Annotated in this window: 200 protein-coding genes, 8 tRNA genes and 1 pseudogene (2 of these 209 cut by a window edge); 103 read left to right on the plus strand and 106 right to left on the minus strand. The window is 68.3% G+C overall.

The genetic code is table 11. From position 1 onward, the window contains the following. A protein-coding gene (locus BJ960_RS07075; protein ID WP_185986773.1) for an HNH endonuclease signature motif containing protein crosses the window boundary here: on the minus strand, positions 1 to 60 show its 5' end (the start). Its footprint begins 1,692 nt before the window's first position; 60 of the gene's 1,752 nt are visible here — the first part of the coding sequence; it begins with the start codon at positions 58 to 60; the stop codon falls past the left edge of the window. Between the two features lie 522 nt (positions 61 to 582). On the opposite strand from BJ960_RS07075, the gene BJ960_RS07080 reads away from it, so the two are divergent. From BJ960_RS07080 to BJ960_RS07110, 7 genes are all read left to right on the plus strand, one after another. Further along, positions 583 to 1,101, plus strand: coding sequence for a hypothetical protein (locus BJ960_RS07080; protein ID WP_185986774.1), 519 nt, complete (start codon positions 583 to 585; stop codon positions 1,099 to 1,101). Between the two features lie 16 nt (positions 1,102 to 1,117). After that, complete coding sequence (secA2, locus tag BJ960_RS07085; protein WP_185986775.1) at positions 1,118 to 3,358, plus strand: accessory Sec system translocase SecA2; 2,241 nt, start codon at positions 1,118 to 1,120, stop codon at positions 3,356 to 3,358. 81 nt (positions 3,359 to 3,439) lie between these two features. Beyond that, entirely contained in the window at positions 3,440 to 4,384 is a 945-nt protein-coding gene (locus BJ960_RS07090) for an NUDIX hydrolase (protein WP_185986776.1), read from the plus strand. A gap of 52 nt (positions 4,385 to 4,436) precedes the next feature. Beyond that, positions 4,437 to 5,774, plus strand: a complete 1,338-nt coding sequence (nadA, locus tag BJ960_RS07095) for a quinolinate synthase NadA (RefSeq protein WP_221936283.1) — start codon at positions 4,437 to 4,439, stop codon at positions 5,772 to 5,774. Continuing rightward, positions 5,771 to 7,516, plus strand: a complete 1,746-nt coding sequence (locus BJ960_RS07100; RefSeq protein WP_185986777.1) for an L-aspartate oxidase — start codon at positions 5,771 to 5,773, stop codon at positions 7,514 to 7,516. The genes nadA and BJ960_RS07100 overlap by 4 nt, the downstream gene beginning before the upstream one ends. A 65-nt stretch (positions 7,517 to 7,581) precedes the next feature. Beyond that, a complete protein-coding gene (gene nadC, locus BJ960_RS07105) occupies positions 7,582 to 8,430 on the plus strand; it encodes a carboxylating nicotinate-nucleotide diphosphorylase (protein ID WP_185986778.1) in 849 nt (282 codons plus the stop codon). Beyond that, positions 8,427 to 9,611, plus strand: coding sequence for a cysteine desulfurase family protein (locus BJ960_RS07110; protein ID WP_185986779.1), 1,185 nt, complete (start codon positions 8,427 to 8,429; stop codon positions 9,609 to 9,611). The genes nadC and BJ960_RS07110 overlap by 4 nt, the downstream gene beginning before the upstream one ends. Here the strand turns inward: BJ960_RS07110 and BJ960_RS07115 are convergent. Next, positions 9,523 to 10,551, minus strand: coding sequence for an EamA family transporter (locus BJ960_RS07115; RefSeq protein WP_202229230.1), 1,029 nt, complete (start codon positions 10,549 to 10,551; stop codon positions 9,523 to 9,525). The two genes, BJ960_RS07110 and BJ960_RS07115, sit on opposite strands and share 89 nt — an antisense overlap. Before the next feature lie 79 nt (positions 10,552 to 10,630). Here BJ960_RS07115 and BJ960_RS07120 point away from each other — a divergent pair, with 79 nt between their 5' ends. After that, complete coding sequence (locus BJ960_RS07120; protein ID WP_185986780.1) at positions 10,631 to 11,515, plus strand: LysR family transcriptional regulator; 885 nt, start codon at positions 10,631 to 10,633, stop codon at positions 11,513 to 11,515. A 31-nt stretch (positions 11,516 to 11,546) separates the two neighbouring features. Here the strand turns inward: BJ960_RS07120 and BJ960_RS07125 are convergent, their stop codons facing one another. Both BJ960_RS07125 and BJ960_RS07130 read right to left on the minus strand, forming a co-directional pair. Next, a complete protein-coding gene (locus tag BJ960_RS07125) occupies positions 11,547 to 13,178 on the minus strand; it encodes an ABC-F family ATP-binding cassette domain-containing protein (protein WP_185986781.1) in 1,632 nt (543 codons plus the stop codon). A 285-nt stretch (positions 13,179 to 13,463) separates the two neighbouring features. Further along, complete coding sequence (locus tag BJ960_RS07130) at positions 13,464 to 14,117, minus strand: TetR/AcrR family transcriptional regulator (protein ID WP_185986782.1); 654 nt, start codon at positions 14,115 to 14,117, stop codon at positions 13,464 to 13,466. 85 nt (positions 14,118 to 14,202) lie between these two features. On the opposite strand from BJ960_RS07130, the gene BJ960_RS07135 reads away from it, so the two are divergent. Then, on the plus strand, positions 14,203 to 14,988 hold the full coding sequence (locus BJ960_RS07135; RefSeq protein WP_185986783.1) for an SDR family NAD(P)-dependent oxidoreductase: 786 nt from the start codon (positions 14,203 to 14,205) through the stop codon (positions 14,986 to 14,988). A 56-nt stretch (positions 14,989 to 15,044) separates the two neighbouring features. Here the strand turns inward: BJ960_RS07135 and BJ960_RS07140 are convergent, their stop codons facing one another. Beyond that, on the minus strand, positions 15,045 to 16,793 hold the full coding sequence (locus BJ960_RS07140; protein WP_185986784.1) for an FAD-binding protein: 1,749 nt from the start codon (positions 16,791 to 16,793) through the stop codon (positions 15,045 to 15,047). A gap of 77 nt (positions 16,794 to 16,870) precedes the next feature. Between BJ960_RS07140 and BJ960_RS07145 the strand changes: the two genes are divergently transcribed. From BJ960_RS07145 to erm, 3 genes are all read left to right on the plus strand, one after another. Beyond that, positions 16,871 to 17,827, plus strand: a complete 957-nt coding sequence (locus BJ960_RS07145) for a LysR family transcriptional regulator (protein ID WP_121078551.1) — start codon at positions 16,871 to 16,873, stop codon at positions 17,825 to 17,827. A 9-nt stretch (positions 17,828 to 17,836) separates the two neighbouring features. Then, positions 17,837 to 18,529: an SOS response-associated peptidase family protein gene (locus BJ960_RS07150; RefSeq protein ID WP_185986785.1), complete on the plus strand. Its 693-nt coding sequence runs from the start codon at positions 17,837 to 17,839 to the stop codon at positions 18,527 to 18,529. A 223-nt stretch (positions 18,530 to 18,752) separates the two neighbouring features. Then, a complete protein-coding gene (gene erm / locus BJ960_RS07155; RefSeq protein ID WP_185986786.1) occupies positions 18,753 to 19,529 on the plus strand; it encodes a 23S ribosomal RNA methyltransferase Erm in 777 nt (258 codons plus the stop codon). Here erm and BJ960_RS07160 read toward each other — a convergent pair. After that, positions 19,504 to 20,739, minus strand: coding sequence for an aminotransferase class I/II-fold pyridoxal phosphate-dependent enzyme (locus BJ960_RS07160; protein ID WP_185986787.1), 1,236 nt, complete (start codon positions 20,737 to 20,739; stop codon positions 19,504 to 19,506). The two genes, erm and BJ960_RS07160, sit on opposite strands and share 26 nt — an antisense overlap. A gap of 82 nt (positions 20,740 to 20,821) precedes the next feature. On the opposite strand from BJ960_RS07160, the gene BJ960_RS07165 reads away from it, so the two are divergent. Together BJ960_RS07165 and BJ960_RS07170 are read left to right on the plus strand one after the other, a co-directional pair. Beyond that, a complete protein-coding gene (locus tag BJ960_RS07165; RefSeq protein ID WP_307814741.1) occupies positions 20,822 to 21,250 on the plus strand; it encodes a fluoride efflux transporter FluC in 429 nt (142 codons plus the stop codon). Continuing rightward, positions 21,247 to 21,687 carry a fluoride efflux transporter FluC gene (locus BJ960_RS07170; protein WP_185986788.1) on the plus strand — a complete coding sequence of 147 codons (441 nt, stop codon included), beginning with the start codon at positions 21,247 to 21,249 and terminating at the stop codon, positions 21,685 to 21,687. Before BJ960_RS07165 ends, BJ960_RS07170 begins: the two co-directional genes overlap by 4 nt. Here the strand turns inward: BJ960_RS07170 and BJ960_RS07175 are convergent. Beyond that, a complete protein-coding gene (locus tag BJ960_RS07175; RefSeq protein ID WP_185986789.1) occupies positions 21,680 to 22,543 on the minus strand; it encodes an NmrA family NAD(P)-binding protein in 864 nt (287 codons plus the stop codon). The two genes, BJ960_RS07170 and BJ960_RS07175, sit on opposite strands and share 8 nt — an antisense overlap. A gap of 64 nt (positions 22,544 to 22,607) precedes the next feature. Between BJ960_RS07175 and BJ960_RS07180 the strand changes: the two genes are divergently transcribed. The 6 genes from BJ960_RS07180 to BJ960_RS07205 all read left to right on the plus strand — a co-directional run bounded on the left by BJ960_RS07180 (position 22,608) and on the right by BJ960_RS07205 (position 31,787). Beyond that, the gene (locus tag BJ960_RS07180; RefSeq protein ID WP_185986790.1) at positions 22,608 to 22,934 is read left to right on the plus strand and encodes a winged helix-turn-helix transcriptional regulator; all 327 of its coding nucleotides are present in this window, start codon (positions 22,608 to 22,610) and stop codon (positions 22,932 to 22,934) included. A 32-nt stretch (positions 22,935 to 22,966) separates the two neighbouring features. Beyond that, a complete protein-coding gene (locus BJ960_RS07185) occupies positions 22,967 to 24,781 on the plus strand; it encodes a gamma-glutamyltransferase family protein (RefSeq protein WP_185986791.1) in 1,815 nt (604 codons plus the stop codon). A gap of 108 nt (positions 24,782 to 24,889) precedes the next feature. After that, positions 24,890 to 26,068, plus strand: a complete 1,179-nt coding sequence (locus BJ960_RS07190; RefSeq protein WP_185986792.1) for a DUF4303 domain-containing protein — start codon at positions 24,890 to 24,892, stop codon at positions 26,066 to 26,068. A gap of 58 nt (positions 26,069 to 26,126) precedes the next feature. After that, positions 26,127 to 27,680, plus strand: coding sequence for a DUF3375 domain-containing protein (locus BJ960_RS07195; protein WP_185986793.1), 1,554 nt, complete (start codon positions 26,127 to 26,129; stop codon positions 27,678 to 27,680). A gap of 1 nt (position 27,681) precedes the next feature. Further along, a complete protein-coding gene (locus BJ960_RS07200; RefSeq protein WP_202229235.1) occupies positions 27,682 to 28,434 on the plus strand; it encodes a DUF4194 domain-containing protein in 753 nt (250 codons plus the stop codon). Further along, entirely contained in the window at positions 28,431 to 31,787 is a 3,357-nt protein-coding gene (locus BJ960_RS07205) for an ATP-binding protein (protein WP_185986794.1), read from the plus strand. The genes BJ960_RS07200 and BJ960_RS07205 overlap by 4 nt, the downstream gene beginning before the upstream one ends. Positions 31,788 to 31,860: 73 nt before the next feature. On the opposite strand, the gene pdxY is transcribed toward BJ960_RS07205, so the two are convergent. Both pdxY and BJ960_RS17175 read right to left on the minus strand, forming a co-directional pair. Beyond that, positions 31,861 to 32,715: a pyridoxal kinase PdxY gene (gene pdxY, locus BJ960_RS07210; RefSeq protein ID WP_185986795.1), complete on the minus strand. Its 855-nt coding sequence runs from the start codon at positions 32,713 to 32,715 to the stop codon at positions 31,861 to 31,863. A gap of 78 nt (positions 32,716 to 32,793) precedes the next feature. Then, a complete protein-coding gene (locus BJ960_RS17175) occupies positions 32,794 to 34,182 on the minus strand; it encodes an FAD-linked oxidase C-terminal domain-containing protein (protein WP_307814740.1) in 1,389 nt (462 codons plus the stop codon). Positions 34,183 to 34,265: 83 nt separating this feature from the next. Between BJ960_RS17175 and gluQRS the strand changes: the two genes are divergently transcribed. After that, the gene (gene gluQRS / locus BJ960_RS07220; RefSeq protein ID WP_185986796.1) at positions 34,266 to 35,231 is read left to right on the plus strand and encodes a tRNA glutamyl-Q(34) synthetase GluQRS; all 966 of its coding nucleotides are present in this window, start codon (positions 34,266 to 34,268) and stop codon (positions 35,229 to 35,231) included. Here the strand turns inward: gluQRS and BJ960_RS07225 are convergent. Both BJ960_RS07225 and BJ960_RS07230 read right to left on the minus strand, forming a co-directional pair. Then, entirely contained in the window at positions 35,221 to 35,565 is a 345-nt protein-coding gene (locus tag BJ960_RS07225; protein WP_121078299.1) for a hypothetical protein, read from the minus strand. The two genes, gluQRS and BJ960_RS07225, sit on opposite strands and share 11 nt — an antisense overlap. Positions 35,566 to 35,619: 54 nt before the next feature. Further along, on the minus strand, positions 35,620 to 36,444 hold the full coding sequence (locus BJ960_RS07230; RefSeq protein ID WP_185988199.1) for an SGNH/GDSL hydrolase family protein: 825 nt from the start codon (positions 36,442 to 36,444) through the stop codon (positions 35,620 to 35,622). A 199-nt stretch (positions 36,445 to 36,643) separates the two neighbouring features. On the opposite strand from BJ960_RS07230, the gene BJ960_RS07235 reads away from it, so the two are divergent. From BJ960_RS07235 to BJ960_RS07260, 6 genes are all read left to right on the plus strand, one after another. After that, complete coding sequence (locus tag BJ960_RS07235) at positions 36,644 to 38,455, plus strand: DEAD/DEAH box helicase (protein ID WP_372430615.1); 1,812 nt, start codon at positions 36,644 to 36,646, stop codon at positions 38,453 to 38,455. A gap of 142 nt (positions 38,456 to 38,597) precedes the next feature. After that, complete coding sequence (gene ybaK, locus BJ960_RS07240) at positions 38,598 to 39,095, plus strand: Cys-tRNA(Pro) deacylase (protein ID WP_185986797.1); 498 nt, start codon at positions 38,598 to 38,600, stop codon at positions 39,093 to 39,095. A 149-nt stretch (positions 39,096 to 39,244) separates the two neighbouring features. Then, positions 39,245 to 39,330, plus strand: a tRNA-Leu gene (locus tag BJ960_RS07245). A gap of 613 nt (positions 39,331 to 39,943) precedes the next feature. After that, complete coding sequence (locus BJ960_RS07250; RefSeq protein ID WP_185986798.1) at positions 39,944 to 40,429, plus strand: hypothetical protein; 486 nt, start codon at positions 39,944 to 39,946, stop codon at positions 40,427 to 40,429. 139 nt (positions 40,430 to 40,568) lie between these two features. Then, positions 40,569 to 42,248: an ABC-F family ATP-binding cassette domain-containing protein gene (locus BJ960_RS07255; protein ID WP_185986799.1), complete on the plus strand. Its 1,680-nt coding sequence runs from the start codon at positions 40,569 to 40,571 to the stop codon at positions 42,246 to 42,248. Continuing rightward, on the plus strand, positions 42,245 to 43,156 hold the full coding sequence (locus BJ960_RS07260) for a M23 family metallopeptidase (RefSeq protein ID WP_185986800.1): 912 nt from the start codon (positions 42,245 to 42,247) through the stop codon (positions 43,154 to 43,156). The genes BJ960_RS07255 and BJ960_RS07260 overlap by 4 nt, the downstream gene beginning before the upstream one ends. A gap of 32 nt (positions 43,157 to 43,188) precedes the next feature. Here the strand turns inward: BJ960_RS07260 and BJ960_RS07265 are convergent, their stop codons facing one another. The 4 genes from BJ960_RS07265 to BJ960_RS07280 all read right to left on the minus strand — a co-directional run bounded on the left by BJ960_RS07265 (position 43,189) and on the right by BJ960_RS07280 (position 48,006). Continuing rightward, positions 43,189 to 43,956: an SDR family NAD(P)-dependent oxidoreductase gene (locus tag BJ960_RS07265; protein WP_185986801.1), complete on the minus strand. Its 768-nt coding sequence runs from the start codon at positions 43,954 to 43,956 to the stop codon at positions 43,189 to 43,191. Between the two features lie 7 nt (positions 43,957 to 43,963). After that, positions 43,964 to 44,977 (minus strand): M23 family metallopeptidase, encoded by a 1,014-nt coding sequence (locus BJ960_RS07270; RefSeq protein ID WP_185986802.1) that lies wholly within the window; start codon positions 44,975 to 44,977, stop codon positions 43,964 to 43,966. A gap of 214 nt (positions 44,978 to 45,191) precedes the next feature. Beyond that, entirely contained in the window at positions 45,192 to 47,039 is a 1,848-nt protein-coding gene (locus BJ960_RS07275) for an ABC-F family ATP-binding cassette domain-containing protein (protein WP_307814738.1), read from the minus strand. 10 nt (positions 47,040 to 47,049) lie between these two features. Continuing rightward, entirely contained in the window at positions 47,050 to 48,006 is a 957-nt protein-coding gene (locus tag BJ960_RS07280) for an EamA family transporter (protein ID WP_185986803.1), read from the minus strand. Between the two features lie 100 nt (positions 48,007 to 48,106). Between BJ960_RS07280 and BJ960_RS07285 the strand changes: the two genes are divergently transcribed. The 3 genes from BJ960_RS07285 to mshC all read left to right on the plus strand — a co-directional run bounded on the left by BJ960_RS07285 (position 48,107) and on the right by mshC (position 51,631). After that, the gene (locus tag BJ960_RS07285; RefSeq protein ID WP_185986804.1) at positions 48,107 to 49,417 is read left to right on the plus strand and encodes a M20/M25/M40 family metallo-hydrolase; all 1,311 of its coding nucleotides are present in this window, start codon (positions 48,107 to 48,109) and stop codon (positions 49,415 to 49,417) included. A gap of 73 nt (positions 49,418 to 49,490) precedes the next feature. Next, positions 49,491 to 50,360, plus strand: coding sequence for an undecaprenyl-diphosphate phosphatase (locus tag BJ960_RS07290; protein ID WP_121078280.1), 870 nt, complete (start codon positions 49,491 to 49,493; stop codon positions 50,358 to 50,360). Beyond that, a complete protein-coding gene (gene mshC, locus BJ960_RS07295; protein WP_185986805.1) occupies positions 50,357 to 51,631 on the plus strand; it encodes a cysteine--1-D-myo-inosityl 2-amino-2-deoxy-alpha-D-glucopyranoside ligase in 1,275 nt (424 codons plus the stop codon). The genes BJ960_RS07290 and mshC overlap by 4 nt, the downstream gene beginning before the upstream one ends. 54 nt (positions 51,632 to 51,685) lie before the next feature. Here mshC and BJ960_RS07300 read toward each other — a convergent pair whose 3' ends face one another. Beyond that, the gene (locus BJ960_RS07300; protein ID WP_185986806.1) at positions 51,686 to 52,717 is read right to left on the minus strand and encodes a proteasome assembly chaperone family protein; all 1,032 of its coding nucleotides are present in this window, start codon (positions 52,715 to 52,717) and stop codon (positions 51,686 to 51,688) included. 97 nt (positions 52,718 to 52,814) lie between these two features. Here BJ960_RS07300 and BJ960_RS16710 point away from each other — a divergent pair. From BJ960_RS16710 to lnt, 8 genes and pseudogenes are all read left to right on the plus strand, one after another. Continuing rightward, positions 52,815 to 53,372, plus strand: a pseudogene (locus tag BJ960_RS16710) (HAD family hydrolase); the annotation flags it as partial. A gap of 204 nt (positions 53,373 to 53,576) precedes the next feature. Then, complete coding sequence (locus BJ960_RS16715) at positions 53,577 to 54,662, plus strand: tRNA (adenine-N1)-methyltransferase (RefSeq protein ID WP_307814743.1); 1,086 nt, start codon at positions 53,577 to 53,579, stop codon at positions 54,660 to 54,662. 68 nt (positions 54,663 to 54,730) lie between these two features. Further along, positions 54,731 to 55,669 (plus strand): peptidylprolyl isomerase, encoded by a 939-nt coding sequence (locus BJ960_RS07310; protein WP_185986808.1) that lies wholly within the window; start codon positions 54,731 to 54,733, stop codon positions 55,667 to 55,669. A 13-nt stretch (positions 55,670 to 55,682) separates the two neighbouring features. Next, positions 55,683 to 56,732: a helix-turn-helix transcriptional regulator gene (locus tag BJ960_RS17180; RefSeq protein ID WP_185986809.1), complete on the plus strand. Its 1,050-nt coding sequence runs from the start codon at positions 55,683 to 55,685 to the stop codon at positions 56,730 to 56,732. After that, positions 56,732 to 57,718: a helix-turn-helix transcriptional regulator gene (locus tag BJ960_RS07320; protein ID WP_185986810.1), complete on the plus strand. Its 987-nt coding sequence runs from the start codon at positions 56,732 to 56,734 to the stop codon at positions 57,716 to 57,718. Before BJ960_RS17180 ends, BJ960_RS07320 begins: the two co-directional genes overlap by 1 nt. 38 nt (positions 57,719 to 57,756) lie before the next feature. Continuing rightward, on the plus strand, positions 57,757 to 58,638 hold the full coding sequence (gene tatC / locus BJ960_RS07325) for a twin-arginine translocase subunit TatC (protein WP_237463815.1): 882 nt from the start codon (positions 57,757 to 57,759) through the stop codon (positions 58,636 to 58,638). Beyond that, on the plus strand, positions 58,635 to 60,941 hold the full coding sequence (locus BJ960_RS07330; protein ID WP_185986811.1) for a DEAD/DEAH box helicase: 2,307 nt from the start codon (positions 58,635 to 58,637) through the stop codon (positions 60,939 to 60,941). The genes tatC and BJ960_RS07330 overlap by 4 nt, the downstream gene beginning before the upstream one ends. Then, positions 60,938 to 62,542, plus strand: a complete 1,605-nt coding sequence (gene lnt, locus BJ960_RS07335) for an apolipoprotein N-acyltransferase (RefSeq protein WP_185986812.1) — start codon at positions 60,938 to 60,940, stop codon at positions 62,540 to 62,542. Before BJ960_RS07330 ends, lnt begins: the two co-directional genes overlap by 4 nt. A 55-nt stretch (positions 62,543 to 62,597) precedes the next feature. Here lnt and BJ960_RS07340 read toward each other — a convergent pair whose 3' ends face one another. Next, positions 62,598 to 62,960 carry an RNA polymerase-binding protein RbpA gene (locus BJ960_RS07340; protein WP_185986813.1) on the minus strand — a complete coding sequence of 121 codons (363 nt, stop codon included), beginning with the start codon at positions 62,958 to 62,960 and terminating at the stop codon, positions 62,598 to 62,600. Positions 62,961 to 63,206: 246 nt separating this feature from the next. Here BJ960_RS07340 and BJ960_RS07345 point away from each other — a divergent pair, with 246 nt between their 5' ends. The 5 genes from BJ960_RS07345 to BJ960_RS07365 all read left to right on the plus strand — a co-directional run bounded on the left by BJ960_RS07345 (position 63,207) and on the right by BJ960_RS07365 (position 72,893). Next, positions 63,207 to 63,983, plus strand: a complete 777-nt coding sequence (locus tag BJ960_RS07345; protein ID WP_121078260.1) for an SDR family oxidoreductase — start codon at positions 63,207 to 63,209, stop codon at positions 63,981 to 63,983. 482 nt (positions 63,984 to 64,465) lie between these two features. Continuing rightward, on the plus strand, positions 64,466 to 69,085 hold the full coding sequence (gene gltB / locus BJ960_RS07350; protein WP_237463814.1) for a glutamate synthase large subunit: 4,620 nt from the start codon (positions 64,466 to 64,468) through the stop codon (positions 69,083 to 69,085). Further along, on the plus strand, positions 69,078 to 70,538 hold the full coding sequence (locus tag BJ960_RS07355; RefSeq protein ID WP_185986814.1) for a glutamate synthase subunit beta: 1,461 nt from the start codon (positions 69,078 to 69,080) through the stop codon (positions 70,536 to 70,538). The genes gltB and BJ960_RS07355 overlap by 8 nt, the downstream gene beginning before the upstream one ends. 86 nt (positions 70,539 to 70,624) lie before the next feature. Beyond that, entirely contained in the window at positions 70,625 to 71,269 is a 645-nt protein-coding gene (locus BJ960_RS07360; RefSeq protein WP_185986815.1) for an NAD(P)-dependent oxidoreductase, read from the plus strand. Positions 71,270 to 71,297: 28 nt separating this feature from the next. Continuing rightward, entirely contained in the window at positions 71,298 to 72,893 is a 1,596-nt protein-coding gene (locus tag BJ960_RS07365) for a DUF7059 domain-containing protein (RefSeq protein WP_185986816.1), read from the plus strand. Positions 72,894 to 72,905: 12 nt separating this feature from the next. Here BJ960_RS07365 and BJ960_RS07370 read toward each other — a convergent pair whose 3' ends face one another. Further along, entirely contained in the window at positions 72,906 to 73,658 is a 753-nt protein-coding gene (locus BJ960_RS07370; protein WP_185986817.1) for a sulfite exporter TauE/SafE family protein, read from the minus strand. A gap of 189 nt (positions 73,659 to 73,847) precedes the next feature. Here BJ960_RS07370 and hisD point away from each other — a divergent pair, with 189 nt between their 5' ends. The 3 genes from hisD to BJ960_RS07385 are packed head-to-tail and all read left to right on the plus strand — an operon-like array spanning position 73,848 to position 76,743. Then, positions 73,848 to 75,161 (plus strand): histidinol dehydrogenase, encoded by a 1,314-nt coding sequence (gene hisD / locus BJ960_RS07375; protein ID WP_185986818.1) that lies wholly within the window; start codon positions 73,848 to 73,850, stop codon positions 75,159 to 75,161. Then, positions 75,161 to 75,658: a transcriptional regulator NrdR gene (gene nrdR, locus BJ960_RS07380; protein ID WP_185986819.1), complete on the plus strand. Its 498-nt coding sequence runs from the start codon at positions 75,161 to 75,163 to the stop codon at positions 75,656 to 75,658. Before hisD ends, nrdR begins: the two co-directional genes overlap by 1 nt. Positions 75,659 to 75,666: 8 nt before the next feature. Next, entirely contained in the window at positions 75,667 to 76,743 is a 1,077-nt protein-coding gene (locus tag BJ960_RS07385) for a quinone-dependent dihydroorotate dehydrogenase (RefSeq protein WP_307814737.1), read from the plus strand. A gap of 111 nt (positions 76,744 to 76,854) precedes the next feature. Here the strand turns inward: BJ960_RS07385 and BJ960_RS07390 are convergent, their stop codons facing one another. Further along, positions 76,855 to 77,430 carry a DUF3043 domain-containing protein gene (locus BJ960_RS07390; RefSeq protein WP_185986820.1) on the minus strand — a complete coding sequence of 192 codons (576 nt, stop codon included), beginning with the start codon at positions 77,428 to 77,430 and terminating at the stop codon, positions 76,855 to 76,857. A 220-nt stretch (positions 77,431 to 77,650) separates the two neighbouring features. Between BJ960_RS07390 and erpA the strand changes: the two genes are divergently transcribed. The 6 genes from erpA (at position 77,651) to BJ960_RS07420 (ending at position 82,001) form a co-directional block, all read left to right on the plus strand. Further along, positions 77,651 to 78,001: an iron-sulfur cluster insertion protein ErpA gene (gene erpA, locus BJ960_RS07395; RefSeq protein WP_121078242.1), complete on the plus strand. Its 351-nt coding sequence runs from the start codon at positions 77,651 to 77,653 to the stop codon at positions 77,999 to 78,001. Between the two features lie 140 nt (positions 78,002 to 78,141). Continuing rightward, the gene (gene ctaC / locus BJ960_RS07400) at positions 78,142 to 79,014 is read left to right on the plus strand and encodes an aa3-type cytochrome oxidase subunit II (RefSeq protein ID WP_121078240.1); all 873 of its coding nucleotides are present in this window, start codon (positions 78,142 to 78,144) and stop codon (positions 79,012 to 79,014) included. Positions 79,015 to 79,028: 14 nt separating this feature from the next. After that, positions 79,029 to 80,675 (plus strand): aa3-type cytochrome oxidase subunit I, encoded by a 1,647-nt coding sequence (gene ctaD, locus BJ960_RS07405; RefSeq protein ID WP_119279569.1) that lies wholly within the window; start codon positions 79,029 to 79,031, stop codon positions 80,673 to 80,675. Between the two features lie 18 nt (positions 80,676 to 80,693). Beyond that, positions 80,694 to 81,116 carry an aa3-type cytochrome oxidase subunit IV gene (gene ctaF, locus BJ960_RS07410; protein ID WP_185986821.1) on the plus strand — a complete coding sequence of 141 codons (423 nt, stop codon included), beginning with the start codon at positions 80,694 to 80,696 and terminating at the stop codon, positions 81,114 to 81,116. A gap of 9 nt (positions 81,117 to 81,125) precedes the next feature. Beyond that, positions 81,126 to 81,569, plus strand: coding sequence for a GNAT family N-acetyltransferase (locus BJ960_RS07415; protein WP_121071892.1), 444 nt, complete (start codon positions 81,126 to 81,128; stop codon positions 81,567 to 81,569). 78 nt (positions 81,570 to 81,647) lie between these two features. Continuing rightward, positions 81,648 to 82,001: a TetR/AcrR family transcriptional regulator gene (locus BJ960_RS07420; protein ID WP_202229229.1), complete on the plus strand. Its 354-nt coding sequence runs from the start codon at positions 81,648 to 81,650 to the stop codon at positions 81,999 to 82,001. Positions 82,002 to 82,880: 879 nt separating this feature from the next. Here BJ960_RS07420 and qcrB read toward each other — a convergent pair. Genes qcrB through ctaE form a run of 4 tightly spaced genes read right to left on the minus strand, consistent with a single transcriptional unit; the run spans position 82,881 to position 87,063 of the window. Continuing rightward, positions 82,881 to 84,494, minus strand: coding sequence for a cytochrome bc1 complex cytochrome b subunit (qcrB, locus tag BJ960_RS07425; protein ID WP_185986823.1), 1,614 nt, complete (start codon positions 84,492 to 84,494; stop codon positions 82,881 to 82,883). Continuing rightward, positions 84,491 to 85,579 (minus strand): cytochrome bc1 complex Rieske iron-sulfur subunit, encoded by a 1,089-nt coding sequence (gene qcrA, locus BJ960_RS07430; RefSeq protein ID WP_121071902.1) that lies wholly within the window; start codon positions 85,577 to 85,579, stop codon positions 84,491 to 84,493. Before qcrA ends, qcrB begins: the two co-directional genes overlap by 4 nt. Positions 85,580 to 85,624: 45 nt before the next feature. Then, a complete protein-coding gene (qcrC, locus tag BJ960_RS07435) occupies positions 85,625 to 86,428 on the minus strand; it encodes a cytochrome bc1 complex diheme cytochrome c subunit (protein ID WP_121071904.1) in 804 nt (267 codons plus the stop codon). Between the two features lie 20 nt (positions 86,429 to 86,448). Then, positions 86,449 to 87,063 carry an aa3-type cytochrome oxidase subunit III gene (gene ctaE / locus BJ960_RS07440; RefSeq protein ID WP_121071906.1) on the minus strand — a complete coding sequence of 205 codons (615 nt, stop codon included), beginning with the start codon at positions 87,061 to 87,063 and terminating at the stop codon, positions 86,449 to 86,451. A 167-nt stretch (positions 87,064 to 87,230) separates the two neighbouring features. Here ctaE and trpD point away from each other — a divergent pair, with 167 nt between their 5' ends. Continuing rightward, the gene (trpD, locus tag BJ960_RS07445; protein ID WP_185986824.1) at positions 87,231 to 88,298 is read left to right on the plus strand and encodes an anthranilate phosphoribosyltransferase; all 1,068 of its coding nucleotides are present in this window, start codon (positions 87,231 to 87,233) and stop codon (positions 88,296 to 88,298) included. A gap of 24 nt (positions 88,299 to 88,322) precedes the next feature. On the opposite strand, the gene BJ960_RS07450 is transcribed toward trpD, so the two are convergent. Further along, positions 88,323 to 88,934: a phosphoribosylanthranilate isomerase gene (locus BJ960_RS07450; RefSeq protein ID WP_185986825.1), complete on the minus strand. Its 612-nt coding sequence runs from the start codon at positions 88,932 to 88,934 to the stop codon at positions 88,323 to 88,325. A 158-nt stretch (positions 88,935 to 89,092) separates the two neighbouring features. On the opposite strand from BJ960_RS07450, the gene BJ960_RS07455 reads away from it, so the two are divergent. The 6 genes from BJ960_RS07455 (at position 89,093) to BJ960_RS07480 (ending at position 94,173) form a co-directional block, all read left to right on the plus strand. Beyond that, positions 89,093 to 89,737, plus strand: coding sequence for an HAD family hydrolase (locus BJ960_RS07455; RefSeq protein WP_307814736.1), 645 nt, complete (start codon positions 89,093 to 89,095; stop codon positions 89,735 to 89,737). Positions 89,738 to 89,840: 103 nt separating this feature from the next. Next, positions 89,841 to 90,842 (plus strand): phosphate/phosphite/phosphonate ABC transporter substrate-binding protein, encoded by a 1,002-nt coding sequence (locus BJ960_RS07460; RefSeq protein WP_185986826.1) that lies wholly within the window; start codon positions 89,841 to 89,843, stop codon positions 90,840 to 90,842. A 35-nt stretch (positions 90,843 to 90,877) separates the two neighbouring features. Further along, entirely contained in the window at positions 90,878 to 91,699 is an 822-nt protein-coding gene (gene phnC / locus BJ960_RS07465) for a phosphonate ABC transporter ATP-binding protein (protein ID WP_185988205.1), read from the plus strand. Further along, a complete protein-coding gene (phnE, locus tag BJ960_RS07470; RefSeq protein ID WP_185986827.1) occupies positions 91,696 to 92,490 on the plus strand; it encodes a phosphonate ABC transporter, permease protein PhnE in 795 nt (264 codons plus the stop codon). The genes phnC and phnE (BJ960_RS07470) overlap by 4 nt, the downstream gene beginning before the upstream one ends. Beyond that, positions 92,487 to 93,293 carry a phosphonate ABC transporter, permease protein PhnE gene (gene phnE / locus BJ960_RS07475; protein WP_185986828.1) on the plus strand — a complete coding sequence of 269 codons (807 nt, stop codon included), beginning with the start codon at positions 92,487 to 92,489 and terminating at the stop codon, positions 93,291 to 93,293. Before phnE (BJ960_RS07470) ends, phnE (BJ960_RS07475) begins: the two co-directional genes overlap by 4 nt. Further along, the gene (locus BJ960_RS07480; RefSeq protein WP_307814735.1) at positions 93,280 to 94,173 is read left to right on the plus strand and encodes a MurR/RpiR family transcriptional regulator; all 894 of its coding nucleotides are present in this window, start codon (positions 93,280 to 93,282) and stop codon (positions 94,171 to 94,173) included. The genes phnE (BJ960_RS07475) and BJ960_RS07480 overlap by 14 nt, the downstream gene beginning before the upstream one ends. 89 nt (positions 94,174 to 94,262) lie before the next feature. On the opposite strand, the gene BJ960_RS07485 is transcribed toward BJ960_RS07480, so the two are convergent. Continuing rightward, on the minus strand, positions 94,263 to 96,293 hold the full coding sequence (locus tag BJ960_RS07485; RefSeq protein ID WP_185986829.1) for a BCCT family transporter: 2,031 nt from the start codon (positions 96,291 to 96,293) through the stop codon (positions 94,263 to 94,265). Positions 96,294 to 96,564: 271 nt separating this feature from the next. Between BJ960_RS07485 and BJ960_RS07495 the strand changes: the two genes are divergently transcribed. After that, positions 96,565 to 97,905, plus strand: coding sequence for a chromate transporter (locus BJ960_RS07495; protein WP_307814734.1), 1,341 nt, complete (start codon positions 96,565 to 96,567; stop codon positions 97,903 to 97,905). A gap of 259 nt (positions 97,906 to 98,164) precedes the next feature. Here the strand turns inward: BJ960_RS07495 and BJ960_RS07500 are convergent, their stop codons facing one another. From BJ960_RS07500 to BJ960_RS07515, 4 genes are read right to left on the minus strand one after another with little or no spacing between them, the layout of a single operon-like run. Then, a complete protein-coding gene (locus tag BJ960_RS07500; RefSeq protein WP_185986830.1) occupies positions 98,165 to 98,707 on the minus strand; it encodes a GNAT family N-acetyltransferase in 543 nt (180 codons plus the stop codon). Positions 98,708 to 98,713: 6 nt separating this feature from the next. Next, complete coding sequence (locus BJ960_RS07505; protein WP_259125060.1) at positions 98,714 to 99,532, minus strand: phosphatase PAP2 family protein; 819 nt, start codon at positions 99,530 to 99,532, stop codon at positions 98,714 to 98,716. After that, positions 99,529 to 100,413, minus strand: coding sequence for a TrmH family RNA methyltransferase (locus BJ960_RS07510; protein ID WP_185986831.1), 885 nt, complete (start codon positions 100,411 to 100,413; stop codon positions 99,529 to 99,531). Before BJ960_RS07510 ends, BJ960_RS07505 begins: the two co-directional genes overlap by 4 nt. Then, positions 100,410 to 101,297, minus strand: coding sequence for an alpha/beta fold hydrolase (locus tag BJ960_RS07515; RefSeq protein WP_307814733.1), 888 nt, complete (start codon positions 101,295 to 101,297; stop codon positions 100,410 to 100,412). The genes BJ960_RS07510 and BJ960_RS07515 overlap by 4 nt, the downstream gene beginning before the upstream one ends. 147 nt (positions 101,298 to 101,444) lie before the next feature. On the opposite strand from BJ960_RS07515, the gene BJ960_RS07520 reads away from it, so the two are divergent. Then, positions 101,445 to 102,143 (plus strand): exonuclease domain-containing protein, encoded by a 699-nt coding sequence (locus BJ960_RS07520; protein WP_185986832.1) that lies wholly within the window; start codon positions 101,445 to 101,447, stop codon positions 102,141 to 102,143. Between the two features lie 100 nt (positions 102,144 to 102,243). Here BJ960_RS07520 and BJ960_RS07525 read toward each other — a convergent pair whose 3' ends face one another. After that, entirely contained in the window at positions 102,244 to 102,492 is a 249-nt protein-coding gene (locus BJ960_RS07525; RefSeq protein WP_121071938.1) for a type B 50S ribosomal protein L31, read from the minus strand. A 158-nt stretch (positions 102,493 to 102,650) separates the two neighbouring features. After that, the gene (locus BJ960_RS07530) at positions 102,651 to 103,445 is read right to left on the minus strand and encodes an ABC transporter ATP-binding protein (RefSeq protein ID WP_185986833.1); all 795 of its coding nucleotides are present in this window, start codon (positions 103,443 to 103,445) and stop codon (positions 102,651 to 102,653) included. Between the two features lie 29 nt (positions 103,446 to 103,474). Here BJ960_RS07530 and serB point away from each other — a divergent pair, with 29 nt between their 5' ends. After that, positions 103,475 to 104,113: a phosphoserine phosphatase SerB gene (gene serB / locus BJ960_RS07535; protein ID WP_185986834.1), complete on the plus strand. Its 639-nt coding sequence runs from the start codon at positions 103,475 to 103,477 to the stop codon at positions 104,111 to 104,113. 17 nt (positions 104,114 to 104,130) lie between these two features. On the opposite strand, the gene fabG is transcribed toward serB, so the two are convergent. Further along, positions 104,131 to 104,850 (minus strand): 3-oxoacyl-ACP reductase FabG, encoded by a 720-nt coding sequence (fabG, locus tag BJ960_RS07540; protein WP_121071944.1) that lies wholly within the window; start codon positions 104,848 to 104,850, stop codon positions 104,131 to 104,133. Between the two features lie 112 nt (positions 104,851 to 104,962). Here fabG and BJ960_RS07545 point away from each other — a divergent pair, with 112 nt between their 5' ends. Genes BJ960_RS07545 through BJ960_RS07560 form a run of 4 tightly spaced genes read left to right on the plus strand, consistent with a single transcriptional unit; the run spans position 104,963 to position 107,429 of the window. Then, positions 104,963 to 105,376 (plus strand): DUF3099 domain-containing protein, encoded by a 414-nt coding sequence (locus BJ960_RS07545; RefSeq protein WP_221936286.1) that lies wholly within the window; start codon positions 104,963 to 104,965, stop codon positions 105,374 to 105,376. Continuing rightward, entirely contained in the window at positions 105,373 to 105,609 is a 237-nt protein-coding gene (locus BJ960_RS07550) for a hypothetical protein (protein WP_307814732.1), read from the plus strand. The genes BJ960_RS07545 and BJ960_RS07550 overlap by 4 nt, the downstream gene beginning before the upstream one ends. Beyond that, positions 105,602 to 106,459, plus strand: coding sequence for an SURF1 family cytochrome oxidase biogenesis protein (locus BJ960_RS07555; RefSeq protein WP_185986835.1), 858 nt, complete (start codon positions 105,602 to 105,604; stop codon positions 106,457 to 106,459). The genes BJ960_RS07550 and BJ960_RS07555 overlap by 8 nt, the downstream gene beginning before the upstream one ends. Next, positions 106,452 to 107,429 carry a cutinase family protein gene (locus BJ960_RS07560; protein WP_185986836.1) on the plus strand — a complete coding sequence of 326 codons (978 nt, stop codon included), beginning with the start codon at positions 106,452 to 106,454 and terminating at the stop codon, positions 107,427 to 107,429. The genes BJ960_RS07555 and BJ960_RS07560 overlap by 8 nt, the downstream gene beginning before the upstream one ends. Here the strand turns inward: BJ960_RS07560 and BJ960_RS07565 are convergent. The 6 genes from BJ960_RS07565 to sufB form a co-directional block, all read right to left on the minus strand. Beyond that, entirely contained in the window at positions 107,426 to 109,024 is a 1,599-nt protein-coding gene (locus tag BJ960_RS07565) for an ABC-F family ATP-binding cassette domain-containing protein (protein WP_121071952.1), read from the minus strand. The genes BJ960_RS07560 and BJ960_RS07565 overlap by 4 nt on opposite strands. Positions 109,025 to 109,201: 177 nt before the next feature. Further along, entirely contained in the window at positions 109,202 to 109,588 is a 387-nt protein-coding gene (locus BJ960_RS07570) for a metal-sulfur cluster assembly factor (RefSeq protein WP_220663207.1), read from the minus strand. 23 nt (positions 109,589 to 109,611) lie between these two features. After that, positions 109,612 to 110,370 carry a Fe-S cluster assembly ATPase SufC gene (gene sufC / locus BJ960_RS07575; protein ID WP_121071954.1) on the minus strand — a complete coding sequence of 253 codons (759 nt, stop codon included), beginning with the start codon at positions 110,368 to 110,370 and terminating at the stop codon, positions 109,612 to 109,614. Then, a complete protein-coding gene (locus BJ960_RS07580) occupies positions 110,367 to 110,699 on the minus strand; it encodes a non-heme iron oxygenase ferredoxin subunit (protein ID WP_121071956.1) in 333 nt (110 codons plus the stop codon). Before BJ960_RS07580 ends, sufC begins: the two co-directional genes overlap by 4 nt. Then, entirely contained in the window at positions 110,699 to 111,877 is a 1,179-nt protein-coding gene (gene sufD, locus BJ960_RS07585) for a Fe-S cluster assembly protein SufD (RefSeq protein ID WP_121071958.1), read from the minus strand. The genes BJ960_RS07580 and sufD overlap by 1 nt, the downstream gene beginning before the upstream one ends. Before the next feature lie 2 nt (positions 111,878 to 111,879). Further along, complete coding sequence (gene sufB, locus BJ960_RS07590) at positions 111,880 to 113,298, minus strand: Fe-S cluster assembly protein SufB (RefSeq protein ID WP_119283766.1); 1,419 nt, start codon at positions 113,296 to 113,298, stop codon at positions 111,880 to 111,882. A gap of 231 nt (positions 113,299 to 113,529) precedes the next feature. Between sufB and BJ960_RS07595 the strand changes: the two genes are divergently transcribed. Then, positions 113,530 to 114,441: a COX15/CtaA family protein gene (locus tag BJ960_RS07595; RefSeq protein ID WP_185986837.1), complete on the plus strand. Its 912-nt coding sequence runs from the start codon at positions 113,530 to 113,532 to the stop codon at positions 114,439 to 114,441. A gap of 124 nt (positions 114,442 to 114,565) precedes the next feature. Here the strand turns inward: BJ960_RS07595 and BJ960_RS07600 are convergent, their stop codons facing one another. Both BJ960_RS07600 and BJ960_RS07605 read right to left on the minus strand, forming a co-directional pair. Then, on the minus strand, positions 114,566 to 115,540 hold the full coding sequence (locus BJ960_RS07600) for an IS481 family transposase (RefSeq protein WP_185986838.1): 975 nt from the start codon (positions 115,538 to 115,540) through the stop codon (positions 114,566 to 114,568). A 94-nt stretch (positions 115,541 to 115,634) separates the two neighbouring features. Next, complete coding sequence (locus tag BJ960_RS07605; protein WP_237463478.1) at positions 115,635 to 116,567, minus strand: heme o synthase; 933 nt, start codon at positions 116,565 to 116,567, stop codon at positions 115,635 to 115,637. Positions 116,568 to 116,672: 105 nt separating this feature from the next. On the opposite strand from BJ960_RS07605, the gene tkt reads away from it, so the two are divergent. Genes tkt through BJ960_RS07620 form a run of 3 tightly spaced genes read left to right on the plus strand, consistent with a single transcriptional unit; the run spans position 116,673 to position 121,412 of the window. Next, complete coding sequence (tkt, locus tag BJ960_RS07610) at positions 116,673 to 118,760, plus strand: transketolase (protein ID WP_185986840.1); 2,088 nt, start codon at positions 116,673 to 116,675, stop codon at positions 118,758 to 118,760. 28 nt (positions 118,761 to 118,788) lie between these two features. After that, positions 118,789 to 119,898, plus strand: a complete 1,110-nt coding sequence (gene tal, locus BJ960_RS07615; protein WP_185986841.1) for a transaldolase — start codon at positions 118,789 to 118,791, stop codon at positions 119,896 to 119,898. Then, complete coding sequence (locus tag BJ960_RS07620; protein ID WP_185986842.1) at positions 119,895 to 121,412, plus strand: glucose-6-phosphate isomerase; 1,518 nt, start codon at positions 119,895 to 119,897, stop codon at positions 121,410 to 121,412. Before tal ends, BJ960_RS07620 begins: the two co-directional genes overlap by 4 nt. A 72-nt stretch (positions 121,413 to 121,484) precedes the next feature. Here BJ960_RS07620 and BJ960_RS07625 read toward each other — a convergent pair whose 3' ends face one another. From BJ960_RS07625 to uvrA, 10 genes are all read right to left on the minus strand, one after another. Next, on the minus strand, positions 121,485 to 123,440 hold the full coding sequence (locus tag BJ960_RS07625) for an acetoacetate--CoA ligase (RefSeq protein WP_185986843.1): 1,956 nt from the start codon (positions 123,438 to 123,440) through the stop codon (positions 121,485 to 121,487). A gap of 129 nt (positions 123,441 to 123,569) precedes the next feature. After that, a complete protein-coding gene (locus tag BJ960_RS07630; RefSeq protein ID WP_121071968.1) occupies positions 123,570 to 123,935 on the minus strand; it encodes an RNA polymerase-binding protein RbpA in 366 nt (121 codons plus the stop codon). Positions 123,936 to 123,958: 23 nt separating this feature from the next. Continuing rightward, positions 123,959 to 124,207, minus strand: a complete 249-nt coding sequence (gene secG / locus BJ960_RS07635; RefSeq protein WP_121071970.1) for a preprotein translocase subunit SecG — start codon at positions 124,205 to 124,207, stop codon at positions 123,959 to 123,961. A gap of 100 nt (positions 124,208 to 124,307) precedes the next feature. Continuing rightward, positions 124,308 to 125,138 carry a triose-phosphate isomerase gene (tpiA, locus tag BJ960_RS07640; RefSeq protein WP_185986844.1) on the minus strand — a complete coding sequence of 277 codons (831 nt, stop codon included), beginning with the start codon at positions 125,136 to 125,138 and terminating at the stop codon, positions 124,308 to 124,310. Further along, the gene (locus BJ960_RS07645) at positions 125,135 to 126,352 is read right to left on the minus strand and encodes a phosphoglycerate kinase (RefSeq protein WP_185986845.1); all 1,218 of its coding nucleotides are present in this window, start codon (positions 126,350 to 126,352) and stop codon (positions 125,135 to 125,137) included. Before BJ960_RS07645 ends, tpiA begins: the two co-directional genes overlap by 4 nt. A 22-nt stretch (positions 126,353 to 126,374) precedes the next feature. Next, entirely contained in the window at positions 126,375 to 126,992 is a 618-nt protein-coding gene (locus BJ960_RS07650) for a superoxide dismutase (protein WP_185986846.1), read from the minus strand. Between the two features lie 84 nt (positions 126,993 to 127,076). Next, positions 127,077 to 128,051, minus strand: coding sequence for a DNA-binding protein WhiA (whiA, locus tag BJ960_RS07655; protein WP_121071978.1), 975 nt, complete (start codon positions 128,049 to 128,051; stop codon positions 127,077 to 127,079). A gap of 59 nt (positions 128,052 to 128,110) precedes the next feature. Continuing rightward, positions 128,111 to 128,989, minus strand: coding sequence for an RNase adapter RapZ (gene rapZ / locus BJ960_RS07660; RefSeq protein WP_121071980.1), 879 nt, complete (start codon positions 128,987 to 128,989; stop codon positions 128,111 to 128,113). After that, on the minus strand, positions 128,982 to 130,955 hold the full coding sequence (uvrC, locus tag BJ960_RS07665; protein ID WP_185986847.1) for an excinuclease ABC subunit UvrC: 1,974 nt from the start codon (positions 130,953 to 130,955) through the stop codon (positions 128,982 to 128,984). Before uvrC ends, rapZ begins: the two co-directional genes overlap by 8 nt. A gap of 10 nt (positions 130,956 to 130,965) precedes the next feature. Further along, on the minus strand, positions 130,966 to 134,067 hold the full coding sequence (gene uvrA / locus BJ960_RS07670) for an excinuclease ABC subunit UvrA (RefSeq protein WP_185986848.1): 3,102 nt from the start codon (positions 134,065 to 134,067) through the stop codon (positions 130,966 to 130,968). Positions 134,068 to 134,217: 150 nt separating this feature from the next. Between uvrA and BJ960_RS07675 the strand changes: the two genes are divergently transcribed. After that, a complete protein-coding gene (locus BJ960_RS07675) occupies positions 134,218 to 135,054 on the plus strand; it encodes a siderophore-interacting protein (protein ID WP_185986849.1) in 837 nt (278 codons plus the stop codon). A gap of 53 nt (positions 135,055 to 135,107) precedes the next feature. Here BJ960_RS07675 and BJ960_RS07680 read toward each other — a convergent pair whose 3' ends face one another. Further along, positions 135,108 to 135,614, minus strand: a complete 507-nt coding sequence (locus BJ960_RS07680; protein WP_185986850.1) for a hypothetical protein — start codon at positions 135,612 to 135,614, stop codon at positions 135,108 to 135,110. 92 nt (positions 135,615 to 135,706) lie between these two features. Here BJ960_RS07680 and BJ960_RS07685 point away from each other — a divergent pair, with 92 nt between their 5' ends. Next, a complete protein-coding gene (locus tag BJ960_RS07685; protein WP_185986851.1) occupies positions 135,707 to 136,099 on the plus strand; it encodes a VOC family protein in 393 nt (130 codons plus the stop codon). A 57-nt stretch (positions 136,100 to 136,156) separates the two neighbouring features. Here BJ960_RS07685 and uvrB read toward each other — a convergent pair whose 3' ends face one another. Then, positions 136,157 to 138,244, minus strand: a complete 2,088-nt coding sequence (gene uvrB, locus BJ960_RS07690) for an excinuclease ABC subunit UvrB (protein ID WP_185986852.1) — start codon at positions 138,242 to 138,244, stop codon at positions 136,157 to 136,159. Between the two features lie 68 nt (positions 138,245 to 138,312). Then, positions 138,313 to 139,353 carry an alcohol dehydrogenase catalytic domain-containing protein gene (locus tag BJ960_RS07695; protein WP_185986853.1) on the minus strand — a complete coding sequence of 347 codons (1,041 nt, stop codon included), beginning with the start codon at positions 139,351 to 139,353 and terminating at the stop codon, positions 138,313 to 138,315. A 191-nt stretch (positions 139,354 to 139,544) separates the two neighbouring features. Between BJ960_RS07695 and BJ960_RS07700 the strand changes: the two genes are divergently transcribed. Then, entirely contained in the window at positions 139,545 to 140,069 is a 525-nt protein-coding gene (locus BJ960_RS07700; protein ID WP_121073369.1) for a DIP1984 family protein, read from the plus strand. A gap of 320 nt (positions 140,070 to 140,389) precedes the next feature. Here BJ960_RS07700 and BJ960_RS07705 read toward each other — a convergent pair whose 3' ends face one another. Together BJ960_RS07705 and BJ960_RS07710 are read right to left on the minus strand one after the other, a co-directional pair. Next, on the minus strand, positions 140,390 to 141,589 hold the full coding sequence (locus BJ960_RS07705) for a winged helix-turn-helix domain-containing protein (RefSeq protein WP_185986854.1): 1,200 nt from the start codon (positions 141,587 to 141,589) through the stop codon (positions 140,390 to 140,392). A gap of 9 nt (positions 141,590 to 141,598) precedes the next feature. After that, a complete protein-coding gene (locus tag BJ960_RS07710) occupies positions 141,599 to 142,450 on the minus strand; it encodes a helix-turn-helix transcriptional regulator (RefSeq protein WP_185986855.1) in 852 nt (283 codons plus the stop codon). A 73-nt stretch (positions 142,451 to 142,523) separates the two neighbouring features. Between BJ960_RS07710 and ilvD the strand changes: the two genes are divergently transcribed. Continuing rightward, positions 142,524 to 144,383: a dihydroxy-acid dehydratase gene (ilvD, locus tag BJ960_RS07715; RefSeq protein WP_121071999.1), complete on the plus strand. Its 1,860-nt coding sequence runs from the start codon at positions 142,524 to 142,526 to the stop codon at positions 144,381 to 144,383. A gap of 151 nt (positions 144,384 to 144,534) precedes the next feature. On the opposite strand, the gene ndk is transcribed toward ilvD, so the two are convergent. From ndk to ileS, 4 genes are all read right to left on the minus strand, one after another. Then, a complete protein-coding gene (gene ndk, locus BJ960_RS07720; protein WP_119283788.1) occupies positions 144,535 to 144,951 on the minus strand; it encodes a nucleoside-diphosphate kinase in 417 nt (138 codons plus the stop codon). Between the two features lie 73 nt (positions 144,952 to 145,024). Beyond that, positions 145,025 to 145,495, minus strand: coding sequence for a DUF4233 domain-containing protein (locus tag BJ960_RS07725; RefSeq protein WP_185986856.1), 471 nt, complete (start codon positions 145,493 to 145,495; stop codon positions 145,025 to 145,027). Further along, on the minus strand, positions 145,492 to 146,835 hold the full coding sequence (locus BJ960_RS07730) for a bifunctional folylpolyglutamate synthase/dihydrofolate synthase (protein WP_185986857.1): 1,344 nt from the start codon (positions 146,833 to 146,835) through the stop codon (positions 145,492 to 145,494). Before BJ960_RS07730 ends, BJ960_RS07725 begins: the two co-directional genes overlap by 4 nt. Further along, on the minus strand, positions 146,832 to 150,209 hold the full coding sequence (gene ileS / locus BJ960_RS07735) for an isoleucine--tRNA ligase (protein ID WP_185986858.1): 3,378 nt from the start codon (positions 150,207 to 150,209) through the stop codon (positions 146,832 to 146,834). The genes BJ960_RS07730 and ileS overlap by 4 nt, the downstream gene beginning before the upstream one ends. A 495-nt stretch (positions 150,210 to 150,704) precedes the next feature. Here ileS and BJ960_RS07740 point away from each other — a divergent pair, with 495 nt between their 5' ends. From BJ960_RS07740 to BJ960_RS07750, 3 genes are read left to right on the plus strand one after another with little or no spacing between them, the layout of a single operon-like run. Continuing rightward, positions 150,705 to 152,060: a quaternary amine ABC transporter ATP-binding protein gene (locus tag BJ960_RS07740; RefSeq protein ID WP_121072007.1), complete on the plus strand. Its 1,356-nt coding sequence runs from the start codon at positions 150,705 to 150,707 to the stop codon at positions 152,058 to 152,060. Beyond that, positions 152,057 to 152,998 carry an ABC transporter permease gene (locus BJ960_RS07745; protein WP_185986859.1) on the plus strand — a complete coding sequence of 314 codons (942 nt, stop codon included), beginning with the start codon at positions 152,057 to 152,059 and terminating at the stop codon, positions 152,996 to 152,998. Before BJ960_RS07740 ends, BJ960_RS07745 begins: the two co-directional genes overlap by 4 nt. 54 nt (positions 152,999 to 153,052) lie before the next feature. Next, entirely contained in the window at positions 153,053 to 153,964 is a 912-nt protein-coding gene (locus BJ960_RS07750; protein ID WP_185986860.1) for a glycine betaine ABC transporter substrate-binding protein, read from the plus strand. A 74-nt stretch (positions 153,965 to 154,038) separates the two neighbouring features. Here BJ960_RS07750 and BJ960_RS07755 read toward each other — a convergent pair whose 3' ends face one another. From BJ960_RS07755 to BJ960_RS07765, 3 genes are all read right to left on the minus strand, one after another. Next, positions 154,039 to 155,025 carry a diaminopimelate dehydrogenase gene (locus tag BJ960_RS07755; protein WP_185986861.1) on the minus strand — a complete coding sequence of 329 codons (987 nt, stop codon included), beginning with the start codon at positions 155,023 to 155,025 and terminating at the stop codon, positions 154,039 to 154,041. Between the two features lie 94 nt (positions 155,026 to 155,119). Beyond that, on the minus strand, positions 155,120 to 155,593 hold the full coding sequence (locus BJ960_RS07760) for a MarR family winged helix-turn-helix transcriptional regulator (RefSeq protein ID WP_185986862.1): 474 nt from the start codon (positions 155,591 to 155,593) through the stop codon (positions 155,120 to 155,122). A gap of 120 nt (positions 155,594 to 155,713) precedes the next feature. Continuing rightward, positions 155,714 to 156,337: a TetR/AcrR family transcriptional regulator gene (locus tag BJ960_RS07765; RefSeq protein ID WP_185986863.1), complete on the minus strand. Its 624-nt coding sequence runs from the start codon at positions 156,335 to 156,337 to the stop codon at positions 155,714 to 155,716. Positions 156,338 to 156,439: 102 nt separating this feature from the next. On the opposite strand from BJ960_RS07765, the gene BJ960_RS07770 reads away from it, so the two are divergent. From BJ960_RS07770 to valS, 3 genes are all read left to right on the plus strand, one after another. Continuing rightward, the gene (locus tag BJ960_RS07770; protein ID WP_185986864.1) at positions 156,440 to 157,690 is read left to right on the plus strand and encodes an ABC transporter permease; all 1,251 of its coding nucleotides are present in this window, start codon (positions 156,440 to 156,442) and stop codon (positions 157,688 to 157,690) included. Next, positions 157,690 to 159,501 (plus strand): ATP-binding cassette domain-containing protein, encoded by a 1,812-nt coding sequence (locus tag BJ960_RS07775; RefSeq protein WP_185986865.1) that lies wholly within the window; start codon positions 157,690 to 157,692, stop codon positions 159,499 to 159,501. Before BJ960_RS07770 ends, BJ960_RS07775 begins: the two co-directional genes overlap by 1 nt. 111 nt (positions 159,502 to 159,612) lie before the next feature. After that, positions 159,613 to 162,198 carry a valine--tRNA ligase gene (gene valS, locus BJ960_RS07780; RefSeq protein ID WP_185986866.1) on the plus strand — a complete coding sequence of 862 codons (2,586 nt, stop codon included), beginning with the start codon at positions 159,613 to 159,615 and terminating at the stop codon, positions 162,196 to 162,198. A gap of 43 nt (positions 162,199 to 162,241) precedes the next feature. On the opposite strand, the gene BJ960_RS07785 is transcribed toward valS, so the two are convergent. Further along, on the minus strand, positions 162,242 to 162,583 hold the full coding sequence (locus BJ960_RS07785) for a hypothetical protein (RefSeq protein WP_185986867.1): 342 nt from the start codon (positions 162,581 to 162,583) through the stop codon (positions 162,242 to 162,244). Between BJ960_RS07785 and BJ960_RS07790 the strand changes: the two genes are divergently transcribed. Continuing rightward, on the plus strand, positions 162,582 to 163,073 hold the full coding sequence (locus tag BJ960_RS07790; protein WP_185986868.1) for a hypothetical protein: 492 nt from the start codon (positions 162,582 to 162,584) through the stop codon (positions 163,071 to 163,073). The genes BJ960_RS07785 and BJ960_RS07790 overlap by 2 nt on opposite strands. On the opposite strand, the gene clpX is transcribed toward BJ960_RS07790, so the two are convergent. The 20 genes from clpX to BJ960_RS17000 form a co-directional block, all read right to left on the minus strand. Continuing rightward, positions 163,070 to 164,341, minus strand: coding sequence for an ATP-dependent Clp protease ATP-binding subunit ClpX (gene clpX / locus BJ960_RS07795; RefSeq protein WP_121072021.1), 1,272 nt, complete (start codon positions 164,339 to 164,341; stop codon positions 163,070 to 163,072). The genes BJ960_RS07790 and clpX overlap by 4 nt on opposite strands. A 130-nt stretch (positions 164,342 to 164,471) precedes the next feature. Beyond that, positions 164,472 to 165,143, minus strand: a complete 672-nt coding sequence (locus tag BJ960_RS07800; RefSeq protein WP_237463477.1) for an ATP-dependent Clp protease proteolytic subunit — start codon at positions 165,141 to 165,143, stop codon at positions 164,472 to 164,474. A gap of 21 nt (positions 165,144 to 165,164) precedes the next feature. Continuing rightward, complete coding sequence (locus tag BJ960_RS07805; RefSeq protein ID WP_121072025.1) at positions 165,165 to 165,749, minus strand: ATP-dependent Clp protease proteolytic subunit; 585 nt, start codon at positions 165,747 to 165,749, stop codon at positions 165,165 to 165,167. Positions 165,750 to 165,914: 165 nt separating this feature from the next. Further along, positions 165,915 to 167,462: a trigger factor gene (gene tig, locus BJ960_RS07810; protein ID WP_185986869.1), complete on the minus strand. Its 1,548-nt coding sequence runs from the start codon at positions 167,460 to 167,462 to the stop codon at positions 165,915 to 165,917. Between the two features lie 60 nt (positions 167,463 to 167,522). Continuing rightward, positions 167,523 to 167,597, minus strand: a tRNA-Pro gene (locus BJ960_RS07815). Positions 167,598 to 167,805: 208 nt separating this feature from the next. Next, positions 167,806 to 167,876 (minus strand) — tRNA-Gly (locus BJ960_RS07820). 110 nt (positions 167,877 to 167,986) lie between these two features. Continuing rightward, complete coding sequence (locus BJ960_RS07825) at positions 167,987 to 168,520, minus strand: gamma carbonic anhydrase family protein (RefSeq protein WP_185986870.1); 534 nt, start codon at positions 168,518 to 168,520, stop codon at positions 167,987 to 167,989. Positions 168,521 to 168,577: 57 nt separating this feature from the next. Then, a tRNA-Asn gene (locus tag BJ960_RS07830) sits at positions 168,578 to 168,650 on the minus strand. Positions 168,651 to 168,723: 73 nt separating this feature from the next. After that, on the minus strand, positions 168,724 to 169,569 hold the full coding sequence (locus tag BJ960_RS07835) for an ATP-binding cassette domain-containing protein (protein ID WP_185986871.1): 846 nt from the start codon (positions 169,567 to 169,569) through the stop codon (positions 168,724 to 168,726). Between the two features lie 12 nt (positions 169,570 to 169,581). Beyond that, positions 169,582 to 171,435 (minus strand): DNA primase, encoded by a 1,854-nt coding sequence (gene dnaG / locus BJ960_RS07840; RefSeq protein WP_185986872.1) that lies wholly within the window; start codon positions 171,433 to 171,435, stop codon positions 169,582 to 169,584. A gap of 186 nt (positions 171,436 to 171,621) precedes the next feature. Then, positions 171,622 to 172,884: a deoxyguanosinetriphosphate triphosphohydrolase gene (locus BJ960_RS07845; RefSeq protein ID WP_307814634.1), complete on the minus strand. Its 1,263-nt coding sequence runs from the start codon at positions 172,882 to 172,884 to the stop codon at positions 171,622 to 171,624. After that, complete coding sequence (dusB, locus tag BJ960_RS07850) at positions 172,877 to 174,064, minus strand: tRNA dihydrouridine synthase DusB (RefSeq protein ID WP_185986873.1); 1,188 nt, start codon at positions 174,062 to 174,064, stop codon at positions 172,877 to 172,879. Before dusB ends, BJ960_RS07845 begins: the two co-directional genes overlap by 8 nt. 38 nt (positions 174,065 to 174,102) lie before the next feature. Next, positions 174,103 to 174,888: an isoprenyl transferase gene (locus BJ960_RS07855; protein WP_119283808.1), complete on the minus strand. Its 786-nt coding sequence runs from the start codon at positions 174,886 to 174,888 to the stop codon at positions 174,103 to 174,105. Positions 174,889 to 174,897: 9 nt separating this feature from the next. Further along, on the minus strand, positions 174,898 to 175,620 hold the full coding sequence (gene recO, locus BJ960_RS07860) for a DNA repair protein RecO (protein WP_121072038.1): 723 nt from the start codon (positions 175,618 to 175,620) through the stop codon (positions 174,898 to 174,900). A 270-nt stretch (positions 175,621 to 175,890) separates the two neighbouring features. Beyond that, the gene (gene ruvC / locus BJ960_RS07865; protein ID WP_121072040.1) at positions 175,891 to 176,484 is read right to left on the minus strand and encodes a crossover junction endodeoxyribonuclease RuvC; all 594 of its coding nucleotides are present in this window, start codon (positions 176,482 to 176,484) and stop codon (positions 175,891 to 175,893) included. Positions 176,485 to 176,486: 2 nt separating this feature from the next. Then, positions 176,487 to 177,251: a YebC/PmpR family DNA-binding transcriptional regulator gene (locus BJ960_RS07870; protein WP_185986874.1), complete on the minus strand. Its 765-nt coding sequence runs from the start codon at positions 177,249 to 177,251 to the stop codon at positions 176,487 to 176,489. 39 nt (positions 177,252 to 177,290) lie between these two features. Next, the gene (locus tag BJ960_RS07875; RefSeq protein ID WP_185986875.1) at positions 177,291 to 177,884 is read right to left on the minus strand and encodes an HIT family protein; all 594 of its coding nucleotides are present in this window, start codon (positions 177,882 to 177,884) and stop codon (positions 177,291 to 177,293) included. A gap of 19 nt (positions 177,885 to 177,903) precedes the next feature. Further along, the gene (gene thrS, locus BJ960_RS07880; protein ID WP_121072046.1) at positions 177,904 to 179,871 is read right to left on the minus strand and encodes a threonine--tRNA ligase; all 1,968 of its coding nucleotides are present in this window, start codon (positions 179,869 to 179,871) and stop codon (positions 177,904 to 177,906) included. Positions 179,872 to 179,971: 100 nt separating this feature from the next. Beyond that, positions 179,972 to 180,694 carry a PspA/IM30 family protein gene (locus BJ960_RS07885; RefSeq protein WP_185986876.1) on the minus strand — a complete coding sequence of 241 codons (723 nt, stop codon included), beginning with the start codon at positions 180,692 to 180,694 and terminating at the stop codon, positions 179,972 to 179,974. Positions 180,695 to 180,791: 97 nt separating this feature from the next. Then, on the minus strand, positions 180,792 to 182,771 hold the full coding sequence (locus BJ960_RS17000; RefSeq protein WP_185986877.1) for a TPM domain-containing protein: 1,980 nt from the start codon (positions 182,769 to 182,771) through the stop codon (positions 180,792 to 180,794). 204 nt (positions 182,772 to 182,975) lie between these two features. Here BJ960_RS17000 and BJ960_RS07895 point away from each other — a divergent pair, with 204 nt between their 5' ends. After that, positions 182,976 to 184,214 (plus strand): MFS transporter, encoded by a 1,239-nt coding sequence (locus tag BJ960_RS07895; protein ID WP_185986878.1) that lies wholly within the window; start codon positions 182,976 to 182,978, stop codon positions 184,212 to 184,214. Positions 184,215 to 184,221: 7 nt separating this feature from the next. Here BJ960_RS07895 and BJ960_RS07900 read toward each other — a convergent pair whose 3' ends face one another. Both BJ960_RS07900 and BJ960_RS07905 read right to left on the minus strand, forming a co-directional pair. Then, positions 184,222 to 185,157: a LysR family transcriptional regulator gene (locus tag BJ960_RS07900; RefSeq protein WP_185986879.1), complete on the minus strand. Its 936-nt coding sequence runs from the start codon at positions 185,155 to 185,157 to the stop codon at positions 184,222 to 184,224. A 23-nt stretch (positions 185,158 to 185,180) separates the two neighbouring features. Next, the gene (locus BJ960_RS07905; protein ID WP_185986880.1) at positions 185,181 to 185,462 is read right to left on the minus strand and encodes a hypothetical protein; all 282 of its coding nucleotides are present in this window, start codon (positions 185,460 to 185,462) and stop codon (positions 185,181 to 185,183) included. A 113-nt stretch (positions 185,463 to 185,575) separates the two neighbouring features. Between BJ960_RS07905 and BJ960_RS07910 the strand changes: the two genes are divergently transcribed. Both BJ960_RS07910 and BJ960_RS07915 read left to right on the plus strand, forming a co-directional pair. Further along, positions 185,576 to 185,926, plus strand: coding sequence for a DMT family transporter (locus tag BJ960_RS07910; RefSeq protein WP_185986881.1), 351 nt, complete (start codon positions 185,576 to 185,578; stop codon positions 185,924 to 185,926). After that, positions 185,923 to 186,246, plus strand: coding sequence for a DMT family transporter (locus BJ960_RS07915; RefSeq protein ID WP_185986882.1), 324 nt, complete (start codon positions 185,923 to 185,925; stop codon positions 186,244 to 186,246). The genes BJ960_RS07910 and BJ960_RS07915 overlap by 4 nt, the downstream gene beginning before the upstream one ends. 112 nt (positions 186,247 to 186,358) lie before the next feature. Here BJ960_RS07915 and BJ960_RS07920 read toward each other — a convergent pair. The 3 genes from BJ960_RS07920 to BJ960_RS07930 all read right to left on the minus strand — a co-directional run bounded on the left by BJ960_RS07920 (position 186,359) and on the right by BJ960_RS07930 (position 186,649). Further along, positions 186,359 to 186,430 (minus strand) — tRNA-Val (locus BJ960_RS07920). Positions 186,431 to 186,455: 25 nt separating this feature from the next. Continuing rightward, positions 186,456 to 186,529, minus strand: a tRNA-Cys gene (locus tag BJ960_RS07925). 47 nt (positions 186,530 to 186,576) lie between these two features. Further along, positions 186,577 to 186,649: transfer RNA gene (locus tag BJ960_RS07930), tRNA-Gly, on the minus strand. A gap of 156 nt (positions 186,650 to 186,805) precedes the next feature. On the opposite strand from BJ960_RS07930, the gene BJ960_RS07935 reads away from it, so the two are divergent. The 3 genes from BJ960_RS07935 to BJ960_RS07945 all read left to right on the plus strand — a co-directional run bounded on the left by BJ960_RS07935 (position 186,806) and on the right by BJ960_RS07945 (position 189,057). After that, on the plus strand, positions 186,806 to 187,828 hold the full coding sequence (locus BJ960_RS07935; protein ID WP_185986883.1) for a hypothetical protein: 1,023 nt from the start codon (positions 186,806 to 186,808) through the stop codon (positions 187,826 to 187,828). Positions 187,829 to 187,939: 111 nt separating this feature from the next. Then, positions 187,940 to 188,012: transfer RNA gene (locus BJ960_RS07940), tRNA-Val, on the plus strand. A gap of 106 nt (positions 188,013 to 188,118) precedes the next feature. Beyond that, positions 188,119 to 189,057, plus strand: a complete 939-nt coding sequence (locus tag BJ960_RS07945) for a threonine/serine dehydratase (protein ID WP_185986884.1) — start codon at positions 188,119 to 188,121, stop codon at positions 189,055 to 189,057. Between the two features lie 96 nt (positions 189,058 to 189,153). Here the strand turns inward: BJ960_RS07945 and BJ960_RS07950 are convergent, their stop codons facing one another. Beyond that, positions 189,154 to 189,426 (minus strand): Rv0909 family putative TA system antitoxin, encoded by a 273-nt coding sequence (locus BJ960_RS07950; protein WP_121072064.1) that lies wholly within the window; start codon positions 189,424 to 189,426, stop codon positions 189,154 to 189,156. Between the two features lie 238 nt (positions 189,427 to 189,664). Here BJ960_RS07950 and mgtE point away from each other — a divergent pair, with 238 nt between their 5' ends. Next, a complete protein-coding gene (gene mgtE / locus BJ960_RS07955) occupies positions 189,665 to 191,017 on the plus strand; it encodes a magnesium transporter (RefSeq protein ID WP_307814633.1) in 1,353 nt (450 codons plus the stop codon). On the opposite strand, the gene BJ960_RS07960 is transcribed toward mgtE, so the two are convergent. Then, the gene (locus BJ960_RS07960; RefSeq protein ID WP_185986886.1) at positions 191,014 to 191,688 is read right to left on the minus strand and encodes a TetR/AcrR family transcriptional regulator; all 675 of its coding nucleotides are present in this window, start codon (positions 191,686 to 191,688) and stop codon (positions 191,014 to 191,016) included. The two genes, mgtE and BJ960_RS07960, sit on opposite strands and share 4 nt — an antisense overlap. A 198-nt stretch (positions 191,689 to 191,886) precedes the next feature. Here BJ960_RS07960 and BJ960_RS07965 point away from each other — a divergent pair, with 198 nt between their 5' ends. Then, a complete protein-coding gene (locus BJ960_RS07965) occupies positions 191,887 to 193,290 on the plus strand; it encodes a DHA2 family efflux MFS transporter permease subunit (protein WP_185986887.1) in 1,404 nt (467 codons plus the stop codon). On the opposite strand, the gene BJ960_RS07970 is transcribed toward BJ960_RS07965, so the two are convergent. The 3 genes from BJ960_RS07970 to BJ960_RS07980 are packed head-to-tail and all read right to left on the minus strand — an operon-like array spanning position 193,287 to position 196,187. Further along, positions 193,287 to 193,898 (minus strand): type II toxin-antitoxin system PemK/MazF family toxin, encoded by a 612-nt coding sequence (locus BJ960_RS07970; protein WP_185986888.1) that lies wholly within the window; start codon positions 193,896 to 193,898, stop codon positions 193,287 to 193,289. The two genes, BJ960_RS07965 and BJ960_RS07970, sit on opposite strands and share 4 nt — an antisense overlap. 2 nt (positions 193,899 to 193,900) lie before the next feature. Then, positions 193,901 to 194,965 carry a cell division protein ZapE gene (gene zapE, locus BJ960_RS07975; protein WP_185986889.1) on the minus strand — a complete coding sequence of 355 codons (1,065 nt, stop codon included), beginning with the start codon at positions 194,963 to 194,965 and terminating at the stop codon, positions 193,901 to 193,903. Between the two features lie 10 nt (positions 194,966 to 194,975). After that, the gene (locus BJ960_RS07980; RefSeq protein WP_185986890.1) at positions 194,976 to 196,187 is read right to left on the minus strand and encodes an alpha/beta hydrolase family protein; all 1,212 of its coding nucleotides are present in this window, start codon (positions 196,185 to 196,187) and stop codon (positions 194,976 to 194,978) included. Between the two features lie 87 nt (positions 196,188 to 196,274). Between BJ960_RS07980 and BJ960_RS07985 the strand changes: the two genes are divergently transcribed. The 4 genes from BJ960_RS07985 (at position 196,275) to BJ960_RS08000 (ending at position 201,518) form a co-directional block, all read left to right on the plus strand. Further along, positions 196,275 to 196,895 carry a DUF3000 domain-containing protein gene (locus tag BJ960_RS07985; RefSeq protein ID WP_121072076.1) on the plus strand — a complete coding sequence of 207 codons (621 nt, stop codon included), beginning with the start codon at positions 196,275 to 196,277 and terminating at the stop codon, positions 196,893 to 196,895. After that, the gene (locus BJ960_RS07990; protein WP_237463476.1) at positions 196,892 to 198,058 is read left to right on the plus strand and encodes an HRDC domain-containing protein; all 1,167 of its coding nucleotides are present in this window, start codon (positions 196,892 to 196,894) and stop codon (positions 198,056 to 198,058) included. Before BJ960_RS07985 ends, BJ960_RS07990 begins: the two co-directional genes overlap by 4 nt. A 126-nt stretch (positions 198,059 to 198,184) precedes the next feature. After that, entirely contained in the window at positions 198,185 to 199,378 is a 1,194-nt protein-coding gene (locus BJ960_RS07995; RefSeq protein ID WP_372430586.1) for a thiolase family protein, read from the plus strand. Positions 199,379 to 199,382: 4 nt separating this feature from the next. Continuing rightward, positions 199,383 to 201,518 (plus strand): 3-hydroxyacyl-CoA dehydrogenase NAD-binding domain-containing protein, encoded by a 2,136-nt coding sequence (locus BJ960_RS08000; RefSeq protein ID WP_121072082.1) that lies wholly within the window; start codon positions 199,383 to 199,385, stop codon positions 201,516 to 201,518. A 251-nt stretch (positions 201,519 to 201,769) separates the two neighbouring features. Here BJ960_RS08000 and dxs read toward each other — a convergent pair whose 3' ends face one another. Next, positions 201,770 to 203,701: a 1-deoxy-D-xylulose-5-phosphate synthase gene (dxs, locus tag BJ960_RS08005; protein ID WP_185986891.1), complete on the minus strand. Its 1,932-nt coding sequence runs from the start codon at positions 203,699 to 203,701 to the stop codon at positions 201,770 to 201,772. 477 nt (positions 203,702 to 204,178) lie between these two features. On the opposite strand from dxs, the gene BJ960_RS08010 reads away from it, so the two are divergent. The 4 genes from BJ960_RS08010 to BJ960_RS08025 all read left to right on the plus strand — a co-directional run bounded on the left by BJ960_RS08010 (position 204,179) and on the right by BJ960_RS08025 (position 207,367). Next, positions 204,179 to 204,619 carry a hypothetical protein gene (locus tag BJ960_RS08010; protein ID WP_185986892.1) on the plus strand — a complete coding sequence of 147 codons (441 nt, stop codon included), beginning with the start codon at positions 204,179 to 204,181 and terminating at the stop codon, positions 204,617 to 204,619. 156 nt (positions 204,620 to 204,775) lie between these two features. Beyond that, the gene (locus BJ960_RS08015; RefSeq protein WP_185986893.1) at positions 204,776 to 205,693 is read left to right on the plus strand and encodes a hypothetical protein; all 918 of its coding nucleotides are present in this window, start codon (positions 204,776 to 204,778) and stop codon (positions 205,691 to 205,693) included. A 19-nt stretch (positions 205,694 to 205,712) separates the two neighbouring features. After that, positions 205,713 to 206,303 carry an ATP-binding cassette domain-containing protein gene (locus BJ960_RS08020; protein WP_237463475.1) on the plus strand — a complete coding sequence of 197 codons (591 nt, stop codon included), beginning with the start codon at positions 205,713 to 205,715 and terminating at the stop codon, positions 206,301 to 206,303. Continuing rightward, the gene (locus BJ960_RS08025; RefSeq protein WP_185986895.1) at positions 206,300 to 207,367 is read left to right on the plus strand and encodes a hypothetical protein; all 1,068 of its coding nucleotides are present in this window, start codon (positions 206,300 to 206,302) and stop codon (positions 207,365 to 207,367) included. Before BJ960_RS08020 ends, BJ960_RS08025 begins: the two co-directional genes overlap by 4 nt. 147 nt (positions 207,368 to 207,514) lie before the next feature. Here the strand turns inward: BJ960_RS08025 and acnA are convergent, their stop codons facing one another. The 4 genes from acnA to dut all read right to left on the minus strand — a co-directional run bounded on the left by acnA (position 207,515) and on the right by dut (position 212,158). Further along, on the minus strand, positions 207,515 to 210,184 hold the full coding sequence (gene acnA, locus BJ960_RS08030) for an aconitate hydratase AcnA (protein ID WP_185986896.1): 2,670 nt from the start codon (positions 210,182 to 210,184) through the stop codon (positions 207,515 to 207,517). Between the two features lie 63 nt (positions 210,185 to 210,247). Beyond that, positions 210,248 to 211,030, minus strand: coding sequence for a DUF3159 domain-containing protein (locus tag BJ960_RS08035; RefSeq protein ID WP_121072088.1), 783 nt, complete (start codon positions 211,028 to 211,030; stop codon positions 210,248 to 210,250). Further along, positions 211,027 to 211,677 (minus strand): DUF3710 domain-containing protein, encoded by a 651-nt coding sequence (locus BJ960_RS08040; protein WP_185986897.1) that lies wholly within the window; start codon positions 211,675 to 211,677, stop codon positions 211,027 to 211,029. The genes BJ960_RS08035 and BJ960_RS08040 overlap by 4 nt, the downstream gene beginning before the upstream one ends. 19 nt (positions 211,678 to 211,696) lie before the next feature. After that, entirely contained in the window at positions 211,697 to 212,158 is a 462-nt protein-coding gene (dut, locus tag BJ960_RS08045) for a dUTP diphosphatase (RefSeq protein ID WP_185986898.1), read from the minus strand. A gap of 106 nt (positions 212,159 to 212,264) precedes the next feature. On the opposite strand from dut, the gene BJ960_RS08050 reads away from it, so the two are divergent. Continuing rightward, positions 212,265 to 212,729: a DUF3093 domain-containing protein gene (locus BJ960_RS08050; protein ID WP_185986899.1), complete on the plus strand. Its 465-nt coding sequence runs from the start codon at positions 212,265 to 212,267 to the stop codon at positions 212,727 to 212,729. Here BJ960_RS08050 and BJ960_RS08055 read toward each other — a convergent pair. Next, positions 212,726 to 213,019 carry a DUF4193 domain-containing protein gene (locus BJ960_RS08055; protein WP_121072096.1) on the minus strand — a complete coding sequence of 98 codons (294 nt, stop codon included), beginning with the start codon at positions 213,017 to 213,019 and terminating at the stop codon, positions 212,726 to 212,728. The genes BJ960_RS08050 and BJ960_RS08055 overlap by 4 nt on opposite strands. 187 nt (positions 213,020 to 213,206) lie before the next feature. Between BJ960_RS08055 and sepH the strand changes: the two genes are divergently transcribed. Then, positions 213,207 to 214,529, plus strand: a complete 1,323-nt coding sequence (gene sepH, locus BJ960_RS08060; RefSeq protein WP_185986900.1) for a septation protein SepH — start codon at positions 213,207 to 213,209, stop codon at positions 214,527 to 214,529. A gap of 76 nt (positions 214,530 to 214,605) precedes the next feature. Here sepH and BJ960_RS08065 read toward each other — a convergent pair whose 3' ends face one another. Further along, positions 214,606 to 215,847, minus strand: coding sequence for an alkaline phosphatase family protein (locus tag BJ960_RS08065; protein WP_185986901.1), 1,242 nt, complete (start codon positions 215,845 to 215,847; stop codon positions 214,606 to 214,608). Between the two features lie 9 nt (positions 215,848 to 215,856). On the opposite strand from BJ960_RS08065, the gene BJ960_RS08070 reads away from it, so the two are divergent. Continuing rightward, the gene (locus tag BJ960_RS08070) at positions 215,857 to 218,328 is read left to right on the plus strand and encodes a DNA gyrase/topoisomerase IV subunit A (RefSeq protein ID WP_237463474.1); all 2,472 of its coding nucleotides are present in this window, start codon (positions 215,857 to 215,859) and stop codon (positions 218,326 to 218,328) included. An 85-nt stretch (positions 218,329 to 218,413) separates the two neighbouring features. Here BJ960_RS08070 and BJ960_RS08075 read toward each other — a convergent pair whose 3' ends face one another. The 3 genes from BJ960_RS08075 to BJ960_RS08085 all read right to left on the minus strand — a co-directional run bounded on the left by BJ960_RS08075 (position 218,414) and on the right by BJ960_RS08085 (position 222,451). Continuing rightward, complete coding sequence (locus BJ960_RS08075) at positions 218,414 to 219,301, minus strand: ankyrin repeat domain-containing protein (RefSeq protein WP_185986902.1); 888 nt, start codon at positions 219,299 to 219,301, stop codon at positions 218,414 to 218,416. A 132-nt stretch (positions 219,302 to 219,433) separates the two neighbouring features. Beyond that, positions 219,434 to 220,345, minus strand: coding sequence for an SMR family transporter (locus BJ960_RS08080; protein ID WP_185986903.1), 912 nt, complete (start codon positions 220,343 to 220,345; stop codon positions 219,434 to 219,436). A gap of 12 nt (positions 220,346 to 220,357) precedes the next feature. After that, the gene (locus BJ960_RS08085; RefSeq protein WP_185986904.1) at positions 220,358 to 222,451 is read right to left on the minus strand and encodes a DNA gyrase/topoisomerase IV subunit B; all 2,094 of its coding nucleotides are present in this window, start codon (positions 222,449 to 222,451) and stop codon (positions 220,358 to 220,360) included. A gap of 200 nt (positions 222,452 to 222,651) precedes the next feature. On the opposite strand from BJ960_RS08085, the gene BJ960_RS08090 reads away from it, so the two are divergent. Then, the gene (locus BJ960_RS08090; protein WP_185986905.1) at positions 222,652 to 222,876 is read left to right on the plus strand and encodes a DUF7455 domain-containing protein; all 225 of its coding nucleotides are present in this window, start codon (positions 222,652 to 222,654) and stop codon (positions 222,874 to 222,876) included. A gap of 139 nt (positions 222,877 to 223,015) precedes the next feature. On the opposite strand, the gene BJ960_RS08095 is transcribed toward BJ960_RS08090, so the two are convergent. Beyond that, positions 223,016 to 224,272 (minus strand): RNA polymerase sigma factor, encoded by a 1,257-nt coding sequence (locus BJ960_RS08095; RefSeq protein ID WP_307814632.1) that lies wholly within the window; start codon positions 224,270 to 224,272, stop codon positions 223,016 to 223,018. A 112-nt stretch (positions 224,273 to 224,384) separates the two neighbouring features. Continuing rightward, complete coding sequence (locus tag BJ960_RS08100) at positions 224,385 to 225,320, minus strand: PAC2 family protein (RefSeq protein WP_185986906.1); 936 nt, start codon at positions 225,318 to 225,320, stop codon at positions 224,385 to 224,387. Between the two features lie 160 nt (positions 225,321 to 225,480). Here BJ960_RS08100 and lpdA point away from each other — a divergent pair, with 160 nt between their 5' ends. Together lpdA and sucB are read left to right on the plus strand one after the other, a co-directional pair. Next, on the plus strand, positions 225,481 to 226,854 hold the full coding sequence (gene lpdA, locus BJ960_RS08105; RefSeq protein ID WP_121072109.1) for a dihydrolipoyl dehydrogenase: 1,374 nt from the start codon (positions 225,481 to 225,483) through the stop codon (positions 226,852 to 226,854). 47 nt (positions 226,855 to 226,901) lie between these two features. Further along, complete coding sequence (sucB, locus tag BJ960_RS08110; RefSeq protein WP_185986907.1) at positions 226,902 to 228,656, plus strand: 2-oxoglutarate dehydrogenase, E2 component, dihydrolipoamide succinyltransferase; 1,755 nt, start codon at positions 226,902 to 226,904, stop codon at positions 228,654 to 228,656. A 51-nt stretch (positions 228,657 to 228,707) separates the two neighbouring features. Here the strand turns inward: sucB and BJ960_RS08115 are convergent, their stop codons facing one another. Further along, positions 228,708 to 229,108: the 3' portion of a hypothetical protein gene (locus tag BJ960_RS08115; protein WP_185986908.1), read on the minus strand. 169 nt of this gene lie beyond the right edge of the window; only the last 401 of its 570 coding nucleotides appear in the window; its start codon lies beyond the right edge, outside the window; the stop codon is at positions 228,708 to 228,710.

Consider the following 229,108-nt stretch of genomic DNA (forward strand, 5'->3'; position numbering starts at 1 on the left):
AGGGATGTCAGGGATGTCAGGATCGTCGGGTGGGGGTTCTCCCCGTGCTGAAGTAAACATAGTGCGAGTCAAACACCGATGACGATGCGGCAGAGGTTCTCCACAGGCTCTCCGGTGATTTGTCTCGCCAACGTCCGCTCGTCTCATCTGTGGACTACGCAGGCGGGGAGTCGCGTGAGCAAGCGGCTCTCAAAACGGGAGACCTTCTTGCCACTCACCGATACCGCACACGACGCCACCCAGCAGCAAAAGAATCATCACTTGTCACTCTTCGTGTGGAAGCCTACGCTGAAAGAGCAACCACGGAAGGGTGCAGGCCGCTGGCTCGCTCCCTGTGAGAAGGGAGTCGGCATGGCAGCGAACCCGCCGAATGGCCAATGGGGGCAACCCGGGACCGACAGTTGGACGCCCGGCGGGGCTCCTAACGATGGTGCGCCGCCACAGGCAGCGCAGCAGTCGTGGCCGGCCTGGCAACAACAACCGCAACAGCAGCCGCAACACTTCGGCTCGCCGCCACCCCACCAACCCCCACCTTCGGGCCAGCGGCCGCAGCCACGCTCCCACGTTGGAGCGATCATCGCAGTGACGTTGGGAGCGATCCTGCTCCTCGGAGGGCTGCCGTTCGGCCTTGCCGTCGGGGGCATCGCGAGCGTGCCGCAAGCGTTCCGCATGCTCGACTCCATCACGGAGGTGACGCCGAGCGGCACGGTTACTGCAGCACGATCCGGCGACGCGTTCTACCTGCTCGCACAGGATGACGCGTCTGATGATGCGTTTCCGGCCGAGTGCTCGGCGACGGGCCCGTCGGGTGAGCGCCTGCACATACAAGGTGTGAATTCCGGCGCATTCAGCTCGGAGTATCGCGGAAATGACTACGTCTCCATCGCGATCGTGAGGGCCGACGGGCCGGGAGACATCCAGATCCAGTGTGTGAACGAGGGCGGGTCCATCGTCGCCGCGCCCGCGTTCAACTTCGTGAGCTTCTTCACGCCGTTCTTCTGGTGGACAATCGGAGGGGTCGTCGCGACCGTGGCAGGCATCGTGCTCGTCGTGGTTGGGATCGTCCTGCTGGTTCGCCGCCCACGCGAGGTCGCGCGATAGCGAGGCGCGCAGCATCGTGCTCTGGTCCACGATGGTCCAAGAGGCCGTGCGTTCGTTCCTGCGCCGGGCGACCGGGGCGCCGGGCGCAGTCTCGTTCGCCCGACTCGACCCCTCGACCACCTCGGAGCTCGACCCCTCGATCACCCCAGAGCTCGCCGCGGTGGCCGCGGCGAGCCATGAGGCGCTCGGAATGGAGCCGACGCGGCGGCAACTGCAGGCTGCTGCCGCGCTCATGGCCGGCTACGGGGTTGAGATGGACACCGGAGAGGGGAAGACCCTCGCCGGTGCGCTAGCCGCCGCGAGTCTCGCACGCAGCGGGCGCCAAGTGCACGTGCTGTCGGCGAACGACTACCTCGCTGACAGGGACGCCGCATGGATGGCGCCCCTCTACCGTTCGCTCGGCCTGACCGTCGCGGCGATCGGGCAGCACAGCACGGCTGACGCCCGCCGGGAGGCGTACCGCGCAGACATCCTCTACGCCGCGGTCGCCGAGATCGGCTACGACGTGCTCCGCGACGGGATTGCGCTCGACGAGGGGGAGCGGGTGCGCCCGGTCCTTGACGCAGCGATCGTCGACGAGGCGGACGCGGTGATGATCGATGAGGCTGTCGCTCCGCTCGTCCTCGCCGGTGAGCGAGCGTCAGCGCCGCAGGACTTCACCCGAGAGGTCGCAGCCGTGCAGCGGCTCACTGAGGGCGCGCACTACGAGCTCGACACCGAGCGGTCGACCGCGTTCCTCACCGACGAGGGCGCGATCGAGCTTGAACGGGAGCTTGGAGTGGATCTCTACGCGGCGGGGAGCGGCGACTCGCTCTCGAAGGTGAACGTCGCGCTCATGGCGGTGGCGGTTGCGAGGAAGGACGTCGACTACGTGGTGCGCGACGGAGCGGTGCAGCTCGTCAACGAGGGGCGAGGGCGGATCGCCACCTTGCAGCGCTGGCCGGACGGCCTGCACGCCGCGGTCGAGGCCGCTGAAGGGATCGCGGCTACCCGTCCCGGGGTGATCCTCGACTCGCTGACAATACAGGAGCTTCTCACCCGCTATGCGTCGCTCGCCGGGATGAGCGGTACCCTCGTCGACGTCGCCGAGGAGCTGCTCGAGTTCTACGGGCTCGCCACGGGCCGGGTCGAGCGCACTCGCCCCAGCCGCCGGGTGGACGAGCCCATGGTTGCGACGCTCACGCGGGCCGAGAAGCTCGACGCGATGGGGCGCGACGTCGCTGCGTGCGTTGCGGTCGATCGGCCGGTGCTCATCGGGACGCAGTCCGTGCGCGAGTCGGAGGCGCTCGCCGCAGCGTTCGCGGATCGTGGTATCGCCGCGAGCGTGCTCAACGCCCGCAACGATGCTGCGGAGGCGGCGCTCGTCGCTGAGGCCGGATCACCCGGCGCGGTCACGATCTCCACACAGATGTCGGGGCGGGGCACCGATATTCGCCTCGGCGGCGCCGGTGAGTCGCTCCGTGATCGAGTGCTCGCCGCCGGTGGGCTACGGGTCATCGCCGACGGCCTGCACCCCACAGGCCGGCTCGATGCCCAACTGCGGGGGAGGGCGGGCAGGCAGGGCGATCCTGGATCGGCCGTCGCCTACGTCTCGCTCGACGACGAACTGCTCGCCGAGCACGCGCCGGAGTTTCTCCGGCGGCGCGCAGAGGCGCGCTCGGGCGCGGTCGCAGAACGCGCCGTCCGCGAGGCGGCGCTCGCGGCCCAACAGGTCGCCACCGCGCTGCGCCTGGACGCGCACCGGAACGCGTGGGCGTACTCGCTCGCGGTCTCACAGCAGCGGCGCACGGTGCTCGGCACGCGAGAGGCGTGGCTGGTCGGCGAAGGATCAGCGGCCGCGGGTGTCCGGCTGCGCGCGCCGGCGCTGTTCGCTGAGCTTGTGGCCCGCGCAGGCCTGCCAGCAGTTGAGCGTGCGTGCCGCGACGTCGGGCTCTGGCAGCTCGACGAGCTGTGGACCGAGCACCTCGACATCCTGGGCGAGCTGCGCGACGGCATCCACCTGCGCGCGCTCGCAGACGAATCGCCGACCGCAGCATTCCACCTTGAGGCGCTGCGGGAGTTCGACGGCTTCTTCGACACGCTGCACGACAACGTCGTCGAAGTGCTGCGAGGCCTCGACCCAGATCACCTGCTCGCGGGGGTCGCGGCAGCGGTGCGCCGGCCCTCAGCGACGTGGACCTACATGCTCGTCGATAACCCGCTCGGAACGCGGGCCGACCGTGCGGTCCGTGGGTTGCAGCGCATGTTTCGCCGCTAGCGTCGGTTTGACAGGCGCGGAAATGAGCGTAGGCTGCCTTATGGTCAGAGTGACTTTAAGTACCGAATGGACGGAGCGGGGATGCACTACCAGCGCGCCAGCGTCGCCGAACGTCGCTACCTGCCGCCCGCGGTGGCGGTCTCGGTCGTCGCGTTCGCTCTCCGCCCGCCGGTCGACGCCGAGCGCGGCGCCGCCTCGGACGCGGCACACGGCAGCAGCACAGCCATCGCCGCCCCGCCCACCATGTGGCTCCCGCTGGTGCGCCGGACCCGCGCGCCCTTCCTCGGCGAGTGGGCCCTTCCTGGCGGGCCGACCGAATGGGATGAGACGCTCGCCGACACCGCGTTGCGCACGCTCCGCGCCGCCGCCCGTCGGGACCCGCGCCACCTTGAGCAGCTGTATTCCTTCGGCGGCATCGAGCGTTCGGCGGACGCGCAGCGCCTCGTGACCATCGCGTACTGGGCGCAGTACGGCGAACGCGAGCTCGACGCCGAACCGGCGCGGGAGGGGGAGCGACCGCGGGGGCGGGAGGCCGCCCGGGATGAGGAACGAGATCAGGATCAGGATCAGGATCAGGATCAGGATCGCGAGCAGCCCCCGGCTCCCCGGCCCCGTCGCTGGGACGACCCGCTGCCGCCGCTCTCCTCGCGCGACAGCGGCGACGCCGGCGCGGCGGAGACCGCGGAAGCGCTCGAGCAGCCCGCGGGTGAGAACGTCGCCTGGTTCTCGATCGATGCGCTGCCGCAGCTCGCCTTCGACCACGCCGAGATTATCGACCACGCGGTTGCGCGGCTCCGCGCGAAGACCGAGTATGCGGCCGTTGCGCACCGGTTCCTCGGGGAATCGTTCACGCTGGGTCAGCTCCGCGCGGTCACCGAAGCGATTCTCGGCCAGGCCGTCGACCCGGCAAACTTTCGGCGACAATCCCTCGCCCGCGGCGGGCTCATCGACACCGGCGAGCTCGATTCGGGCGGCGCGCACCGGCCCGCGAGGCTGTACCGGTTCAGCGAGCCAGACCGGCCGTGAGCGCCCCGCACCCCAACCCAGACACCACCCAACGAAACGTGAGGACCAACTCATGAGCAGCGTGCACGAACTCATCCGCGGTGCGGCAGCCCGCGAAGCGGCTGGATCCGAGCGACCCGGCCGGCCGGCGTCTGCCCCGCACCGGAAGCCGATCGCGCTCCGGGCGACGGGCAAGGTGTCGTCGTGCGACACCGAACTCGCGAGTGACCCGTGGGCGATCGACACGAAGCCCGGGTACGGGCCGGGAGCCTCCGTCGAAGATGTGATCCCCGGGACCGCGCCGCGTCAGGGGCCGCTCCCTGAGCGCTACACGCGCGCGAGCGACGAGCAGCTCGACGAGTGGATCACGGCGGCAAAGACCGCACTCGGCGATCGCGTTCGGATCCTCGGGCACTTCTACCAGCGCGACGAGATCGTGAAGTACGCGGACTTCGTCGGCGACTCGTTCATGCTCGCGCAGGCCGCGAAGCAGCACCCGGAGGCGGAGTCGTTCGTGTTCTGCGGTGTGCACTTCATGGCCGAAACCGCGGACATTCTCTCCGGGCCCGAACAGTCGGTGATCCTGCCGAACCTCGCCGCGGGCTGCTCGATGGCCGACATGGCGACGATCGAGCAGGTCGAGGCGTGCTGGAACGAGCTGACCGCGGCGCTCGGGCCAGCTGCCGAGGGCGACCTGCAGCCTGTCATCCCGGTCACCTACATGAACTCGTCCGCAGCGATCAAGGCGTTCTGCGGGCGCAACGGCGGCATCGTCTGCACCTCCTCGAACGCGCGCACCGTGCTCGAGTGGGCGTTCGAGCGCGGTCAGCGCGTCGTGTTCTTCCCCGACCAGCACCTCGGCCGCAACACCGCGAAGGCGATGGGGATCCCCGAGGAGCTTATGCCGCTCTGGCGCCCGCACCTCGCGCTCGGCGGAAACACGGCGGAGCAGCTCAGGGACTCGAAGGTCATCCTGTGGAACGGCTTCTGCTCGGTGCACAAGCGCTTCACCGTCGCGCAGATCGAGCAGGCGCGCGCCGACTACCCCGGCGTGCGGGTCATCGTGCACCCCGAATGCCCGGCACCCGTCGTGGAGGCGGCGGACGGTGCGGGATCGACAGAGTACATCCGCAAGGAGGTCGAGGCCGCGGAGCCTGGCACGGTGCTCGCGATTGGCACCGAGATCAACCTCGTGAACCGGCTCCAGCAGCAGCGGCCCGATCTCACGATCTTCTGCCTCGATCCCGTGGTCTGCCCGTGCTCGACGATGTACCGGATCCACCCCGCCTACCTCGCGTGGACGCTCGAATCGCTGCTCGCGGGTCAGGTCCCCAACCAGATCAGCGTGTCCGAGAGCGTCGCCGGCGACTCGCGGATCGCGCTCGAGCGGATGCTCGCGGCCAAGCCATGATCCTCGTCGTCGGCGCAGGCGTCGCCGGGCTGTCGTGCGCGCTCGCGGCGGTGGCCCGGGGCGCCGACGTGGTGCTCGCGACGCCGGGTCGCCTGCGCGACGGCGGCAACACCGCCCTCGCGCAGGGCGGCATCGCCGCGGCGGTCGGGCCGGGGGACACCGCCGAGGCGCACCTCGCAGATACCCTCTCGGCGGGCGCGGGGATCGTGAATACGGCGGCCGCGCGCGTACTCACCACCGAGGGGGCGCGGATCGTGCGCGAGCTGCTCGACGCCGGGCTGCCGGTCGACCGAGCCAGCGACGGGTCCGTCAGCCTCGGGCTTGAGGGCGCGCATGGTCTGCCGCGTATCCTCCACTCGGGCGGTGACCGCACCGGGGCGGCCCTGCACGCGTTCCTTGCGGACTGCGCGCTCGCCGAGGAAGCAGCCGGCAGGCTCCAGCTCCGCGAGGAGGTCGCGGTCGCTTCGCTCATCGTCGAGGCCGGCCAGGTCGTCGGTGCACGACTGCGGCCAGCCACTGCACAGTCTGGGCTGCCGGCTCCGTCAGGCCCGCTAGCTCAGTCCGGCCCCTCGGCCCCGTTCACCGCTGCGGCGGCTACCGCACCCGCCGACGCCACCGAGCAGCGCGCGGACGCGGTCGTGCTCGCGACGGGCGGCTACGCTGCCATGTTCCCGCGCACGACGAACCACGCGGGAGCGAGGGGAGAGGGGATCCTGATCGCTGCGCGCGCGGGCGCGCTCGTCGCGGACCTCGAGTTCGTGCAGTTCCACCCGACGGCGCTCGAGACCGGCGAGCTCGTCTCGGAGGCCGTGCGCGGCGCCGGCGCGGTGCTGCGCGACGCGGCCGGGCGGCGATTCATGCAGGACCGCCACCCGCTCGCCGAGCTAGCCCCGCGCGATGTCGTCGCACGCGAGATCCACCGCGTCGCGCGCGCTGGCGGCGCGGCAGGACCGGGCCTGGGCGCGAACGCGCTGGGCGCCGTGTTTCTCGATGCGACCCCGATCGAGCGTGAGCGCGGTGCCGGATCCCTCGCGAGGATGTTCCCCGGCATCTCTGCCGCACTCGCGGCCCACGGGCACGACTGGACGCGCGAGCCCGTTCCGGTGACGCCCGCCGCCCACTACACGATGGGCGGCGTCGCGAGCGACACGCTCGGCCGCAGCACGCTCCCGGGCCTGTTCGTTGCTGGCGAGGCCGCGTCGACCGGCGTGCACGGCGCAAACCGACTCGCCTCAAACTCGCTGCTTGAGGGGCTCGTGTTCGGCGAGCGGGCGGGCGCCGCGGCCGCGGCCTTCGCGGCGTCTGGCCACCAGGACTGGGGCGTCACCGCGGCAGACCTCGGTGTCCGCCTCGCCGCCGAGCCCGTGCGACGCCCGGGTGACCCTGCCAGGGGTGGGGCTGGCGCCGCCGAGAGGATCGCTGATGGAACCGCCGAGGGCGCCGCCGAGGGGGCGGTCGGCGGGGCCACGGACGTGAGCGGCGTCACGGACGCGATCGCCGCCGCCCTCGGGATCGAACGCGACGCCGCAGGGCTCGCCGCCGCCGCGCGCGTCTTCCACCGGGAGGCGTCGCGCGGCTCCGATCTCGCAGAGTTCGCTGGCCTCGTGTGCGCGGCCGCGCGCGCCCGCACCGAATCTCGCGGCGCACATCAACGGGCCGACTACCCGGCGACCGACCCCGACTGGGGCGGGCGCCGCGCGCTCGTCCTGGAGGCCGCGCGAGAACCCGTCGCCGTCGGCTAGCGCGCCCCGCCCTCGCCGACGCCCCAGCCCATCCGACTTCCACCACCAGCCCGAGGAGCCGTCACGTGCTTACCCCGCAGATCATCTCAGACGTCGTCCAGCGCGCACTGGCGGAGGACGCCCCGTGGGGCGACCTCACTGTCGCGCTCGCAATCCCCGAGGACGCGACACTCGCCACGCGCGTCGTCGCGCGCGAGTCGGGCGTGTTCGCTGGCGGGCCGCTCATCGCCGAGACCTTCAGGCAGGTCGACGACCGCGTCACGGTCACGGGTCTCGCGCCGGAGGGCACTGCCTTCATCGCCGGCGACGTGCTCGCGCGCATCGCCGGCCCGGCCCGCGCGGTGCTCACGGGTGAGCGGGTCGCCCTGAACTTCAGCCAGCGCATGAGCGGCATCGCGACGCTCACGTCGACGTTCGTCGCCCTGGTCGCGCACACGGGCGCGCGGATCGCCGACACGCGCAAGACGACGCCGGGCCTCCGCGCGCTCGAGAAGCACGCCGTGGCCGCCGGTGGGGGATCGAACCACCGCTTCGGTCTCTCCGACGCGATCATGGTGAAAGACAACCACCTCGCGGCGCTCGGGGCGGTCGACGCGGCCACGACCACGGCCGCGCTCGCCACCCTCCGCGCCAAGGCCGGGCACACGACCTCCATCGTCGTCGAGGTGGATCGACTCGACCAGATTGAGGCCGTGCTCGCCGGGAACCCGACCGGGGTGCTGCTCGACAACTTCTCCCTCGCTGACCTGCGGGCCGGCGTCGAACTCATCGGCGACCGCGCGCTCGCGGAGGCGAGCGGCGGCGTGAACCTCGACACCGTCGCCGGGATCGCCGAGACCGGCGTCGACGTGATCTCTGTCGGATTGCTCACGCACGGTGCCCGGGCGCTCGACCTCGGGCTCGACGCGGAATGACCGAGCCCGACCGCGGATCCGGATCCGGCAGCTACCTCGACGCCGCCGCCACGGCGCCGCTGCGGCCCGAGGCACTCGACGCGATGCTGCGGGTCTTTACCGCCGGGCAGGCGAACGCGTCGAGCGTGCACTCGCCGGGGTTTCGCGCGCGCGAGGAAATCGAGGCGGCACGCGCGCGCGTCGCCGCGGCGCTCGGCGCCCGCCCGGGAGATGTGATCTTCACCTCGGGCGGGACGGAAGCGAACTCGCTCGCAATCGTCGGCCTCTCGCTCGCCAGCCCCCGCGGCCGGCACCTTGTCACGACGGCGATCGAGCACTCCTCGGTGCTCGAATCGTGCCGCTACCTCGAGCGGGTGTTCGGCTTCGAGCTCACCGTGCTGCCCGTCGACGGCGAGGGCCGGGTGGGCCCCGCCGATCTTCGCGCGGCGCTGCGGACCGACACGACGCTCGTCTCGGTCGGGCTCGCGAACGGCGAGGTCGGCACGGTGCAGGACGTGCCAGCGCTCGCTGCCCTCGCGCGTGAGATCGGGGCGATCGTGCACACTGACGCGGTGCAGGCGGCGGCCTCGCTCCCCGTCTCGGTGGGCGCGGCGGGCGCGTGGCCGGGTGGGGCAGTCGACGCGCTGACCGTCGCCTCGCACAAGTTTGGCGGTCCCCAGGGGGTGGGCGCCCTCGTCGCCCGAAGCGGGCTGCGGATCGAACCCATCATCCACGGCGGCGGGCAGGAGCGCGGGGCGCGCTCCGGGACCGAGAACGTCGCGGGGATCGCGGGGTTCGCCGCGGCGGTCAGCGCGGCGACGGCGCAGATCGGGTCGGCCGCGCTCGCGCTCATGGAGAGCCGGGACGCGCTCACCGACAGGATCCTCGCTGAGGTGCCCGGCGCCCGGCTCACCGGGCATCCGACGGAGCGGCTGCCCGGTCACGCGTCGTTCACCGTGCGCGGGGTGAGCGGTGAGTCGCTGCTTGTCGCGCTCGACGCTGCCGGGCTTGCGGTCTCGTCGGGCTCGGCGTGCGCGGCTGGCAAGTCCGAGCCGTCGCCGGTGCTGCTCGCACTGGGCGTCTCCGACGAGCTCGCGCAGACCGCCGTTCGGTTCAGCCTTGCAGGCCCGCTTCCGAGCGAGACGCTCGATCGGATCGTTCGCGTGCTGCGGGCCGAGGTGCTGCGGGGCGTCGCAGGCTGAGGCCGCTGCCGGGGCTGGGGGCCGTGCGCGGCTGGCCGAGCGCCGGCGGCGCGAGCTGCCCCGCGAGCATCGCGGCGAGGGCGACGCCGAAGCCGAGGATCTGCACGGGCGCGAGCGACTCGCCCGCGACGAGCACGCCCAGCGCGGCGGCGACGAGCGGCGACAGCAGCCCGAGCAGGGCGGTCGAGGTCACGGGCAGCTGCCTGATCCCGGAGAACCAGATGGTGTAGCTCGCCAGCGCCCCGAATACTGCAAGCCAGGCGTACCCCCACACCGCGCCCGCGTCGATCACGGGCGGGACACCGTCGATGAGCAGCGCGGGGCCTGCGAGGACGAGGCCGGCCGCGGTGAGCTGCCAGCCGGCGAGCGCCATCGCAGAGACGCCCTCGGGCCTGCCCCAGCGCTTCGTGAGGACGACGCCAACGCCCATCGACATGGTTCCGGCGAGCCCCGCGAGGATGCCGACGGGGGAGAACCCGGCGCCCGGGCCGAGTACGACGAGCCCGACGCCGACGACGCCGACGATGCCCCAGCCCAGACGCCAGCCGGAGAGCCGCTCACCGAGGATCGCGACCGCGAGGAACGCGACGATGATCGGCTGGCCCGCGCCGAGCGTCGCAGCGACGCCGCCCGGGAGGTGCTGCGCCGAGACGAAGAGCAGCGGGAAGAAGGCGGCCATGTTCAGCGTGCCGAGCACGAGGCTCTTCCGCCACCAGGAGCCGCGCGGGAGGGACCGGGTGATGAGGAGCGCGATCAGGCCAGCGGGGAGCGACCGCATGAGGGCGGCGAAGAGCGGGTGGCCGTCGGGGAGCAGGTGCGTCGTCACGAGGTAGGTCGTGCCCCAGATTGCTGGGGCGAGCGCGGTGAGCGCGATGAGCGAGGCGCGGGATCGCGGGGCGGCGGCTGTCAGCGGGGCTGTTGGTACTGATGGGGTGTTCACGGTTCCATCGTGCTCGCGCCCCGTCAATCAGTCCAACGCATAATTGTGATTGTATTCATGAACTGAGATCATTGATCTCATGGAGCTGCAGCAGATGCGATACGTCGTCGCGGTCGCCGAGGAGCGGAACTTCACCCGCGCGGCCGAACGCTGTCGCGTCGTCCAATCGGCCCTGAGTCATCAGGTGAAGGCGCTCGAGCGCGAGCTCGGGGTGCGGCTGTTCGCGCGCACGAGCCGCCGCGTGGAGCTCACCGCCGCCGGCGAGGCCTTTCTGCCACACGCCCGCGCGAGCCTCGAGTCTGCCGAGCGCGCGCACGCGGACGCCGCGTCGGCAGCCGGCGAGGTGCGGGGCACGCTGACGATCGGGCTGATCCCGACCGTGACGGCCGTTGACGCGCCGGCTGCGCTTGCCGCGTTTCACCGCGCGCATCCTGCCGTGCAGATCGCGCTACGTGGCGGCGGAAGCAACGAGTTCGTCGCGGCGATTGCCGCCGGGCGGATGGACGTCGCCGTACTCGGGCTTCCCGAGGGGGAACCGCCGAGCGGTGTCGCCCATCGCGAGCTCGTCCGCGAGCGGTTCGTCGCGGTCGTGGGGGAGCAGCATCCGCTCGCGGGCAAGCGGCGGGTGCGCCTCGCCGAGATCGCCGGCGAGACATTCGTCGACTTCCCCGTGAGCACGCCGGGGCGCGCGCAGTCCGATCTCGCGTTCGCCGCGGCTGGCGTGCACCGCGAGGTCTCGTTCGAGGTGATGGACATGGGGATCGTCATCGAACTCGTGCGGCACGGGCTCGTCGTCGCGCTGCTCGCGCCTGCCCTCGTCGCCGGAGTGCCCGGCGTTGCGACCGTCGAGCTGGCCGACGGGCCAGGCAGGGTCGAGTACCTCGCCTGGAGCGAGTTCAACCCGTCGCCCGCCGCGCTCACGTTCCTGCGAACGGTCGAGCGCGGCGGTCTCGCGCGCGGGTAAAGTCCGCGCCCAGCTACGCCGCGACCATCAGCTACTCCGGCAGCTCGGGGAGCTGCGACATGCGCCCCTCCTCGTCGAGCGCGAGCACCGTATCGATGCCGATGCGCTTCAGGAACCCGAAGTCGTGGCTCACCACGAGTAGCGCGCCGCGGTAGGCGTCAAGCGCCTCGGCGAGCTGCTGGACGCTTGCGATGTCGAGGTTGTTGGTCGGCTCGTCGAGCACGAGCAGCTGCGCGGGCGGGTCAGCGAGCAGTAGGGTCGCGAGCGAGACGCGGAAGCGTTCGCCGCCGGAGAGCGTCCGCACGGGCCTGTCGACCGCATCGCCGCGGAGCAGCAGCCGGGCGAGCTGGTTGCGGATCGCTCCCTGCTCGGTGCCTGGCGCGACGCGCTGCACGTTCTGGATCGCGCTCTCGTCGTCCACGAGGCCGTCGAGCCGCTGCGGCAGGTAGCCGACGGTGTCGGTCACGAGCCGCGCGGCCGGACGATCCGGGTCGCCCTCCCGCTGCCCGAGCAGCTGGGCGATGAGCGTCGATTTGCCGCTGCCGTTCGCCCCGACGATGGCGACACGCTCGGGCCCCTGCACGACGACGGTGCGTCCGCCGTCCTCGAACTCGGCGATCCGCCTGCCGCGCGGCACCCCGGGGTCGGGAAGTGTGAGGTGAATGTGCTCGTCTTCCCGCACGCGCGCGTCGGCGGCGTCGAGCGCCGACTGGGCGGCCCGTACCTTGTCGTCGAGCGTGTTTCGAAGCGATCCGGCCGCCTCCTGGGCGCTGCTTGCGCGCCTGCCCTGGATGATCTTCGGGATGCCGCCGTCCTTCTGGGTCTTCTTCGCGGTGCGCTCACGCCTGGCGAGCTTCGTCTCGGCCTCGACGCGCTGGCGCTTCTCCGATTTCAGCGTCTGCTGCGCGGAGCGAGCGGCCTGCAGCGCGGCGGCCTGCTCCTGCTCGAGGTGCGCCTGCCACTCGGAGTAGGGCCCGCCGAAGGTCGTCAGCGTCCCGGCGTGGAGCTCGGTCGTGTGTTCCATGCGCTCGAGCAGCTCGAGGTCATGGCTCACGACGACGAGGGTGCCCGGCCATTCGTCGATGAGTTCGGCGAGCCGGGCGCGCGTCGGCCGGTCGAGGTTGTTCGTCGGCTCGTCGAGGAGCGTGATCGCGGTGCGGCGGATCCGGAGCCCGGTGATCGCGATGAGCATCGCCTCACCGCCCGAGACTTCGGAGACGCGGCGATCCAGATCGCTCGCCGCAAACCCGATGCGGCCGAGCGCCTCGTCCGCGCGCGACTCGATATCCCAGTCGTCACCGATCGTATCGAAGTGCGCCTCGGCCACGTCGCCGGACTCGATGGCGCGGATCGCGTCGAGGATGCCGTGAATGCCGAGCAGGTCCGCGATCGTCGCGTCGCCTGCGAGCGTGAGCGTTTGCGCGAGGTAGCCGACGTCGCCGGCGGTGTCGATGTGGCCCGAGGTCGGTGCGAGCTCGCCCGCGATGAGGCGGAGCAGCGTCGACTTGCCGGCGCCGTTCTTGCCGACGAGCCCGGTCCGGCCGGGCAGGAACGAGCCGCTCACGCGATCGAGTGCGACGGAGCCGTCGGGCCACTCCAGGGTGACATCGCGGAGTGTGATTGCAGACTTCTGAGCCTGCGCGTGTGATGCGGAATGCAACATGGTGAGGGGTGCCCTCTTTCCTCGGCGGACCGTGGGGTCGCCGGAATCGTGTTCGAATTGCGTGCCCGTCGTGGGGCAAACGAACCGAAGCATCCTGGCGCGCCAGTGTGAGGCCCCGATGGGGCGCGGCGCGGAGCACGGATGGAGGTTCGCAGCGAATCGCTCCGGGGCGGTCAACGCACGGGGCAGGGCCCACTCGTGCTGACGGCGGCGGTAGCGCGGGGGCTAGATGCCATCCACCTCAATCATCTCCATGCGGGCCAGAATAGCACGCCGGGCGTGGCGCTATGCGGCGAGGCCGCGGGAGAGGCGCGCGAAGACCTGCTGCGCGATCGCCGCGGGGACGCCTTCCGCGCCATCAGGATCGGCGTCGCCGGCCGCCCAGTGCTCGAGCCCGAGCCTGATCGCGTCTGACGCGACCGTTGCGAGGATTCTCACGTCGAGCGGGTCGACGCCGGGGCCGCACAACTCGCTCAGGATCGGGCGGAGGCGCGCCTCGGAATCGGCATTCACCCGATGCCAGACGGCGCGCAGGAGCGGCGTCTCGGCGATACTGCGGAGCACGCCGCGGGTGACGCGAAGCTCCTCACGATCGGCCGCTGTCTGGGGGAGGAGGACCTCGTCGATGAGGCGCGGAAACAGCGTGAGCGGGTCGCGTTCGGGGGCGTCGGCGAGCAGCCGCACCCAGTTGTCTGCTCCCGACGTCAGGAGCGGGGTGATCGCGTCTTCCTTCGCCGAGAAGTGCCTGTAGAACGTGCGGAGCGAGATGCCCGCGGCCTGGGCGATCGCCTCCGCAGTGACGTGTTGCGGGCCGTGCTCGGCGAACAGGCCGGCCGCCGCCCGGGCGACCTCGAGCCTGGTCGCATCGCGGCGGCGTTCAGCGAGGGTCTGGGCGGGGGTCTCGCTGGCGGCGGGCGTGCGTGCGTCCGAGGGGTGCATGAGGCAAGTATACGGCACGATGTGCCATAGTGGCATGACGTGCCACCCGTTGTTCGGAGGTGGCTGACTGAATGAGAGGAACCCCATGAATCGCTACGAGAATCGCCGCGCGCTCGTGACCGGCGGCGGATCAGGGATCGGCCAGGCGACCGTGCTGCGCATGCTCGCGGAGGGCGGCCGAGTCGTCGCCGCAGACATGAGTGAGGCGGGTCTCGCTGACACGACCGCGAAGGCAGGCGCGAGCGCTGACAGGCTCTCGACGGTGGTGCTGAACGTCGCCGAGGAGGAGTCGGTGCGGGCCGGCGTTGCGGCCGCCGTCGAGCGGCTGGGCGGGCTCGATGTGCTCGTGAACGCCGCGGGCATCCTCCGCTCCTCGCACACGCACGAGACGAGCGTCGCGGAGTTCGAACAGGTACTGCGCGTGAACCTCGTCGGCGCGTTCACTGTGATCCGCGAGTCAATCCCTGCGCTCACGCAGGGAACCGACGCCGCGGTCGTGAACTTCAGCTCAACCTCGGCTGACTTCGCCCACCCGTACATGGCGGCGTACGCGGCGTCGAAGGGTGGCGTCCAGTCGATGACCCATGCGCTCGCGTCGGAGTACGCGAAAGACGGCATCCGGTTCACCTCGGTGCAGCCCGGCTCCATCTCCTCCGGCATGACCGACGGGTCCGGCGCGAGCGGCCAGAACCGCGGGCCGGGACTGCCCGAGGACGCAGACATGTCGCTGTTCATGAAGCTGAGCCCAGTCCTCGGAACCGGATACGCGGGCCCCGAGTCCGTCGCGAGTGTTGTTGCGATGCTCGCGAGCGCCGACGGGAAGTTCATCACGGGCACTGAGGTGCGGATCGACGGCGGCACCCACTTCTAGGAGCGCCGGCGTGCCGGAGCCGCTCGGATGGCTCCGAGCGGCTCCGGCAGACCCCGCTACTCGGCGAGCTTGCCTGCGGGAGAGTCGTCGATGCCCTGCTCCGCGAGCGCGCGGAACGAGTCCGGGGCCTCGGCTGCGGGCTCGAACGTGACGCCCGCGTCGGGGGTCCACACCATGTTGCCCCGCAGCGCCGCGCGCTGTTCGGGGAAGTCCGACCGGTTGTGGGCCCCGCGCGTCTCGCGGCGCTCGCGCGCGCTCTCGAGCGTCGCCCGGGCGGCGAGCATGGAGCCGTACAGGTCGAACGCGTGCGCGAGATCGTCGAAGCCTGCGATGTCGGGGTGCGCCGTGAGGTTCGCGACCCGCTCACCGAGTGCGTCGAGCTTCTCGAGACCTGCGGTGAGGCCCTCCTCGCTGCGCACGACGCCAGCGTGCTCGGTCATGAGGTTGCGCAGCTGGCGCTGGAGCAGGCGCGGGCTCTCCTCGCCGGCGCCGGTGAGCAGCTGCTGCATCTCCTGGCGGGCCTCGGCGACCGCGGCGGGGTCGCGGGTGATGCTCGTGAGCCCCGAAATGTAGCTCGCCGCGTCGCCGCCGGTGAGCCGGCCGTAGACGAGCAGCTCGATGAGCGAGTTGCCGCCGAGGCGGTTCGCCCCGTGCAGCCCGCTCGCGGCCTCGCCAATTGCGTACAGTCCGTCGACGCCCGTCGCGTGCTCCTCGGCGCTCACCCACACTCCGCCCATCGAGTAGTGCGCGGTCGGCGCAATCTCGATGGGGCTCTGCGTGATGTCGAGCATCTGCAGGTCGATGAGGTTGCGGTACACGCGGGGGAGCTTCTCGAGGATCTGCTCGCGTGGCAGGTGCGAGACGTCGAGGAAGACGCCGCCGTTCGTGGTGCCGCGCCCCTCGATGATCTCGGTGTAGCTCGCGAGCGCGACCCTGTCGCGGGTCGAGAGCTCCATCCGCTCCGGGTCGTACTTCTCCATGAATCGCTCCCCGAGCGCGTTGCGCAGGATCCCGCCCTCGCCGCGGGCGGCCTCGGACACGAGCAGGCCGGCGGCGTCCGCGGGCTCGAGGATGCCGGAGGGGTGGAACTGGACGAGCTCGGCGTCGCGGATCTTCGCGCCGGCGAGGGCGGCGAGCCTGAACGAGTCGCCAGTGTTCTCGTCGCGCCGCGAGGATGTGTTGCGCCAGATGCGCGTGTGGCCGCCGGCCGCGAGGATCACGGCGTCAGCGTGGATGACGACGGGCGTGCCGTCGACGATGTCGAAGCCGTATGCGCCGAACACGCGACCGTCGCCGACGAGCAGCCGAGTGATGTAGATCGAGTCGATGATTGGCACCTGGAGTTCCTGGGCGCGGCGGAGCAGGGTGCGCTGGATCTCGAGGCCGGTGTAGTCGCCCGCGTAGCAGGTGCGTCGGTAGAGGTGCGCCCCGAAGAAGCGCTGGCTGATCCGCCCGTCGGCCTCGCGCGCGAACGGCATGCCCCAGCGCTCGAGGTCCTCGATGCCCTGCGCGGCGTTCTTCGCAACGATCTCGACGATGTGCGGATCGGCGAGGAAGTACGACTCGCGCAGCGTGTCGGCGGCGTGCTGCTGCCAGCTGTCCTCGGGGTCCATCGTGCCGAGGGCGGCGTTGATCCCGCCCGCGGCGAGCGTGGTGTGGGCGTCGTGCTTGCGGCGTTTGCCGACCGCGAGCACCTGGACCCCGCGCTCCGCGAGTTCGATGGACGCGCGGAGGCCCGCGCCGCCCGTGCCGATGACGAGCGCGGACGTGGAGATGAGTCGTTCGTGTGTGCCTGGTGCAGTCATGAGAGCAACGTTAGGGACTGTCGTTCGATACATCCAATGAATAGTTATCATCGTGACGATGCGCGTAGGCTATGACCATGAATCTTGAGCAACTGCGAGGCTTTACCGAGGTCGCGCGCACGAGCCACTTCACCCGCGCCGCCGAGGGGCTGCACGTGACGCAGCCGTCGCTGTCCCGGCAGATCGCCACACTCGAGGCCGAGCTCGGCGTCGAACTGTTCCACCGTGCGCGCGGCAACGTCTCGCTCACCGCTGCGGGCGAGCGGCTGCTGCCGATCGCGAAGCGCATGCTTGCCGACGCTGAGACCGCGGCCGCCGCGATGGCCGAGCTCGCGGGGCTCCAGGGCGGCAGGATCAGGCTGGGCGCCACCCCGACGCTCTGCACGAGCCTCGTCGTTGAGGTTGTCGCCCAGTACAGCAGCCGCTACCCGGGGATCGACATCGAGATCCTTGAGCGCGGCTCGCGGAGCCTCATCGCGGCACTCGTCGAGGGGCAGCTCGATCTCGCGCTCATCGTGACGAGCGTGTCGTCTGAGTCAGGTAGGGCGGTGCTCGAGCGCGAGCCGATCCTGTCCGAGCAGCTCGTCGTCGCGGCCGGCGCCGACGCCCCCTGGCCTGCCGCACTCGCGACCCCCGTCGACCTCGCGGATCTCGCCGCCGTTCCGCAGATCATGTTCCCCGAGAACTACGACCTGCGCGCCGCCCTCGACGCCGAATTCCGCGCGCGCGGCCTCACCCCAGCCGTCGCGGTCGAGGGCGTCGAGATGGACGCCGCGCTGCGCTTCGCCGAACGCGGTCTCGGCGTGGTGGTCGTGCCCGCGATGGTGGCCGTCGAGCGGCCGACGTTGCGGGTCGCCCCGCTCGCTGGCCCCGGCATCTCCCGCACGGTGAGCATCGCCCGGCGGCACGACATGACGCCGACACACGCAGGGGCGGCAATGCACGCGCTCATCCGGGAGACCGCGGACAGGTTCGCGAGCGACGACGCCAGGCTCACGACCCTCGTCCGGCGCGTCGGCCCCGCCCAGGGGTAGCATTGCCCCATGTGCGCCGGATACGGACTTGAGCTGCGCGGACCGACCTCGACCACGGGGGAGCGAGTCGGCGTGCTCGCGTTCGTGCCGGGCCGCGACGACGATCAGCTCGAGCTCGTGCGCCGCTGGCTCGACGAGCAGCATGGCGAGGCGAAGATCACCGGCCGGAACGCGCGGAATCTCAACCCGATCATTCGGCGCGGGGAGACAGGCCCCGTGGCAGAGCTCGCGTGGTGGTGGCTGCACGTGGGCGGCCAGCCCGCGAAGTTCACCGCGTTCAACTCACGCTCGGACAGGCTGCTGCAGAGCTGGCGCGAGCCGTTCCAGCACCGGGCGCTCGCACCCGCGAGCTGGTACGTCGAGAAGGGTGTGCGGTTCGAACTGCCCGGGGGTGAGCCGTTCGGGATCGCTGCGATCACGGCCCCCACCGCCGAGAAGGCGCTCACGAGCTATTCGATCGTGACGCGGGAGGCAGTCGCCGATGCCGCTCGGGTGCACAACCGGATGCCCCTCGTGCTTCCTGAAACGCTGCACGACGAGTGGCTCGACCCGGCCAGGCAAGGCGACGCGTCGCTCGTGGAGCGGGCGGTCCGTGCCTCGGAGGAGCTGTCCGCGGCGCTCGTCGCGGCCGGGCCGGTGGCGGGGCCCGCAGTGGGCGCCTCGAAGGCGGCTCCACCAGACGCGCAGCCGATGCTGTTCTAGCCTGGCCCGCCCGGCCGCGGTAGGGTAGCCCGCATGGGTACATTGATTCGTGCGTGCGCAGTGGCGTACGCACGTAGCACGCGGCGGCGCCGCGCCTAACGGCGCGCCGCAGCTTCGCTCCGCGCGTCGTCCTCCGAGAGCCCTCAGCGCCTCGGGGTCGAATTGGCGTACAAGCCGCACCCGCCCCGGTGGCGCTCCACGACGTTTCTTCTGGAGTGCACCCATGCCTCGTTCACAACACGGTGGCCGACACGAGCTCGGCCAAAACTTCCTTATCCACCGCCCGACGATCGACCGCATTGCCGGGCTCACCGCCTCGACGTGCGGCCCGATACTCGAGCTCGGCGCTGGTGACGGTGCTCTCACCGTGCCGCTCGCGCGGCTCCGACGGCCGCTCACCGCGATTGACATTGACGAACACGGCGTCGCGCGACTTGCGCGCACCGTGCCGGGAGCGCGGGTGAGCGACGGGGACGCACTCAGCGTGCCGTTCGCGGATCCCGTCATCGTCGGGAACCTGCCGTTTCACCTCACGACACCGATCCTACGGCGCCTGCTCGCCGAGCCCGGGTGGTACGACGCGATCCTCCTCGTACAGTGGGAGGTCGCGCGCAAGCGCGCGGGCGTTGGCGGCGGTACGATGATGAGCGCGCAGGCCGCCCCTTGGTTCGAATTTGAGCTGCACGGTCGCGTGCCAGCGCGCGCGTTTTCGCCGATGCCGAGCATCGACGGCGGGATACTGGCAATCCGGCGGCGCCCCAGACCGCGGGTGCCCGAGTCCGAGCGCCGCGCATACGACGCGTTCGTGCGGCGCTCCTTCACCGCACGGGGTGGCTCACTCGGTGCCGCCGTGCGCGCGGCGTGCGGGGGAGACCAGGGGGCGGCCACCCGAGCGCTGCAGGAGGCTGGGGTCGCGTCACGCGCGCTGCCTCGCAGCGTTGGCGCTGACCAGTGGCCGATCCTCTGGCGCGGGGTTAGCCCCCGTCGACGGCGCTCGTAGGGCGGAGCGCCGCGAGGCGTTCGATCGCGGTCGCAAGCGTTGCGTCGTCCTTCACGAAGGTGAAGCGCACCCAGTTGCGGAGCCTGTCTGCCGTTGCCGACCCCGCGCGGCAGAACGCGGCGAGCGGCACGCACGCGACCCCGATCTCGGCGGGGAGCCACCTTGCGAACGCCGCGCCGTCGGGCACGTCAGCGTTGAGAAACGGGGTCGCGTCGGCGCAGACAAAGTACGTGCCCTGGGGGCGGACGGTGCCGAACCCGACCGCGGCGAGGCTGTCGAGCAGCACCTGCCTGCGGCGGTCAAGCGTCTCCCGGAGCGCCGCGATGTCGCCGTCGCCCTCGGCCAGCGCCCGGGCGATCGCCGACTGGAATGGGGCGCCGCCCGAGTACGTGAGGAACTGCTTGATCGCGGTGACCGCTTCGATGAGCTGCGCGGGCCCCGTCGCCCAGCCGATCTTCCACCCCGTGAGTGAGAAGGTCTTGCCCGACGATGAAACGGTGATCGTGCGCTCGCGCATGCCTGGCAGCGTGGCGAACGGCACGTGCTCGGCGCCGTCAAACGTCAGGTGTTCGTACACCTCATCGGTGACAACGACCGCGTCCGCCCGCGCCGCCGCCTCGGCGATTGCCGCGAGTTCCGCGCGCGTGAGCACCGCACCGGTGGGGTTGTGCGGGGTATTCACGAGGATCAGTCTGGTCGCCTGGCCCACCGCCGCATCGAGTGCGGCGCGGTCGAGCGCGAAACCGTCATCGGTTGGCGCGAGCGGAACGGTGACGTGCGTCGCGCCAGCCATCGCGATCGCGGCGGCGTGCGAGTCGTAGAACGGTTCGAGCGTGACGACCTCGTCGCCGGGGCCAGCGAGCGCAAGGATCGCCGCGGTGAGCGCCTCGGTCGCGCCGACAGTCACGAGCACTTCGGACTCTGGATCGAGCGCGATTCCGTAGTGGCGGAGTTGGTGGGCGGCGATCGCCTCACGCAGGGCCAGCGCTCCGCGTCCCGGCGGGTACTGGTTCTCGCCCGAGCGCAGCGCCGCGATGGCGGCCTCCCGGATCCACTCCGGCCCGTCCTCGTCGGGGAACCCCTGCCCGAGGTTCGCGGCGCCGGTCGCGGCGGCGAGGGCGCTCATCTCGGCGAAGATCGTCGGCTTTGTTGATCCGTCCTCGCCCGCGAGTCCCGCCGCTGCCGCCACATTTCTCCACCGTGAGTCCATACCCACCACACTATGGGGTGTGCACCGCGCGTGGGGCGCGGTGCGTAACAGACGGTAGCGCTCGGCGCGTAGGATCAGGTGGGTGAGCGATTCCCACCCCGTCCAGCAGGTGCCACCCGGCAGCGGGCCCGCGGTGATGCTGCGCGACGCCGGGCTCGTTGGCCTCGGGGGCGCGCTGGGGTCGGTCGCGCGCTACCTCGCCGGCCTGGCGCTGCCCCTGGACGCGAACGCCGCGACCTTTGCGATCAACGTCGCGGGTTCGTGTCTGCTCGGGCTCATCGTCGCGGGCCTCGCGGGTCGACGCCCGCGGCTTCAGCTCGCGGTCGGCACCGGATTCTGCGGCGGCTTCACCACGTACAGTGCGCTCGCGGTCGGGGTTGCCGAGCTCGCGGGCGCGGGAAGCATCGCCTCGGCGCTCATCCTCGCGCTCGGCACCGTCGCCTGCGCGGGGGCGGCCACGCTCGTGGGAGTCTGGATCGGGCGGCGGCTCTCGGCCGGAGGAGCCGCATGATCGGCGCGCTCGTGGTCGCTGCCGGTGGTGGGGTTGGGGCGATCCTGCGGTTCCTGCTCGACACCTGGGTGACCCGGTCGGCGGGCCGCCGGGCGAGCCGAAGCGGGACCGGTCAACCCGGCCAGCGTTTTCCGTGGGGGATCACCGCCGTCAACCTCTCCGGCTCCCTCGCGCTTGGCGTGCTCGTCGGGTGGCTCGGACGCGGCCTCGCGGACTCGGCCGCAGCGCACCCCGGGAGCCCGGCTACCCTGCTGTGGCTCACGCTCGGCGTCGGCCTCCTCGGCGGGTACACGACGATGAGCACCGCGAGCCTCGACACGGTCCGCCTCGCGCAATCCGGGCGGATCACGGCGGCCGCGGGCAACGCGCTTGGCACGCTTGGTGCCGCCGCGCTGCTCGCGGCCGCCGGGATCCTGATCGGGCAGGCGATCAGCTAGCGGTCACGACCTGTGCCCACGTCGCAAGCGGCATCGGCGCGACGCCGATGCGCGCCTCGGCCCCCGTCGCCGGATCGAATGCGAAGTCGGTCTCGGCCCCGAGCGCGGTGTACAGCCCGGCGACGCCCGCGGCTGCGCCCTCGCCGAGGAGCGGAGCGATGCTCGCGCCGAATGCTGCTGGCGTGACCGACTCGAACCGCACCTCGCTGCCGAGCGCCGCCCCGAACGCGGCGGCGAGTTCTGGGCCGGTCACCGCGGGGACGTGGCCGACGCGCACGACCCCGGTCACCGACGGGTCGCGCAGCAGCGCGGCGACGGCGGCTGCGACGTCCATGTGCGACGCCCACGACACCGCGAAGTCCGGGCGGACCGGGTAGCGGAGTACGCCGTCCTCGCGCACGCCGGCCTGCACATGGGGGAGCAGGAGGTTCTCGAGGAAGAGGCGGGGCTCGACGACCGCTGTGGGGATCCCGGTCGCCGTCGCGCCAGCGATGAGCACCGCTAGCGACGAGTCGTCGGGGGCCTGCAGCGGGGTGCCCGGCGCGCTCACGATGGTGCCGCTCGTCGAGATGACGACCCGCCCGGGCTGCGCCGATTCGAGCGCGGCGATTGTGGCGTGCGCGATCCTGAGCCGCTCGCCCTCGGGGGCCATCGGCAGGTGCACGAACACCGCCTCCGCGCCCGCGTAGGCCGCGGCGAGGTCTGTCGCCGAGGCGGCGTCGACCGCGAGCGCGCGTGCGCCGTCGACCTGCTGGCCGCCGCGGCTGAGCGCGATGGGCTGCTCGCCGAGAGCGGCGAGGGCGGCGACGATGGGGGAGCCTTGGGCGCCTGTTGCGCCATGAATCACTGTTGTCATGATTCAATAGTGCAGTCAATGCATCAGTTACATCAACTGCACTAATGGGAGTAGGGTGAAGCGCATGGAAACGGAACTCCCTGAGTGCGGCGTCGCGCGATTCCTTGTGCTGCTCGAGGGACCGTGGGCGACCCTCATCGTTCGCGAGCTGCTTCGCGGCCCGCTCCGCTTCGGCGAACTCCGCGAGTCGCTGCCTGGCATCAGCCCCCACACGCTGACGAGCCGGCTGCGGCAGTTCGAGACGCACGGGCTCGTCACGCGCACCGTGTACGCCGAGGTTCCGCCGCGCGTCGAGTACGAGCTCACGCCGCTGGGTCAGCAGCTGCGCACCGTGCTCGACGCGATGGCGGAGTGGGCGCTGAGCGTGCCGGCGGCGGGACGGACCCGATGACACCGCCCGTTGCGGTTGAGAAAGTGAGACCCATGCCATTCACCCCGCCACCCGCATTCACAACACGGCCGACGCTTCAAGGCACCTTCGGGATGAGTGCGTCCACGCACTGGCTCGCGACCGCGAGCGCCCAGGCAGTGCTCGAGCGTGGCGGAAATGCGTTCGATGCGGCCGTCGCCGGAGCCTTTGTGCTGCACGTCGTTGAGCCGCATCTCAACGGTCCCGGTGGCGATATGACCGGCATCTTCCATGCCGCCGGTTCAAGCGGTCCGCGAGTGCTCATGGGGCAGGGGAGCGCCCCGGCCGGGGCCACTGCCGAGCACTACCTCGAGGCCGGCCTTGATCTCGTTCCAGGATCCGGCGCGCTAGCCACCGCGGTGCCAGCCGCGGTCGACGCGTGGCTGCTGCTGCTCGCAGAACACGGCACGTGGGAGCTGGCGGACGTCCTCGAGTTTGCGATTGGATATGCCAGGGGCGGGCACCAGGCGCTGCCACGCGTGAGCGCAACTATTGAGAGCGTGCGGGAGCTGTTCCTTGAGCACTGGCCGACCTCCGCGGAGCTTTGGCTCGTGGACGGAAAGACACCTGCGCCCGGTGCGATCCTCACGAACGAGGCCTACGCGCGGACGCTCGACAGGCTCGTTGCTGCTGGCGCCGACTTGCCCGGCAGCGGTGACAGGGTTGCCCGAATTGAAGCAGCTCGCCACGCGTGGTCCGACGGATTCGTCGCCGAGGCCGCTGCCGACTTTGTCCGCGGTCCGCATCGCCACTCTTCGGGCACCGACCACGCCGGCGTGATTGCCCGCGAGGACTTCGCGGGCTTCCGGGCGAGCACTGAGGAGGCCGTTACGCTCGAGTTCCGCGGCGTCACGATCGCGAAGACCGGGGCCTGGGGACAGGGGCCAGCGCTGCTCCAGACGCTGCAGATCCTGTCGGGGTTTGCCGATCACGAGATCGACCCCTCGACCGCCGACGGGGCACACCGCATCATCGAAGCCCAGAAGCTCGCCTATGCCGACCGCGAGGCGTACTACGGCGACCACGAGGTTCCCCTCGACGTGCTGCTGTCGGAGGAATACGCCGCAGAGCGCCGCTCCCTGATCGGCGAACGCGCATCGACAGAGTTTCGGCCGGGCACGATACCGGGTCACACGCCATTCGTGCCGCCCCTCCGCACGGAGTACCGGCCCCCGGCGCTCGCTGCGGGCGATGTCGCTGTTGGCGTCGGCGAGCCCACCGTGACGAAAGCGGGAGTCACCAAAGGCGACACCTGCCACATCGACGTCGTCGACCGTTGGGGGAACATGGTGGCAGCGACGCCCTCTGGCGGATGGTTGCAGTCGTCTCCCGCTATCCCGGAGCTCGGCTTCTGCCTCGGGTCCCGCCTGCAAATGACGTGGCTGGAGCCGGGCGGGCCGTCGACGCTGACGCCGGGCAAACGCCCCCGAACGACGCTCACCCCGACGCTCGTGTTGCGCGACGGCGAGCCCGTGCTCGCGCTCGGCTCGCCCGGCGGAGACCAGCAGGATCAGTGGCAGCTGCTGTTCCTGTTGCGCGTGCTCGTCGGCGGCTACACCCAGCAAGAGGCAATCGACGCCCCGGCACTGCACACGACCGCTGTACCCGAATCGTTCTGGCCACGGACGTGGACCCCGGCAGGCGTGGTTGTTGAGGATCGACTGGGCGACGACGTTATCGAAGCGCTCGAGGCCCGGGGCCACCGAGTGACGCGGGCGGGGGACTGGGCTCTCGGTCGTCTCTCGAGCGTTGGTCGGGATCCGCAGACGGGCGCGCTCTCCGCCGCAGCGAACGCGCGCGGAGCGCAAGGATACGCGGCTGGTCGGTAGCTCGGAGTGAGCCGCCCGACGCGGCTGATGAGCCCGCTCCGGCCGGCGTTGGCGGGGTCGATAGGATGAACCACCTGACCCGCTTCGACCGCTCCGGAGGAGATCGACATGGCGTTTGACACGAAAGCGGTCGTCGCGGCGGCCACCGAGCAACTGGTCGAGGCGGTGCGCTCCGTCCACGAGCGGCACTTGAGCGAGACGATCTACGGCGCCATGTTTCACGAGTTCTACGGCGACGGAACGGTGATCTACTGGCCAATGGTGACGGTGGGTACCGAGGAGACGCTTGCCGCGATCGTTGCCGATTACACCGCTCGGTCTGGTCCCGAGGAGGGGCTTGCTGACTCGCTGCGCTGGTCAGGCCCCGACCTCACGCACGGGTTCGAGCCGTCCTCGGCCCTCCAGGAGCTCGCCGACACGGTGCAGGCGTCGGCTGGCGCCGGGAGCGCACAGTGGGAGCGCCAGTACGACCGCTGGCTGCGCTGCTTCCCCAAAGCCGCGAAGCTGGCGATGAAGCAGCTCGTCGCCGAGGGCATCGTGTCAAAGTCGTTTGTCGCGATTGCCGCGGATGAAGCCGGCGAACTCATCCCGCTGAGCCTGACGAAGGCGCAGCTCGTCGCACACTTTCCCCAGTACGACGAGGCCGAGCGGGAGCGGCGTCGGCTCGCGGCGCTCCCCGTTGAGGATCGTGTTGCCGAGCTCCTCCCGGAGGCCGTCGCCCCGCGCTATCAGGGGCCGCTGATCGGTGAACACGAGAGCCTGCTTGTCGGCTGTGGGGCCGCGGCAGTGCCCGCGCTCGTGAGCGTCGTGCGACACGAGACCCTCGCGCGCGGTGACGTCGTCGCCGCGCGGCTGCTCGCTGAGATCAACATTGATACTCCAGACGTCGTTGACGCGCTCGATGGACTCATGCGGGCGAAGAAGGCACAGCTGAACTCGCGCGCATGGGCGGCGGGTGCGCTCGCTCGGCTCGGCCGCTCGGACCTGATCCTCACCCGCATCGCCGAACTTCCCAGCGACGTCGTCGTGCGGGGTATCGCCGACCCCTTCAGCTCGTTCCGCGATCGCGGTGCCCACCGTGCGCTCGACTACGAGCCGCTCGAGCACGCCCTCGCCGCCAGGCCCGAACTCGAACCGGCGTTTGCCGAGGAGCTTCGGCCCGGCAGCGGCTACTGCGCGCTCGCCCCTGACGAAACCCCGGCGGCGCGCGCCGCCCTCGCATCGCGGTGGGAGGTCGTCCGCGTACACGCCCGGGCCGTGCTCGAGGACGCTGGCGTCCCCGCCTGATGCCACCGCGCGGCCGCGGCTGTCAATCGGGTCACGCGCCCAGCGGTATCCTTGGTAAGTGACAAGCTCTCGTTCAGAAATCGCCTTCCAGCGTGCGCTGGCGGCCTTCAAGAACCCGACGCTCGATCTGCTTCACGGAAGGTACGCGCCGTTCGTCGTGTCGGTGCTCTCGGGTATGTTCACAGCCGAGCGGCAGTCGGTCCCGATCTCGGACGCCCATGTCGAGGTCGGCAACTTCGCCGACGAACTCCGGGCAGCGGGCTACGACGACGAGGAGCGCCGGCTCCCGAGCGGCTCCGGTCGCGACATCTGCAGGTACTGGGCGCGCGTAGGGTGGCTCGTGCCGCAGATCCAGGACGGCGTCGAGCTGTATCGCCTGTCGGCCCAGGCCGTCGGTGCCCTCGAGATTGCGGGGCGCGCGGGTGGGGGCAGGGCGAAGGTATCCCGCTCGCGCGTGCGCACCCTGCTCGAGTCCGTTGAGCAGCTCACCCAGAGCGCCGAGACGGATCCGGTGAAGCGCATCGAACGGCTTCGCGCCGAGCGCGCCGAGATCGATGCTGAGCTCGCGAGGCTTGAGGACGACGACGACGCGTTCGACCCCGTCGACGACGAGCAGCTGCTTGAGGACACGGAGAACGTGCTGCACCTCTCGCGCGAGCTGCCGGCCGACTTTGTTCGCGTCGCAGAGTCGATCAACGCGATGCAGCGTGACGTCATCGCCGAGCTGCGGCGCGACGAGCGGCCGACCGGTGACGTGCTGCGGGAATACCTGCGGCGCGGCGAACACGTGATGGACGCGACCCCCGAGGGGCGCGCCTTTGCTGGCGCCCTGAAACTTATTGGTGACCCCGTGCACATTGAGGAACTCACCGAGCAACTGCAGTCGATCCTGGGCAGACCGTTCGCGCGGCTCATGAGCGCCGAACAGCGTGCCGACCTCCGCGCCATCGCGAAGCGCGTTGAACAGGGCGTCGAGGAGGTGCTCACCGCACAGCGGCGGGCATCCCACATCATTACGACGCAGGTGCGCACGCACGACCCGATCCGCGACCGCGAGGTCGACAGCCTGCTGCGCAGCGTCATGGCGGGCTTGCAGGCTTGGGTTCCCGAGTCGAACGCTAGAGACCGGGTCGAGCCGCTGCGCGCCCTACCCAGCGCGGCCATTCACCACCTCCGACAGACCGTCAGCGACCCGCGGCCACCGAACGTGCCGGCGCCGCTCAGCGAGGCCGCCGATGCTCGCAGCACCGCCGAGTTCGTCGACGCGGACACGCGCGCGTGGGGCGGACCGAACTACGTCGCGCTCGAGGCCTACGTCGCCGGCCTGCCAGGCGACGACTTCGACCTCGCCGAGGCGTTCGACAGCATCGACGACACCGCGACGCGTCGGCCGGCCGATCTGCTTGGAATGCTCGAGCTCGCGCACCGCGCCGGCATGACGGAGGGGGAGACCGTGTCGACCGTTGAGGCGATCCGCCCGGACGGCACGGCGCGCACGTTCGCCTTCGCCGCGGTCACGGCGCGCACCCCGCGCGACGCCGCCGTTCCCGCGGACGCACCAGTTTCGGCCGCGCGAGACGCGGCCACCCCGAGAGTAGAACCGAATGAGTGAGATGCCAGAGCCAGACGAGACGCCCAATCTTGACGTGACGCCGGACGCTGGCGCGCCGGTCGGCGAGACCGCCGACGCCGAAGCCGTCGCGGACGTCGGCGCCGGCGACGGCTTCGTCGCGCCAGCGCCGATGGAGCGGGATCGGGAGGAGTACTTCGCGGGGGATCGCGGCGTCCTCGACCCCGTCGTGCGCCGCGTGCTGGTGCGGCTGCTGCAGCGCCGCGTGCTGTTCGCCGACCGGCACAAGGACGACTGGGCGGTGCTGCTCGAAAACCATCAGGTGATCGAGTCGCGCCTGCACGACCTGTTTATTCGGCTCATCGTCGATCCCGAGCGCGGCGTCGCCTACAAGCAGCAGGTCCGCTCCGAGGAGCTCGAGGTGCCGGTGCTGCTGCGTGACGAGGCCTACAACCGCGCCGAGACGCTCGTGCTCGTCTACCTTCGCACGGTGTACCAGCGCGAGTCGACCGCGGGCGAACCCGCGGTGCGGATCGACGTCGAGGAGATCGAGCAGACGGTGCTCAGCTACTTCACCGACAGCGACGGGAACACCGCGGCGCGCCAGAAGACCGTCGAAAAGGCGCTGAACCGCCTGCGGAACGAGGGCATCATCGACGAGGAATCCGAGGGGCGCTTTCGCGTCACACCGCTCGTCGAGGTCGTGCTGAGCGCGGACCGGCTCCGCGAGCTGCAGCGGTGGCTCAAGGAGCAGGTTGCCGACACCGCCGAAAAGATTGAGGACACCGCATCATGACAATGCTCGACACGCTCTTTGGCCTCATTCCCGCCGAGTCGCGCGGGCAGCAGTGGGTTGCGGACGAGCTCCAGCTCGTGAACTGGGGCGGCTACGATGGCGCGCACCGGGTGCGCTTCTCGCCGCGGGCGACGCTGCTGTGCGGCGGATCAGGATCGGGAAAATCCACGCTCATGGACGCGTACATCGCGCTCATGATGCCGCACACCACGCCGTTCAACGGCGCCTCGAACGGCGGCGTCGCCGGGCGTTCCCGCGGCGAGGAGCAGCGCAACATTCTCTCGTACGGCCGCGGCAAGCTCGACGAGTCGCGCACGGACGAGGGGACGCAGGTGCGCGTGCTCCGTGGGGACGGCGAGGACACGTGGACCGCGATCGCCGCAACCTGGCTCGATCACGATGGATCGCGGTTCACCGCGCTGCGGGCCTGGTACATCCCGGCGACCGCGCGCATCATCGAGGACACCGTGCGGGTGCGTGCGACGGTCGACGGAACGTTCGACCTCGGCGACCTCGAGACCGCCGCCGCGCAGCGGCTGGGCGACGCCGCGGTGCGCGCGGCGGGTCTCGACACCTATTCGACCGACCGTGAGTTCGCGGCGAAGATCCACTCGGTGCTTGGCATCGGAGCGTCCGGCGCCGGGGCGAAGGCGATGAGCCTGCTCGCGCGCATCCAGGCGGGCCAGCAGATCACGACCGTCGACGAGTTGTACAAGCGGATGGTGCTCGAGGAGCCCGAGACGCTCGCGACGGCCGACGCCGTCGTCGAACACTTCGACGAGCTTGAGAGCACGCGCATGCGGATGGTCACCGCGCAGCGGCAGGTGCGCGCCCTGCGGCCGATCCGCGACATGCGGGGCCGGATCCTCGCGGCCGCCGACCAGCTGAGGCTCATCGACGACATCGGCCGCTTCGACGACCCAGACTCGCTCTCGGCGCTCTGGCGCACCGGGCGCAGGCTCGAGCTGCTGCGCGACGTCGAAGCCGAACTGCAGCAGGACAAGGCCGCGGCTGACACCGAGGTGCGCACGCAGCAGGCCCTCGCCGCGGCGGCCGAGGCCGAGCGCGAGGGGCTCGTCGAGGTCCTGCGGAACTCCGGCGGCGACCAGATCGAGCGCGCCGAGCGAGATCTCTCGATCATCGAGAAGCAGCTCGAGACCGTGACCGCATCGCGCCGCAGGTTCGACGAGGCCATCGCGCCGATCGGCGAGGACGCGAGCACCGAGAAGGCGTTCCGGCAGCTCATCGCCCGCGCCCAGGCCGCGCTTGCGGACCCGCAGGCAAAGGCCGCGGTCCGCGACGCCTATGCCGACGCCCGAGGCAAGACGAACGCCCTGCGCGAGCAGGTCTCCGACCTCGCGAAGGAGAGCGGGCGGGCGGAGTCGCTCCGCGGCAACATTCCCGGACATCTGCACGAGGCGCGTGAGCTGCTCGCGAGCGCGGCGGGGATCCCGATCGAGGAGCTGCCCTTTGTCGGCGAGCTCATTGAGGTCCGCACCGAGTTCGAGCCCTGGCGCCAGGCGTTCAACCTCGCGCTCGGCGGCTTCGCGACGACGCTGCTCATCGACACCGCGAACCTCGGCAAGTTCAGGCAGGCCATCAACGAGGTGCGGCTGCCGATGCGGCTGCGCTACGAGGGCGCACACACCGATCGCGGCTGGCACGCGCGGCTCGACTCGGCGAAGCTGCCGGGCCGCCTCGAGTTCCGTGACACGCCGTTCACCGGGTGGCTCATGGACAGGCTCGAGGAACAGTTCGGGTTCGTCTGCGTTGACACCGCGGCCGGCCTCTCCGAGCACCGGATGGCGTTGAGCATCAGCGGCCAGATGTCGCAGGGCTCCCGCGGGGCCCACGGCGGCCACGGGCGCGCAAACGTGCTCGGCTTCTCCAACCAGCGCAGGCTCGACGACCTCGCGGATCAGGCGGGGGACCTCTCGGCGCGACTGACCGCGGCGACGAAAACGGAGAAGGAGGCCGCGGCGGCCCTCGACGCGCTTGACGCGCGACATGCCGCCTACGCGAAGATCAGCGACCTCACCTGGGACCAGGTCGACGTGGCGACGCTCGAGGCGCAGCGCGACAAGTGGCTGGCGCTCGTGGCCGAGCTCGTCTCGGGCAACCCGAAGCTCGAGCCGCTGAAAGCCCAGATCGGGCAGCTCAAGCAGAAGCTCGCCGAGCTGCAGAAGGCGCTCGGCCGGGCCGAGGCACGCCAGGAGAGGGTCGCCGCGGATTGGGCGCACATCACCGACGAGGTCGACGAGGCGCAGCGCGCAGTCGACGACGCGGAGGACGCCGAGCGCCTCCTCGATCCTGATCAGCTCGCCTACCTTGATGAGCGCTTCGACAGCCCGGCGGGTACGCCCGCGCGCAGCAAGCTTGAGGCGCTCGCAAGGTTCGACGCCGCGCTCGACAGCGCCTCGCGCCTGTTGCGTGAGGATCAGGCCGCCGCGCAGCTCACCCTCGAGGAGCAGCGCCTGCACCTGAAGCGCGCGCTCGAGGGGTTCCTCGAGAGTTGGCCGAACCCGAACCTGCGCGCCGACCCGGATTCGTCGCTCGCGGACTTCGAGCGGATCCTCGCCGAACTTGAAACGAGCGGACTGCACGAGCTCGAGACCGAGTGGAAGCACAGCCTGCTCAAGCTGTCGGGCAACGACCTCACAAACCTGGATTCCATGCTCAGTCGAGCCCTCCGCGAGATCAGGGAGCGGATCGAGCCCATCAACCGCATCATGCAGGACCTGCCGTTCTACGACGACGAACACCGGCTACAGATCACGCCGCGAGAGAACCAGTCCGAGGCGAGGCGCAGGTTCCGCGCCGAGCTGCGCGAGGTGCGCGCGCTCATCGCGGCCGCGGCGACCGACGCGGAGCGGGAACAAGCGTACGAGCGGATGAAGAAGTTCATCGGCAGGATCAGGCGCACGGCCCCCGACTTCGCGGAGCTCGTCGACGTGCGCAACCATGTTCGTGTGAGCGCCGAGAAGGTGCATGCGGTGACGAAGCAGCACGCGGCGTTGTACGACCACATCGGCGAGAAGTCGGGCGGCGAGTCGCAGGAGCTCATCGCGTTCATCGTTGGGGCGGCGCTGCGGTACCAGCTCGGCGACGCCGACGCGGAGCGGCCGCGCTACGCGCCGGTGTTCCTCGACGAGGCGCTGATCAAGGCCGACGCCCACTTCACGAAGCGCGCGATCGGCGCCTGGCGCGGGCTGGGGTTCCAGCTCGTCATTGGCGCGCCGAACGATAAGTACAGCGCGATCGAGCCGCACGTCGACGTCGAGTACGACATCCTCAAGGACACGAGCGGCCGGTCGTGGGCGAAGCCGAAGGTGGGGCTGTCGGAGGTCCCGTAGCCCGGGGCCTGCTCGCCGGGGCTACGGTCCCGGCGAGCTGCGGTCCGCTATCCGGGGGGCCGATAGCGCGGGGCTAGCGAACCCGCGTCGCCTCGAACTGCATGCTCGGGTGGGCGTAGGCCTCCTGCGACTCGACGAGCTTGAGTTCGCGCTCACCGGAAGCGAGCGTGTTCTCGAGCAGCGTGAACACGCTCGACGCGGTGCGGGCGAGCGCGTCGCCCGCGTCACCCGTTGCCGTGAGGTGCGCCGTGAAGAGCGCAGCGGTGACGTCGCCGGAGCCGTTCGCCTTGAGCGGCAGCCGCGGCGTCTCGATGAGCCAGGCCTCGTCGCCGTGGACGGCGAGCATTTCGATCACCCCGTCCGACGCGCGCTCCGGGCGCTCGACGCTCGTCACGAGCACGGTCTTCGGGCCGATCTCGCGGGCGCGGTCGACCGATTCGAGCGTCAACTCGAGGGTAGTCGGAGTCGTGCCCGTGATGAAGCCCAGCTCGAACTGGTTCGGCGTGATGAGGTCTGCGCGGGGCACGACCCTGTCGCGGATGAGGTTCTGGACCTCGGGGGCGACATGGCAGCCCGAGACGGCGTTGCCGAGCACGGGGTCGCACGCGTAGATCGCGTTCGGGCTGTGCTGCTTCACGCGATCGACCGCGTCGAGGATCGCGTCGCCGATATCGTCACCACCCTGGTACCCGGAGAGCACAGCGTCGACGCCTGCAAGGCCGCCGCGCTCCTCGATCCCTGTGACGATCTCGCGCACGTCGGTGCCCGTGAGCATCGGGCCGCGCCACGCGCCGTAGCCGGTGTGGTTGGAGAACGCGACCGTGTAGACCGGCATGACCTCGACGCCGATCCGCTGTAGCGGGAACACCGCGGCCGAGTTGCCGACGTGACCGTATGAGACAGATGACTGGATCGACAGAATGCGCATCCTCCGATCCTTTCACTGGACCACCGGGTGATCCACTTCGCATCGTTGCGACTGGACCACTTGCCTGGAGTTGCCCCGCTAGATGGCGCGGCCCGGCGTCAGAATGCCCATCGGATCGAGTGTGTGCTTGATGGCGCGTTGCACGTCGAGGGCGACGTCGTCGAGCTGCCACGCGAGCTCGTGCTGCTTCACGAGCCCGATCCCGTGCTCGCCGGTGATCGTGCCGTCAAAGGAGAGCGCGAGACGCGTGATGTCGTCGATGAGGGCGTCTGCCGCGGCGATTCCCGAGGGCGTATCCGGCGCGGCGACCTTGCAGTGCAGATTGCCGTCGCCGGCGTGCGCGACGCTCGCGACCTCGATCCCGTGCCGCCGCGAGACTTCTGCGACGCCAGCGAACATGTCCGCGAGCCGGGAGACCGGCACACCCACATCGCAGGCAATCTTTAGCCCGCGCGCGCTCAGTGCCGGGTTCGACTTCCTGCGTGCCTCGACGAGGTTGTCGTTCGCCGCGACCGCAGCGGCGCTGGCGCCGTGCCGGCGGCAGATCGCAAGGATCGCCTCCGCGTGCGCCGCGGCATCCGGTCCAACGGCCTGGCCGACGAGCAACGCGCCGCGCGGAATGCGGATGCCCGACGGGAAGACCTCCTCGATGGTCCGCACGGTGAGCGCGTCCATGAGCTCGAGCACTTCCGGCCGAGACGCGGACCCGACGATCTCGGTGACCGCTGCGCCTGCCTCCGGGAGTCCGTCGAACTCTGCCCAGAACGTGACGGGAGGGCCGACGGGAAGCGACTCGAGTCGAACGACGGCCTCGACGATCACCCCGAGCGTGCCCTCGGAGCCGATGAACAGCCGCGTGAGGTCGTACCCGACGACGTTCTTGCGCGTCCGGGCGCCAGTGCGCATGATGCGGCCGTCGGCGAGCACGACAGTGAGGGCCGCGACCCAATCCGACGTGACCCCGTGCGCCACACAGCGCAGGCCCCCCGCGTTCGTCGCGATGTTGCCGCCGACGGTGCAGGTGCGCACGCTCGCGGGATCGGGCGGGAAGAACAGGCCGTGCTCGTGCGCGGCGTCGTCAAGGTCGGCGGTGATGACCCCGGGCTGCACGGTCGCAAGTCGATCCTGTGGGGCGAACTCGAGGATCCGATTCATGCGCTCGAGTGAGACGATGAGGCCCCTATCGTAGGCCGTCGCGCCGCCGACCAGCCCAGTGCCGGCGCCTCGGACGCTCACGGGGACCCCGTTGGCGTGCGCCCACGCGAGCGCCGCGGACACGTCCTCGGCAGCCTCAGCGAGGACGACTCCGAGCGCCGCCCCGGCAAAGACCGCGCGCGAGGAGTCGTTCTCGTAGGTCACAACCCGCGCCCGGTCGGTGACGAACTTCGGGCCGAGCGCGTGGCGTAGCTCGGCGAGATCCTGATCCTGATCCTGCACGGTCGGCTCCTCGCCCTCGCTCGCGTTCACCGGTTCCTCCTCGTTCCTCCTCGCCCCAGCGTAGCGCGCCGCTCGCGCGCGGCGTCAGGCCGGAGCCGTGGGAACATAGAGCGGTGAGCACCCAACGAGCCTCAGTACCGTCGGCGGCGACCCCGCAGGGGGCCGGCCGCTACGCGCCGAGCCCGTCCGGCGAGCTGCACCTCGGCAACCTCCGCACCGCGCTCGTGGCCTGGCTGTTCGCACGGTCGAGCGGCCGCCGGTTTCTCGTGCGGATCGAGGATCTGGATCGGGCGCGCGACGCCGGAACCGCCGACGCCCAGCTCGCCGACCTGCGGGCGCTCGGCATCGACTGGGATTCCGAGCCTGTGCTCCAGACTGGCCGCGGGGACGCGCACGAGGCGGCGATCGCACAGCTCTCGCAGGCGGGCCTCGTCTACGAGTGCACGTGCACCCGCAAGGACATCCTCGCGGCGCCGACCGCCCCGCACGCGCCCCCAGGGGCGTACCCCGGAACGTGCCGGGACCTGACCGAAGCGGAGCGCGACTCGGCCCGCGCGCGGATCGCCCCGCGGCTCCCGGCGCTCAGGCTGCGTGCGCCGGCGGGGGAGACCCGACTCGGGTTCGACGACCTGCTGCTCGGGCACGTCGAGGGCGACATCGACGACCTCGTGCTCCGGCGCGGCGACGGCACCGTCGCCTACAACCTCGCGGTCGTCGTGGACGACGCGGCGATGGGCATCGACCAGATCGTGCGCGGCGACGACCTCGCCTCGTCCACGCCGCGCCAGATCCTGCTGCAGCGGCTGCTCGGCCTCCCGACGCCGCCCGCGGTGAGCTACGCGCACGTGCCGCTCGTGCTCGGCCCCACGGGCGCTCGGCTCGCGAAACGTGACGGGGCGGTGACCCTCACCGATCTCGGGTCAGCGGGACTCTCCGCGTCAGCCGTGCTCGGGATGCTCGCCGAGTCGCTGGGGCTCGCGAGCCCGGGGGAGCGCGTCACCGCCGCCCAGCTCGTCGCCCGGTTTGACCCTGCGACGATGCCTCGCGAGCCGTGGGTCTGGCGGCCCGCTAGCGCTTGAGCGCGCGGATCACGCGAGCGAGCGCGCGGCCAGCGACCCACACGAACGGCACGCCCACCGTGAGCAGCGCGATGAGGTTCGGCTCGAACTTCGTGTGGCCGTCACGGGTCACGTAGGCGCCGATCGGGAGCGACATTCCGCCGCCTCCGCCGCCAGAGCCCTCGCCCGAGAGCGCCTCCTCGGTGCCAGCACCGCCCTCGCCGGCGCCAAAAATGTAGCTGCCGACGGCGACCGGCAGGATTGCGGTGCCGTCAACCTCGACGACCTCGCCGTAGGCGGTGGTCACGCCGGTCTGGGTGACGGTGTCTGCGATTTGCTTCGTAATGTTGGGCATGCCTCCACCATACTTTGCGGTGCTGGAGGCGCGAAGTGAAATCTGGGCGCGGACCTAGTCTGCGGTGCCGTGGCGGGGCCGCAGCGCCTGGGGCTCGGGGCGCTTGGCCACGATATCGTCGCCAGACGAGACGTGCTTAATGCGACGGACCACCCACGGCACCAGGTGCTCGCGGGCCCACACGACGTCGTCCTTGCGCGCCTGCCGCCAGGTACGGTCAGGCACCGCCGGCGGATCGAGCGGGCCGAGATCGTGCTGCACGTTCAGCGCGTCGAGCGCGGCCCGAGCGATCGTGTGGTGACCGAGCGCGTTCATGTGGAGTCGGTCGCCAGCCCAGTACCGGCTGTCCTGCAGCTCCTCGATCGCCCACTGATCGACGACGTAGCAGTCGTGCCGCTGGGCGACCTTGCGGACGTTCTCGTTGAAGATCGCAACCTTGCCCCGGATCGAGCGGAACACCGGCTGGAAAGCGACGTCGACGCCGGTGAAGATCAGGATCGTCGCGCCGGTCTCCTTCAAGCGCGACACGATGTAGTCAAGCTTCGCCGCGACCTCGTCCGGGTCGGTACCCGGGCGGATCACGTCGTTGCCGCCCGCGCAGACGCTCACGAGGTCGGGCCGCAGCTCCATCGCGGTGTCGAGCTGCTCGTCGATGATCTGCTGGATGAGCTTGCCCCGCACGGCGAGGTTCGCGTACGCGAACTCATCGTTCTGCCGCGCAAGCACCTCCGCGAACCGGTCGGCCCAGCCGCGCAGCCCGCCGGGGCTGTCAGGATCCGGATCGCCGAGCCCCTCGGTGAAGGAATCGCCGATGGCGATGAAACGCGACCACGGCAGCTCCGTGTTCTCGTCAGCAGCATCGTGCGGCCCGCCGCTCAGGCGTGAATCGTCAACCACAGTCTCGGCTCCTTGTTCGTCGTGCTGGTGCTATAACCCGTGTCGTATATGGTGTGCGCTACGCTGCACTGGCGCAGCTTTGCCCACTTCGAGCGGCAGCTCGGCCGCGCGACGGTGACGACGCGCTCGGGCTGTCGCGCTCCAAGGCACGAATAAGCGTTCATGGGTAGTCTAAGACGTTGTGATTGAATCGGCAGAAGATGGGACTCTCCTCCCCGGAACGTTTGCCGCCGAGCACCTCCCGCCCGCCTATCCTGAGCGGGCCGCGCGCGGAACCGCGGGGAATCTTAGAGCCTGGCAGCAAGAGGCGATCAACCTCTACCTGGAGCGAAACCCGCGCGACTTCCTCGCGTCCGCGACCCCCGGCGCTGGGAAAACGACGTTCGCGCTCCGCCTCGCCGCGACGCTGCGCGGCAACCAGACTGTGTCGCAGATCATCGTCGTCGCGCCGACCGAACACCTGAAGGTCCAGTGGGCCGACGCCGCCGCGAGGGCGGGCATCAGGTTGAACCCCAGGTACTCGAACAACGACGGCCTCGGCTACGGTCGCCACTACGACGGCGTCGTCGTCACCTACGCGCAAGTCGCGATGAAGCCCGTGCAGCACCGGCTGCTCACCGAGTTCACCGACACCCTCGTCATCATGGACGAGGTGCACCACGGCGGCGACGCGCTGAGCTGGGGCGACGCCATCCGCGAGGCATACGGCACGGCGAAGCGCAGGCTCTCGCTGACGGGAACGCCGTTCCGCTCAGACGAGGCGCCGATCCCGTTCGTGCAGTACGCGCCGCAGGGCGACGGATCCCGGGTCTCGCTCACCGACTACGACTACGGCTATGGCCGCGCGCTCGCTGACGGCATCGTCCGCCCGGTGATCTTCATGGTCTACGCGGGCAAGATGCGCTGGCAGACCTCCGCGGGCGAAGAGATGGAAGCCCGGCTCGGCGAGGGCAACACTAAGGACGTCACCAGCCAGGCGTGGCGCACCGCGCTCGACCCCGCTGGCGACTGGATGGGGAAGGTGCTCCGGGCCGCCGACCGGAGGCTCACCGAGGTGCGCGGGCACATCCCCGATGCCGGCGGCCTCGTCATCGCGACCGATCACGCGTCGGCGAAGGCATACGCGCAGATGCTGCAGGAGATCTCCGGCGAGGAGGTCGCGCTGATCCTGTCCGACGACGCAGGCGCCTCCGAGCGAATCGACAGCTACTCTGCGGGTACGTCGCGCTGGATGGTGGCGGTGCGCATGGTGTCCGAGGGCGTCGACGTGCCGCGGCTCGCGGTCGGCGTGTACGCGACCAGCTCGTCGACGCCGCTGTTCTTCGCCCAGGCGATCGGGCGCTTCGTGCGCTCGCGGCGCCGCGGCGAGGTGGCGTCGGTCTTCATCCCGAACGTGCCGCCGCTCATGGAGCTCGCCGCCCAGCTCGAGAAGGAGCGCAACCACGTCCTCGAGGGGCCGAAATCGGCCGAAGAGATGTGGGATGCCGAGGCCGCGCTCATGGCCGAGGCCGAGCGTGAGGACAAAGCCTCCGATGATCTCATCGAGGACGAGTTCAAATACCAGGCGCTTGAATCAGACGCACACTTCGACAGGGCAGTGTTCGACGGCGCCGAGTTCGGCGGCTACGCCGAGGTCGAAACCGAGGAAGAACTCGACTTCCTCGGGTTCCCCGGCATCCTCGAACCGCAAGAGGTGCGCGCCCTGCTGCAGCAGCGGCAGTCCAAACAGGCCAGGCGCAGCGCGCAGAACCAGGGCATCCTCGAACACGCGCCGGACAAAGCGGAGGCCCCCGGCGCCCTGCACCGCACGCTGAAGGAGCAGCGCAAGCTGCTGTCCAGCCTCGTGGGCATGTACTCGCGGGTGAGTGGGGAGCCCCACAAGGACATCCACAACGAGCTTCGGCGGTCCTGCGGCGGGCCCGCCGTCGCGCAGGCGTCCGTCACCCAGCTGCAGAAGCGCATCGACCTGCTCCGGCGACGACTGCGGCCGTAAGGCTCGCCTGCCGCCCGCTGCCCGTTGCTCTCGCCTGCCGCACGTAGCCCCCGCCTGCTGCACGTAGTCCTAGCCTGCTTCCCGTTGCTCTCGCGCGAGCCCGGCGCCCGTCGGCGGCCGTGGTCCACGTAGGGTGGAACACATGGGAAAGAAAGCGCCCGGGGCAACGCCTGCAATGGTGGCGCTGGCTAACGCGGGAATCGACTTCGTCGTGCGAAGCTACACGCACGACCCAGCGGAAACCGACTTCGGGGGAGAGGCCGCGCGCGAACTCGGGATGGACGCGACCCGGGTGTTCAAGACGCTGCTCGCCGACGTTGACGGTGTGCTCGCCGTCGCAGTCGTTCCCGTCGCGGGAATGCTCGACCTGAAAGCGCTTGCGGCCGCGCTGGGCGGTAAGCGCGCACACATGGCCGACCCGGCGATCGCCGAGCGCAAGACCGGCTACGTCGTCGGTGGGATCAGCCCGCTCGGCCAGAAGACGCGATTGGCTACAGTCATAGACATATCCGCGCCCGGGTTTCCGACCATTCTCGTCTCTGGAGGGCGCAGGGGGCTCGATATCGAGCTTTCTGCCGACGATCTCGCCCGGGCGACGGGCGGAAGCTTCGCGGCGATCGCAAAAGCGCAAAACGGGTGAAGATCGGCCCGGTCATTGGGCTCTCGGTCCGTGCGCGGCCTCTGCGCGGTCCGCGCCGCGCCCGGCTGCGCGGGGTGATTCGCATTGCGCCAACATTCCATGCTAAATTATTCTCTGTTCGGCCGGTGAGAAACCAGCCAGACAGATTCGCGCGGATGGCGGAATTGGTAGACGCGCTAGCTTGAGGTGCTAGTGCCCGTATTAGGGCGTGGGGGTTCAAGTCCCCCTTCGCGCACGTGAATCGAGTAAGGCCCCTGCTTCGGCAGGGGCCTTCTTGCATTAAGGCCCCTGCTTCGGCAGGGGTCTTCTTGCATTGTTGGCCTGCCTGCGGCCCAGCCCCACCCGGCCCGGCCCCACCCGGCCCGGCCCCACCCGGCCCGGCCCCACCCGGCCCAGCCCGGAACAGACCCAGTCCCACCGGGCCCGATGTACACGGTCCCTGCGAATGCACACGGTATCGACGCGACTATTTCGTGTGCGCTGGCGGAAACCGTGTACATCGGGCGGGTGGCTCCGAGGCGAGTCGGCGGGGGTGGGGTGACTGGGCGGCTTGGCTTGAAGGCTGTGGGCCGGGGGAATGGGCGGCTGTGGGCCGCGTGGCCGGGTGGCCGGGTGGCCGGGTGGCCGGGTGGCCGGGTGGGGTGACTGGGCGGCTTGGCTTGAAGGCGGTGGGCCGGGTGGCCGTGCGGTCCGGTGGCCGTGTCGTCGGGTGGCCGTGTGGCCCGGTGGCCGGGTGGCCGGGTGGCCGTGTGGCCGTGCGGACGTACGTTCAGGTGACGGGGCGGCCGGCGGCGGGGTGCGAGCGGCAAGGGGGCGGGGGAGCACCCGGGGTCGGGCATACTTGAGGAATGACGGAAGCCTCGGACGCGGCCACCCACGACGACAGCGCGGGAGATCGGCGTACCGCGGACATCGGACGCCTCCTCGGTCTGTATCTCGCCGGGGCCGCACTGCTCGCCGCTGCAACCCTGTGGTTGGGTGGCTGGATGCTGCCCACGACCGGGACCCGATGGCTCATCGTGCCGGTGTCGCTGCTGACGCTCCTCGCGGTCGCCGTCGGCACGCGCCGCAGCCCGGGGCGACTCCGCTCCATCATGCTCTCGGCGCTCGCGGCGACGCTACTGTATATGTTCGGTCTGGCTGCGGGCGTGATGCTCACCGCTCAGGCGCACGAGGCGACCGCGGCTGAACTGCTCGGAGGCTCGTTCTGGGTCGCGTTCGCCATGCTGCTCGTCACTGGTCTCCCGCTCGTCGCCTTCGTCATCGCCGTTGTCGTCGGGGCCGTGCAGCGCGTCCTCGTGCGACCCCCGCGGACAGACCAGCGCTACCGGTAGCCTCAACCGCAGCGTCAGCGGCGCGCGCGGGCGGGGAGCGCGCTGGGTCAGGCCGGGAGCGCGTGGCCTTGCAGCCGACCGCGTGCCGTCTTGGCAAATCCACAACCGTCGTTTGGCCCCAGGGTGCTACGTTCGTTGCATGGCTCATCTTGATATCGCGGCGGTGAGCTACACGCTCTCAGACGGACGCCCCCTCCTATCGGAGGTCTCATTGTCGGTCGGTGCCGGGGAACGCGTCGCACTCATCGGAGCGAACGGCGCGGGCAAGAGTACGCTCCTGAAGATCGTCATGGGCGAGCTGCCCGCGGAGTCGGGCTCGGTCGCAAAGACAGGGTCGGTCGGTGTGATGCGGCAGTTCATTGCCGGCGGCACCGTGCACGACCTGTTGCTGTCGGTGTCGCCACCGAAGCTGCGGGAGGCGGCGGAGCACCTCGCGCGAGCCGAGGCGAAGATGTACGAGAGTGGTTCGACGAAGTCGCAGATGACCTTTGCAAATGCGGTGACCGCGTGGGGCGACGTCGGCGGATACGATGCAGAAGTGCTCTGGGATACCTGCACGGTCGCGGCCCTCGGTATGTCGTACGACGACTGCCGGGACCGCGAGCTCGACACGCTCTCGGGCGGGGAGCAGAAGCGTCTGGCCCTCGAAGCACTCCTCCGAGGCCCCGATGGGCTGTTGATCCTCGACGAGCCAGACAACTCGCTCGACGTCCCCGGCAAGCGCTGGCTCGAGGAGCAGCTCAGGGCGACAGACAAGGGCGTGCTGTTCGTCAGCCACGACCGCGAGCTGCTCGCGCGCACCGCAAGCTCCATCGTGACGCTCGAACTCGGAGCAGCTGGCAGCACTTCCTGGACGCATCCAGGCAGCTTCGCGACGTACCACGATGCCCGCAAGCGCCGCTTCGAGCGCCTCGAGGAGCTGCGCAAACGATGGGACGAGGAACACGCGAAGCTTTGCGAGCTCATGCTCATGTACAAGCAGAAGGCTGCCTACAACTCGGACATGGCCTCCCGCTACCGTGCCGCGCAGACTCGGCTCGCCCGGTTCGAGGAGGCGGGCCCGCCCGAGGAGCAGCCGCACGATCAGCATCTCGAGATGCGGCTCGGTGGCGGCCGCACCGGCAAGCGCGTCATCTCGTGCGAACAGCTCGAACTCACCGGGCTCATGCTGCCGTTCGATTTCGAGGCCTGGTACGGCGACCGCATCGCGGTGCTCGGTTCGAACGGTTCCGGGAAGTCCCACTTCCTGCGGCTGCTCGCTGCGGGCGGAAGCGACCCGAACCCCGAGCATGAGCCCGTGAGCGACGTCGAGATCCCCGCCGTCGCCCACACCGGAGTCGCACGGCTCGGCGCGCGCGTGCGCCCGGGGTGGTTCGCACAGAACCGGGGCCGCCCAGATCTGCGCGGGCGCACGCTGCTCGAAATCCTGCATCGTGGCGACGAGCACCGGACAGGCATGCCGCGCGAGGAGGCGGCGCGGGCGCTTGCTCGCTACGAGCTCGCGCGCGCCTCCGAACAGCAGTTCGACTCGCTCTCTGGCGGTCAGCAAGCTCGGTTTCAGATTCTGCTGCTGGAACTCGGTGGCGCGACGCTGCTGCTCCTCGACGAGCCGACCGATAACCTCGACCTCGTCTCGGCGGAGGCGCTGCAGCACGCCCTCGGTCTCTTCGAGGGAACCGTGATGGTGGTGACCCACGATAGGTGGTTCGCGCGCGACTTTGGCCGCTTCCTCGTCTTCGGTAGTGACGGCGACGTTCGCGAGTCGGCGACACCCGTCTGGACCGAGACGCGCGTCGAACGAACGCGTGGTGCGCGATGAGCGGCGTGTTCGGTGCCGCCTATCGCCTACGAGGGGTGGTGCTCGGCTGGGCGACGGCGCTCCTCATCGGCGGGGTGCTGCTCCGGTTGGTGCTGCCTGCGGGCCCCATCGCGAACGTCGCTGGAGTCGTCGCGCTCGTCGCGCTCGTCGGGTACGTCGCCGCGGTCGCCGTCTCCTGGGCGGGCCGTTCGCGCGCCGCCGAGTACGAGGACACGCGCGCGGAAGTGTGGGTGCAGCCGCCCGTCCGGGGGCGCTGGCTCGCGCTCAATAGCCCCGCGACGCAGGTACCGAGTCACGGCGTTCGCGGCTACGGTCAGTCGCACGCCGTCGATCTCGTCTATGCCCCGGCAGGCGTCTCCCGCCCAGAGTTTGGCGCTGGGCCGAGCATGCTCCCGGCGACCGACTTTCCCGCCTTCGGGGAGCCGGTGCTCGCGATGTTCGACGGCGTCGTCGAACGCGCGAGCGACTGGCGGCGTGATCACCGCTCACGCTCGACGATGGCCGCGATGCTGTACATCGCGCTCGAGGGGGTGGTGCGGTCCATCGGCGGCCCGGGCTTCGTCGTCGGCAATCACGTCGTGATCCGCGGCAGCGACGGTGTTTACGGGGCCGTTGCGCACCTGCGGCGCGGCTCGCTCCGGGTGCGGCCGGGGGACAGGGTGGTGGCCGGACAGGTGATTGCCGAGTGCGGCAACTCGGGGAATTCGACGGAGCCGCACGTGCACGCTCAGCTCATGGATCGGCGCTCGTTCCGCGTGGCCCAGGGCGTGCCAATGGCGTTTACGGGAATCACGATCGAACCGGCCCCGCTGGTCGCCGCGTCAGATGCCGAGCGCGACGGTGACGCGGCGGCTGAGCCTGCGCCTCAGGCAGGCATGCCGAGGTCGGGAGACTTCCTCGAGGCGTAGCTGGCGCGCCCGCGCTGGTTCTGCGCGATGCGTCAGCGACCGGCCCCGGTGCTTCCCAGCCGCTCGAGGAGCCGGTCGGGCAATACCGAGATGAGCGGCCGCGCAAGCCTGTACCGCCAGTCGGCGACGCGCATCGGCTTTCCGGCGTACACGGCGCGCAGGCCGTCGCTGACGACGCGTCCGGCGTCTGCCCATGCGATGCGCGGCAGGTCGGGCAGGTGGTCCTCGCCCATGCGCTCATGAAACTCGGTGGCGACGAGGCCCGGGCAGAGAGCGGTCACGCGGACGCCGCGCGCGCGATACCGCGCGTTGAGCGAGCGCGAGAGGGAGACGATCGCGCTCTTCGCCGCGCCGTAAGTGCCGCTTGGCATGAGCGCGGCGGCGCTCGCGACGTTCAGGATCCAGCCCTCACCGCGAGCGAGCATGCCTGGCACGGCCGCGTGCGCGAGCCGGAGGGGCGCCCAGGAGAGCAGCTCGTGGAGTCGCCGCTCGTCGGCAAGGCTGCTCGCCTCAAAGCCTTCGTAGACGCCGAAACCGGCGTTGTTGATGAGAATGTCGATGTGCCGTTCGGGATCCGCGAGGCGGGCGGCGACCGCGTCGAGCGCCGCCTTCTCCGTCAGGTCGGCTGGCAGCACCTCGACGTCGACACCGTAGCGGCTGCGGAGCACGTGAGCGAGGCGCTCGAGCCGTGCGGCGTCACGCGCGACGAGCACGAGGTCGATCCCGCGCGCTGCGAGCTGCCGCGCGAACTCGGTGCCGAGTCCCGCTGATGCGCCGGTGATGAGCGCCCGATACCCCATGGGTGACCTAGTCGCGCTTGGCGGCTGCGCGCTTCGCAGCCTTGTCGACCTGCTCCTGAATGTAGGGAAGCGGATCGATGGGTACGCCGCTGCGCCGGAGCGCGAGGTGCAGGTGATCGCCGAACGACATGCCGGTGTTACCGACCTTGCCAATGAAGTCGCCGATCTCGATCTTGTCGCCGACCTGGTGGTCGTGGGAGTCGACCTGCATGTGGCAGTAGCGGCTCGTGAGGGTCTCGCCGCTGACGTTGTGCTGCAGCTTGATGGAGAAGCCGCAGCCGTCCGTGGCATACCCTGCCTCGATGACCTCTCCCGAACCGATGGCCAACACCGGTGTGCCGCCCGGTGCCGCGATGTCCTGCGCGTCGTGGAACTGTTCGACGGGCGCGGTGCGGTAGGCGAAGCCGTCGGTGAGCGGGAACTCGCGGTCGAAGGCGAACCTGATATCGGTCGACTCGAGCGACGCCGGATCGACGAGGCCAGCCTCCGCGGTGATCTGCTTGTAGGAGCCCGGGTCGACGCCGAGCTCAACTGAGCCGATCGCGTCGAGCGCGTCCTGGGTGACGGTGACCTCGGAGCTCTGGAGCTGCTGGTCCGCGCGGGCCGCGGCGGTTGCGGGACTACCGAACGCGTGTGAGAAGGCGGGAAGCGTGGTGGTCACGGCAAGCGATCCGACGCAGGCGAGCGAGAAGGTCGCTGCGACGAGCCGCTTTGCTCGCGGGCGACGTGCTGGTTCGGGATCGGGGGTCGTGCGCTGCTCCTGCTTCGCGGAGCCTCCGAGTTCGAACTCGGGAAGCGGGGTGAGAAAGAGGCCCTCGAGCGGGGACGGTGCCAGCGGAACGGGCTGAGCGAGCTGGGCCGGTTCGGTAGCAGCCGCTGGCTGCGAGATGACGGGCTGAGCGTGTGGGGCTGTGGGGGCGGGCGATGCGGTGTCGGATGACACCTGCTCGTCGCGCTCACGCGCCTCCCGTAGGGAGCGTCGACTGGGGTACGCTGTCGGCTCTTGCGGGGGATAAGACATGTAGTAGTGCTCAGCGGTAACTTGTTGTCACGAGGGGGCCCGACCGCTTCACCCGGTCCCTCGCAGCTGGAATTGTGTAACCATAGCAGAGCCTACCGCGCCCGGGTAGGGCTCCGCATCAGCCGCGCGAGCCTCGCCGCGCTCCGCGGTTTTCGCTCCCTGCGCAACGATTGCGCAACGATTCGTCCGACTTTTCCCAAGATTCAGGCGCTGTTCAGCCGCGATTCATGCGAGAAACAGGGGTTTTGGCGTCGACCGCCGGATCGAGCGTGAGCTCGGCGGCGCCCCATCGCTCGCGCAGCCACCGGTCGTGAGACGCGACGACCACGGTTCCTGAGAACTTCGTGACAGCACGCTCCAGCGCATCGGCGAGCGCGAGCGAGAGGTGATTGGTTGGCTCGTCGAGCAGCAGCAAGTCGGGAGGCGCGGCGATGAGGATCGCGAGCGCAAGCCTGCGCCGCTGGCCGACGCTGAGGGTACTGAGTGGGACGCCTTCGTCGCGCGGATGCAGGAGGCCCAACGTGCTGAGCGGCGCCGCCTCTGCGAGGTCCGCGCCGACCCCGTCTTCGTAGACCTCGGCGACGCTCCGGCTGTCGCCGAGCCCGTTCGGGTCCGCGAACGTTGACTCTTGCCGCAGCATGCCGATCCTGGTGTCCGGCGCGATCTGGAGGCTTCCGGTCTCCGGCTCGCGGAGCCCGGCGAGGATCGCGAGGAGCGTGGACTTGCCCGCGCCGTTCGGCCCGGTGACCAGCAGCCGCTCCCCGCTGTGGAGCGTGAGCGCGGTCGGGGCGAGCCTGCCGGCGACGGCGAGGTCCGTCGCCGCGAGCACGGGAACAGGATCGGCGCACTGGGCACCACCGCCCGCGGTCGGGCCCCCGGTGACACGGCTCGCGCCGCCGACGGACGCTGCGTCGCTGGCGCCGCTCGGAGCGGGCCGCTCCGCGGAGGGGTCGCCGATTCCGGCGAACGCGAGTTCAGGTGGCGGCGCCGCGATCTGCGACGCTGTGAGCGATTCCAACCGGGATCGAGCGTCGTTGACCCTGCGGGCGACGACGCGCGCGTTTCGGTCGGCATAGAACTTCTGCGCCGCGCGCGTCTCGCTCCGCGGTTTCCACTCCTCGTGCCCGACGATCTGGTTCGTGCCAACGGCGGCCCGCAGCCTGCGAAGCTCGGCCTGCTCGGCCGCGTACTGCTGCTCCCACCTCAAGCGGGCGCTCGCGCGGGCTGCGAGGTACTGCGTATAGCTGCCCGTGAACCGAGTCACGCCGATCCCGCTGCCCGTGCCGTCCTGCACAAGCCGCTCCGTGAGGGCGTGCTGTTGCGGGGCAGGGTCGAGGTCGACGAGCGACGTCGCCACCTCCTCGAGGAACGCGCGGTCGTGGCTCGCGAAGAGCACCGGACCGGGCCAGCGGCCGAGCGTGTGCACGACGTACGCCGTCGCCTGGTCGTCGAGGTGGTTTGTGGGCTCGTCAAGGAGGAGCACGTCGGGGGAGTTCAGGATCGTCCACGCGAGCGAGAGCCGTGCGCGCTGCCCGCCGGACAGTTCCGAGCTCCGCCGGTCGCGCGGGATCGCGGCGATGCCGAGGCCGGTGAGCGTCTGCTCGACCCTGGTCTCGAGCTCCCAGGCCCCGAGGCGTTCGGCCTCATCGAGGGCGTCGGCGTAGGCCGCCTCGCGGCCCCGAACCTCGGCCGGGTCTCCCGGCGCAGCGAGGGCCGCGCCAGCGGCGTCGAGCCGCGCGGCCGCGTCGCGGACGGGCTGGGTCGCGGTGGCGAGCGCGGCCGCGATCGTGTCGCTGTCTGCGAACGGCGGTTCCTGGTGGAGCAGCCCGATCCGTGGCTGGCCGCCTCCCTGCGTCGTTGCCGACACTGACCCCGCGGAGGGGGCGAGCGTGCCCGCGGCAATGCGGAGCAGGGTTGACTTCCCTGATCCGTTCTCGCCGATGAGGCCGACGCGCGCGCCAGCCGGCACTGCGACGCTGATGTCTGTGAGCACGCGTCGCGCGCCGTATGCGTGTGAGACGCCGTCGATTCGAAGATGCGTGGAGACGTGGGAGATGGGCACCGTGGCTCCTCTACGGGCGCGCGGCGCGCGCGGTCCGCCGGGCACGTGACTGGCGCAACTCGCCAACCTTGACTGTCACGACCCCCGCGACGATGAGCGTGGCGCCCAGCCACTGCAGCGGGGTCGGGATCACCGCGAGCAGCACAATGGTCCAGACGATGCCGAAGAGTGGTTCCGCGTACCCCGTGAAGCTCGCCATGGTCGCGCCGAGGCGACGAGATGCTGCGACGCCGAGCAGGTAGGACAGCACCGTTGAGATGAGCACCATCCCGGCGACGACGAGCCATGGGGACACTGTCGATCCTGCGATCTCCGCGGGCGAGTTCGAGAGATGGAACGGCAGCACGCCGAGGGCGCCGGCGATGATGAGCGGCACCGCGGCCACGAGCAGGCCGAGCCCGACGAAGGGGATTGTGGGGATGCCGTGGCCGCCCGCGGCACCGGTCGCGTAGTACGCGGCGTTGCCAGCGGCGGCGACGAGCGCGAACGCGATGCCGAGCGGGTGCAGCGAGACCCCGGCGAGCACGCCCGAGATCGCGACGACGCCGAGCACCGCAATGCCGGCGCCCGCAAGCGTTACCCCCGACGGCGCGACGCGGCTGCGCGCCCACATCCAAAACACGAGCATCACGGGCCCGGTGAACTCGATGAGGAGCGCCAGGCTCGGTGGAATGAATTGGACCGCGAGGAAGAAGGCGAGCTGGCAGCCCGCGACGGCGAGCACGCCGAAGACGAGGAGCTGCGCCCACGCCCGCCTGACGAGATCCCACTTTCCGCGCATGAGGACGAGTGTCGGCCCGAGCAGCACGAGCGCGGACAGCGTGATCCGGGCCGTCGTTGCGGCTCCCGCCGACCACCCCGCGGCCATCAACGAACTCGCGAACACCCCCGAGAGTGCGAACGAGGCCGCCGAACCGATGGCGAGCAGGAAACCAGTCACCGCGGTGCTGGGGGCGGACGTGTGCATCAGGGCCTCTCGGACGTTCTCCGCGCACCGGAGCGACGGTGGCGGCGTAGTGAGAGCGTATCGCGTTCCTCGCGCGCCCCGGTCGGGCTATGGTGGAGGTATGGCAACAGAGCTCAACGTGGAACTGTCGGAAACCGCGCGGATCGCCCGCGACCTCATTCGGATCGATACGTCGAACCGTGGAGAGGGCGATGCGAACCCCGAACGGCCGGCGGCGGACTACGTCAGTGCGTACCTGCGCGAGCTGGGCCTCGATCCCGTCACCATTGAGTCCGCGCCGGGCCGGGCGAGCGTCGTCGCGCGCGTCGCGGGCCGCGAGCCGGAACTGCCCGCGCTCGTGCTGCACGGCCACCTCGACGTCGTTCCCGCGGATCCGGAGAACTGGACCGTCGACCCGTTCGCTGGCGTCGTGAAGGACGGCCTGCTCTGGGGGCGTGGCGCCGTCGACATGAAGGACATGGACGCGATGATCCTCACCGCGATCGCCGAGCTGCTGCGCTCGGGGGAGCGGCCCCGCCGCGACGTGATTCTCGCGTTCTTCGCCGATGAGGAGAACGGCGGCGTGTACGGTTCGCACTACCTCGTCGAGCACCACCCTGACCTGTTCGCTGGTGCGGGCTCTGCGATCAGCGAGGTTGGTGGATACTCGATCGAGATCGCCGGCCAGCGCGCCTACCTCGTGCAGACCGGCGAAAAGGCCCTCGACTGGATCCGGCTGCGCGCCCGCGGCGCCGCCGCGCACGGGTCACGCGTCTGGCACGACAACGCGGTCACGAAGCTCGCGACCGCCGTCGCCGCGCTTGGCAACCACGAGTGGCCGATCGCGCTCTGCGACACGACGCGCGAGCTCATTGACGAGATCGCCGCGCTCGTGGGCGAGGACCCCACCCAGATCAACCCTGAGGAGATGGTGCTGAGCCTGGGCAAGGGCGCCGGCCTGATCCAGGCGAGCCTGCGCAACACCTCGAACCCGACGGTGCTCACCGCCGGCTACAAGCACAACGTCATCCCGGACACCGCGGAGGCGCTCGTCGACGTCCGTACGCTGCCGGCCGAGCGCGACGACGTCCTCGCGAAGATTCGCGAGCTCGTCGGCCCCGACATCGAGATCGAGACCGTGCACTCGGACATCGGGCTCGAGGTGCCGTTCGCGGGCGAGCTCGTCGAGGCGATGAAGACGGCGATCGAGGCGCACGATCCGGGCGCCCGGGTGCTGCCGTACCTGCTCTCGGGCGGTACCGACAATAAGGCGCTTGCGCGGCTCGGAATCACGGGATACGGCTTCGCACCGCTCAGGCTGCCGGCCGACCTCGACTTCCCCGGGATGTTCCACGGCGTCGACGAGCGTGTTCCCCTTGACGCGCTTGACTTCGGGCACGGTGTGCTCGCGGACCTGCTCCGCTCCTACTGATCGTTCAGCCCAGCTTGGGCTAGTCTGGACGACGGCCCGCAGCGCGTGCCACGAGACGGAAGGCCACTACCGCATGGGTATTTTCGAGGCGATCATCCTCGGCATCGTGCAGGGGCTCACAGAGTTTCTGCCGGTTTCATCGAGCGCACACCTTCGGGTGACAAGCGAACTGCTCGGGATCGGCGATGCGGGTGCAGCGTTCACCGCGATCACCCAGATCGGCACCGAGGCGGCGGTGATCGTGTTCTTCTGGCGCGACATCGTGCGCATCATTGGCAGGTGGTTCAAGTCCCTCTCGGGCAAGACCGTGCCGCGCAACGACCCCGACGCGAAGATGGGCTGGTGGATCATCCTCGGCACCGTCCCGATCGTGGTGCTCGGGCTGCTGTTCCAGGACGCGATCGAGACGACGCTGCGGTCGCTCTGGTTCACCGCGATCTCGCTCATCGTCTTCGGGCTGCTGCTCGGCGTCGCCGACAGGGTCGGCCAGAAGGTGCGCCCCATCGAGAAGCTCACCTGGAAGCACGGCCTGATCTACGGCTTTGCGCAGGCCGCATCGCTCATCCCCGGCGTGTCCCGCTCGGGCGGCACGATCACCGCCGGCCTCTTCATGGGGTACAAGCGTGAGGCCGCGGCGCGCTACTCGTTCCTGCTCGCGATCCCCGCGGTGCTCGGCTCCGGCTTCTACCAGGTCTTCAAGGTGATCAAGGCGCCCGAGGCGCAGACACCGTGGAGCATGACCATCATCGCGACGGTGGTCGCGTTCGCGATCGCCCTCGTCGTGATCGGCTTCTTCATGCGCTACATCTCCAAGCGCAGCTTCATGCCGTTCGTGATCTATCGCGTGCTCATCGGCGTCGTCATCATTGTGCTGCTCGTCACCGGCGTGCTCACCCCGGGCGGCGAGGTCCCCGCGGTCGCGTTCCAGGACGGTGTGCAGTGAGAACATGGACCCCTCCGGTGATCCCGGAGCTTCCCGGTGCCGGCGAAGCGCCCAAGCTGTTTAATACGGCGAAGGGCAGGCTCGAGCACCCCGCGATCCAGGACGATCGCGCCACACTCTACGTCTGTGGGCTCACCCCGTACGACGCGACGCACATCGGGCACGCCTTCACCTACCTGACGTTTGACATCATGCAGCGTGCTTGGCGCGACGCCGGCATCGAGACCGTCTACGCCCAGAACATCACCGACATCGACGACCCGCTCCTCGAACGCGCGAACGCGACGAACGTCGACTGGCGGGCCCTCGCCGACGAGCAGATCGGGCTCTACCGCTCGGATATGCACCGGATCGGGATGATCCCGCCGACGCACTTCGTCGCCGTGACCGAGGCGATCGATGAGATCGCGGACGGTGTCGACAGGCTCATGGAACTCGGTTACGCCTACCGCGTGCCGACCCCGGAGTCCGAGGCCGGCGACGACATCTACTTTGACGTCCGCGGCGCCCAGCAGCAGTCGCAGTGGCGGCTCGGCGACGTCGCACCCTACGAGCGCGCGCTGCTCGAGACGCTGAGCGCCGAGCGCGGGGGCGATCCGGAGCGCGAGGGCAAGCGAGACGTCCTCGATCCGCTGCTGTGGCGCGCGGCGCGCGAGGGGGAGCCGAGCTGGGGTTCCGTCGTCGGCGAGGGCAGGCCCGGCTGGCACATCGAATGCACGATCATTGCCCAGCGCGCGCTCGGTGACCTGTTTACCGTGCAGGGCGGCGGCCACGACCTCGTCTTCCCGCACCACGAGTTCACTGCGGCGCACGCGACGGCGCTCTCGGGCAAGCCGCTCGCGCACGCCTACTGTCACGCGGCGCTCGTGTCGTACGACGGGCACAAGATGTCGAAGTCGCGCGGCAACCTCGTTTTCGTGTCGAAGCTGCTCGACGGCACGCACGCCGGCCACGCTGTCGACCCGTCGGCGATCAGGCTCGCGCTGCTCGCGAATCACTACCGCACCGAGTGGGAGTGGTTCGACAGCGACCTCGAGCGCGCCGAGCGCAGGCTCACCGCCTGGCGTGAAGGGCTCGAGCGCGTGAGCGCGGAACCGGCGTCGTCGGCCGCCGTGCTGCAGCAGCTGCGCGCAGCCCTCGCCAACGACCTCGACACCCCGGTCATGCTCGCCACCCTCGACGCGGCGCTCGGCGCCGGAGTTGACGACCCGTGCCTGGTCGCGAACGCCGTTCAGGCGCTGCTCGGCGTCAGGTTGCAGCCAGAGGAGTAGCGGGCCGGCGCCGCCGGTCCGCGTGGATTTCCGCCGTCCGGAGGCGGCCCAGCGTTAGCGCTGGGGCGCCTCGGGATCCTGGCCCTGCTGCTGATCAGGATCGGGATCCTGGCCCTGATCCTGGCCCTGATCCTGGCCGAGGGCCTGATCCTGAACTGCCGATTCGCCCGGCGCGCTGGCCTCGCCGCGCGCATCCTGTTCGAGGAACTTCTCGAACTCGGCGGCGAGCGCGTCGCCCGTCGTCTCTGCCGCGAGCGCGTCGTCCCGGGCCTCCTCGAGGCTGCGAATGTAGCGCGTCATGTCGTCGTCGTTTTCCGCGATCCGATTGATGTTCGACTCCCAGTCGGTCGCCTGCGCGAACAGTTCGCCGCGCGGGATCACGATGTCGAGCAGTTCCTCGAGCTTGTCGAGGATCGCGAGCGTTGCCTTGGGCGACGGCGCCGAATGCACGTAGTGGGGCACCTGCACCCAGAGGGCGAGGCTCCCAATCGTCGCGGCCTCGAGCGCCATCTCGATCGCCGTCACGATGCCGACCGGGCCCTCGTAGTCGCTCCGCTCTGCGCCGTAGCGCTCGCGCACCTCCGGGTCCTCGGCCGTCACGCTGGTGATGATCGGGCGTGAGTGCGGCGCGTCCGAGTACATGGATCCGAGTAGTACGACGAGGTCGACGCCCCACACCTCGGCGAGCTCGACCACCTCGTCGGCGAAGTTCTCCCAGTCACGGCCGGGCTCGTACCCCGGCAGGAAGAACAGGTCGAGTACGGGGGAGCCGTCGATCCGAGTGATCGCGTCGGCGTCGGCCGCTGGCGCGGCCGCACCCTCCTGACCCGGCCGGTGCACCGTCCCGTACAGCCGCGTGTCCGGCCAGTCGATCGTGCGTCGACCGCTCTCGTCGCGGTACATGCGCGGACGCTGGAGCTGCAGATCGACGAAGCTCTCGCCCCCGATGACGTGCAGCAGCTCGGCCTTCTGCAGCTTGATGAGGTGCTGCACCGCCTCAGACGTCGCGTCGCCCGCGTCGCTCCATCCCTGGAACGCAGCGATGAGCACGCGCGGTGCGAGGTCTGGGGCTGTCGAATCATTCACCTCACCAGACTATCCCCAGGTCGCGCGGCGGCTGCGCGTGGCGGCGGGCCGCGGCGTGCCAGGCGAGCCGGGCTGCGCTGGCGATAGGATTGTGAGAATGACGACTGCGACGACATCCGGCCGGCCGGCTGCCGCCCTCTGGGACATGGACGGCACCATCATCGACTCCGAGCCGCTGTGGATCGCCGCCGAGATGGCGATGCTTGAGCGCTACGGGCTCGCGTTCCCCCCGGGAACGGAGACGCAGCTCGTTGGGCTCGGGCTCACCGCCGCCGCAGAGCGCTTCCAGCAGATTGGCGTGCCTCTGAGCGTCGACGAGATCATCGCCGAGTGGTCGCGTGCGCTCGTCGCCGGCCTCGCGACTGACGCGCCCCGCTGGATGCCGGGGGCGCTCGAGCTGCTCGCGGAGTTCCGGGAGCTCGGGGTGCCGAACGTGCTCGTCACGATGTCGGTGCGGCCGATCGCGGATGCGGTCGTCGCGCTCCTGCCCGAGGGCACGTTCGCCGCCGTCGTCGCTGGCGACGAGGTGGCGCACGAGAAACCGCACCCTGACCCCTACCGGCGCGGCGCGGCCGCCGTCGGCGCCGCGGCCCCAGACTGCATCGCGTTCGAAGACTCCCGGCCAGGCGTCACGTCGGCAATCGCGGCTGGCGCAGTCGTCGTCGCGACGCCAGGCATCGTGCCGCTCGAAGCGGGTCTCGCGCACGACACCCGCACCACGCTTCAGGGGCTCGACGCAGCCGGAGCGAGCGCCCTGTGGGCGCGCCACCGCACCCACTCAACCGAGGAGAACACTGTGACCACTCACGAGCACCCCGCCGCCGAGGCGCCGGACACCGCGGCTCCGGCCGCCGCTGCCGTGGCAACCCCCGCACTTCGCGGGCCATTCCAGCTCGGCGACCGCGTGCAGCTCACGGGCCCGAAGGGGCGGATGAACACGATCACGCTCGAGGCCGGCGGAGAGTTCCACAGCCACAAGGGCATGATCCGGCACGACGACATCGTCGGCGTCCCCGACGCGTCGGTCATCGCGAACAGCAACGGCGAGGAGTACCTCGCCCTGCGACCGCTGCTCTCCGACTTCGTGATGTCGATGCCGCGCGGCGCGGCGATCGTCTACCCGAAGGACGCGGCGCAGATCATCTCGCTCGCCGACATCTTCCCTGGCGCGCGGGTCGTTGAGGCAGGCGTCGGCTCCGGCGCGCTCTCGCTCCACCTGCTGCGCGCGGTCGGGCCCGAGGGTGAGGTGCACTCGTTCGAGCGGCGCGAAGAGTTCGCCGACATCGCGCGCGCGAACGCCCGCGCCTACGCCGGTGAGGATCCCGCGAACTGGACGGTGCGCGTCGGCGACCTCCAGGAGGCCCTGCCGAGCGCGCTCGAGTCGGGTTCCGTCGACCGCGTGGTGCTCGACATGCTCGCGCCGTGGGAGTGCGTCGGCGTGACCGCCGAGGCGCTCGCGCCCGGCGGCGTCGTGATCTGCTACGTCGCGACCGTCACGCAGCTCTCGCGCACCGTCGAGGAGTTCCGGCGCTCGGGGCTGTTCACGCACCCGCAGGCGTCGGAGACGATGGTCCGCGGTTGGCACGTCGAGGGCCTCGCGGTGCGTCCCGATCACCGGATGGTCGGACACACCGGCTTCCTCGTCACCGCGCGCAAGCTCGCTCCCGGGACGAACCTGCCGAGCCTGAAGCGCCGCGCGTCGAAGAGTGACTTCACCGACGCCGACATGGCGAGCTGGCTGCCCGACATGGGCGCCGACGGCGACCCCGGCGCGTGGAGCGAGGAGAACGTCGGCCAGCTCGTGAAGAGCGACAAGATCCTCCGCAAGAAGGCGCGCGAGGCCAAGCGGATCGCGGATCACCGCGTCGGCACCAGCGAGGGCGTGACGGACACGGCGGACGCGGCGGAAGCCGCCGAGACCGCGCCCGACGAGCGCAGCCAGTAAGACCAGACCCCCAGCGCGCACCCGGTAGGATGGCCAGGTTCGCATTCGACGCACTCGAGAGGTGTTCCATGCTTCGTCGCATTGCCCCAGCGGTCCTCACCGTTGCTGTTTCCGCTGCAGTCCTCACCGGCTGCAGCTCGGCTGACACAGTCGTTGTCGATCGCGCCGACTGCACCCCGACGCTTGGCGCTGGCGCGCTGAGCGACAGCGTCGTCGTGCTCGGCGGGTTTGGCACCGTGCCTGAGGTCTCGATCCCCGCAGATACCGACGCGTCGGTGTCGCAGCGGTCGATCGTCGACAGCGCCGCCGTGAAGGCTGGCGCACAGCCGGCAGGCAACAACACGATCGCCTCGGTGAACTTCGCGTTCTACGATCAGGGCACCGGCGAGAAGCTGTTCGAAAGCGCCGGGTTCGGCGGGCAGAACTCGACGAACGAGTTCTTCATGGTTTCGGACGAGTCGATGAACCCGCTCACCGCGGCCGTCGAGTGCGCGGTCCCCGGTGAGCGCGTCGTGCTCGCGCTGAGCCCGGAGGATGCGCTGCCGCTGCGTCAGCAGATCGGTGGCACCCCGGAGGCGGCGCTCATCGCCGTGATGGATGTCGAGGGTGTGTCCGACCTCCAGGCTTCGGGCCGCTCGAAGGGGCTGCCGAACGGCTTCCCCGCGGTCGTCACCGACGAGAACGGTGTGCCCGGCGTCGTGCTTCCCCCGCGGGATGCGCCTGTCGGGATCGAGTCCGGCGTGCGCATCGCAGGCAAGGGTGAAACTGTTCCGGCGGAGGGGCGGCTGCTCGTGCAGATGCTCGCCGTGAGCTGGGACGGCTCGGTGCTCTCGAACACCTGGACCGCCGGCGGGCCGCAGCTGCTCCCAGGCGAGACCGAATCCGAGGCGCAGGGTCTCGCCTTCCGCGAGGAGCTCACGGGTAAGAAGGTCGGCTCGCAGGTCGTCGTCACCGAGGGCGGGGACAACGCCCGCGTGATGGTGCTCGACATTCTCGCGGTGGGATAACGCGGGGTCACCAGTGGCCCGGTCGAAGGTTCCGAGCGAAGAACGCGTCTTCAGTCTCGTGCTCGCACTCGTTGCGAGCACGAGCGGTCTGACGAAGCACGAGCTGCTCTCGTCGGTGTACGGCTACTCCGACAGGTATCGCGAGGACGCGCAGCGGGCATCGCTCGAGCGCCAGTTCGAGCGCGACAAGGAGCAGCTGCGCGAGCTCGGCATCCCCGTCGAGGCTGTCGACTCCCCGGGTGAGCCGGGCAACAACCAGCACACGCGCTACCGGATCTCGAAGGCGGCGCTCCAGGTCCCCGCGGGTCTGACATTCACCGACAGGGAGCTCATGATGCTCCGCATGGCGGTGCTCGCCTGGCGCGAGGGGAGCCTCACGGACGACGCCAGACGCGCCGCGATGAAGCTCGAGTCGCTTGGCGGCGGCCGCGACGCGCTGAGCATCGGCGTGAACGCGGGCTTCGGCACGGCTGAGCCCTCGGCGCCCGCGCTGCTCGCCGCCGTGGAGGCGGGGCAGCTCGTCGAGTTCGACTATCAGCTTCCAGACCGCGACACGCCCCTCACGCGGCGCGTCTACCCGCTGCAGCTCCACCGGTTCGAGGGGCGGTGGCACCTCATCGCGTTCGACGCGCACCGGGCCGCGACGCGCGTCTTCTTGCTTGCCCGGATCTCGGGGCCCGTCAGTGTGTGCCTGCCCGCGGACGACGACCCCGATCGGCCGAGCGCGCCCGCGGCGCTCATCGAGCGCGCGGTGAGCGACATGCACGAGCTCCAGCTCGCCACCCGCGTGACGGTCCGCGTGCGGACGCACTCGCGCGCAGACGCTCGCTTGGCACGCGGCGCTCAGGTGCGCTCGGAGGACGCCGGATCGCGCGTGCTCGAGTTCGGCACGGTCGACCTGCACGAGCTCGCCGCGATCATCGCGAGCTACGGCTCGGACGCCGTCGCCCTCGAACCGCCGGAGCTGCGCGCCCGCGCGATCGACCTGCTGCGCGCGGTCGACGCGACGCACGGCGGGGGAGCGAGCTCGCCCGTCACCGAGCCTGACGGGGGGAGCCGCTGATGGCGAGACCACTGCTCGCAAGCGACAAGGTGCTGCTGCTGCTGTCGCTTGTGCCCTACCTCCGGGAGCACGGCCCGACGCCCATTCCCGAGCTTGCGCGCACCTTCGAGGTCGAACCGCGGATGCTTCGGAGCCTCATCGGGTTCCTCGGCACCGCTGGCATTCCCGGAGAGACGCTGTCCTACCAGCACAACGACCTATTCGACATTGATTGGGACGAGTTCGAGGAGCGCGACACCGTCTCGCTCACGCAGACCGTCGCGATCGACGACACACCCCGATTTACGGGCGTCGAGACCGCAGCGCTGCTCGCCGGGCTCGCCGCCCTCAAGCCGCTCCTTGCCCCGGCTGATGCCCAGGTGGCGGCGGACCTCGGTGCGCGCCTCGGCGCCGCCATGGGGTCGACCCCGGTGCCCTCGGTCGCGGTGTCTCAGGGCGACGCCGACAGCAACCTTTCGCTCATCGTCGGTGCCATCGAGCGCGGCGACCGCCTGCGGTTCTCCTACCGCGACGCCGCCGGCGCCGAGAGCGCGCGAACGGTCGATCCCGCGTCGCTCACCGACCGCGAGGGCACCTGGTACCTGCACGGCTACAACGTCGAACGCGACGCCGACCGCACGTTCAGCGTCGCCCAGATCAGCGACCTGAGCGTCGCCCAGATCAGCGACCTGAGCGTCGCCGGTGGCGAGGCCGCGTCCCCGGCTCCCTCCGGCGCACTCGCCGAGCGCTCGGGAACCGAGATCCTCGCCGTCGTTCCGACGCGTCTGCTTGGCGCGATCCGCGGCTTCGCCCCCGAGGTCGTCGCGAAGCACGAGCGTGCGCTGCCCGAGGGGACCTGCCTGGTGCGCGTCGACGCCTGGCATCCCGGCGCAGCGGTCCGGCTCGCGCAGCACGGGCCTGGGGAGATCGAGATTGTCGCCCCGCTCGCGGCCCGCGCCGCCGTGAGCGAGTGGGCCGAGTCCGCCCTCCGCGCGTACGGCGAGTAGCGCGGCGGCCGCCAGCCAGAAAACGATACACTGACGCCATGGCGAAAGAGGGACGCGAGCCGCGCAACCGGGAAGGGCGAATGAGCCTTGGCGAGCACCTCGTCGAACTCCGAAAGCGCCTGATCTACGTCGCGATTGGGCTCGCTATCGGCCTCGTCGGCGGCTTCCTCGCCGTCGACTGGGTGTGGGACATGCTGCGGGAGCCGATCAACGCGCTCCAACTGCAGGGGCGCAACGCGACCCTCACGTACGGTGCGATCACCGAGGCGTTCGACCTGCGGATCCAGATCGCGCTGTTTATCGCGGTCGTGATCTCCGCTCCGATCTGGCTGTACCAGGTGTGGGCGTTCCTCGCGCCAGGACTCAACCGCAAGGAAAAGCTGTACGGCGTCGGGTTCCTCGCGGCCGCCGTTCCGCTGTTCCTCGCCGGGGTCTACGCGGCCTGGTCGGTGCTGCCGAACATCGTCCGGCTGATGTCGACGTTCCAGCCGTCAGAGGACGCGTTCTTCTTGAGCGCCAGGCTCTACATCGACTTCTCGGTGAAACTCATGCTGGCAGTCGGTGTCGGCTTCGTGATGCCCGTCGTCCTCGTGATGCTGAACTTCGTCGGGATCATTCGCGGCAAGACGATTCTCAAGGGCTGGCGCGTCGCGATCCTCATCATCGTGCTCTTCGCCGCCCTCACCACGCCGGCGGCAGACCTCTGGAGCATGTTCCTCCTCGCCGTGCCCATGGTGCTGCTCTACTTCATCGCGGTCGGCATCGCGATGCTGCACGACCGCCGCGTCGACAAGCGGCGCGCTGCGGAGTTCGCCGAGTACGGCGTCGACCTCAGCGCCCCCGATCTCAGGGAACTCGATGACGACGACACCCCGACTGCCCGGCCCACTCAGCCCCGAGAGGCAAACACAGACACGTGAATGACACGCCAGCTCAGCCAGTAGCGCCGGTTGACCCGGCCGCGCACGCCCCAACTGACTCCGCGCTCGCGCACTTCGAGTCGCGCCTTGAGTACCCGCTCGACCCGTTCCAGCGCAACGCCTGCGAGCGGCTCGAGGCCGGGCGCAGCGTGCTCGTGGCGGCCCCGACCGGCTCGGGCAAGACCACCGTCGCCGAGTTCGCCGTCTACCTCGCCCGGCGCGAACGCGACGCCAAGATCTTCTACACGGCGCCGATCAAGGCGCTGTCGAACCAGAAGTTCCACGAGCTGTGCGAGGAGTACGGCGAGGACGAGGTCGGGCTCCTCACCGGCGACGTGAACATCCGCGGCGATGCGCCGATCGTGGTGATGACGACCGAGGTGCTCCGCAACATGATCTACGCGGACTCAGACACGCTCGCCGACCTCGCCTTCGTCGTGCTCGACGAGGTGCACTACCTCGGCGACCGCTTCCGCGGGGCGGTGTGGGAGGAGATCATCCTGCACCTGCCCAAGCGCGTTCGGCTCGTGTCGCTGTCGGCGACGGTCTCGAACGCCGAGGAATTCGGTGACTGGATGCACGCGGTGCGCGGCGAGACCGACGTGGTGCTCTCCGAGGTGCGCCCGGTGCCGCTCTATCAGCACGTGCTCACGAGCAAGGAGCTCCTGCCGCTGTTTGTCGACAAGCAGGGCGAGCTCGCGCGTGGTGGGAAAGTCAACCCCGAACTGCGGATGCTCGGCAATCGCGGCCGGGGTGGCCGCGGCGGCGACAGGCGCCGGTCGCGGGGCGGCCCGCCGCAGCGCCGAACCCGTCGCATCTCGCGCGCCGACATCGCCCGCGCGCTGGACGAGACGAAGCTCCTTCCTGCGATCGTCTTCATCTTCAGCCGCAACGGTTGCGACCAGGCCGTGCGGCAGTGCCTGTACGACGGCATCGCCCTCACGAACCGCGAGGAGCGCGCCGAGATTCGGCGGGTCGCCCAGCAGCTCATCGACACGCTCAGCGATGAGGATCGCCGCGTGCTGGAGACGCGCGAGTGGCTTGCCGGGCTCGAACGTGGCGTCGCCGCGCACCACGCCGGGCTGCTGCCAGCCTTCAAGGCCGTCGTCGAGCAGCTCTTTCAGCGTCGCCTCGTGAAGCTGGTGTTCGCGACCGAGACGCTCGCGCTCGGCATCAACATGCCGGCCCGGGCCGTCGTGATCGAGCGGCTCGACAAGTTCAACGGTGAGCAGCGCGTGCCGCTCACCTCGGGGGAGTTCACGCAGCTGACCGGACGCGCCGGCAGGCGCGGCATCGACGTCGAGGGGCACTCGGTGGTCGTCTGGAGCGACGCGGTCGACGTCGAGGAGCTGAGCCAGCTCGCGGGAACGCGCTCGTTCCCCGTGAAGTCGACGTTCCGCCCGACCGCCAACATGGCCGTGAATCTGCTGCAGCGCCTGAGCTACGTTCAGGCCCGAGACACGCTCGAACTGTCGTTTGCGCAGTTCCAGGCAGACCGAGCGGTCGTCGACCAGGCGCGGGAGCTCCAGGCCGCCCAGTCCTCGCTCAAGGGCTATGAGGCGGCCGCAGCGCGCGCCCACGGGTCCGACAAGAAGCGCTGGGAGGATCGCGCCCGCAAGCTCCGCAGGCAGCTCGAGCGCGGCAGGCGCCAGGTCGCGAACCGCACTGGCACGATTGCCCGAACATTTGAGCGCGTCGTCGAGGAGCTGCTCGAACTCGGCTATCTCGATGGCGAGACGCGGACGGGTGAGCTCACCGTCGCCCCGTACGGCGAACTGCTTCGGCGGATCTACGGCGACCGCGACCTGCTCGTCGCCGAGTGCATCCGCGACGATCTCTGGCGTGGGCTCGACGCGAGCGGACTCGCCGCGATGTGCTGTGCGCTGAGTTACGAGCCGCGACGCGACGACGAGGGCGGCGAACGCGGCCCCGGCGGCAAGTTCGCGCAGGCGTTCGACAGGGTGATCAACCGCTGGGTCGAGCTCGACGACCTCGCCGACCGCTACCGGTTGCCGCGGGCGGACATGCCCCATGCAGGTCTCGCCGCCGCCATGTACGACTGGTCGAAGGGCGCGACGCTCGAGCGGGTGCTTGAGTCCAGTGGCGTGGGGGCTGGCGACTTCGTGCGCTGGACCAAGCAGACCATCGACATGCTCGATCAGGTCGCCCAGGCGTGCGAGGTCGCGTTGTCGCTCGATGCGCTCGAGCACGAGTCGACCCGGTTTGGGCTGCTCGCGGCGCTCGCCCGCGACGCCAAGCGTTCGATCCGGCGCGGGATCGTGGAGACCTCGAGCTCGTCATGATCGATGGCTCCACGCGTCCGCAGCCCGCCCGGTTGCCCTGGTGGCTTGCGCTGCCAGCGTCCGCAGCGGGCGGCCTGCTGTTCGACCTCGCGAACCCGGGCGCCGCGCTCTGGCCGCTCGTCTTTCCTGCCGTCGCGCTGATCCTCGCATCCTGGTGGCAACAACGAGCGGGCGTCGCCGCGCTCGCCGGGCTCGTCGCCGGTGCGACCTTTTGGCTCACCCACCTGCAGTGGTTGACGCTGTACCTCGGGCCCGTGCCGTGGCTCGGGCTCGGAGTCGTGATGACCGCCTGGTTCGTGCTCCAGGGGTTAGCGACGGGCGCCGCGACGCGGGCGATATCGAGGCTCTGGCTGCGGCGACGCACGGCATCGGGAGCGCAGCGCACCGTGCGGCTCGGCCTGGTCGTCGTGCAGGCGGTCGCTGCGGCGGGCATCTGGGTGCTCCGGGAGGGTATCCAGGGGAGCTGGCCCTACGGCGGGTTCCCGTGGGGGCGCGTCGCACACGTCTTCGCCGACAGTCCGTTCGGGGCGCTCGTGTCGTGGGTGGGGTTCGCCGGACTCAGCGGCGTGATGGCGTTCGCCGTCGCGCTCTGTGTTGGCGCGTGTTTCGGGGCCCGTCGCGGCGCGCTGCTCGTCGGCGGTGTCGTCGTCGCGCTCGGGGTGCTCGCGCTCGTGCCGCCCGCTGCGCTCGAGCAGACAGGCAGCCTCCGCGTCGCTGCCGTGCAGGGCAACTCGAAGTCGGGCATCTTCGACGACCGAGAATCCGGGGACGTGTACGCCGATCACGTGCGCGGCACCGAGGAGTTGCTCGATGAGCTCGAGGCAACCGGCGACCGCGTCGACGTGATTCTGTGGCCGGAGAACTCCGCCGAGTTCGGCCTCACCGACAACCCGCTCCGGGGGAGAGAGGTCGCGCTGCTCTCGAGGCGGGCCGACGCGCCGATCATCGTCGGCTCCGTGCTCGCGAACGAGGACGGCACCTACACGAACAGTTCGGTCGTGTGGGGGCCGGAGGGCCAGGCCGAGTCTGACGCGGGGACCCGCTATGACAAGCGATTCCCCGTGCCATTCGCCGAGTACATGCCGAACCGGAGCTTCTTCCGCGCGCTCGCGCCGGACCTCGTTGACCTCGTGCAGCTCGAGTACGAGGCCGGGGAGTTCGCGCCGGTGCACGGGTTCGACGCCCTGGGCCGGGAGGTCGTCGCTGGCGTGGCGATCTGCTTCGACATCATCTTTGACGATCAGGCGGAGCAGATGGTCGGCAACGGCGCAGAGGTGATCTTCGCGCCGACAAACAACGCCGACTTCGGGCGCACTGACGAGAGCGTCCAGCAGCTGCAGATTGCGCGCTTGCGCGCGATCGAGACCGGCAGAGCGCTGGTGAACATCTCGACGGTCGGAACGAGTCGCATCATCGGCCCCGACGGTCAGGACATCGACGGGCTTGAGCCGTTCACCCGGGGCGCGATGACCGCGACCGTGCCGCTCGTGGCGGGGGAGACCCCCGCGCTCGCATACGGGGCGCTCGTCTCGGCGATGTGGATGGCCGCGGGCCTCGCAGGGATCGGGATCGCGGTGTACGTGCGGGTCCGCCGCATGTAGCCTCGGCCGGGCGCCGCTCGCACGCTTCGCGCACGGGCGGCTCCGGTTCGGGGCGCTACTGCTCGGTCGTGCCGCGGCGCGCTCGGAGGAGTTTCAGCCGCTCGGCGAGCAGCTCCTCGAGCTCCTCACGAGTGCGCCGTTCGATGAGCATGTCCCATGGCGTGCGCTGCGAGTTCTCCTTGGCCTCGAGTTCGGCGCGGGCGGTGCGCCCGGCTTCGTCGTCGAGAAAGCCGATCTCGCCGCTGCGCTGGTCGATCCATTCCGGCGGCGGCTCGGCGTCTGCATCAAACACAACGGAGAACACCACGCCCTTGTCGGTGACGTACTCGACCTTGCGGCGCGGCGAGAGTTCAACTCCAGTCTCGCCCTGCAAGCTGGTCGAACCGATTCGTGAGCCTTTGAGTGTTCGATCGGCCATGAAGCCTCCCTCGCCATCGGCGGCGATGGGGTGAGCCGCGGGGGTAGGGCTCTGCCGCCGAGTTCTTGGCAGCGTATCGCGATTTGAGCGCCGAGTACACCCCCTTTTCGCCGCCAGCGTCATCCGGATCGGGCCGCGGCGGGCCTGGCCCGGTCGCGCGCGGGGCATACTCGCCGGGGCAGGGTTGTGGACTACGCTTGGACACGATCAATCGTCAACCTATTTGCACGCTGAGGAATTCATACTGTGACTGAGACCGTAGCCACCCCGCCGCTTGAAGCCAAGAGCCTGGAAGGCCGCCGGGCTCTCGTCACCGGGTCCTCGCGTGGCGTGGGTGCAGACACCGTTCGCTACTTCGCTGAGGCCGGGGCCGACGTCGTCGTGAACTTCCGGAACAAGGCGCCGCGCGCGGAGAAGCTCGGCACGCAGCTTCGCGAACTCGGTGTGCGTGCGCTGGTGCAGGGCGCGGACCTCACCGATGAGCAGTCGGTCGCCGACATGATGGAGGCGATCCGGAGCGAGTTCGGTGGGCTCGACATCCTCGTGCTGAACGCCTCGGGCGGAATGGAAGGCGGCATGGCTGAGGACTACGCCCTGCAGCTCAACCGCGACGCGCAGCTGCGCGTGCTCGATGCGGCGCTGCCGCTCATGGGTGAGGGATCGCGCGTTGTCTTTGTGACGAGCCACCAGGCGCACTTCATCCGCACGACCCCGACGATGCCCGAGTACGAGGCTGTCGCGCTGTCGAAGCGTGCCGGCGAGGACGCGCTCCGCGAGCGGATCCCGGAGCTCGCCGAGCGCGGTATCGGCTTTGTCGTCGTGTCAGGCGACATGATCGAGGGCACCGTGACCGCGACACTGCTCAACCGCATGAACCCGGGAGCCATCGAGGAGCGCCGCGAGCAGGCAGGCAAGCTCTACAACGTTGCCGAGTTCGCTGCGGAGGTCGCGCGCGCGGCAGTCGACGAGGTTCCCGAGGACAACACTCGCCTGGTTGGTGACGTGTCGAGCTTCGGCGGCTAGTTCTGCCGGCGGCCGCGGGTCCAGGCCCGACAGGCCGCAACGCTGCGGGCTGCGACAGTCAGGCTGTGAGCCCGAATCTCTGCGGGCTGTGCCAGCCGGGCTGTGAGCCCGAATCCCTGCGATCTGCCGTAGGTATCCCCAAAACTTGAGTCTGGGGCATATCTGCGGCAGATCGCATTGCTATTGGTGGTGCCCTGGGGAGGCCGGGCCGCAGGGAGGCCGGGCTGCGGGGCAGGCGGGGTGGCCAGCTCCACGGCGTGATGTGCGGCAATGAGCCCCAACAGGCGCAGAATCTGCGGGAAATGCGTGCTCGAATCTGTGATGTCTGTAGAAAGCGCATCGTTCGATTCGTTTCGCCGAATAAACGAGTGCTAGATTCGTACCCCCGCAGTTCCTGAGACGCGGGCTCGCAGCGTCGGGCCGGCAGACCGGCGAACTGCTCCGACCGGGTCGCCGACGTCCCGCCGAGAGAGAGGACGTCGATGCGCACATCGATGGACCCCGCACGCATCACTAGCCATCAGCTTCCGCCCGCGATCGGACTCTACGATCCGGCGGAAGAGCATGACGCCTGCGGCCTCGCATCGGTTATCTCGCTGACGGGCGGCCCGTCCCACGAGATCGTCACGCTGGCGCTCTCGGCGCTCGAGAATCTCGAGCACCGTGGCGCGGTCGGCTCTGATGCTGGTACCGGTGACGGCGCCGGCATCCTCAGCGAGCTCCCGCACCGGCTCATCCGCGAGCGTTGCGTCGCCGCCGGCGTGCCCGAACCCGAACCGGGGGCCTACGCGGCGGGGCTCGTGTTCCTGCCACAGTCCTCGACCGAACCCCGCGCCGCGAAGTACCGGATCGCGAGCATCGCCGCTGACGAGGGGCTCGGCGTCGTCGCCTGGCTCCCCGTTCCGGTCACCGCGGACGTGCTCGGCCAGAGCGCGCTCGACGCGGCGCCCGAGATCGAGCAGCTCGTGCTCGAATCGGCCGCAGGCCCGATGGACACGCAGCTGCTCGAGCGGCGAGCATTCAGGGCCAGGAAGCGCATCCAGCACGAGACAGGCTGCTACCTGCCGTCGCTGTCGGCGCGCACCATCGTCTACAAGGGCATGGTGACGACGCTCCAGCTGCCCGGGTTCTACGACGATCTCAGTGACCCGCGCTTCGAGACCCGGTACGCGATCGTGCACTCGCGCTACTCGACGAACACGTTCCCGTCCTGGCATCTTGCGCAGCCGCTGCGGCTCGTGGCGCACAACGGCGAGATCAACACGGTGCGTGGAAACCGGAACTGGATGCGCGCACGCGAGGCCCAGCTCGAAGCCGACGTGCTCGGCGACGTCGAACCCCTGCTGCCGATCTGCTCGCCTGGCGGAAGCGACTCGGCAAGCTTCGACGAGGTCCTCGAACTGCTCGTGATGGGCGGACGATCATTGCCGCACGCCCTCGCGATGATGGTGCCGGAGGCCTGGGAATCGAACACCGCGCTCGACCCGCAGCTCGAGAATTTCCTCGAGTATCACTCGCTCGTCATGGAGCCGTGGGACGGGCCCGCCGCGATGATCGCCACCGACGGCACCGAGATCGTCGCGCTGCTCGACCGGAACGGGCTCCGCCCGGGCAGGTACCTCGTCACGACCGACGGCCTGCTCGTCATCGCCAGCGAGGCGGGCGTGCTCGACTTCGATCCCGAGCGCGTCGCCAGGCGGGGCAGGCTTCGGCCGGGCCGGATGCTTGCCGTGAACGTGGAGACCGGCGACGTGCGCGGCGACGCCGAGGTGAAGCGCGAGCTCGCCGAACTGGCACCCTGGGGCGAGTGGCTCGACGCCGGCCGCATCCGGCTCGCGGACGAGCCCGAGCGCGAGCCGCTCGTGCACCCGCCAGCCTCGGTTGCGAGGCGCCAGCGCACGTTCGGCTACACCGAGGAGGAGCTGCGGCTGATCCTCACCCCGATGGCGCTCACCGGCGGCGAGCCGCTCTCCGCGATGGGCTCGGACACGCCGATCGCCGTGCTCGCGGAGCGCCCGCGCCACGTACACGACTACTTTGTGCAGCAATTCGCGCAGGTGACGAACCCGCCGCTCGATGCGCTTCGCGAGGAGCTCGTCACGAGCCTGCGCACCGGTATCGGCCCGCAGCAGAACCTGCTCGCGGAGTCCGCGGAGCACGCGCGCCAGGTGATCCTCGACTTCCCGGTCATCAACAACGACGCGCTCGCGCGGATCCAGCACTTCGGCACGGACCCCGAGCGTGAGCGGTCCGTCACGATCCGCGGGCTGTATCCCGTCGACTACGGGGCGCGCGGGCTCGCGGACAGGCTCGACGCGATGTGCCGCGAGGCGAGCGCCGCGATCGCCGCGGGCGCCGAGTTCCTCATCCTCTCGGACCGCGACTCGAACAAGGATCTCGCCCCGGTTCCCACACTGCTCGCAGTGTCTGCCGTGCACCACCACCTCATCCGCGAGGGGGAGCGCATGCGGGTCGCCCTCATCGCTGAGGCTGGCGACGTCCGCGAGGTGCACCACGTCGCGACACTCGTCGGCTACGGAGCGGCCGCGGTGAACCCCTACCTCGCGATGGAGAGCGTGAGCCTGCTCGTTCGCGACGGGACGATCTCGGGTGTGACCGAGGAAGAAGCCACCTCGAAGCTCATCCTCGCGCTCGGCAAGGGGCTCCTGAAAGTCATGAGCAAGATGGGCATCTCGACGGTGTCGTCGTACTGCGGCGCGCAGACGTTCGAGGCGATTGGGCTCGCTCCCGACGTTGTCGAGCGCTACTTCACCGGGACGACGTCGAAGCTCGGCGGGGTCGGGCTCGACGTGCTGGCCGCGGAGGTCGCCGCACGCCATCGCGCGGCGTACCCCGACGACGCCGCCCCGCTCGCGCACGAACGCCTCAACACGGGCGGCGAGTACCGGTGGCGCCGCGGCGAGGAGCCCCACCTCTTCGACCCGGAGACGATCTTCAAGCTGCAGCACGCGACGCGCACCGGCAAGCGCGAGATCTTCGCGGAGTACACGTCGCGCGTGAACGAACAGCAGGAACGGCTGATGACGCTCCGCGGGCTCTTCACGTTCTCGCCGCAGCGTGCGGCGGTTCCCCTCGAGAGCGTTGAGCCAGTGTCCGAGATCGTGAAGCGGTTTGCGACGGGCGCGATGAGCTACGGCTCGATCTCGCCCGAGGCGCACGAGACCCTCGCGATCGCGATGAACCGGCTCGGCGGCCGCTCGAACACGGGCGAGGGCGGCGAGGCTGAGGAGCGGCTGCTCGACCCCGAGCGGCGCTCGGCGATCAAACAGGTCGCCTCTGGGCGGTTCGGCGTGACGAGCATGTACCTGACGCACGCGGACGAGATCCAGATCAAGCTCGCGCAGGGCGCGAAGCCGGGCGAGGGCGGGCAGCTCCCGCCCGGGAAAATGTACCCGTGGATCGCGCGCACCAGGCACGCGACGCCGGGCGTCGGCCTCATCTCGCCGCCGCCCCACCACGACATCTACTCGATCGAGGACTTGAAGCAGCTCATCTTCGACCTCAAGCGCGCGAACCCGGCCGCGCGGATCTCGACGAAGCTCGTCGCGCAGAGCGGGATCGGGCCCGTCGCCGCGGGCGTCGCGAAGGCGCTCTCGGACGTGATCCTCGTCTCGGGGCACGACGGCGGCACCGGCGCGAGCCCCATGAACTCGCTCAAGCATGCCGGTTCCCCGTGGGAGCTCGGCCTCGCCGAGGTCCAGCAGACGCTCATGCTCAACGGACTCCGCGAGCGGGTCGTCGTGCAGGCGGATGGGCAGCTGAAGACCGGGCGCGACGTCGTCATCGCCGCACTCCTCGGCGCCGAGGAGTTCGGCTTCGCGACCGCGCCGCTCGTCGTCTCCGGCTGCATCATGATGCGGGTGTGCCACCTCGACACCTGCCCGGTCGGCGTCGCAACACAGAACCCCGAGCTGCGCGAGCGGTTCACCGGGCAGGCCGAGCACATCGTGAACTTCTTCACGTTCATCGCGGAGGAGGTCCGGGAGATCCTCGCGAGCCTCGGGTACCGCACGCTCGACGAGGCGGTGGGCGACACCGCGGCGCTCGACGTCGACGAGGCGGTGCGACACTGGAAGGCGGAGGGCCTCGACCTGTCCGGCGTGCTCCGCGGGCCCGCGTTTTCTGCATCCGAGCCGCGCCGAAATGGCACCGCGCAGGATCACGAGCTTGACGCGCATTTCGACACCCAGCTCATTGGGCTCTCCGGCGACGCGCTGGAGCGCAGCGAGCCCGTGGTCATCGACCTCCCCATCGGCAACGGCGACCGCGCGGTCGGCACGATGCTCGGTCACGAGGTGACCCGCCGGTTCGGTTCGCAGGGACTCGCTCCCGAGACGATCGACGTGACGCTCACGGGGTCCGCCGGGCAATCGCTCGGAGCGTTCCTCCCGGCTGGCATCACGCTCCGCCTCGTCGGCGAGGCGAACGACTATGTTGCGAAGGGGCTGTCCGGTGGAGAGGTCACGATCCGTCCGCATCGCGCCGGCGGCCAGGAGACCGCGCCGGGGGAGAGCGTCCTCGCCGGCAACGTGATTGGGTACGGCGCGACGAGCGGGTCGATCTGGATCGCCGGTTCCGTCGGCGAACGGTTCCTCGTGCGCGGCTCCGGGGCAACGGCCGTGGTCGAGGGCGTTGGCGATCACGCGCTCGAGTACTTCACGGGCGGCTTCGCCCTCATCCTGGGCGAGACGGGTCGAAACCTTGGGGCCGGAATGTCCGGGGGAGAAGCGGTGATTCTCGACCTCGATCCGAGCACCGTGAACTCCGCCGAGCTCGCCGCGGGCGCCCTGCAGCTGCAGCGCTTCGGCGAGGCCGAGCTAGCGGGCGAGGCCGGAGACGCAGTCGCCGACCGAATCCGCGCGCTCCTCGCGCGTCACTTCGAGCAAACCGGCTCGCCGGTCGCGGCCGACCTGATCGCCGGGTTCGAGGCCGACCCCGAGGGCACGCTCGCCCGCTTCACCCGACTCATCCCGCGCGGGTACTCGCGCGTCTTGGACATCCGATCGCGCGCCGCCGCGGCGGGCGTTGACCCCGACGGCGGCGCCGTCTGGACCGAAATTCTGGAGGCGACTCATGGCTGATTCACGCGGATTTCTGCAGGTGCGCGAGCGCGAGCTCGCCCCGAAACGCCCGGTCGCGCTCAGGCTGCTCGACTGGAACGAGGTCGTTGAGCTGGGGGACAAGGCCGTCGTTGGCAGGCAGGCCTCGCGCTGTATGGATTGCGGCGTTGCCTTCTGCCATCAGGGCTGCCCGCTCGGCAACCTCATTCCCGAGTGGAACGACCTCGTGCACCGCGACCGCGGGCGCGAGGCGATCGAACGGCTGCACGCGACGAACAACTTCCCCGAGTTCACGGGCCGTGCGTGCCCGGCGCCGTGCGAGTCGGCCTGCGTGCTCGGCATCAACCAGCCTGCCGTCACGATCAAGCAGATCGAAAACCACATCATCGACGAGGCGTTCGCGGCAGGGTGGGTGACGCCGCAGCCGCCATCGCGCCTCACCGGCAAGACCGTCGCCGTTGTCGGCTCGGGCCCGGCAGGGCTCGCGGCCGCACAGCAGCTCACCCGGGCCGGGCACACCGTCGCGGTCTACGAACGCGACGAGGAGCCGGGCGGCCTGTTGCGGTTCGGCATTCCCGACTTCAAGCTCGAGAAGGCGCTTGTCGCTCGCCGAGTCGAGCAGCTCAAGGCGGAGGGCACGCGGTTCCGCTGCGGCATTGAGATCGGGCGAGACATGTCCTGGACCGAGCTCCGCCGCCGCTTCGACGCAGTCGTGGTCGCGACCGGGGCGACCGTGCCGCGCGAACTCGTGCTGCCGGGCAGGCAGCATGCCGGAATCCTGCCGGCGATGGACTACCTCGCGGCGGCGAACCGGGCGCTGGGGGCTGACGCTGCGGAGGCGCTCGCGAGCGGCGCCGAGACCGCGGCGGGCAAGCACGTGGTCGTGATCGGCGGCGGCGACACCGGGGCCGACTGCGTCGGCACCGCCCACCGGCAGGGGGCACTGTCGGTGACGAGCCTCGCGATCGGGAAGCGGCCCGGTGCGCTTCGGCCGACCGGCCAGCCGTGGCCGATGCACCCCACGGTGTTCGAGGTCTCGAGCTCGCACGAGGAGGGCGGCGAACGCGCGTATCTTGCGTCGACCGTCGAGTTCCTCGGTGACGGCGAGCGCGTGACCGGGCTCCGGGTCGCTGAGACCGGCTTCTCCGATTCCGGCCGCGGGCCGATCCCGGGAACGGAGCGAGACATTCCCGCGGACCTCGTCCTCATCGCCATGGGGTTCACGGGGCCAGAGGAGATCGCGGATCCCGGCCTCGTACTCGAGACGGACCCGAACGGCGCGTTCGCGAGGGCGAGCGACTTTTCCACTCCGCAGCCAGGGGTGTTCGTCGCGGGAGACGCGGGGCGGGGGCAGTCGCTCATCGTGTGGGCGATCGCCGAGGGTCGCGCCGCAGCCGCGGCCGTCGACAGCTATCTCATGGGGGCGACCGTGCTGCCGAGCCCGGTGACCGCCGCCAGCCGAGCGTTTGCTTAGAGCGGAAGCCCGGGGCGGCCGGCCGCATTCCCGGTGGCGATATCCTCGAAAGAAGTAACGCTGTTTCGTGAGGAAGGGATCCACAGATGACTTCGACCGTAGTGTTTGGTGGCTCCGGCTATGCGGGTTCGCACATTGTTGAGGCCGCCGCCGTGCGGGGCCTGCCGGTGACGAGCTTCACGAGGAGAGAATCCGCGACGCAGATCGCGGGCGTGACCTATAAGGTCGGCTCGCTGCTCGAACCGGCAGACCGCGCGGCGGCGCTTGCGGGCGCCGACGTGGTCGTGGTCGCCGTCGCGCCGCGCGGCGACATGGCCGGCAAGCTGCGCCCGGCGATCGCCGAGCTGGCGATCGAGGCGGAGGCCGCCGGCGTGCGTCTCGGGGTGATCGGCGGCGCCGGATCGATGCAGCGGGAAGCGGGCGGCCCACGACTCGCCGAGCTCCCCGAATTTGGGGACGAGTTCCGGCCGGAGGCGCTGGAGATGGGCGGCGTGCTCGACGACCTGCTCGCACGCGATGGTGAGCTCGATTGGTTCTTCGTGAGTCCGGCCGGGGATTTCGGCCCCTGGGCCGCGGGGGAGTACCGCGGCGAGTACCGGGTTGGCGGCGACGTCGTCTTGACCGACGAGAGCGGCGTGTCCGCGATCGGAGGCGCCGACTTTGGGGTCGCGATCGTCGACGAGATCGAGGAGCCAGCGCACCACCGTCAGCGGTTCACCGTGGCCTACTGAGCTCCTGGCAGGCCGGTACGCTGGGCAGGTGAATGTTGCACTCCTGTCCCAGCTTCGAGACGACCTGGCGCGTGCCCAGTACTCCCTGAACGGCCTCGCCGCGCTGTGGGGAGCCACCGCCGAGGGCGCGCGCAGGCGAGGCGTGTTCGCGCCCGCGCGCAGGGTCCTTGCGGGGCGGGATCAGAGCCCGCTTGTCACGCTCGGTCGACTCTTCCTGCTCGGCGAAGCGGTGAGCACCGAGGCGCTCGACGCAGCCCTGCCAGCGCTCGGGTCCGCGGGTGCGAGCGAGCTCGGGCTCGTCGCGTCGGACGGCGACGCGCGGCTGCGCGCTGCGCTGTCGCTCAACCCGGTGGCGCTCGTTGGCGAGGCGGCAGAGCGGGCGGCGGAGCGGGCGGCCGAGCGCGGCGGTTCGGCCGAGTGGTGGATCCTCTCCGACCTCGACGATGAGTTGCGCGGCGGCCCGGCGCGCCCCGACCACGTCATGGGCGTCGGGGGCGCGACGCGGACCCTGATCGCGCAGCTTCCGCCCGTTGCCGGCGGGTCAGCGCTCGATCTCGGCACCGGGTGTGGCATCGTCGCGATGCATCTCGCCGAGCTCGGGGCCGAGCGCGTCGTCGCGACGGATATCTCGGAGCGCGCGCTGATGCTCGCGGCGGCCAACGCTGAACTCAATGGGTTTGCTGGATCGATCGAGTTTCGCCTGGGGAACCTCTTCGAGCCGGTCGCCGGTGAAGCGTTCTCGCTCGTGGTCTCTAACCCGCCGTTCGTCATCACGCCTCGCTCGGAGGACGAGGGGGCACGCTACGACTACCGCGACGGCGGCATGACCGGCGACGAGCTCGCCGCGACTGTCGTTCGTACCGCGCCGGGCCATCTCGCGCCGGCCGGCGCACTCGTCTGCCTCGCGAACTGGGAGACCGAGTGGGGCGGTCGCGGCCTGGAGCGCGTGCGCGGCTGGATCCTCGACGCGGCCGATCGGAGCGGATACGCGCTCGACGCGTGGGTCATCGAGCGCGACAGGGTCGACACCGTGCAGTACGCCGAGACCTGGGCGCGCGACGGCGGCGCCAGGCCGGGGCAGCCCGAGTTCGACGGCATGCTTGCGGCGTGGCTTGACGACTTCGGCTCGCGCCACGTGGTGAGCGTCGGGCTCGGCGCGATCCACGTCCGGCGCGCAACCTTCGCGGCGGGCCCGGACGCCCAACTCGCGTCGGTGATCCACGCCGACCAGGCCACCGGCGCGCTCGCTGCTCAGGGGCTCGGCCCGGCGCTTAGCGCCACCTTCGCGGCGGGCATCGCGGCGGAGCGGGCGTCCGACGCCGAGGTGCTCGCCACCCGCTGGGTGCGTGCGGACGACGTTCGCGAGGAACGGATCCACACCCCCGGCGAAGAGTCGCCGAGCGCCATCACGCTCGTTGTCGACAGCCCGATCGGGCGCCGTGTCGCGGCAGACACCCTGCTCGCGGCCGCGATTGGGGCCTGTGACGGCGACCTCACGCTCCAGCAGATCGCCGACGCGCTCGCGACGCTGCTCGAGGTCGACCAGGCCGCTGCGCGCGAAGCCCTCGTCGCGGGCGCCCGCGAGCTCGCGTGGCTCGGCATGCTCGCGGCCCCCGCGCGATAGCAGCGTCGCGAGCTAGGAGAGCAGGCCGACGAGTCCGCGCACGAGCGTCGCCGCCGCGCCGGCGCATGCGAGCACGATCACCACGCGCCGCACCTGGGCTGGTGTCACGAGCCGGAGCAGACGCTCGCCAGCACCGATGCCGATCAGGATCGCACCAAGGACGATCAGCCAGAACCACCACTCGGTGGCGGGCAGCCCGGCCGGATCGAGCGCGAGCTTCGCGCCAGCGGACGCGAGGCCAGTGACGACGAAGTATGGCTGAAGCGTCGCGGCGAACGAGGCCTGCGGCCAGCGCGTGAGCACCGCATAGGCGCTGACCGCGGGGCCGCCGACCCCGGCGAGCGCGTTCGTCAGGCCGGAGAGGAAGCCAGCGAGGGCGCGGGGCGACCGCGGTTCCGTCGAGAAGCGCTCGCTCGTGAACAGCATGGAGAGCGTGAGCGCGAGCAGCACGATCGCGCCGACCGCGACGCCCATGACGTCGGGGGAGAGCCTCCCGGCGAGCACGGCGCCGAGACCCGCGCCGATGATCGCGAATGCCGCGAGCCACCGGAACATCGACCAGTCGACCTTGCGCCACACGCGGGGGAGGATCAGCGCGCTCGACACGACGCCGAGGATATTCACGAGCAGCACACCGGCGTGCCCGCCGAGCAGGAGGGTCATGATGGGAGAGACGAGCAGCGCGAACCCGAGGCCCGCCATGCGTTGCGCGGCGGACCCGACGATTGTCACGAGCACAACGAGGAGCCCGAGCGTGAGCGTCATCGAACGCGCCCGGCGGTCGTCGCGGCGGGAGTCGTGGTCCCGGTCGTCTCGAGGAATCGAATCGGCGCGAACATGTTCATCATTCTCACAGAGTCCGCGCGCGGCGTCGGGGTCCCGCGCCGCCTTGGGCCCGCGCGGTTGGCCCGGGGGCGCGGCTGCGTCCGGCTGGCTCGGTAAGATGGTGGGGTGATGCGTACCACCGATCTCCGCGGCCGCGAGCTCTCCCGTGGCGAACTGCTTGCTCTCGTTCCCCGCGCCGCACTCGGCGCCGACGACGCGGTTGAGCGCGTCAGGCCCCTCGTCGAGGCTGTCGCCCGCAACGGCGAGGCCGCCCTTCGCGAGCAGGCGCTCGAGTTCGACCGCGTCGAGGGCCACGCGCTCAGGGTTCCCGCCGAGGCTGTCGCGGCATCGCTCGACGGGTGCCCCGCCGACGTGCGCGAGGCTCTCTCTGAGCTCATCTCGCGCCTCCGGCTCGGGTCGGCCGCCCAGGTGCCGCCCACGGTCGTCACCGAGATCGGCGCAGGCGCCCAGATTACGCAGCGCTGGCAGCCGGTCTCCCGGGTCGGCCTCTACGCCCCGGGCGGTAAGGCGGCCTATCCGTCCTCGGTAATCATGAACGCCGTCGCCGCGCAGACGGCCGGGGTGCCCAGCCTCGCCCTCGCGTCACCCGCGCAGGCCGATAACTCGGGTCTCCCACACCAGGCGGTGTTGTGGGCGGCGGCGCTGTGCGGCATCGACGAGGTGTACGCGATCGGCGGGGCCGGCGCGATCGCCGCGTTCGCGCACGGGGTTCCCGCCATCGGGCTCGAGCCGGTCGACGTCGTCACCGGGCCGGGCAACGTGTTCGTCGCTGCGGCGAAGCGCGTCGTGAGCGGCAAGGTTGGGATCGACTCCGAGGCCGGCACGACTGAGATCCTCGTCATCGCCGACGATAGCGCTGACCCCCGATTTGTCGCGGCCGACCTCATCAGCCAGGCCGAGCACGACGAGGCCGCCGCATCGGTGCTCGTCACGGACTCTGAGGCGTTCGCCGCGAAGGTGAGCGCGGAGATCGCGCTCCGGGCCCCCCGCACGCAGCACGCGACGCGCGTGCGAACCGCGCTCGAGGGCCCGCAGTCTGCGGCGATCCTCGTCGACGACCTCGCGATGGCGGTGCGCGTCTCGAACGCGTACGGACCGGAGCACCTGGAGATCCAGACGCGCGACGACGCCGCGGTGCTCGCCGGCATCACCGACGCCGGCGCGATCTTTGTCGGCAGCTACACGCCGGTGAGCCTCGGCGACTACCTCGCCGGCTCCAACCACGTGCTGCCGACTGGCGGCACCGCCAGGTTCGCTGCGGGCCTCGGCGCGCATACGTTCCTCCGTCCGCAGCAGATCATTCAGTACGGCCGCGATGCCCTCGCAGCGACGGAGGGGCCGCTGCTCGCCCTTGCCGGCGCCGAGGGCCTGCCCGCCCACGGCGAAGCCGTCAGCACACGTTTCGAACAGGAAGGCAACTGATGCACTGCCCCTTCTGCCGCCACTCTGACAGCCGGGTCATCGACTCGCGCACCGCCGACGACGGCATGTCGATTCGTCGGCGACGCCAGTGCCCCGAGTGCGGCAAGCGCTTCACGACGACCGAAACTGCCAGCCTGACGGTGATCAAACGATCGGGCGTCGTCGAGCCGTTCAGCCGCGAGAAGGTGATGGTCGGCGTGCGCAAGGCCTGCCAGGGTCGCCCGGTGACCGAGGCCGACCTCGCGCTGCTCGCGCAGCGAGTCGAGGAGTCGCTCCGGCTGACGGGCGTCGCCCAGTTTGAAACTAACGACATCGGCGTGGCGATCCTGCCGCATCTCCGTGAGCTCGACGAGGTCGCATACCTTCGCTTCGCGAGCGTGTACCAGTCGTTTGACTCGCTCGACGACTTTGAGGCTGCCGTGCGCGATCTGCGGGCGAAGCGGGGCGGCCCGACGGCATCACAGGACGCGGCCGCTCCGAGCGCCGCGGGGGAGTGAGAACGAACGTGACAGCGACCCCGGATCGGCGCGCAGTGACGCCGTACAAGCTCCTCTTTCGCACGGTGCTCAAGCGGATGGATCCCGAGCAGGCACACCACCTCGCCTTTGCCGTCATCCGCGGGTTGCCGCTGCTCGGCGGCCTCGCGCGTCGGTTCTGCAAGCCACACGACTCGCTGCGAGTGCGGGCGCTCGGCCTTGAGTTCCCGAGCCCCTTCGGGCTCGCCGCGGGCTTTGACAAGAACGCGGCAGGCATCGCGGGGCTCGGCGAGCTGGGGTATGGGCACGTCGAGGTCGGCACGGTCACGCGCCACGCCCAGGACGGTAACCCGAAGCCGCGAATGTTCAGGCTCGTCGAAGACGGCGGGCTCATCAACCGCATGGGCTTCAACAACGAAGGTTCGGCTGCCGCGGTGCCGCGCATCGAGCGGGCGCGGCTCCGTCGGAATCGACCGATCATCGGGGCGAACATCGGCAAGAGCCGCGTGACCGAGGTCGAGGACGCGACCGCCGACTACGTGTGGAGCGCGGAGCGCCTCGCCCCGATTTCGGACTACCTCGCGGTCAACGTGAGCTCGCCGAACACGCCCGGTCTCCGCGGGCTGCAAGAGCTCGAGCTGCTCGAACCGCTGCTCGCCGCAGTAAAGGTCGCCGCGGGCACAACGCCGCTGCTCGTGAAGATTGCCCCTGACATGGGGGAGGAGCAGATCGACGGCATCGTCGCACTCGCCGTGCGGCTCGGCCTCGACGGCATCATCGCGACGAACACGACGATCTCGCGCGCGGGCCTCAGCGAATCCCCGGAACGCGTCGAGGCGATGGGTGCCGGCGGGCTGTCGGGCGCTCCGCTGCGGGAACGCTCGCTCGAGGTACTCGCACGCATCAGGCAGACTGCCCCAGTCGACTTCTGCGTGATCTCCGTCGGGGGAGTGACGACCGCCGCCGACGTGCTCGAACGGCTCGCGGCCGGCGCGACGCTCGTGCAAGGGTTCACCGCCTTCATCTACGAGGGGCCGCTCTGGGCCCGCGACATCAACCGCGGACTGCGCAAGGCGGGCTGGCGTCAGGCCGCGACCGCGCGATAGCCGCACTGGCCGGCGGGCCATGTGTCCCGAATACAGCAGTGGGGCCCGGACATCTGTCCGGGCCCCACTGCTGTTCGCCGTGACGCTTCGCGCCTCGCGGGCTGCTGAGTGCTACTTCGGGAACTCGCGGCGCTTGACCTGGGGCTTCGGCATCCGCAGCATGCGGAACTGCATCGCGCGCATCGCGCCGTACCACTTGAAGCCGGGCTGCACGTTGCCCTCGCCAAACTTCTCAGTGAGCTTCTTCTTCAAGATAAAGGTGAGCGCAAACGCGTCGACGATAGCGAAGAGGAGGAAGGCCCAGACGAAGAAGACGCCGTACACCTGCACCCAGCCCGGGAACATCGCGACAACCAGGAAGATCACCATGACCGGGATGAGTAGCTCGCCCGCGCTCCAACGCGCGTCAACGTAGTCGCGAACGAACCGGCGCTGCGGTCCGCGATCGCGCTGTGTGAGGTAGCGCTCCTCGCCGGCCATCATTCCGGCACGGGCACGCTCGCGCGCCTCGTTCTGCTGCTGGCGCTGTTGCTTGCGCAGCTCCTTATCCTGCGAGCCCACGATGGGGCGCGCGTTCGCAGCCTGGGCAACCTTGCGCGAGGGGGTGGGGCGGCCCTTGCCCTGCAGCTCCTCAGCCGCGTCCTCGTGGCTCGAACCTGCGGTGTCGTCTCGCTTGGCAGCGCTCATGATCGCTTGTGCATTCCTCTCGTCTGACCGCCCAATGGGGCAGTCTGTCTCTCACCCAAGCGTAGCGCCTCAAACGGGCGTAGACTGATGACGTCCGGTCTCGTTACCGCTATTTGTTTTGCCCAACGCGCGCTCAGCCCGCGGGACGCGAACAACACGCGGGGCGGATCGGTGGCCCAAGGAGCATCCGAAGAGTGGCCGAGAAAGCGGAGGAGAACGCATGAGTAACGACACTGCAGTACGCGAGCACGGAGTCGCGCTGAGCTCAGCAGCACAGGACAAGGTTCGCAGCCTGCTTAATCAGGAGGGCCGCGACGACCTGCGGCTCCGCATCGCCGTGCAGCCTGGCGGTTGCTCCGGCCTGATCTACCAGCTGTACTTCGACGAACGCTCGCTCGAGAACGACGCGGTCGTTGACTTCGAGGGCGTCGAGGTGGTCGTTGACCAGATGAGCATCCCGTACCTGTCGGGCGCCACCATCGACTTCGAGGACACGATCCAGAAGCAGGGCTTCACGATCGACAACCCCAACGCGCAGGGCTCATGCGCCTGCGGCGACAGCTTCGCATAAGTCAAGAATGTTCTGCCCACTTGGTCGCGACACCCCCGTTTGCGTTCGGGGAACGCTCAGGTTCGCGCTAAGCTAACAGGTAGTCATCAGTTTCGCCTGCCTGCGTGGGCAATGACCGGTAAGAATTCGAAAGGTATGCGGTGCGTTCCAATCGTGTAAACAAATGGGTTGCGGCCCCAGTCGCCATCGGCGCGGCTCTCCTGCTCGCTGGCTGCACTCCTGAGCAGCAGCGCGGCTTCCTCCCCGAGGGATCCACTCACGCCACGAACCACACGGAGGGCATCACCGCTCTCTGGGTGAACTCGTGGATCGTGCTGCTGGGTGTTGGTGTCATCACCTGGGGCCTCATTATCTGGGCAACCATCGCGTACCGTCGCCGTAAGGGCCAGACCGGCCTTCCCGTGCAGCTGCGCTACAACATGCCCATTGAGACGTTCTTCACGGTTGTCCCCGTGATCCTCGTGCTTGGTTTCTTCGCGTTCACCGCGCAGGAGCAGGCAAAGATCGAGGCTCGCTACGACAACCCCGAGAACGTCGTTGAGGTGTTCGGCAAGCGCTGGGCATGGGACTTCAACTACATCAGCGACGACGTCCACTTCCAGGGCGTCCAGGTGAAGACCGATGAGAAGGGTTCGGCTCTCCCCGAGACGATGCCCGTGCTCATGCTCCCCGTCGACAAGACGACGGAGATCCGCCTGGAGACTCGCGATGTCATCCACTCCTTCTGGGTCGTTGAGTACCTGTACAAGAAGGACATGATCCCCGGCCAGACCAACTACATGAGCTTCACGCCGACTGAAACCGGCACGTTCATGGGTAAGTGCGCCGAGCTCTGTGGCCAGGACCACTCGATGATGCTCTTCGAGCTTCAGGTTGTCGAGCAGGACGAGTACGACGCATACGTCGAGTCGCTCCGCGCTGAGGGCAACACGGGCCGCGTCGGCGAAGAGGCGAACGCGAACATCGAGTCGTTCCACGGCGACGAGGCTCAGGCCCAGAACGAGAAGAAGTAACGAGGGATAGAGAGATGAAGAAGGGTAACATCATCGTTTCGTGGATGACATCCACGGATCACAAGGTGATCGGGTACATGTACCTGATTAGCTCCTTCGTGTGGTTCCTTGTCGGCGGCCTCATGGCCCTGCTGATCCGCGCGCAGCTGTTCGCACCGGGCCTCGAGGTCATCGCCACCAAGGAACAGTACAACCAGCTGTTCACCATGCACGGCACCATCATGCTGCTCATGTTTGCAACGCCGCTCTTTGCCGGCTTCGCGAACGTCATGATGCCGCTGCAGATCGGTGCCCCGGACGTCGCGTTCCCGCGACTCAACGCCTTCGCGTTCTGGCTCTACACCTTCGGCTCGCTCATCGCGGTCGGTGGCTTCCTCACCCCGCAGGGCGCGGCATCGTTCGGCTGGTTCGCGTACGCGCCGCTGTCTGACGTGACCTACTCGCCTGGCGTCGGTGGAAACCTCTGGGTGCTCGGCCTCGGTATTGCCGGCTTCGGCACCATCATGGGTGGCGTGAACTTCATCACCACCATCATCACGATGCGTGCGCCTGGCATGACCATGTGGCGCATGTCCGTGTTCACCTGGAACACGCTCGTCACCTCGCTCCTCGTGATCCTGGTCTTCCCCGTGCTCGCGGCCGCGTTCTTCGGACTCGCTGCCGACCGTATCTTCGGCGCTCAGATCTACAGCGGCGAAGGCGGAGCAATCCTCTGGCAGCACCTCTTCTGGTTCTTCGGCCACCCCGAGGTGTACATCATCGCGCTGCCGTTCTTCGGCATCGTCTCCGAGATCTTCCCGGTGTTCAGCCGCAAGCCGATCTTCGGATACAAGACGCTGATCTACGCGACGATCGCGATCGCCGCGCTGTCGATGACCGTGTGGGCGCACCACATGTACGTCACCGGTTCCGTCCTGCTGCCGTTCTTCGCCCTGATGACGATGCTCATCGCGGTCCCGACCGGCGTCAAGATCTTCAACTGGCTGGGTACGATGTGGCGTGGCTCGATCACGTTCGAGACCCCGATGCTCTGGTCGCTCGGCTTCCTCGTGACCTTCGTGTTCGGCGGCCTCACCGGCGTCATCCTCGCCTCGCCCGCGCTCGACTTCCACCTCTCGGACACCTACTTCGTCGTGGCACACTTCCACTACGTCGTGTTCGGCACGGTCGTCTTCGCGATGTTCGCCGGCTTCTACTTCTGGTGGCCCAAGTGGACCGGCAAGATGCTCAACGAGCGCCTCGGCAAGATTCACTTCTGGGTCCTGTTCATCGGCTTCCACACGACGTTCCTCGTGCAGCACTGGCTCGGCGTCATGGCAATGCCCCGCCGCTACTACACCTACCTGCCTGAGGACGGCATCACCTGGGGCAACCAGCTGTCGACGATCGGCGCGGTTATCCTTGGCGCCTCGATGATCCCCTTCCTGCTCAACGTGTACATCACGTCGCGTCGCGCACCGAAGGTGACCGTCAACGACCCGTGGGGCTACGGCCGCTCGCTCGAGTGGGCAACCTCTTGCCCGCCGCCGCGCCACAACTTCACCTCGATTCCGCGTATTCGCACCGAGTCGCCGGCGTTCGATCTCAATCACCCCGAGGTGAGTGGCATCGAGCAGCCCAAGCCCGCCTCGGTTCCCGAGTTCGTCGAGCCGACGAAGTAACCAGAGGAGCTATTCGCTATGAAATCGAACATCGTCATCCTCTGGGTGCTCACCGCGTACTTCGCAGTACTCGGTGCGGTCTACACGATCTGGAACCTGATCGAGCACGGCTACGTTGAGTGGTCGGGGAGCGCGACAATCATTGGCGCCGCGTTCCTTGGCGGATTCATCGCCGTCTACCTCATGCTGACCCAGCGCAAGCAGGGCGGCGTGCTGATCGAGGACCGCGACGATTCGGACATCGACGATGGGGATCCTGAGCTCGGCGAGTTCAGCCCCTGGAGCTGGTGGCCGCTCGTGCTGGCACTCGCGATTTCGCTGGTCGTGCTCGGCATGTGCCTCGGGTTCAACTTCTGGATCTCATTCCTGTCGCTGCCGCTCGTGATCGTCAGCATCGTGGGCTGGGTCTACGAGTACTACCGCGGACACTTCGCGAGGTAACTAGACATCGTGGCAATCACCATTCGCCGGGGCCAGGCCGAGGACGCGGAAGCGCTCCTCGGCCTGGCCCGTCAGTTCACCACTGGCCGCGAGCCCATTGGCCGTGACGACTTCCAGGTCGCCTACGACAACGTGCTCCGCCGCCGTGACCAAGAGACCAATGTGCTCTTCGTAGCCGAGTCCGATGGCGTCATCGCCGGCTACTCCCTCATGACCGTCTCCCGGCTGCTCCACGCTCCGGGACTCACCGCTCACCTCCAGGAGATCGTCGTCGACGAAGCCTCTCGAGGCCTCGGCATCGGCGATCGCCTGATGTCCGCGAACGAGCACTACTGCATGGGACGAGGCGTGCGTCAGCTGTCGGCTTCGACGGCGCGTATCGGCTCGTTCTACAACCACCGCGGCTTCGAGGCTGTCGGTGAGCACTACCGCAAGATTCTCGAGCTGGAATAGGCCTTGAGTGGCGCCTCGCTTCGCGCTGCCACCGGTGCACGTCGACCCCGTCGACGCCCGGGGGAGAACCGAGCGGGCTTGATTATCGCCGGAACCATTGAGTTCGGGCTGCACGGGTACGCCGGCGCGCAGACTTCCGCAATCGCGGTGCGCGCCGGCGTTTCTCAACCCAACGTCTACGCAAACTTCGCGTCAAAGCGCGAGCTGTTCCTTGCCTGTATCGGCGAGCTCCCACTGGTGGTCGAGGAACTAGCCCCGGGCGGGCAGCTGGAGGAGCAGCACGCGCTGCTCTTGTTTCAGGCGGTCGCCGCGGTGCGCGAACCTGCGCTGTCGCCCGAGCTTGGCGAGCTCCTGCGCGAACTTCGCTCCAGCCTTGGCGCCGCCCGCTTCTCTGATGCGCTCTCAGGGGCGGCCGCGATCCTGCTCCGCTGACGGCAGTGCCGGGCCCCACTGGCGTGGGGCGCCCCACTGCGCCCCGCCCCGCGCTCTGGCCGCGTTCTGCAACGACGCGGCGCAGCGAGGCGCTCGGCAGCGCTCTGCCGTGACGCGGCGCGCTGCCCTCACCTGATCCTCTCACGTCCAAATTTTCCATTCCACTTGAAACGGCGCGGCTATTTGGGGATGAAGCGAAAATTTGAGGGGGTTTGGACGCGCTTGAGGCGCAGACGACTACACCGCCGGCGGCGCTCGAGTGATGAATGATGCGCGTTGGGCCGTGTGCGGCTCCGAGGTCAGAGTTACGCTGACAACGGCGACCGCGGCCCCTCTGCGCGTCCGAGCGTGAGCTGTGGGGCGTTGGCGAGGCCTCGAGAGGATGCGATCCGCCCCGGGGACCCACCCTCAGAGAGACACGGCAACACGCTACGGGCTCCAGGTACCTGAGAGGGCACGAATGGCCGCGTAAGGACCTTGGGGACGTCAGCCCAGCCTCGGATCCAATATGGGTGTACTCGAACACCGGGGTGCGCCTTCTGGGCCCGGCTACGGTGCTGGGCCCATTCATCTGGCCGCACTGACGACAGGCAGCGTCTACGCCTCACTGGTAGTGGCGTAGCCCTGCACCACCCGACAGATTGCGCCTGAGGGGCGCTGGGCTACAAGGCACCCTTCCGGTAGGGGAGCGAGATGCGCAGGCGGAATAGGTGAGAGAGAGCGGCGCGGCGTCGCGCACATGGCCCGCCCCGGTGTTGAGTGTGGACCACGCTCGATGCAGGAACGCCTGAAGGCCGGCGCAGCATGAGCCCGGCAAACGAGAAGACCCCCACCGAGCATAAGCTCGGTGGGGGTCTCTCTCAGCGAGGAGAACTCGACCTAGTGGCCGTGGTCCTTGCTCGACTCGATCTCGCCCTGCGTCGGCGGCACGATGCGGTCCTCGAAGAACCAGCGCGTGAAGCCTGCACGCAGACGCTTCCCGAAGGGGATGCGGCCGTCGTCGTTCGGACGGAGCATGACGGGTGCGTAGTCGTGGTAGCTCACAAGCTCCCAGCGCTCGTAGTCGCTGACGGGCTTGTGGACCTCGACGAACTCGCCGCCGGGGAGGCGGACGATGCGACCCGACTCGTAGCCGTGAAGCGCGATCGAGCGATCCTTCTTCTGGAGCGCGAGGCAGATGCGCTTCGTGACGATGTACGCAACGATCGGTCCGACGATGAGCAGCGCCTGCAGCGCGTGGATAACGCCCTCAATGGAGAGCTGGAAGTGCGTCGCCATCAGGTCGGAGCTCGCAGCTGCCCACATGACCGCGTAGAACGTGACGCCAGCTGCACCGATAGCGGTACGGGTCGGCGCGTTGCGCGGGCGGTCGAGGATGTGGTGCTCGCGCTTGTCGCCGGTGACCCACGCCTCAATGAAGGGGTAGATCGCGACGAGCACGATGAAGCCGCCCATGATGATCACGGGGATCAGCATGTTCCACGACCAGGTGTAGCCGAACCACTCGGTCTCGAGCCCCGGCGGGATCAGACGCAGCATGCCGTCGGCGAAGCCGATGTACCAGTCAGGCTGGGTACCCGCGGAGACGGGGGAGGGATCGTACGGTCCGTACATCCACACCGCGTTAATTCCGAAGAACGTCGCGATCAGCACGATCACACCGAACACGATGAAGAAGAAGCCGCCGGCCTTCGCCGCGTATGCGGGGAGCACGGGGTAGCCAACAACGTTGCCCTGGGTCTTGCCCGGGCCGGGGTACTGCGTGTGCTTGTGGATGACCACGAACATGAGGTGCAGTGCGACGAAGAGGATCACCAGTGCCGGAAGCACCATGATGTGGAGCATGTACAGGCGGCCGACAATGTCGACGCCGGGGAACTCGCCACCGAAGAAGAGGAAGGAGAGCCAGGTACCCACAACAGGGAACGACTTCAGGAGGCCGTCGATGATGCGGAGGCCGTTACCCGAGAGAACGTCGTCGGGGAGCGAGTAGCCGGTGAAGCCCTCGCCCATCGCCAGGATGAAGAGGACGAAGCCGATGACCCAGTTGAGCTCGCGCGGCTTGCGGAATGCGCCGGTGAAGAAGATGCGGAGCATGTGCAGGCCGATCGATGCCACGAACAGCAGGGCCGCCCAGTGGTGGACCTGACGCATCAGGAGGCCGCCGCGAACCGAGAACGACAGGTCGACAGTCGACGCCATCGCGGCCGACATCTCGAGACCCTTCATCGGGACGAACGGGCCGTCGTAGACGACCTCAGCCATCGTCGCCTGGAAGAACAGCGTGAGGAACGTGCCCGAAAGCAGGATCACGACGAAGCTGTACAGGGCGACCTCGCCGAGGAGGAACGACCAGTGATCGGGGAAGACCTTACGACCGAACTCCTTGACTGCAACGCCAACCTTCGTGCGCTCGTCGATGTAGTTCGCCGCCTTGGCGGTGAAGGTGCTTGAACCGCTCTGCTGAGTCGGCTTTTCAGTTACGGTGCTCACTTGAGGCGCTCCCAGTAGCTCGGACCAACAGGTTCAGTGAAGTCGCTGCGCGCGATGAGGTAGCCATCAGCGTCGACCGTGATCGGCAGCTGGGGCAGCGGGCGCTTCGCCGGGCCGAAGATGACCTTCGCCTCGTCCGCGACGTCGAACTGCGACTGGTGGCAGGGGCACAGCAGGTGGTGGGTGTGCTGCTCGTTCAGGGCAACGGGGCAACCGACGTGCGTGCAGACCTTCGAGTACGCGACGATGCCGTTGTACGACCAGTCCTTGCGCTCGGGGCGCTCCTTGAGATCCTTCTCGTCGAGACGGATAAGGAGAACGATGGCCTTCGCCTTCTCGTTGAGGACGTCCTTCGCAGTGCCGAGGTTCTCGGGCACGACGTGGAACACGGAGCCGACGGTGACGTCAGCGGCGCGGATAGCCTCGCCGACCTTGTGGCCGCCGTTGTCGCGTGCCAGGCGGATGCCCTTGTCCCACATGGTGTGGCGAAGCACCTCAACGGGGTCGATGTCCTGCGGGGCGAGGCTGCGCAGCAGCGTGATGCCGGGAAGCGGGAACGCGATCAGCGCGCCGAGGAGGCTGTTGCGCACGAGGGTACGGCGCGAGAAGCCCGATTCCTCGTCAGCGACGGCGAATACCTCTGCAGCGGTCTCGCGGGTCTCCTCGTCGCTCGGCGTCGGGTGACGCAGATCGATCGCCTCGACGTCCGACATGAGCGACTTGCCCCAGTGGACAGCGCCGATGCCGAGCGCAAGCAGTGCGAGTGCCATGCCCGAGCCGACGAAGATGGTGTGCAGGCGGATAGCCGCCGGGTCACCGGTCTCGATCGGGAAGAACATGTAGGCAAGCACCGAACCGAGGCTGCCAACGATTGAGAGGTAGAAGAGGGAGTAAACAGCGCGCTCTGCGCTCTTCTCCTTCTTAGGATCCAGCTCCGTCACACGCTTGCGGTGCGGGGGAAGGCCCGGGTTCTGCACGGCGTCACTCGAAATGACCGCGGCACCAGCCGAAGACACCTCCGCGCCGTGGCTCTGGGCGGCAACAACGGCGCTATCGCCGCCGCTGCTCTTCGCTTCCTCTGCCATTTTGCTCCTTGATTCCTGAAAAATTGAGATGCTGTGCGATGTCGACTAGTTCGACTTCGCGGTGACCCAAACGGTGAGTGCGACGATCGAGCCGAGCCCGATGATCCAGATGAACAGACCCTCAGCAACCGGGCCGATCGAGCCGAGCGAGAAACCGCCGATCGAAGGCTTGTCCTCAATGTACTTGAGGTAGGTGATGATGTCGGCCTTCTGCTCAGGCGTGATGTTCGCGTCGCTGAAGACGGGCATGTTCTGCGGGCCGGTCACCATAGCGTTGTAGATGTGCGTCGGCTCGACACCGGTCAGCGGGGGAGCCCACTTGCCCTGGGTCAGCGCGCCACCTGCGCCGGCGACGTTGTGGCACATCGCGCAGTTGATGCGGAACAGTTCGCCACCGCGGGCCGCATCGCCGTCAGCCGCGAGCAGCTTCGGGTCGGGAAGCTCGGGTCCCGGGGCGAGCGAAGCCACATACGCAGCCATCTGGAGCGTCTGCTCCTCGGTGAACTGCTTCGGCTTGACCATGCCCTGCGGGCCCTGGAACGCGAGGGGCATGCGGCCGGTGCCAACCTGGAAGTGCACGGAAGCCGCGCCCACGCCGATCAGCGAGGGGCCGTCTTCGCCGGAGCCCTGAGCGCCCATGCCGTGGCAGGTCGCGCAGTTTGCGGCGAAGAGCTTTTCGCCTTCCTTAATGACGGCGGGGGAGGAGAGATCTACCTCAGCGGTCGCAGACGTGGTGCTGATACCTGCGTATGCGGCACCGGTGACAACCAGGCCGACTGCGAGCAGTGCGGCGGTCGCGAGTGGGTGACGACGACCCGACTTTGCTGGGTTCTTCTTGGCGCGAGCCATGATGTCAATTGCTCCTGACTCTACTTAATGACGTAGATGATGTAGAAGAGGATGATCCAGACGATGTCGACGAAGTGCCAGTAGTAGGACACGACGACGGCGGTCGTCTCCTCCTTGTGCGTGAAGTTCTTGACCGCGTAGATGCGGCCGATCACGAGGAGGAAGGCAAAGAGACCCAGGGCGACGTGAATGCCGTGGAAGCCGGTGGCGAGGTAGAACGCGGAGCCGTAGGGATCGCTCGAGAGCGTCACTCCCTCGGACACGAAGACCGCGTACTCGTAGGACTGGCCAGCAACGAAGGTGGCGCCCATGAAGAACGTGAGGTAGAACCATTCGACGGTTCCCCACTTCGCCGGGCTCCAGCCGGTGCGTCGCGGCTGCATCCGCTCGGCGGCGAACACGCCTGCCTGAGCGGTGAAGGACGAAAGCACCAGGATGGACGTGTTGATAAGCGCAAAGGTGAAGTTGTGCTTCGAGGTCTGTTCGGCCCACAACTCGGGATTCATTGCCCGGAGTGTGAAGTAAATCGCGAACAGGCCAGCGAAGAACATGACCTCGCTGCCGAGCCACACGATCGTGCCTACGGCGACGCCGTTCGGTCGCTTCACCGCGGGCACGGCTGACTTGGTATTCATAGTGGTCGTTGTCACCCTTCCATTATGGCTGAAAGTTTGGTGTGGATTTTCACTGATCCTCGGCGCGCCGAATAATCTGTGGCAAATACCGTTACAGCCTACCCCGCTTGCTCACGTTGATGGACCACTTCGCCCGGGGCGCGGCGTGTCGTCACTAGGATTGTCTCATGACTGATGATCGGACCTGGCCTGCAATCCTGTCGACGCTTCTTGCGGGAGAGGACCTCAGTGTCTCCCAAGCAGAGTGGGCGATGGCCCGGTTTATGCGGGGAGAGGCGACCGATGCCCAGGTTGGCGGTTTTCTCGTCGCGCTGCAGTCCAAGGGCGCCACGGTCGAGGAAGTGATCGGCTTCCGCGACGCCATTCTTGAGGAAGCTTTGCCCATAAAGTTGCCCATTATGTCCCTTGACATTGTGGGAACCGGGGGAGATCGCTTCGGAACCGTCAATATTTCGTCGATGGCCTCGATCGTCGCGGCCGCAGCGGGCACTCCCGTGGTGAAGCACGGCAACAAGGCCGCGAGTAGCCTGTCGGGCTCGTCCGACGTCTTCACGTCCCTCGGCGTGAATCTCCAGCTCACGCCGGATCAGCTCACCCGCGCCTTCGACGACTCAGGCATCGCGTTCGTCCACGCCGCCCAGTTCCTGCAGGGGTTCAAGCACGTTGCCGCACCGCGCGCCGAACTCGGCATCCCGACGGTGTTCAACTTCCTCGGTCCCCTCTGTAACCCGGTGCGGCCCGAAGCCTCGGCGCTTGGCGTCGCTGATCTCGACCGCGTGCCCACGTTTGTTGGTGTGTTCCGGCTGCGCGGGGCCTCGGCGCTCGTCTTCCGCGGCGACGATGGCCTTGATGAACTGACCACGACCGGCCACTCCCGCATCTGGGAGGTCAGCCGCGGTGGTCTGACCGAGCATGACCTCGAGCCGCGCGACCTCGGCATTCCACGAGCTGACATTTCTTCGCTGATCGGCGGGACTCCCGAAGAAAATGCGGATGTTGTTCGGCGTGTCCTGGGTGGCGAGAGGGGCCCGGTGCGCGACATCGTGCTGCTCAACGCGGCGGCGGGGCTCGTCGCGTTCGATATTGCGTCCCAGCCCGAATCTGTGGAGGTGCCGCTACTCAAGCGCCTCCGCGACAAGCTCGACCTCGCAGAGTCAGTCATCGATTCCGGCGCGGCAGAGGCGAAGCTGCAGGCGTGGGTCACCGCGACGCAGAACGCGGCAGCGACGGCATAACCAGCCGGCTCGACCGCCGTCGAGCTACGCGGCTCGTGCGGCGGCGATAAACCGCTCAATGCGCTCCGGGCTTTTCACGCCCGGAGCGCTTTCAATTCCGCTCGACACGTCGACCCCTCCAGGCAGCGCGGCCCGGATGGCGTCGGCCACGTTGTCGGGGTCCAGGCCGCCGGCGAGCAGCCACGCTGAGCCGAGCTCGGCGCCGGCGATGAGGCGAAGGTCCCAGGGCTCGCCGGAACCCGCGACGGCGCTGTCCACGAGCAACCGCTCCTCGCCGTAGTCGCCGAAGCGGAGCGCGGGGGTCGTCGCCAGGCTCGCCGCGCGCCACACGCGGGGGTGGATCGCCGCAGCGTCCGCGAACTCGGCCGCCGAATAGCCCCCGTGGAGTTGCAGCACGTCGAAGCCGAGGCGGCGCGCCGTTGTGGCCGCCTCGACCGCTGGCATCTCCCTGACCACGAGCACGGTGTCGATCGCCGGGTTCGCGGCGCGTGCCGCTGCGATGACCGCGGTCGCCTGCTCGGGGGTCGCGTGGCGGGGGCTGGGCTCGCTCATGACGACGCCCACGGCGTCCGCGCCGCGCTCGGCGGCGAGAGTCGCGTGCTCGGGAATGCGCAGGCCGCAGATCTTCACGTACATTCCGGCAATTGTAGCTGGCACCCGCCGGTGAGGTGCGGGGGAGTCGCAAGGAACCGTTCATGGCCCGTTCATGGGCCAGGGTCATTCCGTCCATGTGGGTGCAGAACCATGGACACTGCGCCCACGGAGTGTGGGCCGCGAACCCCCGAAAGGCACCAGTGAGCGCACCACCCGCGATGATTTTTGACTTCGACGGCACCGTGTCCCTTGGAGACGGACCCGTGCTCGCGTACGCCCAGGCCGTCGCCGACGGCAGCGGCAGCGATGAGTTCCTGCCCGCGGTGCGCGAGCACATGGCGCTGGCGGACGGCGCCTACATTGACGGCTACGACCTCGTTCGCGGGGTCGCCCTCGAATGGGGCATCGCCGCGTCAGCGCTCGCTCAGGCGTATCTCGCTAGCCGGGAGCTGCTTGCGACGCCGGCGGCGCCGGTCGCGGCGCCCGCGGGGCTCGCCGAGTTTCTGGAGCGCGCGCCTGCCGAGCGGATCCTGCTCACGAACGCGCCGGAGATCCGGATCGAGGCGGCGCTCGACGCGCTCGGCCTCCGCGGCGCGTTCGACGCCGTCATCACGAGCGCGGGAAAGCCTGCAGGGATCTCCGACCTGCTCGACAGGCTCGGGCCCGAGCGCCGCGTGCTCAGCGTCGGGGACGTCTGGCAGAACGACCTCGCCCCGGTGCATGCCCGTGGGCATGCGACGGCGCTTGTCGGAAGCCACGCGCAGCCCGATGCGCGCCCCGACTACGCGGGACCCACCGTGACCGAGCTGCTGCCCGCCCTCCGCGCCTGGCTTGACGGGCGCTAGCCGCGCCGGCCAAACCGCGCCGCGCTCGCTCCGCGCCCACTCCGTGTCTCACCATCGCCCATCCTCCGTGTCACCCACAGATCACTCATTGAAAGGGACTTCCATGTCTAGGTCACGTTTCCACACCACAGCGCTGCGCGCCGCCTCGATCGGCGCACTCCTCACCGTCGGCCTCGCGGGCTGCTCCGCGGCGGGCGAGGCAGACGCCGACGCGTCCGCCGAGGCCGCAGCACCCGCCGCCGATCCGACGTCGCTGGTGCTCGCGCTCGTGCCGTCCCAGGACCAAGACGGGCTCGTCGATACCGCCGCGCCGCTCACCGATTTCCTCAGCGAGGAGCTCGGCATCGAGGTGACCGGTGTGGTCTCGAAGGACTACCAGGCCGCCGTCGAGGCCATGGGTGCGGGGCAGGCGCAGATCGGGTTCTTGCCGTCACTTCAGCTCTGGCAGGCGAACGACATGTACGGCGCCGAGGTCGTGCTTCAGACGGAGCGCAACGGGAACATCACCTACCCGGCGCAGTTCATGACGAACACCCCCGATAAGTACTGCGCAGACACCCCCGTCGAGCGTGACGGCAAGCTGTTCTGCAACGGCGCGGACGCGCTGACGGGGCCAGCGGGACTCGACGCGATCGAGAAGATGAAGGGGGCGAAGGTCGCGGTGCTCGGCCCGGGCTCGCCTGCCGGCTACATCTACCCGATGCTGGCCCTGCAGGAGGCAGGGTTCAACATCGACGCCGACATTCAGCAGGTGCCTGTCACCGCGAACGACGCCTCCGTGCTTGCGGTCTACAACGGTGATGCCGAGGTGGGCTTTAGCTTCTGGGACGCGCGTGACATCGTCGCGAAGGACACGACTGACGTCGGCCAGAAGGTTGTCGTCTTCGCAATGACCGAGGAGATCCCGAACGACGGGGTCGCGCTGTCGAAGGATCTCTCACCCGAGCTGCAGCAGCGGATCACGGACGCGCTCGAGGCCTTCTCGAACACGCCGGAGGGCTCGCAGATTCTCGAGAGCATCTACTCGATCACGAAGCTCGCCCCCGCCAACCCCGAATCCCTCGACGTCGTCGCCCGCGCAGCAGAGGCGCTCGGCCTCCAGTGAGCACGCAGGTGAGGCGGCCGGGAGCTGCCGCCGGGGTGGGGGCGGAAGACGCCTCCACCCCGTGGGGGATCGCGCTCGAGGGTGTCACGGTGCGCTATCCGAACGGCACCGTCGGGCTGAACAACGTCTCGCTCGACATTCCGCCGGGCTCGATGGTGGCGATCGTCGGCCTGTCGGGGTCGGGGAAGTCCACCCTGATTCGAACGATCAACGGGCTGGTCCCTGTCAGCTCGGGCGTGCTGCGCGTTGGCGGTGCGACGGTGAGCGCGGCGCGGCCCGGGGCGCTTCGCGCGCTGCGCGGGGAAATTGGGATGGTGTTCCAGGGGTTCAACCTTGCCGGACGGGCCTCGGTGCTCCAGAACGTGCTCGTGGGGAGACTCGCGCACACCCCGCTGTGGCGGACCCTCCTCGGTGCGTACCGTCCCGCTGACCGGGAGATCGCCTACGAAGCCCTCGACAGCGTCGGGATCCTGCACAAGCTGTATGCGCGCGCGTCCGACCTCTCGGGCGGGCAGCAGCAGCGGGTCGCCATTGCGCGTGCGCTCGCGCAGCAGCCCAAGATTGTGCTCGCCGACGAGCCCGTCGCGAGCCTCGACCCGCCGACCGCGCACGGCGTGATGCGGGATCTTCGCCGCATCAACACGGAGCGCGACCTCACGGTCCTCGTCAACCTGCATCTGCTCGATCTCGCCCGCGAATATGGGGTGCGCATGATCGGAATGCGGGCGGGCGAGGTCGTCTACGACGGCCCGGCTGCGACCGCGACCGACCGCGACTTTGAGCGCATCTACGGTCGCGCGATCGGCGCGGCAGACAGCCTCGGCGGGGACGCGTCCCGCGAGCGGGGCGTGCAGTGACCGCACTCGCGCTCCCAGAGAAGCCCCGCGGTGCGTGGCGCGGGCCGGCAATCGCCGCCGCGATCCTCCTCGCGACCGTCGTGATGTGCCTGCCAGGGATCGGGATCGGGGCCGACCTCGGCGCGATCGCACGAAACTGGCAGAACGGCGCGGACAAGATCTTCAAGCTGCTCCAGCCCGACTGGAGCTTCTTCCCGCGGACGATCGCGCCCTTCGCCGAGACCCTCCAGATGGCCGTGATCGCGACCGCCGTGGGCGCCGGCATCTCGCTGCCGCTGAGCTTCCTTGCCGCGCGCAACACGGCGCCGAACGCGCCGACCCGCATCGCGGTGCGCGCGATCCTGAACGTCGTGCGCGCGGTGCCCGACCTGCTGTATGCCGCGATCCTCGTCGCGATGGTCGGCGTTGGCGCCCTCCCGGGCATCCTCGCCCTCGTGCTCTTTAACGTCGGCATTCTCGTGAAGCTGGTGTCCGAAGCGATCGACACCAACGACGTCGGCCCGCTGGAGGCTGGCCGGGCGGTCGGCGCGACGCCGACCCAGATCAATCGAACCCTCGCGCTGCCGGACGCCTGGCCGGCGTTCGCGAACCAGACGCTCTACGTGTTCGAGCTCAACGTGCGTGCTTCGACGGTGCTCGGTCTCGTCGGCGCTGGCGGCCTCGGCCTCCTCATCGACGCCGTGCGCACGTTCTATCGCTACGACCAGCTCTCGCTCATCATCCTGGAGATCCTCATCATCGTGATTGCGCTTGACGCCCTGAGCTCGGCCATCCGCAGGAGGCTCGTATGACGGGCCCGATCCCGCGCCGGCCGCGGCGCCCGGCCCGTGCGCTCGCGTGGGGGTGCGTGACGGCAGCGGTCGTCCTCGCGTTCTGGTCGATCGAAGTGAACTGGCAGCGACTCGCGGACCTGCCGGCCGAGGTCCTGCGGTACCTCTGGCTGATGTTCTCCTCGCCGAACTGGGAGAAGCTGCCTGAGGCGCTCTGGCAAACGTGGCGGAGCATCGAGATGGCCTGGGTTGGCACGGTGCTGTCGATCCTCATCGCAACGCCTCTGAGCCTCGTGGCCGCGCGCGGCTTCGGTCCGGCGTGGCTCCGGTGGCTCCTGCGCGGCATGTTCTCGCTCATCCGCGCGGTCCCCGAGATCATCATCGCGATCGTTATCCTGTCGGTGACGGGCCTCACGCCGTTCACGGGCGCGCTCGCGCTCGCGGTCAATGGCGTCGGCACGCTCGGCAAATGGGGGTACGAGGCCGTCGAGGCGGTGCCGGCAGGCCCCATTGAGGCTGCCCGTGCGGCTGGCGGCGCCACATCCGAGGTGCTTCGCTGGGGCGTGTGGCCGCAGGCGGCTCCCGCGTTCTGGTCCTTCTGGCTGTACCGGTTCGAGATCAACGTCCGCTCGTCGGCCGTGCTGGGGCTCATCGGGGTCGGCGGCATCGGCGACATGCTGACGTCGTACACGCAATACCGCGAATGGTCGACCGTGGGAGTGCTGCTGCTTGTCGTCGTCGCCGCGACGGCGCTCGTCGACGCCGCGTCTGGCGCGATCCGTCGCCGGATCACCGAGGGAGGAACCATCAGTGTCGCTGCATGACGAGGCCGGGGGATTCGCTCCCGGCGCACAACCAACGGCGCGGGCAGCCGCGATGACCCACGCGCTGCACCCCAGCGAACGCCAGGTGGTCGAGCTGCTGCTCGCGCACGCCGAGGCGGCGATCGAGTGGACCGCCCAGGAGGTCGCCGAGCGCGCCGGGGTCGGGCGCACGACCGTGCTGCGCGCCTGCCAGTCGCTCGGGTACCGCGGGTATCCGCAACTCCGGGTCGCCCTCGCCGCCGAGCTCGCCGGCGCCCGGGCTCAGGCCGGTCGGCTGGGGGCGGGAACGCCGCACGGAGGCGTGCTCGCGGAGATTGCCGCGGATGTCGCCGAGTCGGCCAGGGCGCTGAGCTCGAGCACCGGCATGCTCGACGAGCGCAGCGTCACCGCCGCCGTCGCCGCGATCTCGACGGCCGGGCGCGTGCTCGTCGTCGCGAACGGCCTGTCGTCGGTCGTCGCGTCGGCGCTCTCAATGCGCCTCACCTCCCACGGCAGGCACGCCGAGTTCATCGCCGACTCGCTCGCGCAGCAGATCGCCGCGCGCAATCTCGCGAACGGCGACGTGTGTATCGTCGTGTCGGGATCCGGGGCAAACGATGCCAGCCTGGCTGGAGCGTCGGCGGCTGCCGCGGCCGGGGCGAACGTGATCGCGATCACCTCGTTTGCCGCCTCGGCGCTCACGGAGCTCGCGTCGCTCGCCCTCGTGATCGCCCCGGCCGGAGTGACGTTCCGCCACGAGCTCGAGCACGCGTCGCGCGTCTCGCTCATGCTGTTTGCCGAGGTGCTCGTGCGCGCGGTCAGCCGGGCGACGGGGGATCCGGCGCGGAGCGCGCGTGCCCACTCCCTCGAGGTGATCTCGGAGCATCTCGAAGACAAGTAGGGCGCGGTCGGGGACGCGCGTCGGCGCGCCGCGTGGTGCGCTCCGCGCGGTTCCCGCCGTGCTCGGCCCGCCGCGGTCTGCCCGCCGCGCTAGCGATCCCCGTCCGGGGCGGCAGTACCGGTGTCGTCGTCTGGGGTCTGCGGATGCTCGTCGCCTGTGGCCGCGCCGTGGCGGCCCGACGACGCTGGGGGAGCCGGCTCCGAGGGCTTCTCGCCGACGACGAGCGAGGCATCGCCCGACGCCGTGTTGCCCGGCCGCTCGGGCCCCTTGGGCTGGATGCGGCCTGGCTCGAGCGTGCGCTGCACGTCGTCGGGGGTGACCCGTTCGATCGGGCCGGTCGTCGCGTCGACGTACCAGTCGGTGAGCGCCGGGTCGCTGCTGTCGAAGCCCGCCCCGGCGCCCTCGTCCGCGGGGACCTCGCTCGTGCCGAACACGAAGTCGTCGCCGTACTCGTCGATTCCGCGGCGCACGCCCTGCGCAATCGCGGCGCGCGCGTACTTGCGGCGAATGATGTAGGGGTCCGTCTGAAGGTCGCGCGCCCACGCGACCATGATCCCCATCACGATGAACGCGAACGGCAACGCCGACACGACCATGAGCGATTGCAAGCCGGAGAGGGCGTTGCGCCCGCCCGCCAGCAGCAGCGAGATCGCGATGAGGCTGAGGAGCAGTCCCCAGAGGATCGTCACCCATTTCGACGGCTCGGGTCGCCCTCCCTGCGACATCGACGCCATCACGATCGAGGCGGAGTCGGCGGCCGTCACGAAGAACACCACGACGGCGACCATCGCGATGATCGACGTGACCATCGCGAACGGCAGCCGCTCGAGGACCCGGAACAGGACCTCCTCGCCCGAGCCACCGGTCTGCAGGTCCTCGCCGCCGAGGGTCATCGAGATCGCCGTACCCCCGTAGACAACGAACCAGGCGATGACGATCGCCGACGGCACGAGCACGACCGTCGTCACGAACTCTCGGAGCGTGCGGCCGCGCGAGATCTTCGCGATGAACATGCCGACAAAGGGCGTCCACGACACCCACCACGCCCAGTAGTAGGTGGTCCAGCTCGCGAGGAACTCGGCCGTCTCCGGGCCCTGGTTCGGGTTGCGCGAGAGCATTGTCGGCAGCTGGCCAAGGAATTCGACGAGCGACGCGGGCAGGAAGTTGAGAATGAAGATCGTCGGGCCCGCGATGAGCACGAAGAGCCCGAGGGCGCCAGTGAGGATCATGTTCAGGTTCGAGAGCCGCCGGATGCCCTTCTTCACGCCGGACACTGCGGACGCGATGAAGAGCGAGGTGAGGATCGCGATCGCTCCGACGAGGAACGTGTTGCCCATCGGGCCGAGGCCCGTGACCATCTGGAAGCCGCTCTCGATCTGCAGCGCCCCGATCCCGAGCGAGACCGCGGTGCCGAACAGCGTCACGATGATCGCGAAGATGTCGATGATGCGGCCCAGCACGCGATGGCTGCTGCCTGGGAACACCGGCTCAAACAGCGCGGAGATGAGCGGCGCCCGGCCGCGACGATACGCGCTGTATGCGATCGCCCCGCCGACGAGCGCGTAGAACGCCCAGGCGATCGGCCCCCAGTGGAGCACGGTTTGGGCGAGCGCGGGAAGCGCGGCATCGGCGGAGCCCGGCGCCGCCGTCACGCCGGGCGCGGGCGACAGGAAATAGGTGAGCGGCTCGAGCGGCCCGTAGAACAGTAGGCCAATGCCGAGGCCCGCGGCGAAGAGCATCGACACCCAGGAGGCGGTGGAGAACTCCGGCTGCTCGTCGTCCGCGCCCAGGCGGATGCCGCCGGTGCGACCGTACCCCACGACAAGCATGAAGAGCGCGACGGCGATTGCGAGGGCGCCAAACATCCAGCTGAAGTGCTCGGTCACCCACGCGAGCGATGCCGCGCCAACGTCTGCGAGCGTGTCGGGCGCGGCGAACGCCCATGCGATGACGGCGACGGTGAGGGTGAAGGCCGTTCCGAGCACGACCTTGTTCGTCGGGAAGCTCAGGCCGGTCTGCTCGACTCCGATACCGGGGAGCAGGCCGGGGTGTGGCAGGGGAGGAGGTGTCGGCTCGACGATCTTGCGCGAGCGGGAGCCTGGAAGCTCTGAGTGTGGCATAGCGCTGAGTGTCTCCTTTGCTCCGCCTGGGCAGCGGCCGAGGGGTTCCTCTCCTAAAACTACTGTTCGCGCGCCTCGCTGGGTAGAGCCAATCGGCAGCGGGGCTTCGGCTACATCTGTGTGGCAATGCGTGGTGCGGGTGAACATGCGGTGTCGCCGGGGCGTCGAACGGGGCGCTCTCGCGGGCCGGTGCGACACTGTGTGCAGGAGCAAACGAGGGGAGTGGCGCGTGGTGGAGCTGACCGGGCAAAGCCCTCGACCGCCTATCGCCGTGGCCGGAGAAGTATTCAGCACGTTTCTCCGGCTTGGGCTCGTCTCGTTTGGTGGGCCGACTGCGCACATCGGCTACTTTCACACCGAGTTCGTCGAGCGGCGGGCGTGGCTCTCGGCAGAGGCATTCGGAGAGCTCGTTGCGTTGTGCCAGACGCTGCCCGGGCCGGCCTCGAGCCAGCTCGGCTTCGCGATCGGTCTGCGCCGAGCGGGCGCGCTCGGGGCGATGGCCGCCTTCGTCGGGTTCACGCTGCCCTCGGCCGCGCTCATGGTCGCCTTCGCTTACGGGGCACAGGTCCTCGAAAGTCCAATCCTCAACGGCGTCGTGGCCGGCCTCATGGCGGTCGCCGTCGCGGTCGTCGCGCACGCGGTCGTTGGTATGGCACGCGCCCTCCTCGCCGGATGGATCGCCTGGCTGCTCGCTGCCGGTGTGGCGATCGTTCTCCTCGGGGGGAGCGCGTTGGGGTGGGGCGGCACACTGATTCAGCCGGCGTTCATCGCGCTCGGTGCCGTCGTTGGCTGGGTGGGCTTCGGTCGCGGCGTGTCTGGGGGTGGGGCTGGTTCCGACGGGACCGACACGTCAGGCACGTCCGACGCGGCAGCGCGCTCGGAGCAGTCGGAGCAATCGGAGCGCCCGGAGCAATCGGGGCGCCCGGAGCAGTCGGAGCACCCGGCGCCGCGGGCGGTGCAGCCGGTCGGGGGTCGCGCGCGCGGCGCCGTGCCCGTTGGGGCTGGTGTCGCCTGCCTCGTGACGCTGCTCGTGGTGCTCGTTGCAGCGCCGGCGTTCCGCGCAGCGGAGGGGAGCGGCGTGGGGGCCCTGGTCGACGTGTTCTCACGGGCAGGCGCGCTCGTCTTTGGTGGCGGCCACGCGGTGCTGCCGTTGCTCGAGGCGGGCACCGTGCAATCCGGGTGGTTGTCGCCAGGAGAGTTCCTCGCCGGATACAGCCTGGCGCAGGCGGTGCCCGGTCCGATGTTCAGCCTCGCGGCGTACCTGGGGGCGCTCGCGGATGCCGGCCCGGGGGGAATGGCAGGCGCGATCATTGCGGTGCTCGCGATCTTCGCGCCAGGGTTTCTGCTGCTTGTCGGGGTATTGCCGTTCTGGGATGCGCTGCGGCAGCGGTCGAGCTTCGCCGCCGCCGTCAAGGGTGCGGGCGTGGCGGTTGTGGGGATCCTCGCCGCGGCGCTCGTGCACCCAATTGCCACGGGCGGGCTCACGAGTGTCTGGGCGGCGCTGCTCGCGGCGCTCGGGTTCGGGATGCTGTGGGTGAAGGCGCCGCCGTGGCTCGTCGTCCTCCTGGGTGCCGCGGTCGGTACGGTTGCCGCCGTGGCCGGTTGGGAGTGAGTCCCGCTGGACGAGAGCGCCTCCTGGGCCGGGCCACGTCAACTGCCTTGACGGGTGAGGTCAGGGGCGTTGGGGAGACCCTTCCCTACGCGAGCTGACATAATATAGATTATCACGAACTGTGGCGGTGTGGCCGAGAGGGGCGCGATCGGCGCTACGTATGTCATCGGCGCTACGTATGTCATCGGCGCAACGTATGTCCCGCAGGCGCCGGGTGTGCATTGTTTCTGCTGATCCCAGACGCATCGACGGGAACTCTCTAGGCTGGGACGGCTCCTGCGGTTGGCCTGTCGAGCCGGGCGGTCCACGACAGGACGGGCCCGCCGTCGCGGCCCAGAATCGTGCCGATCGCCTCGCCGGTGTCGGTGAAGCCGCTCCGCTCAATCGTCCGCCGCGACCCGATGTTGCCAACGCGCGCCTCCCACAGCACCGCCTCCACGTTCGTTCTGGCGAAGGCTGCCTCGGTCACGAGATCGACGCAAGCTGACATAATCTTCTGCCCGCGGTGGGGCTCCCCGAGCCAGTATCCGAGCATGCCGCTCGGCAACCGGATGCTGATGACCCCAAGCACGGGGCCATCGGCTTCGCGTCGGATCGCCCACGTCCACTCCGAGCCGTTCGCCCAGGCCTGCGGCGCGTACTCCGAGATGAACGACTCGGCGTCAGCGAGTGTGTAGGGCCACGGGGTCGCCATGAACTCTTCAAAGATCGGGTCCGCACAGTACCGCGCGACGTCAGGCGCATCGGCGGGCCGAAGCTGATTGAGAGTGAGCCCACTCCCCTGCAGTTCGAACGGTTCCACGGCTGGCTATCCTCCCTTGGGTGAGTGCGCAAGCACTGCGAGCCGCAGCAACGAGTGCGCGGCAAGCAGCGAGAGGCCGATGCAGCCGGCCTGCCCGGCGTTCAGCATCATGTCGGTGCTCCCAGACTGCCAGGCGATCAGCGTGAGCACAATGGCGATGCCAGCGGCGAGCCAGCCGGCGAGCGCGAGACCAATCGATGCCGTGCGCAGCAGCCACACCCCGGACGGGCGCTGCAGCGGGGTCAGGAGCGTGACAGCCGCAAAGCCCGCGCCGGCGAGCGCAAGCGCCCCGAGAACGTCGCTTGGGCGGTGCCAGCCGTACGCGAGAAGCTGCCAGCTCACCACGCTCAGTAGCACCGCTCCCCCGACCGCTGCAAACGCTTGGATGCGCCGCGGGAACGCGAAGATCGCGGCCCCGACGACTGTCGCAAACACTGTCATGTGCCCGCTGGGGAATGTGTTCTCCGCAGCGAGGGTGAGGAAGTCGGGTCGCCCGAGCACCTCAGACTTCAGGAGCTGGGAGGCGACGATCGCGATGGCCGGGACCAGTGTCACCGTCAACGCGCGCCCAATTCCATGCACCCACAGGGCGACAAGCCCGAGCGCGACCAGCGCGACGCCGATAGCGAAGGGCGAGACCAAGCTGAGGGGCGCCGGCGGATGGGTGTTGAACTCGGAGCCCGCGAGCACGTGATCCTCCACGGCCTGGCCAGTGGAACTCAGGACGCCGAAAATGTACGCGCCCGCGCCGATGATGAGCCAGAACAGCAGAATCCAGAGGACCCGCAGCCGCCGGTGAGCGGTCGACGCGACGGGAATGCTCACGCCGGAGCCTCACCGACGAGATGCGACTGAGCGCGAGCGGAGTCGCCCGCCGGACGCTTGGCGCCCGCTCGCTGGTCCCCCGTGCGCACCGCCCACATCGCGAGCGCCGCCGCGGTCGCGACGTTCAGCGAATCGACGCCGTGCTCCATCGGGATGAGCACGGTGCGGGCCGCAGACGCGAGCGCACGCCGAGACAGCCCAGGCCCCTCCGTGCCGAACATGAGAGCGAGACGCTCCGGCAGATCCTCGACGAAGTCCGCGAGGTCCTCGGCGTCGTCCCGCAGCGCGAAGGCGGTGAGGTCGTACCCGAGCTCGCGAAACAGCGGGCCCGCCTCGCGCCAGTCTGGGAGGCGCGCCCACGGCACCTGCAGCACAGCGCCCATGCTCACGCGAACCGCGCGGCGGTAGAGCGGATCGGCGCAGCCTGGGGTGAGTAGTACGGCGTCGGCGCCGAGCGCCGCGGCCGACCGGAACACAGCGCCGACGTTCGTGTGGTCGGCGAGGTCTTCGAGCACGACGACGCGAGACGAGGCCCGCAGCAGGTCTGCCGGGTCGAGCGGCTCGGGGCGGTGCATTGAGGCGATCGCCCCGCGGTGCATGTTGAAACCGGTGAGCTGCTCCAGTTGCTCGGGCGCTCCGATGTAGACCGGCACGTCTGGGTACGCCTCGAGGAGCGGCCCGACGCGTTCGAGCCACTCGGCGACCATGAGCAGCGCCCGCGGCCGGTGCCCGACCCGCAACGCGCGTTCGATCACCTTCGGCGACTCGGCGAGGTAGAGCCCCTCCGCCGGTTCCCGCACGCGCCGCAGCGCGACGTCGGTGAGCTGCGTGAAGTCGGCGAGCTCGGGGGAAGCAATGTCATCGATGTGGATGATTCTCACGCGCTTGTCTCCGAGGCTGTGGCAGGGACAGCCTGCAGAAATTGTGCGATGCGCTCGACGGTGTCTCGGACCGCCTCATAATGCACGAGGTGCCCAGTGCCGGGAAGAATGAGAAGCTCCGCGTTTGGGATCATCCGCTGCAGATCGAGTTGCTTCGCGAGCGGGGTGATATCGTCCCGCTCCCCCGCGATGATGAGCGTCGGCATGTCGTAGGCGGCCGCGTGCTCGGCGACGGTGTGCGAGACGGAGGCGCGGAAGGCCTCGAGGAGCGAACGTGAGTCCGAGAACGACGAGAAGTACCGGTCGTGCTGGTCATGGATCCAGGCGCGCAGCTCTCGGTCACGGGTCTTCGCCATCACCTCGCTCATGCCGCGCACGATGAGCGTGTTGCCGAGCAGTCCCTTCGCGGCGCGCTCCGGCAGCGCGTTGGCGATGCGGTAATACGCGATCGCGAGCTGGGTGAGGACGGCCTGCGGCCCCTCGAGCGCGGGCGCGGAAATCGGGTTGATGAGGATCGTGCGCGTGGAGTCGGCCCCCTGGGCGAGCGCCGAGCTGACCACGAGAGAGCCGAAGGAGTGCCCGAGGATGATGGCGCCCTGCGGCGCGACCTCGCGACTGAACGCCACCAGCCACTCGCCAAACGCGGCGAGATCGTGGGTGCGCCCCGGGAGCGCCGGGGTCTGACCAAATCCAGGGAGGTCGGGCACGTGGAACGCGAAGCCCGGTGCTGTCGCGGCAAGCCCCGCGGCGATGCCCTGGAGGCCGTGGTGGTCGCCCCGGAATCCGTGGACGAGGATCACGGGGGCTCCTGCGGGGTCGCCAAAGATCCAGTCTCGGGTATCTACGCCGAGCGTGGGGATGAGGTGGGGCGGGTGTTCTGGCACAGAGTAGATGCTACCTGGCGCAGGCTGGCACTCCTCTGCACACGCGCCGGGGGCACGCTGGAAGCCGCGGACGCCCCTCCCGGGGCCTGCGCGGCTGTCGCGCAGCGGCCCGGCCTCGCTACTATCGATACAGGCGAAAGGATCACAGTGAACGACTCACTCCCCCTCTGGGCAGCCCAGCTTGCGGTGTTCGACACCGAGACGACAGGCGTCGAGACAGACACCTCGCGCATCGTGAGTGCGACGCTCGCGATTCTCGGCGAGAACGGCGAGATCACCGAACGCTACGACTGGCTGCTGAACCCCGGCGTCGAGATTCCCGATTCTGCGGTGCGGGTGCACGGGATTACGACGGAGGTTGCGCGCTCAAGCGGCATCGATGCCGCCGTCGGCATCGCTCAGATCACCGAACGCATCGCGCAACTCATCGAGCGCGGCCTCCCACTGGTCGTCTACAACGCGCCGTACGACCTGTCGCTGCTTGCGGCCGAGCAGCGGCGCTACGGCGTTGCGGGCGCGGCGATCGCGCCGGTGCTTGACCCGCTCATCATCGACAAGCAGCTCGACCGCTTCCGCAAGGGCAAGCGCACGCTCGTTGCGGTGTCGGAGCACTACGGGGTCGAACTCGGCAACGCCCACGACGCGGGCGAGGATGCGATCGCCTCGGGCAAGGTCATGCAACAGCTCGCGCGGAAGTACGCGTCGACGCTGCCCGACGATCTCGAGGCGCTGCACGCCGCGCAGGCGGAATGGGCACGCGCCCAGGCCGAGAACTTCCAGGACTACATGCGGCGTGTGCGCGATCCGAATTTCGTTGCCGACGGGGCGTGGCCGATCCGGAGCTAGCGTGACGGGCGGCGGCGCGACACTCGCGTCGCCGCCGCAGAATAGCGAACGGGCGGGCGATCCAGTGAGGATCGCCCGCCCGTTCGCGGATTCAGGCTGCTTACGCGCCGAATGCCTTGAAGCGCTGGTTGAACTTCTCGACGCGGCCGGCCGAGTCCATGATGCGCTGCTTGCCCGTGTAGAACGGGTGCGAAGCGCTCGAGATTTCAACGTCGAGTACCGGGTAGGTAGCGCCGTCGAGCTCGATGGTCTTGTCGCTCGTGAGAGTCGAACGCGTGAGGAAGGTCTCCCCCGACGCAAGGTCGCGGAACACGATGGCGTTGTACTCGGGGTGAATCTCGGTCTTCATGACTGTCCTTCGATAATGTTGCGTCTCGCTGTTTCGGCGGAATGGCCGAACGCAGAAGTCTTGCGGCGTCACCGCACCAAGGATCAATATTAGCAGATCGAATCGGCTCGTGCCGACCTTGGGGCGTGTTGGGAACCGCGTGTCGGATGAAAAAGTGGCTAGTGAGCGGCTGCGCGAGCCGTCGCAGCGTACCGGCCGCCCGACTCGGTGAGCTCGAACGGCATGCCGAACGTCGCTTCGAGGTTCTCCGCGGTCAGGGTCTCGGCGATCGGTCCCGCCGCCTGGACGGTGCCACCGTTGACGAGCATCACGTGCGTGAACCCTGGCGGGATCTCCTCGACGTGATGGGTGACCATCACCATTGCCGGCGAGTACGGCGACTGCGCGAATCCTGACAGCATCTGCAGCAGGCGCTCGCGGGCGCCGAGGTCGAGGCTCGCGCTCGGCTCATCGAGCAGCAGCAGTTCAGGATCGGTCATCACGGCGCGCGCGATGAGGGTGCGCTTCCGCTCGCCATCAGAGAGCGTCCCGAACGGCTGATCGGCGAGCTCAAGCAGATCCCACTCCGCGAGTACGCGATCCGCCTGGCGCACGTCGATCGCGTCGTACTCCTCGTTCCAGCGCCCCTCGACAGAGTAGGCCGCGGTGAGGACGACGTCGCGCACAAGCTCGTTCGGCGGGATGCGCCGCGCGGTCGCGCTCGACACGAAGCCCAGGCGCGCGCGCAACTCGAAGATGTCGACCTTGCCGAGGCGATGCCCGAGCACGTCGACGGTGCCCGTCGTCGGGAAATCGTTCGCCGTGACGAGCTTCAGGATCGTCGTCTTGCCCGCACCGTTCGGGCCAAGAATAACCCACCGTTCGCTGTCGTCGACCTGCCAGTTCACGCTGTCAAGAATCGGTCGGCGATTGCGAATGTAGCTCGCGTCGGTGAGGCTCAGCACGGTCGTCATGACCCTAAGCCTATCTCTAGACTGGTGCCATGAGCGTTACCCCACTCGTCGTTCTCGACTGCGATTCCACGACCATCCAAGACGAGGTCATTGAGCTCCTCGCCGACGCGGCAGGCACGCGCGAACTCGTCGCCGAGGTGACCGAGCGGGCGATGCGCGGCGAGCTCGACTTCGCCGAGAGTCTTGCCGAGCGGGTGGCCACCCTGACCGGGACGCCGGAGGCCGTGTTCGGGCAGGCGTACGCGCGGGTGCGCCTCTCCCCCGGTATCCGTGAACTCATTGCGGCGGTGCACGAGCGTGGCGGCAAGGTCGGGGTCGTGTCTGGCGGATTCCACGAGGTGCTCGACCCGATTGCTGAGGATCTCGGTCTCGACTTCTGGCGAGCGAATCGGCTCGAAGTCGCCGATGGCGCGCTCACCGGCCGCACCGTTGGTCCGGTGATCGACGCGGAGGCGAAGGCTGTGGCGCTCGCCGAGTGGGCCGAGGCGAGCGGAATCCCGCTCTCGGCGACCGTCGCGATCGGCGACGGCGCGAACGACCTCAAGATGATGGCTGTCGCAGCGATCGGTGTCGGCTACAACGCGAAGCCGATCGTCCGGGAACAGGCCGACGTGTCGATCGAGGGCGACCTCGGTCAGGCGATCCCGCTGCTGGATCGCCTGACCTAGGCCCGGGCGTCGCGGGGCTAGTGCCCCATGCCGAGGCCGCCATCGACGGGGATCACGGCGCCAGAGATGTAGGCCGCGTCGTCGCCGGCGAGGAACGATGCCGCGCCGGCAATCTCTGCGACCTGGCCGAACCGGGCCGCGGGGATCGACGCGAGGTACTGCTGCTGCTGTGCCTCGGGAAGCACCGCCGTCATGTCGGTGTCGATGAATCCCGGCGCGATGACGTTCGCGGTGATGCCGCGACCGCCGAGCTCGCGGGTGAGCGACCTGGCGAAACCAACGAGCGCCGCCTTCGACGAGGAATAGTTGATCTGTCCCGCCGAGCCGTAGAGGCCCACAACCGAGGAGATGAGGATCACGCGGCCGAAGCGCTGCTTGAGCAACCCCTTGGACGCGCGCTTCACGACACGGAAGGTCCCCGTGAGGTTCGTGTCGATAACCTCGGTGAAGTCCTCCTCCGACATGCGCAGGAGCAGGGTGTCGCGCGTGATGCCGGCGTTCGCGACGAGGACCTCGACGGAGCCGAGCTTCTCCTCGACCTCGGTGAAGGCGCGGTCGATCGACGCGGAATCGGTCATCTCGGCGCGCACGGTGAGCGCGCCCTCCGGCCCCTCGCCGGAGCGGGAGGTGACTGCCACGCGGTGGCCGTCCGCGATCATGCGCTCCGCGATGGCGTAGCCGATGCCGCGGTTGCCGCCGGTGATGAGGACGGTGCGTGGGGTGATGCTTGCGTTCATGTCGATCAGCCTAGCGAATGGCGCATGTCGCCTGAACGCGAGACTGCGGCGATCCTCAGGCAGCACCCGCCCCAACGACGTAAACTGATGGCTGTTGTAAATGAGGGAGCCGATGCCAAGAAAGAGCGGCGAGACGCCGAGCTACAGGGTGACCTCGGCCGGGGTGAACCCGACCGAGGATCGAGCTCACCGCATGAAGATGTACTTCATCGCGATGACGCTCCGGCTCGCCTGCGTGCTGTCGCTCTTCTGGGTGACGGGCTGGTGGCTCGTCTTTCCTATTGTGGGGGCGATCGTGCTCCCCTGGTTCGCCGTGATGGTGGGCAACGCCGTCGCCTACGGCGGCGAAGAGACAGTGGCGGCGCCAGACCCGCTCGAGCTGTCCCCCGGCGACACGGCCGAGCCGGAGACGCCGCACGAGCCGGAGGCGGCGAGCGAGTTGCTCATTGTCGACGTCGACCCCGTGCGACGGTCGTCGACGCCTCCGCCGAGCGCCCATCAAGCCTCCGAGGAGGAGACCGCGTGACATTTTCAGGCTTGAGCCTCGGCGCGCCGCTCGAACACCAACACACGTGTTCTCGGGCCGGCTGCCGCGACGAGGCCGCGTGGGCGCTCGTCTGGCGCAACCCAAAGATTCACACCCAGGATCGCCGGAAGACCTGGCTCGCGTGCGACGAACACCGCGAGGTTCTCGCCGCATTTCTCACCGACCGGAGCTTCCCGCTGCAGGTCTTGACCGTAGGAGAGCTCGATGACTGAGGCGCGCGTTGGCTGGTCGTTCCTGTATTCGAAGCGTTGGATTGGGTACTTTGCGCTGCTCGTTGTGTTCGCGATCGCGTGCGTGTATCTCGGCAACTGGCAGTTTGATCGTCGGGCGCAGGCCCGCGACGAGATCTCGCGGATCGACCGCAACTACGGCGCCGATCCCGTCCCGATCGCCGAAGCGCTGCCACACCCGACGGATTTCGATATCGACGAGCACAAGTGGCTGACAGTCACGCTCGAAGGCAGCTACGAGGACTCGGCCGTGCTGTCGCGCAACCGCCCGGGGCCCGACGGCGTCGGCGCTGACATCATCGTGCCGTTCCGCACGACCGACGGCAAGGTCTTCTTCGTCGACCGCGGCTGGGTTGCCGCGAGCGGCACCGACATCGAGGACGCGTTCGCGACGCTGCCGCAGCCTCCCGCCGGCACGGTCGAGGTCGTGACCCGGCTCCGCGCGAGCGAACCCGAGGTTGACGGCCGCAGCTCGGCCGGCCGGACCGTCGCAAGCATCAACGTCCCGGAGATCGCCGAGGTCACCGGCGTGCAGGGTGAGGTGTACTCGGGGGCGTACGGCATGCTCGTGTCCGAGACGCCTGCCGCCGAGCACGGCGTGCTCCCGCCGAAGCCCGAGCGCGACGAGGGCCCGCATCTGTCGTACGCGCTGCAGTGGTATGTGTTCATCCTCATCGCCGCCATCGGTGTCGCCTATGCCGCGCGGCAGGAGTACAAGAACCTCAACGCGGGCAGCGACGAGGTTCGCGAGATGGAGGAGAAGTCGCACGCGCGCAAGCGGCGGCGCGGCCCGAGCGACGCGGACGTGGAGGATGCGCTGCTCGATGCCTAGCGAGCACACGTCCCCGCGCGGCGGCGTCGCGCGCTCGCAACGTCGCCGCGTTCCCGCCGGGGTCGCCGTCGGCGCGGCGCTCGCGGCCCTCAGCGTGCTTGTCGGCTGCGCGCCCGAGCCCGATCCCGCGGCAACACGCAACGCCCTCACCGAGGTCACGTCCGAGCCAGTCGCCCCCGACGTCGTCGACGAGTACAGTGCGAGCGAACACCCCGACCCGATTGTCGAGCCGCTCGACTGCACCCCCTACCTCATCGTCACGGCCCGCGGCACGGGCGAGCCGAGCCGCAAGCAGCTCCTCGGCCCCGTGGCGCGGGCCATTGAGGAGGCACGCCCCGACGAGACGCTGCGGCTCGACCTCGACTACCCCGCGGATACCGAGATCAACGCTGGGGCGACGCTCGGCGCCCGGACGCTGATCGACACCCTCAACGTGCAGGCGGAGGCGTGCCCGGAGCAGCGCACGATCCTGCTCGGCTATTCGCAGGGAGCGCTCGTGATCGGGGACGCACTCGCCGCCCCCGACGCGCGCCTCGTCGGCGCGGCCGTGGGTGAGGTCACCGAGGCCGCTGCCGAGCGGGTGCTCGCCGTCGTGCTGTACGGCAACCCGCGGTTTGTGGGCGCCGACCCAACGGGCTACGGCAGCTTCTCCCCCGACGTGAACGGGCTGCTCCCGCGCCCGCCAGGCAGTTTTACGCCGTACGAGGGGCGCATGCGGGACTACTGTGTCGCGGACGACTTCATCTGCCAGTCGACGCTGTCGGTCGAGGAGGCGGGCCACGTCGCCTACTACGACAACGGCATGCAGGCGGACGGCGCCGCGTACGTCATCACCAGGCTCGGCCCGATACCGAAGACCGACGCCGCCGAGAAGCGGGGCGACGCCGAGCGACGAGCCGACGAATCCGAGACGCGAGACGATGCACCCGCCGACGTGCGCGAGCGCGCGGCCGCCGAGGGCGAGTCCTAGGCGAGCTCGATGAGCTCGAGGTACTCCTTCGACCAGTGATCCTCGGTGCCCTCGGGCATGATGAGCACGCGCTCGGGATTCAACGCTTCGACGGCTCCGGGGTCGTGCGATACGAGCACGACCGCGCCGGTGAAGTGGGCGAGGGCGTCGAGAATCTCGAGGCGGCTTGCAGGGTCGAGGTTATTCGTCGGCTCGTCAAGCAGCAGCACGTTCGCGCTCGACACGACGAGCTTCGCGAGCGCCAGTCGGGTCTTCTCGCCGCCCGAGAGCACCCCCGCCGGCTTCAGCACGTCGTCGCCGGTGAACAGGAAGGAACCGAGCACCTTGCGCGCCTCCGTCTCGGTGAGGTGCTGCGACACGGAGACCATGTTCTGCAGCACGCTCGCCTTCACGTCGAGCGTCTCGTGCTCCTGCGCGTAGTAGCCGACCTTCAGGCCGTGGCCCGCGACGATCGTTCCCGTGTCTGGCTCGTCAACCTGCGCGAGGATGCGCAGCAGCGTCGTCTTGCCCGCGCCGTTGAGCCCGAGGATGACGACCTTCGAGCCGCGGTCGATCGCGAGGTCGACGCCCGCGAAGATCTCAAGCGATCCGAACGACTTCGAGAGTCCCTCAGCCATGATCGGCGTCTTGCCGCACGGCGCGGGGTCCGGGAAGCGGAGCTTCGCGACCCGATCCACCTGGCGCTCTTCCTCGAGGCCCGCGAGCATCTTGTCGGCGCGCGCGACCATCTGGTGCGCAGCCGCAGCCTTGGAGGCCTTCGCGCCGAAGCGCGCGGCCTGATCCTTCAGGGCGGACGCCTTCTTCTCGACGTTCGCGCGCTCCTTGCGGCGGCGTTCCTCGTCGGCGGCGCGCTGTCGCTGGTACAGCTTCCAGCCCATGTTGTAGACGTCGATGACCTGCCGGTTCGCGTCGAGGTAGAAGACGCGGTTCACCGTCTCCCCCACGAGGTCGATGTCGTGCGAGATGATGATGACGCCGCCCTTGTAGTTCTTCAGGAACTCGCGGAGCCACACGATCGAGTCGGCGTCGAGGTGGTTCGTCGGCTCATCGAGGATCATGGTGTCGGCGTCCGAGAACAGGATCCGCGCGAGCTCGATGCGGCGGCGCTGGCCGCCGGAGAGCGTCTTCAGGGGCTGGTCGAGGATCCGGTCGGGCAGGCCGAGGTTGTGCGAGATTGACGCGGCCTCTGCCTCGGCCGCGTACCCGCCGAGCGCCTGGAACCTGTCCGTGAGGTTCCCGAACCGCTTCATCGCCTTCTCGGCGATCTTCGGGTCGTCCGACCCCATCTCCTCGGAGGCCTTCGCGATGTTCTTGTTCAGGGTCCCGAGACCGCGCGCGTCGAGGATCCGGTGCCGCGCGAGCTGCTCGGGATCGCCGGTGCGCGGATCCTGTGGCAGGAATCCGAGCTCGCCGGTGACCTTGATCGACCCCTCGGCGGGCTGCAGCTCCCCCGACAGGGTGCGCGTGAGCGTGGTCTTGCCGGCACCGTTTCGACCGACGAGCCCGATCTTGTCCCCCGGGTGCACACGGAATGAGACCTCGCCCATGAGGCGGCGCGCGCCAACGTCGATGGCGAGATCTTCTACAACAATCACGGGTACGCTCCTGAACTGGGTCGGCCCGGCGTTCGCAGGGCAACCTATCCAGTCTACCCGAGTCGGCGTCACCGCATCTCTGAGGGCGAACTGCGCTGCACCGCGCCCCCGAGACGCGAAAAACGGGTGCCGCCAGAACCGTGAAGTTCTGGCGGCACCCGTCCTCGAACGCGACGATCAGATGTTGAAGCCCAGGGCCCGCATCATCTCGCGACCATCGTCCGTGATCCGCGCTGGCGTCCACGGCGGCATCCACACCCAGTTGATGCGGAACGCGGCGACGAGGCCGTCAAGCGACTCGGCGATGTCGTTCTCGATCACGTCGGTGAGGGGGCAGCCCGCGCTCGTGAGCGTCATCGAAATGACGAGCGCGTCGTTCTCCTCGTCATACGCGAGATCGTAGATGAGGCCGAGGTCGACGATGTTCACACCGAGCTCGGGGTCGGAGACGTTCTTCAACGCCTCGACTGCCTGCTCCCGGAAATCAGGATCGATCGACACGGGGGCCGAGGCGACGGCGGTCGCCGCCTCCGCTCCCGTCTCAGTGGTGGTCTCTTCACTCATACGAGTAGCCTACGCCCTTTGACTTAGGCGTCAACGAGGAAGCGGTCGTAACCCTCAGCCTCGAGACGATCTGCGAGCTCCGGGCCGCCCTGCTCTGCGACGCGGCCGTTGACGAACACGTGCACGTAGTCGGGCTTGATGTAGCGGAGGATACGCGTGTAGTGCGTGATGAGCATGACACCGAGGCCGGTGGCATCCTTGGCGCGGTTCACGCCCTCCGAGACGATCTTCAGCGCGTCAACGTCGAGGCCCGAGTCGGTCTCGTCGAGGACTGCGAACTTCGGCTTCAGGAGCTCGAGCTGCAGGATCTCGTTGCGCTTCTTCTCGCCACCCGAGAAGCCCTCGTTGACGTTACGCGCCGCGAAGGACTCGTCCATGCGCAGGTTCTTCATCGCGTCGCGGACCTCGCCCATCCAGCTGCGGATGGCCGGCGCCTCGCCGTCGATCGCAGTCTTCGCGGTGCGGAGGAAGTTCGCGTTGGTCACGCCGGGGATCTCGACGGGGTACTGCATCGCGAGGAACAGACCTGCCTGCGCGCGCTCGTCGACCTCCATCTCGGTGACCTCGACGCCGTCGAGCAGGATCGAGCCGCTGGTGACCTCGTAGCGCGGGTGGCCGGCGATCGCGTAGGCGAGCGTCGACTTGCCCGAGCCGTTGGGGCCCATGATTGCGTGGGTCTCGCCCTGCTTGAGGGTGAGGTTCACGCCCTTGAGGATTTCCTTGGCGCCCTGGTCAGTCTCAACGCTGACGTGCAGGTCCTTGATCTCGAGAACGGAGCTCATAGTTCAATCTCTTTCGTAACAGTGGGGTCAATAAAGATGTCGCCGTCTTCGATCTCGACGACGTAAACGGGAACCGGCTCGTAAGCCGGAAGGTTCAGTGGCTTGCCGGTGCACAGCGAAAACGCCGATCCGTGCGCCCAGCACTCAAGCGTGTCGCCGTCAACGAAGCCCTCGGAGAGGCTGATCTCTCCGTGGGTGCAGGTGTCGCCAATGGCGTGCACGTTGCCTTCGCCGTCGAGCACGACCGCCATCGGAACCCCGTCAAGGACGACCCTGGTGGCCTGATCCTGGACGAGGTCCGAGAGCGCAATCGCCTTCTGTCGTGCCATTACGCAAGCACGCTCTGCTCGAGCTCGGACTCGATCGCCGCCTGGAGGCGCTCCTCGATCTGCTCGTTGCCGATGCGCTGAATGACGTCGATGAGGAACCCGCGAACGACGAGCTTACGAGCCTCGTCCTCGGAGATGCCGCGGCTCTGGAGGTAGAAGATGTGCTCTTCGTCGAACCGGCCGGTGGTCGACGCGTGGCCGGCACCCTCGATGTCGCCAGTCTCGATCTCGAGGTTCGGGATCGAGTCCGCGCGCGTGCCTTCGGTGAGGGTGAGGTTGCGGTTCTCCTCGTAGCTATCGGTGCCGGTCGCGACGCGGCGGATCAGCACGTCGCCGATCCAGACGGCGCGAGCGCCCTCGCCCTGCAGCGCGCCCTTGTAGGCGACGCGGCTGCGGGTGTGCGGGGCGTTGTGATCGATGTACACCTGGTGCTCGAGGTGCTGGCCCGCGTCAGCGAAGTACGCGCCGTAGGCCTCGCCGTTCGCGCCCTGGCCGTCGAGGTGGATTGACGGGTTCACTCGCACGATCTTCCCGCCGAGCGAGACCACGATGTGCTGGAGGTTGCCGTCGCGGCCGACGGTCGCGTTGTGCGTCGCGACGTGGATCGCATCGTCATTCCACTCGTGGATCGAGACGACCTTGAGGGTCGCGCCGTCACCGACGACGATCTCGACGGTCTCCGTGAGGTTCGCGTCGCCCGAGTTCTCGAGGATCACCACGGTGTCGGACTGCGGGGCAGCCTCGATGATGGTGTGCGCGGCGGCAGGCTCGCTCGTGAGCGCGCTGCGCTTCACGGTGACGGTCTGGCGTTCCTGGCTGGTGAGCAGGATCCGCTGCGCGGTGCCGACCTGGCCCCACGCGTTCGCCGCGGCCTGGTCCTCCGGGAGGCCGGCGCGGCCAACGAGCTCGGAGTCCATCGCGATGCTCGAGACCTCGACGCCCTCCGCCTCGGAGACCTCAAGCGCCGAGTTCGAGTTCGCGAGCTCGCCACCGGTGAGCGCCGCGATCTCGGCGACCGGGGTGAACTTCCAGTTGACCTCGCGGCCGGTGATCGCCGGGAAGTCTGCGAGGTTCGCGGACTTCAGCCGGTCCGAACGGGTCTGCACCGGCGCGCGGTTGTCCCAGTCACCATCGCTGTGTGCCTTCGCACCGTGCTGTTCAGTTTGCAGCGTAGTCATCGTTAACCGACGGATCCTTCCATGCTCATCTCGATGAGTTTGTTCAGTTCGAGCGCGTACTCCATCGGGAGCTCGCGAGCGATGGGCTCAATGAAGCCGCGGACGATCATCGCCATCGACTCCTCCTCCGACAGGCCACGGCTCATGAGGTAGAACAGCTGCTCCTCGCTCACGCGGGTGACTGTCGCCTCGTGGGCAAGGGTTGCGTCGTCGGTGCGGATGTCGATCGCCGGGTAGGTGTCGGACCGCGAGATCGTGTCGACGAGCAGCGCGTCACACACCACCGAGTTCGCGGCGTGGTGCGCGTTCGCCTCGATGCGGACCTCGCCGCGGTAGCCCGAGCGGCCGCCGCCGCGGGCGATCGACTTCGCGAGGATCGACGACTTGGTGTGCGGTGCGAGGTGAATCATCTTCGCGCCCGTGTCCTGGTGCTGGCCGGGGCCGGCGAACGCGACGGACAGCGTCTCGCCCTTGGCGTGCTCGCCGGTGAGGAAGATCGACGGGTACTTCATCGTGTACTTCGACCCGATGTTGCCGTCAACCCACTCCATCGTCGCGCCGGCTTCGGCGATCGCGCGCTTCGTGACGAGGTTGTACACGTTGCTTGACCAGTTCTGGATGGTCGTGTAGCGAACGCGGGCGTTCTTCTTCACGATGATTTCGACAACTGCCGAGTGCAGCGAGTCCGACTTGTAGATCGGGGCGGTGCAGCCCTCGATGTAGTGGACGTAGCTGTCCTCGTCGGCGATGATGAGCGTGCGCTCAAACTGGCCCATGTTCTCCGTGTTGATGCGGAAGTAGGCCTGGAGCGGGATCTCGACGTGCACGCCCTTCGGGACGTAAACGAACGACCCGCCCGACCAGACGGCCGTGTTCAGTGCGGCGAACTTGTTGTCGCCCGACGGAATGACAGTGCCGAAGTACTCCTTGAAGATCTCCGGGTGCTCCTTGAGCGCGGTGTCAGTGTCGAGGAAGAGCACGCCCTGTTCCTCGAGATCCTCGCGGATCTGGTGGTAGACGACCTCCGACTCGTACTGCGCTGCGACGCCCGCGACGAGGCGCTGGCGCTCAGCCTCGGGGATGCCGAGACGCTCGTAGGTCTCCTTGATCTCGTCGGGCAGCTCTTCCCAGGTCGTCGCCTGCTTCTCGGTCGAGCGGACGAAGTACTTGATGTTGTCGAAGTCGATCTCAGTGAGGTCTGCACCCCAGGTGGGCATCGGCTTGCGATCAAAGATTTGCAGCGCTTTCAGACGGCGTTCGAGCATCCACTCGGGCTCGTTCTTCAGCGCCGAGATGTTGCGAACCACCTCTTCACTCAGTCCACGCTTCGCCGTTTCGCCGGCCTCGTCGCTGTCGTGCCAGCCGAACTCGTATTGGCCGAGGCCTTCGAGCTCGGGGCGGTCGATCAGTACCTCAGGCATGATCTCTCCCTCTCTCATTTCGCGCTACCGAGAACCATGTCCCCAAGTGCTCTCGGATGGTTCCCTGCGATGGTGCAGTAGTCTGGGCGTCGGACAAACGAGACGAGCTGACGAATCGTCAGACGTTTCGAATAGCCGCACTAAACCACAGCTTCTAAGTCTACAGGCTTTCGCATAAAAACGGGCGAGACTGGCGTGTTTCACTGGGAGCTTAAAAGTTAAGGAGACCCCGTGTCAGGCGCAACCAGCGTGACCGCTACCCGTCCCGCTCGAACCCAGCTGCCACGCTTCCTACCCTTCGCCGCTTGGGCTTCGTTTGTGCTCAACGTGCTCATCATCGCGACCGGCGGCGCCGTGCGCCTCACCGGCTCCGGCTTGGGGTGCACTGAGTGGCCCCTGTGCACCCCGGGTTCGCTCGTGCCGACCGAGGAGCTGTCGTACCACGCGCTCATCGAGTTTGGGAACCGGACGATCAGCGGCCCGCTGCTGCTCGCGGCGCTTGCGGTCGTGATCCTCACCTGGCGCATTCGCGCGGAGCGCAAGGATCTGTCCGTGCTGTCGTGGCTCGTGCTCGGCCTGGTGCTCCTGCAGGCCGTCGTTGGCGGCTTCATCGTCTGGGAGGAACTCGCGGCAGTGCTCGTCGGCTTCCACTACACGGTGTCGCTCATCATCGTCTGCATCGCGGCGGCCTACCTTGCTCGGATGTACGAGCGCGGGGGCGCCAGGGAGCGGGCGGTGCCGAAGGGCTTCGCGATCCTCACGCACGTCACTACCCTCGCGATGGCGATCGTCATCATCATGGGTGTCATCACGACGGCCAACGGCCCGCACTCGGGCGACGAGAACGTGGTGCGCGACGGCTTCGACGCGACCTTCCTGAGCCACCTGCATGCGTGGCCCGGGTATGTGACGTTCGCCCTCGTCGTGACGCTTGTCGCCTGGGCCTACTCGCGGAAGCTGCGCCCACTCCCCTGGACCATGACGCTCCTCGCGGTGCTTGTCGTCCAGATCTTGGTTGGCGTATACCAGGCCCGTAATGGGCTGCCGCCCGTGCTCGTCGGGGTGCACATGGTGCTCGCGGCGCTCACCGCTGCGACGACAACGGTGACCGTGCTGCGCCTCAAGCGCCCGGTCGCTGAGTAGGCGCGAGGCAGACCCGGCTCACAACACATCAACCTCTCGAGCGCACATCTTTACATGACCAAAGAAGATGTGTGCGCGAGAGGTTGATGTGTTTGGCCCGCAGGCTGGGCCCGCAGGGGCGGCGCTAGATGTACTGACCTCGACCGTTGTTGACTCGGTCGATGGGAGTTTGACCGTCGATGCCGAGGTGAGCTCTGTCTAGGTTGTAGTAGTCAAGCCAGGCCGTCAATCCTGCTCGACGTTCGTCGTTAGAAGTCCAGGGTCTCGCGTACGCCCACTCTGTCGCGAGAGTGCGGTTGAGGCGTTCGACTTTCCCATTGGTCCAGGGACAGTGCGGGCGAATGAACCGGTGCTGAATACTGTGCTGGGTGACGACGTCTCTGAACGCGGCGGAGTGCCGGTACGCGAACGCGTTATCGCTGATGACACGCTCAACACGTACCCCAAGCGACGCGTAGAACCCGATCGCGCGTTCAAGGACACCGGCCGCGGTCACGCCTTTCTCGTCGTCGTGGATCTCGGCATACGCGACACGAGAGTGGTCATCGATCACGGTGTGGACGTAGTCGTACCCTTGTCCTCGTTTCCGGTTCGGACGTTCGCTGCGCCCATGGAGCCGCCACCCACCGCCGTCAGGGATACGGCCGAGCTTCTTCACATCGATATGGATCAACGAGCCCGGATACTCGTGTTCGTATCGGTTCGCGGACCGTCGTTCCGCACGGATCCTGATCCCAGTCACGGGATCAAGTTCACGTAACAACGGGGTGTGATGGCGACGCAGCACCCGCCCGACTGTCGAGGCGTGCATGCCGAGCTTGCCCGCGATGAATACCGGGCCACGTCTGGTGAGCGCGCGCACGATCCGCACCCGGGTCTCCATGCATCCGGGAGTGCGCCGCGGATGCGACCTGGCCGCGCTCGACCGATCCCGTAATCCCGTAACCCCGGCTTCCTGGAACCTGCGCCACCACCGCCACGCAGTCGTGCGCGAGATTCCCATCTCCGAGGCAACATGAGCGACAGGGCGACCCGATTGAATGCGTTGGACCAGGATCATTCTACCGGCAGGAGCGAGCCGGGCATTAGCGTGAGACATGAGAGACCTTCGTTTGAGCGAGTAGGGGAACTAGACAGCTCCAACTCGACAACGAAGGTCTCTCCTATGTCAACAACCCTCCGGGTCAGTACAGCTAGAACGGCAGCAGCGGATCCACGGCGATCAGGATCGACAGCACCGACAGATACGCGATGGAACCGTGGAACACGCGCATGGGCTTTCCCTCGCGGCCGCGGATCGCGCTCGAATACAGGCTGTGTGCTTCGACGATGAAGTAGCCACCGACGACAAGTGCGCCGACCGTGTAGGTCCACCCCATATCGGCTGCGGGAATGAGCAGCAGGCTCGACACGACGGTCGCCCACGCGTACAAAATGACCTGCAACCCGACGGTGGTGCGGCCGCGGACGACCCCAAGCATCGGGACACCCGCCTCGGCGTAGTCGTCGCGGTAGCGCATCGACAGCGGCCAGTAGTGGGCAGGCGTCCACAGGAAGATGATGAGGAAGAAGACCCACGCGGGCCAGTCGAGCGACCCCGTGACGGCGGCCCAGCCGATGAGCACTGGGAAACACCCGGCGATGCCGCCCCAGATGATGTTCTGCTCGCTGTGCCGCTTGAGCACGAGCGTGTAGATCACCACGTAGAAGAAGATCGCCGCGACCGAGAGCGCGGCCGCCAGCCAGTTCGTCGTGAGGTACAGCCAGCCCACCGACAACACGCCGAGCACCCACGCGAACACGAGCGCCCCACGGTCTGAGATCTCGCCGGTCACGAGGGGGCGTCCCTGGGTGCGCTTCATCTTGCGATCCATGTCGCGGTCGATGTAGCAGTTGAACGCGCCAGCGGAGCCAGCGCTCATCGCACCGCCAAGCAGCGTCGCGATGACGAGCCACAGACTGGGAAGGCCACGCTCGGCGAGGATCATCGCCGGAACCGTCACGACGAGGAGGAGTTCCATCACCCGCGGCTTGGTCAACGACACGTATGCCTTGACGGTGCGGGAGAACGAGCGCCTCTGGATCGCGTCCGAAGCCTGGGCGGGCGGAGAAATCTTCGTAGACATCGGGGCCATAGTACCTGGGCTATCGGTAGGATTGATGGGAGTGCGCGCTGGGCGCATGTGCGGCGCCACCGGGCGCACAGGATTGGTTGCGGGAAAGGCAGGCCATTGGCTAACGGACTTGAGTGGACAGAGCTCGACGATCGCGCGGTAGACACTGCGCGGGTGCTCGCGGCAGACGCCGTTGAGAAGGTTGGGAACGGCCACCCGGGGACGGCGATCAGCCTCGCCCCCGTCGCGTACCTGCTGCACCAGAAGGTCATGCGGCACGACCCGAGCGATGCTAAGTGGATCGGGCGCGACAGGTTCATCCTCTCGGTCGGCCACTCGTCGCTCACCCAGTATGTCCAGCTCTATCTCGGGGGCTACGGCCTCGAGCTCGACGACCTCAAGGCGCTCCGCACGTGGGGCTCGAAGACGCCCGGCCACCCGGAGTACGGTCACACCGACGGCGTCGAGATCACGACCGGTCCGCTCGGCCAGGGCCTCGCCTCGGCTGTCGGCTTCGCCTACGCCGCCCGCTACGAGCGCGGCCTGTTCGACCCCGAGGCCGCGCCCGGGACGAGCCCCTTCGACCACAACATCTACGTCATCGCCGGCGACGGCGACCTCCAGGAGGGCGTCACCGCCGAAGCCTCCTCGCTCGCGGGCCACCAGGAGCTCGGTAACCTCATCGCGATCTACGACTCGAACCAGATCTCGATCGAGGACGACACGGACATCTCGTTCTCCGAGGACGTTGCGATGCGCTACGAGTCCTACGGCTGGCAGGTCATCGAGGTCGACTGGAAGAAGACCGGTACCTACGTCGAGGACGTCGCCGAGCTGAATGACGCCATCGAGGCGGCGAAGGCCGAGACGACGAAGCCGTCGCTCATCATCCTCAAGACCATCATCGGCTGGCCCTCCCCCGGCAAGCAGAACACTGGCGGCATCCACGGCGCCAAGCTTGGCGCCGAGGAGCTCGCGGGCCTGAAGACGGCCCTCGGCTTCAACCCCGAGGAGCACTTCAGCGTCGCGCCGGAGGTCATCGAGCACTCGCGCAAGGCAGTCGACCGCGGCGCCGCTGGCCGGAAGGCCTGGCAGGAGTCGTTCGACGCGTGGGCCGCGCAGAACCCCGAGCGCAAGGCGCTGTTCGACCGCATCGAGGCCCAGGAGCTGCCCGCGGGCGCACTCGAGGCGCTCCCGACGTTCGAACCCGGTGACAGCGTCGCGACCCGCTCGGCGAGTGGCAAGGTGCTCGCGGCGCTCGGCCCGATCATGCCCGAGCTCTGGGGCGGTTCCGCCGACCTCGCCGGCTCGAACAACACCACGATCCCCGGCGTCCCCTCGTTCGTTCCCGCGAGCCACTCGACGAGCACCTGGTCCGGAGACCAGTACGGCCGCGTGCTGCACTTCGGTATCCGCGAGCACGCGATGGGCTCGATTCTCAACGGCATCCAGCTGCACGGCAAGACCCGCAGCTACGGCGGCACCTTCCTCATCTTCAGCGACTACATGCGCCCGGCGGTCCGTCTCGCGGCGCTCATGAACGTGCCGAGCATCTTCGTGTGGACGCACGATTCGATCGCCCTCGGCGAGGACGGCCCGACGCACCAGCCGATCGAGCAGCTCGCGACGCTGCGCGCGATCCCGAACCTCACGATGGTCCGCCCCGCGGACGCGAACGAGGTGTCGATCGCGTGGCACGAGATCCTCACCCGCCACGCGGGCCCGACGGGCATCGCGCTCACCCGCCAGAACGTGCCGGTACTCCCCCGCGGCGGCGAGTTCGCCTCGCACGAGGCGGCGGCAGAGGGCGTGCGCCGAGGCGCGTACGTGCTCGCCGACAGCGCAACTGGGTCGCTCGACGTGATCCTCATTGCGACAGGCTCCGAGGTGCAGCTCGCGGTCGAGGCGCGTGAGCGACTCGCCGCCGACGGCATCGGCGCGCGCGTCGTGTCCGCGCCGTCGCTCGAGTGGTTCGCCGAGCAGACCGACGAGTACCGCGAGAGCGTGCTGCCCGCGGCAGTCACCGCGCGCGTCAGCGTCGAGGCCGGCCTCTCGCTCGGCTGGGAGCGCTACGTCGGCGATCGCGGCCGGTCCGTGTCGATCGAGCACTTCGGCGCCTCGGCCGACTACGTCACGCTGTTCGAGAAGTTCGGGATCACGACGGATGCCGTCGTGGCCGCCGCGCGCGAGTCGCTCGCGAACTAGCCACACAGACTGCATCGAAGGAGCACCCATGAGCAACGAGCGCACTCAGGCACTCAGTAACGTCGGCGTCAGCATTTGGCTGGACGACCTCTCCCGCACCAGGATCGAGAGCGGCCAGCTGGCCGAGCTCGCCGAGACTGTGAACGTCGTCGGCGTGACGACGAACCCGACGATCTTCCAGAACGCGATCGGCTCGGCCGTCGGCTACGCGGATCGCATCGCCGACTGCGCGAAGCGCGGGCTCGACGCCGCCGCGACGATCACGGAGCTAACGACCGCGGACGTCGCGGACGCCTGCGACATCTTCGCGGGCGTCTTCGCCGCGACCGATGGCCGGGACGGCCGCGTGTCCATCGAGGTCGAGCCCGGTCTCGCCCGCGACGCCGCCGGCACGGTCGCGCAGGCCAAGGAGCTGTGGGCGAAGGTCGATCGCGAGAACGCGATGATCAAGATCCCCGCGACAATCGAGGGGCTTGCAGCGATCTCCGAGGTCATCGCGGCAGGCATCAGCGTGAACGTCACGCTCATCTTTAGCCTCGAGCGCTACCGCCAGGTCATCAACGCGTACCTGGTCGGGCTCGAGCGGGCGCGCGCCGCCGGGGTCGACATCTCGAAGATCCACTCGGTCGCCTCGTTCTTCGTGTCGCGTGTCGACTCGGAGATCGACGCGCGCCTCGAGGCCGTTGGCACTGAGGAGGCGCGCGCGCTCAAGGGCCAGGCTGGCGTCGCGAATGCGCGCCTCGCGTACGAGGTGTTCGAGCAGTCGTTCGCCAGCGACCGCGCAAAAATGCTCCTCGAGCTCGGCGCACACGCGCAGCGCCCGCTGTGGGCGTCGACGGGTGTGAAGGATCCGAATCTCCCCGACACGCTCTACGTCACCGAGCTCGCAGCGCCGAACACCGTGAACACGATGCCGGAGGCGACGCTGAACGCCCTCGCCGATCACGGCGAGGTGCAGGGCGACCGCGTGAGCGGCAGCTACGGCGAGGCCAACCAGGTGCTCAACCTCATCGACGCCCAGGGGGTTGACTACGTGGAGGTCACCGAGAAGCTTGAGGTCGAGGGCCTCTCGAAGTTTGACGCCTCCTGGGACGACCTCGTCGAGACAGTGACGGGCGCTCTGAGGGCGTCGGCGTGACAATCAACCTCACCGGAGTGAGCCGGGACGCCGCGTTCGCGCGAAGCCTCGACTCACTCCTCGAGGCGCGCTTCGCCTCCCGGCTGTTCGCGCAAGACGCGACGCTCTGGGGCGAAGCCGCCGCCGCCGAGGCGGCGAGCAGGCTCGGCTGGACCGACTTCGCGGACAACGCCGCCGAGGTCGTCGAGCAGACCCGCCGTATCGCCCAAGCGTTCGCCGCCGACGGCGTCGACAACTTCGTGCTGTGCGGCATGGGCGGTTCGAGCCTTGCGCCGCTCATGATCGCCCCCGAACTCACCGTCCTCGACTCGACCCACCCCGACGCGGTGCGCCGCGCGCTTGAGAGCGACCTCTCGCGCACAGCCGTGATCGTGAGCTCCAAGTCGGGCGGCACCGTCGAGACCGTCAGCCAGATGCACGCCTTTGAGGCGGCCTTCGCCGGCGCGGGGATCGATCCGCACAGCAGGATCGTGATCGTCACCGACCCGGGCTCCGCGCTTGCCGCGGATGCGGCGGAGACGGGCAAGCGCGTTGTCTTCGCCGATCCGAACGTCGGCGGTCGATTCTCGGTGTTCACCGCGTTCGGGATCGTGCCATCGATGCTGGCCGGGGCCGACATGTCGCGGCTCGTCGGAGACGGCGCGCGGGTGCGCGACGCGCTTAGCGTCGACAACGCCGACAATCCAGCGCTCGTGCTCGCGGCCGCGCTCGCCTCCGGCCTCCCGCAGCGCTTCGTTGCGGAACTCCAGTCGGATGCGTCGCTCCCCGACGAGTTCGGGCTGTGGACCGAGCAGCTCGTCGCTGAGTCGACCGGTAAGCAGAGCACGGGTGTGTTCCCCATCGCGCTGCCGACCGGCGCAACGCCGAGCGGCGCCGCGACCGCGACCCTCGTTCGGCTCTCCGCCGGCGAACAGTCAGACGGGCCGGGAATCGGGATCGCCGCCCCGCTCGGACAGCAGCTGCTGCTGTGGCAGGTCGCCACGGCGGCGATGGGATTCCTGCTCGCCGTCGACCCGTTCAACCAGCCGGACGTCGAATCCGCAAAGATCGCGACCCGTGAGTCGCTCGGCGAGCCCCCGGAGCCGACAACCGAGGTTCCCTCCCCCGCCGAGACACGGGCACGGCTGCGCGCACTCGTGCGCCGCGACGGGTACGTCGGCATTCAGGCGTATGTCGACCCGAGCGACGCGCACGTCGCCGAACTGCTCGGACGCCTCAGGCAGTCACTCGTGAACGAGCTCGGAGTCCCCGTTGCGCTGGGCTACGGGCCACGCTATCTGCATTCCACCGGGCAGTTCCACAAGGGCGGCCCGAGCTGCGGCACGTTCCTGCAGATCATCGAGACGGGTGCGCGCGAGGTCGCGATTCCTGGTGAGGAGACGGGCTTTGGCGCGCTCTTTGGTGCGCAGGCGCGCGGTGACGCATCGGTGCTTCGCGCGCGCGGCCGCGCCGTGCTCTCGGTCGAGACCAGCGACCCTGCCACGTTGCTTCGCGAACTCATCGCCGCGAACTAGCCGGCATCGGTCCTCGCGGCGCCGGCCGAGATCGCTCCGGGCGGTCCCGGCCGACGTCGCGGGCGGCGGAGGCTAGTTCACCGGGTGGTCGGCCGCGAAGCTCTGGAACCAGCGCAGCGCCTCCGGCTGGTCGGTCGAGTCGATCGAGCCGATCGCCGCGGGATCGGCGCCGAGCAGGATCCGCTTGATCGGCACCTCCATCTTCTTTCCCGTGCGCGTGCGGGGCACGGCCGGCGTGAGAATGACCTCGTCGGGGACGTGCTGCTTTGAGGCGCGCGTCGCGACGGCCTCTCTGATCCGCCGCTCTGACTCGCCGTCCTCCCACGACTCTGACGGCACGACGAAGATCGGCATCCAGTACCCGCCGTCCGTCCGGTCGATGCCGATCACGAGCGAATCGAGCACGTCCGGAAGCTCCTCGACGGCGGCGTAGATCTCCGCGCTGCCGAGCCTGATCCCGCGCCGGTTGAGCGTCGCATCCGATCTGCCGTGCATGATGACGGTCCCGCGCGAGGTAAGGGTCGCCCAGTCGCCCTGTCGCCACACCCCGTCGAAGGTCGAGAAGTAGGCGTCGTGGTATCGGCTGCCGTCGGGGTCGTTCCAGAACCGCAGCGGCATCGAGGGCAGCGGCTGCGTGATGACCATCTCGCCCTCCTCGTCGATCAGCGGGCGTCCCGAATCGTCCCAGACCTCGAGGGCGACGCCGAGGGTGCGTGCGGAAATCTCGCCGTCCCACACCGGAGTGATCGGCGAGCCGCCGACGAACCCACCAACGATGTCCGTGCCGCCGCTCACTGAGTTCACGGGTACGCGGTCACCGAACACGCTACGGACCCACTGGTTTGCAGCCGCCGGGAGCGGGGAACCGGTGCTCGAGATGAGGCGAAGCTCCGCGCACTCGGGGACGTCAATGCCCGCGGCCGCGGAGGCGAGGATCTGACCGGGGCTCGTGCCGAACACGTTCACGCCGTGACGGTCAACCAGCTGCCAGAGCTTCTCCGGCCCCGGGTAGATGGGATCGCCGACGTACAGCACCGCGGTCGCCCCGAAGAGCAGGCTGCTCACCTGGATGTTCCACATCATCCAGTTCGGCGTCGTGTACCAGAAGAAGGTCTCGCCCGCCGTGAGCTCGGACTGCAGCGCAAGCGACTTCAGCTGCTCAAGGAGCACTCCCCCGTGCCCGTGCACGATGCCCTTCGGCTTGCCCGTCGTACCCGACGTGAACAGCACCCACAGCGGGTGCGCGAACGGGACGGGTTCCGGCTGGAAGTCAGGCTGGCCGCCCGCGGCGATGGCCTCCGCCCAGCTCACCGCGCCGTCGACCCCGGCCGCGCCCGGGAGCGTTGGCACGGAGACCGTGTGCTCCACGGTGGGCATCAGGGCGAGCAGCTCGGTCGCCTCTGCCGAGCGATCGAACTCGGCGCCACGAAACACGTAGCCGGTGCCGCTGACGAGCACCTTCGCGTCGAGCTGCCCGAGCCGATCCGCTGCCGCCGGCGCGTTGTAGTCGATGCCTGTCTGCGACCAGATCGCACCCATGCTCGCGGTCGCGTAGAAGGCGACGACGCCCTCGTAACTGTTCGGGAGGTAGCCGACGACGCGGTCCTCCCTGCCGACGCCGACGCTTCGAAGGTAGCCGGCAAACGCGGCGACGTCGCCTCGGAGGGCCTCGTAGGTGTGCGATTCAACGCGGCCGTCCTCGTACTCGACGATGACTGCCGGCTGTGAGGGGGCGCCGAGGCGCAGTCGATCGGCGAAGTTCACTGTCGCCCCCGGAAACCACTCCGCGTCGCGGATCCCGGTGCCTGTCAGGGCAGCGGTGGGCTGGTCAACGAAGCCCGCGTCGAGAAACTCTGCGACCCCAGCCCAGAACGCTCCGGGCTGCGCGACCGACCACTCCTGGAGCCGGCCGTAGTCGCCGACCGCCGCCGGATCCAGTCCGCTGTGCGCGACGAACCATCTCGTGAGCTCAGTGATCTTCGCGGTGTCGATTGCTTCGGGTGTCGGGCTCCACTGGGGCTGCGTCATTGCTACCTATTCCTTTGCGAACGTCTCTGTCTCTTCATCCTAAGACACGTTCTCGGAGTGTCTGCCGAACAAAAAACGCGTGGCCCCCACCCAAGAGGCGGGGGCCACGCGTTCAGCTGGCGACCGGAACTACGCGGTGAGCTTCGCGGTTCCGCGGCGCTGGCGGAGCTTCAAGAGGGCGGCCTCGAGCAGCTCCTCAGCCTCCTCCGGCGTGCGCCGCTCCTTCACGTACGCGAGGTGCGTCTTGTAGGGCTCGTTCTTTGCGAGCTCCGGCGGGTTGTTCTGATCCTGACCGGCGGGAAGCCCGGTCGACGGCGAATCGATCTGCTCCGGGATGTCCTCGTCGGAGACGTCTGCCGCGAAGTAGCGGACCGTCTCGTTACCGAGCGCGTCCCAGTACGAGACCTTCTTGCGTTCTGCGCGCACGCCGTGATCCATTTCGCCCATTGGGCCGGATCCAACGCGTGCACCGCGAATGGCGTTACTGCCTGCCACGGGTGACCTGCTTTCGAGAAATGCTAGATAAGCGTGAAACGATCGACGAGGCCGATGCCCACGATCGAGAAAAACCACACCAGTGAGACGATCACTGTGAGGCGATTGAGGTTGCGCTCTGCGACACCTGACGACCCGAGGCTCGACGTGACGCCGCCACCGAACATGTCGGAGAGCCCGCCACCGCGCCCCTTATGGAGCAGCACGAACAGGATGAGCAGCAGGCTCGTGAGGACGAGCAGCGAGATCAGGGCGATCTTCAGTACGAGCAAGATAGGTGCCTTTCGCAGCGAGGCGCAATAAGTCAGCCTCCAGTATACCCCGCGTCCGAGAAATGGGCGGGAGCGGGACAGAAGTGTCTGGTGAGCGGGCTCAGACGGTGACGTGCTTGGTGAACTGAGCGATCCGGCTGAACTCGTCAACCTTCAGGCTCGCCCCACCCACAAGTGCACCATCGAGATTGGGCTGCTTGAGGTATGACGCAACGTTCTGGCTTGCGACCGAACCGCCGTACAGGATGCGGGTGGCGTCGGCCACAGCGTCGCCACGCTCCGCGCGCAGGACGTCGCGAAGCGCCTTGCCAACTTCTTCTGCCTGGGCAGGCGTTGCGGGGTCGCCGCTGCCGATCGCCCACACGGGCTCGTAGGCGACCACGAACTCAGCCTCGGCGGGCAGCTGCGAAAGCGCTGCCTGGAGCTGCTGGACGGGGATCGCCGCTGCGCCGTGCGCCTCGAGGTCTTCGGCCGTCTCGCCAACGCAGATCACGGGAACCATGCCCGCGGTGACGGCTGCGCGCGCCTTCAGGCCAACAGTCTCGTCGGACTCGCCGTGACCGCCGCGGCGCTCCGAGTGGCCGACGATGATGTAGCGCACGTCGAGCTTCGAGAGCATGGCCGCCGAGATGTCTCCGGTGTAGGCGCCGGCTGCGTGCGGCGACACATCCTGTGCGCCGAGTGCAACCGCAAGCTTGTCCGCAGCGAGCAGCGTCTGGACGGACCGGAGATCGGTGAACGGTGGGAACACCGCAACCTCGACCTCGCCGTAGTTGTGCTGCGCGTCCTTGAGGCTCCACGCGAGCTTCTGCACGAAGGCGATCGCCTGCAGGTGGTCGAAGTTCATCTTCCAGTTGCCTGCGATGAGCGGGGTGCGCTTCACAGCGGGAGCCGACTGCGTCGCGGGGTCTGCTACGGGTGCGTCATTCATGCGAGGACCTCCAGTCCGGGCAGTGCCTTGCCCTCAAGGAATTCGAGGCTCGCGCCGCCTCCGGTCGAAATGTGACCGAACGCCTCGTCGGCAAAGCCGAGCGCGCGAACCGCGGCGGCGGAATCGCCACCGCCAACAACTGTAAAGCCTGAGGTCTCCGTGAGCGCACGCGCGACAGTCCGAGTGCCCTCGGCGAACGCCGGCATCTCGAACACGCCCATCGGCCCGTTCCAGAACACGGTGGCCGATTCTTCGATGATCGCAGCGAAAGTCGCGGCCGACGTCGGCCCGATGTCCAGGCCGAGACCGGATGCGCCGAAGGAGCTGGACTCGATCGCGTCCGCGGGAACGATTTCGTGAGCCGCGTCTGCGGCGAACCGCTCGGCGACAACGATGTCCGTTGGCAGGACGATCCGCACGCCGCGCGCGGCCGCCTGGTCGAGGTACCCGCGCACGGTGTCGAGCTGATCCTCCTCCAGCAGGCTCGCGCCAACCGGGTGGCCCTGCGCCGCGAGGAACGTGAAGACCATTCCGCCCCCGACGAGGAGCGTGTCGACGCGTTCGATGAGGTGCGCGATGACGCCGAGCTTGTCGGACACCTTCGAACCGCCGAGCACGACGGCGTAGGGTCGCTCTGCCTTGCCTGTGAGGCGCTCAAGCACCTCGAGTTCGGCCGCGACGAGGCGACCGGCGGCGCTCGGCAGCAGCTTCGCGAGGTCATAGACGCTCGCCTGCTTGCGGTGCACGACACCGAAGCCGTCGGACACGAAGGCGTCGCCGAGTTCCGCGAGCTGGGCCGCGAATGCTCCGCGGGCCTCGTCGTCCTTGCTCGTCTCCCCCGGGTTGAAGCGGAGGTTTTCGAGGAGTACGACGTCGCCGTCGGAGAGCGCGGCGATGGCGGCAGCGGCGGCCTCGCCGACGGTCTCGTCGACGAAGCCGACCGCTGTGCCGAGCAGTTCTGCCATGCGCTCAGCCACGGGCCGCAACGAGTAGCGCTCGTCGGGAGCGCCCTCGGGGCGGCCCAGGTGGCTGATCAGTACGATTCGCGCCCCGGCCTCGCGCAGCTCACGAATGGTCGTGAGCGAAGCACGGATCCGTCCGTCGTCGGTGATGCTCTTCGCACCGTGCTCGTCAGTGGCGAGCGGCACGTTGAGATCACAGCGGACAATTACGGTTTTCGAGCCCAACGGGCCGAGCGAATCGAGGGTGCGCATGGTTCCTTACGGGTGAACGGAATTAGATGAGGCCGGGCGTCTGGCTACGCGCGGTGTCGAACCGCTTCGCGACGTCCTGCCAGTTCGCGATGTTCCAGAACGCCTTCACGTAGTCCGCGCGGACGTTGAGGTAGTCGAGGTAGTACGCGTGCTCCCAGCAGTCGAGCATGAGCAGCGGCACGGTGCCCGCCGGCAGGTTGCCCTGCTGGTCGAACATCTGCACGATGTTTGCGCGCTGGCCGAGGGTATCCCAGGCGAGCACGGCCCAACCCGATCCCTGCACACCCATCGCGGTTGCGGTGAAGTGCGCCTGGAACTTCTCGAAGTCGCCGAAGAACTCGTCGATGGCCGACGCGAGCTCACCCTCCGGGCGGCCGCCGCCCTCGGGCGACATGTTGTTCCAGAAGATCGTGTGGTTCACGTGGCCGCCCACGTTGAACGCGAGATCCTTCTCGAGCTTGTTGACGGGCCCGAGGTTGCCCGACTCGCGGGCCTCGGCGAGCTGCTCGAGCGCGGTGTTCGCGCCAGTGACGTACGCCTGGTGGTGCTTGTCGTGGTGCAACTGCATGATCTTGCCGCTGATGTGCGGCTCGAGGGCAGCGTAATCGTAGGGAAGTTCAGGGAGTGAGTATGCGGTCATGGCAGCTCCTTTTCTGTTGCGTGCTTCTGATAGGCAGTCTATTGCGGGAACACACGCGGAGACGAGTGTTCGCTGCGAGCTAGATCAGACGAGTTCCTCAGGAACGCTCGCCTCGGTGCCCGGGATGCCCTGATCCTCAGCGGCCTTGTCAGCCATCGCGAGCAGCCGACGGATCCGCCCGGCGATCGCGTCCTTCGTGAGCGGCGGATCGGCGCGAGCCCCGAGCTCGTCAAGGCTCGCCTCGCGGTGCGTGAGCCGAAGCTGGCCGGCGTAGCCGAGGTGGTCGGGCACGTCGCTTCCGAGGATCTCGAGGGCGCGCTCCACGCGGGCGCAGGCGGCAACCGAGGCCTCGGCCGAGCGGCGGAGGTTCGCGTCGTCGAAGTTCACAAGCCGGTTCGCGGTCGCGCGGGTCTCGCGCGCCTTGCGAAGGTTGTCCCACGCCTCACGGCACTGCTCAGCGCCCATCACGCCAAGCAGCGTGCCAATCGCCTCGCCGTCGCGCACAAGCAGCTTCGAGACGCCCCGAATGTCGCGGCTCTTCGCGTCCACGCCGATCCGGCTCGCTGCGCCAACGAGCGCCATTGCGGTCTCACTGCTCGGGCACACAACCTCGAGGCTGACCGTGCGGCCGGGAGGGGTGATCTTTCCGCGAGCGAGGAACGCACCGCGCAGCGCGGCCGCGAGTTCCTTCGCATCGCCGGTCGTCACGCGATTCGGCAGGCCGCGGATCGGCCGCCGGCGCTGATCGAGCAGCCCCAACTGGCGGGCGAGGGTCTCGCCATCGATGACGCGGACGAGGAACTGCGGTGCGCCTGGACGCACGCTGGTGGGGGGCAACTGTCGGGCTTCGGCGCGAACGCCGTAGAGCTCCGCAAGGTCTTTTCGCACGCGCTGAACTGTCTGCGGAGTGTGCAGTTCAGCTTCAAGGGCAATACGCCCGTTGATCGTGTGTAGGCCGCCAGACAAGCGCAGGATCGTGGCGAGTTCCGCCATTCTCTCCCCAGTCCGTTGCACGGGGAGCTTCACCAGCTCGCTCATGACATCGGCGGTACTCGGCACAGATATTCCTTTCGAAACAGGTGAATAGCAAACTAAATGACGGCGAAGCGCGCCGGCATTTACTCGCGACCGAGGTCGCGGTGGCGGAGCTGAACGCTCACGCCGGGCAGACCGGCAAGCCGGTCTGCGAGCTCGCGGGCGACAGCCACGGAGCGGTGTTTCCCGCCGGTGCACCCAATGGCGAGCGATGCGTGACGCTTGTTCTCGCGCTGGAAACCGGCGAAGACCGGTGTGAGCGCCGCAACGTATGCATCAATGAACTCGGTGGCGCCCTCGCGGCTGAGGACGTAGTCCTTCACAGCCGGATCGACGCCGGTGAGTGAGCGAAGCTCGGTCTCCCAGAACGGATTCGGAATGAACCGCATATCCGCCATGAGGTCGACGTCAGTCGGCGCCCCATACTTGAATCCGAAGCTCATTACGGTGAGCTGCAGCCCCGCGACATCCTCCGACGAGAACATCTCGCGGGTGGCAGTGGTGAGCTGGTGCACGTTGTACCCGGACGTGTCGACGACAACATCGCTCGTCGCGCGAAGCTCCTGGGAGCGCTCGCGCTCGAGGCGGATGCCCTCGAGCAATCCGCCGGCCTCAACCTGGAGCGGGTGCGGCCGCCTGACGCTCTCGTAACGCCGCACGAGAATGTCGTCGGCTGCGTCGAGGAAGACCACGCGAACCGTCGCCGTGTGGCGAAGCTCGTTGACGGTCTCCTGGATGTCCGCGAAGAGATCCCGACCGCGAACATCGACGACGGCGGCGATGCGCGGAAGCGCCCCGCCCGACTTGTCGGCCATGTCAGCGAGGGTCTTCACCATCGAGAGGGGCAGGTTGTCGACGACGTACCAGCCGAGGTCCTCGAGAGTGTTCGCGACGGTGCTTCGGCCGGCACCGGACATGCCGGTGACGATCAGGATCTCCTGATCGGTTGAGACCTCATTCATCCGTTACCTCCTCAAGTTCCGTGTCTGTCTGCGCATCGTCAATCTTAGCGTCAGGCGAGCTCTTACGGAGTCGGGTAAGGTGGCTGAGAATCTGTTCCGCCGTGCGCTCGCCGATGCCCGGCACCGCCGCAAGTTCTGCCACGGACGCGGCACGCAGGCGCGTCGCGGAACCAAAGTGCCGCAGCAGTTGCTGCACCCGCTTCGGGCCGAGCCCGGGAACGTCGGCGAGCTGGGAAGCAATAGCCTCGCTCCGGCGCTGACGCTGGAACGTAATCGCGAACCGGTGGGCCTCGTCACGGGCGCGCTGCACGAGGAAGAGCGCTTCGCTGGTGCGCGGAAGCACCACGGGAAATGGGTCCTCGGGAAGCCACAGCTCCTCGAGTCGCTTCGCGATGCCGCACAGCGCGACATCGGTGATGCCCGCCTCGCGGAGCGCCCGGTGGGCGGCCTTCACCTGGGGCTCGCCGCCGTCGACAATGATGAGCTGGGGCCGGGCGCGGTAGGCGCCGGAGGGAAGTTCGCCGGACTCGCGGGCGAGGTTCAGCTGCGCCGCCCGGCGCGAGACGACCTGATAGATCGAATCCGTGTCGTCAGTCGTCTCTTCGATCCGGTACTTCCGGTACTCGCTCTTCGCGGGGAGTCCGTCCTCGAAGACCACGAGCGACGCGACGACGCCCGTGCCCTGGAGGTGCGAGACGTCGATGCACTCGATCCTGAGCGGGGCCTCGGTGAGACCGAGCGCCTGCTGCAACTCGGCGAGCGCGTCGGTTCGCGAGGTGATGTCGGCTGCCCGCTTGAGCTTGTACCGCACGAGATTCTCGCCTGCGTTGAGCGTCGCGCGATCCATGAGCTGGACTTTGTCGCCGCGCTCGGGCGTGCGAATGTGCACCTTCCCCTTGCGCGGGCGGAGCGCCGAGAGGGTCTCCTCGAGCGAGCCGATCCCGTCCGGCAGTTGCGGGACGAGGATCTCGGGCGGCGGCTCGTGCCCACCCTCGTACGCGGTCTGCAGCACCTGCTCGAGCAGCCGCCCGGGCGAGTCGTCGAGTTCGACGTCGACGATCCAGCTGCGTTCGCCGCGCACGCGGCCGCCGCGGATGATGAACTGGTGCAGCGCGGCAGAAAGCTCGTCCGTGCGCAGGCCGAACGCGTCGACGTCGACCTCGTGGCCGAGCACGATGGCGTTCTTCTCCATGACGTGTTCGACGGCCGCGACCTGGTCACGCAGTCTGGCCGCATCCTCGTAGCGTTGCTCGGCGGCCGCGTCCTTCATGCCGCGCTGCAGCTTTCGGAACTGCGACTGGTAGTTCCCGCCGAGGAAGGACACGAGGGCGCCTACGCGTTCCCTGTGCTCCTCAACGGTCACCGTGTACGAGCAGGGCCCGGCGCAGCGGCCGATCTGGCCGGCGAGGCATGGCTTGCCGCTCGACATCGCTCGCTTGTAGTCGGCGTCGTTGCAGGTGCGGATGGGAAAGGCCTGCTGGAGCAGCGCCGCCGTCTCGCGGATCGCCCACACCTTCGGGTAGGGCCCGAAGTACCGCGCGCCCTTGATGCGCTCGTTCCGGGTGATGATGAGCCGCGGGGCCTCCTCCCCCAGCGTCACCGCCAGGTACGGGTAGGTTTTGTCGTCCTTGAACTGGACGTTGAACGGCGGCTTGTACTCGGTGATCCACGTGTGCTCGAGCACGAGCGACTCGGTGTCGCTTGCGACGACCGTCCAGTCGACGTTCGCGGCGAGCGAGAGCATGCGCCGGGTACGGGGCATGAGCGAATGCATCGGCTGAAAGTAGTTCGCGAGCCGGGCCCGGAGGTTCTTCGCCTTCCCGATGTAGAGCACGCGGCCCTGGCGGTCCGAGAACCGGTAGACGCCGGGGCTCGTCGGGATCTCCCCCGAGGCTGGCTTGAAGGCGTCGCGGGGGTCGGCCGGCTCACCGCCTGTGCCAACCCCGTGACGCGGGTCTTCGGTCACGCCTTGGACCTCACGACGTCACCGCGGCGGCGGCGGTCTTCTTGGCGGTCGCCTGCTTGGCCGAAGTCTTCTTCGCCGAGGTTTTCTTGGCCGAGGCCTTCTTGGCGGAGGTCTTCTGTGCTGAAGCCTTCTTCGCCGAGGCAGGCTTACCGGTCGCTGGCTTGGCCGCGGCAGGCGAGGCGGGAGCCGCCGCGAGCGCCTTCCGGGCGGTCTTCGCGACGGGCGCCTTCGCGAGCGCCTCCGCGAGGAACTGACCGGTATGGCTCTCAGCGTGCTCGGCGACCTGTTCCGGCGTGCCGGTGGTGAGGATCGTACCGCCGCCGGAGCCGCCTTCGGGGCCGAGGTCGATCACCCAGTCCGCGCTGCGGATCACGTCGAGATTGTGCTCGATCGTGATGACAGTGTTGCCCTTGTCGACGAGGCCGTTCAGCACGAGCAGCAGCTTCCGCACGTCCTCGAAGTGGAGCCCCGTCGTCGGCTCGTCGAGCACGTAGATGCTTCGCCCGTTCGAGCGCTTCTGCAGCTCGGTTGCCAGCTTCACGCGCTGCGCCTCGCCGCCGGACAGCGTGGTCGCGCTCTGGCCGAGTCGCACGTACCCGAGGCCGACGTCGACGAGCGTCTTCATGAACCTGTGGATCGACGAGATCGGCTCGAAGAACTCCTCAGCCTCGGCGATGGGCATCTCGAGGACCTCGGCGATGTTCTTGCCCTTGTACCGCACCTGCAGCGTCTCGCGGTTGTACCGGCTCCCGCCACAGACCTCGCAGGCGACGTAGACGTCCGGCAGGAAGTTCATCTCGATCTTCAGGGTACCGTCGCCCGAGCACGCCTCGCAGCGTCCGCCCTTGACGTTGAAGCTGAAGCGCCCGGGCAGGTAACCGCGGGTCTTCGCCTCGGGAGTGTCGGCGAACAGGTTGCGGATCTTGTCGAACACGCCGGTGTAGGTTGCCGGGTTCGAGCGCGGGGTGCGACCGATTGGCGCCTGATCCACGTGCACGACCTTATCGAGGTGCTCAAGGCCGGTGACGCGAGTGTGCTTGCCCGGCACCATGCGCGCGCCGTTGAGCTGATTCGCGAGCACCCGGTAGAGCACGTCGTTCACCAGCGTTGACTTGCCGCTGCCGGAGACGCCGGTGACGGCCGTCATCACGCCGAGCGGGAACGTCGCGTCGACGTTCTGGAGATTGTTCGAGCGTGCCCCGACGACAGTGAGCTCCCGGCTCGTGTCGAGCGGCCTGCGGGTCTTCGGCGTCTCGATCGCGCGGCGGCCAGCGAGGTAGTCGCCGGTGACAGAGTTCGTGTTCGCGCGCAGTTCGGGCAGCAGGCCCGAGTGCACCACGGTGCCGCCTTCGACGCCGGCGCCCGGCCCGATGTCCACGAGCCAGTCCGCTGCCTCGATTGTCTCCTCGTCGTGCTCGACGACGATGAGCGTGTTGCCGAGGTCGCGGAGCTTGACGAGCGTCTCGATGAGGCGCCTGTTGTCGCGCTGATGTAGCCCGATGGAGGGCTCGTCGAGCACATAGAGGACGCCCGTGAGCCCCGAGCCGATCTGCGTCGCGAGGCGGATGCGCTGTGCCTCCCCGCCGGAGAGAGTGCCCGCGGCGCGAGCGAGCGTCAGGTAGCCCAGGCCGACCTCGATGAGGAAGTCGAACCGGAGCCGAATCTCGCGCAACACCTGCGCGGCGATCTTCGCGTCGCGCTCGCTGAGCTCGACCCTGTCGAAGAAGTGCTTCGCGTCGAGCAGGCTGAACTCGCCGACGCTCGCGATTGACTCGTTATCGACGGTCACCGCGAGCACCTCGGGCTTCAGGCGCTGGCCGTTGCAGACGTGGCAGGGAACCTCGCGGAGAAACTCAGACCAGCGCTCGCGCCGGTTGTCGCTCTCCGCCTCGGCGTACTGCCGCTCGATAAACGGGATCACCCCCTCGAAGCCGCTCGTGTACTTCACCTCGCGGCCGAAGCGGTTCTTCCAGCGCACGTTCACCTTGAAGTCGTTGCCGCGGAGCACCGCCTCGCGAACGTCCTCGTCGAGCTCGCCCCACGGCGTCTTCAGCGAGAAGTCGAGATCCTTCGACAGGCCAACGAGCAGCTTCTCGTAGTACTGGTAGAGGCTCTTGCCCTGGCTCGTCCACGGGATGATGACACCCTCGCTGATCGAGAGTTCAGGGTCGCCGAGCACGAGGTCGTCGTCAACGGACATGCTCGTGCCCAGGCCGGAACACGTCGGGCACGCGCCGAATGGTGCGTTGAAGGAGAACGTCCGCGGCTCAATCTCGGTGAGCTGCACGGGGTGCTGGTTCGGGCACGACAGGTGTTCCGAGAAGAGCTGCACCCGGTCGTCGGCGTCCTGGTCGCGGTCGACGTAGTCAATCTGCACCGTGCCATCGGCGAGGCGCAGTGCGGTCTCCAACGAGTCGGTGAGCCTGCCGAGCCCCTCTGGCGACGCGACGAGCCTGTCGATCACGACCGAGATGTCGTGCTTGATCTGCTTCTTCAGCTTCGGCGGTTCGCTGAGCTGGATGAGCTCACCGTCGACGATCGCGCGGGAGTAGCCGCTCGCGGCGAGCTCCTGGAACAGGTCGACGAACTCGCCCTTCTTCTTCGACACGACGGGCGCGAGCACCTGGAAGCGGGTGCGCTCCTCGAGCTGCATGAGGCGGTCAGCGATCTGCTGCACGGTCTGGGACTCAATCCGCTCCCCGCACACCGCACAGTGCGGAATGCCGACGCGCGCCCACAGCAGACGCATGTAGTCGTAGATCTCGGTGATCGTGCCCACGGTGGAACGCGGGTTGCGGTTCGTCGACTTCTGGTCGATGGAGACCGCCGGGCTCAGGCCCTCGATGAAATCGACGTCTGGCCTGTCGACCTGGCCGAGGAACTGGCGCGCGTACGCGCTCAGGGACTCGACGTACCGACGCTGACCCTCGGCGAAAATCGTGTCGAACGCGAGGCTCGACTTGCCGCTGCCAGACAGCCCGGTGAAGACGACGAGCGAGTCGCGCGGAATCGACAGGTCGACGTTCTTGAGGTTGTGCACCCGAGCGCCCTGGACACTGATGTGCGCGTGCGCTGCCGAGGAACGAATAGGTGTTTTGCTCTGAGAAGTCACTCCCCCAGCTTAGCGTCTCCCGCACCTCAGTTCGAACATGTGTTCTAAACATTCTGAGTGTTCGCTCGTGGCGCTTCGCTAGAGAACCGCGCCAGAGTATGCCAGGGTTGACGGTTGAGACCAGATCATCTGATGAATGAGGTAGCGACCATGACCACTCCCGCGTCCGACAGGACCCAGCGCCCGGCACGACCCCAGATTGTGCTCGAGGTCAAGGAACGCGTGCAGCTGAGTCCCCACCTCGTGCGGGTCGTCGCACACGGGCCCGGCATGGCGCAGGTCGATGCGGGGGCGTTTACCGACGCCTACAGCAAGATGCTCTTCAGGCAGCCCGGCAGCGATATCGATCCGCCCTACGACCTCGACGCGCTGCGGGAGGAGCTCGCGCCGGAAGACATGCCCGCCACCCGCACCTACACGGTGCGGCGCGTCGATCACGAGGCGGGCGAGCTCTGGATCGATTTCGTCGTCCACGGCACCGAGGGCATCGCCGGCCCCTGGGCCGACGCCGCCCGACCCGGCGATCCCGTGGTGCTGCGGGGCATCGGCGGTGGCTACGCGCCCGATCCGAGTGCTGACTGGCACCTGCTGGCCGGCGATGAATCGGCGATCCCAGCGATCGCCTCGGCTCTTGAAGCGATGCCAGCCGACGCCGTCGGCGTCTGCTTCATCGAGGTCGCAGGCGAGGCCGACGTGCTCGAGCTCCGTGCGCCGGCCGGCATCACGGTGAGCTGGCTGTTCCGCGGCGCCGCCGAGGCGGGCACGTCGAATGTGCTCGTTGACGCAGTGCGCGCCGCCGAGTGGCTGCCCGGCCGCGTGCAGGTCTTCGTGCACGGTGAGCGCGGTGCGATGAAGGCGCTTCGGCCGTACTTCACGGATGAGCGCGGAATCGACAGGACCCAGCTCTCGCTCTCGCCCTACTGGGCATACGGGCGACGGGAGGATCGCTTCCAGGCCGAGAAGCGGGAGGCGATCGGCCAGATCTAGGGCCGGCCTCCGACCGGGCGCTCGTGCGGTCTCGGGCGCGGCACAGCCTGCCCCTAGGTGGGTGGCGCTTTGGAGCCCGGATCGAGCGGCCGGTAGGCGTGGCGCATGTGGTCGCTGGTGAGGAAGTCCGCGATACCAATCATCACGAGGCTGAAGAGGATCTGCTCGGTGACCATCCACCCCGGGTACAGCCCGGGAATCGCCGCCATGACGAGGGTCACCACGGGGAAGATCTGCGAGAACAGCCGCAGCCGCTGGTAGGCCCAGCGCCATCCGCCTGACGCCCGCCAGGCGAAGTAGCCGAGGGTGAGCGTCATCCCGAGCACGACAATCGTTCGAACCCACACCGCGATCGGTACAGCCGCACCCGAGCTGGCGAGGACGAGCGCGACGGCGACCGCGCCGACACCGAGCAGCACTTCGACGCCGAGCAGCGACCAGATCCAGGTGAAGGCGCGCCACGTCTTTCGGTGGGTGCGGTCGGCCTCGGCAATGCGCATTCCGGCCTGTCGTCCACCGGCAAGCCTGTCGATCTTCAGCAGGAGAGATTCCCAGGTCATGCCCACAGCGTACGACCGGCGCCGCAGTGGGGCTGCAAAAAACCCAAACTATCAACACAATGGATGACGGTGGTGCGGGCTACGATTCCACCATGAGCCTCACACTTGACTTCATCGGAATCGTGACGACTGACCTTGCTGCATCACTGGCCTTTTACCGCCAGCTGGGCCTAGATATCCCAGCCAACGCCGATGACGAGGCGCACGTGGAGGCAGTGCTCCCTGGTGGCATGCGTGTCGGCTGGGACACCCTCGAGACCATTCAGAGCTTCGACCCGAGCTACGAGCGGTCCACCGGAAGTCATCGCGTGGCCTTCGCCTTCCAAGCGGGCTCGCCGGCCGAGGTTGACGAGACGTTCGCCCGCCTCGTCGCCGCGGGTGCGCAGGTCCGGGTGGAGCCGTGGGACGCGTTCTGGGGTCAGCGCTACGCGACCGTCATGGACCCGGACGGGAACGCAGTCGATCTGTACGCGCCGCTCTCGTAGCGGGTACAGCACGCTGGCGGCGCCTGTGCAGGGCCGCCAGCGTTCCCTGTGGCGGGCCTAGATGTGGCCCGCCGCGTCCATGCTGCGCAACTCGCGCTTCAACTCCGAGACTTCGTCGCGCAGGCGCGCCGCAAGCTCAAACTTGAGCTCCTCGGCAGCGAGCAGCATCTGCGAGGTGAGGTCGGCGATGATCTCCTCGAGCTTGTCGGCGCCCTCCGCACCGATCGCGCCCGCGCGAGATGCAGCCTTGCCCTTCGTGCGCTGCGGTGATCCCTTCTGCGCGTGCCTGGACGTTCGGTTCGCGAGCACCTCGTCGGTGTCCGCGGCCTCCCGGTTCAGCACCTCCGTGATGTCGCCGATCTTCTTCCGCAGCGGCTTCGGGTCGATCCCGTGTGCGGTGTTGTACTCGAGCTGAATGTCGCGGCGCCGGTTCGTCTCCTCGATCGCAAGCTGCATCGACGGCGTGATCCGGTCGGCGTACATGTGCACCTCGCCCGACACATTTCGCGCCGCTCGACCGATCGTCTGGATGAGCGAGGTCGATGACCGGAGGAACCCCTCCTTGTCGGCGTCGAGAATGGCGACGAGCGACACCTCGGGGAGGTCGAGACCTTCACGCAGCAGGTTGATGCCGACGAGCACGTCGAACACGCCGGCGCGCAACTCGGTGAGCAACTCCACCCGGCGGAGGGTGTCGACGTCGGAGTGCAGGTAGCGCACCTGGACGCCGGCCTCTTCCATGAAGGTCGTGAGCTGCTCGGCCATCTTCTTCGTGAGCGTCGTGACGAGCACCCGCTCGTCGCGCTCGACCCTGCGGCGCACTTCCTCGAGCAGATCATCGATCTGGCCCTCGGAGGGCTTCACGACGATCTCGGGGTCGACGAGCCCCGTCGGGCGAATGATCTGCTCAACGACACCGTCGGCGAGTTCCATCTCGTACTTGCCGGGCGTTGCCGACAGGTAGACGGTCTGGCCGACGCGTTCCTTGAACTCGCCAAACTTCAGTGGGCGGTTATCGAGCGCGCTCGGAAGCCGGAATCCGTGATCGACGAGCGTGCGCTTGCGCGAGGAGTCGCCCTCATACATTGCGCCGATCTGTGGCACCGTCACGTGCGACTCGTCGATGACGACGAGGAAGTCGTCAGGGAAGTAGTCGAGCAGGCAGTGTGGGGCTTCGCCCGGAACGCGGCCGTCCATGTGCATCGAATAGTTCTCAATGCCCGAGCAGAACCCGATCTGTTCCATCATCTCGAGGTCGAACGTCGTGCGCATCCGCAGGCGCTGTTCCTCGACGAGCTTGTTCTGCGACTTCAGCTCCGCCGACCGCGACTCGAGCTCGGTCGAGATATCGCGCATGGCACGGTTCATCACCTCACGGCTCGCGACGTAGTGCGAACCGGGGAATACTGACACGCTGTCGACCTGCTTGACGACGTCACCGGTGAGCGGATGCAGGTAGTACAGCGCCTCAATCTCGTCGCCGAAGAACTCGATCCTGATCGCGAGCTCCTCGTACATCGGAATGATCTCGACGGTGTCGCCCCGCACGCGGAAGTTTCCGCGCACGAACTCGATGTCGTTGCGCTGATACTGCATCTGCACGAACCGCCGAAGCAGGACGTCGCGGTCGAGCCGGTCCCCCACCTGCAGCGGCACCATCGCCTCGTAGTACTCCTCGGGCTTGCCGAGGCCGTAGATGCACGAGACCGTGGAGATCACCACGACGTCGCGGCGGCTGAGGAGCGAGTTCGTCGTCGAGTGCCGGAGCCGCTCGACCTCCGCGTTCACCGACGAGTCCTTCTCGATAAACGTGTCCGTCTGCGGCACATACGCCTCGGGCTGGTAGTAGTCGTAGTAGGAGACGAAGTACTCCACCGCGTTGTTCGGCATGAGCTCGCGGAACTCGTTCGCGAGCTGCGCGGCGAGCGTCTTGTTGTGCGCGAGAATCAGCGTGGGTCGCTGCACCTGTTCGATGAGCCAGGCGGTCGTCGCTGACTTGCCGGTGCCCGTCGCGCCGAGCAGCACGATGTCGGTCTCGCCCGCGTTGATGCGGTTTGCGAGCTGCTCGATGGCCTGCGGCTGGTCACCACTCGGTTCGTACTCACTGACGACCTCGAACGGGCGAACGCTACGGGTTGTTTCCATGTCTTCCAGCATAAACCTCAGATCGCCCTATTCGAAACTTTGTTCGCATAGGGCGATCTGAGCGGCGCTCACGGGACGAGGACTGCGCGGCCCTGGATCTTGCCGTGGTGCAGGTCGTCGAACGCCCGCGGGGCGTCGTCGAGCGGGTACTGCACGACCTCCACGGCAATCTTGCCGGCTGCCGCGAGCGCGATGACCTCCCGCATGTCGCTTCTGGTACCGCCGTAGGCGCGCTCGATGTTGACGCCCCACGGGAGGCCGGCGCCGGCGCCAGCACGGTACTCGAACGCGCCGCCGCCGAGGCCGACGAAGCGGATGGCGCCGCCGCCGCGCACGACTGTGACGGCGAGATCCACTGTCGGCTGGACTCCGACGAAGTCGAACACGACGTCGGCGCCGACTCCCCCGGTCTCCGTCAGGATGCGCTCCGCTGCAGCCCCGTCGCTCGGGATCGCGAGGTCCGCGCCGTGGTCGCGGGCGAACGCAAGCTTGTCGGGATCGGTGTCGAGCGCGATCACCCTGGCGCCGGTGGTCGCCGCGAGAATCTGCAGCGCCATGTGGCCGAGACCGCCCAGCCCGATGAGCACGACGGTCGCGTCCCCAGTCATCCGGTCGCGAACCGTGTTGATCGCGTGCATCGGGGTGAGCGCCGCGTCGGCGAGCGGCGCTGCCGCGACAGGGTCGAGCGCGCCGATGGGATCGAGGTGGCGGGCCTTGACCGCGATGAAGTCGGCCATGCCGCCCGGGCTGCCGATGCCCGGCGAGAGCGGGGCGAGGCTGGCGCGGGGTGCGACGACCTCGCACTGGTTGTCGCGCCCCGCGAGGCACTCGCGGCACCGCCCGCAGGACAGGATGAGTGACACGATCGCACGGTCTCCCGCTTCCCAGCCCGACACGTCGGCCCCGAACGCTTCGACAGTCCCGGCGACCTCGTGCCCGAGCGTGCTCCCGACGAGCGGACTGTCGTCGCCCCCGGCGATGATGCTGATGTCGGAGTGGCAGACGCCGGCGCCGCCAACGCGGAGCAACACTTCGTCTGGGGCGATCGTGGGGATTGGCTTATCCTGCACCTCGACGGTGTTTCCGCGAACGTAGGTGACTGCGCGCATGAATCGGTTCCTCTCGTCAGCTGAAGGCCGCATGTATCGCCTGGCGCTGGGCGTCAGGGCGCGGCAACCTTAGGCTACGCCTGACGTTCCGTACGCGCCTCCTCTTCGTGCACAACCTGCAGGTTCGTGGGCGCTTCAGCGTGATAATCTGGCCCTCCTGTCCGGGGGATCGAAAGAGAGTGGGATCACTGGTGAAACTCGCAGAGGCGCTTGCGCTGCGCGGCGATACGCAGAAGAGAATTGCTCAGCTACGCTCGCGCATCGTTGCGAATGCCCACTATCAGGAGGGCGACACGCCAGTCGAAGACGCCGCAGCCCTGCTCACCGAGGTTGAGCGTGCCGTTGGCGAGCTCGAGGTGCTCGTCCGCAGTATCAACGCGACGAACTCCGCAATCCAGATCGAGATCGCTCCGAAGTCGCCGAGCGGCGGCCGCCGACGCCAGCCGAGTGGCGCAGCGACCACCGCGAAGGTCACCATGACCGACGCGCTGGCGCGTCGGGACAGCCTGCGCCTGCGCCACTCGATCCTGATCGAGGCGGCCGACGCCGCCCAGGATCAGGGCGGCTTCCGCCAGATGCGCTCGGAACTGCGGCAGGTCTCGGCGCTGCCCGTGCCTGAACTCCGCGGCCAGGCCGACACGCTCGCGCGCGAGCTGCGCGAACTCGACGCGCAGATCCAGCAGGCGAACTGGCTCAACGACCTCATCGAGGGCTAACGCCGCGACTCAACACTCGCTCGAACCAGTCTCGGTCGAGCGCACAACTGCATACAGGCGAGTCGGTACCGATTCGATCAGCGGGCACACCCCGAGCCAGACGGGCAATTCTGGCTTCTAGCAGGGTGGCGGGCAACCCACACTTTGACAGTGCAGCCCAGCACTTGGCACATGTGACTGCGCACCCAGCACACTGCACTACCGCGTGCCGGGATCGAATCGGGAGGGTGGGTTCGGGGACTCTTCGCGCGCGGGATCAAGGCACGGCTACCGTGCGCCGCAGTGCAGTGCAGTGCAGTGCAGCGCGGTGCGCGAGCAGGCTAGTGGGCGAACCCGAGATCGAGGTTGCCGACCCCTGCGGCGCGGATGTCGCTCAGGCCCTGCCAGCTCGCAGCGTCGCGCAACAGCTGCGCCGCGACCTCGCTCGTGTGGCGCGGCGCACCGGGTTCCTGCCATGCGGCCTGCACGAGCAGCTCGCCGGCTTGGCGGTCAGCCTTCAGATCGATCCTTCCGGCGAGCTTGCCGCCGACCATAAGCGGAAGGCAGTAGTAGCCGAACTGCCGCTTCTCCTTTGGGGTGTAGATCTCGATGCGGTAATGGAAGTCGTGGATCCGCTCGGCGCGCGGGCGGAACCACACGACCGGGTCAAACGGGGTGAGCAACGCGTTCGGGGCGAGTCGCGAGGGCACCGCGGCGTCTCGATGGAGCCACGCTGCCTCCGGGGTGCCGCCCTTCCCGAGCCACCCCTCCACCTCGACGGGCACAAGCTCACCGCTCTCGACGAGGTCTGCGACTGCGGCCTTCGCCGCCGGCGTCTTGAGCCTGTGGTAGTCGGCGATGTCCGCAAGCGTTCCGACACCCAACGAGCGCGCCGCCCGTGCGACGAGTTCCCGTTGCGCGGTCGCGCGGTCGACGGCAACGAGGTGCTGGTCAGGGATTGCCTGTTCGGCGAGCGCGTACCGGCGCTGGAACGACTCGCGCCCCGCAGAGACGACCTCGCCTGCCGCGAACAGCACCTCGACGGCGTGCTTCGTGTCGCTCCAGTCCCACCACGGGCCGCGCTTTTCGCGTGGACCGTCCTCAAGCTCGCGCACGAGCTGTGGGCCGTCGGAACGCAGTCGTTCGCGGACGGCATCGATGGTCGGGGCGAGCCTTTCCCAGCGCCCGTCGCGGGTGTGGCGCGCGCGGAAATCGTCCATGCGCCACCCGAAGAGCGGCCGGTCGGCGACCGGGATGAAAGCGGCCTCGTGCGCCCAGTACTCGGTGAACTCGCCACTGCCCCAGAGATGGTCGTCGAGGCGCTCGTGCGCGTAGCCGCCGTGGCGCGAGAACACCGGCATATAGTGACTGCGCGAGAACACGTTCACCGAATCGATCTGCAGCACATGGAGCCGGGACAGTGCCGCGTCGAACGGACGGCGCTTGCCGATCTTCGGCGCATTGGCGAACCCTTGGGCGGCGAGCGAGACGCGGCGCGCCTCGGCGGCGCTGAGCGAGGCGGTGGGTGCTGCGGATGTCATGAGGACACGCTACCGCGTGGCACCGTCACTCGTGCCGATCGTGCCGGCCGTGCGCTGCGTCGCGTCCGCGCCATGCGGAGCCGGGGCATAGATCACGACGTGCATGTCGGCCGCATCCGAGGGGACGAGCCGGTGATGCTCGAAGACGAGTTCCCCGTCGGTCGGATGGGTGAACGTGCGCAGCCGGGACGTGAACCTACTCACTGTTTGCTCGGCCCACTGCGTCCGAAACTCCGGGCTGAGTTCGGTGAGCGACTCGATGAGTGCGCGGTGGCGCTCGGAGCTCAGCCGGACGCCAGACTCCGCGCGGAACTCGGCGAGGAAGCTCCTGCTGTCGCGCTCCCAATTGGGCAGGAGTTCGCGATTGCGCGGGTCGGTGTAGATGATGCGAAGCAGGTTTCGTTCCTCGACGGGCGCCGCGACGATGGGGCCGTACAGCCACTCGTAGCCGGCGTTCCACCCGACGATCGTCCAGTCGCTCGTCAGGATGAACGCGGGGAAGCTGAACGACCGGATGAGGTTCAGGAGGTGCGGAGGGGCGTCGTCGGGCGGCGGGGGCTGCTGCGCGGGCCCGGGGGCGGCGAGGGCCCGGACATAGTCGGTCTCCGGCTCGGTCAGCTGCAGCACGCGCGCGACCGCGTGCAAGACCTGGTCGGAGGCGTTGATATCGCGCCCCTGTTCGAGCCAGGTGTACCAGCTCACGCTCATGCCCGCGAGTGTCGCGACCTCCTCCCGGCTGAGACCGGTCTCGCTGCGACGGTTCCCCGGCGGCAGGCCGAGCGCGGCGCGGGGCTGCGCGCGCCGTTTCGATGCGAGGAACTCGCCGAGCTGCTGGCCCCGGGCGGTGCGTGGACGAATCATCAGATCATAGTACTACCAGTACTAGTACTATCGCTCACTTCCCGACCGCGCGCGGGCGTGGGTTACTGGAACAATGCCCACGTATCGCTCATTCACAGTCACCCACGGCCGCAACATGGCCGGCGCCCGCGCGCTCCTGCGTGCCGCCGGCGTGAACGGCGCCGATCTCGGCCGGAAGCCGATCATCGCGGTCGCAAACTCGTTCACCGAGTTCGTGCCGGGTCACACCCACCTTGCGCCCGTCGGCCGCATTGTCTCCGACGCGATCATCGAGGCGGGCGGCATCCCCCGCGAGTTCAACACCATCGCCGTCGACGACGGCATCGCGATGGGCCACGGCGGCATGCTGTACTCGCTGCCGTCCCGAGACCTCATCGCGGACTCCGTCGAATACATGGTCGAGGCGCACTGCGCGGATGCGCTCATCTGCATCTCGAACTGCGACAAGATCACGCCGGGCATGCTGCTCGCCGCCCTGCGCCTGAACATCCCGACTGTCTTCGTGTCTGGCGGCCCCATGGAGTCGGGGCGCGCGGTGCTCGCGAACGGCATGGTCCGCACGCTCGACCTCGTCGACGCGATCTCCGACGCCGTCAACGACAACATCTCTGACGAGGACATGCTGAAGATCGAGGAGTCCGCGTGCCCGACCTGCGGGTCGTGCTCGGGCATGTTCACCGCGAATTCGATGAACTGCCTCACCGAGGCGATCGGCCTGTCGCTGCCTGGCAACGGTTCGACGCTCGCGACCCACACGGCGCGCAAGGCGCTGTACGAGAACGCAGGCCGGACGATCGTGGACATCACGCGCCGCCACTACGACGACGATGACTACAGCGTGCTCCCCCGCAACATTGCGACGCCCGAGGCGTTCGGCAACGCGATGGCGCTCGACATCGCGATGGGCGGGTCGACGAACACGATCCTGCATCTGCTCGCCGCCGCCCACGAGGCCGGCGTCGACTTCGGACTCGATGAGATCGATGCGGTCTCGCGGCGCGTGCCCTGCCTCGCGAAGGTGGCGCCCAACGTCGCGAACGGGAAGACCTACTACATGGAGGACGTGCACCGGGCCGGCGGCATCCCCGCGCTGCTCGGGGAGCTGCGGCGCGGCGGTCTGCTCGACGAGAACGTGCACACCGTACACTCGCAGACCCTCGGCGAGTGGCTCGACGAGTGGGACGTACGCGGTGGCAAGGCCTCCGACGAGGCGTTCGAGCTCTGGCACGCTGCCCCTGGCGGGGTGCGGTCGTCGACGGCGTTCTCACAGTCCGAGCGCTGGCGAGACCTCGATCTCGACCAGGAGAACGGCTGCATCCACTCGGTCGAGCACGCCTACTCGAAGGACGGCGGCCTCGCTGTGCTGCGCGGCAACATTGCCGTCGACGGCGCCGTGGTGAAGACCGCTGGCGTCGACGAGTCGATCTGGACGTTCTCCGGTCCGGCCGTCGTGTGCGAGTCGCAGGATGAGGCCGTCGAGAAGATCCTCAACAAGCAGGTGAACGAGGGCGACGTGGTCGTGATCCGCTACGAGGGGCCGAAGGGCGGCCCCGGCATGCAGGAGATGCTCTACCCGACCTCGTTCCTGAAGGGGCGCGGGCTCGGCAAGAAGTGCGCACTCATCACCGACGGCCGCTTCTCGGGCGGCACCTCCGGCCTCTCGATCGGCCACATCTCCCCCGAGGCGGCGAGCGGCGGCATCATCGCGCTGGTCGAGGACGGCGACACCATCTCGATTGACATCCCGACGCGGGCGCTCACACTCGACGTTCCCGAGGCCGAGCTGGAGCGGCGCCGGGCAGCGCTCGAGGCCGCCGGCGGATACCGTCCCAAGAACAGAGTCCGCCACGTCTCGGACGCGCTGCGGGCCTACGCCGCGTTCGCGCAGTCGGCCGACAAGGGAGCCGTGCGGGTCATCCCCGAGACGTTCTAGGCCACGAGCGCCCACAACGCATCATCCCTCCGAGACGACCCCCAAACTACGCTTGGGAACGGGTTGTTTCGGAGGGATGATGCTCGTTCGCGGCGGGACGACCGCCCCGGGTGACAGTCAGGTGGCCGCCGGGCTGCGCGCAGGTGCGCGGTTAGGCGAACCAGAGGCCGAGCTCGCGCTCAGCCGAGAGGGTCGAGTCCGACCCGTGTACGAGGTTCTGCTGCACGGCGAGGCCCCAGTCTCGGCCGAGGTCACCACGGATCGTGCCGGGCGCGGCGACGGTGGGGTCGGTCGCGCCGGCGATCGAGCGGAAGCCCTCGATGACGCGCTCGCCCTCCGCGCGCACAGCGACGACAGGCCCGGAACTCATGAACTCGATGAGCGGCTCGTAGAACGGCTTGCCCTCGTGTTCTTCGTAGTGTGCGGCGAGCAGCTCACGGCTCGGGGTCAGCATGCGCAGGCCACTGATCGTGTAGCCCTTCGCCTCGATGCGGCGCAGGATCTCGCCGGTCAGCCCGCGGGCGACTCCGTCAGGCTTGACGAGGATGAGTGTTTGCTCGGTGGACATGAAGCTCCTGTTCGAGTGGTGTGTTCTGCGGTATTCAGTCTAGTGAGGGGCGAGCCGGCGGCGCGCCGGCAGGCTATTCCTGCTGGGCGCGCAGCGCGGCATTCTGCTCGTCGATCTTCCCGCCGCGCACGATGCAGTACACCCAGAGCGCCGTGAAGATGCCGCCGACGAAAAGCGCCGCGGGCAGAATGAATGCGGTCGCGAGCATGAGCGCGTGGGTCACCCAGCCGAGCCGGATCCCGACCTCGCCGAAGCGGATCGTCGCGAGCGATACGACGCACAGCAGCGCGAGTACGCCGCCGATGACGAGCCCGAGCCACCGGGGGTCGGTGATGCCGAGGCCGAAGATCGTCAGGCCGATGAGCACGACGATGATGAGCTCGAAGCCGAGCACGATCGAGGCGAGCGCCTTACGCGTGGAGCGTTCGCCGGTAGCCGCGCCGGAGATACGCATCGCCGAGTTGTGTGCGGCGGCCTCCGACGGCGAGAGAACGAGCTCGTCGTCGTCTGATGCACCGTGCGGCTGGTCGGGTGTGGCGGTCATGCGGTCCCCCAGTTCTCTGAGCGTGAGTGGCTGATTGCTTCGCCCGCAAGTAGCACGGAGCCGACGACGAGCACGGCACGCGCGTTCGACTCCCCCGCCCAACTGCGCGCTCGCTCGAGGGCGAGCGGAAGCGAGGCGAGTTCCTCGACGGGGGTGTCAGGGATCGCCGACTTGGCGATGACTGCAAGCTCCTCGACAGGGAGCGACCTGGGCGAGTCGACCGCAGTCACGAACACCTGGTGGGCGATCGGGGCGAGCGTGTGGAGCAGGCCATGCGCGTCCTTCTCCTCAAGCACCCCGGTGACGATCGCGAGCTCTTCGAAGGCGAACGACTCGGTGACGGCGCGCACGAGCGCCTCGGCGCCGTGCGGGTTGTGCGCGGCGTCGACGTAGACGATCGGGTCGGTGCCGATGAGCTGCAGTCGGCCTGGCGAGGTGAGCTGCCCGAGGCCCTCGTCGAGGACTTCCTCGGGGATCGGCCGCTCGCCGCCGAAGAACGCCTCGACCGCGGCGATCGCGAGTGTGGCGTTCTCGGCCTGGTGCTGCCCGTACAGCGGCACGAAGGCCGGATCGTACGCGTGCCCGGTGAGCCCGACAACATCGACCTGTCGGCCGCCGACGGCGAGACGGTCCTCGGCGAGGCTGAAGTCCCGGCCCTGGACGTAGAGCCGCACGCCGAGGCGAGCGGCGGTATCGGCAAGCTCGCCGAGGGCGTCGACGTCCTGCTCGGCAGTCACCGCGGTACTTCCGGGCTTCATGATGAGCGATTTCGTGTGCGCGATGGTCTGCGTGTCGGGTCCCAGGTGCTCGGTGTGGTCGAGCCCGATCGGGGTGAAGACGGCCACCTGGGCGTCGACGATGTTCGTCGCGTCCCACTCGCCGCCCATGCCGACCTCGATCACGGCCACCTCGACGGGGGCGTCGGCGAACGCGACAAACGCGAGAACCGCGAGCGCCTCGAAGAAGGTGATCCGGCCGTGCCCGGCGGCCTCGAGCTCGGAGTCAACGAGCTGCAGCGGCAGCCGCAGCTCCTCCCATGCCTCGGCAAGTGCGGCCTCGGCGATCGGCTGGCCGTCGACCTGGAAGCGTTCGGTGAAGTCAACGAGGTGCGGGCTGGTGAAGAGCCCGGTGCGCAGCCCGTGGGCGCGCAGCAGTGACTCGATCGCGCGGCTCGTCGACGTCTTGCCGTTCGTGCCGGCGACCTGCACCACCGGGTATGAGAGCTGCGGCGACCCCGCGAGCTCGGCGAGGCGGCGCACCGGCTCGATGCGTGGGCGAGGGTTCGCCTCGCCCACGCGAGTGAGCAGCTCCGCGTAGACCTGCGCTGCGGTGCCGCTCATCGCGCCTCCTCCGTGTCGGGTGCGTCGAGTCCGGTGACGTCGATGGTGATGACGACCGGCGCCTTCTCAACGCCGAGCGCCTTCGCGCCGGTGATGAACACGCCGCCGCCGGGAGACTGGAGGTCGTCGACGATCGCGTCGATCCCGATCGCCTCCTGGACGGCGATGCCCTCGGCGAGCGTCTCGGCCGCGATGAGCGCCGCATGCGTCTGCAGTGCGGCCGCGTGCGCCGGTTCGGCGTTCAGCGCGAGCACGATGCGGTCGCTCACGTCGAGTCCGGCGGCCTTGCGCGCCTCCTGGATCGCGCGGATCGCGTCGCGCGCGATGCCCTCGGCCTCGAGCTCCGGCGTGGTCGCCGTCTCGAGGATCGCGAACCCGCCGCCCTGGATGAGCGTGATGGCGGGGCCGCCGTCCTCGGCGCCCGAGCCCGCCTGCAGCGTGAGCTCGTACTCGTGCGGTTCGAGGGCGATGCCGCCGGCGACGACGACACCGTTCTCCTCGCTCCAGTCACCCGCCTTCGCGCCCTTGATCGCGACCTGCACCTGCTTGCCGAGGCGGGGGCCCGCGGCGCGCGCGTTGACGGCGAGCGTCTGCACGATGCCGTTCTCGGCCGCGCTCGACTCGGTCTCCTGAACGAGGCGCACCTGCTTGACGTTGAGCTCATCGCGCAAGATGTCGGAGAAGGGCTCCAGCGCGGCCGGTCGCGAGGTCACGACGGTGAGCTCTGCGAGCGGCAGGCGGACGCGGAGCTTGTGCGCCTTGCGGAGCGCGAGTGCCTGCGACGTGATCTGGCGAACCTCGTCCATCGCGGCGACGAGCTCGTCGTCGACCGGGAACTCTGCGGCGTCGGGCCAGTCGGTGAGGTGCACCGAGCGGCCGCCGGTGAGACCGCGCCACACCTCCTCGGTGACGAGGGGTGCCATCGGCGCGGCGACGCGCGCGAGCGTCTCGAGCACGGTGAAGAGCGTGTCGAACGCCTGCGTGTTTGCGGGCTTGCCGTTCGCGCCGGTAGTGCCCTCCCAGAACCTGTCGCGGGAGCGGCGCACGTACCAGTTGGTCAAGACCTCGGCGAACGCGCGCAGTGTCTCTGCCGCTGACGTCGTGTCGAGCCCATCGAGATGCGCCTGCACCTCGCGGACGAGCGTGCCAGTCTTCGCGAGGATGTACCGGTCAAGCGGGTCGGTCGAGTCGACGCGGCGCTCTGCCTCGACGCCATCGGCGTTCGCGTACAGGCTAAAGAAGTACCAGCTGTTCCAGAGCGGCAGGATGAACTGGCGCACGCCCTCGCGGATGCCCTCCTCAGTCACGATGAGGTTGCCGCCGCGCACGACCGGCGATGCCATGAGGAACCAGCGCATCGCGTCGGAGCCGTCGCGATCGAAGACCTCGTTCACGTCCGGGTAGTTCTGCAGGCTCTTCGACATCTTGTTGCCGTCGGAGCCGAGCACGATGCCGTGGCTGATGACGCTCTTGAACGCCGGGCGGTCGAAGAGGGCCGTCGCGAGCACGTGCTGGACGTAGAACCAGCCGCGGGTCTGACCGATGTACTCGACGATGAAGTCGGCGGGCTGGCTCTTCTCGAACCACTCAACGTTCTCAAACGGGTAGTGCGCCTGGGCGAACGGCATCGAGCCCGAATCGAACCAGACGTCGAGCACGTCCTCGATGCGGCGCATCGTCGACTCGCCGCTCGGATCGTCCGGGTTCGGCCGGGTGAGCGAATCGATGTACGGGCGGTGCAGGTCGATCTCACCTGCCTCGTTGCGCGGGAGCTCGCCGAAGTCGGCCTCGAGCTCCGCGACCGACCCGTAGACGTCTTCGCGCGGGAACTCCGGGTTGTCGCTCTTCCACACCGGGATCGGGCTGCCCCAGTAGCGGTTGCGGCTGATCGACCAGTCGCGCGCGCCTTCAAGCCACTTGCCGAACTGGCCGTGCTTGACGTTCGCGGGGACCCACTCGATCTCCTCGTTCACCTCGAGCATGCGGTCCTTGATATCCGTGACGCGCACGAACCAGCTCGAGACCGCGCGATAGATCAGCGGGTTGCGGCAGCGCCAGCAGTGCGGGTACGAGTGCAGGTAGCTCTGCTCGCGCAGCAGGCGGCCAGACGCCTTCAGCATCCGGATGAGTGGGCGGTTCGCGTCCATCCACAGCTCGCCAGCGACGTCGGTGACCGCCGCAATGAAGCGGCCGCCCTCGTCGAGGCTCACGATTGTCGGCATGCCCGCGGCGGTGGTGAGGCGGTGGTCGTCCTCGCCGTACGCGGGCGACTGGTGGACGATGCCCGTGCCGTCGGTGACGGTGACGTAGCCGTCGACGAGCACGCGCCAGTAGTTCTCGGTGCCCCAGGTCTCGGTGTCTGCGAAGTAGTTAAAGAGCGGCGCGTATTCGACGTCTAGAAGCTCGGCGCCCTGCACGGTGCGAGTGACGGCGTCGCGAACCTCATCGGCCGACTCGTAGCCGAGGTCCGACGCATAGTTCCCAGCGAGATCCTGCGCGACGAGGTAGCTCGCCTCGCCAGCGGCCGCGCCGTCCGAGCCGCCGGCGGGACCGGCGGGCACGACGACGTACGCGATGTCGGGGCCGACAGCGAGAGCGGCGTTCGTCGGCAGCGTCCACGGCGTCGTCGTCCAGGCGAGGGCGCGCACGCCTGACAGTCCGAGCTCGTCGGCGCGGGCGCCGCGGAACGGGAAGGTGACGGTGACCGAGGGATCCTGGCGCTCCTGGTACACGTCGTCGTCCATGCGCAGCTCGTGGTTCGAGAGCGGGGTCTCGTCGCGCCAGCAGTACGGCAGGATGCGCTGGCCCTCGTAGGCGAGACCCTTGTCGTACAGCTGCTTGAACGCCCAGATGACGCTCTCCATGAAGGAGACGTTCAGCGTCTTGTAGTCGTTTTCGAAGTCGACCCAGCGCGCCTGGCGGGTGACGTACTCCTCCCACTCCTTGGTGTACTGGAGGACGGACTCGCGGGCCTTCGCGTTGAAGGCGGCGACGCCCATCTCCTCGATCTCGCTCTTCTCGGTGATGCCGAGCTGCTTCATCGCCTCGAGCTCGGCCGGCAGTCCGTGGGTGTCCCAGCCGAAGCGCCGCTCGACCTTCTTGCCGCGCATCGTCTGGAAGCGCGGGAAGACGTCCTTCGCGTAGCCCGTGAGGAGGTGCCCGTAGTGGGGCAGGCCGTTGGCGAACGGGGGGCCGTCGTTGAAGACCCACTCGTCGCAGCCTTCGCGCTGGGCAATAGAGGCGCGGAAGGTATCGTCCGCGTCCCAGTAGGAAAGCACGCGCTGCTCAACCTCGGGAAGTCGCGGAGATGGATTCACGCCGAACGAGGCGCCTGCGGCTGCGGTCTCGCCGGTCGTCTGCTTTGGATAGCTCATGGGTGGGTACCTTCTCGTCACGCGATTCTCACGCTGGGGCGAGTGTACGAATCGATTCGTATCCCGCGGTACCACCCGGCTTGCGCTCATGGAGCGCCACTTCATTGAGCTGTAACGGGCCACCCGTCTGGTTCTACTGGGCCGCCCGTGGGTGGCTGTTCTTCCAGAGACTCCCCGGTGATTGCCGGTTCGCAGTCGATGCAGCCATTCTAGCCGAGAATCGCGGTCCCCGGGCTGGCAACTCCCCGTGGCGCGAGCGGTCAGCGGAACAGTATGAACGTGATTCACTCGCCATTGGGTAACGAATGGGTAACAACCGTAAATTGGACTTATGCCTGATCCCCGCAGGAATCGACGAGTTATCTGTGAATCAGGTGTTAACGCTCGATGGTCGAAGCGGGATAGCGTCGAAGAAGGGTTCTCGGTTCAACCGCCGCTTCACCGAAGCGGCATTTGGAGCGCCGAAAATCCGCGGAATCACCGCACAGGAGGAAAATGTCTCACCAAAATGTTGACGCGACAGTCAACTCGGAGGTCGACGAAATCGCCATTTCGGTTGACCACGCATACAAAGTCTTTGGCCGGCGTTCGAAGGAGGCCGCAAAACGGCTCCGGGCCGGCGCCAGCCGCGAGGAAGTCAAGCCGCTAGGTACGGCTGCCGTGATCGACGCGAGCTTCGACGTGCGCGTCGGAGAGATCTTCGTCGTGATGGGCCTTTCGGGCTCAGGAAAGTCCACACTCATCCGCCTACTCAACGGCCTCGGCGACACGACCGACGGCTCGATCAGCGTCTTTGGAAACGAGATCGTCGGCATGAGCGCCGGAGACCTTCGCAAGGTCAGGCGCGAGCAGATGTCGATGGTGTTTCAGCACTTCGCGCTCTTCCCGCACCGGACGGTGCTGGAGAACGCCGCGTACGGTCTCGAGATCCAGGGCGTCCCTGTCGACGAGCGAAACGAACGCGCACGCGGCTGGCTCAGCCGCGTCGGGCTCGACGGCTGGGCCGACGCGCTCCCGTCCGAGCTCTCCGGCGGCATGCAGCAGCGCGTGGGGCTCGCCCGCGCGTTCGCGGCCGGCACCCGGATCCTGCTCATGGACGAGGCCTTCTCGGCGCTCGACCCGCTCATTCGCCGTGAGATGCAGGAGCTGCTCGTCGAACTCCAGCAGGAACTCGGCATGACGATCGTCTTCATCACCCACGACCTCAACGAGGCGATGTTCCTCGGCGACCGGATCGCGGTGATGCGCGACGGGCGCATCGTCCAGCTCGGCACGCCAAACGACATTCTCACCGATCCCGCGAACGACTATGTCGCGCAGTTCGTGCAGGACGTCGACCGCGCCCGCGTACTCACCGCGGGCGATGTGATGGAGCCACCGCGCGCGGTGGTGCCCGCGTCGGCCGGGCCGCGTGCGGCGCTGAAGGCCATGCGCGACCTGCAAACGTCGGCCTGCTTCGTGACGTCAGCGGGGCGCAAGCTCATCGGCGTTGTCCGCGACAAGGACATGCTCCGCCTCGTGCGTGACGGCGGGACCAACATCGGCGACGCGCTCAAACCAACGCCGTCGATCGTCTCCCCCGACCAGCTGATCGCCGAGCTCTTCGAGCTCGCCGTGGAGAGCCCCCTGCCGGTCGCTGTCGTCGACGATCAGGATCGCCTCATCGGCGTCGTCCCGAGGGTCACGCTGCTCGCGTCACTCACGAGCCTGCCCACGATGACGACTGAGATTCCCGTCATCGAGCCCACCCCGGACGTGCCGCGGGCCATCATCACGGCAACCCTGGAGGCGACGGGTGAGGGCGCGACCGCGACCGAAGACCTCGCCCCGGCTGAAGGAGGCGCACTGTGAACGACTTCTATCGCATCCCGATCGGGAGCTGGGTCGCCACAGCATTCGACTGGATCAAGTCGACGTTTGACGGCGCGCTCGACGTCATCTCGCTCGTGGTGAAGTCACTCGTCGAGGGCGTCGCAGACGGCCTGCTCGCCGTCCCCGCTCCCGCGCTCATCATCCTGCTCGCGCTGCTGGGGTGGCTCATCCGCTCCTGGCAGTTCGGCGCAGGGACGCTCGTGACGCTCACCCTGATCATCGGCATGTCGCAGTGGGAGAACGCGATGTTCACGCTCGCCCTCGTCGTGATCGCGACGCTCATTGCGGTGATCATCGGCGTGCCACTCGGCATTCTCGCCGCGAAATCCGACGGCTTTAGCGCGGTCATTCGGCCGATCCTCGATTTCATGCAGACCATGCCGTCGCTGGTGTACCTCATTCCTGCCGTGACCTTCTTCGCGGTCGGGTTCGTCCCCGGCGTCTTCGCGACCGTGCTGTTCGCGCTGCCCCCGGGCGTACGCTTCACTGAGCTCGGCATTCGCGGCGTCGACGCGGAAACCGTCGAGGCGGGACACGCGTTCGGGTCCACGCCAGGCAAGATTCTCCGCGGCATTCAGCTGCCGCTGGCGATGCCGACGATCCTCGCCGGTATCAACCAGGTGATCATGCTCGCCCTGTCCATGGCCGTCATCGCCGGAATGTCGGGCGCCAACGGCCTCGGCAAGGAGGTCGTGGCGGCCCTCGCGACGCTCAACATCGCGAAGGGCGTCGAGGCCGGACTTGCGGTCGTCATCCTCGCCGTTTTCCTCGACAGGATCACGGCAGCACTGGGCACGCCGGCCGAGTACACGCAGTCGCTGCGGAGCACCCTCGCGCGGCGGCGCAGCGCCCGCCGGACCGCGTCGCGCTCGGAGCCACAGCCCGCAGCCGCGGTCGCGTCGGCGACGGCCAACTAAGACTCAACTGACCCACACCCCAACCCCGCACGCATGTGCGGACGAAAGGAAACTATGAAGAAGCGTCACCTCATAACCACCATCGCACTCGCGGCAGCGGGCAGCCTCGCGCTCGCCGGCTGCTCGAACGGCGCGGGAGATACCGAAGGTGGCAGCGGGGATGGTGACTCCAAGGGCACCATCACCCTGAGCTTCATGCCAGGTTGGACCGACGGCATGAGCACCGCGTACCTCCTCGAGGACCAGCTCGGCAAGCTCGGCTACACCGTCGAGATGGAAGAACTCACCGACGCCGCGGTCATCTACGCTGGCCTGGCAAACGGCGACTTCGACATGTACCCGTCGGCATGGTCGGAGGCCACCCACTCGCAGTACATGGACAAGTACGGCGACAAGATCGAGGACCTCGGTTCCTACTACGAGGGCGCCTCGCTGACGATCGCAGTGCCCGAGTACATGGACGACATCAACTCGATCGAGGATCTCAAGGGCAAGGCCGACCGCTTCGGCGGCGAGATCATCGGCATCGAGCCGGGCGCCGGCCTCACCGCGCAGACGCAGGACGTCATGCTCCCCGAGTATGGGCTTGAGGGTGAATACGAGCTCGTGACGTCGTCGACGGGCGCGATGCTCGCAACGCTGCAGTCGAAGATCGACGCCGAGGAGGATGTTGTCGTCACGCTCTGGCGCCCGTTCTGGGCGAACGCCGCGTTCCCTGTCAAGGACCTGGCTGACCCGAAGGGCGCCATGGGCGGGACCGAGGGGCTGCACTTCCTCGGCAAGCTCGGCTTCGGCGAGGAATTCCCGGAGGCGGCCGACTACATCGAAGGCATCAAGCTCGACGACGACGCGTACGGCGCGCTCGAGAGCCTGATCACGAGCGATGACTACAAGGGCGACCCCGAGGGTGCCGTCCAGGAGTGGCTGAAGGACAACGCTGACGCCTACCCCGGCATCATCGCCTAACGACAGGCGCCACACGACGGCGGGCTGCGTCGAACCTGTCGGTTCGACGCAGCCCGCCGTCGCGTGCGCGAGGGCTAGAGCAGCTCGGCGCGGAGCTGTGCGGGCGTCTTCGGGGAGAGCAGCCCGGGCGCGATATCGAACGGCGTGAACGCGCCGGTCGCGCCGGTCGCAGCGAGGCGTGCGGCGGCGCGGGCGTAGGCCACGAGCACGCTCGACGTGAATTCCGGGTTCGAGTCGAGGGCGAGACGATACTCGATCGTCTGGTTGACGCCCTCCGACGTCTCGCCCGAGCGGATGACGAAGCCGCCGTGAGGCATGCCTGCGTGGTCGCGCGCGAGCTCCTCGGCGGTGATAAAGTGCACCGTCGTATCGTATGGCTCAAAGTAGTCAGGCATGGTGACGATCGCCTCGCGAATTGCATCCGCGTCCGCGCCGTCCTCCAACACAACGAAGCACTCGCGGTCGTGCTGTTCGCGCGTCGTAAGCGCAGGATTCTCCCCCGCGCGCACTCGCTCGATGGCGCTCTCGGACGGGAGCGTGTACTGGACCGCACCCGCGACCCCCGGGATACGGCGAAGCGCGTCCGAGTGGCCCTGGCTGAGGCCGCGGCCCCAGAACGTGTAGGTGTTGCCCTGCGGCAGAATCGCCTCACCGAAGAGGCGGTTCAGCGAGAACAGCCCGGGGTCCCAGCCTGTCGAAATGACCGCAACGGTGCCGGCGCTCGCCGCAGCCGCATCGACGGCAGCGAAGTGCTCGGGGACCTTCGCGTGCGTGTCGAAGCTATCGACGACGGTGAACCGCGCAGCGAGTTCAGGCGTCTGCTCGGGCAGGTCGCTCTTGGAGCCCCCGCAGAGGATGAGGACGTCGATCTTGTCGGTGAAATCAGCGAGTGCAGCGATTGCGAACACCTGAGTCGACGCGGCAGCGGTCTGCACGGTCACAGGGTCGCGGCGGCTGAATACGCCGACAAGCTCGAGGTCGGGGTTCAGGCCGATTGAGGTCTCAACGCCGCGGCCCAGATTGCCGTAGCCAACGATGCCGACGCGAATGCGCTCTGTCATAGTCTCTTCCTCCTGCCGCGGAAGACGGAACCCGCGACCTCATAATCGTAGAGGGCGGAAGAGGCTCTATGTCGCAGTGTTACCGGGTCGGCGGCTACCTGGGGACCGGCGGGAGGACGATCGGAGCGGGCCCGCCAAGCCCGCGCACGAACCGATCCAGGAAGTTCCCGACGAGCCGCAGCTCCTCCTTGCTCATGTCGGCATTCGCCTCATCGATGAGCCCGATTCCGAGATCGACGAGCCGGCGATACGCGTCCCTGCCTTCTTCCGAGAGGCTGACGTAGACCGACCGTCTGTCCTGCTCGGTGACCGTGCTCTCGATGAGATGGGCGTTTCGCAACCGCGTCAGCGACTTCGACAGGGTGGGCCGGGTGACGCCAAGCATGTCCGCAACGTCAGCGGGCCGCAGCTCGCTCGTACGGGCGCCAAGGAGGTAAATGATCCGAATTTCGCTGTCTTCGATATCTAGGCCGACACGCTCGGCTACCTGGCCGTCGGCGGGCACTGCGCCCCACTGGCGGGCAACCGTCGCGAGTGCGCCCAGCATCTGCCGTTCGATCTCTCGCATACCCCCAGTCTATATAGGTTGTGCACAACACACCCACTTTCGAACGTGTTCCCCTTGGGTTGCACGCACATCTGGGCGGTGTGGCCGTGGGGACGCAGCACGGTGGACATCGCCCGTCGGCTACGCGGGGCCGATGTCTCCGATCAAGTAGCGGTCGATCGTTGGGCCGATGGCCGCGGCGAGATCCGGGATCGAGAGCTCCGCGAGCTCGGGCAGCCTCAGAATGTATCGCGCGAACACGAGCCCGAGCATCTGGCTACCGGCGAGCGCGACTCGCGTCTCAGAGAGGGGTTCCGGGAGCATCGGGGCGAGCCGTGAGATGAGCTGTGTCGAGACGAAGCTCACGAAGATTCTTCGCGACTCCTCGTGCGTGCCGAGGTTTCTGAGGAGGCCGATGAACGCCGGCCCCATGCCCGGATGCTCCAGCATGGTGAGCACCGCGGTGAGGTAGCGCGCGCCCGTCGAGTCCGGAGTGTCCGCGGGTCGGTCGGCCAGCATCTCCGGGAACCCCCATGAGCGAAACGCCGCCTCGATCATGGCCGTGAACAACTGCTCCTTCGTTCCGAAGTAGTAGTGCACGAGCTTAGGGTCGACGCCGGCGGCCGCCGCGATCCGGCGCATCGTTGCCGCCTGGTACCCCCGTTCGGCGAACTCTGCGGCGGCGGCGTCCATGATCTTCTCCGGCATCGCCTCGTCGCCGGGGCGCCTCCCCCGGCGTGGCGTCGACCCCTGCTGCTCGGACATGTCTGCCTCCTCCAGCTTCAGGCTAGCAGCGCAGTGACTATTTCATTGTGCGAGGAAATGTTCTACACTCAATTCACCAGACGATGAATTCGGGAGGTTTCGATGCGAGCACTGATCCTGAAAGAGTTCCGCGAACTCTCGCGCGACCGACGCACACTCGCGATGCTGATCGTGCTGCCAGTCGTGCTGCTCGTGATCTTCGGCTATGCCGCCAACTTCTCGGTGGACAAGATCTCCGTGGCGGTCACCGGCACGGGCGCCGACTCGCTCGCCACGTCGTTGCGCGCGAACGCGGTCGCGGCAGACGAGCTTCACATTGCGACGGTGTCTCCCGGCGCGAGCCAGGCCGAGCAAGACGCGCTGCTCCGCGACCAGCAGGTCGACGCCGTGATCACCCAACGGAAGGACGCCGACGCCGACGCGCCCCTCGCGGACCGGCTCGCCATCACACTCGACGGGAGCGCCCTATTCACAGCGCAGGCCGCCCAGGGCGTCTTCATGCGGATTGCCGCGTCCGACGCCCAGGACGTTGCCGAGGCACAACGAGAGGATGCGGCTGCCCAGATCGCCGAGGCCGAGTCGGCGCTCGAGGCCGCGGTGCAGGCTGCCATCGGCGCCGCTGCAACGGGCGGTGGCCCGCCGAACATCGCGCTGCCGGAGTTCCCCCGGCTCCCCGAGTTCACTCCGCCCGACGTCGATGCTGCGGAGTACATCACCGTCGCGTTCAACCCCGACCTCAAAACCTCGTGGGTCATGGTTCCCGGGCTCATCGGGCTCATCCTGCTGTTCATCGGAGCGCTCATCACCAGCATTGGCCTCGTACGCGAGCGGGAAGCCGGCACCTTCGAGCAACTCGCGGTCATGCCGCTTCGCCCGTCAGCCATTATTCTCGGCAAGATCGTTCCGTACTTCGTCCTGGCCCTCGTCGACATGGTCGCGGTGACCGCGCTTGGGGTGTGGCTGTTTGGCGTCCCCTTCACTGGGTCGATCTGGCTGTTTGCGCTCGCCTCCCTCGTCTTCCTCTTCGTCGTGCTTGGCGCTGGCGTCCTCATCTCGTCGTCGTCGGAGAACACGGGGCAGGCCATACAGATGGCGATCCTCTTTGTCGTGCCGCAGGTGTTGCTCTCCGGCTTGATCTTCCCGCTCGAGGCGATGCCGGGCGGGGTGCGCTGGATTGGCTACGTCCTCCCCCTCACATGGTTCCGGGAAATCTCCCAGGGGGTGATGCTGCGCGCCGCCGATCTGGGGAGCCTGTGGCTTCCCCTCGTCGTGCTGGCGGCGATGGCGGTCGTCGTGTTCGGCGCTGCAACCCGTCGGATGGCTGGAGCTCTCGGCCGCGGGGGGCGAGCCTAATGGGTGCGCACGTTGAACTCGACGAGGTCACCGTATCCGGCGCTGGCCGCCTGCGTCTTGGGCCGTTCACCGGGACGTTCGCCCCGAGCAGCGTCACCGCCGTGATCGGTGGCGACGGGGCTGGCAAGTCTACGCTGCTGAGCCTCCTCGCAGGCCGCCTGAGCCCTGCGTCTGGATCGCTCACCGGGCTGCCGACGGATCGGCATCGCGTCGGCTACCAGCCCGCCGACTCGGGCGTGTGGCGAAACCTCTCGGTCGCGGAGAACCTCGACTTCGTGACGAACGTGTACGGTCTCGACCGAGCGTACGCACGGGCGCGCGCGTCCGAGATGCTCTCGCGCGCCGGGCTCCTCGGCGCTGAGGATCGGCTCGCCGGGCGCCTATCGGGAGGGATGCGGCAGAAACTCGGGATCATCCTCGCGACGCTGCATGAACCCGACCTGGTGCTCCTCGATGAGCCCACCACGGGGGTTGACCCGATCAGTCGATCCGAGGTGTGGCGGCTCATCGCTGGCACCGCTGCCGCGGGCGCGACAGTTGTGTTCGCGACCACCTATCTCGACGAGGCCGAACGGGCGAACTCCCTCTTTCTGCTCGGAGAGGGCACAGTGCTCGCCGCAGGAGACGCGTCGGCCGTTGCGTCAGCGACACCGGGCCGCGTGTGGCTCGCGCCAGTCGCGGCGGCGGACAGCGCGCCCGTATTGCGGCGGGGCACGAGCTGGCGGCGCGGCACCGACGCGTACTCGTGGACCGCGAGCGACGGGGAGGCGCCCGGCCCGTCGTTTCGCCCGGCCCCCATCGACGTGGAGACCGCGAGCATCGCACTCCTGCTCGCACGCGGCGCCCCGACCGCAGACTCGCCGGCGGTCCGGGTGGGCCTGTCCGGCCCGCTGCGAGACGAGGGCCAGCCGGCCGGGAAGGGGACGCAGCGCGTGCTCGCGTCCGCCGCAGGGGTGTCACGCTACTACGGCACGCACGCGGCGCTCACGGGGGTGTCACTCGAGGTCAGTCAGGGCGAGATCGTCGGCCTGCTTGGCGGCAATGGGGCGGGAAAGACGACGCTCATCCGTGCACTGCTCGGCCTGGAAGCTGTGGACGCCGGCGCGACCACACTGCTCGGCGGCGCGCCCACATTGGCGGCGCGGCGACGGCTGGGCTACGTGTCCCAGGGGCTCGGGCTCTACCCCGGGCTCACGGCCCGCGAGAATGTCGAGTTCGCAGCCTCCGTGTTCGGCGTCGCGGCCCCGCCCGCAACGCTGTCGCTCGCGGCCTCCTTCGGGCGCCGCCCGGTCGCGACGCTGCCGCTGGGGACCCGGCGCCGCATCGCTGCAGCCGTGGCGATGCTGCACGATCCTGAGTTGCTCGTCCTCGACGAGCCAACATCCGGCATGGACGCCCTCAGCCGGGCTGAGCTGTGGAAGTCGCTCCGGCTGCGGGCAGACGACGGCATGGGAATCCTCGTGAGTAGGCACTATATGCAGGAGGCCGAGCAGTGCGATCGCCTCGTCATCCTAGGCGACGGTGTGGTCGTCGCCGCTGGCTCCGTGGCGGAAATCACCGCCGCCCAGCACTCCGTCGCGGTCATCGCCGAGCGCTGGGACGAGGCCTTTGCGCGCCTCGACGCAGGCGGGGTCCCGGTGCTCTTGGACGGTCGCACCGTGCGCCTGCCGGGGGCGGACCCGCGGGTGGTCAGCGAAGCTCTGTCGGGTATCGACGCCAAGGTCGCGCGGGTGCCCGCCACGCTCGACGAAACAATGCTGCTCGACTCGCTCAGGGCTGAACGGCGCGGCGGGGGTCCGGCGCTAGGATAGATGGCAGACCATCAGGCACCAGAGCGCCCCCGTTGCGCTCGACTACGCGGTGCCGTCCACACTGACCACGACCCCAGCGTTCTCCGCGGCGTCGAGAAAGCGGAGCGAAGCATGAGCGCGATCCCCGATAAGCCGGCACTCGAAGGGTTGGAAGCGAAGTGGGGTGCGGTCTGGGAGGAATCCGGCACGTACGCCTTCGATCGCGAGGGAGCGTCGCGCGACGACGTCTACAGCATCGATACTCCCCCGCCCACGGCGTCAGGCTCGCTGCACGTTGGCCACGTGTTCTCGTACACGCACACTGACACGGTCGCGCGGTACAAGCGCATGAACGGCAAGCGGGTCTTCTACCCGATGGGGTGGGACGACAACGGGCTCCCGACGGAGCGGCGCGTGCAGAACTACTACGGCGTGCGCTGCGATCCGTCGCTCCCCTACGTCGAGGGCTTTGTTCCGCCGCACGACGGTGGCGACGGCAAGAGCGTCAAGGCGGCCGACCAGCAGCCGATCTCACGCCGAAACTTCATCGAACTCTGTGAGCGACTCACGATTGAGGACGAGAAGCAGTTCGAGGCGCTGTGGCGCACCCTCGGCCTGTCGGTCGACTGGAAGCAGACCTACCGTACGATCGGCGCCGACTCGCTGCGCGCGTCCCAGCTCGCCTTCCTGCGCAACATTGAGCGCGGCGAGGCCTACCAGGCGCAGGCACCGACGCTGTGGGATATCACCTTCCGCACCGCCGTCGCTCAGGCCGAGCTCGAGGATCGCGAGCAGCCGAGCGCCTACCACACGCTCGCATTCCACAAGTCGGACGGCTCCGGCGACATCCTCATCGACACGACGCGCCCCGAGCTGCTCGCGGCCTGCGTCGCGCTCGTCGCGCATCCCGACGACGAGCGCTTCAAGCCACTGTTCGGCACCACGGTGCGCACCCCGGTCTTCGACGTCGAGGTGCCGATCGTCGCGCACCACCTCGCAAAGCAGGACAAGGGCACCGGCATTGCGATGATCTGTACGTTTGGCGACGTCACCGATGTCATCTGGTGGCGAGAGCTCGACCTCCCCAACCGGGCGATCCTCGGTTTCGACGGCCGCGTCATCAGCGAGGCGCCGGCCGCGATCACCTCCGAGTCGGGTCGCGAGGCGTACGCGCAGATCGCAGGCAAGACGGTGTTCAGCGCAAAGCAGACCATGGTGGAGCTGTTGCAGGCATCGGGCGAGCTCACCGGTGAGATCCGCAAGATCACGCACCCGGTGAAGTTCTTCGAGAAGGGCGACAAGCCCCTCGAGATCGTCTCAACGCGTCAGTGGTACATCAAGAACGGCGCCCGCGACGAGGCGCTGCGCGAGCGGCTGCTCGCGCACGGCAAGGAACTCGAGTGGCACCCCGACTTCATGCGTGTGCGCTACGAGAACTGGGTCGAGGGCCTCTCGGGCGACTGGCTGATTTCGCGCCAGCGGTTCTTCGGCGTGCCGATCCCCGTCTGGTACCCGCTCGACGCGGACGGCAACCCCGTCTTCGACGAGCCGATCGTGCCGACTGCCGACCAGCTGCCCGTCGACCCGTCGAGCGACGTCCCGGCGGGCTACACCGCTGAGCAGCGGGGCGTGGCCGGCGGCTTCCAGGGCGAGGTCGACGTGATGGACACTTGGGCCACGTCGTCGCTCACCCCGCAGCTCGCGGGCGGCTGGGAGCGCGACGAGGAACTCTATGACCTTGTCTACCCGTTTGACCTGCGCCCGCAGGGCCAGGACATCATCCGTACCTGGCTGTTCTCGACGCTGCTGCGTTCCGAGCTCGAGTCGGGCACGCTTCCCTGGCGTCACGCGGGCATCTCGGGCTGGATTCTGGACCCCGACCGCAAGAAGATGTCGAAGTCGAAGGGCAATGTCGTCACGCCGGCTGGCATGCTCGATCAGCACGGCTCGGACGCCGTCCGCTACTGGGCGGCTTCGGCGAAGCTCGGCACCGACGCATCGTTCGATCCGCAGAACCCAACCCAGATCAAGATCGGCCGCCGGCTCGCGATCAAGCTGCTGAACGCGGCGAAGTTCACGCTGTCGTTCGACGCGAGCGCCGCCGGCACGGTTTCGGAGCCGCTCGACCGGTCCATGCTCGCTGGCCTTGCTGGCGTCATCGCCGATGCGACCCGCGCGTTCGAGTCGTACGACCACGCACGCGCGCTCGAGCTCACCGAGTCCTCATTCTGGACGTTCTGTGACGACTACCTTGAGCTCGTCAAGGAGCGCGCGCACGGCGGGACCGGCCAAGCCCAGGCGTCCGCCGTGACCACGCTGCGTGCGGCGCTGTCGGTGTACGTGCGCCTGCTCGCGCCGTTCCTCCCGTACGCGACCGAGGAAGTGTGGTCGTGGTTCGAGGAGGGCTCCGTGCACACCGCGAACTGGCCGCTCGCGACCGAGCTCGACGACTTCGTCGGCGCTGACGCCGATGCGGGCCTGCTGGCACTCGTCGGCGGCGCACTCATCGGCGTGCGCGGCGCGAAGACGGATGCGAAGGTATCGCAGCGCACCCCGGTCACGCTCGCGGTGATCCACGCGCCCGCCACTGACGCCGCCCGCCTCGAACTCGCGGCTGGTGACCTCGCCGACGTTGGGCGGATCGCCGAGCTCCGCATCGAGGCCGCCGACGTCACTGAGACGCAGGTGGCCGAGATCACCGTCGAGTCCGCCGAGTAGCGCCGGCGCACACTAGAGAACGAGGGAACGCATGCAGCTCGGGTCACGCTGGCAGGTGGGGCAGCCACCGCACCCCGGTGTGCCCGGGCTGCTGCACCCCGCTATCGCCGCCGCCGAGCGGCGCCTCGACGATGCCAGCCAGGAAGCTCGCGCCGGGGGCTCCTGGACGCTCACGTGGCTTGAGGGCCGCCCGCGGGTCGAGCTCATCGACGCGGCGGGAACGGTGCGAGCCGATATCGGCGTCGACGCCACCGGCCGCGTGACCGAGCGGGTTCCACCCGCAGCCGGCGGGCCTGGCGCCGGTTCCGCGGCGGGCGACGCCACTGGCGTCCGGCCAGCTGCCGATGACCACGACGATGACGACGACGATTGGTTGAGCTGACATGACGACGACACCCCGACTCGCAGCCGGCGCCATCGCGCTTGGACTTGCGGCGACACTCCTTGCCGGATGTGCGCCGGAGCCTGACACCGTGAGCCCCGACGGCAGGGACCTCACCGAGAAGGTTGAGCCCGAGGGCGGGAGCTGGGCCGAGCCGAATCCCGAGGAAGCGTACGAGAAGTCCGCGGAGCTCCCTGACGATTTCCCAGCGGACTTCGTCGTCCCCGAGGGCGCCGTCGTCGACGACGCCGGTAGCCGCGGCTTCGGGAGCTGGTACGTCGTGTTGCGTGCGCCGGATCAGGACACGGCGAACACGCTCTGGGACGCCGTGGTGACGGGATCTGGCTTCGCCGCGTCAGACGAGGCAGAGACCGGAGACGGCGGACGCACGGCGACGCTCGTCTCCCCCGCGCTCGAGGTCACGGCCGTGACCATGGCGGGCGATGATGGCGCGGTCCTGCTGAGCTACGACATCGCCCAGGTCGTCGGTTAGGCGCTTTCGCGCCCGCTCTCGGCCATCACTAGCAGCGGCGGTGCCTGCTCGAGCACTGCTTCTCGGGTGACGACGACCTTCGCGACGTCGTCGTTCGACGGCACCTCGAACATCGCCGGCCCGAGCACGGTCTCGAGGATCGATCGCAGGCCGCGCGCGCCGGTCTTGCGAGCAACCGCAAGGTTCGCGATCTCCGCCAGGGCTGCGTCCTCGAATTCGAGCTCGACATCGTCGATCTCGAACATGCGCTGGAACTGCTTCACGAGGGCGTTCTTCGGCTCGGTAAGGATGCGCTGTAGCGCCTCGGTGTCGAGCGGGTCGACCGTCGCGATGACGGGCAGTCGGCCAATGAACTCGGGAATCAGGCCGAACCTGTGCAGGTCCTCCGGCTGCACCTCTGCAAACAGCTCGGATTCGTCGCGCTTGCTCCCCATGGGGGTGCCGAAGCCGATGCCGCCCTTGCCGAGGCGCTGGGCGATGATCTCCTCGAGCCCGGAGAACGCGCCAGCGACGATGAACAGCACGTTCGTCGTGTCGAGCTGGATGAACTCCTGGTTCGGATGCTTCCGTCCGCCCTGCGGCGGGATCGACGCGACCGTGCCCTCGAGGATCTTCAGGAGTGCCTGCTGCACGCCCTCCCCCGAGACGTCGCGGGTGATCGACGGATTCTCGGCCTTGCGCGTGATCTTGTCGATCTCGTCGATGTAGATGATGCCAGTCTCGGCGCGCTGGACGTCGAAGTCCGCGGCCTGCAGCAGCTTCAGCAAGATGTTCTCGACGTCTTCGCCGACGTAGCCGGCCTCGGTGAGCGCTGTGGCGTCTGCGACGGCGAACGGCACGCCGAGCTGTCGGGCGAGCGACTGGGCCAGGTACGTCTTGCCGCAGCCGGTCGGGCCGATCATCATGATGTTTGACTTGGCGATCTCGACCTGCTCGGTCGCGAACTCTGCGCTGGTGATGGCGCTCGCCGCGCGGACGCGCTTGTAGTGGTTGTAGACGGCAACGGCGAGTGACTGCTTCGCGCGGTCCTGGCCAATCACGTACTGGTCGAGGAAGTCCGCGATCTCGCGCGGCTTGTGGAGCGTGAAGTCGCTCGCTTCGGCCGGCTGATGCTCGGAGAGCCGCTCCTCGATGATCTCGTTGCACAGTGCGACGCACTCGTCACAGATGTAGATCTGCGGGCCGGCAATGAGCTGCGCGACCTGCTTCTGAGACTTACCGCAGAACGAGCACTTCAGCACTTCGCTGCTTTCGCCTATACGCGCCATATTCCGAAACCTCCTCGCGCCGCATGTACGCTTCGAGCCTAGTAGTGACCCCCGACAATGACTGACGGCGCGCCGCCATTTCGGGCCGCGCGCCGTCAGCTTGTAATCACACTGTTATCGAACGCTGTCGCTACTGGGTGATGACGGGCTGCGGATTCTTGCGGCTCGTCAGCACCTGGTCGACGAGTCCGTACTCGAACGCCTCCTGGGCGCTCAGGATCTTGTCGCGATCGATGTCCGTGTGTACTTCCTCGATCGAGCGCTTCGAGTGCTTGGACAGCGTCTCCTCGAGCCACTCGCGCATCCGCTGGATCTCGCGAGCCTGGATCTCGATGTCGGAGGCCTGGCCGTGGCCGCCCTGTCCGCTCGAGGGCTGGTGGATGAGCACGCGCGCGTTCGGCAGCGCGAGGCGCTTGCCCGGCGTGCCGCCAGCGAGCAGCACGGCTGCGGCGGAGGCCGCCTGTCCGAGGCACACGGTCTGGATGTGCGGGCGCACGTACTGCATCGTGTCGTAGATCGCCGTCATCGCGGTGAACGAGCCACCGGGTGAGTTGATGTACATCGTGATATCGCGCTCGGGGTCCTGGCTCTCGAGCACGAGCAGCTGAGCCATCACGTCGTCCGCCGAGGCGTCGTCAACCTGGACGCCGAGGAAAATGATGCGGTCTTCGAAGAGCTTCGCGTAGGGGTCCTGGCGCTTGAAGCCGTAGGCGGTGCGCTCCTCGAAGGTGGGCAGCACGTAGCGGGAGTCGGGCATCATGCGATCAGCAGAGCCACCCTGCGGCATGTAGAGATTCGTCATAATTTCTGTCTTCCTATCGGACTACTTGCTCGTACCGCCGCCGCCGACAACCTCGGAGGCGGAATCGCGGATGAAGTCGACGAAGCCGTACTCGAGCGCTTCCTCGGCGGTGAACCAGCGGTCGCGATCCCCGTCCTCGTTGATCTGCTCGACGGACTTGCCGGTCTGCTTCGCGGTGATCTCAGCGAGGCGGTTCTTCATCGAAACGATGAGCTGCGCCTGCGTCTGAATGTCGCTCGCGGTACCGCCGAAGCCGCCGTGCGGCTGGTGCAGCAGAACGCGGGCGTTCGGGGTGATGTATCGCTTGCCCTTCGTGCCTGCGGTGAGCAGGAACTGCCCCATCGACGCGGCCATGCCGATGCCGACGGTGACGATGTCGTTCGGCACGAAGCTCATCGTGTCGTAGATCGCCATACCTGCGGTGATCGACCCGCCAGGCGAGTTGATGTACAGGTAGATATCCGCTTCCGGATCCTCCGCCGCAAGGAGCAGGATCTTTGCGCAGATCTCATTTGCGTTGTCGTCGCGCACCTCAGAACCGAGCCAGATGATTCGGTCTTTCAGCAGGCGGTCGAACACGCTGTTCACGGGCGACTGTTCAGCCATTCGGCGCTCCATTCGTAAGTTGCTTGATTCGAGAGTATCGACTGCGAAAGGCCCGCGCTCGCGTGTTCGCCGTGGGCGTTGCGTGGGAGCGCGTTGTTCGCTGGAAACGAAGAAGTCCCCGGCCGATGTGGCCGAGGACTTCTTCATGACTGGTGCGTCGAAGAGCTACTTCTCTTCGGCAGCGGCCTTCTTCGCGGCGCGCGTGGCGGCTGCCTTCTTGGCTGCGGCCGAGCGAGCTGCCTTCTTGGCCTCCTCGTCGGCGTCGGCTGCGGGAGCGTCGTCCTTCGCGGCTGCCTTCTTGGCCGGAGCCTTCTTCGCGGGCTTCTCGGCGTCGTCCGACTTCGCAGCGGCCTTCTTCGCGGGAGACTTCTTGGCGGGCTTCTCGTCGGCGACGGCCTCGGGAGCCTCGTCGGCGTCCTCTGCGTCGTCCTCGGTGTCTACCGCGACGAACGCGCCGAGATCGACGGGCTTGCCCGCCTTATCGGTGACTGTCGCCTTGCCGAGCGCAACAGCGAGCGCCTTGTTGCGGGTGACCTCTGCGAGGATGACCTGCAGCTGGTTGCCCTGGCTGATCGCCTGGAGGAACTGAGTCGGCTCCATGCCGTACTGCTGCGCCGACTGGTAGATGTAGTCGGAGAGCTCGTTCTGCGTCGGCGTGACGTTCTCGCGCTCGGCGATTGCGTCGAGCAGCAGCTCCATCTGGATCTGCTTCTCGCTCGCGACGCGCACCTCTGCGCGGTGCTCGTCGTCTTCGAGACGGCCTTCGCCCTCGAGGTGACGGTGCACCTCTTCCTCAACGAGCTCCTCGGAGATCGGGATCTCCGCCTGCTCGATGAGCGTCTCGGTGAACGCGTCGCGTGCCTGGCGGCCCTGCGCGAAGACCGAAGCCTGCGAGACCTGCTCCTTGAGGCTCTCGCGGAGCTCAGCGATGGTGTCGAACTCGCTCGCGAGCTGTGCGAACTCGTCGTCGGCCTCGGGAAGCTCGCGCTCCTTCACAGCGGTGAGCGTGAGCTCAACCTCTGCGTCCTGGCCCTCGTACTCGCCGCCGAGCAGCTGCGAGGTGAAGTTGGTGGTCTCACCAGCGGTGAGGGTCTCGACAGCATCGTCGGTGCCGGCGAGCAGGTTGCCAGCGCCAACCTCGTACGACACGCCGCTCGCCTGGTCAACTTCCTTGCCGTCGACCTTCGCGGTCAGGTCGAGCTCGACGAAGTCGCCGGTCTTTGCGGGGCGGTCGACGGTGACGAGGGTGCCGAAGCGCTCGCGCAGGCTGGTGAGCTCCGCCTCAACAGCGGCTTCGTCGATCTCGGCCTCGTCGACGGTGATCGCGAGTCCGGTGTAATCGGGAAGCGTGAACTCGGGGCGAACCTCGACCTCGAAGAGCAGTACGAGCTCGCTCGCCGCGTCTGCCGCCTCGGGCATCTTCTCGATGTCGGCTGACGGGCGGCCCATCGGGCGAACGCCAGCCTCAGCGACTGCTGCCTGGTAGAAGTCGTCGAGCGAGTGGTTGACGGCCTCGGAGATGACCGAGTCGCGGCCGAAGCGCTGGTCGATGATCTGCGCCGGTGCCTTGCCCTTGCGGAAGCCAGGAATCGAGACCTGCTCGGCGATCGACTTGTACGCGTTCTTCAGGTAGGGAGCGAGCTCGTCCTGCGTGACGGTAACGGTCAGCTTCGTGCGGGTCGGTGTGAGCTTTTCAGCTTTCGTCTTCGGCAATTTGGCCTCTCATCGTCGGATCATGCTGCTATCAGCCTGTGTCGGGCCAAGCGACCCTTGTCGGGGCGACAGGATTCGAACCTGCGACCTCCCGCTCCCAAAGCGGGCGCTCTAGCCAAGCTGAGCTACGCCCCGAGACTCTCGTCTCACGGTTACGCTCACAGCGCGCAACCTGACCAATCCTAGTCCAAACCTTGGCAAATCAGCACACCGGGCGCTGTTTACGGGGCAAAAGCCCTCGATTTCCGCGAAAACACGCGGCGGAGCGGGGCCTCCGGGAGTGTCATCGTGGCCCGGCCGCCCAGAAACCAAGAGCCCCTCACCGGAGTGAGGGGCTCATTCGAGGGGATGACGGGAATCGAACCCGCGTAATCAGTTTGGAAGACTGAGGCTCTACCATTGAGCTACATCCCCGGACCACCGAGATGGTCTGGCGCTTGCGCGACTCATCGAGCATACTGCATGTTCGTCGCGTGGCGCGAACGCGCCCCCGCCCCGGCGCGTCTCGGCCGCCGACAGCGCGCCTAGCTCGTGGCGGCGCGGTGGTTGCTCGTGTAGTCGAGGTAGACCTCCGAGTTACGGCGCACCGACTCGCGATCCTCATCCCGCAGTTCACGCACCACCCGCGCCGGCACGCCCGCGACGAGCGAGTGCGGCGGGATCACCATCCCCTGCGGGACGACTGCGCCGGCTGCGACGAGGCTCCCCTCCCCCACGACCGCCTCGTTGAGCACTGTCGCGTTCATCCCGATGAGACACCCGTTCTCGACCGTCGCGCCGTGCACCACCGCGTTGTGCCCCATGGACACGTCATCGCCGATCACCGTCGCCTGGCCGCGGAAGGTGTGGATCACGACGCCGTCCTGCGCGTTCGTGCGCTCGCCGATGCGCACGGCGTCGGAGTCGCCCCGCACGACAGCGTTGTACCAGATGCTCGAGTCGCGACCGATCGACACGTTGCCGACGACGAACGAGCCCGGAGCGAGCCACACGCTCTCGTGCACCTCGGGCGCGCCGTATGGTGCGACGGGGATGATCTGGCCGTGGTGTTTCGTCATTGCACACTCCTTTGGGTAGACAAAAAGGCCCTTACTCAAGAGTAAGGGCCTTCGTTGCTCCCCCGGCTGGGCTCGAACCAGCGACATCCTGATTAACAGTCAAGCGCTCTGCCAACTGAGCTACAGGGGAATATTGCCGCAGCAACTCGACTAGCGTACCAAGCGTCTCGCGGGCCACGCAAATCACGGTTCCCCGGGCGCGTCTACTCCTCGGCGATCTCGTCGTACGCGGTGGACCGGAGCGCGTCGGCGAGCCTGCGGACATAGTCGTGCTCGGTGCGCCGGAAGATGGAGTTGATCTCGCCGCGACCGACGATGCGGCCCTGCTGCAGTACGATGACCTCCTCGGCGAGCGCCTCGAGCATCCCGATGTCGTGGCTCACGAGGACCATCGAGGCGCCGGTGCGCTTCCGGTACCACTTGAGCAGATCAACGATCTTCGGGCGATTGTTCGCATCGACTCCGAGCGTCGGCTCGTCCACGATGAGCACCGTCGGGTCGAGCATGAGTGAACGCATCACGGCGACGCGTTGGCGCTGCCCCTTCGACAGCTCGTACGGGTACTCCTGCAGCTTCGCGAGCGGCAGCGCGACGATGTCCATCATCTCGGCGACGATTTCCCCGAGCGGCTCGCGGTCGAAGTTGCGCACCCGCTCCTGAATCGGCTCGAACAGCACATCGCCCACGTTGAGCTCCGGGGTGAGGGTCGCTCCGGCGTCCTGCGAGAGGTGGCCGACGTAGGCCGTCAGCCGCGAACGCGATCGGCGGGTCAGGCGATCCAGCGGCATATCGAGCGCCTTGCCGACGCCGCCGGCGGACTTGATGCGGGCGTTCTTGTCGCCCTCCGTGCCCCGCCCAGCGAGGTAGCGCGTCAGCGTCGACTTGCCAGAACCGCTCTCGCCGAGCACGGCGAGCACTCCCCCGCGGGGGAGGTCAAGGCTCACACCCTCGACGGCCTGGAAGGCGCGCCCGCCAGCGTGTGCCGGATACCTCAGCGAGAGATCCGAGGCGATCAGGACGGGGTCTGCGTCGAGGTTTGGATGTGCCACACGCTCACCTTACTAGTCGTGACGCAGCCCACGCCGTGCATGCTCCAGCGCGGCGAGTTGCTCCTGCACGCGCCGGGAGGCCTCGCTCGACGAGTCGCCGATGCGCTGCATCCGGGCAAGCAGCTCCTGTTTGAGCGAGACGAGGTCGCGGTCGAGCAGCGAAATGACGACCTCGCGGGCGTACTCGGGCAGGAGGGCGGGATCCCGTTGCGGCATCGACGCGATCGCAAGTTCGCGGACGAGTCCCTGGTGCGTCTGCGGGGCCGCCGCGAGGACAGCCTCCACCCATGCGCCGCCGTCGAGGCTGGGCAGCGCCGCGCTGAGGGCGTCCCTGACGACGCGAAGCTGCGGTTCGGTGACCTGCGCCGTGACGGCCTGCGAGAGCAGTTCGGATCCCACCGCGGGACCCTGCTGGATCATCGCCATGAGCGCATCGCGCTCGAGCCAGACTGCCGGCGTCGAACGCAGCGTCGCGAGCGAGATCGCCGGGCGTGCCGGCTCGGGCTCAGCGCCCTGGTGCGGCCCCCCGTAATCGGGCTCGGCTGGCGCCTGCCTGTGCGCGTTCTTCACCGCGTGTTGCACCTCGGCGAGGTCGAGGCCGAGCATCCGCGCGAGTTCGCGGGCGTAGCCTGGGCGCATTCCAGGATCCTTGATGCCTGCGACGATCGGGGCGGCCTGCCGGAGCGCGGACACCCTGCCCTCGACCGAGTTCAGGTCGTACCTGCTGATCGCCTGCTTGAGTGCGAACTCGAACAGCGGCACCTTCTTGTCGAAGAGCTCCCGCACGGCGTCGTCGCCGCGGTGGAGCCTGAGGTCGGCCGGGTCGTAGCCGTCCGGCGCGACCGCGGCGTAGGTCTGAGCGGTAAAGCGCTGCTCCTCGCCGAACGCGCGCAGCGCGGCCTTCTGGCCCGCCTCGTCAGGGTCGAACGTGAAGATCACCTCGGCCGCCGAGTCGTCCCCCATCACGCGGCGGAGCATCGAAATGTGCTCCTTGCCGAAGGCGGTGCCACAGGTGGCGATCGCGTCGTCAACGCCCGCGAGGTGGCAGGCCATGACGTCCGTGTAGCCCTCAACGATCACGGCACGCCCGCCGCGGGAGATCGCCTTCTTCGCGAGGTCGAGCCCGTAGAGCACCCGCGACTTGTGGTAGACCGGCGTCTCAGGGGTGTTCAAGTACTTCGGTCCGTTGTCGTCCTCGTAGAGCTTTCTGGCGCCGAACCCGAGCGTCTGCCCGCTCGTGTCGCGAATCGGCCAGACGACGCGGCCGCGGAAGCGATCGTAGACCCCGCGTTGCCCCTCGGAGACGAGACCGGCCTGCACGAGTTCCTGCGGCGTGTAGCCGAGCTGCCGGAGATGGCCCGTGAGGGCGTCCCACCCACGCGGGGCATAGCCGACCGCGAACTGCTCCCACGACGCCGGGGCGAAGCCGCGCTGTTCGAGGAACGCGCGGGCGGTCTGAGCTTCCTCCCCCATGAGCTGATCGCGGTAGAAATCGCTCGCCGCCTGGTTGGCAGCAAGCAGTCGCGCCTTGTTCGGCCCGTCCTCGCGGCGCTCGTAGCCCTCCTCATAGGTGAGCACGTAGTTCGTGCGGGCCGCAAGCCGCTCGACCGCCTCCGCGAACGAGAGGTGATCCATCTTCTGCACGAAGCTGATCGAGTCTCCCGATTCGCCGCAGCCGAAGCAATGGAAGTAGCCGAGGGCCGGGCGCACGTGGAAGCTCGGACTGCGCTCGTCGTGGAACGGGCACAGCCCCTTCATCGAGTCGATGCCAGCGTTCTTCAGCGCGACGTAATCGCCAACGAGGTCGGCGATGTTTGTGCGGCGCTTCACTTCCTCTACATCGCTTGCTTTAATCCGACCCGCCATAGGGGCCATTCTAGTCTTTGCGGGGCGCCGGCGGCGGGCGCTCGCTCAGGGCGCAGTGGCCGCCCATACGCGGCGGGCGCGTCGCGCTACCAGCACAGGATCTGGGATCGGCGATGTGTATGCCGCAGCCCGGCGGAAGTTGCATTGGGTTGGTAGATCACAGGCGGTGCGAGCGTGCACTCCTGTCTATACCAGCGGCACCTCGCACAGCCGGCGGTGCCAGGCGATCGCAGACTGATCGGTGAGCGACGCCACCTGATCCACGATCACGCGCTTTGCCGCTGCGTCGTCGGCGGCCGCCGCGAAGTCAGCCTGGAACGCGGGTTCGAGATCGCGATCCTGACCCTCCCACAGGGTTTCGAGCAGCTCGGCGAGCAGCGCGCGCTGCCGCCGGTAGGTCGGCTGCCTGCGGCCACTCGCCATCACGAACGCCGCGACGATGCCCTTGAGTACCGCGATCTCGGCGTGGATCGCCTTCGGCACGACGAGGGAAGCGCCGTAGCGTGCGAGCGGGGCCCCGCCTGCAGACTCCCGCGTCGCTGCGATGGCGGAGCGCGCGAAGTGCCCGATCATGTCGCTCGTGAAGTTCTTGAGCTGCGCCTGGTGCCTGCGCGACCCGTCCCACCGCGTCAGCCAGGTCGGCGTCGCCGAGATCCTGTCGTAGGCGGCCGAGAGCTCATCGTGCGTGAACGAGCCGTCGGCCCAGCTCGCGACGTCGGCAATGAGCGAGTCGTGCCCCGAACGGGAGGTGAGGATCAGCGGATCGATGTGGTCGCTCACGATCGCGTCCTCGAAGTCATGGACGGAATACGCGATGTCGTCGGACAGGTCCATCGTCTGCGCTTCGGCGCACTTCACCCGAGCAGGCGCGCCTTCGCGCATCCAGTGGAACACCGGGGCGTCGTCGGGGTAGTACCCGAACTTGCCGCTGCCCGCGGGAGCCTCCGAGAGCGCCCACGGGTACTTGCAGCTCGCGTCGAGCGTCGCCCGCGTGAGGTTCAGGCCGGCGCTCTCCCCGGTCTCGCTGAAGCGCTTCGCTTCGAGCCGGGTGAGGATCCTGAGCGTCTGCGCGTTGCCCTCGAACCCGCCAGCGTCACTCGCCCACTCGGCGAGCGCCCGCTCGCCGTTGTGCCCGAACGGCGGATGGCCGAGATCGTGGGTGAGGCAGGCTGCGTCGACGACGTCGCGGTCGAGCCCAAGCGACGCGGCGAGTTCGCGCCCGATCTGGGCGACCTCGAGCGAATGCGTGAGGCGGTTTCTGGCGAAGTCGATGCCCGCGGTCGGGCTGAGCACCTGCGTTTTCGCCGCGAGCTTGCGCAGGCCGGACGAGTGAATGACGCGTGCCCGGTCGCGTTCGAAATCGCTGCGCGCGCCGCTGTGCGTCTCGGGCACGAACCGCTCAATGTCGGCCGCGCCGTACTCCCCGCGCGCCGGCTCCAGGCTAGCCACCCGAGTCGTCCCGCTCCGCTTCGGCGAGCTCGGCGAAGTCGATGTGCGCGCTATCGCGCGAATCGAGCCAGCCGTCGGGGAGCTTGGGCTGCTTCGGGCTCCCAGCCCGGCCTCGCTGCCCCTCCGCGCCAGCGCCTGGGTACGGCAGGGAGCGGTCCATCGTCTCGTAGATCTCGTCGAGGTGCTCGAGCGACTCGACCATCGCGAGCGCTCGGCGGGTGTCGCCGCCGACGCCGTAACCCTTGAAGTACCAAGCGACGTGCTTGCGGATGTCGCGGCAGGCGCGCGCCTCCTCGCCGTCGAAGAACTCGATGAGCAGTTCGGTGTGGCGGCGCATCGCGTCCATCACGAACCCGAGCCCGGGCTTCGCGATCGCGGCGTTCGCCTCGTCCCAGGTCAGCTCACCCTGTTCGGCCTTGAACGCCGCGGCGAGATCCCCGAACAGCCACGGCCGTCCCAGGCAGCCGCGCCCGACGACGACGCCGTCGCAGCCGGTCTCGCGCACCATCCGGATCGCGTCGTCAGCGGCCCAGATGTCGCCGTTGCCGAGGATCGGCACGCTGGTGATGGCCTGCTTAAGCTCGGCGATCGCCGACCAGTCAGCCGTTCCCGAGTAGAACTCGTTCGCGGTGCGCCCGTGGAGCGCGATGGCGGCGACGCCTGCTGCCTCGGCTGAGCGCGCGGCGTCGAGGAAGGTGAGGTGATCGGCATCGATGCCCTTGCGCATCTTCACCGTGAGCGGAATGTCACCGGCGGCCTTCACGGCGCCCTCGACGATCGCGCTAAACAGGTCGGCCTTCCACGGCAGGGCGGCGCCGCCGCCCTTGCGGGTGACCTTCGGGACGGGGCAGCCAAAGTTCAGGTCGATGTGGTCCGCGAGATCCTGATCCACGAGGAACCGGACGGCCTCGGACACAGTCTTCGGGTCGACGCCGTAGAGCTGGATCGAGCGCGGCGTTTCGCTCTCGTGGTGCTTAATAAGCCGGAGTGATCCAGGGGTGCGCTCCACGAGCGCGCGACTCGTGATCATCTCGCTGACGTACAGCCCGGCGCCGTACTCGCGGCAGAGCCGGCGGAAGGCGGTGTTGGTGATGCCGGCCATCGGCGCGAGGATGACGGGAACGTCGAGCTCGAGCGGGCCGATACGCAGGCGTGAGCCTGGAAGCGTTGAGGTAGTCATGACCGCTCTATTCTCGCAGATCGCGGGAGCGCTGAGCGCTACCGCGACTTGGGCTTGTCGACGGCGCCGCCGAACCGCCGGTCGCGGTCGTGGAAGATCTCGATGGCCTCCCACAGGTCCCGCCGCGAGAAGTCGGGCCACAGCTGGTCAAGGAAGACCATTTCGGCGTACGCGGACTGCCACAGCATGAAGTTGCTCGTGCGCTGCTCCCCCGAGCTTCGGACAAACAGGTCGACGTTCGGCAGCTCCGGCACGTACAGGTGCTTCTCGATGACGCGCTCGGAGATGCCGTTGGGCGAAAGCCTGCCGTCGGCGACCTCCGTTGCGATGCGCTTCACCGCGTCCGTGATCTCCGTGCGGCCGCCGTAGTTGACGCACATCGTCAGTGTGAGGCCGGTGTTGTGCGCCGTGTAGGTCTCGGCGAGCTTGAGCTCCTTGATCACCGAGCCCCAGAGGCGCGGCCGCCGCCCGGCCCAGCGCATGCGCACGTTCCAGGCGCTGAGCTGCTCGCGCCGTCGCCGGAGCACGTCGCGGTTGAACCCCATGAGGAACCGCACCTCGTCGGGCGAGCGGCGCCAGTTCTCGGTCGAGAACGCGTACACGCTCAGGTGCGTCACCCCCGCTTGGATCGCCCCGGCAACGACGTCCAGCAGTACCTGTTCGCCCATCCGGTGACCCTCGACGCGCGGCAGGCCCCGCTGGTTCGCCCAGCGGCCGTTGCCGTCCATGACGATCGCGACGTGCTTGGGGGCCGGGCCCCGGAACTTCGGCGGCTGTTCCCCGGTCCAGTCAACGGGAACCAGGGTCTCGGGAGCAATAGCCATGCACCGATTCTAGGTGCGCGGCAGGGAGAACGACCTGAGGCCACGCTCAAGATGCCACTGGGTGTAGGCGGCCGCAATCCCGGCGGCCTGTCCGCGTTCGCGCTCGCCGCTCGCGACGGCTGAGTCCCAGTCGCCCGCGAGCAGGGCGCGAAGCAGATCGATGCTCCCCTGGTCGAGGCGCGGCGAGCCTGCCGGCCGGCAGTTCTCGCAGGCGACACCGCCGAGCTGCACCGCGACAGCGGTGTGCGGGCCGGGTGCGCCGCAGCGAACGCACTCGTCGAACCCCGGCGTCCAGCCCGCGGCCGCCATGGCGCGCAGCAGGTAGCCGTCACGCACGAGTTCGGCGGGAATCTTGCCCGCGGCGAGGGTGCGCAGGGCACCGACGAGGAGCGTGAACAGCTCGGGCGAGGGGCCGCCCTCAGCGAGCCGCTCGGCGGTCTCAGCCATCACGCTGCCAGCCCGATACCTGTCGTAGTCCGCGGTGATCGCGGGCCCGTACGAGCCGAGCGTGACCGCCTGGGTGATCGTGTCGAGGGTGCGGCCCTCGTAGCACTGCACGTCGGCGACCATGAACGGCTCAAGCCGAGCACCGAACTTTGAGGAGGTGCGGCGGACTCCCTTTGCGACCGCTCGGAGTACGCCACGCTTGCTCGTGAGGAGGGTGACGATCCGGTCAGCCTCGCCGAGCTTGTGCGTGCGGAGCACGACACCCTGTTCGCGGTAGAGGGGCACCCCTCCATTATGACGCGTCGCGCTTGGGGTCGGCTCGGCACCCGCGGTGGTTCCGCCCTCCACCCCGATCGATAGATCTGGGATCGGCGTCAGCAATCACGTGCCGGCCAGGATCTGGCATACGGATCGCAGATTTGCAGTGCTGCGGCTGTGGCGCAGTGCTGCGGTCTGGCACAGTGCTGCGGCTGTGGCGCAATGCTGCGGTCTGGCACAGTGCTGTGGCTGTGGTCTGGCACAGGGCCTTGGGGCTGCGGCTGCGGCTGCGGCCGGTTAGGCTCGGGGCCCGCTGCGCCGCCGCCCGCCCTTCGCCTCAGCCTCGCGCCAGGCGCGCTGCGCAGGAGTCTCCCCCGCCGGCGCGGAGCTCGCGCGCTGCCTGTCGGGCGCGCCGCCGCGGCCGAGATGCCAGGCGTGGACGATCGCGAGCGCCAGCGCGTCGGCGGCGTCGGCCGGCTTCGGGGGCGCGGCGAGTCCGAGGAGCCTCGTGACCATGTTCGTGACCTGCGCCTTGTCGGCGGCGCCGTAGCCTGTCACCGAGGCCTTCACCTCGTTCGGGGTGTACATCGCGACAGGGATGCCGCGCTGCTGCGCCAGAAACATCACGATGCCGGAGATCTGGGCGACGCCCATCACGCTCGGGAGGTTCTGTTGGGCGAACACGCGCTCGATGGCGATCGCGTCCGGGCGTTCGCCATCGAGCAGGCGCTCGAGGGCCGAGCCCAGCTGGTGGAGCCGCACAGGCAGCTCCGCTCCGGCCGGGCTCGTCAGCACCTCGACGTGTTCGAACGAGAGTTTTCGGGATCCCTCGGAGCTCACAACGCCCACACCGAGCCTGGTGAGCCCCGGGTCAATCCCGATGACGCGCATACTTACTCGTCGTTAGCGAGTTCCGCCTGGACCTCGTCGGTCAGGTCGAAGTTCGCGTAGACGTTCTGCACGTCGTCGCTGTCTTCAAGCGCGTCGATGATGCGGAACACCTTGCGAGCGGTGTCCGCGTCGATCTCGACCTTGAGGTTGGGCACGAACTCGGCCTCGGCCGAGTCGTAGTCGATGCCGGCCTCGACGAGCGCGCCGCGGGCAGCGGTCAGGTCGGTGGCTTCGGTAATGACCTCGAATGCCTCGCCGTTCGGGGTCGGCTTGACTTCCTCCGCGCCTGCCTCGAGCACTGCCATGAGCACGTCGTCCTCAGTGGTGCCCTCGGCGGGAACGGTGATGACGCCCTTGCGCTCAAAGTTGTAGGCGACCGAGCCCGGATCGGCGAGGGTGGCGCCGTTGCGGCTCAGCGCGGTGCGCACCTCGGCGGCGGCCCGGTTCTTGTTGTCGGTGAGGCACTCGACCATGAGGGCGACGCCGTTCGGGCCGTAGGCCTCGTACATCGTCGTGAAGTACTCGACCGACTCGCCGGTGAGGCCCGCGCCGCGCTTGATGGCACGGTCGATGTTGTCGCCGGGGACGGAGTTCTTCTTCGCCTTGTGCACGGCCTCGGCGAGCGCCGGGTTACCTGCGAGGTCGGGCCCGCCGATGCGAGCGGCGACCTCGATCACCTTGATGTACTTGGCGAACGCCTTCGCGCGCCGCGAGTCGAGAATTGCCTTCTTATGCTTGGTGGTTGCCCACTTGGAGTGTCCGGCCACGGGTGCTCCTGCTTTCTTACGTGTGTGTCTGCTGCGATCCTAGTGCGGTGGGGCGTTCGCCCCGAACTCGGCGTCGGGTGGGTCTGCCCAGGCAGCCGCGATGAGGTCCCGGACCTCGCCGAGCAGCTGGGGCATCGCCTTCGTCTGCCCGATGATCGGGAAGAAGTTCGCGTCCGACGCCCACCGGGGCACGATGTGCTGGTGGAGGTGCGCGGCGACCCCTGCGCCCGCGATTTCGCCCTGGTTCATGCCGAGGTTGAAGCCCGCGCAGTTCAGGGCCTGGCGCGCGGCGCGCATCCCGGCCTGGGTGAGTGCGCCGATCTCGGCGACCTCCTCCGGCGTCGCCTCGTCGTACCCGGCGACGTGGCGGTATGGGCAGACGAGCATGTGCCCGCTGTTGTACGGGAACAGGTTGAGCAGCACGTACGCGGTCTTCCCGCGGTGCACGATGAGCGAGGACTCGTCATCGTGCCGCGGGGCCGCGCAGAATGGGCAGTCGGTGTGATCCGCCTGGTGATGGTCCGACACGTACGCCATGCGGTGCGGCACCCAGAGGCGCTGCAGCGGGTTCGGTGTCCCGACCGTGCCGCGCTCCCCTGGGGCCTCAGCCTGGGTTTCGTCAGTTCCAAACATGAATGTGTCGCCTACCGGGCTACTCCGACCAGGCCGTCGAGACCTGCTCGTGGCTCTCGATCGCTGCGAGGATGCGCGCGATAGCGTCGTCGACCGGGACGCCATTGAGCTGCGTGCCGTCGCGGAAGCGGAAGCTGACTGCGCCCGCCGCCCGATCCTCCTCGCCAGCGATGAGCTGGAACGGCACCTTCATCTTGGTGTGAGTGCGGATCTTCTTCGGCATCCGGTCATCGGAGTGATCGACGTGCGCGCGGACGCCCGCCGAGCGAAGCCGCGCGAAGATCTCCTCGAGGTAGTCGCCGTACTCGGCGGCGACGGGAATGCCGACGACCTGTTCGGGGGCGAGCCACACGGGGAACGCGCCAGCGTAGTGCTCGAGCAGGATCGCGAAGAACCGCTCGATCGAGCCGAGCAACGCGCGGTGGATCATGACGGGCTGCTTGCGGGTGCCGTCGGCCGCGGCATACTCGAGCTCGAACAGTTCGGGCTGGTTGAAGTCGAGCTGGACGGTGGACAGCTGCCACGTGCGGCCGATCGCGTCACGCGCCTGCACCGAGATCTTCGGGCCGTAGAACGCTGCGCCGCCCGGATCCGCGACGAGTTCGAGACCGGATTCCTCGCCGACCTCGCGCAGGGTCTGCTCGGCGTCCGCCCACTGCTCGTCGGTGCCGACCGACTTCTCCGGGTCACGCGTTGAGAGCTCGAGGTAGAAGTCGTCGAGGCCGTACGCGCGGAGCGTCGCGAACACGAACTCGAGCTGCCGCTTGAGCTCGTCCTTCACCTGTTCGTCGGTGACGTAGATGTGGGCGTCGTCCTGGGTAAGACCGCGGACGCGGGTGAGACCGGACAGCGTGCCCGACTTCTCGTAGCGATACACCGTGCCGAACTCGGCAAGTCGCAGGGGAAGCTCGCGGTAACTGCGGGCACGTGCGCGGAAGATGAGGTTGTGGAACGGGCAGTTCATGGGCTTCAGGTAGTAGTCCTGGCCCTGCTTGGTGACGTTGCCCTCCTCGTCGACGACCTCGTCGAGGTGCATCGCCGGGAACATGCCTTCCTTGTACCAGTTGAGGTGCTGGCTCGTCTCGAACAGGGTCCCCTTGGTGATGTGGGGGCTGTTCACGACCTCGTAGCCGTTCCGCACGAGCTCTGAGCTCATGAACTTCTCGATCTCGTGGCGGATGATGCCGCCCTTGGGATGGAAGACGGCGAGGCCAGAGCCAATCTCGTCGGGGAAGGAGAACAGATCGAGTTCGACGCCAAGCTTGCGGTGGTCGCGCTTCGCCGCCTCCTCGAGGCGAGTCTGGTAGGCGCGCAGCTCATCCTTCGTCGGCCAGGCGGTACCGTAGACGCGCTGCAGCATCGGATTCGCCTCGCTGCCGCGCCAGTACGCTCCGCTCGAGCGCATGAGCGCCCAACCGTTGCCGATCATCTTGGTGTTTGGCAGGTGCGGCCCGCGGCAGAGGTCCTTCCACTGCGTCTCCCCCGTCTTCGGGTCGACATTGTCGTAGATGGTGAGCTCGGCGCCGCCGACCTCGACGTTCTCATTGTCGGAACCCGAGTCGGCTCCGCCCTTGAGCCCGATGAGTTCGAGCTTGTAGGGCTCGTTCGCGAGCTCCGCACGGGCCTCGTCCTCGCTCACGACCCGGCGCACGAAGCGCTGGCCCTGCTTGACGATCTTCTGCATCTCTTTCTCGAGCGCCTTGAGATCCTCGGGGGTGAACGCCTCGGCCGAGTCGAAGTCGTAGTAGAAGCCGTCGGTGATGGGCGGGCCGATGCCGAGCTTCGTCTCGGGGTTGACCCGCTGCACGGCCTGCGCGAGCACGTGCGCGGCCGAGTGCCGGAGGATGTTCAGGCCATCCTCGGAATCGATGGTGACGGGCTCCACTGTGTCAGTATCTGTGACCTCCCACGCGAGATCGCGAAGTTCGCCGTTGACGCGCATCGCGACAACGGACCGGTCGGTGAACAGTGAAAAGCCGTCGGCCACTGCGATTCCCTTCGGAGACAAGATAAAGACTCCGTAATTCTATCGGGTCGCAGCGGCCGACGGCTCACTGAAGCGGCGGGGTGTCCCCGCGCAGTGCCGGTTAGGCCCCGGCGCCACCGCGCTTCAGCGCCTGCAGCCGCTCGTCGACCTCGCTGAGCGCGCCGAGATCGTCGAGCTCGTTGAACTGAGCGTCGAGCGTGGACGCGGCGAGCTCCGCCTGGCCGCGAACCATCGCCTCTTGCCGCTTCACCTTCTCCTCGAATCGCCCAAGCTCGCTCGTCGGGTCGAGGACGTCAAGGTTCTTGACGGCGTCCTGCACCTGCGACTGCGCGTCGGCGACCTTGCCGCGCGAGACGAGTTCGTCGCGCTTCGCCTGCAGCTGCACGAGCTTCTCGCGCATCGTGTGCAGGCCCGTCTTCAGCTGGTCAACGACCTGCTGCTGCGCGGCGACGCTCGGCTCGGAGGTTGAGATCTCCTTCTCGAACGAGATCTGCTTGGAGAGCGCGACGCGTGCGAGGTTGTCGAACTTGTCGGCGCCAGCGGTGTCGCCGGATGCGCGGAGCGTCTCGGCCTGGCTCGACGCTGCCGCCGCCTTCGTGCCCCACTCCGAGACGGCCTTGCGGTCCTCCTCAAGGTCGGCCTCCATGAGGCGCAGGTTGCCGATCGTCTGCGCGACCGAGCTCTCGGCGTCGGCGATGCTGTTCTTGTAGTCGCGCTCCATCTGGTTGAGCATCTTCTCCGGGTCTTCTGCGGAGTCGAGGAGTGCGTTGATGTTTGCCTTGGCGAGCTGTGCAATACGGCCAAGGATGGATTGCTTTGCCATGTTGGCTTCCTTTCCTGAGTTCCACCGAATCAGCTCGGAGGAGGTGTGTGCGCGCCCAGGATCGAGCGCAAGTCTGTGAGTGGCGAGTGCCTGCGGCCTAGAACCTGCCGCCGCCGCGCCTGCCGCCGCCGAGGCCGCCACCGCCGCCGATCGAGCCGCCACCGTTCCAGCCGCCGGTGAAGCCACCGTTCGAGCCGCTCCAGCCACCGCTCGAGCGTCCACCGCCACCGCCGCCGCTCAGGAGCCCGCCAAGGATCCCGCCGAGCACGGCGCCGCCGAAGCTCCCGTTCGAGCCGCCACCGCCGAAGCCGCCGCCGGAGCCGCCGCCCCACCCGGACACGTCGTTGACGGCGAGCTGGTAGGCGGCGCGGGCGTACTGCGTCGCCTGCTGCGCGGCCTGGTAGGACTTCATCGGGTCCTGCTGCGCGTACTGTTCTGCGAGCTGCAGCTGGCGCTTCGCCTCCGCGAGCCGCGTTCGCGCCTGCGAGCCGATCGCGCCGCGGCGCGTCTCGATGAACTGCTCAGCGGCGAGCACCTCGGAGCGTGCGGGGACCAGGGCCTCGTCGCGCGCGGCCTCGGCACGGCGGAGCCGCTCGGTGTTCTCCCTGGCGGTGCCGATCGCCGCGTCGATCTGCACGTTTGCGGCTGCGGCAGCGGCCAGCGCCGCGACAGGGTCGCCCTGTGTTCCCTGTGCGAGGAGCTGGCTGACACGCTCGGCGGCCTGTTGCAGGGCCTGCCGATCCGCATCGCCGGCGGAACCGATGAGCTGCGAGACCACCTGAAGATCCCCCTGCAGGTCAGCGGCCGCTTCCTCGAACTGCCGCGTGCTCTCCGCGAGCTCGCCAGCGAGCACGTCGGGCGATTGGGCGAGCGTCCGCGCCTGATCAAGCGCCGCCTCGCCGGCGCGGAGCGACACGGCGGCGGCGGACCGCTCGCCGGCCGCGAGCTCCGCCGTTGCCGAGGTGATGCACTCGCCAACGAACTGCAGCCTGGCGCCAGCCTCGGTGAGGTTTGCCTCGAGCTGACCGGCGATGGCCGGTGCGTAGCTCGCCGCGAGCGCGCTCGCACGCTCGCGGCCCGCACTCAGCGCCTGGTGGACGCCGGGAAGCTGCGTCTGAAGCTGTTCGAGCACTTCGGGTGCCCGCTCTTCGACCTCGCGCAGCCGCGAGAACGAGTCGGTGTGTGCGTCGAGCGACTCCTTCGCGCCCGTGCACCGCTCGATGATCTCGGTGAGCCAGGCGCGACGATCCTCATCGGAGTCCGGCTCGTTGTCGTCGAGCAGCTGTCGCCGCACGAACGCGGCCTGGAGCTGCTCCTTCGCGTCGGCGATAGCCGCAGCGAATGGCTGCGCCGCCTCCGCGCCGAACTGCGCCTCCGCGAAGCCGAGCTCCTGCTCGCTGCTGCGGACGTCATCGTCGACGCGCACGAGCAGCGCGCTCGCCTGCGATTCGAGCTCCTCGAGGGTCAGCGGAACCTCGCCCTCGGCGACCTGCCGCTCCCGCTTGCGCTTGCGGGAGATCGCGACTCCGGCCGCGACGCCACCAACGACGACAACGCCGCCGATCACCGCGACGGCGACGCCGGTGCCGTTCGACCCGGGGTTGAGCACCGCTTTGTCGATACCGGTGAGTGTTGCGCCGACGACGCCCTTCCAATCACTGCTCTTCAGCGCGGGGCGGACGTAGTCGTTGGACAGCGTGTCGTACTGGGCGTCGGTCATGAGCGCCTGCGGTGCGTTCAGGTCGTACAGTCGATCCTCAACCGCGACGCTGAGCAGCACGCCGTCGTCGCCAAGGAAGTTCTTCTGGGCCGTCGCGGCACCCCACTGCTCCGGGTCCGCCGGCGAGTCGAACGTGTCGACGTAGACGACGAAGAGCTGGACGCCGTGTTCGGTCGCGAACTCGCGAACCTCGTCCTCGAGCTTCGACACGCTCGACCCCAGCACGCCGTCGCTCGTGCCGTCGATGACGTACTTGCCGCCGAACGACGGCGGAGGTGTCGCCGAAGCGGCCGCCGGGGCGAAGAGCGCCAGCCCGGCCAGTGCCGCAAGGCCAAGCATCGTTGCGATTCGCTTCATTCACGATCCCCCGTCTGCAACGGCCGCGCGGCTACTCCAACGCGTGTCCGATACGCACAGTTTAGGAGTGCGGGGCACCCGGCGCTAGTGCCTTCTATGTGATTCGTATGAGTGCCGGATTTCGCTCCAGCGTTTAGCGAGACTCAACGCTGGTTTGCGCAATCGCGCTTGTTCGGCGTTTCCGGCGCAGCTGGAATAGTGAACATGAACTCGAGCACCCTCCCCGCCCGCGTGTCCGCCGGCCACCCCATGGTCCCCGTCGGCGCGATCACGCTCTCAACGTTCCTCGTCGTCACCTCGGAAATGATGCCCGTCGGGGTGTTGACGCCGATGGCGGAATCGCTCGGCGTGACTGCCGGCGGGGCGGGCGCAACGCTCACAGTCACGGGAGCGATCGCGGCAGTCGTGAGCACGTTCGCGCCTGCACTCGCTGGCCGCGTTGACCGGCGCACGATCCTCATCGCGTTCATGCTCGTGCTTGCGGTCGCCAATGCCCTGACGGCGGTCGCGCCGACCTACGCCGTGGTGATGCTCGGACGCGTGCTGCTCGGCGTCGCGATGGGGATGGTGTGGGGGCTCGCCGCCGGACTCGGTGGCCGCATCGCCCCACCGAGCCGCGCGGCGCTCGCGACAACGCTCATCTTCTCGGGCGTGTCCATTGCCTCCGTGCTCGGAGTGCCGCTCGGAACCTACGTGGGCGGTGTCCTCGGCTGGCGGTCGGCATTTTGGCTGCTCGCCGCGCTGAGCGTGGTTGCTGCGATCGGCCTGCGACTCGCGGTTCCCGCGCTGCCGGCCGATTCGGCCGCCGGCTTCCGCGGCATCTTCAGCGTGCTCCGCCTGCCGCACGTGGTCGCCGGGCTGGTGATCACCGCGCTGCTCGTCGTCGGGCACTTCACCGGCTACACCTTCATTCGACCCGTCCTCGAGTTTGGGGTCGGCGCTGCGGAGGGCGGGATCGCCGCTGCGCTGCTCGTGTTCGGAATTGCAGGGGTCGTGGGGAACTTTGCGGTCGGCGGAGTCGCTGCGTTGAGGCCGAAGCGCGCAGTCGTCGGCACCGCGACGGCGCTTGCTCTGGGCGTTGCAGGGGTCGGCGCACTCAGCGTTCTGGGCGCGGGCGGCTTCGGACACGGTACCGGCCAGGCCCCGGCCTCGATCACGTTCGTGGCGATCGCGATCTGGGGCCTCGGCTACGGTGGCGTCTCGGTCGCGACCCAACGCTGGATTGCGACGGCCGAACCGGGCCGAGTCGAGGCCTCGGCGGCGCTGTGGGCTGGTATGTTCAACGCGAGCATCGCCGTTGGCGCTGTGTTGGGAGGCGCCGCGTTCGACGGATTCGGCGCGGTCGGAACGCTCGCAGTCGCGCTCGGCATCGCGGCAACCGGGGTGCTCGTTGCGGCGCTCACCAGCCCCCGCGCGCTCACCAGCCCCCGCGCGCTGCGGTGATCTCCGCTTAACCGGACGTTGCGGCGTGGAGGCGGCGCAAGAACTCACCCAGCAGCGGGTGCGGCGACGCCGCAACGTTCGTCACCGCGGACAGGCTTGACTGCGGCACCCCTTCGACGAGCAGATAACGCAGGTCCGGCCTTGGGAGGTACGCGGCACTCGCCTCGCAGAGCAGCACGCCACCGGCCCCCGTTGCCGCGAGCGACAGCGCCTCGGGCAGCGTTCTGACTCTCGGCCCGTAGCTGAGGGCGGTGCCGTCTGGCGTCGACACCGGTGCGTTCGCGGCGAGCCACGCCGCTGGGGCCTCCTCGGCTGGCCCGATCAGCGTCACTGTCGCGAGTTCCGCCGCGGTAACGCTCGTGCGCCCCGCGCGCTCAGCCTGCCGGGCGAGGGGGCTCGTTCGGGCGATGCCGACAACCTGATCCTGCGGTGAAAACTCGAACCAGGTCCGCAGGCCTTCGGCCTCCGCCGGCGACAGGACGAGCGCGAGGTCGACCGCACCCGCGGTCACCCCCGTCAGCGGGTCAGACCAGGGCAGCTCGACGAGCTGCACCATCCCCTGGGGCATCGCGGCAACCACCCGCGCGACGGCCTCGTACACCGAGCATTGGAACCCGACGCGCAGCGGCCGCGCCGGCGAGAGTGCGGCGGCCTGGGCCGCGTCAAACGCTGCCCGCAACGAGAGCAAGCTGGGAACAACACGCGCGGCGAGGCCCGCGCCAAGATCGCTGAGCTCGACCCTGCGACTCGTTCGCAGGAAGAGCTGACCGCCAACGCGCTGCTCAAGCCGGCCAATCATCTGAGAGACCCGCCCTGGCGTGACACCGAGCTTCTCAGCCGCCTGGCCGAAATGCAGGGTCTCGCTCACCACAGCGAAATACTCGAGCTCTCTGAGCGGGAGTTCGGGGTGAGGCGAGTAGCGCGCGGGCTCAGGAGTCGTCATGACGCACTCGCACCAACACGCCGCTAGTCGGCAATGGTCTGCACGTGCAGCATGGTCCAGCCGTCCGGGACGAGCGCTGCGAGCTCGTGCATCGACGGCGCGGTGATCTCCTGCGAGGTGTCCCTGCGGTGGTACGTCCCGAGGGCGGAGATCTCTCCGCCGGTCTTGCCCATCCGCACTGGCGCCTTCACCAGATCGAAGCCAGGCGGGCACTGGGACGAGAGGAGCTCGTGCACCTCTTCAAGCGATGTCCCCACCACGTCAATCTCGATGGTTTCAGTCAGTCTGATCGTGGCGCGAAGCATGAGATCAGGATACCGAGATTGGGGCGGCGAGCGTGCATCCGCGGACGCGCCCCGCCGCCGACCTCTCATCTCGGGCAGCTAGGTTGGGGCTGGGAGACATTGAGGGGGATGCTGTGAAACGGTGGCTACTGCTCGGATCCGCAATTGCGGCCGAGGTCGCGGGAACGCTCATGCTGCGGGCGGCTGTCGACGCCCCGGCTTGGATCGTCGGCGTCGTCGCCTGCTACGTCGCCGCGTTCACGCTCATCGGGCTCACGCTGCGCACGGGGATGCCCGTTGGCGCCGTTTATGGAGTCTGGGGTGCGACCGGCGTGGTGCTCGTGGCCGCGCTCAGCGTGCTCATCTTTGGGGAGCATCTCAGCCCGGTGAGCGTCGCGGGCATCGCCGTCATCATCGTCGGGGTCGTGCTGGTTGAGACCGGCACGCACGACCAGTCGGCGCCGGCGGCGGAGCGGGCCGCGTGAGCTGGCTCTGGCTCCTACTCTCCATCGCGTGTGAGGTTGCGGCGACGCTGAGCATGCGCGCGAGTGATGGGCTAAAGCGCAAGCGGTGGATTCCGGCGATCGTCGTCGGCTATGCGGCCGCATTCACCGCGCTCGCCTTCGCCCTCGACGCGGGGATGCCACTCGGGATCGCCTACGGGATCTGGACCGCGGTAGGGATCGTCGTCGTCGCGGTCTGCGCCCGGATGCTGTGGAAGGATCCGCTCACACGCCGGATGCTCGTCGGCATCGCGCTCGTTGCGATCGGGGTGCTGCTTGTCGAGCTCGGCACGCTGATGTGAGGCCCGGGACTCGGCCAGTGCCCGCGAGCCGGACCCGGCGCCTGGGCGCACCGGTCGCCAACCCAACCGAGAAACGAAAAACCCCCGGCGTGAACCGGGGGTTTCTCTCCTGTGCGCGATACTGGGATCGAACCAGTGACCTCTTCCGTGTCAGGGAAGCGCGCTACCGCTGCGCCAATCGCGCCTAAGATAAGGCTATTCAATTGTGGTGGAGGTGGCGACGGGATTCGAACCCGTGTATACGGCTTTGCAGGCCGCTGCCTCGCCTCTCGGCCACGCCACCGTAAGTGTTTGCCACCAAAAGCGGCCGAGATTACTCTCGGCCACCAGAGCGGATGACGAGATTCGAACTCGCGACCCCAACCTTGGCAAGGTTGTGCGCTACCAGCTGCGCCACATCCGCATTTTCGCCGCCGTGCTTGGCGACGTGTATAACTCTATACAGCTCGGGGGCCTCACGCAAATTCGGCCCTGCTCGCCGGGCGCGTCGCGCTTTCGTTACCCGTTGGAAACGTTGCTATCAGGCGGTTTTCCGGCTTCTCTAGCTACGATTGCCCGTATGGCAGGAACTGTTGGAAAGCGCGTCGCGCAGGGGGTTGCGGTCGCACTTGTTGTCGCTGTTGCTGCTGGCGGACTCATCGCTTACACGTATCGCGGGGAGATCCGCGACCACTTCCTCGCGTCGTCGTTTGAGCCCACGCAACGCGTGAATCAGATCCGGGACGAGATCGAACTCAGTGCAACGGGCGACCGGGTGTTCCTCGCGTCGCAGCCGACGATCGGCGGTCGCGACGAGTTCAACAGGTGGTGCGCCGGTGTGGATCACACCGAGGAGGGGCACGTGCTCGGCTGCTTCGCCGAGCGCCGCATCCGTCTCTTCGAGGTCACCGATCAGCGCCTGACCGGTGTCGTCGAGACGACTGCCGCCCACGAGCTGCTCCACGCCGCGTGGTCGCGCATGAGCCAGGAGGAGCGCGCGGAGCTCGCCGACACGCTCGTCGCGGAGTACGACGCCCGCGCGGCAACGGACGCGGAGTTCAGCCAGCGCATGAGCGTGTACGAGAGCCTGTCACGATCCGCCTTTGCGAACGAACTTCACTCGGTGTTCGGCACGGAGGTGCGAGACCTCTCCCCCGAGCTTGAGCAGCACTACGCGAAGTGGTTCGAGGATCGGTCGGTGATTGTCGACTGGTACGACGGCTACCACGGCGTCTTCGTCGAGCTCAAGGCCGAAGCTGAGCGCCTCAGCGCCGAGCTCGAGGAGCTGCGCTCGGACATCGAGGACCGCAGCGCCACCTACGACGTGGCGGTGCAGCAGTTCAATGCCGACGCGGCGGAGTTCCGCGAGCGGAACGAGCGCTATGAGTTCTCGGGCAACAAGCAGCTCTTTGACACGCTCAGGGGCGAGCTGCTCGCGCGCCAGGAGGGGCTCGATGCTGTCCGGCAGGAGATTCAGGCCGAGACGGATCGCTTCAACGCGCTTCGTGAGGAGCTCGTGAAGCTCAACGACGTGAGCGTCGAGCTCAACGACGTGCTCGACAGCACGTTCACTCCCCCGTCGAGCCCCGTCGAACAGGCCTAGCACCGGCCTCGCAGGGTCAGCCGTGCGCGCGGCTCGCCCCGCGCGCACCGCAATGTGCATCGAGCGCACCGAGTGTGTATGCTTATCGAGTTGCCGCAGATGATGCGGTGAGGGCGTTTGGCGCAGTTGGTAGCGCGCTTCCTTCACACGGAAGAGGTCGTCAGTTCGAGTCTGGCATCGCCCACAACGAAAACCCCCGGTCATCCGGGGGCTTTTCTGTTTCAGGGCATGGATCACTTTCGGCCGTGGGGGCAGAATTGGGGGCACGCCATGACCCGCAAAGGAGCACCATGATCACCCGAGCCGATGTCGACGCAGCCCAGGCACGCACCGCACCGTATACGCGGCGCACTCCCCTTGTCGCCGCGGATCCCGTTGGAGACGGCAGCCTGTGGATCAAGGGCGAGTACATGCAGCACTGCGGGGTCTTCAAGACGCGCGGCGCGTTCAACCGGCAGCTCGCAGCCCGCGAGCGCGGCGAGCTCGATCCCGCTGTCGGCATCGTCGCGGCGTCTGGCGGGAACGCTGGGCTCGCGAACGCGTTCGCCGCGGCCAGGCTCGGCGTTCCAGCGACGGTGTTCGTCCCCGAGAACGCTCCCACCGTGAAGGTCGACAGGCTGCGCTCGTACGGCGCCACGGTCGAGCTGTCTGGCACGGAGTACGCGGAGGCCTACGAGGCAGCGCAGGATCGCGTCGCGCGCACAGGCGCGCTGTTCTGTCACGCCTACGACCAGCCGGATATCGTCGCTGGCGCCGGCGTGATCGGTGTCGAGATCCTCGCGGATCTTCCCGATGTCGACACCATCGTCGTCGCCGTCGGTGGCGGCGGGCTGTACGCGGGCATCGACGCCGCGGTCGCCGGTACGGGGATCAGGATCGTCGCCGTTGAGCCCGTCGCGATCCCGACGCTCCACTCCGCGCTCGCGGCCGGGGAACCCGTCGACGTTGCCGTCGCTGGCGTCGCGGCGGATTCGCTCGGCGCGCGCAGGATCGGGGGCCACGGCTGGGCGGCAGCCGAGGCGCGACGCCCGACGAGTGTGCTCGTGGACGACGAGGCCATTCTCGCGGCGCGGCGGGCGCTCTGGTCGGAGTATCGCATCCCGGCGGAGACCGGGGCCGCCGCCGCGTACGCGGCGCTCGCGGCCGGGGCGTATGTTCCCGGCCCCGCGGAACGCGTCGCTGTCATCGCGTGCGGCGCGAACACCGACGTGGCGACGCTCGCCGGCTAGCGCAATGGCAGCGGCCCCGCCGATCCCTCATCCGGGATCTGCGGGGCCGCTGTGGCGCATCGCGGTCGCCGAACCGGCGGCGCGATCGCCGAGGTGCTACTTCTCGTTGCCGAAGGAGTCGTCGAGCTTCTGCTTGATTTCGTCGACCTTGTCGGCGTGCTGGCCGCCGGTCACCTTGTTCGCGAAGTCGGCGAGCGACCCGAGGACCTTGTCGCTGACCTCTTCGGCCTTGTCGCTCTGGAGCGCGTCCTTCACCTTGTCGGCGTTCTCGCCGATGAACTCCTTGGCCTTGCCTGCGTTCTCGGTGACGAAGTCCTTCGCCTTTGCGGCGGCGTCGGCTGCCTGCTTACCCAAATCTTCATTCGCCATGAGCGGATCCTTCCCAATGAGGCGCCGAGCACCTCGACGCGTTGATTGCATTATGCACTGTGAGAGTGCTCCACAACAAGCATCAATATGTGTCAGCTATGTGACGACTTCGGTGCCCCGCTCCCGCGGTCGAGTGCCGCCGCCGAACACCCTGTGCTCTGATAGCGTTAACTCGCGTGATCGCGCCACTTCGGGCGCCGGAACCACGACCGCCCGGCCGGGCGAAGGGGGCAGCGCAGTGCATCAGACGACAGACCAGCGAGAACTCGAGAACCGGATCGTCAGGCTCCTCGCTGACGGCAACCTCAAGCAGCTCGGCCACGAGCTCGAAGGCGTGGCTCCGGACGATGCGGTGCTGATCCTCGAGCGCCTCGGGGCGAAGCAGCGAGCCGTCGTGTTCAGGCTGCTGCACAAGGACGAGGCGCTCGACGTGTTCGAGGCACTCGACCCGAGCGTGCAAAGCGACCTCATGCGTGGGCTGCGTGACGCCGAGGTCGCCGAGATATTCGAGGGACTCGATCCAGACGATCGCGTGTGGCTACTCGACGAGCTTCCCGCTACCCTCGCGCCAAAGCTCCTGCACGGCCTCTCCGAGCGCGAGCGCCGGCTCACCTCGGTCGTGCTCGGTTACCCGCAGGACTCGGTCGGCCGCCGCATGACGCCCGAGTATGTCACGACGCGCATGGACTACACCGTCGACGAGACGCTTGCCCGCCTCCGGGATCGCATCGATGACGCCGAGACGATCTATCTCCTGCCCGTGCTCGACGACGCCAGGCACATCGCCGGAGTGGTGAGCCTGCGCGACCTCATCGCGGCCGGGCCCGACGAGATCGTCGCCTCGATCATGAGCGAGGCGCAGAGCATCGAAGCGACCGAAGACGCCGAGCGCGCTGCGCGCCGACTCACGGAGGCGGGCTTCGTTGCGCTCCCGGTCGTCGACCGCGAGCGGCGCCTCGTCGGCCTGCTCACCTTCGACGATGCCATGCGCATCATCGAGCACGAGGAGAGCGAGGACTCGGCCAGGCAGGGAGGCGTGGAGCCCCTCCGTCGCCCGTACTTCACGACCCCCATCATGCAGCTGGTGCGCTCTCGCGTTGTCTGGCTGCTCGTCCTCGCGGTCGGTGCGACGCTCACGGTACAGGTGCTCGACGTGTTCGAGGACACGCTCGCCGAGGTGACGGTGCTCGCCCTCTTCGTGCCGCTCCTCATCGGCACCGGGGGCAATACCGGCAACCAGGCGGCGACGACGGTGACGCGGGCGCTCGCGCTCGGCGACGTCCGGGCGCGTGACCTCGCGAAGGTCCTCGGGCGGGAGGCGCGCGTCGGGCTCATGCTCGGGCTCCTGCTCGGCTCGCTCGGCTTCGTACTGGCAGGGCTGGTGTACAGCTGGCAGATCGGCGCCGTGATCGGGCTCACGCTCGTCGCGATCTGCACGGTCGCCGCGACGATCGGCGGGATCATGCCGCTCGTCGCGCGCTGGGTGAAGGTCGACCCTGCTGTCTTTTCCAACCCGTTCATTTCGACGTTCGTCGATGCGAGCGGACTCATTATCTACTTCCTCATCGCGCGGGCGATCCTCGGGCTTTAGCCGGGAGCCTGGCCCCGCCGGCCGCCCTCCGGATCGGGCAGCGCGCACGCGACCTCGGCGAGGTCTCGAAACAGCGCGCGGACGGCGGCGTGGCTCTCCGCGGGCGTCTCCGCGGCGGCGTCGTCGGCCTGGCTGCTCCAGCGAATCCAGCCGTTTCGCCAGATCGTCACCCCGATGTGCGCGATGAGTTCGAGCGCGGTTGGATCCTCCTCCGGCAGCTGCTCGGCGAGCCGACTGCGCAGCTTGTCGGTGATCACCCTGTCCTGCGACACCGCATACGCGCGGATCGCCGGATCGGCTTCGATGAGGCGGGAGACGCGGCGATGCTCGGCGAGGTCTGGGGTCCCCTCGCAGGCGAGGACGACGTCCCCGAGCCTGTCGATCGCCTCGAGCGCCTCGGCCCGGTTCGCTGCGACGAACGGGACCGTGCCGACCGCTGCCAGGTAGCGACTGTGGCCGTCGAGCACGGCCTCCTCCTTGCAGCCAAAATAGCGAAAGAAGGAGCGGCGCGAGATATCGGCTGCGGCGCTGATCTGCGCGACCGTGACCGCCGCCATTCCGTACCGTTCGCCAAGCTCGAGTGCGGCGAGGTGCACGCGCTGCCGGAGCTCCCGATTGCGGCGCTGCCGCACCCCTTCCTCGGGCCCGGTGCTGTCCTCGGCTGCTGGCACGCCGGTCTCCTCGATGTTGTTCGCTTGTCTGCGGTCTGATCTCGCAAAAACTTACCGCGCCGGCACCCGAGTCGCAAAATTCTGGCACTGTGTGACAGAATTTACTGTCGGCCGCCCGTCGCCGACCAGAAAGCGATCACCGCACCAGTGTCTTCACCGAATACCGGCAGCACCCAGCTGCCACCCACCACTCCCCCCATGCGCACAGTGACCGCCGTTATCGCGATGCTCGCGGCCTCGGCCTTCGTCATGATCCTCAACGAGACAGTCCTGAGCGTCGCCCTCCCGCCACTCATGACCGAGTTCGGGGTGGGCGCCACCACGATCCAGTGGCTCACCACCGGGTTCCTCCTCACGATGGCCGTCGTGATCCCGACGACCGGCTACCTGCTGAGCCGATACACGATCCGCACGCTGTTCATCGTCGCGCTCACGCTGTTCCTACTCGGAACCGCGCTCGCGGCCGTCTCCCCCAGCTTCGGCGTGATGCTTGCGGCGCGCGTCATCCAGGCCGGCGGCACCGCGATCGTCATGCCCCTGCTCATGACCACGACGCTCACGCTCGTGCCGCCGCAGCATCGCGGCACGGTCATGGGCCTGAACTCGATCGTCATCTCGGTGGGCCCCGCAATCGGGCCGACGCTCTCCGGCGTCGTCATCGAGGCGCTCGGCTGGCGCTGGGTGTTCGGGCTGATGGTGCCGATCGCGCTCATCGCGCTCGCCGTCGGCGCGTTCCTCATGCCGAAGCTCGGTGGCGGCGGCCGCGCGCCGCTCGACGTCATCTCGGTGCTGCTTGCGCTCCTCGGCTTCGGCGGCGTGGTGACGGCAGTCTCCTCCGCATCGGACCTCGCGAACGGCTCGCTCGTGCCGCCGGTCGCGTTCGCTGTCGGCGCCGTCGCGCTGGTGATATTCACGGCCCGTCAGAAGCGCTTGCAGCGCGCCGACAAGGGCCCGCTCCTCGACCTCCGGCCGTTCAGCGAGCGCAACTTCACGCTGTCGGTGACCGTGCTGACGGTCTCGTTCGGCGTCATGCTCGGCACCGTCGTCGTTCTCCCGATCTACGCGCAGTCCGGGCTCGGCATGTCAGTCCTCGCGACGGGGCTCATCATGCTCCCCGGCGGGATCGCGCAGGGCGTGCTCGCCCCGGTCGTCGGCCGGCTCTACGACATGGTCGGCCCGAAGCCCCTCGCGGTCCCCGGCGTCGTGATCATCGCCATCGCACAGTGGTGGCTGAGCACGATCGGCCCGGACACGACGACGGGCCAGCTCATCGCCATGCACGTGACGTTCTCCGTCGGCATGGCGCTGGTCCAGACGCCGATGATGACGCACGCAATGAGCTCGCTCCCGCTCCCCCTCTACGGGCACGGCAGCGCGATCCTGAACACCCTCCAGCAGCTCGCCGGCGCCGCGGGGACCGCCGCGCTCATCGGTGCGCTCGCGCTCGGCGCCTCGCTGTCCGAACTCACCGGGCCGGCCGCGCAGATCGCGGGCGCCAAGCTCGCCTTCGCGGTCGGCGGCTCGCTGATGCTCATCGCGGTCGTCTGCGCCCCGCTGGTGGCGCGCCGCGCGCGGTCCGCTGGCGAGACGACGACCGTCTAGCGCAGGCCGTGGTATTCGAGCACGCCGCGCACGGCGGCAGTGAAGCGATCCTTCGGGATCGTGGCGCCCTCGCGGCGCATGCCGTCGTGCGTGACGCGCAGGATCCGCTCCGGTGACACGAAGCTCTCGCGCCCCTGCGAGTCCCACGCGCCCGCGCCGATCGAGATGAAGTCCCGGTGGTACTTCGAGCTGACGTAACAGCCGAAGACCGTCGTGGCGTCGATCCGCCCGATGATCAGCACCGGCCGATCCTTCCCACGCCCGTCGTTCTCGACATACGGCACCCAGGTCCACACGACCTCGCCGGGATCCGGATCGCCGTCCATGCTCGGCGCGTACTCGAGCTTCGCCCCGGTGAGCTCTCCGGCGGCGACGTCGCGCGTCGCGCCAGCGCCGAACTGGCCGGGACTTTCGGCGTAGTCACCGCCCGAGCGGGGTGTCGAGGGCTTCCCCGGCCGTGCGCCGGGCGTCGACGTCGGCCTCGATGTCGACGTCGGCGGCTTGGGGGCCGGCTTCAGCGTGGCCTGCGGTTTCGAACCCTGCTTGTCGAGTCCGAGGATGCGCCGGAGCGCGACCCCGATCTGGTACCAGATGTTCTCGTTCGCCATGGCTAGTCGAGCTCGTGCGAGGTGAGGGCGTTGAGGCGCGACTGGCAGCGCTGGTACTTCTTGCGGTAGCCACCGTCGATCATGCCGCCGCCGAAGATCTCGGTGAGCGGGATGCCCGTGGCACGGATCGGAATCTGCGCGTCGTAGACGCGGTCGATGAACGCGACAAACCGGAGTGCCGCCGACTGGTCGGTGAGCTCGTGCACGCCGCGCAGGCCGATGGTCTGCACGCCCTCGAGGAGCCCGATGTAGCTCGACGGGTGGACTGTCGCGAGGTGCGCGATGAGCTCGTCGAAACTGTCGTCAGTCATGCGCACGCCCGACGCGGCGACGTCCGCGAGCGCAAACTGGTAGGCCTCGTCGGTGAGTGCGACGGCCGCGCTCTCAAGGTCGCGCTGTCGGTAGTCGACGCCGTCGATCCGGATCGTGGTGAAACGATCGGACATCGCCTGGATCTCGCGCATGAAGTCGGCGGCGGCGAACCGGCCCTCACCGAGGGCGTTCGGCGGCGTGTTCGAGGTCGCGATGAACTTCGACCCTGTCTTCGTGAGGTCACCGATGAGTCGCGTCATGAGCATCGTGTCGCCCGGGTCGTCGAGCTCGAACTCGTCGATGCAGATGAGCTGTGCGCCCTGCAACACGCTCACTGCGCCCGCGTAGCCGAGCGCGCCGACGAGCGCGGTGTACTCGATGAACGTGCCGAAGTACTTGCGGCCCTGCTGCGCGTGCCAGCTCGCCGCCAACAGGTGCGTCTTTCCGACGCCGAAGCCGCCGTCGAGGTACACGCCTGGCTTCGCCGCGGCTGCCGGAGCGGGCTCAGCCTTCTTCCGCCCGAAGCCGAAGAAGCCGCCCTTCGCCGCGGCTCCGCCGCCGCGGGGCGACACAAACGCCCGCAGCAGGTCGCGGGCCTCAGCCTGCGACGCATAGTTCTCGTCCGGGACGTACGAGTCGAAGCTCGCCGTCGCGAACTGCGGCGGAGGCGTCAGTGTGGCGACGAGTTCCGTCCCGGAAATCCGCGGGTTGCGGTCGACAAGACTGGCGAAACTGTGTGGGTGCGTAGCAGACATCCGCATCAGTCTACTGCCCTCGCCACCCCGGTTTGGGGAGGCCTGCAACGAAGCGCAGCACGGTGCTCTCCCAGAGCTCGGGATCGGCGTTCCAGAGCCGCACGTGGCCGGCCCCGGGGATGCTCACGAGCTCGACGAGGTCGGGCCTGGCGTCTGCGATCGCGTGCGCTCCCTGCCACCGCACGAACCGGTCGTCGGGACTCGCGAGAATGAGCGTCGGGACGTCGAGCGACGCGGCGAGCCTTCCGGGGGCGAGCGCCGCGAAGTCGATGCCGCCCGGCTCCCCCGACGCCACTGCGCCCCGCTCGAGCAGCGCCATACCGGCGGTCGCGATCCAGCCCGGCAGTCCGGCTTCGCTCGCCTTGTCGCGAAGGATCCCGGCCCAATCGGCGCCCGGGGATTCGAGCACGACGCCGTCGATCACGGCTCGGTGCGTGCCGCGCGCGACAGTGACGAGCGACGCGGTCCCGCCCATCGACCATCCCATGAGCGTCACCCGCTCGGCGCCGCGCGCACGCGCCTCGGCGATGGCGGCGTCGACGTCGCGGCTCTCGCTGATCCCCATCCCGTAGCGCCCGTTCACGCCGCCCGGCTGGCCGAGGTCGTTGCGATAGCTTACGATCAGGCTCGTGACGCCTGCCCGCGCAAACGGCTCGATCGCTCGGAATGTCTCGGCCGGTGACGCGCCGCGTCCGTGCACGTGGACGGCCCACCGCTGCTTCCGCGCGCGGCGCGGGTGGACGATCCACGCGGCCATCGGCCCGAGCTCCGTGTCGTAGTGGATGGGCTCGACGCGGTAGCCGAGCTCCGCCGGGTCGGTGTACCACCAGCCGACCATCCGGCCGCGGCAGCCTGGCGCGAGCGTGCCGCTATCCACGCTCACGACGGCCCGCAACACGTCGACGCCGTTGCGCGCGAGCACCGGGCCGAGGCGCGCATGGCCCGTCGGCGCGGCGCCGCGCCCCTCGCCTGGGGTGGCCCCCGGCGCATCGAACAGCAGCGAGTGCTGGCCCCGGGCGCTCGCGCCCTCGCCCGTGATCCAGACACGGGGCTCGTCGCCCGCGAGCACGCGGCGCACCGTGATCGGGCGTTCCAGCCCGCGGTCGACGGTCACCGCGAGGCGGCCGAGATGCCCGGCCAGGGCGGCGGCTGTGCCGACGACGCCGGCGCTGACTCCCACTGCGATCGTTCCTGCGAGGGCGATTGCCCGCGACGCCTTCATCTCGACTCCATCCCCGTGTCGGCGTGTATTTGCGCGGCCCCGGCGTGGCAGCCAGGCGGGGCCCACACAGAACTCTAGTCTTCGGGTGTGTCCACACCCTCAACGGCAGCGCCAGCCGTCTTTGTGAGCGCAGCGAACGTGCTGCGCGGCGCATCGCTGCGTCAGGATCTCGCCGTGCGCGAGATCCCCCCGCCGGAGCGCATCGCGCCCCACTCCGTCGCGTTCGCCGCAGGAGTGCGCGAGGGCACCGGCCCCGATCCGGAATCGGTACTCGACTCGCCAGCGGGGGCTGGCCGCTTTGTGCTCATGCACGATCCCGACGCTGTCGACGAATGGGGCGGCGACTTTCGGATCGTCTGCTACGCGCAGGCGCCGCTCGAGCTCGAGATCGGGGTGGACCCGTTTATCTCGGATGTCGCGTGGTCCTGGCTCACCGATGCGCTCGACTCGCGTTCGGCTCAGTACACTTATATCTCGGGCACCGCCACGAAGGTGCTCTCGAGCAGCTTCGGTGCGCTCGAGGCACGTGGCGACGGCGCCCAGATCGAGCTGCGCGCCTCCTGGACCCTGCTCGGTGAGGACTTCGCCTCGCACATTGAGGCCTGGTCGGAATTACTCTGCCTCCTCGCGGGGCTACCGAACGAAGAAGGGGTCGCGTCGCTCACGCAGCACCGCGTTAGAGCGCAACGCTCGGCAAACAACATATGACATCTGCAGCATGGTCAATGGTCACCGACGATGCGGAGCTTCGGCGCGCGAGCGCACTGATCGCCACGGGAACCGGGCCGTTCGGCGTCGACACCGAGCGTGCCTCGGGCTTTAAGTACAGCAACCGCGCCTACCTCGTGCAGGTGTTTCGGCGCGGGGCGGGCACCTTTCTCTTTGACCCTGTCGGGATCAGCGACTTCGCGCCACTCGCCGCGGCGCTGACGGGTGACGAGTGGGTGCTGCACGCCGCAGATCAGGATCTCCCGAGCCTCGCAGAGATCGGGCTCGTCCCTGAGCGGCTGTTCGACACCGAGCTCTCGTCGCGCCTGCTCGGGCTTGAGCGTGTCGGGCTCGGCGCGGTCACCCAGGAGCTGTTGGGCATCGAGCTGGCGAAGGCACACTCCGCCGCCGACTGGTCGACCCGCCCGCTCCCCGAGCCGTGGCTCGAGTACGCGGCCCTCGACGTGGCGCTGCTCCCCGACCTTCGCGACGCCGTGCGCGCTCGGCTCGTGGAGGCCGGGAAGGTCGACTTCGCCGAGCAGGAGTTCGAGGCGGTGCGCACGCGCCCGCCTAAGCCGAAGGCCGCGGAGCCCTGGCGCAAGCTGTCAGGCGGAAATCGCCTGCGCGCCCCGAGGCAGCTCGCGATGGCGCGCGAGCTGTGGACCGCGCGCGACGACTTCGCGCGGAGCACCGACGTCGCCCCCGGCCGCCTGCTGCCCGACGCGTCGATCGTGGCGGCGGTGTCCGCGAATCCACGCTCGGCCGGCGAGCTCGCCTCGCTCAAGACCTTCCGCGGCCGGGCGAGCCGCTCCGAGCTCGACCGGTGGTGGAAGGCGATTCTCAGGGGGAAGACGACTGAGGACCTTCCCGGCCCGAAGACACGGGAGCCGGGGTCGATCCCGAGCCACCGCGGGTGGGCGCAGCGCCATCCCGAGGCCGCCGACCGCCTGACCGAGCTGCGCGCCGTAGTGACCGCGGAGGCCGAGCGGCAGCACATGCCGCCCGAGAACCTCATCTCCCCCGCGCTCGTGCGCGAGCTCGCCTGGCAGCCGCCGGCCGACCCGTCGCCCGAGGGCGTCGCGAACCGCCTCGCCGATCTCGGAGCGCGTCCGTGGCAGGTTGCACTTGTCGCACCAATTCTCTCGACGGTTTTTGTAGACTAACGATAAATATTTGGGGCGTGCGTCCACGACGCTCGGGCGATCCGCGCACCGGACCTGCGCCTCTCAGCGCACCTTCGTAGGATGAGACCATCCAACACACCACATGATGGAGGCGAAGTGGCCACAATGAGAGAAGTCGTGTTCGTAGACGGGGTACGCACCCCCTTCGGGCGCGCCGGAGAAAAAGGCATGTACGCGGGCACCCGCGCCGATGATCTAGCCGTCAAGGCTCTCCAGGGACTCATGGAGCGAAACCCCGAGGTTCCGCTCGATCGAATTGACGATGTTGGCATTGCCGCAACGACCCAGCAGGGCGACCAGGGCCTGACCCTCGGCCGCTCGGTGGCGATCCTCGCCGGCCTCCCGCAGACGGTTCCGGGCTTTGCGCTCGACCGCATGTGCGCGGGCGCGATGACCACCGCGTCGTTCATGGGCGCAGCGATCGGCGCCGGCCAGTACGACCTCGCCGTCGCCGGCGGCGTCGAGCACATGGGACGCCACCCGATCGGCGAGGGCGCGGATCCGAACCCGCGCTTCGTCGCGGAGAAGATGGTCAGCCCGGACGCGCTGAACATGGGCATGACCGCCGAACGCCTGCACGACAGGTTCCCGGAGCTCACCAAGGAGCGCGCGGATCGCTTCGGCATGCTCAGCCAGCAGAAGGTGCAGGCGGCATACGACCGCGGCGACATCCAGCCCGACCTCGTCCCCGTTGCGTTCCAGTCCGCGCAGGGCTGGGGCGTTGCGACCGAGGACGAAGGGCGCCGCCCGGAGACCACGATGGAGGGGCTCGCGCAGCTGAAGACCCCGTTCCGCCCGCACGGCCGCGTGACCGCCGGAACCGCGTCCCCGCTGACCGACGGCGCGACGATGTCGCTGCTCGCCGGCGGCGACACTGCGAAGGAGCTCGGCCTGAAGCCGAAGATGCGACTCGTCTCGTTCGCCTTCGCTGGCGTCGAGCCCGAGGTCATGGGGCTCGGGCCCGTACCGTCGACCGAGAAGGCGCTGAAGAAGGCCGGGCTGTCGATCACCGACATCGGTCTGTTCGAGCTCAACGAGGCATTCGCGGTGCAGGTGCTGTCGCTGCTCGATCACTTCAACATCGCTGACGACGATCCGCGCGTGAACCAGTGGGGCGGCGCGATTGCGCTCGGCCACCCGCTCGCCGCGACGGGTGTGCGCCTCATGATCCAGCTCGCGCGCCAGTTCGAGCAGCGTCCCGACGTGCGCTACGGCGTCACCGCGATGTGCGTTGGCCTGGGCCAGGGCGGCACCCAGATCTGGGAGAACCCACACTTCAACGGCAAGAAGGGCAAGTAACGCCATGACCGACTACAGCAAGATCGACTTCTCCCCCATCATCGAGGCCTCGGCCGACGAGGTCGTGACCGAGTCGTACGTGCGCGACGTGAAGCTGCCTTCGGGCGGCACGCTCGCGCTCATCACGCTCGACAACGGGCGCGACTACACGCGCCCGAACACGCTGGGCCCGCGCACGCTGCAGGGGCTGGAGCGCGTGCTCGACGAGCTCACGACGCGTGCATCGGCCGGCGAGATCCAGGCCGTCGCCGTCACTGGCAAGCAGTTCATCTTCGCCGCAGGCGCCGACCTCTCGAAGGTCTCGACGCTCGCCACGAAGGACAACGCGCGGCTCATGGGCCAGTACGGCCACCGCGTGCTCGGCAAGTTCCGCACGATCGGCGTGCCCTCGTTCGCGTTCGTCAACGGGCTCGCGCTCGGCGGCGCGCTCGAGATCGCGCTGAACTGCACCTACCGCACCGTCGACTCGTCGGCGGCCGCGATCGCGTTCCCCGAGGTCTTCCTTGGCATCATCCCCGGCTGGGGTGGCGCGACGCTGCTCCCGAACCTCATCGGCATCGAGAACGCGCTCAAGGTGATCGTCTCGAACCCGCTGCAGAACAACCGGATGCTGAAGCCGAAGCAGGCCCTCGAGCTTGGCATCTTCGACGAGATGTTCGGCGCAGCGAGCTTCCTCGAGCAGTCGGTCGCGTGGGCGGACGGCGTGCTCGCCGGCACCACCAAGGTTGAGCGCCCGAACGAGCCAGGCAAGATCGAGCGCATGACCAAGTGGCCGATTGCGATCAAGGTTGCGCGCGACACCGTCAAGGGCCGGCTCGGCACCGCGGCGAAGTCGCCGTACGCGGCGATCGACCTCCTCGCAGCCGCCAAGGACAACGACGTCGCCGCAGGCTTCGCTCGCGAGGACGAGGCGCTCGCCGAGCTCATCTCGGGAGACCAGTTCGCCGCGTCGATCTACGCCTTCGACCTCGTGCAGAAGCGCGCGAAGCGGCCCGCCGGGGCGCCCGACAAGGAGCTCGCCAAGAAGGTCCAGAAGGTCGGCATCATCGGCGCCGGCCTCATGGCAAGCCAGTTCGCGTTGCTGTTCGCGCGCAAGCTGCGGGTTCCCGTGGTCATCACCGACCTCGATCAGGGCCGCGTCGACAAGGGCGTCGCCTACATTCACGGCGAGATCGACAAGATGCACGGCAAGGGCCGGCTCTCGAACGACGATGCTAACCAGGTGAAGGCGCTCGTCACCGGCACCACCGACAAGTCACTGTTCGCGGACTGCGACTGGGTCATCGAAGCCGTGTTCGAGGAACTGTCGGTGAAGCAGCAGGTCTTCGCGGAGATCGAACCGATCATCGCCGAGGACGCGATCCTCGCGACGAACACCTCGTCGCTGTCGGTCGAGCAGATCGGCGCGAACCTGAAGCACCCGGAGCGCCTCGTCGGCTTCCACTTCTTCAACCCTGTCGCGGTCATGCCGCTCATTGAGGTCGTGAAGAGCCCCGCCACCGGCGAGGGCGCGCTCTCGACCGCAATGGTCATCGCGAAGAAGCTCGGCAAGAGCGCGATCATCACCGCGGACCGCCCAGGCTTCGTCGTGAATCGCCTCCTCGCGAAGGTCATGGGCGAGGCTGCACGCGCGCTCGACGAAGGCACGCCGCTGCCCGTCGTCGAGCAGTCGCTCGCGCCGATTGGGCTACCGATGGGCCCGTTTGAGCTTATCGACCTTGTCGGCTGGAAGGTCGCCGCGCACGTGCAGGACACGATGGTTGGCGCGTTCCCAGATCGCTTCTACGCCTCGCCGAACATGCACGCGATCGCTGAGCTCGACGAGCCGCTCGTGAAGAACAAGCTCGGCAAGGTCGAGGACCTCTCCAAGGCTGCCAAGAAGGCGCTGAAGTTCGGCAAGACTGCCGTAGCGCCCGAGGAGATCCTGCGCCGCGTTGAAGACGAGCTCGCGAACGAGATTAAGATCATGCTCGACGAGGGCGTGGTCCACGCGGCCGAGGACATCGACCTCGGCCTGATCCTGGGCGCCGGGTGGCCGTTCCAGGCTGGCGGAGCAACCCCGTACCTCGACCGCGTCGGTGCGTCCGAGCGTGCGTTCGGTGGCACGTTCCACGACCCACGGATCGCGGCGGTCTCGTAGACCGGTTCGCTGCCCCGGCAGTTCGCCCCGCGCCCCACTCACGAGTGGCGCGCGGGGCGAACTGCGTTCTCACGGGGTGCCTCAAGAACGGTGAAACCGGCCCCAACCTCCGAGCGCGTACCGCAGCGCCCGATAGTTGATGCGTGTTCGGCGGTTCAGCACGTTCTCGCCTTGGCCGGCTCACGCCTGCCGCATGATGGCCGCATGCTGGCCGGGGCACCTTGACCGTGTCGTGCTGGCCGTCGGGCGTGCTATTCGGGGCGGGCGGCCGGCAGCCGGGTCCCGCGCACCTGCTCGACGATCTCGGCGGCGATCTGCGGTGCGGTGAGGCCCGCGTCCTCGAGTAGCTCGTCGCGGCTCGCGTGCTCGAGGTACTCGTAGGGCGTGCCGAGCTCCGAGACCGCCGTGTCGACGCCCGCCTCGCGGAGTTCCTGCCGGATCGTGGTGCCGACGCCGCCGACGCGCAGCCCGTCCTCGATGCTGACGACGAGCCGATGCGTGGCGGCAAGATCGACGACCGACCGCATGACCGGGATCACCCAGCGCGGGTCGATGACTGTCGAGGTGATGCCCTGCTCGGCGAGGATCGCCGCCGCGTCAAGCGCGGTGCGAGTCATCGGCCCAACTGCGACGAAGAGCACGTCAGCCGACACCGCGAGCGGCCCCGCGGCTGGTTCGGCCGTTTGCCCGGCGGCGTAGAGCAGGTCGACGCCGTCCGACGTCCGCCACAGGCCGGGGAGCGGCTCGCCCACAGAGCCCTTCGGATACCGCACCACGGTCGGGGCGTCTTCCACGGCGACTGCCTCGCGCAGCGTCTCGCGGAGCGTCGCCTCGTCGCGGGGCGCGGCGATCCTGATCCCGGGGACGATCTGCAGCATCGCGAGATCCCACACGCCATTGTGGCTCGCGCCATCGGGTCCGGTGATCCCGGCGCGGTCGAGCACGAACGTCACGCCGGCACGGTGCAGCCCGACGTCCATGAGTACCTGGTCGAACGCACGGTTCATGAACGTCGCGTAGATCGCTACGACGGGGTGCAGGCCGCCGTAGGCAAGCCCGGCCGCCGTGGTCACGGCGTGCTGCTCGGCGATCCCGACGTCGTAGACGCGCTGCGGGTACGCCTGAGCGAAGGCGTCGAGCCCCGTAGGCCGGAGCATCGCGCCGGTGATCCCGACGAGCTTCGGGTTCTTGTGAGCGAGGGCGACGATCTCCTCGCGGAAGACCGACGTCCACCCGCGCTCGGACGACGACGCCAGTGGCGCGCCGTTGTCGGGGTTGATCTGGCCGATCGCGTGGAACTGATCCGCCTCGTCGTTCACCGCCGGAGCATAGCCGCGCCCCTTCTCGGTGATGACGTGGACGAGCGCCGGGCGGCCGTACCCCTTGGCCTGCTTGAGCGCTACCTCGACGGCCGCGAGATCGTGCCCGTCGACGGGGCCGACGTACTTGATGTCGAGGTTGGCGTAGAGATCCTGATTGCCGGATGCGCGCGAGACAAACCCACGCAGCGCGCCGCGAGCAGCACGATACACGGTGCGGCCAGCGGCGCCGAAGTTGTTGAAGAGCCGTTCGCTCCCCTCCTGCAGGTCACGGTAGCCACCGGTGACGCGCACGCCGTTCAAGAACCGGGCCATGCCGCCGATTGTCGGCGCGTAGGATCGGCCGTTGTCGTTCACGACGATGATGAGGTTGCGGTCATTGTCGTCGGTGATGTTATTGAGCGCTTCCCAGGTCATACCGCCCGTGAGCGCACCGTCACCGACCACGGCGACGACGTGACGGTCCTGCTTGCCGGTGCTCGCGAAGGCGCGCGAGATGCCGTCGGCCCAGCTCAGCGAGCTCGAGGCGTGGGAGCTCTCGACAACGTCGTGGACGCTCTCCGCACGCTGCGGGTAGCCGGCGAGTCCGCCGCGCTTTCGCAGATCGGAGAAGTCCTTGCGGCCCGTGAGGAGCTTGTGCACGTAGCTCTGGTGACCCGTGTCCCAGACGATCGGATCGTTCGGCGAGTCGAATACACGATGCAGTGCGATGGTGAGCTCAACCACGCCCAGATTCGGCCCCAGATGGCCGCCGGTCTTGGAGACCTCGGCGATGAGGAACGCGCGAATGTCAGCCGCGAGCTCCACGCACTCCTCGGGAGTTAACGCGTCGAGATCTCGGGGTCCAGTAATTCGCTCAAGCACTCACCCAGTCTACTGAACAAAGCCGAACGGACTCCGACCGGCGCGGTGCCGCCATCACCAGCCAAAGTGAGAGACCTTCGGCAGGGGAAATGTCTACCGAGCGGCGCCGCTACTGCTAGTCTCGCACGCTCGTACGTAGTTCCCAGCCGTGGCAACTGCATTTCGAGTTTCGGGTAGAGCAGAAGGGACGGTGTTCCCTAGCGTCAGAAGTGCCGCGCATCACCCATGTGTGGTCCGTCCCGAAACCAAGGCGGGGCGCAGTTACAAGGAGGACTCCAATGAAGCAGCGAACAACGATGGTTCGCGCGTAGCATGCGATTTCCCGTTCCCTTGCGCTCCGCCAGCTCAGTGACTTCCGCCGCTGGGCTGGCGGGCGCGATACTCGTCGCAACGCTCGTCTTCTCAGGGTGCTCCTCGTCTGGGAGTTCCCAGGCCACGGCGGAACCAACCGGGCCGTGGGCAGCAACGTTGAAGACCATGAGCCTGGAGGGCGACGGCTTCGTTCAGACGGTGCTCCATGACGGTGAGATCTCCGACATGGAGTATCAGGAGGCGATGACACGGGTAGAGACCTGTTACGCGTCGCACAACGCGAGCGTGACCTACGACGCCTACGGCTTTGAAACCGTCGAGAGCCTTGACGGCACAGGCGACCCGTTGGAGATCATGGGTGCCTGCGCGGAGTCTGACGGCGGGATCGTCATGCTCTACGACCAGATTCGCCGGAACCCAGATAACAGAAGTGAGGAAGAGCTGCTCACGGCCTGCCTTGTTCGCTCCGGGGTCGTTGACAAGGGATTCACCGTCGACGACTTCCTTGAAGTGATGGATTCTTCAGCCAGCACCCCGTGGGAGGCCGACGACGAGCGGGTGACCCTGTGCAACAAGGATCCGCTCGGACTGGTCTCGGGACAGTAGCACGTGGGCGCTTCTCAGCTCAACTCGCGACGTCGGGCGCGATCAATCGGGTATGCAGTTCTGGCACTGGCTGCTCTCGTCGCGCTCGCTACCGGGGTTCTCGCGGGCATCTTCGTGTCCACGCCGCCACCCCCAAAGGAGCTTGAACCCGGGCAAGTGATCACGACGGTTCCGATCACGGAACGGGAATTCGACGATGCGCGAGACGTCGATATTGGCGTGACAAAGCAGGCTGCGCCCTCTCTAACGATTGACGCATCGGGCAAGCTCACCTCGTTCACGTGCAGCCCCGGCCAGCCGCTGGCCTCCGGCGAAAGCGTACTTACGGTGGACGGTGAGCCCGTCATCAGTCTTTCTCTCCCGACGCCAATGTGGCGCGATCTGTCCCTCGGTGATAGCGGCACCGATGCCACGGCAGTCAACGACGAGCTTCGCCGGCTTGGCTACGCGTCGGGCCCTGCAAATGCGGTGTCCCCTGAGACGCTCGCCGGGTTCAACCAGCTTCGGGTAGACCGCGGGAGCTCAACAGCTTCTGGGCCGATACGGGCTAGCGGCGTGCTCTGGTTACCCCCGGGCACGAACACGGTGGGCGCATGCACGAAGCAGGTTGGTGACGTGCTCGAGCCCGGAGCCGCTGTCGCCGACCTGCCAACCGGTCTCACGAAAGCCGTGCTCACTTCACTGGGGGAAACAGCGTTCGAGGGGAAGCGAGAGTTGGTTCTCGGTCCCGAGGCGCTCCCCGTGCCCGAGGACGGGGTGATCACGGACCCGCAGACCCTTCAGAAGATCTCTCTGTCAACCGAGTACTCAGAAGCGGCAGCCGAGAGCGATTCTTCGACAGTAGAGTTCACCGCGAAATGGCGACTCGCCACCGCAGCCGCCGCGAGCGTGATTCCACCGAGCCCCATCACCAATCTCCACGATGGCACGGGGTGCGTGTTGGTGGACGGCCACCCCCAGGGCGTGACGGTTGTTGGCTCAGAACTTGGGCAGACGTTCGTCACGTTCGAGGGCGAAGGCTCGCTCGGGCTCACTGTCACCGTCGCCCCGCCTGCCACGACGAAGTGTGAGTAGGCGAACCTTGCGAGTTTCTTTGGATTCAGTAGCGCACGGGTACAGGGGCCAGCATCGCCTCTTCTCGAACCTGACGGCAGAGCTGCTCCCCGATCACGTCTACGCCCTTGTCGGGCCATCAGGATCAGGCAAGAGCACCCTTCTCAGCCTGCTGGCCGGGTGGTACCCGCCACTGTCGGGCACCATCGCCTTTGAAGGCGTAGACCGCGTTGGATGGGTGTTTCAGAACCCACACGGCGTCGCGCAACGCTCCGCTCTCGACCACGTCTCCCTCCCCCTGCAAGCTGGTGGCGCCAGGCGACCAGCCGCCAAGCTGCGAGCTCTCACGCTGTTGCGCGAGTTCGGTCTTGCCGACGTCGCCTCGCACAGGTTCTCTGAGCTATCTGGCGGCGAAGCACAGCGTCTCATGCTCGCGCGAGGTATCGCGGCGGCACCCCAGCTACTGCTCGTCGACGAGCCGACCGCGCAGCTTGACATGCGCACGGCCGAGCGAGTCAACGAGTCCCTCCAAGCGCTAGCTCATCGCGGTGCGATCGTGGTGGTAGCCACGCACGACCAGAACACCCGCCGGCGTTGCACTGACGTCCTAGATCTCGCGGACTACGCGTGAGCTGGATTCTTGGCGAAGCCCTCCGAAACCTGGTCGCTGGAACCACGAAGGCGCTGCGGAACGCGTGTGTGCTTGCCGGAGTACTGACTCTCTTGACGGCTGCGGACGTCTTGACCGTCGACGCACTCGTCGTTCGCGCGCAGGACTATCAACGCTCTGGAGCGTCAATCACGACCTTGGAGGCGCCAGGGCTCATTGACGGGGCGAGTTGCGACTCGCTTGCGGCCGCTCCTGGCGTGCGGGCGGCCGGTGCGATCCAGCTCGCCGATGACTCGATCACCGCCGCCGCGCTTCCGGGAGGCGCGATCGTCTCGATCCGGATCTCCCCAGGGGCGCTTCGGGTGTTCCGCGTTGAGGGCGACACCGGAGGAGCCGGGGCCATTCTCGCGAGCGATGTGATGACGATGCTCGGCCTCCACGTTGGTTCCTCACTTCACACGCTGACGGCCGAGGTTCCTATTCGTGGATCCTTCGTCTGGCCACAAGATGGTCGACGTGACGGATTCGGGTACGCGGCGCTCGTGCCTGATACATCAGGCGCCCCGTTCGACGAGTGCTGGGTTGAGGCGTGGCCCGTACCGCCAAACCTGAGTGAGGTTATGCGGACAGCCTTGAACCCCGATCCGTCCCACCAAACCAAGATCGTGTCTTCGCAGGTGAACACGAGCCTCGGACGCACGTTCAACGGCGGCGAGTCGTACTCGGCGCGAACCACGAAGTTCGCGCCCTATGTAGCGTTATTTATTGGGGCCGGACTGGGATACGTCTCCGTCCGGGCAAGGCGCCTCGAGCTCGCGGCGGCACAACACGTCGGTGTGACACGACCCGCTCAAACACTCCAACTGCTGTTCGAAACCGGAATCTGGGTGAGCTGCGCCGGGATCATCACTGGTGGCATCGTCTCGGCCGGAATCATGGTGATCGCAGAGACACACAGCCCGACTCTCTGGATGCTTGCGCTCTACACCGCTATCCCAGGGATGGCCGGTTGCCTGCTCGGCGCTGTCGGCGCTTCACTATCGATCACCGAAAAGCAGCTATTCCACTACTTCAAAACCCGCTAGCCAGTCGGTATTCTCTGCGAGCTCTCCCACAGTGCGACGCGGCGAGGCACACGGTCACACACGCAAAAACGGAACGAACCCCAAGCCAATAGTGGCTTGGGGTTCGTTCCGTTGAAGTGGGGGCTCAGCGAGCCCCGCTGTCAGTGCTTAGACGAGCGAACGCAGCACGTACTGCAGGATGCCGCCGTTGCGGTAGTAATCCGCCTCACCCGGGGTGTCGATGCGAACGACAGCGTCGAACTCGACGACCGAGCCGTCTTCCTTCGTCGCCTTGACGCTCACGGTCTTCGGGGTGACGCCCTCGTTGAGCTGCGCGACACCGGTGATGTCGAACGTCTCGGTGCCGTCGAGGCCGAGCGAGTCAGCGCTCTTGCCGACCGGGAACTGCAGCGGCAGCACGCCCATGCCGATGAGGTTCGAGCGGTGGATACGCTCGAAGCTCTCGGTGATGACCGCCTTGACGCCGAGGAGGCTGGTGCCCTTCGCTGCCCAGTCACGCGACGAGCCCGAGCCGTACTCCTTGCCGCCGAGCACGACGAGCGGGGTGCCGGCTGCCTGGTAGTTCTGCGACGCGTCGTAGATGTACGACTGCGGGCCGCCCTCCTGCGTGAAGTCACGCGTGAAGCCACCCTCGACGTTGTCGAGGAGCTGGTTGCGGAGGCGGATGTTCGCGAACGTGCCACGGATCATGACCTCGTGGTTACCGCGGCGCGAGCCGTAGGTGTTGAAGTCGCGAACCGCGATGCCGTTTTCGACGAGGTACTTACCGGCCGGGGTCTCGGCGCGGAAGCTACCTGCGGGGCTGATGTGGTCGGTCGTGACCGAGTCGCCGAGCTTCGCGAGGACGCGTGCGCCCGTGATGTCAACAACCGGCGCGGGCGTGAGCTCCATGCCGTCGAAGTACGGCGCCTTGCGAACGTAGGTCGACTTGTCATCCCACGCGAAGGTGTTGCCCTCGGGGGTCGGCAGCGCCGTCCAGTGCTCGTCGCCGTCGAAGACGGTTGCGTACTTCTCGCGGAACATGTCGGAGTCGATCGAGGCGTCGGCGATCTTCTGCACCTCGGTCGGGTCGGGCCAGATGTCGCGCAGGAACACGTCGTTGCCCTCGGAGTCCTGACCGAGCGACTCGTTCTCGAAGTCGAAGTCCATCGTGCCGGCAAGTGAGTACGCGACGACGAGCGGCGGGCTCGCGAGGTAGTTCATCTTGATGTCCGGGTTGATGCGACCCTCGAAGTTACGGTTGCCCGAGAGCACCGCGGTGACGGCGAGGTCGTTGTCGTTGACAGCCTGCGAGATCTCGTCGTTCAGCGGGCCGGAGTTGCCGATGCAGGTCATGCAGCCGTAGCCGACGAGGTAGAAGCCGAGCGCCTCGAGATCCGAGCGCAGGCCCGACTTCTCGTAGTAGTCGGTGACGACCTTCGAGCCCGGCGCGAGCGTGGTCTTGACCCACGGCTTCGCCTGGAGGCCCTTCGCGACGGCGTTGCGTGCGAGCACGCCGGCGGCGAGCATCACCGACGGGTTCGAGGTGTTCGTGCACGACGTGATGGACGCGAGCGTCACTGCGCCGTGGTCGAGCTCGAACTCGCGGCCCTTGTCGTCCTTCACCTTGGCGGGGTTCGATGCCTCGGTGTAGTTCTTCAGGTCGGTCTCGAACTGGGTCTTCGCGCTGGTGAGCTCGATGCGGTCCTGGGGACGCTTCGGGCCGGCGATCGACGACACGACGGTGCTGAGGTCAAGCTCGAGGTACTCGGAGAACTCGGGCTCGTTCGCCGGGTCGTGCCACAGGCCCTGCGCCTGCGAGTACGCCTTGACGAGCTCGACCTGCTCGTCCGAGCGGCCGGTGAGGCGCATGTAGTCGAGGGTGACCTCGTCGACGGGGAACATTGCAGCGGTCGAGCCGAACTCGGGGCTCATGTTGCCGATGGTGGCGCGGTTCGCGAGCGGCACGGAGCCGACGCCCTCGCCGTAGAACTCGACGAACTTGCCAACGACGCCGTGCTGGCGGAGCTGCTGGGTGATCGTGAGGACAACGTCGGTTGCGGTCACGCCCGCGGGGATCTTGCCCGAGAGCTTGAAGCCGACGACGCGGGGAATGAGCATGGAGATGGGCTGGCCGAGCATCGCTGCCTCAGCCTCGATGCCGCCGACGCCCCAACCGAGCACGCCGAGACCGTTCTGCATGGTGGTGTGCGAGTCGGTACCAACGGCGGTGTCGGGGTACGCCTGGGTGACGCCGTCAACCTCGCGGGTGAACGTGACGCGAGCGAGGTGCTCGATGTTCACCTGGTGCACGATGCCGGTCCCCGGGGGGACGACCTTGAAGTCGTCAAACGCGCCCTGGCCCCAGCGGAGGAACTGGTAGCGCTCGCCGTTGCGCTCGTACTCCATGGCCACGTTCTTCGCGAACGCTTCCTTGTTGCCGTACGAGTCGGAGATGACCGAGTGGTCGATCACGAGCTCCGCGGGAGCGAGCGGGTTGATCTTGTCGGGGTTGCCGCCGAGATCGGTGACTGCCTCGCGCATGGTTGCGAGGTCGACGATGCAGGGAACGCCGGTGAAGTCCTGCATGATGACGCGTGCGGGGGTGAACTGGATCTCGGTGTCGGGCTCTGCCGACGGATCCCAGTTCCCGAGCGCCTCGATGTGCTTCGAGGTGACGTTCGCGCCATCCTCGGTGCGGAGCAGGTTCTCGAGGAGAACCTTCAGGCTGTAGGGAAGTCGGGCACTGCCTGCGACCTCAGAAATCTTAAAGATTTCATAGTTCTTGTCTCCGACGGCAAGCGTGTCGCGTGCGCCGAAGCTGTTGATCGATGCCATGAGGTTCCTCCAAAGTCTCTCGATGTCAAGATAAATCCTACACCCAAACGGAGGCCTCCGCTGTCACATCGACGGGGTGTTCTCCCCCGAGATTACGCCCTTTTCGCCATTTGAATCATCTGATGAAGATCGGAGGCGCTGCACGGCAAACCACGTCGCAACGATGATGACCGCGAACAGCGGCACGCCCATCACGATTCTCGCGACACCGAGCGCCTCGACGCGCTCGGACAGGTACATCGGAAGCTGCACCGCGAGTCGCGCGACGAACAGGCCAAGCCACATCACTGTCAGCCATAGTGCCGTGCGGCGCACTCGCGTCTGCTTCCGCCATCCGCGCATGTCGCCGTCGAGCATGCCGATGAGCAGCCCGACCGCTGGCCACCCGACAAGGATCGAAATGAGCAGCCCGAGGCCCCATGCGATATTCACAACGAAGCCCGAGAGGAAGTAGTCGACCCCGCGCCCCGTGATCAGCGTGATGATCACCGCGACGCCGACGCCGAGCATGCCGGAGAGCGCGGACACGATGGTCTCGCGCCGGACGAGCCTGACGAGCACCAGCAGGAGCGCGAGCGCCCCCGGCACGAGCGCCGAGAGCCGCGCGTCCTTCGTGATCACGAAGAGCACGACGAAGATGAGGCTCGGAACGATGGCCTCGAGCAGGCCGCGCACGCCACCGATCGCCGCAAAGACGCCCTGCGCGGTGAGCTCCTCCCCGTCGGCCCCGGCGCGGACCGCGCGAGCGATCCCACCGTTGAGGCCGGGGAGGCGGGCACCGGCGGCCGCCGCAGCGTCGTGCGGCGGCTCGGGCGTCTGATCCGGATCGGGGCGCGCGTCACTCACGCGTCGACCGCCCCAGGGGCGGGAGCGCCGGGCTGCACGCCTGCCGGCACCTTTAGGGGCAACAGGTCGCCGGGAGGCATCGGCAGATCGCCGCGGACCACGACGATCTCGCGGAACAGCTCGATCACGCTGGCGCGCGCGTCAGCATCAACCGCGGCCTTGCCCATGAGAATTCCGCGGAGGATCCAGCGCGGACCGTCCACACCGATGAAGCGAGCGGCGCGCGTTCCGCCGCCCTGCTCCGCGGGAACCGCCGTCGCGGTGAGCAGCTCGGCGCCGAGCGCGCCATCCTCCTCGACGACCTCCGCTCCCTGGGCGGTGAGCTGTGCGGTGAGATCATGCCGGATCTGGTTCCACATGCCGCTCGTCTTCGGGGCAGAGAACGCCTGCACCTGCAGCAGGGACTCGGCGTACTCGAGCGAGACGGCGACGACACGCTTCGCGCGCTCGTCAACCTCGAGTCGCATCTGCAGGCCCTCGCGCGGGGCGATCTTGATGCCGCCGAGGTCGACGTACGGGCGCATCGTCGGAACCTCGGTGAAGTCGAATGGGCCGTGCGTCTCACGGTCAGCCGGCGCCGACTTCGTGGTGTCGACGGCCTCGGCCTCAACCGAATCGGTAGGCTCGGTGGTGTCGTGATCATTCATTGTTACGTCTCCTCAATCGTTACGCGGTCGCGGTCTGTGCGGCGCCGCTCACACCGGTGGACCCAAACCCACTCGCCCCGCGGGCCGAGTCGTCTGGGAGGTCGTCGACGGGCACGAATACCGCCCGGCTCACTGGCATGACAATGACCTGAGCAATGCGGTCGCCCACGGCAACATCGAACGGGGTGCGTGCGTCAGTGTTCAGCAGCGTCACCTTAATCTCGCCGCGGTAGCCCGCGTCGACCGTTCCCGGCGAGTTCACGACGGTGATTCCGTGTTTCGCCGCGAGTCCGCTCCTCGGCACCACGAACGCCGCGTACCCGGTCGGGAGCGCAATCGACACGCCCGTGCCGATCAGGGCGCGCTCGCCGGGGAGCAGGGTTACCGCTTCGGCGGCGCGAAGATCCGCGCCAGCGTCGTCAGCGTGGGCGTAGAGCGGAGGATGATCCGCAACGATGGGCACATGTACTACATCAGTCACGTGCTCAGGCTATCGGATCGACCGTGGAGCGCGCGCGAGGATGCGGGAATGTGGCGGCTCGGCGCTGCACACGGAAACATCACCGGCGACGCGGGATAATGGGGCCATGACCGCAAACACTACGGCAGTTCGCTACCGCGAGCGCCTTCTCCCGGGGCCGGGCTTCTTTGGCGCCTGGCTGCTCCTCATTCCAGCGACCGCCCTCGTGATGACGCCCATCAACAAGTCGGCCGCGATCCCGGTCGCTGTCGGCCTGTATGTGCTCGTTGCGCTCATCTTCTTCGCGCTGAGCCCGGTGATCCAGGTCGAGAACGGCGAGCTCCGCGCGGGGCGCGCTGCGATCCCGGTCTCGCTGATTGGCGCCGTCGAGCCGCTCGGCGCAGACGCGCTCCGGGACGCGATTGGCCCCGGAGCAGACGCCAGAAACTACATGGTGGTGCGCGGCTGGATCCACCGCGGACTGAAGCTCGAAATCACCGACGAGAGCGATCCGACGCCGCATTGGATCCTGACAAGCCGAAAGCCCCTCGCGCTTGCTGAAGCGCTCGGGGCGAAGGGGCACGCAGGCTAAGCGTCACACTCGACGCAGATCGGTCCGAGATCGATTTCGCGGGAGAGCTGCGACCGGTGGCGCACAAGGAAGCAGTTCACGCAGGTGAACTCGTCCGCCTGCTGCGGCAGCACGACGACGTCGAGCTCGACGTCTGAGAGATCCGACCCACCGAGATCGAAACTTGGATTGTCAGCGTCCTCCGAGTCAATCGACGAGGGACCCTTCGACGGGCCGCGCTCTTTGAGCGCCTCAATCGACTCGGCTGTTTCGTCGTCGTTCTTACGAGGTGCGTCGTAATCAGTTGCCATGTTTCTCCTGCTTTTCGTCGCGGCTGGCTTTGGGAGCGGCCATAGTCTGCCTCATAGAACGTTCGAACGCAAACCAATATTGCTGAGAGCGATCTTTGAACCCAAAGTATCCTCCCAATCGCCGGGTCAATGCACGATTCGATCGCGAAGCTGTGGCACTCTTGAGCGAACATCGAAGGGATCTGTAATGGATGAATTGCGCGTAGTACGGCGCGAGGACGGCTCACTGATCCTCGCGAACGAGCTCGGCGAGGAGTACCGCCTTGCCATCGATGAGGCGCTGGTCCAGGAGGCGCGGCTCGCGCTCCCGCGCGCCACAAGCTCAGTCCCCGTGCGGCCCCGCGAGATCCAGGCGCTGCTTCGCGCCGGAAAAACACGCGCGGAGGTTGCGGCCGAGACCGGTCTCGAAGAGGGCGACGTCGAGCGGTTTGAAGAGCCCGTACGCGCCGAGAAGCGCTACATGCTCGACCTCGCGCACGCCGTCGTCGTGCGAACGGATCCCGCGCAGAGCGGCGGTTCGCCATCCGCGAACGCTGACGACGATCAGCGTTTCGGCCAGGTCATCGCCGAGCGGCTTATCGCCCTCGGCAACACCACGAGCGAGTGGCGGTCGTGGCGCGACGAGGAGACGGGCTGGCTGATCGGGCTCACGTTTGATTCGCGCGACGACATGCACGACGCGATCTGGAGCTTCGACCACAAGAAGCGGGTGCTGAGCCCGCTCACCCTTGATGCGACCAACCTGTCGAAGCTCGGCGAGATCGGCGACAGACTGATCCCGAAGCTGCGCGCCGTGGACAACGCCCAGCAGGAGCGCCAGGAGCAGGCCCCATTCGACCCCGACGGCCTGCTCGCGCCAACCGAGGAGGTTGAGCCGCTCCCCCGCGATGCCGCACCGCCGGCCGACGTGGCGAACGCTGAGCCCGAGAACGCCGACGCCGAGTACGAGCGGCGGCGTGAGATCGATCACCTCGCGATCAAGACGACGGGCGAGGAAGCGCAGGATCTCAGCCAGACCGCCGACCTGCTCGACGCGCTCAGGCGTCGCCGGGGCGAGCGCTCCAAGGAGGCCGAGGCCACCACGACCGCAGCCGAATCCGACGATCCGGATCTCCCGTCAGGCAGCGCCGCCATCGATGCCCTTGGGCTCACCCCCGCGGCTCCCGAGCAGCGCCGCGGCGCGGGCGCCAATATCTGGGGCACCGCTGGCGTGTCTGGCGAGGCGGCCACTCCCACTGATCGCGACGCGGATACCGCGCAGCTCCGCGCGGTTCCGCGAGCCACCGTGGACACCGCTCCGAGCGCGGAGCCGACACGGGCAGGCGAGCCCGCGGCCGAGCGAAACGAACCGGCGCCGGCGGACGTGACGCACGGTCGAGGCGAAGCGAAGCCGGAGAAGGATGTGAAGTCAGAGAAGCGGGACGCGCGCGCGGCGAAGCGCGGCCGCTCGTCGATCCCGAGCTGGGACGACATCCTGTTCGGCACCCGCAGCGACGACGACCCTGCATAGCGACGGCGCCTGGCGGCGCCACGCCGTGCGGCGCTAAGACCGCACGGCACGAGCGCGGCGCTAATACCGCCCTACGCTAGCGCTGCGCAGCACCGAGGATCTCGACGGCCTTGGCGAACCCCGACTGCGCGAGCGCGCCAGCGGAGATCAGCGGGATCCCGCGCTCCTCGTCGGTCCACGAGCCGTGCTGTCCGACCATGTCGAGGGACTGCGGATCGTCGGCTGTCGTGTAGTAGGCGCACTGCCCGCGCGCCGCGAGAATGACGTCACCAACTCGCTCGGCCACGCCGGGCGCGACCGCGCTGCCGAACAAGCCAGCGGCGAACGCCTCGTCGCGCGTCGTGACCCACGCCCGCTTCCCCTCGCGGGCAGCGAGCCAGGCCGCGAACGCGTCGGCGTCGCCGGCGGGATCGATGAAGAACGTCCGGAACCGAGGCTCACCCCCGACCTCGATCACGTCGGCGAACGCGGGATCACTGAGATCGAACACGACCTGCTGGTGCGACTCGACGTCAACCATTCCGTGATCTGCGGTGACGACGACCCCCGTCTGCGCGGGGAGCCCGGTCAGGAAGTCGCCGACCGCGCGGTCCAGCTGCTCAAGCCGGTCCGACCACTGTCGGCTCTGCCAGCCGAACTGATGCCCAGCGCGATCGAGCTCGTCGACGTAGACGTACGCAAGCGTGGGCGCGCCCCCTGCGAGATCGCCTGTCGCGGCCGCGAGCCGCTCGGCGATGGTGTCGCCGCCAACATACTCGGCGCCGGTCAGGATCGCGCGGGTGAGGCCACTACCAGAGTGGGCGGGGCGCCCATAGACGCGCGCACGTAGGCCGAGCCGCGAGGCGGCCTCGAACAGCGGTTCAGCGTGCTGCCAGCTGCGAACGTCAGCGATTCCCTCCCAGTCGCGCAGGGGCGATAGGAGGCCAAGCTCTGGGTGCATGATCCGGTAGCCGACGAGCCCGTGCTCCGCGGGAAGCCGCCCGGTGGTGAGCGTCGTCAGCGCCGCTCCCGTTGTCGACGGCGTGACCGTCGTGATTCGCCGATGGGACAGCCCGGCGAGCGTCGGGGCGTGCCCTTTGCGTGCCTTGAGGTTGGCGCTTCCCAGGCCGTCGACCGCGAGCACGACCAGCGAGCGCAGCGGAGGCACGAGGGCGAGTGCCCGGGCCTCGCGGTCGGCCGCCTCGGCTGACGCCGGCCCACCGAGCGCACTTCGCAGCACCTCGCCGGCCGGCAGATCGTTTCCGAGGGCGAGCGCGGCGAGACCAGTCGGCACAATCGCGGCAAGCCTCCCGCCGTTGTCGGTGGCAGTCGGTAGCATATTCCCATTATGGCCGACGTAACCGACATGGATACTCCAGGCGCAGCCCATGAGGCCGCCGGTGAGCGCATCGAAGATATCGACATCTCTCACGAGATGGAGGGATCGTTCCTTGAGTATGCCTATTCCGTCATCTACTCCCGCGCACTCCCTGACGCGCGCGACGGACTGAAGCCCGTCCAGCGGCGCATCCTCTACATGATGACCGACATGGGCCTGCGCCCCGACAAGGGTCACGTGAAGTCTGCGCGCGTCGTTGGCGAGGTGATGGGCAAGCTTCACCCGCACGGCGACTCGTCGATCTACGACGCGCTGGTGCGCCTGTCACAGGACTTTGCGATGCGCCTGCCGCTCGTCGATGGCCATGGCAACTTCGGCTCGCTCGACGACGGCCCGGCCGCGTCCCGATACACGGAGGCTCGGCTCGCTGGCGCCGCCCTCGCGATGACCGAGGCGCTCGACGAAGACGTCGTCGACTTCATCCCCAACTACGACAACCAGTTGCTCCAGCCCGAGGTGCTGCCCTCCGCGGTGCCCAACCTGCTCGTCAACGGCGCGAGCGGCATCGCGGTCGGCATGGCGACGAACCTCGCGCCGCACAACCTCATCGAGACGATCGAGGGCGCGAAGCACCTGCTCTACCACCCCGACGCATCGGTCGAAGAGCTCATGGAGTTCATCCCCGGCCCCGACCTCCCCGGTGGCGGCACGATCGTGGGCCTCGACGGGGTGACTGATGCCTACCGCACGGGCCGCGGCGCGTTCCGCACCCGCGCGAAGGTGTCGATCGAGCAGATCGGCCCGCGCCGTACGGGCCTCGTCGTCACCGAGCTGCCCTACCTCGTCGGCCCGGAGCGAGTGATCGAAAAGATCAAGCAGGGCGTCGAGAACAAGAAGATCACGGGCATCACCGATGTTGTCGATCTGTCAGACCGGAAAAACGGGCTGAAGCTTGTCATCACGCTGAAGACCGGCTTCTCCCCCGAGGCTGTCCTCGAGCTGCTGTACCGGTACACCCCGCTCGAGGACTCGTTCAGCATCAACTCTGTCGCGCTCGTCGACGGCCAGCCCCAGACGCTGAGCCTGCGCGAAATGCTTCGCGTGTTCCTGGATCATCGTCTCGCCGTCGTGACGCGCCGCAGCGAGTACCGCCTCCGGAAGCGCCGCGAGCGCCTGCACCTTGTCGAGGGCCTACTCATCGCGATCCTCGACATCGATGAGGTCATCCAGGTCATTCGCACGAGCGATGACGCCGAGGAGGCCAGGACCCGGCTGCAGCAGGTGTTCGACCTGTCGGAACTGCAAGCGGAGTACATCCTTGAGCTGCGCCTGCGCAGGCTCACGAAGTTCTCGCGCGTCGAACTCGAGGCGGAGCGCGATCAGCTCAACGCAGAGATCGCTGCGCTGCTCGAGATCCTCGGCAGCAAGGAGCGTCTGAAGGCCGTCGTCGCGAGCGAGCTCGACCAGGCTTCGGCAGCCTACGGCACGCCCCGCAGGACCCTGCTCACTGGGGCGGTCGCGCGGCCATCGCGCGCAGCGGTCTCCCCCGATGCCATGCAGGTCGCGGACACGCCGTGCACCGTGCTGCTTTCGGCGACCGGTCGCGCCCTGCGCGTCGACCGCGATCCCGACGCCCCCGACGCCACGCGAGCGGCGCCGCGCGCGACGAAGCACGGTGCTGTCGCTGCGCGAGTCGCGACGACAGTCCGCGGTGAGCTCGGCGCGATCCTGTCCGATGGCACGCTTCACCGCTTCACCCCCGTCGATCTCCCGCTCGTTCCCGGCGCGTCGATCGCGTTCTCCGCGGGAGTCAAGCTCACCGAGTACATCGGGCTCACGGACAAGAAGCAGCGGATCGTCGGCATCGTGCCGCTCGATTCGGAGGAGCCGGTCGGCGTCTTCACGGCCCAGGGCACCGTCAAGCGCGTCGTGCTGACAGATCTGCCCGCGCGCCCCGAGTTCGAGGTCATCACCCTCAAGCCTGGCGACGCGGTCGTCGCGGCGTTCCCGGCGCCCGACTCCGCCGAGTTCGCGGCCGTCACGAGCGACGCGCAGCTGCTGCGGTTTGCCGCGTCAGCGGTGCGCCCGCAGGGCCGGCCGGCCGGTGGCATGGCCGGCATGAAGCTCGGCTCCGATGCGCGCGTCATCTTCGCCTCGGCGATCGAGGCCGACGCTGAGGCGCGCGTCGCCACGGTGGCGGAGGGATCCGACGAGAACGCCCTGCTGAGCACCGATGCCGCATCCGCGAAGATCTCGGACTGGGCTGAATTCCCAGCTAAGGGGCGCGCGACCGGCGGCGTGCGCGCGCAGCGCTTCCTCAAGGGTGAGGATCGGCTCGTCGCCGCGTGGGTCGGCACGGGCGAACCGCGCGCGATCGCGGCCGACGGGAGTGCACGCAAGCTGCCGGAGGAGCTCGGCAAGCGCGACGGCTCCGGAAGTCCGCTCGAACACAGCGTTGCCTTCATCGGTGAGGCGCCGTAGCGCCAACGGTATCGGCGAGGCGCCCGAGCGCTTCGACGAGTAGCCAAGCACCGGGGTGCGAGACCGCGTCTCGCACCCCGTCCTGCTAGCCGCCGAGCGCGCGAATCACCTGCGCTGCGGCGACGTGCCCGCCGTTTTCCGCGAGCGCGAGCGCGGCGACACCGTCGCCGCCCGTTGCGCGGGGGTCGGCGCCGGCCCGCAGGGCGGCGACCACCGCGGTCGTGTCGCCCTGCTGAGCTGCCTCGACGAGCGCGGCGGCGGGGTCGCTCGGTGCGGCCGCGGCGGCCAGCGCGCGCAGCACCTCGGCCTGGGCGGTGAAGCCGCGCTCCTCGGCCATCTGCAGCGGCGTGAGGCCCTCCGACACCGAGAGCGTGTCGAGCGCTGCCCCGCCCGCGACGAGCACCCGCAGCGTCGCCGCATACGTTGGATCGTCGCGACCGAGCCACACTGCCTCATGGATCGCCTGGTATCCGAGATTGTTGACGTGGTTGACGTCGACGCCGGCGCGGATGAGTGCGCCAGAGATGTCCCAGTGGCCCCGCTCAGCCGCCCGGATCAGCCCGGTGCCGTCCCAACTGTCGAGGGCCTTCACGTCGGCACCGTGCTTCAGGGTGAGTCGCAGCAGGTCGCCCCTGCCCTCGCTCGTCGCGATGAGGTAGGCGGACTGCACGGTATCGTCCGCAGCGTTAACGTCGGCGCCCCAGCCGATGAGCTGTTCCGCGGCGGCGACGTCGTTCGCCCAGGCCGCGTCGCGGAGCCGTTGGTCGAGCTGGGCCTGCGTGAGGTCCGGCTTCTCCGGCGTCGCGGGCTCGGCCGGCTCCTCGGGCTTGGGGGTTTCCGCAGGGTCGGCATTCGGCTTCGCTGGCGTCGTCGTCGCTGGCGCCTCGCCAGGCTCGGGCGCGCACCCGGCGAGCCCGAAGCCGAGCGTCGCAAGCGCAACCGCGGCGGTCGCCGCGCGTAGTCGGGTCTTCATGAGTGCTTCTCCTCGCTGCTTGTCACCCAACCGTAGATGAGACCGGGCGTGCATGGTTGATTGTTCGCGGCTGGTCGCCGCTCGTGGTTCGGGCGTCCGCGCGGCCCGCGCCGCGCCTCGGATGGGATCGGGCTACAACCCGATCAGGGCGACGCCACAGACAACAACGACCGCAGCCGTCAGTCTGAGCACGGGATTGCTCTCGCGGTAGCGGATCACGCCGTACAGCCCGACGAGCACGACGCTCGTCTCGCGCATGGGGGCGACGAGCGACAGCGGCGCGAGCGTCGCCGCGGTGAGCACGAGCACGTACGACAAGGGCGAGAGCACGCCGAAAGCAAGCAGGCTGCGCCAGTTGGCCCTGAGCTCTCCGCGGAGCCGCCGGGCCGGCCGCTTCCCCCGCGCCCCTTCGGCGCCGAGCATGCCGCCGAAGATTACGGCCTCGGCCGCGCTCGTGCCGACCATGAACGCGACCGGGGCGATGCCGAAGCCGTTCACCATCGACACGTCCCACAGCGTGTACGTGGCGATCGCGACGCCCGTCAGCAGGCCGAAGACGACCGACGGGTCGAAGCGGGCCCGCCCGGCCGCGCCGGCGAACTCGGCACCCGCGGCGGGCCGCGTCCGGCCGATGAGACCGAACGCGGTGACACCGACGACGACGAGCAGCACGCCGCCGAGCGCCAGCAGTCCGGGCCGCTCGCCGAACAGCAGAATCGACACAATCACCGTCAGCACCGGGCCGCTGCCGCGGGCTGTCGCGTAGACCGTACTGAGGTCCCCGGCGCGGTAGCCGCGCTGCAGCACGAGCATGTACAGCACGTGCAACACGCCCGACACGACGACGGCGAGCACGAACTCCCAGGCGCCGCTCGAACCGATACCGCCGGTGAACGGAATCGCCACCGACCACACCACCGCGCTGACGATGGCCCCCCAGAAGAGGAACGGCACACCAGAGCGGCTCGACCGTGCCGCGAGGATGTTCCAGGCGGCGTGCGCAACGGCTGCCGCGAGAACGAGTCCGAGGGCTGTGAGATTCATCGAGCGCTGACGCTACGCGTCAATTCGCTCGCGGTCGAGGTCATCGGCGTTCTCGATGATGAACTCCTTGCGCGGGGCAACGTCGTTGCCCATGAGCAGCTCAAACATCTGCGCGGCCGCGTGCGCGTCCTCGAGTCGGACGCGGCGGAGCGTGCGGTGGTCGCGGTCCATCGTGGTCTCCGCAAGCTGGTCCGCGTCCATCTCGCCGAGGCCCTTGTACCGCTGGATGGGCTCCTGATACTTCTTTCCGCGCTTGCGGAGGTCGGTGAGGAGCGTCTGCAGTTCCTTCTCGCTGTAGGTGTAGATCACGTCGTTTGGCTTGCGACCCGAGTGCTGCACGATGACCCGATGCAGCGGCGGCACGGCCGCGTACACCCGGCCAGCCTCGAGCATGGGGCGCATGTAGCGGAAGAAGAGCGTGAGCAGCAGCGTGCGGATGTGCGCGCCATCGACATCGGCGTCGCTCATGAGGATCACCTTGCCGTAGCGCGCGGCCTCGAGATCGAAATCTCGGCCCGACCCCGCGCCGATGACCTTGATAATCGCGCCGCACTCAGCGTTCGACAGCATCTCGGCGAGCGATGCCTTCTGCACGTTGAGGATCTTGCCACGGATCGGCAGAAGTGCCTGGTACTCGCTGTCGCGGGCTGGCTTCGCGGTGCCGAGCGCGCTGTCGCCCTCGACGATGAAGAGCTCGGAGTTCGCCACGTCTTTCGAGCGGCAGTCAATGAGCTTGGACGGCAGGGAGGAGCTCTCGAGCGTGCTCTTGCGGCGGGCGGTGTCGCGCTGCGCGCGCATCGCGATCCGAGACTTCATCTCGGACACCATCTTCTCGAGCAGCGTCGCGGTCTGGGCCTTGTCGTGCTTCTTCGGGGACTCGTACAGCTCGGTGAGCGCGCTCGTCACCGCGCGCGAGACGATCTGGCGGACCGCCGCCGTGCCGAGGACTTCCTTCGTCTGCCCCTCAAACTGCGGCTCCGGCACTCGAACGGTGACGACCGCGGTCAGCCCCGTCAAGATGTCGTCTTTGTCTGGCTTGTCAGAGCCGGCCTTCAGCTTGCGAGCGTTGGCTTCGATCTGCTTGCGGAAGAACTTCGTCAGCCCCTGCTCGAAACCGGCGAGGTGCGTCCCGCCCTTCGGCGTGGCGATGATATTCACGAAGCTCTGGATCTCGGTGTCGTACCCAGTGCCCCACCGCAGCGCGATGTCGACCTCGCACTCGCGCTCGACCTCCCGCGAGACCAGGTGCCCCGTCTCCTCGTCCATCACCGGGACGGTTTCCGTGAACTTGCCTGAGTCCTGCACTCGCCAGGTGTCGGTCACCGGGGCGTCGAGGGCGAGGAAGTTCACGAACTCGGAGATGCCGCCCTCGTAGTTGAAGGTATGCAGCGTCGGCGCGCCCGACTCGTCGAGGGACTCGGCGCGGTGGTCTTCAATCTCGATCGTCAGACCGGTCACGAGGAACGCGGTCTGACGCGCTCGCGCGACAAGCGAATCGACCTCGAAGCGCGCGGTCGGCAGGAAGATCTGCGGATCCGCCCAATACCGGACGCGAGTGCCGGTGACGCCCTTCTTCACCTTCCCGACGACGCGAAGCTCGGTGGCACGGTCGAACGGCGTGAAGGCGCTGTCCGGGCCCTCGCCGGCGAACTCGCCAGGTTCGCCGTGGCGGAACGACATTGCCCAGGTCTTGCCGTCGCGGTCGACCTCCACGTCGAGGCGAGACGACAGCGCATTCACCACGGACGCGCCAACGCCGTGCAGGCCGCCCGATGACGCGTACCCACCACCGCCGAACTTGCCGCCAGCGTGGAGCTTCGTGAAGACGAGTTCCACGCCGCTGAGGCCGCTTCGTGGCTCGACGTCCACTGGCACGCCGCGACCGTTGTCGGCGACAGTCACCGAGCCGTCGCCGTGCAGCGTGATCTTGATGTCCGCGCCATGACCGGCGAGTGCCTCGTCGACCGAGTTGTCAATGATCTCCCAGAGGCAGTGCATGAGGCCACGCGAATCGGTCGTGCCGATATACATGCCGGGACGCTTGCGAACTGCTTCAAGCCCCTCGAGGACGGTGAGGTGCCTGGCGGAGTAACTGGATTCAGCCACGTGAAAGAACCTGCTTTCTTGGAGACTCACCCACTGTAGAGCACGCCACCGACACTCGGGCTGATCGCCGACGGCGAGTGACGAAACCGCGGCCAATTCTCGCCGCCGCCGTACGCGTTGAGCGAAACAACCCCGGCAAACAGGGCGCTCCCGGCGTTTGGATGGTTGGATAGAGGTAATTGAACTACCGGGAGGTGGCCATGAGCACACTGGAACAGACCGCTGACGTAGCGGAGGTAACTGCGGCGGACCGTCCGCTCAGTGGACTTGATCGCTGCGATAGCTGCGGCGCACAGGCATACGTTCGCGTGACGCTGGGCGGCAGCGAGCTGCTCTTCTGCGCGCACCACGCGACGAAGCACGAAGCAAAGCTTCGCCCCATGGCCGAGGCCTGGCACGACGAAAGCCACAAGCTGAGCGCGTAGCGCTCAGCGCTAGAGAAGTGGGCCCCGGGAATGATTCCCGGGGCCCACTTTTCTGTGTGCGCGCCGTCGAGGCCGCGCAGCAACGACGAAAGGGTGCGGAGGAAACCTCCGCACCCTTTCGAACACGCCTCGCGATGTCTTAGTCGAGGTAGTCGCGCAGCTGCTGGCTCCGCGACGGGTGGCGAAGCTTCGCCATGGTCTTCGACTCGATCTGACGGATGCGTTCGCGAGTCACACCGAACGTGTCGCCGATCTGATCGAGGGTCTTCGGCATTCCATCGCCCAGACCAAAGCGCATCTTGATGACGCCAGCCTCGCGCTCCGAGAGCGAGTCAAGCAGCTGCTCGAGCTGCTGCTGGAGCATCGTGAAGCCGACCGCGTCGGCGGGCACGATTGCCTCGGTGTCCTCGATAAGGTCACCGAACTCGCTGTCGCCATCCTCACCGAGCGGGGTGTGGAGCGAGATCGGTTCACGACCGTACTTCTGCACCTCGATGACCTTCTCAGTGGTCATGTCGAGCTCGCGGCTCAGCTCCTCGGGCGTGGGCTCGCGCCCAAGATCCTGCAGCATCTGACGCTGCACACGAGCGAGCTTGTTGATGACCTCGACCATGTGCACAGGAATACGGATCGTGCGGGCCTGGTCTGCCATCGCGCGGGTGATCGCCTGGCGGATCCACCACGTCGCGTACGTGGAGAACTTGAAGCCCTTGGTGTAGTCGAACTTCTCGACCGCACGAATCAGGCCGAGGTTGCCCTCCTGGATCAGGTCCAGGAACTGCATGCCACGCCCGGTGTAGCGCTTCGCAAGCGAAACCACGAGGCGCAGGTTCGCGCCGAGGAGGTGGCTCTTCGCGCGCTGGCCGTCACGGGCCACCCACTTGAGCTCTCGCTCGAGCTTCTTCGGCAGGCCCTTCTCGGTGCCAAGCTTCTCCTCGGCGAACAGGCCAGCCTCGATGCGCATCGCAAGCTCGACCTCCTCCGCCGCGTTCAGCAGGGCGACCTTACCGATCTGCTTCAGGTAGTCCTTCACCGGATCGGCGGTGGCGCCGGGAATCGCGGTCGTGACCGTCGGCACGTCCTCCTCGTCGCCGGCCTTGAGCACGATGGCTCCGGTCGGGAGGGGCTCCTGGTGCTCGGCGGCCGGCTGCTCTTCCTCAGCCTGCTCGTCCGCTTCAGTCACTTCTGTCTCGTCGGGCGCGTCGATGATCTCATCGACCGCCTTCTTCGCGCGGGTGGCTGGCTTCTTAGCGGGAGCCTTCTTCGCCGCGGTCGTCTTCGCTGCCGACGCGGCCTTCTTTGCCGGAGCCTTCTTCGCGGGCGCTTCAGCCGCGTTCTGCTCTTCGCTCTCAGCCGCCTTCGCCGCGCGAGTCTTGGTCGTTGTCGCTGTTGCCACGCAACTTCCTCTCAGATCTCGTCGATGCGCGTCCAAAAAACTGCGCACACCATGAAAACCCATGTCAAGCCCGCGGTATTCCCGCGACGGTTGAATGGGTTCCTACCTCCTATTATTGCACGGCTGGGCCGTCATTGTTTTCAGGGCCCTGTTGGCGTTCCGCGAGGAACCGTTCGAGCTCGCTCGCGAGCTGGTCGGCGGTCGGCATCGTGCCCTCCTCGCCGAGCAGCGATGAGGACCTGTCGCCGTGCGCCTCGACGTACTGGTCAAAGCGCCGTTCGAGGTTGTCGAGCATGTCGCGCGACTCCTCGTTCTCGGAGATCTGGCGGTCCACCTGCTGCCGAAACTCGTGCGCGCGCTCTTTGGCCTCGTCCGTCGCGAACAACAGGCCGGTCGCCGCCATCACGTTGTCGAGTGCTGCCGTGAGAAGCTCCGGGTACTCATTGTTCGCGAGGTAATGCGGCACGAGGTGGGCAAAGCCCACAACCTCTTCGCCGACCCCGTGGAGCCTGTACTCGAGAAGATGCACGATGCTCGCAGGCAACCGGGTCGTCGGCTTCCACGCCGACCGCTCCATGAGATCCTCGCGGGTGCCGCTCACCGTGGCGACGATCGGCCTGGTGTGCGGGACCGGCATCGGGATCGCCTGAACCCAGGTAGTGATGGAGACCTCGAACTCGTGTACGAGCAGGAGGACCGCCTCGGCGAATGCCTCCCAGCGGAAGTCGGGCTCGAAACCGGAGAGCAGCAGGAAGGGTGCTCCGAGCTCGTCTCGCGCAAGGCTAAGCGTGAGCTCCTCCGGGCTGTAGTCCGTGAAATGGTCCTCGTCGAACGTGATGAGCGGACGACGGGCTCGGTAATCGAGCAGCAGGTCGGTGTCGAAGCGAATGATCTCTTCAGGCTTGCAGCGTTCCCACAGGTATTGCTCAAGCTGAGAGACCGCATTTCCGGCGTCGGTAGACCCTGAGAGCGCGACAACAAGCGGGAGCCCCTTCGCGACACTCGCGCGGCGCTCCGCGTACACGGCAGAGAAGAGTGTTTCAGTCACGGTTCCATTCTACGAAACCAGGCGCTGAGCGGGACGAAATGCGCGAACAGCGAACACTGAACGTTCCGCTGCCGCAGATTCACAGAAGTAGTAGGCTAAACGATGCGCACCGCATACCGCGCGGATCAGGCACAGTATTGAGACCCGAGGGAGACCCCACTTGGCCGAGCACCAGTTTGACATCGTAGTTCTTGGTGGCGGAAGCGCCGGATACGCGACCGCAGTCAGAGCGACACAGCTTGGAATGACCGCAGCGATCATTGAGAAGGACAAGCTCGGTGGCACCTGTCTCCACCGAGGCTGCGTGCCCACGAAGGCACTGCTGCACTCAGCAGAGGTCGCAGACGTCGCCCGTGAGGGTGCAACATACGGCATCAACTCCTCCGTCGAGTCGATCGACATCGTCGCAGTGAACGCCTTCCGCGAAAAGCTCGTCGCCGGCAAGCACAAGGGGCTTCAGGGCCTCATCAAGGCGAACGGCATCACCGTGTTTGAGGGCGAGGGCCGCCTCGCATCGCCGAACACCGTCCAGGTTGGCGCCGACACCATCGTCGGCAAGAACGTCGTGCTGGCCTCGGGGTCGTACTCTCGTTCGCTTCCCGGACTCGAGATCGGCGGCCGCGTCATCACCAGCGAGCACGCACTCGAGCTCCAGGAGATCCCGAAGAAGGTCATCGTGCTCGGCGGCGGCGTCATCGGCGTCGAGTTCGCCAGCGTCTGGCGCTCGTTCGGCGCCGAGGTCACCATCGTTGAGGGCCTCCCCCACCTCGTACCCAACGAGGAAGAGTCGGTCTCGAAGCAGCTCGAGCGCGCATTCCGCAAGCGCGGCATCGACTACAAGCTCGGCGTGCGGTTCCAGGGCGTGACCCAGGATGACTCGAGCGTGACCGTGACCCTCGAGGACGGCACGACCCTCACCGCCGACTACCTGCTCGTCGCAGTGGGCCGTGGCCCGGCGACGGCTGGCCTCGGCTACGAGGAGGCCGGGATCGAGATGGATCGCGGCTTCGTGCTCACCACCGAGCGCCTCGCAACGAACGTTCCCGGCGTCTACGCCGTTGGCGACATCGTTCCGGGCCTGCAGCTCGCACACCGCGGCTACCAGCAGGGCATTTTCGTCGCTGAGGAGATCGCGGGCCTCAACCCGGTCGTGGTCGCCGACGTCAACATCCCGAAGGTGACCTACTGCGATCCCGAGATCGCGTCGGTCGGCCTAACCGAGGCGAAGGCCGCCGAGCAGTACGGCGCAGAGAACATCTCCTCGTACGAGTACAACCTCGCAGGCAACGCGAAGAGCTCGATCCTCGGCACCGCGGGCACCGTCAAGGCCGTTCGCCTGAACGACGGCCCCGTGCTCGGCGTCCACATGATTGGCGCACGCGTCGGCGAGCTCGTCGGCGAAGCCCAGCTCATCGTGAACTGGGAGGCCTACCCCGAGGACGTCGCACCGTTCGTCCATGGCCACCCCACTCAGAACGAGACCATCGGCGAAGCAATGCTCAAGCTCGCCGGCAAGCCGCTGCACGCTATCTAAGCGGCATCACAAGCTAGATCTAGAAGAAATTTAGAAGGAGAATCACGATGAGTGAATCGGTAGTCCTCCCCGCGCTGGGCGAGAGCGTCACCGAGGGGACGGTGACCCGCTGGCTGAAGCAGGTGGGCGAGACCGTGGCGGTCGACGAGCCGCTGCTCGAGGTCTCGACCGACAAGGTGGACACCGAGGTGCCTTCCCCCGTCGCCGGCGTGGTTGAAGAGATCCTCGTCCAGGAAGACGAGACCGCCGAGGTTGGCGCGGTGCTCGCACGCATCGGCGACGGCAGCGGTTCCGCTCCCGCCACCACGCCCGAGCCCGAGCAGGCTGCAGCCCCCGCGGCTAAGCCGGCCGCAGAGCCCGCAGCTCCCGCCGAGCCGGCCCCCGCGGCTGAGCCCGCGGCTGAGCCCGCGGCTGCTGAGCCCGCAGCCCCGGCTGCCGGCGGCGACAGCCAGGACATCGTCCTCCCGTCGCTTGGCGAGTCGATCACCGAGGGAACGGTGACGCGCTGGCTGAAGCAGATCGGTGACGCTGTTGAGGTCGACGAGCCGCTGCTCGAGGTCTCAACTGACAAGGTAGACACCGAAGTGCCGTCGCCCGTCGCTGGCATTCTCCAGGAGACCCTCGTTGGCGAAGACGAGACCGTCGAGGTCGGCGCTGTGCTCGCGCGCGTCGGCAGTGGTGCAGCGGCTCCGGCTGCCGCTCCCGCCGAGGCGGCACCCGCGGCTCCCGCTCCCGCAGCAGCTGCTCCTGCACCCGCGGCAGCAGCTCCCGCGGCAGCGCCCGCACCAGCAGCTGCTCCCGCACCTGCAGCCGCACCGGCGCCTGCACCCGCTCCGGCAGCCCCGGCTCCGGCAGCCGCTCCGGCACCTGCTGCTGCTCCTGCAGCGGCCGCGCCCGAGGCTGGCGGCTACGTCACCCCGATCGTGCGCAAGCTCGCGGGCGAGCGTGGCGTCGACCTGTCGACGGTGACCGGCACGGGTGTCGGCGGTCGCATCCGCAAGGAAGACGTGCTCGCCGCGGCGACCGCAGCTCCCGCAGCGGCGGCAGCGCCGGCAGCAGCAGCTCCGGCACCTCGCGTTGTCTCTGAGCTCCGCGGTACGACGCAGAAGATGAGCCGACTCCGTAAGGTGATTGCGGAGCGCGCAGTCGCATCGATGCAGCAGACCGCACAGCTGACGACCGTGGTGAAGGTTGACGTCACCCGCGTCGCTCAGCTGCGTCAGGCCAAGAAGGATGAGTTCCTCGCGAAGACCGGCTCGAAGCTGTCCTTCATGCCGTTCTTCGCGCTGGCGGCGGCGGAGGCGCTTCAGGCCTACCCCGTCATCAACTCGACCGTCGAGGGTGACCAGATCGTCTACCCGGCCACCGAGAACGTCAGCATCGCTGTCGACACGGAGCGCGGTCTGCTGACCCCGGTGCTTCGCGATGCGGGCACGAAGAACATCGCCCAGATCGCTGGCGAGATCGCTGATCTCGCGGCGCGGACGCGTGATAACAAGCTGACTCCGGACGAGCTGAGCGGTGGCACCTTCACCCTCACCAACACCGGCTCGCGCGGCGCGCTCTTCGACACGCCGCTCGTGTTCCTGCCGCAGTCCGCGATCCTCGGCACCGGCGTCGTCGTCAAGGAGCCCGGGGTCGTCTCGACGCCCGAGGGTGACTCGATCGCGATCCGGTCGACGGTCTACCTCGCACTGTCCTACGACCACCGGACCATCGACGGCGCCGACGCTGCGCGTTTCCTTACGCAGATGAAGGCACGCCTCGAGGAGGGCAACTTCGCGGCAGATCTCGGGATCTAGCTCGAACGAGTAGTGAGGGGTTCTGCGGCGCGATGTGCGCTGCAGAACCCCTCACTCGTTTCCAGCGCGCCGGTTGCCGCCGGTGAGCACCGCACGCACCGCGGCCAGGGATTCCGGCCGCAGCGGGGTCGGTGTGAGTCGCGTACCGACCGTATGCGCGAGCGTCTCGGACGCCTCCCCCGGGTCCCACGGTGTCAGGCGAGCAAGCTGTGCGGCGACGTCGCCGAATACCTCTGAGAGGAAGCCGGCCGCGCCGGGCGGCGCGAGCGATGTCGCGAGGCCCCCGAGCACGCGAAGCGACACGCCGAAGCCGTGACATCCGTCGTCGTGTCCCGCTCGAACGTCGACGGCGGCCGCCGCGACGCGCGCGTACCGCAGGCGCGCGGATCCCGGGGGCCGCGCCACCACCGTGACCGGGGGTGGCGGATTCGCCTGGCGACGATAGTTGCCAT

Origin of the sequence: Leucobacter aridicollis (genome assembly GCF_013409595.1) — a bacterium.
Taxonomy (GTDB): domain Bacteria; phylum Actinomycetota; class Actinomycetes; order Actinomycetales; family Microbacteriaceae; genus Leucobacter; species Leucobacter aridicollis.

Coding starts and splice junctions, on each gene's coding strand:
- BJ960_RS07090 (WP_185986776.1), top strand. CDS start 3,440: ATGCACTACCAGCGCGCCAGCGTCGCCGAACGTCGCTACCTGCCGCCC.
- nadA (WP_221936283.1), top strand. CDS start 4,437: ATGAGCAGCGTGCACGAACTCATCCGCGGTGCGGCAGCCCGCGAAGCG.
- BJ960_RS07100 (WP_185986777.1), top strand. CDS start 5,771: ATGATCCTCGTCGTCGGCGCAGGCGTCGCCGGGCTGTCGTGCGCGCTC.
- BJ960_RS07110 (WP_185986779.1), top strand. CDS start 8,427: ATGACCGAGCCCGACCGCGGATCCGGATCCGGCAGCTACCTCGACGCC.
- BJ960_RS07120 (WP_185986780.1), top strand. CDS start 10,631: ATGGAGCTGCAGCAGATGCGATACGTCGTCGCGGTCGCCGAGGAGCGG.
- BJ960_RS07125 (WP_185986781.1), bottom strand. CDS start 13,178: ATGTTGCATTCCGCATCACACGCGCAGGCTCAGAAGTCTGCAATCACA.
- BJ960_RS07130 (WP_185986782.1), bottom strand. CDS start 14,117: ATGCACCCCTCGGACGCACGCACGCCCGCCGCCAGCGAGACCCCCGCC.
- BJ960_RS07135 (WP_185986783.1), top strand. CDS start 14,203: ATGAATCGCTACGAGAATCGCCGCGCGCTCGTGACCGGCGGCGGATCA.
- BJ960_RS07140 (WP_185986784.1), bottom strand. CDS start 16,793: ATGACTGCACCAGGCACACACGAACGACTCATCTCCACGTCCGCGCTC.
- BJ960_RS07145 (WP_121078551.1), top strand. CDS start 16,871: ATGAATCTTGAGCAACTGCGAGGCTTTACCGAGGTCGCGCGCACGAGC.
- BJ960_RS07150 (WP_185986785.1), top strand. CDS start 17,837: ATGTGCGCCGGATACGGACTTGAGCTGCGCGGACCGACCTCGACCACG.
- erm (WP_185986786.1), top strand. CDS start 18,753: ATGCCTCGTTCACAACACGGTGGCCGACACGAGCTCGGCCAAAACTTC.
- BJ960_RS07160 (WP_185986787.1), bottom strand. CDS start 20,739: ATGGACTCACGGTGGAGAAATGTGGCGGCAGCGGCGGGACTCGCGGGC.
- BJ960_RS07170 (WP_185986788.1), top strand. CDS start 21,247: ATGATCGGCGCGCTCGTGGTCGCTGCCGGTGGTGGGGTTGGGGCGATC.
- BJ960_RS07175 (WP_185986789.1), bottom strand. CDS start 22,543: ATGACAACAGTGATTCATGGCGCAACAGGCGCCCAAGGCTCCCCCATC.
- BJ960_RS07180 (WP_185986790.1), top strand. CDS start 22,608: ATGGAAACGGAACTCCCTGAGTGCGGCGTCGCGCGATTCCTTGTGCTG.
- BJ960_RS07185 (WP_185986791.1), top strand. CDS start 22,967: ATGCCATTCACCCCGCCACCCGCATTCACAACACGGCCGACGCTTCAA.
- BJ960_RS07190 (WP_185986792.1), top strand. CDS start 24,890: ATGGCGTTTGACACGAAAGCGGTCGTCGCGGCGGCCACCGAGCAACTG.
- BJ960_RS07200 (WP_202229235.1), top strand. CDS start 27,682: ATGCCAGAGCCAGACGAGACGCCCAATCTTGACGTGACGCCGGACGCT.
- BJ960_RS07205 (WP_185986794.1), top strand. CDS start 28,431: ATGACAATGCTCGACACGCTCTTTGGCCTCATTCCCGCCGAGTCGCGC.
- pdxY (WP_185986795.1), bottom strand. CDS start 32,715: ATGCGCATTCTGTCGATCCAGTCATCTGTCTCATACGGTCACGTCGGC.
- BJ960_RS07225 (WP_121078299.1), bottom strand. CDS start 35,565: ATGCCCAACATTACGAAGCAAATCGCAGACACCGTCACCCAGACCGGC.
- ybaK (WP_185986797.1), top strand. CDS start 38,598: ATGGGAAAGAAAGCGCCCGGGGCAACGCCTGCAATGGTGGCGCTGGCT.
- BJ960_RS07250 (WP_185986798.1), top strand. CDS start 39,944: ATGACGGAAGCCTCGGACGCGGCCACCCACGACGACAGCGCGGGAGAT.
- BJ960_RS07255 (WP_185986799.1), top strand. CDS start 40,569: ATGGCTCATCTTGATATCGCGGCGGTGAGCTACACGCTCTCAGACGGA.
- BJ960_RS07260 (WP_185986800.1), top strand. CDS start 42,245: ATGAGCGGCGTGTTCGGTGCCGCCTATCGCCTACGAGGGGTGGTGCTC.
- BJ960_RS07265 (WP_185986801.1), bottom strand. CDS start 43,956: ATGGGGTATCGGGCGCTCATCACCGGCGCATCAGCGGGACTCGGCACC.
- BJ960_RS07270 (WP_185986802.1), bottom strand. CDS start 44,977: ATGTCTTATCCCCCGCAAGAGCCGACAGCGTACCCCAGTCGACGCTCC.
- BJ960_RS07280 (WP_185986803.1), bottom strand. CDS start 48,006: ATGCACACGTCCGCCCCCAGCACCGCGGTGACTGGTTTCCTGCTCGCC.
- BJ960_RS07285 (WP_185986804.1), top strand. CDS start 48,107: ATGGCAACAGAGCTCAACGTGGAACTGTCGGAAACCGCGCGGATCGCC.
- BJ960_RS07290 (WP_121078280.1), top strand. CDS start 49,491: ATGGGTATTTTCGAGGCGATCATCCTCGGCATCGTGCAGGGGCTCACA.
- BJ960_RS07310 (WP_185986808.1), top strand. CDS start 54,731: ATGCTTCGTCGCATTGCCCCAGCGGTCCTCACCGTTGCTGTTTCCGCT.
- BJ960_RS07320 (WP_185986810.1), top strand. CDS start 56,732: ATGGCGAGACCACTGCTCGCAAGCGACAAGGTGCTGCTGCTGCTGTCG.
- tatC (WP_237463815.1), top strand. CDS start 57,757: ATGGCGAAAGAGGGACGCGAGCCGCGCAACCGGGAAGGGCGAATGAGC.
- lnt (WP_185986812.1), top strand. CDS start 60,938: ATGATCGATGGCTCCACGCGTCCGCAGCCCGCCCGGTTGCCCTGGTGG.
- BJ960_RS07340 (WP_185986813.1), bottom strand. CDS start 62,960: ATGGCCGATCGAACACTCAAAGGCTCACGAATCGGTTCGACCAGCTTG.
- gltB (WP_237463814.1), top strand. CDS start 64,466: ATGCGCACATCGATGGACCCCGCACGCATCACTAGCCATCAGCTTCCG.
- BJ960_RS07355 (WP_185986814.1), top strand. CDS start 69,078: ATGGCTGATTCACGCGGATTTCTGCAGGTGCGCGAGCGCGAGCTCGCC.
- BJ960_RS07360 (WP_185986815.1), top strand. CDS start 70,625: ATGACTTCGACCGTAGTGTTTGGTGGCTCCGGCTATGCGGGTTCGCAC.
- BJ960_RS07370 (WP_185986817.1), bottom strand. CDS start 73,658: ATGACGCTCACGCTCGGGCTCCTCGTTGTGCTCGTGACAATCGTCGGG.
- hisD (WP_185986818.1), top strand. CDS start 73,848: ATGCGTACCACCGATCTCCGCGGCCGCGAGCTCTCCCGTGGCGAACTG.
- nrdR (WP_185986819.1), top strand. CDS start 75,161: ATGCACTGCCCCTTCTGCCGCCACTCTGACAGCCGGGTCATCGACTCG.
- BJ960_RS07390 (WP_185986820.1), bottom strand. CDS start 77,430: ATGAGCGCTGCCAAGCGAGACGACACCGCAGGTTCGAGCCACGAGGAC.
- erpA (WP_121078242.1), top strand. CDS start 77,651: ATGAGTAACGACACTGCAGTACGCGAGCACGGAGTCGCGCTGAGCTCA.
- ctaD (WP_119279569.1), top strand. CDS start 79,029: ATGAAGAAGGGTAACATCATCGTTTCGTGGATGACATCCACGGATCAC.
- ctaF (WP_185986821.1), top strand. CDS start 80,694: ATGAAATCGAACATCGTCATCCTCTGGGTGCTCACCGCGTACTTCGCA.
- qcrA (WP_121071902.1), bottom strand. CDS start 85,579: ATGGCAGAGGAAGCGAAGAGCAGCGGCGGCGATAGCGCCGTTGTTGCC.
- qcrC (WP_121071904.1), bottom strand. CDS start 86,428: ATGGCTCGCGCCAAGAAGAACCCAGCAAAGTCGGGTCGTCGTCACCCA.
- ctaE (WP_121071906.1), bottom strand. CDS start 87,063: ATGAATACCAAGTCAGCCGTGCCCGCGGTGAAGCGACCGAACGGCGTC.
- trpD (WP_185986824.1), top strand. CDS start 87,231: ATGACTGATGATCGGACCTGGCCTGCAATCCTGTCGACGCTTCTTGCG.
- BJ960_RS07450 (WP_185986825.1), bottom strand. CDS start 88,934: ATGTACGTGAAGATCTGCGGCCTGCGCATTCCCGAGCACGCGACTCTC.
- BJ960_RS07460 (WP_185986826.1), top strand. CDS start 89,841: ATGTCTAGGTCACGTTTCCACACCACAGCGCTGCGCGCCGCCTCGATC.
- phnE (WP_185986828.1), top strand. CDS start 92,487: ATGACGGGCCCGATCCCGCGCCGGCCGCGGCGCCCGGCCCGTGCGCTC.
- BJ960_RS07485 (WP_185986829.1), bottom strand. CDS start 96,293: ATGCCACACTCAGAGCTTCCAGGCTCCCGCTCGCGCAAGATCGTCGAG.
- BJ960_RS07525 (WP_121071938.1), bottom strand. CDS start 102,492: ATGAAGACCGAGATTCACCCCGAGTACAACGCCATCGTGTTCCGCGAC.
- BJ960_RS07530 (WP_185986833.1), bottom strand. CDS start 103,445: ATGACGACCGTGCTGAGCCTCACCGACGCGAGCTACATTCGCAATCGC.
- serB (WP_185986834.1), top strand. CDS start 103,475: ATGAGCGTTACCCCACTCGTCGTTCTCGACTGCGATTCCACGACCATC.
- fabG (WP_121071944.1), bottom strand. CDS start 104,850: ATGAACGCAAGCATCACCCCACGCACCGTCCTCATCACCGGCGGCAAC.
- BJ960_RS07545 (WP_221936286.1), top strand. CDS start 104,963: ATGCCAAGAAAGAGCGGCGAGACGCCGAGCTACAGGGTGACCTCGGCC.
- BJ960_RS07555 (WP_185986835.1), top strand. CDS start 105,602: ATGACTGAGGCGCGCGTTGGCTGGTCGTTCCTGTATTCGAAGCGTTGG.
- BJ960_RS07560 (WP_185986836.1), top strand. CDS start 106,452: ATGCCTAGCGAGCACACGTCCCCGCGCGGCGGCGTCGCGCGCTCGCAA.
- BJ960_RS07570 (WP_220663207.1), bottom strand. CDS start 109,588: ATGAGTGAAGAGACCACCACTGAGACGGGAGCGGAGGCGGCGACCGCC.
- sufC (WP_121071954.1), bottom strand. CDS start 110,370: ATGAGCTCCGTTCTCGAGATCAAGGACCTGCACGTCAGCGTTGAGACT.
- BJ960_RS07580 (WP_121071956.1), bottom strand. CDS start 110,699: ATGGCACGACAGAAGGCGATTGCGCTCTCGGACCTCGTCCAGGATCAG.
- sufD (WP_121071958.1), bottom strand. CDS start 111,877: ATGACTACGCTGCAAACTGAACAGCACGGTGCGAAGGCACACAGCGAT.
- sufB (WP_119283766.1), bottom strand. CDS start 113,298: ATGCCTGAGGTACTGATCGACCGCCCCGAGCTCGAAGGCCTCGGCCAA.
- BJ960_RS07600 (WP_185986838.1), bottom strand. CDS start 115,540: ATGTCTCACGCTAATGCCCGGCTCGCTCCTGCCGGTAGAATGATCCTG.
- BJ960_RS07605 (WP_237463478.1), bottom strand. CDS start 116,567: ATGTCTACGAAGATTTCTCCGCCCGCCCAGGCTTCGGACGCGATCCAG.
- tal (WP_185986841.1), top strand. CDS start 118,789: ATGAGCAACGAGCGCACTCAGGCACTCAGTAACGTCGGCGTCAGCATT.
- BJ960_RS07625 (WP_185986843.1), bottom strand. CDS start 123,440: ATGACGCAGCCCCAGTGGAGCCCGACACCCGAAGCAATCGACACCGCG.
- tpiA (WP_185986844.1), bottom strand. CDS start 125,138: ATGAATGACGCACCCGTAGCAGACCCCGCGACGCAGTCGGCTCCCGCT.
- BJ960_RS07645 (WP_185986845.1), bottom strand. CDS start 126,352: ATGCGCACCCTCGATTCGCTCGGCCCGTTGGGCTCGAAAACCGTAATT.
- BJ960_RS07650 (WP_185986846.1), bottom strand. CDS start 126,992: ATGACCGCATACTCACTCCCTGAACTTCCCTACGATTACGCTGCCCTC.
- rapZ (WP_121071980.1), bottom strand. CDS start 128,989: ATGAATGAGGTCTCAACCGATCAGGAGATCCTGATCGTCACCGGCATG.
- BJ960_RS07675 (WP_185986849.1), top strand. CDS start 134,218: ATGACCACTCCCGCGTCCGACAGGACCCAGCGCCCGGCACGACCCCAG.
- BJ960_RS07680 (WP_185986850.1), bottom strand. CDS start 135,614: ATGACCTGGGAATCTCTCCTGCTGAAGATCGACAGGCTTGCCGGTGGA.
- BJ960_RS07685 (WP_185986851.1), top strand. CDS start 135,707: ATGAGCCTCACACTTGACTTCATCGGAATCGTGACGACTGACCTTGCT.
- uvrB (WP_185986852.1), bottom strand. CDS start 138,244: ATGGAAACAACCCGTAGCGTTCGCCCGTTCGAGGTCGTCAGTGAGTAC.
- BJ960_RS07695 (WP_185986853.1), bottom strand. CDS start 139,353: ATGCGCGCAGTCACCTACGTTCGCGGAAACACCGTCGAGGTGCAGGAT.
- BJ960_RS07705 (WP_185986854.1), bottom strand. CDS start 141,589: ATGACATCCGCAGCACCCACCGCCTCGCTCAGCGCCGCCGAGGCGCGC.
- BJ960_RS07710 (WP_185986855.1), bottom strand. CDS start 142,450: ATGATTCGTCCACGCACCGCCCGGGGCCAGCAGCTCGGCGAGTTCCTC.
- ilvD (WP_121071999.1), top strand. CDS start 142,524: ATGCCCACGTATCGCTCATTCACAGTCACCCACGGCCGCAACATGGCC.
- ndk (WP_119283788.1), bottom strand. CDS start 144,951: ATGTCCACCGAGCAAACACTCATCCTCGTCAAGCCTGACGGAGTCGCC.
- BJ960_RS07725 (WP_185986856.1), bottom strand. CDS start 145,495: ATGACCGCCACACCCGACCAGCCGCACGGTGCATCAGACGACGACGAG.
- BJ960_RS07730 (WP_185986857.1), bottom strand. CDS start 146,835: ATGAGCGGCACCGCAGCGCAGGTCTACGCGGAGCTGCTCACTCGCGTG.
- ileS (WP_185986858.1), bottom strand. CDS start 150,209: ATGAGCTATCCAAAGCAGACGACCGGCGAGACCGCAGCCGCAGGCGCC.
- BJ960_RS07740 (WP_121072007.1), top strand. CDS start 150,705: ATGTCTCACCAAAATGTTGACGCGACAGTCAACTCGGAGGTCGACGAA.
- BJ960_RS07750 (WP_185986860.1), top strand. CDS start 153,053: ATGAAGAAGCGTCACCTCATAACCACCATCGCACTCGCGGCAGCGGGC.
- BJ960_RS07755 (WP_185986861.1), bottom strand. CDS start 155,025: ATGACAGAGCGCATTCGCGTCGGCATCGTTGGCTACGGCAATCTGGGC.
- BJ960_RS07760 (WP_185986862.1), bottom strand. CDS start 155,593: ATGCGAGAGATCGAACGGCAGATGCTGGGCGCACTCGCGACGGTTGCC.
- BJ960_RS07765 (WP_185986863.1), bottom strand. CDS start 156,337: ATGTCCGAGCAGCAGGGGTCGACGCCACGCCGGGGGAGGCGCCCCGGC.
- BJ960_RS07770 (WP_185986864.1), top strand. CDS start 156,440: ATGCGAGCACTGATCCTGAAAGAGTTCCGCGAACTCTCGCGCGACCGA.
- BJ960_RS07775 (WP_185986865.1), top strand. CDS start 157,690: ATGGGTGCGCACGTTGAACTCGACGAGGTCACCGTATCCGGCGCTGGC.
- valS (WP_185986866.1), top strand. CDS start 159,613: ATGAGCGCGATCCCCGATAAGCCGGCACTCGAAGGGTTGGAAGCGAAG.
- BJ960_RS07790 (WP_185986868.1), top strand. CDS start 162,582: ATGACGACGACACCCCGACTCGCAGCCGGCGCCATCGCGCTTGGACTT.
- BJ960_RS07785 (WP_185986867.1), bottom strand. CDS start 162,583: ATGTCAGCTCAACCAATCGTCGTCGTCATCGTCGTGGTCATCGGCAGC.
- clpX (WP_121072021.1), bottom strand. CDS start 164,341: ATGGCGCGTATAGGCGAAAGCAGCGAAGTGCTGAAGTGCTCGTTCTGC.
- BJ960_RS07800 (WP_237463477.1), bottom strand. CDS start 165,143: ATGACGAATCTCTACATGCCGCAGGGTGGCTCTGCTGATCGCATGATG.
- BJ960_RS07805 (WP_121072025.1), bottom strand. CDS start 165,749: ATGGCTGAACAGTCGCCCGTGAACAGCGTGTTCGACCGCCTGCTGAAA.
- BJ960_RS07825 (WP_185986870.1), bottom strand. CDS start 168,520: ATGACGAAACACCACGGCCAGATCATCCCCGTCGCACCATACGGCGCG.
- dnaG (WP_185986872.1), bottom strand. CDS start 171,435: ATGGCGGGTCGGATTAAAGCAAGCGATGTAGAGGAAGTGAAGCGCCGC.
- dusB (WP_185986873.1), bottom strand. CDS start 174,064: ATGACTACCTCAACGCTTCCAGGCTCACGCCTGCGTATCGGCCCGCTC.
- BJ960_RS07855 (WP_119283808.1), bottom strand. CDS start 174,888: ATGGCTATTGCTCCCGAGACCCTGGTTCCCGTTGACTGGACCGGGGAA.
- ruvC (WP_121072040.1), bottom strand. CDS start 176,484: ATGCGCGTCATCGGGATTGACCCGGGGCTCACCAGGCTCGGTGTGGGC.
- BJ960_RS07875 (WP_185986875.1), bottom strand. CDS start 177,884: ATGTTTGGAACTGACGAAACCCAGGCTGAGGCCCCAGGGGAGCGCGGC.
- BJ960_RS07885 (WP_185986876.1), bottom strand. CDS start 180,694: ATGGCAAAGCAATCCATCCTTGGCCGTATTGCACAGCTCGCCAAGGCA.
- BJ960_RS17000 (WP_185986877.1), bottom strand. CDS start 182,771: ATGAAGCGAATCGCAACGATGCTTGGCCTTGCGGCACTGGCCGGGCTG.
- BJ960_RS07895 (WP_185986878.1), top strand. CDS start 182,976: ATGAACTCGAGCACCCTCCCCGCCCGCGTGTCCGCCGGCCACCCCATG.
- BJ960_RS07900 (WP_185986879.1), bottom strand. CDS start 185,157: ATGACGACTCCTGAGCCCGCGCGCTACTCGCCTCACCCCGAACTCCCG.
- BJ960_RS07905 (WP_185986880.1), bottom strand. CDS start 185,462: ATGCTTCGCGCCACGATCAGACTGACTGAAACCATCGAGATTGACGTG.
- BJ960_RS07935 (WP_185986883.1), top strand. CDS start 186,806: ATGGCAGGAACTGTTGGAAAGCGCGTCGCGCAGGGGGTTGCGGTCGCA.
- BJ960_RS07945 (WP_185986884.1), top strand. CDS start 188,119: ATGATCACCCGAGCCGATGTCGACGCAGCCCAGGCACGCACCGCACCG.
- BJ960_RS07950 (WP_121072064.1), bottom strand. CDS start 189,426: ATGGCGAATGAAGATTTGGGTAAGCAGGCAGCCGACGCCGCCGCAAAG.
- BJ960_RS07965 (WP_185986887.1), top strand. CDS start 191,887: ATGCGCACAGTGACCGCCGTTATCGCGATGCTCGCGGCCTCGGCCTTC.
- BJ960_RS07970 (WP_185986888.1), bottom strand. CDS start 193,898: ATGGCGAACGAGAACATCTGGTACCAGATCGGGGTCGCGCTCCGGCGC.
- zapE (WP_185986889.1), bottom strand. CDS start 194,965: ATGTCTGCTACGCACCCACACAGTTTCGCCAGTCTTGTCGACCGCAAC.
- BJ960_RS07980 (WP_185986890.1), bottom strand. CDS start 196,187: ATGAAGGCGTCGCGGGCAATCGCCCTCGCAGGAACGATCGCAGTGGGA.
- BJ960_RS07990 (WP_237463476.1), top strand. CDS start 196,892: ATGACATCTGCAGCATGGTCAATGGTCACCGACGATGCGGAGCTTCGG.
- BJ960_RS07995 (WP_372430586.1), top strand. CDS start 198,185: ATGAGAGAAGTCGTGTTCGTAGACGGGGTACGCACCCCCTTCGGGCGC.
- BJ960_RS08000 (WP_121072082.1), top strand. CDS start 199,383: ATGACCGACTACAGCAAGATCGACTTCTCCCCCATCATCGAGGCCTCG.
- BJ960_RS08010 (WP_185986892.1), top strand. CDS start 204,179: ATGAGCCTGGAGGGCGACGGCTTCGTTCAGACGGTGCTCCATGACGGT.
- acnA (WP_185986896.1), bottom strand. CDS start 210,184: ATGGCATCGATCAACAGCTTCGGCGCACGCGACACGCTTGCCGTCGGA.
- BJ960_RS08040 (WP_185986897.1), bottom strand. CDS start 211,677: ATGAATGATCACGACACCACCGAGCCTACCGATTCGGTTGAGGCCGAG.
- BJ960_RS08050 (WP_185986899.1), top strand. CDS start 212,265: ATGACCGCAAACACTACGGCAGTTCGCTACCGCGAGCGCCTTCTCCCG.
- BJ960_RS08055 (WP_121072096.1), bottom strand. CDS start 213,019: ATGGCAACTGATTACGACGCACCTCGTAAGAACGACGACGAAACAGCC.
- sepH (WP_185986900.1), top strand. CDS start 213,207: ATGGATGAATTGCGCGTAGTACGGCGCGAGGACGGCTCACTGATCCTC.
- BJ960_RS08065 (WP_185986901.1), bottom strand. CDS start 215,847: ATGCTACCGACTGCCACCGACAACGGCGGGAGGCTTGCCGCGATTGTG.
- BJ960_RS08070 (WP_237463474.1), top strand. CDS start 215,857: ATGGCCGACGTAACCGACATGGATACTCCAGGCGCAGCCCATGAGGCC.
- BJ960_RS08075 (WP_185986902.1), bottom strand. CDS start 219,301: ATGAAGACCCGACTACGCGCGGCGACCGCCGCGGTTGCGCTTGCGACG.
- BJ960_RS08080 (WP_185986903.1), bottom strand. CDS start 220,345: ATGAATCTCACAGCCCTCGGACTCGTTCTCGCGGCAGCCGTTGCGCAC.
- BJ960_RS08090 (WP_185986905.1), top strand. CDS start 222,652: ATGAGCACACTGGAACAGACCGCTGACGTAGCGGAGGTAACTGCGGCG.
- sucB (WP_185986907.1), top strand. CDS start 226,902: ATGAGTGAATCGGTAGTCCTCCCCGCGCTGGGCGAGAGCGTCACCGAG.